General features: G+C 58.2%; 191 protein-coding genes, 1 tRNA gene and 1 pseudogene (2 of these 193 cut by a window edge). 102 read left to right on the plus strand and 91 right to left on the minus strand.

All coding sequences use genetic code 11. The features are described 5' to 3' along the window. The 5 genes from ACLM45_RS10205 to speA all read right to left on the minus strand — a co-directional run. On the minus strand, window positions 1-198 hold the start of the coding sequence (locus ACLM45_RS10205; protein WP_006042865.1) for a hypothetical protein. 213 nt of this gene lie to the left of the window's left edge; 198 of the gene's 411 nt are visible here — the first part of the coding sequence; it begins with the start codon at window positions 196-198; the stop codon falls past the left edge of the window. 197 nt (window positions 199-395) lie between these two features. Then, window positions 396-1,214 (minus strand): hypothetical protein, encoded by an 819-nt coding sequence (locus ACLM45_RS10210; protein WP_415409146.1) that lies wholly within the window; start codon window positions 1,212-1,214, stop codon window positions 396-398. Between the two features lie 304 nt (window positions 1,215-1,518). After that, entirely contained in the window at window positions 1,519-1,929 is a 411-nt protein-coding gene (locus tag ACLM45_RS10215) for a hypothetical protein (RefSeq protein WP_006042865.1), read from the minus strand. A 734-nt stretch (window positions 1,930-2,663) separates the two neighbouring features. Continuing rightward, on the minus strand, window positions 2,664-3,323 hold the full coding sequence (locus ACLM45_RS10220; RefSeq protein WP_415409148.1) for a Coq4 family protein: 660 nt from the start codon (window positions 3,321-3,323) through the stop codon (window positions 2,664-2,666). A gap of 3 nt (window positions 3,324-3,326) precedes the next feature. After that, a complete protein-coding gene (speA, locus tag ACLM45_RS10225; protein ID WP_415409149.1) occupies window positions 3,327-5,237 on the minus strand; it encodes a biosynthetic arginine decarboxylase in 1,911 nt (636 codons plus the stop codon). A 136-nt stretch (window positions 5,238-5,373) separates the two neighbouring features. Between speA and ndk the strand changes: the two genes are divergently transcribed. Together ndk and ACLM45_RS10235 are read left to right on the plus strand one after the other, a co-directional pair. After that, on the plus strand, window positions 5,374-5,832 hold the full coding sequence (gene ndk, locus ACLM45_RS10230) for a nucleoside-diphosphate kinase (RefSeq protein ID WP_006042870.1): 459 nt from the start codon (window positions 5,374-5,376) through the stop codon (window positions 5,830-5,832). 68 nt (window positions 5,833-5,900) lie between these two features. Further along, complete coding sequence (locus tag ACLM45_RS10235) at window positions 5,901-7,247, plus strand: glutamine synthetase (RefSeq protein ID WP_415409151.1); 1,347 nt, start codon at window positions 5,901-5,903, stop codon at window positions 7,245-7,247. Here the strand turns inward: ACLM45_RS10235 and ACLM45_RS10240 are convergent. Continuing rightward, entirely contained in the window at window positions 7,240-8,367 is a 1,128-nt protein-coding gene (locus tag ACLM45_RS10240; protein ID WP_415409152.1) for an FAD-dependent oxidoreductase, read from the minus strand. The genes ACLM45_RS10235 and ACLM45_RS10240 overlap by 8 nt on opposite strands. Window positions 8,368-8,435: 68 nt before the next feature. Here ACLM45_RS10240 and gatB point away from each other — a divergent pair, with 68 nt between their 5' ends. Then, the gene (gene gatB / locus ACLM45_RS10245; protein WP_415409153.1) at window positions 8,436-9,923 is read left to right on the plus strand and encodes an Asp-tRNA(Asn)/Glu-tRNA(Gln) amidotransferase subunit GatB; all 1,488 of its coding nucleotides are present in this window, start codon (window positions 8,436-8,438) and stop codon (window positions 9,921-9,923) included. On the opposite strand, the gene ACLM45_RS10250 is transcribed toward gatB, so the two are convergent. The 4 genes from ACLM45_RS10250 to coaE form a co-directional block, all read right to left on the minus strand. Beyond that, a complete protein-coding gene (locus ACLM45_RS10250) occupies window positions 9,910-10,092 on the minus strand; it encodes a hypothetical protein (protein ID WP_415409154.1) in 183 nt (60 codons plus the stop codon). The genes gatB and ACLM45_RS10250 overlap by 14 nt on opposite strands. A 220-nt stretch (window positions 10,093-10,312) precedes the next feature. Then, window positions 10,313-10,816: a hypothetical protein gene (locus ACLM45_RS10255; RefSeq protein WP_415409156.1), complete on the minus strand. Its 504-nt coding sequence runs from the start codon at window positions 10,814-10,816 to the stop codon at window positions 10,313-10,315. A 78-nt stretch (window positions 10,817-10,894) separates the two neighbouring features. Continuing rightward, a complete protein-coding gene (locus tag ACLM45_RS10260; RefSeq protein WP_415409158.1) occupies window positions 10,895-11,485 on the minus strand; it encodes a fascin domain-containing protein in 591 nt (196 codons plus the stop codon). Between the two features lie 113 nt (window positions 11,486-11,598). After that, window positions 11,599-12,195, minus strand: coding sequence for a dephospho-CoA kinase (gene coaE / locus ACLM45_RS10265; RefSeq protein ID WP_415409160.1), 597 nt, complete (start codon window positions 12,193-12,195; stop codon window positions 11,599-11,601). Between coaE and argJ the strand changes: the two genes are divergently transcribed. The 3 genes from argJ to ACLM45_RS10280 all read left to right on the plus strand — a co-directional run bounded on the left by argJ (window position 12,194) and on the right by ACLM45_RS10280 (window position 17,126). After that, the gene (gene argJ, locus ACLM45_RS10270) at window positions 12,194-13,486 is read left to right on the plus strand and encodes a bifunctional glutamate N-acetyltransferase/amino-acid acetyltransferase ArgJ (protein WP_415411413.1); all 1,293 of its coding nucleotides are present in this window, start codon (window positions 12,194-12,196) and stop codon (window positions 13,484-13,486) included. The genes coaE and argJ overlap by 2 nt on opposite strands. 1,760 nt (window positions 13,487-15,246) lie before the next feature. After that, window positions 15,247-16,305: a GSCFA domain-containing protein gene (locus ACLM45_RS10275; protein WP_415409161.1), complete on the plus strand. Its 1,059-nt coding sequence runs from the start codon at window positions 15,247-15,249 to the stop codon at window positions 16,303-16,305. Then, window positions 16,302-17,126 (plus strand): hypothetical protein, encoded by an 825-nt coding sequence (locus ACLM45_RS10280; RefSeq protein WP_415409162.1) that lies wholly within the window; start codon window positions 16,302-16,304, stop codon window positions 17,124-17,126. The genes ACLM45_RS10275 and ACLM45_RS10280 overlap by 4 nt, the downstream gene beginning before the upstream one ends. A gap of 887 nt (window positions 17,127-18,013) precedes the next feature. Here the strand turns inward: ACLM45_RS10280 and ACLM45_RS10285 are convergent. The 3 genes from ACLM45_RS10285 to ACLM45_RS10295 all read right to left on the minus strand — a co-directional run bounded on the left by ACLM45_RS10285 (window position 18,014) and on the right by ACLM45_RS10295 (window position 22,485). Then, a complete protein-coding gene (locus ACLM45_RS10285) occupies window positions 18,014-20,809 on the minus strand; it encodes a tetratricopeptide repeat protein (RefSeq protein WP_415409163.1) in 2,796 nt (931 codons plus the stop codon). Window positions 20,810-21,271: 462 nt separating this feature from the next. Continuing rightward, window positions 21,272-21,790, minus strand: a complete 519-nt coding sequence (locus tag ACLM45_RS10290) for a hypothetical protein (RefSeq protein WP_415409165.1) — start codon at window positions 21,788-21,790, stop codon at window positions 21,272-21,274. A gap of 260 nt (window positions 21,791-22,050) precedes the next feature. After that, entirely contained in the window at window positions 22,051-22,485 is a 435-nt protein-coding gene (locus tag ACLM45_RS10295) for a hypothetical protein (RefSeq protein ID WP_415409166.1), read from the minus strand. A gap of 245 nt (window positions 22,486-22,730) precedes the next feature. On the opposite strand from ACLM45_RS10295, the gene ACLM45_RS10300 reads away from it, so the two are divergent. The 3 genes from ACLM45_RS10300 to ACLM45_RS10310 are packed head-to-tail and all read left to right on the plus strand — an operon-like array spanning window position 22,731 to window position 25,425. Then, on the plus strand, window positions 22,731-23,375 hold the full coding sequence (locus tag ACLM45_RS10300; protein ID WP_415409168.1) for a hypothetical protein: 645 nt from the start codon (window positions 22,731-22,733) through the stop codon (window positions 23,373-23,375). 56 nt (window positions 23,376-23,431) lie between these two features. After that, entirely contained in the window at window positions 23,432-23,746 is a 315-nt protein-coding gene (locus ACLM45_RS10305; protein ID WP_006042883.1) for a hypothetical protein, read from the plus strand. A 17-nt stretch (window positions 23,747-23,763) separates the two neighbouring features. Continuing rightward, window positions 23,764-25,425, plus strand: coding sequence for an ABC1 kinase family protein (locus tag ACLM45_RS10310; RefSeq protein ID WP_006042884.1), 1,662 nt, complete (start codon window positions 23,764-23,766; stop codon window positions 25,423-25,425). 20 nt (window positions 25,426-25,445) lie between these two features. Here ACLM45_RS10310 and eno read toward each other — a convergent pair whose 3' ends face one another. Further along, the gene (gene eno, locus ACLM45_RS10315; protein ID WP_006042885.1) at window positions 25,446-26,738 is read right to left on the minus strand and encodes a phosphopyruvate hydratase; all 1,293 of its coding nucleotides are present in this window, start codon (window positions 26,736-26,738) and stop codon (window positions 25,446-25,448) included. 148 nt (window positions 26,739-26,886) lie between these two features. Here eno and gloA point away from each other — a divergent pair, with 148 nt between their 5' ends. From gloA to rplL, 8 genes are all read left to right on the plus strand, one after another. Continuing rightward, window positions 26,887-27,288 (plus strand): lactoylglutathione lyase, encoded by a 402-nt coding sequence (gloA, locus tag ACLM45_RS10320; protein ID WP_006042886.1) that lies wholly within the window; start codon window positions 26,887-26,889, stop codon window positions 27,286-27,288. A gap of 11 nt (window positions 27,289-27,299) precedes the next feature. Continuing rightward, on the plus strand, window positions 27,300-30,044 hold the full coding sequence (locus ACLM45_RS10325; protein WP_415409169.1) for an ATP-dependent Clp protease ATP-binding subunit: 2,745 nt from the start codon (window positions 27,300-27,302) through the stop codon (window positions 30,042-30,044). A gap of 94 nt (window positions 30,045-30,138) precedes the next feature. Further along, window positions 30,139-30,387 (plus strand): preprotein translocase subunit SecE, encoded by a 249-nt coding sequence (gene secE, locus ACLM45_RS10330; protein WP_038005335.1) that lies wholly within the window; start codon window positions 30,139-30,141, stop codon window positions 30,385-30,387. 63 nt (window positions 30,388-30,450) lie between these two features. Then, window positions 30,451-31,119 (plus strand): transcription termination/antitermination protein NusG, encoded by a 669-nt coding sequence (gene nusG, locus ACLM45_RS10335; RefSeq protein WP_006042889.1) that lies wholly within the window; start codon window positions 30,451-30,453, stop codon window positions 31,117-31,119. Between the two features lie 110 nt (window positions 31,120-31,229). Further along, window positions 31,230-31,655, plus strand: a complete 426-nt coding sequence (gene rplK, locus ACLM45_RS10340; RefSeq protein WP_006042890.1) for a 50S ribosomal protein L11 — start codon at window positions 31,230-31,232, stop codon at window positions 31,653-31,655. An 80-nt stretch (window positions 31,656-31,735) separates the two neighbouring features. After that, window positions 31,736-32,443, plus strand: a complete 708-nt coding sequence (gene rplA, locus ACLM45_RS10345; RefSeq protein ID WP_415409170.1) for a 50S ribosomal protein L1 — start codon at window positions 31,736-31,738, stop codon at window positions 32,441-32,443. Window positions 32,444-32,684: 241 nt separating this feature from the next. Beyond that, complete coding sequence (gene rplJ / locus ACLM45_RS10350; RefSeq protein ID WP_006042892.1) at window positions 32,685-33,212, plus strand: 50S ribosomal protein L10; 528 nt, start codon at window positions 32,685-32,687, stop codon at window positions 33,210-33,212. A 47-nt stretch (window positions 33,213-33,259) separates the two neighbouring features. After that, the gene (gene rplL / locus ACLM45_RS10355; RefSeq protein WP_006042893.1) at window positions 33,260-33,649 is read left to right on the plus strand and encodes a 50S ribosomal protein L7/L12; all 390 of its coding nucleotides are present in this window, start codon (window positions 33,260-33,262) and stop codon (window positions 33,647-33,649) included. Window positions 33,650-33,895: 246 nt separating this feature from the next. Here the strand turns inward: rplL and ACLM45_RS10360 are convergent, their stop codons facing one another. After that, window positions 33,896-34,588 (minus strand): DUF3747 domain-containing protein, encoded by a 693-nt coding sequence (locus ACLM45_RS10360; RefSeq protein WP_006042894.1) that lies wholly within the window; start codon window positions 34,586-34,588, stop codon window positions 33,896-33,898. 60 nt (window positions 34,589-34,648) lie between these two features. Here ACLM45_RS10360 and ACLM45_RS10365 point away from each other — a divergent pair, with 60 nt between their 5' ends. From ACLM45_RS10365 to ACLM45_RS10390, 6 genes are all read left to right on the plus strand, one after another. Further along, on the plus strand, window positions 34,649-35,374 hold the full coding sequence (locus tag ACLM45_RS10365; protein WP_415409172.1) for a ribonuclease H family protein: 726 nt from the start codon (window positions 34,649-34,651) through the stop codon (window positions 35,372-35,374). A 14-nt stretch (window positions 35,375-35,388) separates the two neighbouring features. Further along, window positions 35,389-36,567, plus strand: a complete 1,179-nt coding sequence (locus ACLM45_RS10370; RefSeq protein ID WP_415411414.1) for a quinone-dependent dihydroorotate dehydrogenase — start codon at window positions 35,389-35,391, stop codon at window positions 36,565-36,567. A 48-nt stretch (window positions 36,568-36,615) separates the two neighbouring features. Next, window positions 36,616-37,530 (plus strand): hypothetical protein, encoded by a 915-nt coding sequence (locus ACLM45_RS10375; protein ID WP_415409173.1) that lies wholly within the window; start codon window positions 36,616-36,618, stop codon window positions 37,528-37,530. Then, window positions 37,527-38,219, plus strand: a complete 693-nt coding sequence (locus ACLM45_RS10380; RefSeq protein ID WP_415409174.1) for a PilN domain-containing protein — start codon at window positions 37,527-37,529, stop codon at window positions 38,217-38,219. Before ACLM45_RS10375 ends, ACLM45_RS10380 begins: the two co-directional genes overlap by 4 nt. Further along, a complete protein-coding gene (locus ACLM45_RS10385; RefSeq protein WP_415409175.1) occupies window positions 38,216-38,962 on the plus strand; it encodes a hypothetical protein in 747 nt (248 codons plus the stop codon). Before ACLM45_RS10380 ends, ACLM45_RS10385 begins: the two co-directional genes overlap by 4 nt. Window positions 38,963-39,052: 90 nt before the next feature. Continuing rightward, window positions 39,053-41,350 carry a type II secretion system protein GspD gene (locus tag ACLM45_RS10390; RefSeq protein ID WP_415409176.1) on the plus strand — a complete coding sequence of 766 codons (2,298 nt, stop codon included), beginning with the start codon at window positions 39,053-39,055 and terminating at the stop codon, window positions 41,348-41,350. 10 nt (window positions 41,351-41,360) lie between these two features. Here ACLM45_RS10390 and ACLM45_RS10395 read toward each other — a convergent pair whose 3' ends face one another. Continuing rightward, entirely contained in the window at window positions 41,361-42,185 is an 825-nt protein-coding gene (locus ACLM45_RS10395; protein ID WP_415409177.1) for a pentapeptide repeat-containing protein, read from the minus strand. A 94-nt stretch (window positions 42,186-42,279) separates the two neighbouring features. Between ACLM45_RS10395 and ACLM45_RS10400 the strand changes: the two genes are divergently transcribed. Continuing rightward, complete coding sequence (locus ACLM45_RS10400) at window positions 42,280-43,389, plus strand: pyridoxal phosphate-dependent aminotransferase (RefSeq protein ID WP_415411415.1); 1,110 nt, start codon at window positions 42,280-42,282, stop codon at window positions 43,387-43,389. 1 nt (window position 43,390) lies between these two features. On the opposite strand, the gene ACLM45_RS10405 is transcribed toward ACLM45_RS10400, so the two are convergent. Next, window positions 43,391-44,467, minus strand: a complete 1,077-nt coding sequence (locus tag ACLM45_RS10405; protein WP_415409178.1) for a UDP-N-acetylglucosamine--N-acetylmuramyl-(pentapeptide) pyrophosphoryl-undecaprenol N-acetylglucosamine transferase — start codon at window positions 44,465-44,467, stop codon at window positions 43,391-43,393. 55 nt (window positions 44,468-44,522) lie between these two features. On the opposite strand from ACLM45_RS10405, the gene ACLM45_RS10410 reads away from it, so the two are divergent. Beyond that, on the plus strand, window positions 44,523-45,266 hold the full coding sequence (locus tag ACLM45_RS10410) for a hypothetical protein (protein WP_415409179.1): 744 nt from the start codon (window positions 44,523-44,525) through the stop codon (window positions 45,264-45,266). Between the two features lie 2 nt (window positions 45,267-45,268). On the opposite strand, the gene ACLM45_RS10415 is transcribed toward ACLM45_RS10410, so the two are convergent. Next, window positions 45,269-46,177: an NAD(P)-dependent oxidoreductase gene (locus tag ACLM45_RS10415; protein WP_415409181.1), complete on the minus strand. Its 909-nt coding sequence runs from the start codon at window positions 46,175-46,177 to the stop codon at window positions 45,269-45,271. 12 nt (window positions 46,178-46,189) lie between these two features. On the opposite strand from ACLM45_RS10415, the gene ACLM45_RS10420 reads away from it, so the two are divergent. The 6 genes from ACLM45_RS10420 to ACLM45_RS10445 are packed head-to-tail and all read left to right on the plus strand — an operon-like array spanning window position 46,190 to window position 51,285. After that, window positions 46,190-46,342 (plus strand): hypothetical protein, encoded by a 153-nt coding sequence (locus ACLM45_RS10420; protein WP_415409182.1) that lies wholly within the window; start codon window positions 46,190-46,192, stop codon window positions 46,340-46,342. Between the two features lie 55 nt (window positions 46,343-46,397). Further along, on the plus strand, window positions 46,398-48,272 hold the full coding sequence (locus tag ACLM45_RS10425) for a DUF3604 domain-containing protein (RefSeq protein ID WP_415409184.1): 1,875 nt from the start codon (window positions 46,398-46,400) through the stop codon (window positions 48,270-48,272). Next, window positions 48,272-49,126 carry a peptidyl-prolyl cis-trans isomerase gene (locus ACLM45_RS10430; RefSeq protein ID WP_415409185.1) on the plus strand — a complete coding sequence of 285 codons (855 nt, stop codon included), beginning with the start codon at window positions 48,272-48,274 and terminating at the stop codon, window positions 49,124-49,126. Before ACLM45_RS10425 ends, ACLM45_RS10430 begins: the two co-directional genes overlap by 1 nt. A 5-nt stretch (window positions 49,127-49,131) precedes the next feature. Next, the gene (locus ACLM45_RS10435; RefSeq protein WP_415409186.1) at window positions 49,132-50,145 is read left to right on the plus strand and encodes a HupE/UreJ family protein; all 1,014 of its coding nucleotides are present in this window, start codon (window positions 49,132-49,134) and stop codon (window positions 50,143-50,145) included. A 1-nt stretch (window position 50,146) separates the two neighbouring features. Continuing rightward, window positions 50,147-50,737: a HupE/UreJ family protein gene (locus ACLM45_RS10440; protein WP_415411416.1), complete on the plus strand. Its 591-nt coding sequence runs from the start codon at window positions 50,147-50,149 to the stop codon at window positions 50,735-50,737. Beyond that, the gene (locus ACLM45_RS10445) at window positions 50,737-51,285 is read left to right on the plus strand and encodes a HupE/UreJ family protein (RefSeq protein ID WP_415409187.1); all 549 of its coding nucleotides are present in this window, start codon (window positions 50,737-50,739) and stop codon (window positions 51,283-51,285) included. Before ACLM45_RS10440 ends, ACLM45_RS10445 begins: the two co-directional genes overlap by 1 nt. A 93-nt stretch (window positions 51,286-51,378) precedes the next feature. On the opposite strand, the gene ACLM45_RS10450 is transcribed toward ACLM45_RS10445, so the two are convergent. Continuing rightward, window positions 51,379-52,587: a phosphoglycerate kinase gene (locus tag ACLM45_RS10450; protein ID WP_006042911.1), complete on the minus strand. Its 1,209-nt coding sequence runs from the start codon at window positions 52,585-52,587 to the stop codon at window positions 51,379-51,381. A gap of 100 nt (window positions 52,588-52,687) precedes the next feature. Here ACLM45_RS10450 and ACLM45_RS10455 point away from each other — a divergent pair, with 100 nt between their 5' ends. The 6 genes from ACLM45_RS10455 to ACLM45_RS10480 are packed head-to-tail and all read left to right on the plus strand — an operon-like array spanning window position 52,688 to window position 58,124. After that, on the plus strand, window positions 52,688-53,071 hold the full coding sequence (locus ACLM45_RS10455) for a universal stress protein (protein WP_415409188.1): 384 nt from the start codon (window positions 52,688-52,690) through the stop codon (window positions 53,069-53,071). Further along, window positions 53,068-53,937, plus strand: coding sequence for a ribosome biogenesis GTPase YlqF (gene ylqF, locus ACLM45_RS10460; protein WP_415411417.1), 870 nt, complete (start codon window positions 53,068-53,070; stop codon window positions 53,935-53,937). The genes ACLM45_RS10455 and ylqF overlap by 4 nt, the downstream gene beginning before the upstream one ends. A gap of 53 nt (window positions 53,938-53,990) precedes the next feature. Continuing rightward, window positions 53,991-55,271 (plus strand): cytochrome P450, encoded by a 1,281-nt coding sequence (locus ACLM45_RS10465; protein WP_415409190.1) that lies wholly within the window; start codon window positions 53,991-53,993, stop codon window positions 55,269-55,271. Between the two features lie 8 nt (window positions 55,272-55,279). Beyond that, window positions 55,280-56,173, plus strand: a complete 894-nt coding sequence (locus tag ACLM45_RS10470; protein WP_415409191.1) for a hypothetical protein — start codon at window positions 55,280-55,282, stop codon at window positions 56,171-56,173. Continuing rightward, window positions 56,173-57,339 carry an FAD-dependent oxidoreductase gene (locus ACLM45_RS10475; RefSeq protein WP_415409193.1) on the plus strand — a complete coding sequence of 389 codons (1,167 nt, stop codon included), beginning with the start codon at window positions 56,173-56,175 and terminating at the stop codon, window positions 57,337-57,339. Before ACLM45_RS10470 ends, ACLM45_RS10475 begins: the two co-directional genes overlap by 1 nt. Continuing rightward, on the plus strand, window positions 57,336-58,124 hold the full coding sequence (locus tag ACLM45_RS10480; protein ID WP_415409194.1) for a hypothetical protein: 789 nt from the start codon (window positions 57,336-57,338) through the stop codon (window positions 58,122-58,124). Before ACLM45_RS10475 ends, ACLM45_RS10480 begins: the two co-directional genes overlap by 4 nt. A gap of 13 nt (window positions 58,125-58,137) precedes the next feature. Here the strand turns inward: ACLM45_RS10480 and ACLM45_RS10485 are convergent, their stop codons facing one another. Next, window positions 58,138-59,601 carry an MmgE/PrpD family protein gene (locus tag ACLM45_RS10485; RefSeq protein ID WP_415409195.1) on the minus strand — a complete coding sequence of 488 codons (1,464 nt, stop codon included), beginning with the start codon at window positions 59,599-59,601 and terminating at the stop codon, window positions 58,138-58,140. Between ACLM45_RS10485 and ACLM45_RS10490 the strand changes: the two genes are divergently transcribed. Both ACLM45_RS10490 and ACLM45_RS10495 read left to right on the plus strand, forming a co-directional pair. After that, complete coding sequence (locus ACLM45_RS10490) at window positions 59,579-60,712, plus strand: MFS transporter (RefSeq protein ID WP_415409197.1); 1,134 nt, start codon at window positions 59,579-59,581, stop codon at window positions 60,710-60,712. The two genes, ACLM45_RS10485 and ACLM45_RS10490, sit on opposite strands and share 23 nt — an antisense overlap. Further along, on the plus strand, window positions 60,687-61,670 hold the full coding sequence (locus ACLM45_RS10495; RefSeq protein ID WP_415409198.1) for an RluA family pseudouridine synthase: 984 nt from the start codon (window positions 60,687-60,689) through the stop codon (window positions 61,668-61,670). Before ACLM45_RS10490 ends, ACLM45_RS10495 begins: the two co-directional genes overlap by 26 nt. Here the strand turns inward: ACLM45_RS10495 and ACLM45_RS10500 are convergent. Together ACLM45_RS10500 and ACLM45_RS10505 are read right to left on the minus strand one after the other, a co-directional pair. Then, on the minus strand, window positions 61,667-64,729 hold the full coding sequence (locus ACLM45_RS10500) for a glycoside hydrolase family 9 protein (protein WP_415409199.1): 3,063 nt from the start codon (window positions 64,727-64,729) through the stop codon (window positions 61,667-61,669). The genes ACLM45_RS10495 and ACLM45_RS10500 overlap by 4 nt on opposite strands. 120 nt (window positions 64,730-64,849) lie before the next feature. Continuing rightward, the gene (locus ACLM45_RS10505; RefSeq protein ID WP_415409200.1) at window positions 64,850-66,454 is read right to left on the minus strand and encodes an ABC transporter ATP-binding protein; all 1,605 of its coding nucleotides are present in this window, start codon (window positions 66,452-66,454) and stop codon (window positions 64,850-64,852) included. A 58-nt stretch (window positions 66,455-66,512) separates the two neighbouring features. Between ACLM45_RS10505 and ACLM45_RS10510 the strand changes: the two genes are divergently transcribed. Continuing rightward, on the plus strand, window positions 66,513-68,846 hold the full coding sequence (locus tag ACLM45_RS10510) for a RelA/SpoT family protein (RefSeq protein WP_006042924.1): 2,334 nt from the start codon (window positions 66,513-66,515) through the stop codon (window positions 68,844-68,846). Between the two features lie 50 nt (window positions 68,847-68,896). Here the strand turns inward: ACLM45_RS10510 and ACLM45_RS10515 are convergent, their stop codons facing one another. Both ACLM45_RS10515 and ACLM45_RS10520 read right to left on the minus strand, forming a co-directional pair. Further along, window positions 68,897-90,733, minus strand: a complete 21,837-nt coding sequence (locus ACLM45_RS10515) for an Ig-like domain-containing protein (RefSeq protein ID WP_415409201.1) — start codon at window positions 90,731-90,733, stop codon at window positions 68,897-68,899. A gap of 17 nt (window positions 90,734-90,750) precedes the next feature. Then, the gene (locus ACLM45_RS10520; RefSeq protein ID WP_415409203.1) at window positions 90,751-91,176 is read right to left on the minus strand and encodes a hypothetical protein; all 426 of its coding nucleotides are present in this window, start codon (window positions 91,174-91,176) and stop codon (window positions 90,751-90,753) included. A 474-nt stretch (window positions 91,177-91,650) separates the two neighbouring features. On the opposite strand from ACLM45_RS10520, the pseudogene ACLM45_RS10525 reads away from it, so the two are divergent. Further along, a pseudogene (locus ACLM45_RS10525) lies at window positions 91,651-91,932 on the plus strand (ACT domain-containing protein); the annotation flags it as partial. Window positions 91,933-91,982: 50 nt separating this feature from the next. Here the strand turns inward: ACLM45_RS10525 and ACLM45_RS10530 are convergent. The 5 genes from ACLM45_RS10530 to ACLM45_RS10550 all read right to left on the minus strand — a co-directional run bounded on the left by ACLM45_RS10530 (window position 91,983) and on the right by ACLM45_RS10550 (window position 113,552). After that, complete coding sequence (locus tag ACLM45_RS10530) at window positions 91,983-101,702, minus strand: FG-GAP-like repeat-containing protein (protein WP_415409204.1); 9,720 nt, start codon at window positions 101,700-101,702, stop codon at window positions 91,983-91,985. Continuing rightward, a complete protein-coding gene (locus ACLM45_RS10535; protein WP_415409205.1) occupies window positions 101,699-103,810 on the minus strand; it encodes a TIGR03032 family protein in 2,112 nt (703 codons plus the stop codon). Before ACLM45_RS10535 ends, ACLM45_RS10530 begins: the two co-directional genes overlap by 4 nt. 123 nt (window positions 103,811-103,933) lie before the next feature. Then, window positions 103,934-106,636, minus strand: a complete 2,703-nt coding sequence (locus tag ACLM45_RS10540; RefSeq protein ID WP_415409206.1) for a tetratricopeptide repeat protein — start codon at window positions 106,634-106,636, stop codon at window positions 103,934-103,936. 172 nt (window positions 106,637-106,808) lie between these two features. Beyond that, on the minus strand, window positions 106,809-112,493 hold the full coding sequence (locus tag ACLM45_RS10545) for an FG-GAP-like repeat-containing protein (RefSeq protein WP_415409207.1): 5,685 nt from the start codon (window positions 112,491-112,493) through the stop codon (window positions 106,809-106,811). A 90-nt stretch (window positions 112,494-112,583) separates the two neighbouring features. Further along, complete coding sequence (locus ACLM45_RS10550; RefSeq protein WP_415409209.1) at window positions 112,584-113,552, minus strand: helix-turn-helix transcriptional regulator; 969 nt, start codon at window positions 113,550-113,552, stop codon at window positions 112,584-112,586. Window positions 113,553-113,690: 138 nt separating this feature from the next. Here ACLM45_RS10550 and ACLM45_RS10555 point away from each other — a divergent pair, with 138 nt between their 5' ends. Continuing rightward, the gene (locus tag ACLM45_RS10555; RefSeq protein WP_415409210.1) at window positions 113,691-114,581 is read left to right on the plus strand and encodes a neuromedin U; all 891 of its coding nucleotides are present in this window, start codon (window positions 113,691-113,693) and stop codon (window positions 114,579-114,581) included. A gap of 31 nt (window positions 114,582-114,612) precedes the next feature. Continuing rightward, on the plus strand, window positions 114,613-114,882 hold the full coding sequence (locus ACLM45_RS10560; RefSeq protein ID WP_415409211.1) for a hypothetical protein: 270 nt from the start codon (window positions 114,613-114,615) through the stop codon (window positions 114,880-114,882). Window positions 114,883-115,133: 251 nt separating this feature from the next. Here ACLM45_RS10560 and ACLM45_RS10565 read toward each other — a convergent pair whose 3' ends face one another. Further along, a complete protein-coding gene (locus tag ACLM45_RS10565) occupies window positions 115,134-115,631 on the minus strand; it encodes a hypothetical protein (protein WP_415409212.1) in 498 nt (165 codons plus the stop codon). Next, window positions 115,586-116,041, minus strand: coding sequence for a DUF2062 domain-containing protein (locus ACLM45_RS10570; RefSeq protein WP_415411418.1), 456 nt, complete (start codon window positions 116,039-116,041; stop codon window positions 115,586-115,588). Before ACLM45_RS10570 ends, ACLM45_RS10565 begins: the two co-directional genes overlap by 46 nt. Before the next feature lie 75 nt (window positions 116,042-116,116). Between ACLM45_RS10570 and mnmE the strand changes: the two genes are divergently transcribed. Continuing rightward, the gene (mnmE, locus tag ACLM45_RS10575) at window positions 116,117-117,487 is read left to right on the plus strand and encodes a tRNA uridine-5-carboxymethylaminomethyl(34) synthesis GTPase MnmE (RefSeq protein WP_415409214.1); all 1,371 of its coding nucleotides are present in this window, start codon (window positions 116,117-116,119) and stop codon (window positions 117,485-117,487) included. Between the two features lie 6 nt (window positions 117,488-117,493). On the opposite strand, the gene ACLM45_RS10580 is transcribed toward mnmE, so the two are convergent. Then, complete coding sequence (locus ACLM45_RS10580; RefSeq protein WP_415409215.1) at window positions 117,494-119,095, minus strand: NCS2 family permease; 1,602 nt, start codon at window positions 119,093-119,095, stop codon at window positions 117,494-117,496. Between the two features lie 104 nt (window positions 119,096-119,199). On the opposite strand from ACLM45_RS10580, the gene ACLM45_RS10585 reads away from it, so the two are divergent. Beyond that, a complete protein-coding gene (locus tag ACLM45_RS10585; RefSeq protein WP_415409217.1) occupies window positions 119,200-119,706 on the plus strand; it encodes a TerB family tellurite resistance protein in 507 nt (168 codons plus the stop codon). Then, on the plus strand, window positions 119,706-120,557 hold the full coding sequence (gene nadC / locus ACLM45_RS10590) for a carboxylating nicotinate-nucleotide diphosphorylase (protein ID WP_415409218.1): 852 nt from the start codon (window positions 119,706-119,708) through the stop codon (window positions 120,555-120,557). The genes ACLM45_RS10585 and nadC overlap by 1 nt, the downstream gene beginning before the upstream one ends. A 5-nt stretch (window positions 120,558-120,562) precedes the next feature. On the opposite strand, the gene ACLM45_RS10595 is transcribed toward nadC, so the two are convergent. Continuing rightward, the gene (locus ACLM45_RS10595) at window positions 120,563-120,994 is read right to left on the minus strand and encodes a cupin domain-containing protein (protein WP_415409220.1); all 432 of its coding nucleotides are present in this window, start codon (window positions 120,992-120,994) and stop codon (window positions 120,563-120,565) included. Between the two features lie 119 nt (window positions 120,995-121,113). Here ACLM45_RS10595 and argS point away from each other — a divergent pair, with 119 nt between their 5' ends. Both argS and ACLM45_RS10605 read left to right on the plus strand, forming a co-directional pair. Then, complete coding sequence (argS, locus tag ACLM45_RS10600) at window positions 121,114-122,886, plus strand: arginine--tRNA ligase (protein ID WP_415409221.1); 1,773 nt, start codon at window positions 121,114-121,116, stop codon at window positions 122,884-122,886. Then, the gene (locus ACLM45_RS10605) at window positions 122,883-123,878 is read left to right on the plus strand and encodes an asparaginase (protein ID WP_415409222.1); all 996 of its coding nucleotides are present in this window, start codon (window positions 122,883-122,885) and stop codon (window positions 123,876-123,878) included. Before argS ends, ACLM45_RS10605 begins: the two co-directional genes overlap by 4 nt. 376 nt (window positions 123,879-124,254) lie before the next feature. Here the strand turns inward: ACLM45_RS10605 and ACLM45_RS10610 are convergent, their stop codons facing one another. From ACLM45_RS10610 to ACLM45_RS10620, 3 genes are read right to left on the minus strand one after another with little or no spacing between them, the layout of a single operon-like run. Beyond that, window positions 124,255-125,109, minus strand: coding sequence for a substrate-binding periplasmic protein (locus ACLM45_RS10610; protein ID WP_415409224.1), 855 nt, complete (start codon window positions 125,107-125,109; stop codon window positions 124,255-124,257). Continuing rightward, the gene (locus tag ACLM45_RS10615; RefSeq protein ID WP_415409226.1) at window positions 125,106-125,984 is read right to left on the minus strand and encodes an isocitrate lyase/PEP mutase family protein; all 879 of its coding nucleotides are present in this window, start codon (window positions 125,982-125,984) and stop codon (window positions 125,106-125,108) included. Before ACLM45_RS10615 ends, ACLM45_RS10610 begins: the two co-directional genes overlap by 4 nt. An 8-nt stretch (window positions 125,985-125,992) precedes the next feature. Beyond that, entirely contained in the window at window positions 125,993-127,672 is a 1,680-nt protein-coding gene (locus ACLM45_RS10620) for a protein adenylyltransferase SelO family protein (RefSeq protein ID WP_415409228.1), read from the minus strand. A 186-nt stretch (window positions 127,673-127,858) separates the two neighbouring features. On the opposite strand from ACLM45_RS10620, the gene ACLM45_RS10625 reads away from it, so the two are divergent. The 4 genes from ACLM45_RS10625 to ACLM45_RS10640 all read left to right on the plus strand — a co-directional run bounded on the left by ACLM45_RS10625 (window position 127,859) and on the right by ACLM45_RS10640 (window position 130,912). Continuing rightward, window positions 127,859-128,314 carry a hypothetical protein gene (locus tag ACLM45_RS10625; RefSeq protein ID WP_415409229.1) on the plus strand — a complete coding sequence of 152 codons (456 nt, stop codon included), beginning with the start codon at window positions 127,859-127,861 and terminating at the stop codon, window positions 128,312-128,314. Between the two features lie 113 nt (window positions 128,315-128,427). Continuing rightward, entirely contained in the window at window positions 128,428-128,724 is a 297-nt protein-coding gene (locus ACLM45_RS10630) for a hypothetical protein (RefSeq protein WP_415409231.1), read from the plus strand. Between the two features lie 262 nt (window positions 128,725-128,986). Continuing rightward, window positions 128,987-129,178: a hypothetical protein gene (locus ACLM45_RS10635; protein ID WP_415409232.1), complete on the plus strand. Its 192-nt coding sequence runs from the start codon at window positions 128,987-128,989 to the stop codon at window positions 129,176-129,178. A 237-nt stretch (window positions 129,179-129,415) separates the two neighbouring features. Beyond that, complete coding sequence (locus tag ACLM45_RS10640) at window positions 129,416-130,912, plus strand: hypothetical protein (protein ID WP_415409234.1); 1,497 nt, start codon at window positions 129,416-129,418, stop codon at window positions 130,910-130,912. Window positions 130,913-131,028: 116 nt separating this feature from the next. Here ACLM45_RS10640 and ACLM45_RS10645 read toward each other — a convergent pair whose 3' ends face one another. Then, the gene (locus tag ACLM45_RS10645; RefSeq protein ID WP_415409235.1) at window positions 131,029-132,405 is read right to left on the minus strand and encodes a hypothetical protein; all 1,377 of its coding nucleotides are present in this window, start codon (window positions 132,403-132,405) and stop codon (window positions 131,029-131,031) included. 190 nt (window positions 132,406-132,595) lie between these two features. Between ACLM45_RS10645 and ACLM45_RS10650 the strand changes: the two genes are divergently transcribed. Beyond that, the gene (locus ACLM45_RS10650; RefSeq protein ID WP_415409237.1) at window positions 132,596-134,068 is read left to right on the plus strand and encodes a peptide ligase PGM1-related protein; all 1,473 of its coding nucleotides are present in this window, start codon (window positions 132,596-132,598) and stop codon (window positions 134,066-134,068) included. A 15-nt stretch (window positions 134,069-134,083) separates the two neighbouring features. Beyond that, complete coding sequence (locus tag ACLM45_RS10655) at window positions 134,084-135,196, plus strand: pyridoxal phosphate-dependent aminotransferase (protein WP_415409238.1); 1,113 nt, start codon at window positions 134,084-134,086, stop codon at window positions 135,194-135,196. Window positions 135,197-135,203: 7 nt separating this feature from the next. On the opposite strand, the gene ACLM45_RS10660 is transcribed toward ACLM45_RS10655, so the two are convergent. The 7 genes from ACLM45_RS10660 to ACLM45_RS10690 all read right to left on the minus strand — a co-directional run bounded on the left by ACLM45_RS10660 (window position 135,204) and on the right by ACLM45_RS10690 (window position 139,323). Then, the gene (locus ACLM45_RS10660; RefSeq protein WP_415409239.1) at window positions 135,204-135,947 is read right to left on the minus strand and encodes an MBL fold metallo-hydrolase; all 744 of its coding nucleotides are present in this window, start codon (window positions 135,945-135,947) and stop codon (window positions 135,204-135,206) included. Window positions 135,948-135,973: 26 nt separating this feature from the next. After that, the gene (locus ACLM45_RS10665; protein ID WP_006042959.1) at window positions 135,974-136,582 is read right to left on the minus strand and encodes an anthranilate synthase component II; all 609 of its coding nucleotides are present in this window, start codon (window positions 136,580-136,582) and stop codon (window positions 135,974-135,976) included. A gap of 3 nt (window positions 136,583-136,585) precedes the next feature. Beyond that, window positions 136,586-137,059 carry a diacylglycerol kinase family protein gene (locus tag ACLM45_RS10670; RefSeq protein WP_006042960.1) on the minus strand — a complete coding sequence of 158 codons (474 nt, stop codon included), beginning with the start codon at window positions 137,057-137,059 and terminating at the stop codon, window positions 136,586-136,588. After that, window positions 137,037-137,639 (minus strand): rRNA maturation RNase YbeY, encoded by a 603-nt coding sequence (ybeY, locus tag ACLM45_RS10675; RefSeq protein ID WP_415409240.1) that lies wholly within the window; start codon window positions 137,637-137,639, stop codon window positions 137,037-137,039. Before ybeY ends, ACLM45_RS10670 begins: the two co-directional genes overlap by 23 nt. Beyond that, on the minus strand, window positions 137,636-137,809 hold the full coding sequence (locus tag ACLM45_RS10680) for a DUF3285 domain-containing protein (RefSeq protein ID WP_415409242.1): 174 nt from the start codon (window positions 137,807-137,809) through the stop codon (window positions 137,636-137,638). Before ACLM45_RS10680 ends, ybeY begins: the two co-directional genes overlap by 4 nt. A 2-nt stretch (window positions 137,810-137,811) precedes the next feature. After that, window positions 137,812-138,940 (minus strand): peptide chain release factor 2 gene (gene prfB, locus ACLM45_RS10685; protein WP_415409243.1). Its coding sequence is split into 2 segments (ribosomal slippage): window positions 137,812-138,864 and window positions 138,866-138,940, totalling 1,128 coding nucleotides; the frame shifts between segments, so codons are not numbered across the junction. A 104-nt stretch (window positions 138,941-139,044) separates the two neighbouring features. Further along, the gene (locus tag ACLM45_RS10690; protein ID WP_415409245.1) at window positions 139,045-139,323 is read right to left on the minus strand and encodes a hypothetical protein; all 279 of its coding nucleotides are present in this window, start codon (window positions 139,321-139,323) and stop codon (window positions 139,045-139,047) included. 52 nt (window positions 139,324-139,375) lie between these two features. On the opposite strand from ACLM45_RS10690, the gene grxC reads away from it, so the two are divergent. Together grxC and gshB are read left to right on the plus strand one after the other, a co-directional pair. Continuing rightward, complete coding sequence (grxC, locus tag ACLM45_RS10695; RefSeq protein ID WP_006042966.1) at window positions 139,376-139,630, plus strand: glutaredoxin 3; 255 nt, start codon at window positions 139,376-139,378, stop codon at window positions 139,628-139,630. Between the two features lie 23 nt (window positions 139,631-139,653). Continuing rightward, a complete protein-coding gene (gene gshB, locus ACLM45_RS10700; protein ID WP_415409246.1) occupies window positions 139,654-140,580 on the plus strand; it encodes a glutathione synthase in 927 nt (308 codons plus the stop codon). Window positions 140,581-140,584: 4 nt separating this feature from the next. Here gshB and ACLM45_RS10705 read toward each other — a convergent pair whose 3' ends face one another. Then, complete coding sequence (locus ACLM45_RS10705) at window positions 140,585-142,024, minus strand: isochorismate synthase MenF (protein WP_006042968.1); 1,440 nt, start codon at window positions 142,022-142,024, stop codon at window positions 140,585-140,587. Between the two features lie 70 nt (window positions 142,025-142,094). Here ACLM45_RS10705 and menA point away from each other — a divergent pair, with 70 nt between their 5' ends. Genes menA through ACLM45_RS10725 form a run of 4 tightly spaced genes read left to right on the plus strand, consistent with a single transcriptional unit; the run spans window position 142,095 to window position 145,659 of the window. Then, the gene (menA, locus tag ACLM45_RS10710) at window positions 142,095-143,075 is read left to right on the plus strand and encodes a 2-carboxy-1,4-naphthoquinone phytyltransferase (RefSeq protein ID WP_415409247.1); all 981 of its coding nucleotides are present in this window, start codon (window positions 142,095-142,097) and stop codon (window positions 143,073-143,075) included. Window positions 143,076-143,079: 4 nt separating this feature from the next. After that, a complete protein-coding gene (gene menC / locus ACLM45_RS10715) occupies window positions 143,080-144,096 on the plus strand; it encodes an o-succinylbenzoate synthase (RefSeq protein ID WP_415409248.1) in 1,017 nt (338 codons plus the stop codon). Then, window positions 144,093-145,397, plus strand: coding sequence for an AMP-binding protein (locus ACLM45_RS10720; RefSeq protein WP_415409249.1), 1,305 nt, complete (start codon window positions 144,093-144,095; stop codon window positions 145,395-145,397). The genes menC and ACLM45_RS10720 overlap by 4 nt, the downstream gene beginning before the upstream one ends. After that, on the plus strand, window positions 145,381-145,659 hold the full coding sequence (locus ACLM45_RS10725; protein WP_415409251.1) for a TM2 domain-containing protein: 279 nt from the start codon (window positions 145,381-145,383) through the stop codon (window positions 145,657-145,659). The genes ACLM45_RS10720 and ACLM45_RS10725 overlap by 17 nt, the downstream gene beginning before the upstream one ends. Before the next feature lie 167 nt (window positions 145,660-145,826). Here the strand turns inward: ACLM45_RS10725 and ACLM45_RS10730 are convergent, their stop codons facing one another. Continuing rightward, window positions 145,827-146,288, minus strand: coding sequence for an acyl-CoA thioesterase (locus ACLM45_RS10730; RefSeq protein WP_415409252.1), 462 nt, complete (start codon window positions 146,286-146,288; stop codon window positions 145,827-145,829). Next, the gene (locus ACLM45_RS10735; RefSeq protein ID WP_006042975.1) at window positions 146,278-147,462 is read right to left on the minus strand and encodes an NAD(P)H-quinone oxidoreductase subunit H; all 1,185 of its coding nucleotides are present in this window, start codon (window positions 147,460-147,462) and stop codon (window positions 146,278-146,280) included. Before ACLM45_RS10735 ends, ACLM45_RS10730 begins: the two co-directional genes overlap by 11 nt. A 44-nt stretch (window positions 147,463-147,506) precedes the next feature. Here ACLM45_RS10735 and rsmH point away from each other — a divergent pair, with 44 nt between their 5' ends. Then, complete coding sequence (rsmH, locus tag ACLM45_RS10740) at window positions 147,507-148,445, plus strand: 16S rRNA (cytosine(1402)-N(4))-methyltransferase RsmH (protein WP_415409253.1); 939 nt, start codon at window positions 147,507-147,509, stop codon at window positions 148,443-148,445. Here the strand turns inward: rsmH and ACLM45_RS10745 are convergent. Further along, entirely contained in the window at window positions 148,431-149,189 is a 759-nt protein-coding gene (locus ACLM45_RS10745; RefSeq protein WP_006042977.1) for a hypothetical protein, read from the minus strand. The genes rsmH and ACLM45_RS10745 overlap by 15 nt on opposite strands. A gap of 84 nt (window positions 149,190-149,273) precedes the next feature. After that, window positions 149,274-150,455 (minus strand): cysteine desulfurase family protein, encoded by a 1,182-nt coding sequence (locus ACLM45_RS10750; protein ID WP_415409254.1) that lies wholly within the window; start codon window positions 150,453-150,455, stop codon window positions 149,274-149,276. Window positions 150,456-150,478: 23 nt separating this feature from the next. Here ACLM45_RS10750 and ACLM45_RS10755 point away from each other — a divergent pair, with 23 nt between their 5' ends. The 3 genes from ACLM45_RS10755 to ACLM45_RS10765 are packed head-to-tail and all read left to right on the plus strand — an operon-like array spanning window position 150,479 to window position 152,712. Then, the gene (locus tag ACLM45_RS10755; RefSeq protein ID WP_415409255.1) at window positions 150,479-150,994 is read left to right on the plus strand and encodes a hypothetical protein; all 516 of its coding nucleotides are present in this window, start codon (window positions 150,479-150,481) and stop codon (window positions 150,992-150,994) included. Between the two features lie 33 nt (window positions 150,995-151,027). Continuing rightward, entirely contained in the window at window positions 151,028-151,741 is a 714-nt protein-coding gene (locus ACLM45_RS10760) for a response regulator transcription factor (RefSeq protein WP_006042980.1), read from the plus strand. 50 nt (window positions 151,742-151,791) lie between these two features. Further along, complete coding sequence (locus tag ACLM45_RS10765; RefSeq protein WP_415409256.1) at window positions 151,792-152,712, plus strand: pseudouridine synthase family protein; 921 nt, start codon at window positions 151,792-151,794, stop codon at window positions 152,710-152,712. 283 nt (window positions 152,713-152,995) lie between these two features. Here the strand turns inward: ACLM45_RS10765 and bchM are convergent, their stop codons facing one another. Together bchM and ACLM45_RS10775 are read right to left on the minus strand one after the other, a co-directional pair. Then, window positions 152,996-153,712 carry a magnesium protoporphyrin IX methyltransferase gene (gene bchM, locus ACLM45_RS10770; RefSeq protein ID WP_415409257.1) on the minus strand — a complete coding sequence of 239 codons (717 nt, stop codon included), beginning with the start codon at window positions 153,710-153,712 and terminating at the stop codon, window positions 152,996-152,998. A 26-nt stretch (window positions 153,713-153,738) separates the two neighbouring features. Continuing rightward, a complete protein-coding gene (locus tag ACLM45_RS10775; protein WP_415411419.1) occupies window positions 153,739-154,893 on the minus strand; it encodes an N-acetylglucosamine-6-phosphate deacetylase in 1,155 nt (384 codons plus the stop codon). 61 nt (window positions 154,894-154,954) lie between these two features. Here ACLM45_RS10775 and purE point away from each other — a divergent pair, with 61 nt between their 5' ends. Then, window positions 154,955-155,512, plus strand: a complete 558-nt coding sequence (gene purE / locus ACLM45_RS10780) for a 5-(carboxyamino)imidazole ribonucleotide mutase (protein ID WP_415409259.1) — start codon at window positions 154,955-154,957, stop codon at window positions 155,510-155,512. A gap of 56 nt (window positions 155,513-155,568) precedes the next feature. Beyond that, window positions 155,569-156,648 carry an AI-2E family transporter gene (locus ACLM45_RS10785; RefSeq protein WP_415409260.1) on the plus strand — a complete coding sequence of 360 codons (1,080 nt, stop codon included), beginning with the start codon at window positions 155,569-155,571 and terminating at the stop codon, window positions 156,646-156,648. Here ACLM45_RS10785 and cysC read toward each other — a convergent pair. Together cysC and ACLM45_RS10795 are read right to left on the minus strand one after the other, a co-directional pair. After that, window positions 156,629-157,276 carry an adenylyl-sulfate kinase gene (gene cysC, locus ACLM45_RS10790; protein ID WP_415409262.1) on the minus strand — a complete coding sequence of 216 codons (648 nt, stop codon included), beginning with the start codon at window positions 157,274-157,276 and terminating at the stop codon, window positions 156,629-156,631. The two genes, ACLM45_RS10785 and cysC, sit on opposite strands and share 20 nt — an antisense overlap. A 65-nt stretch (window positions 157,277-157,341) precedes the next feature. Then, complete coding sequence (locus tag ACLM45_RS10795) at window positions 157,342-157,665, minus strand: translation initiation factor (RefSeq protein WP_415409263.1); 324 nt, start codon at window positions 157,663-157,665, stop codon at window positions 157,342-157,344. 636 nt (window positions 157,666-158,301) lie between these two features. On the opposite strand from ACLM45_RS10795, the gene ACLM45_RS10800 reads away from it, so the two are divergent. Together ACLM45_RS10800 and trpB are read left to right on the plus strand one after the other, a co-directional pair. Then, the gene (locus tag ACLM45_RS10800; RefSeq protein WP_415409264.1) at window positions 158,302-159,261 is read left to right on the plus strand and encodes a class I SAM-dependent methyltransferase; all 960 of its coding nucleotides are present in this window, start codon (window positions 158,302-158,304) and stop codon (window positions 159,259-159,261) included. 38 nt (window positions 159,262-159,299) lie between these two features. Then, window positions 159,300-160,550: a tryptophan synthase subunit beta gene (trpB, locus tag ACLM45_RS10805; protein ID WP_006042990.1), complete on the plus strand. Its 1,251-nt coding sequence runs from the start codon at window positions 159,300-159,302 to the stop codon at window positions 160,548-160,550. 21 nt (window positions 160,551-160,571) lie between these two features. On the opposite strand, the gene hrcA is transcribed toward trpB, so the two are convergent. Continuing rightward, window positions 160,572-161,564: a heat-inducible transcriptional repressor HrcA gene (gene hrcA, locus ACLM45_RS10810; protein WP_038005373.1), complete on the minus strand. Its 993-nt coding sequence runs from the start codon at window positions 161,562-161,564 to the stop codon at window positions 160,572-160,574. 94 nt (window positions 161,565-161,658) lie between these two features. After that, window positions 161,659-162,009, minus strand: coding sequence for a rhodanese-like domain-containing protein (locus ACLM45_RS10815; RefSeq protein WP_415409266.1), 351 nt, complete (start codon window positions 162,007-162,009; stop codon window positions 161,659-161,661). A gap of 37 nt (window positions 162,010-162,046) precedes the next feature. On the opposite strand from ACLM45_RS10815, the gene ACLM45_RS10820 reads away from it, so the two are divergent. From ACLM45_RS10820 to ACLM45_RS10860, 9 genes are all read left to right on the plus strand, one after another. After that, entirely contained in the window at window positions 162,047-163,717 is a 1,671-nt protein-coding gene (locus ACLM45_RS10820) for a DUF3352 domain-containing protein (RefSeq protein WP_415409267.1), read from the plus strand. Beyond that, complete coding sequence (locus tag ACLM45_RS10825; RefSeq protein WP_415409268.1) at window positions 163,695-164,195, plus strand: SixA phosphatase family protein; 501 nt, start codon at window positions 163,695-163,697, stop codon at window positions 164,193-164,195. Before ACLM45_RS10820 ends, ACLM45_RS10825 begins: the two co-directional genes overlap by 23 nt. Window positions 164,196-164,220: 25 nt before the next feature. Further along, a complete protein-coding gene (locus ACLM45_RS10830; RefSeq protein WP_415409270.1) occupies window positions 164,221-165,411 on the plus strand; it encodes a citrate synthase in 1,191 nt (396 codons plus the stop codon). A 60-nt stretch (window positions 165,412-165,471) separates the two neighbouring features. Next, the gene (gene nuoH, locus ACLM45_RS10835; protein WP_186473476.1) at window positions 165,472-166,590 is read left to right on the plus strand and encodes an NADH-quinone oxidoreductase subunit NuoH; all 1,119 of its coding nucleotides are present in this window, start codon (window positions 165,472-165,474) and stop codon (window positions 166,588-166,590) included. An 81-nt stretch (window positions 166,591-166,671) separates the two neighbouring features. Continuing rightward, complete coding sequence (ndhI, locus tag ACLM45_RS10840; RefSeq protein ID WP_415409271.1) at window positions 166,672-167,328, plus strand: NAD(P)H-quinone oxidoreductase subunit I; 657 nt, start codon at window positions 166,672-166,674, stop codon at window positions 167,326-167,328. After that, window positions 167,325-167,924: an NADH-quinone oxidoreductase subunit J gene (locus ACLM45_RS10845; protein WP_415409272.1), complete on the plus strand. Its 600-nt coding sequence runs from the start codon at window positions 167,325-167,327 to the stop codon at window positions 167,922-167,924. Before ndhI ends, ACLM45_RS10845 begins: the two co-directional genes overlap by 4 nt. A gap of 21 nt (window positions 167,925-167,945) precedes the next feature. Next, on the plus strand, window positions 167,946-168,278 hold the full coding sequence (gene nuoK / locus ACLM45_RS10850) for an NADH-quinone oxidoreductase subunit NuoK (RefSeq protein WP_006042999.1): 333 nt from the start codon (window positions 167,946-167,948) through the stop codon (window positions 168,276-168,278). 15 nt (window positions 168,279-168,293) lie between these two features. Beyond that, window positions 168,294-169,235 (plus strand): NAD(+) kinase, encoded by a 942-nt coding sequence (locus ACLM45_RS10855; protein WP_415409274.1) that lies wholly within the window; start codon window positions 168,294-168,296, stop codon window positions 169,233-169,235. Window positions 169,236-169,243: 8 nt separating this feature from the next. Continuing rightward, window positions 169,244-169,753 (plus strand): CYTH domain-containing protein, encoded by a 510-nt coding sequence (locus tag ACLM45_RS10860; RefSeq protein ID WP_415409275.1) that lies wholly within the window; start codon window positions 169,244-169,246, stop codon window positions 169,751-169,753. A 210-nt stretch (window positions 169,754-169,963) separates the two neighbouring features. Here ACLM45_RS10860 and ACLM45_RS10865 read toward each other — a convergent pair whose 3' ends face one another. Then, window positions 169,964-170,215 carry a helix-turn-helix domain-containing protein gene (locus ACLM45_RS10865; RefSeq protein ID WP_415409277.1) on the minus strand — a complete coding sequence of 84 codons (252 nt, stop codon included), beginning with the start codon at window positions 170,213-170,215 and terminating at the stop codon, window positions 169,964-169,966. Window positions 170,216-170,331: 116 nt separating this feature from the next. On the opposite strand from ACLM45_RS10865, the gene ACLM45_RS10870 reads away from it, so the two are divergent. Next, window positions 170,332-171,225 (plus strand): methylenetetrahydrofolate reductase, encoded by an 894-nt coding sequence (locus tag ACLM45_RS10870; protein ID WP_415409278.1) that lies wholly within the window; start codon window positions 170,332-170,334, stop codon window positions 171,223-171,225. Here ACLM45_RS10870 and ACLM45_RS10875 read toward each other — a convergent pair. From ACLM45_RS10875 to ACLM45_RS10900, 6 genes are all read right to left on the minus strand, one after another. Then, window positions 171,206-172,384, minus strand: coding sequence for a sugar phosphate nucleotidyltransferase (locus ACLM45_RS10875; RefSeq protein ID WP_415409280.1), 1,179 nt, complete (start codon window positions 172,382-172,384; stop codon window positions 171,206-171,208). The two genes, ACLM45_RS10870 and ACLM45_RS10875, sit on opposite strands and share 20 nt — an antisense overlap. Window positions 172,385-172,429: 45 nt before the next feature. Continuing rightward, a complete protein-coding gene (locus tag ACLM45_RS10880) occupies window positions 172,430-173,332 on the minus strand; it encodes a segregation/condensation protein A (RefSeq protein ID WP_415409281.1) in 903 nt (300 codons plus the stop codon). 64 nt (window positions 173,333-173,396) lie between these two features. Beyond that, window positions 173,397-173,762, minus strand: coding sequence for a lipopolysaccharide assembly protein LapA domain-containing protein (locus ACLM45_RS10885; RefSeq protein WP_415409283.1), 366 nt, complete (start codon window positions 173,760-173,762; stop codon window positions 173,397-173,399). A gap of 81 nt (window positions 173,763-173,843) precedes the next feature. Beyond that, complete coding sequence (locus ACLM45_RS10890) at window positions 173,844-175,514, minus strand: NAD(P)H-quinone oxidoreductase subunit 4 (protein WP_006043009.1); 1,671 nt, start codon at window positions 175,512-175,514, stop codon at window positions 173,844-173,846. A 97-nt stretch (window positions 175,515-175,611) separates the two neighbouring features. Further along, entirely contained in the window at window positions 175,612-177,624 is a 2,013-nt protein-coding gene (locus tag ACLM45_RS10895; protein WP_006043010.1) for an NAD(P)H-quinone oxidoreductase subunit 5, read from the minus strand. A 34-nt stretch (window positions 177,625-177,658) separates the two neighbouring features. Further along, window positions 177,659-178,360, minus strand: coding sequence for an NnrU family protein (locus ACLM45_RS10900; RefSeq protein WP_415411420.1), 702 nt, complete (start codon window positions 178,358-178,360; stop codon window positions 177,659-177,661). Window positions 178,361-178,490: 130 nt separating this feature from the next. Here ACLM45_RS10900 and ACLM45_RS10905 point away from each other — a divergent pair, with 130 nt between their 5' ends. After that, window positions 178,491-179,495, plus strand: coding sequence for a LysR family transcriptional regulator (locus ACLM45_RS10905; RefSeq protein WP_415409285.1), 1,005 nt, complete (start codon window positions 178,491-178,493; stop codon window positions 179,493-179,495). Here ACLM45_RS10905 and ACLM45_RS10910 read toward each other — a convergent pair. Together ACLM45_RS10910 and ACLM45_RS10915 are read right to left on the minus strand one after the other, a co-directional pair. Beyond that, window positions 179,486-180,118, minus strand: a complete 633-nt coding sequence (locus ACLM45_RS10910; RefSeq protein WP_006043013.1) for a DUF3172 domain-containing protein — start codon at window positions 180,116-180,118, stop codon at window positions 179,486-179,488. The genes ACLM45_RS10905 and ACLM45_RS10910 overlap by 10 nt on opposite strands. Next, complete coding sequence (locus tag ACLM45_RS10915; protein WP_415409286.1) at window positions 180,115-180,462, minus strand: NAD(P)H-quinone oxidoreductase subunit M; 348 nt, start codon at window positions 180,460-180,462, stop codon at window positions 180,115-180,117. The genes ACLM45_RS10910 and ACLM45_RS10915 overlap by 4 nt, the downstream gene beginning before the upstream one ends. Window positions 180,463-180,570: 108 nt before the next feature. Here ACLM45_RS10915 and pds point away from each other — a divergent pair, with 108 nt between their 5' ends. Together pds and ACLM45_RS10925 are read left to right on the plus strand one after the other, a co-directional pair. Beyond that, entirely contained in the window at window positions 180,571-181,989 is a 1,419-nt protein-coding gene (gene pds, locus ACLM45_RS10920) for a 15-cis-phytoene desaturase (RefSeq protein ID WP_415409287.1), read from the plus strand. A 3-nt stretch (window positions 181,990-181,992) separates the two neighbouring features. Then, window positions 181,993-182,901 carry a phytoene synthase gene (locus tag ACLM45_RS10925; protein WP_415409289.1) on the plus strand — a complete coding sequence of 303 codons (909 nt, stop codon included), beginning with the start codon at window positions 181,993-181,995 and terminating at the stop codon, window positions 182,899-182,901. A 72-nt stretch (window positions 182,902-182,973) separates the two neighbouring features. On the opposite strand, the gene ACLM45_RS10930 is transcribed toward ACLM45_RS10925, so the two are convergent. Both ACLM45_RS10930 and ACLM45_RS10935 read right to left on the minus strand, forming a co-directional pair. After that, the gene (locus ACLM45_RS10930; RefSeq protein WP_006043017.1) at window positions 182,974-183,414 is read right to left on the minus strand and encodes an RNA recognition motif domain-containing protein; all 441 of its coding nucleotides are present in this window, start codon (window positions 183,412-183,414) and stop codon (window positions 182,974-182,976) included. A gap of 65 nt (window positions 183,415-183,479) precedes the next feature. Then, a complete protein-coding gene (locus tag ACLM45_RS10935) occupies window positions 183,480-184,745 on the minus strand; it encodes a CCA tRNA nucleotidyltransferase (protein WP_415409290.1) in 1,266 nt (421 codons plus the stop codon). Between ACLM45_RS10935 and ACLM45_RS10940 the strand changes: the two genes are divergently transcribed. The 3 genes from ACLM45_RS10940 to ACLM45_RS10950 are packed head-to-tail and all read left to right on the plus strand — an operon-like array spanning window position 184,744 to window position 186,229. Then, window positions 184,744-184,995 (plus strand): Ycf34 family protein, encoded by a 252-nt coding sequence (locus tag ACLM45_RS10940; protein WP_006043019.1) that lies wholly within the window; start codon window positions 184,744-184,746, stop codon window positions 184,993-184,995. The two genes, ACLM45_RS10935 and ACLM45_RS10940, sit on opposite strands and share 2 nt — an antisense overlap. Continuing rightward, on the plus strand, window positions 184,992-185,642 hold the full coding sequence (gene tsaB, locus ACLM45_RS10945) for a tRNA (adenosine(37)-N6)-threonylcarbamoyltransferase complex dimerization subunit type 1 TsaB (RefSeq protein ID WP_415409292.1): 651 nt from the start codon (window positions 184,992-184,994) through the stop codon (window positions 185,640-185,642). Before ACLM45_RS10940 ends, tsaB begins: the two co-directional genes overlap by 4 nt. Continuing rightward, window positions 185,642-186,229, plus strand: a complete 588-nt coding sequence (locus ACLM45_RS10950; protein ID WP_415409293.1) for a YdcF family protein — start codon at window positions 185,642-185,644, stop codon at window positions 186,227-186,229. The genes tsaB and ACLM45_RS10950 overlap by 1 nt, the downstream gene beginning before the upstream one ends. On the opposite strand, the gene ACLM45_RS10955 is transcribed toward ACLM45_RS10950, so the two are convergent. Genes ACLM45_RS10955 through rpaB form a run of 5 tightly spaced genes read right to left on the minus strand, consistent with a single transcriptional unit; the run spans window position 186,220 to window position 190,912 of the window. After that, complete coding sequence (locus ACLM45_RS10955) at window positions 186,220-186,846, minus strand: lysophospholipid acyltransferase family protein (protein ID WP_038005385.1); 627 nt, start codon at window positions 186,844-186,846, stop codon at window positions 186,220-186,222. The two genes, ACLM45_RS10950 and ACLM45_RS10955, sit on opposite strands and share 10 nt — an antisense overlap. 41 nt (window positions 186,847-186,887) lie before the next feature. After that, window positions 186,888-187,784: an ACP S-malonyltransferase gene (fabD, locus tag ACLM45_RS10960; RefSeq protein ID WP_415409294.1), complete on the minus strand. Its 897-nt coding sequence runs from the start codon at window positions 187,782-187,784 to the stop codon at window positions 186,888-186,890. 27 nt (window positions 187,785-187,811) lie between these two features. Further along, entirely contained in the window at window positions 187,812-188,855 is a 1,044-nt protein-coding gene (locus tag ACLM45_RS10965) for a beta-ketoacyl-ACP synthase III (protein ID WP_415409295.1), read from the minus strand. 22 nt (window positions 188,856-188,877) lie between these two features. Next, window positions 188,878-190,185, minus strand: a complete 1,308-nt coding sequence (gene plsX / locus ACLM45_RS10970; RefSeq protein WP_415409296.1) for a phosphate acyltransferase PlsX — start codon at window positions 190,183-190,185, stop codon at window positions 188,878-188,880. Next, window positions 190,166-190,912, minus strand: coding sequence for a response regulator transcription factor RpaB (gene rpaB / locus ACLM45_RS10975; protein WP_415409297.1), 747 nt, complete (start codon window positions 190,910-190,912; stop codon window positions 190,166-190,168). The genes plsX and rpaB overlap by 20 nt, the downstream gene beginning before the upstream one ends. Window positions 190,913-191,002: 90 nt before the next feature. On the opposite strand from rpaB, the gene radA reads away from it, so the two are divergent. Beyond that, the gene (radA, locus tag ACLM45_RS10980) at window positions 191,003-192,397 is read left to right on the plus strand and encodes a DNA repair protein RadA (protein WP_415409298.1); all 1,395 of its coding nucleotides are present in this window, start codon (window positions 191,003-191,005) and stop codon (window positions 192,395-192,397) included. Between the two features lie 12 nt (window positions 192,398-192,409). Here radA and ACLM45_RS10985 read toward each other — a convergent pair whose 3' ends face one another. Further along, window positions 192,410-192,955, minus strand: a complete 546-nt coding sequence (locus ACLM45_RS10985) for a photosystem I assembly protein Ycf3 (protein WP_369776004.1) — start codon at window positions 192,953-192,955, stop codon at window positions 192,410-192,412. A gap of 34 nt (window positions 192,956-192,989) precedes the next feature. On the opposite strand from ACLM45_RS10985, the gene ACLM45_RS10990 reads away from it, so the two are divergent. Genes ACLM45_RS10990 through ACLM45_RS11000 form a run of 3 tightly spaced genes read left to right on the plus strand, consistent with a single transcriptional unit; the run spans window position 192,990 to window position 196,981 of the window. Next, window positions 192,990-195,359 carry a heavy metal translocating P-type ATPase gene (locus tag ACLM45_RS10990; protein ID WP_006043029.1) on the plus strand — a complete coding sequence of 790 codons (2,370 nt, stop codon included), beginning with the start codon at window positions 192,990-192,992 and terminating at the stop codon, window positions 195,357-195,359. Window positions 195,360-195,361: 2 nt separating this feature from the next. Next, the gene (tmk, locus tag ACLM45_RS10995; RefSeq protein ID WP_415409299.1) at window positions 195,362-196,003 is read left to right on the plus strand and encodes a dTMP kinase; all 642 of its coding nucleotides are present in this window, start codon (window positions 195,362-195,364) and stop codon (window positions 196,001-196,003) included. A 3-nt stretch (window positions 196,004-196,006) separates the two neighbouring features. Next, the gene (locus ACLM45_RS11000) at window positions 196,007-196,981 is read left to right on the plus strand and encodes a DNA polymerase III subunit delta' (protein ID WP_415409301.1); all 975 of its coding nucleotides are present in this window, start codon (window positions 196,007-196,009) and stop codon (window positions 196,979-196,981) included. A 1-nt stretch (window position 196,982) separates the two neighbouring features. Here ACLM45_RS11000 and ACLM45_RS11005 read toward each other — a convergent pair whose 3' ends face one another. The 4 genes from ACLM45_RS11005 to ACLM45_RS11020 form a co-directional block, all read right to left on the minus strand. After that, window positions 196,983-197,780 (minus strand): response regulator transcription factor, encoded by a 798-nt coding sequence (locus ACLM45_RS11005; protein WP_006043032.1) that lies wholly within the window; start codon window positions 197,778-197,780, stop codon window positions 196,983-196,985. A 322-nt stretch (window positions 197,781-198,102) separates the two neighbouring features. After that, window positions 198,103-198,174: transfer RNA gene (locus ACLM45_RS11010), tRNA-Asn, on the minus strand. Window positions 198,175-198,197: 23 nt separating this feature from the next. Next, window positions 198,198-198,902: an ABC transporter ATP-binding protein gene (locus ACLM45_RS11015; RefSeq protein WP_006043033.1), complete on the minus strand. Its 705-nt coding sequence runs from the start codon at window positions 198,900-198,902 to the stop codon at window positions 198,198-198,200. A gap of 5 nt (window positions 198,903-198,907) precedes the next feature. Further along, window positions 198,908-199,171, minus strand: coding sequence for a hypothetical protein (locus tag ACLM45_RS11020; protein ID WP_006043034.1), 264 nt, complete (start codon window positions 199,169-199,171; stop codon window positions 198,908-198,910). Between the two features lie 156 nt (window positions 199,172-199,327). Here ACLM45_RS11020 and psbD point away from each other — a divergent pair, with 156 nt between their 5' ends. Further along, window positions 199,328-200,383 (plus strand): photosystem II D2 protein (photosystem q(a) protein), encoded by a 1,056-nt coding sequence (gene psbD, locus ACLM45_RS11025; RefSeq protein WP_006041823.1) that lies wholly within the window; start codon window positions 199,328-199,330, stop codon window positions 200,381-200,383. Between the two features lie 357 nt (window positions 200,384-200,740). Next, the gene (locus tag ACLM45_RS11030; protein ID WP_415409303.1) at window positions 200,741-202,177 is read left to right on the plus strand and encodes a DUF2079 domain-containing protein; all 1,437 of its coding nucleotides are present in this window, start codon (window positions 200,741-200,743) and stop codon (window positions 202,175-202,177) included. A gap of 182 nt (window positions 202,178-202,359) precedes the next feature. Here the strand turns inward: ACLM45_RS11030 and ACLM45_RS11035 are convergent, their stop codons facing one another. The 3 genes from ACLM45_RS11035 to ACLM45_RS11045 form a co-directional block, all read right to left on the minus strand. Next, the gene (locus ACLM45_RS11035; protein WP_415409304.1) at window positions 202,360-203,835 is read right to left on the minus strand and encodes a DUF2079 domain-containing protein; all 1,476 of its coding nucleotides are present in this window, start codon (window positions 203,833-203,835) and stop codon (window positions 202,360-202,362) included. Next, window positions 203,802-205,373: an ArnT family glycosyltransferase gene (locus ACLM45_RS11040; RefSeq protein WP_415409305.1), complete on the minus strand. Its 1,572-nt coding sequence runs from the start codon at window positions 205,371-205,373 to the stop codon at window positions 203,802-203,804. The genes ACLM45_RS11035 and ACLM45_RS11040 overlap by 34 nt, the downstream gene beginning before the upstream one ends. Window positions 205,374-205,626: 253 nt before the next feature. Beyond that, window positions 205,627-207,219, minus strand: a complete 1,593-nt coding sequence (locus ACLM45_RS11045) for a DUF2079 domain-containing protein (RefSeq protein WP_415409306.1) — start codon at window positions 207,217-207,219, stop codon at window positions 205,627-205,629. Between the two features lie 278 nt (window positions 207,220-207,497). On the opposite strand from ACLM45_RS11045, the gene ACLM45_RS11050 reads away from it, so the two are divergent. The 5 genes from ACLM45_RS11050 (at window position 207,498) to ACLM45_RS11070 (ending at window position 214,884) form a co-directional block, all read left to right on the plus strand. Beyond that, complete coding sequence (locus ACLM45_RS11050; RefSeq protein ID WP_415409307.1) at window positions 207,498-209,111, plus strand: iron uptake porin; 1,614 nt, start codon at window positions 207,498-207,500, stop codon at window positions 209,109-209,111. 190 nt (window positions 209,112-209,301) lie between these two features. Beyond that, window positions 209,302-210,945 (plus strand): iron uptake porin, encoded by a 1,644-nt coding sequence (locus ACLM45_RS11055; RefSeq protein WP_415409309.1) that lies wholly within the window; start codon window positions 209,302-209,304, stop codon window positions 210,943-210,945. Between the two features lie 195 nt (window positions 210,946-211,140). After that, the gene (cysK, locus tag ACLM45_RS11060; RefSeq protein ID WP_415409310.1) at window positions 211,141-212,091 is read left to right on the plus strand and encodes a cysteine synthase A; all 951 of its coding nucleotides are present in this window, start codon (window positions 211,141-211,143) and stop codon (window positions 212,089-212,091) included. Next, window positions 212,084-212,788: a J domain-containing protein gene (locus ACLM45_RS11065; RefSeq protein ID WP_415409312.1), complete on the plus strand. Its 705-nt coding sequence runs from the start codon at window positions 212,084-212,086 to the stop codon at window positions 212,786-212,788. Before cysK ends, ACLM45_RS11065 begins: the two co-directional genes overlap by 8 nt. Beyond that, entirely contained in the window at window positions 212,788-214,884 is a 2,097-nt protein-coding gene (locus tag ACLM45_RS11070) for an ArnT family glycosyltransferase (protein ID WP_415409314.1), read from the plus strand. The genes ACLM45_RS11065 and ACLM45_RS11070 overlap by 1 nt, the downstream gene beginning before the upstream one ends. Here the strand turns inward: ACLM45_RS11070 and ACLM45_RS11075 are convergent. Beyond that, the gene (locus tag ACLM45_RS11075; protein WP_006043045.1) at window positions 214,863-215,120 is read right to left on the minus strand and encodes an NAD(P)H-quinone oxidoreductase subunit O; all 258 of its coding nucleotides are present in this window, start codon (window positions 215,118-215,120) and stop codon (window positions 214,863-214,865) included. The two genes, ACLM45_RS11070 and ACLM45_RS11075, sit on opposite strands and share 22 nt — an antisense overlap. Before the next feature lie 58 nt (window positions 215,121-215,178). Here ACLM45_RS11075 and ACLM45_RS11080 point away from each other — a divergent pair, with 58 nt between their 5' ends. Further along, complete coding sequence (locus tag ACLM45_RS11080; RefSeq protein ID WP_415409315.1) at window positions 215,179-216,432, plus strand: cation:proton antiporter; 1,254 nt, start codon at window positions 215,179-215,181, stop codon at window positions 216,430-216,432. Between the two features lie 32 nt (window positions 216,433-216,464). Further along, on the plus strand, window positions 216,465-217,412 hold the full coding sequence (locus ACLM45_RS11085; RefSeq protein WP_415409316.1) for a TIGR01777 family oxidoreductase: 948 nt from the start codon (window positions 216,465-216,467) through the stop codon (window positions 217,410-217,412). On the opposite strand, the gene ACLM45_RS11090 is transcribed toward ACLM45_RS11085, so the two are convergent. From ACLM45_RS11090 to ACLM45_RS11105, 4 genes are all read right to left on the minus strand, one after another. After that, window positions 217,348-217,623 carry a hypothetical protein gene (locus ACLM45_RS11090; protein ID WP_415409318.1) on the minus strand — a complete coding sequence of 92 codons (276 nt, stop codon included), beginning with the start codon at window positions 217,621-217,623 and terminating at the stop codon, window positions 217,348-217,350. The genes ACLM45_RS11085 and ACLM45_RS11090 overlap by 65 nt on opposite strands. A 5-nt stretch (window positions 217,624-217,628) precedes the next feature. Next, window positions 217,629-218,825, minus strand: a complete 1,197-nt coding sequence (locus ACLM45_RS11095) for a lipid-A-disaccharide synthase-related protein (protein WP_415409320.1) — start codon at window positions 218,823-218,825, stop codon at window positions 217,629-217,631. A 1-nt stretch (window position 218,826) separates the two neighbouring features. Further along, window positions 218,827-219,246, minus strand: a complete 420-nt coding sequence (locus ACLM45_RS11100; RefSeq protein WP_006043050.1) for a hypothetical protein — start codon at window positions 219,244-219,246, stop codon at window positions 218,827-218,829. 63 nt (window positions 219,247-219,309) lie between these two features. Next, on the minus strand, window positions 219,310-219,702 hold the full coding sequence (locus tag ACLM45_RS11105; protein ID WP_415409322.1) for a HesB/IscA family protein: 393 nt from the start codon (window positions 219,700-219,702) through the stop codon (window positions 219,310-219,312). Between the two features lie 70 nt (window positions 219,703-219,772). Between ACLM45_RS11105 and zds the strand changes: the two genes are divergently transcribed. The 3 genes from zds to ACLM45_RS11120 are packed head-to-tail and all read left to right on the plus strand — an operon-like array spanning window position 219,773 to window position 222,255. Next, complete coding sequence (gene zds / locus ACLM45_RS11110; RefSeq protein WP_006043052.1) at window positions 219,773-221,239, plus strand: 9,9'-di-cis-zeta-carotene desaturase; 1,467 nt, start codon at window positions 219,773-219,775, stop codon at window positions 221,237-221,239. Between the two features lie 4 nt (window positions 221,240-221,243). Then, window positions 221,244-221,693: an SRPBCC family protein gene (locus ACLM45_RS11115; RefSeq protein WP_415409324.1), complete on the plus strand. Its 450-nt coding sequence runs from the start codon at window positions 221,244-221,246 to the stop codon at window positions 221,691-221,693. Window positions 221,694-221,742: 49 nt separating this feature from the next. Next, window positions 221,743-222,255, plus strand: a complete 513-nt coding sequence (locus ACLM45_RS11120) for a hypothetical protein (protein WP_415409326.1) — start codon at window positions 221,743-221,745, stop codon at window positions 222,253-222,255. On the opposite strand, the gene ACLM45_RS11125 is transcribed toward ACLM45_RS11120, so the two are convergent. From ACLM45_RS11125 to ACLM45_RS11145, 5 genes are read right to left on the minus strand one after another with little or no spacing between them, the layout of a single operon-like run. Further along, window positions 222,225-223,043, minus strand: a complete 819-nt coding sequence (locus ACLM45_RS11125) for a uroporphyrinogen-III synthase (protein ID WP_006043055.1) — start codon at window positions 223,041-223,043, stop codon at window positions 222,225-222,227. The genes ACLM45_RS11120 and ACLM45_RS11125 overlap by 31 nt on opposite strands. Next, window positions 223,040-224,248 (minus strand): glycosyltransferase, encoded by a 1,209-nt coding sequence (locus tag ACLM45_RS11130; RefSeq protein WP_415411421.1) that lies wholly within the window; start codon window positions 224,246-224,248, stop codon window positions 223,040-223,042. Before ACLM45_RS11130 ends, ACLM45_RS11125 begins: the two co-directional genes overlap by 4 nt. Window positions 224,249-224,284: 36 nt before the next feature. Continuing rightward, window positions 224,285-225,913, minus strand: coding sequence for a glycoside hydrolase family 3 N-terminal domain-containing protein (locus ACLM45_RS11135; protein WP_415409327.1), 1,629 nt, complete (start codon window positions 225,911-225,913; stop codon window positions 224,285-224,287). Then, a complete protein-coding gene (rbfA, locus tag ACLM45_RS11140; protein ID WP_006043058.1) occupies window positions 225,900-226,322 on the minus strand; it encodes a 30S ribosome-binding factor RbfA in 423 nt (140 codons plus the stop codon). Before rbfA ends, ACLM45_RS11135 begins: the two co-directional genes overlap by 14 nt. A 1-nt stretch (window position 226,323) precedes the next feature. Beyond that, entirely contained in the window at window positions 226,324-226,530 is a 207-nt protein-coding gene (locus tag ACLM45_RS11145) for a DUF751 family protein (RefSeq protein WP_006043059.1), read from the minus strand. 59 nt (window positions 226,531-226,589) lie between these two features. On the opposite strand from ACLM45_RS11145, the gene ACLM45_RS11150 reads away from it, so the two are divergent. After that, window positions 226,590-227,318: a glutathione S-transferase family protein gene (locus ACLM45_RS11150; protein ID WP_415409329.1), complete on the plus strand. Its 729-nt coding sequence runs from the start codon at window positions 226,590-226,592 to the stop codon at window positions 227,316-227,318. Here ACLM45_RS11150 and ACLM45_RS11155 read toward each other — a convergent pair. Beyond that, on the minus strand, window positions 227,287-227,976 hold the full coding sequence (locus ACLM45_RS11155; RefSeq protein ID WP_415409331.1) for a DUF6816 family protein: 690 nt from the start codon (window positions 227,974-227,976) through the stop codon (window positions 227,287-227,289). The two genes, ACLM45_RS11150 and ACLM45_RS11155, sit on opposite strands and share 32 nt — an antisense overlap. A 31-nt stretch (window positions 227,977-228,007) precedes the next feature. On the opposite strand from ACLM45_RS11155, the gene ACLM45_RS11160 reads away from it, so the two are divergent. Further along, window positions 228,008-228,271, plus strand: coding sequence for a chlororespiratory reduction protein 7 (locus ACLM45_RS11160; protein ID WP_415411422.1), 264 nt, complete (start codon window positions 228,008-228,010; stop codon window positions 228,269-228,271). Window positions 228,272-228,274: 3 nt separating this feature from the next. Here ACLM45_RS11160 and ACLM45_RS11165 read toward each other — a convergent pair whose 3' ends face one another. Next, window positions 228,275-228,565 carry the 3' portion of a shikimate kinase gene (locus ACLM45_RS11165; protein ID WP_415409332.1) on the minus strand. Its footprint extends 285 nt past the window's final position, so only the last 291 of its 576 coding nucleotides appear in the window; the start codon falls outside the window, past its right edge; its stop codon occupies window positions 228,275-228,277.

Genomic DNA, 228,565 nt, shown 5'->3' on the forward strand with positions numbered 1-228,565 from the left:
AGAGCCGTTGTAGGAGCCAACGGTGTTTCCAGAGTTGTATGTGTTTCCAGAGTTGATGCCACCGACGGAGTTTCCGTGACCGCAGATGGTGCCTGTACCAGAGCATCCACTGCCAGCATTTTGTGCGAGGCCTGCCATGGGTGAGCCGGCGAGTCCGAGGGTGGAGAGAGCGACGGCGAGAGCGATTGATTTAATCATGATGGAGCTGTTGTGAGGAGAAAGTCATCAGGGCTCGTTGTCCTGATGTTTTCAGTGTGTTTGTTTTAGATGTGTATTCCTGTGATTTGAGTTGTGTTGATGAGTGATGTTGGTCACAGGTTGTAAGGCAATAAAAAAGTCCTCCTTTTGTGGGAAGGAGGACGTGTTGTTGCCTGAGCTGAGGTGTCTTTGCGGATCTATTTAAAGGTGTGCTTGATGGGTTGCATGATCCGCCTGGTGTTGATGATATTTGCAGTTTTGGCTTTAGTTTTTTGTGTGGATCGTTTGGTGAGAATTGGCTTGATCAGTTTGGGTGAGATGGTGGCTTTGGTCTTTGTTTTTCTGGTTTGAATGGTGGGTTTGGTCTTGAGATTGCGTAGAGCGTTGATGGTTGCTGGGTTCAGGCTTGGTCTTGCTGGCCTTGGCCGAATATTTTTGATTGCGGGGAAGACGGTCATCCCGGTGTTGTTGTGTTCGACAACGTTTGTGGAGCTGGAAGTATTGCCCGAATTGGAGGTGTTGCCTGAATTGGATGCATTGCCGGAGCCAATGTCGCCGACGCCATTGCCGTCTCCGCAGATGGTGCCCATGCCATCACAGCGATCACCGTTGTGGATTTCTGTGTGATTGGTGTTGATTGTGCCGCGGTCATAGGTTCCAAACAGAGCTCGGAATCCCTCCTGGACGGCAGCGCCGAGGATGATTCCCCCGATGTCGGTTCCCCCTTGATGCGGAGGATGAACCTCGACGTTGGCTTCTGCATGGGCCCCGCCGTCGATGTGATCCATGTCGTCCATGGCCGGATCTGAGTCGGGGTAGAAGGCCTGATCGGGAATGGGCAGGCAGCTCAGTGCTGGAGTGGTGATGTCTGCAGCGCTGCGAGCAACGAGCGCTCCAGAGCTGCGATCGAAGCATTCGAAGGCCATCGGGGCGGTTTGTGCGGAAGCAGCTGTTGCACTGAAGAGAGAGGAGCCTGCGAGTGTGATGGCAGAGAGAACTTTGAGTGAAGCGTGCATGGTGGAGAGGTGTGTGAGGGGCCATTGGTTTGGCTGTGTTCACACCATCTCTGGTTTGAAGGTTGGGGGTGATGAGCATGATCTCAGCGATTTGTGAGATCGATCACAGGGGTTGTGAGCGGCAAGTTGCGTGTGCTGTTTCGGCTTGTATTTTGCGGTCGTCTTGGTCTTGGAGCGTCAGTTTCTCCCTGTCAAAAGTGAATGCACCTGTGGGAGTGAGGAGGTGAGCCCCGTATGGATGTTTCAAGCAAAAAGGGGGGCAAGGCCCCCCTTTTGAAGTGTATGGATTGAGAGTTGGTAAGGATTACCAGAGTCCAACTTCGCTGCGGACATTGGTTCTGACGTTATTGGTTCTCTGGTTGTTCCAGCGCTGGTTGTTGGTGTGCTGATTGCTGTAGCGCTGATTGTTCCAGCGTTGGTTGTTGGTGTGGCGGTTGTAGCGTTGATTCTGGTTGAAGGCGTTGTTGTAGCGGCGGTTGTCGTAGCGGCGATTGTCTTGATTGTAGGAACCGACGGCAGAGCCGTTGTAGGAGCCAACGGTGTTTCCAGAGTTGTATGTGTTTCCAGAGTTGATGCCACCGACGGAGTTTCCGTGACCGCAGATGGTGCCTGTACCAGAGCATCCACTGCCAGCATTTTGTGCGAGGCCTGCCATGGGTGAGCCGGCGAGTCCGAGGGTGGAGAGAGCGACGGCGAGAGCGATTGATTTAATCATGATGGAGCTGTTGTGAGGAGAAAGTCATCAGGGCTCGTTGTCCTGATGTTTTCAGTGTGTTTGTTTTAGATGTGTATTCCTGTGATTTGAGTTGTGTTGATGAGTGATGTTGGTCACAGGTTGTAAGGCAATAAAAAAGTCCTCCTTGTGTGGGAAGGAGGACGTGTTGTTGCCTGAGCTGAGGTGTCTTTGCGGATCTATTTAAAGGTGTGCTTGTCCATTGGTTTTTGTGTGCAATTTTGATTTTTCTTTTCTATAAATAATGAATTTGTGTTGATGCATCGGAAGTCAATTCTGTGCAATCTAGAGCGTTCTGATGCTGAGCAACTGGTTGCTTTGAGAAGACAGTGGCCCCAATTAGTTCGACTTTCTTGTGGCGCCAGTGCGATTGGTTTGGGGTCTATTTGCGTTAAGCGTTTGGTGACACCACCGAATGAGATCCTGCAGCAGCGTCGGCATAATAAGCAGAAGGGCTTAGGCTGGATCTGAACAATTACCGTGCTGTTGCAGATATGCGTGATTTCCCGACAATGGCTGAGGCCTTGCTGGCATTCGATATTGTTTGTGTCTGAAATCGTTTTTCACTACGCTTGCGGACGTGATTGCGAAGCGCGATGTAGTGGTCAATCTAACGAACTGTTGGTGATCAGACAGTGCTGTTTTTGGTATGAATGCTGATCCCAGAGTTGCTTGTCGATCGGCGATACATTCTGCTTGGGAAATGTTGAATCGCGTCAGACGATGGTGATGGGCAGATTCAGGTCACGTTGCCAGTCGGCCAACGGCCGATTCCAGCCATCTTCGAGTTTTCTGGAAATCACCAGTTCCGCATCCAGGCCCATCTGAAACCCCTGTGCCAGAGCTCGCAGCATTGGCGTCAGAGGTTCGTCGTTCTGAAGGGCTGAGAGCATCCCGCCGAAGATCAGCATCACGGCCAGCGGCGACCGATTCTGCGCAAGGTTGAACCCCTGGAGCCCCAGTTCACTGGCACCATCGATGCCGAATCCAGTCAAGACGTGTGTGATGTCGTGAGTCTCTTTCAGTCGATGCACGATGAAGTCCTTGTCACTGTCAACCGGGGATGGGTCAATCAACGTGTCTGGGGTGATGCCCTGACTGATCAGCTGGTTGGCATAGCAACGCCCAAGGCTGCCCTCCGGAAGGGTCTTGAGGGCGCTGAGGTCAATCGGCTGCGGTCTCCAGCGTTCCTTCACCAGACCCTTGAATTGAGGATCCTTCAACAGATGGCGCATCATCTGATCGCCGAGAGGACCATCCTTCACGCTGTTGCCGACGGCGAACACGCTGTCCAGTGACCCTGGATTCTTCAGGAAAAAGGCGAGCCCGGCCAGCAGTTTCAGGCTCTGGAGGCGTTCCTGCAATCTGATGTGCACAGATCAGGCCTGGAGATAAGTGGCCTGTTGGAGGCTGCTGGCCACGTGGCTGATCAATAGCCTGGCGTCGTTGACCGACAGTCGTCGATCTCGGATGGCCTCCTCGCTGGCCAGGCGGAGGCGTTCGAGCATCAGATCAGGGTCGTGTTCCATCGCTTCCAACACATCGGAGTTGGTGTCTCCGCGCACCACGTGGTCCAGCAGGTAACCACCGCCAGGGGCCAGGCGGATATGCACGGCGTTGGTGCTGCCGAACAGGTTGTGCAGGTTGCCCATCACTTCTTGGTAGGCACCGGCCAGAAACAAACCGATCAGGTAAGGCTGATTCGGCTGAGGACTGTGCAGTTCCAGCAGGGGTTTGCTCTGCCCACCCTGGATGAAGCGTGCCAGCTTGCCATCGGAGTCACAGGTGAGGTCGGCAATGCTCCCGAGCTGGTCGGGCTCTTCATCGAGTCGATGGATGGGCATCACTGGAAAGAGTTGATCGATCGCCCAGGTGTCGGGAGCTGATCGAAACACCGAAAAATTGCCGTAATACGTGCTGGCCAGGCTGGCGCGAAGATTGCGCAGTTCATCGGGGCTGCTGTCATCGGCGGGCAGCAGGTGATTGATGCGCCGCGCACAGGCCCAGGCCAACTGTTCAGCCCGTGCCCGCTCCGGAAGGCTTAGGTATCCGAGGCGGAAAGCACTGAGCGCATCATCTTTGAACTTCAGAACGTCGTTCCAGGCTTCCTGCAGGTTGGCTGTGGTGATGCCATCAAAAGTTTCATGCAGGTTGCGCAGGATCAATGGATCGTCGTCCATCCGTTCCGGACACTCATCCGGTGCCGCACCGGTGCCGAGGATGTCGAACACCAGCACGCTGAAGTGGCTGGCCAGGGCACGACCGCTCTCGCTCACGAGCGTGGGCACGGGAACACCGCTGGGTTCACAGCATTCCTTCACAGTGGCCACCACGTCGTTGGCGTAGTTCTGCAGGGAGTAATTGGTTGAAGCCGCGGTGGCGCTGCGGCTGCCGTCGTAGTCGATCCCCAGGCCACCGCCCACGTCGAGAAAGCCCATCGGTGCCCCCAGCCGGTGCAGCTCGCCGTAGATCTGTCCAGCCTCCTGGAGGGCATCCTTCAGGACGGCGATGTCGTTGATCTGACTGCCGATATGGAAGTGCAGCAAGCGAAGCTCTTTCAGAAGGCCTGCATCGCGAAGGGCTGCAGTGGTGTCAAGCAGTTCAGGGATGGATAGGCCGAATTTGGCACGGTCTCCCACGGAGCTGCCCCAACGGCCCGTACTGCGGGTGGAGAGGCGTGCACGGATTCCGATCATCGGTGCTGCACCGAGGTGATCGCTCGCTCGAATGATCCGCTCCACCTCGTCCGGTTGTTCAATCACCACCACCGGCTGACGTCCGAGCTTGCGCGCCAGGATTGCCGTTTCCAGGTACCGCTGATCTTTGTAGCCGTTGCAGATCAGCAGAGCTTCCGGATCTTTCAGCAGCGAGAGGGCGATCAGCAGTTCCGCCTTGCTCCCAGCCTCCAGGCCAAAGTGCCAGCGCTGGCCGCTGTCCACCAGCCGTTCAACCACATGCCGCTGCTGATTGCATTTCACAGGGAACACGCCCTGGTAGCGGCCTGAATACCCGTAGTGGGCAATGGCGCGATCGAAGGCTGCATGCAGCCGTTCGAGCCGATCTTCCAGAATGTCGTCGAAGCGGATCAGCAGGGGCAGGCCGAGATCCCGGGCCTGCAGCCCCTCCACCAGTTCGATCAGATCGATGCTTCCGCCACGATCGCCCTGGGGTTGCACGGTGATGTGACCGCGGGAGTTGGTTGAGAAGTAAGGGGCTCCCCATCGCTCCAGTCCGTAGAGGTCTGCACCGTCCTGAACGGTCCATGGGCCAGCGGTGCTGGTGTGGGCCATCAGCGTCAAACGGTGGTCTCCAGGATCTGTGACGAGAATCTAGGCAGGGTTGATCGCTTCAACAGCCCGGAGCAGCCTGCTTGCTTGCCAACCGGGCCGGCAGCCACGGACGATGGCGACGGTTTTTAGTTTTTCCATGGCCTCGGAACGCACCTTCATCGCCATCAAGCCCGACGGGGTTCAGCGCGGTCTCATCGGCGAGATCCTCGGTCGTTTCGAACGCAAGGGTTTCAAGCTTGTCGGCCTCAAGCAGCTCACCCCCAGCCGTGAGCTGGCAGAGCAGCACTACGGGGTTCATAAAGAGCGTCCGTTTTTCGCCGGCCTGGTGGACTTCATCACCTCTGGCCCCGTGGTGGCCATGGTGTGGGAAGGCGACGGTGTGATTGCCAGCGCCCGCAAGCTCATCGGTGCCACCAAGCCTCTCGAGGCAGAACCCGGCACCATCCGCGGCGACCTGGCGATCAACATTGGTCGCAACGTGATTCACGGGTCTGATGCTCCAGAGACAGCACAGTTCGAGATCGGTCTCTGGTTCCAGGCGTCTGAGCTGAGCGACTGGACTCCTTCCGATCAAGGATGGCGCACCGAGGGCTGATCCATCGACCCTGGCCGGGTCCTCTGCTCGGGTGCTGCGCATCATGAGGGGACTCGGCAAGCAGATTTGTGAGCGATAGCCCCTCCCATGAGCTCCAGCCCTGGCTGAAGCGTGCGGCGATCACCTGGGTGAATCATGCCGGCGCCCCGTTGGTGAAGGTGGTGCCCCGCCGCCATCTCCACAAAGCAGCCGATCTGGGTGTGGGATTTTCGCCTGTGGCGGATGCCTTTCGGGTTGATGGATGCATCTCGCCTTCACACCGTTTCGCTCGACCTGATGAAGATCTGCGTCTCCATGCTGTGGTGGAGGCGCTGGCACCTCTTGAGCCTGATCGCGGTTGGGCCTGGGCTCCCGGGGAGCGGCGTTGGCGTGATGGACGGGTCTACGAGGCCGACCAGCGCAGTTTTTGCCGGCTGCGACAGGACTGTCTGCAGCAGAAAGGGCTGACGCTGCAAGCGGGCTTCGAGCTCGAGTGGATGGTGTTTGCAGGGGATGCGGGAACCCAGGGTTCTCCTGCATTCCCGGGCGGGCCTTATGGGGCTGATCGCTTGGTGGAAGGCCTCGACTATGCCTCTGAGATTTGTGAGGGCCTGGATGCTGCCGGGCTGGACTGGCTGCAGTTTCATCCCGAATACGGTGCTTCCCAGTTCGAGTTGTCACTGGCCCATGCGTCGGCTGTGGAGGCCGCCGATCGTTTGGTTCTGGCCCGCTTGGTGATTCAGCGCGTGAGCCGACGACTGGGACTGCGTTGCAGTTTCACGCCTAAGTTGTCCAGCGATCAGGTCGGCAACGGCGGTCATCTGCATTTCAGTCTTCGCCGGCATGGTCAGCCCGTGCTGCAGGGAGGCGATGGTCCAGGTGGAGTGTTGCCTGAGGGTGCGGCTCTGATTTCCGGTGTGTTGCATCACCTGCCGGCATTGCTGCCGATCGCCTGTCCGCTCTCGGCCTCGTACGCCCGGCTGGCGCCCAGCTCCTGGTCGGCGCCTTATCAGGTGTGGGGAATTGAAAACCGTGAGGCGGCCTTGCGTTTGGTCCCAACCTCTGTCGATCAAGTGCCCGCCCACCTCGAACTGAAAGTTGCCGATCTGGGGGCCAATCCCTATCTGTTGCTTGGATCATTGCAGGTGTTGGCGATGGCGGCTCTCAGCGAGGCCGTGCCCCTGCCGGAGCCGGTGCGCGGTGATCCTGCGCGCGTTGACGGCACAACAGCGGCCCATGCCCGTCTACCCCAGTCCTTGGCGGAGGGGCGTACAGCGTTGGCATCCAGTGCAGTGCTGTCGGCGGCGATGGGCGAGCTGCTGCATGGGAGCGTGCTCGACAGCATCGATGCCGAGATCGCCCGCTGTGAAGGTTTGCCCCCGGATCAGGTGATCGCCAGCACCCGCTGGTGGCCCCTGGTGGGTGGACTCAGCTGACGCCAGAGTCAAACCGCTGCCATTGGAAACAGGGCAGCAAGAGGTCAAGATCATCGCGGGCACGGCCTTGGCTCACGCAGTCCGCGATCGCCTCAGCTGTGGCCGCAGCCATCAGCACCCCGTTGCGGTGATGGCCGCAGGCCAGCCAAAGTCCAGGGAGGGGACCTTTTCCAAGCAATGGCCCCTCATCCGGTGTGCAGGGCCGGAATCCCCACCAGCGTTCCATCGGGGGCCAGCCCGAGGCTTCCGGAAGCAGGGAGGCAATGCCCTGCTTGAGGATGCTTTGCCCCTGGGGAGTGAGGCCCTCTGCGAAACCGGCCTCCCGCTCCGATGTGGCGCCCACCACCACCAGACCGTCTTCCCTCGGCACCAGGTAAGTGCCGGGTCCGAAGATCACGCGTTTGAGGGCGCCCCGGGGAGCCTGGAGGGACAGCATCTGCCCTTTCACCGGGAAAATCGGCAGCTGAGGCAGGAGCCGGCTGCTCCAGGCCCCGGAGCAAAGCACTGCTATGGCACTATTACGTTCCGAAATCGTTCCTTCAGCGTTGCGGATGCGTGCCCCAATGTGTTTGTCGCCGTTCTGAAGCAGCTCCAGCACTTCCACGCCCTCCAGAAACTGCACCCCCCGTTCCACGCAGGCGCTTTCCAGGGAGCGCATCAACTGGCGGCGGTTGTCGATCTGGCCGTCTTGCTCGAACAGCAGGCCGGCCTGCCAGGTTGTGGCGATGCCCGGTACTTCCCGCTCCAGTTGCCGGCGGTTCAGGGCTGTTCCAAAGCGTGCTGTGGGGTAGCGATCCCGGTCTTCGCTGCTGGTGAAGGGCACCACAATCCCTGTGGAGCGCAGTCCGCAGGGCAGGCCGCTGTCGGCCTCGATCTGGGCGACCCAGCTCGGCACCCGCTCCAGGCTCAGTTGACCGAATCGCAGCTGGTCACCGCTCAGACCTTCAGCGTGGGGAGCCAGCATGCCTGCTGCCACGAACCCTGCGGCCTCTCCGCGCCGCCGGCTGATCACGCACACCGGATGGTCCCGCCGGGCCAGCTGATGGGCGATGGCCAGGCCCATCAATCCACCGCCAAGGATCAACGCGGCGTCAGCGGCGGGAGGGCGTAAGGCGGTCATGGCTGATGGGGGCTGCGGTTCGCGGTCTTTCCATAGGATTGCTCTGCTCTGAACGTTCCACACAGCGGATGGCGGCACCTGCAGCAACAGACCAGGCCTGGGAAGCGGTGATCGGTCTCGAGACCCACGTTCAGCTGGGCACCAACAGCAAAATTTTCACGGCTGCATCCACGGCGTTCGGGGATGACCCCAACACGCACATCGACCCTGTGGTGTGCGGGCTGCCAGGAACGCTTCCCGTTCTCAATCAGAAGGTGCTGGAGTACGCCGTCAAGGCGGCGATGGCACTCAATCTGAACATTGCCGAGCACAGCAAGTTCGACCGCAAACAATATTTCTACCCTGACCTTCCCAAGAATTATCAGATCTCCCAGTACGACGAACCGATCGCAGAGGAAGGCTGGATCGAAGTGGAGGTGGCCGAGAAGGGCAAGGACACCTACCTGAAAACCATCGGGATCGAGCGGCTTCATATGGAGGAGGACGCCGGCAAGCTTGTGCATGCCGGCAGTGATCGTTTGGCTGGCTCCACCCATTCGTTGGTGGACTACAACCGCGCCGGTGTCGCGCTTGCGGAGATTGTGAGCAAGCCGGATCTGCGCACGGGCCGTGAAGCGGCGGAGTACGCCTCGGAGATCCGTCGGATCATGCGTTATCTCGGTGTGAGCGACGGCAACATGCAGGAGGGCTCCCTGCGTTGCGACGTGAACATCTCCGTGCGCCGGGGGCCGGAGGCGCCTTTTGGAACCAAGGTGGAGATCAAGAACATGAATTCGTTCTCGGCCATTCAGAAGGCCTGCGAGTACGAAATCCAGCGCCAGATCAAGGCCTACGAAACCGGTGAGCCCATCGTTCAAGAAACGCGGCTCTGGGATGAGAGCAAGCAGCTCACCAAGAGCATGCGCAGCAAGGAGGGGGCCAGTGATTACCGCTATTTCCCAGATCCGGATCTCGGGCCGATCGAGGTCAGTGCTGATCAGCGGGAGTCCTGGCGGGCTGAGTTGCCGGAGCTGCCGGCAGCCAAGCGCCACCGCTATGCCGAAACCCTTGGGCTGTCCCAATACGACGCTCGGGTGCTCACCGATGAGAAGGCGATGGCCGACTACTTCGAGGCTGTGGTGGCGGCGGGTGCCGACGCCAAGCTTGCGTCCAATTGGATCACGGGCGACATCGCTGCCTATGTGAACGGCAACCGTCTTCGCTTCAGCGAACTTCCCTTCCGTCCGGAACAACTCGCCGAAATGGTGCAGCTGATCGATGGTGGAAAGATCAGCGGCAAGATCGCCAAGGAGATCCTGCCCGAACTGCTGGAGAAGGGTGGCTCTCCCAAGGCGATCGTGGATGGGCGCGGTCTGGGAATGATCAGTGACCCCGCCGCGATCACCACCATCGTGGAGGAGTTACTTGCGGCCCATCCCGATGAGGTGGAGGCGTTCCGCGGCGGCAAGACCAAGCTGCAGGGCTTCTTCGTTGGCCAGCTGATGAAGAAAACCGGAGGCAAGGCCGATCCCAAGTTGGCGAATCAGATTCTCAGTCAGAAGCTCAAAGGGGCTTGATTCCATCAGTTTTGACGGGGTTCCACCACTGAGCGGCTGGCTGGGAAGACGATGTTGATAGGGAAGTGAGGGTGCTGATTTCGATCTCACTGATGGCGACTTGTTCAACGGTGCTGCGCTCGAAGCATGCATAAGTGCTGGCTTCTACTGCTGGATTGAGGATCAGCATGTGCCGCTCACCAAGAGCAAAGCTTCTGCTCTTGGTGAAAGGTCCCTATGAGGAGAAAGGGTTGGAGATTGGCATCATCGTTGCCTGTTTACGTTGTCTCTGGTGCTGGGGCAGAGCCTCCGGATCAAGGACGAGATCGGGGAGAGCTTTCCACCATGAGAAAGCCCCCTCAGAGCGGGGGCTGCTTGGGATACGGGATGAAGTGAGCAGGCCGGGTTGATCAGCGGGTCCAGTTGCTGTTGCCGAGGGAGCCTGTGTGGCTAACTCGGACCAGCCTTGATCCGTTGACGACCTTGAACGTGAGACGACCGGAATTCTGGGTTTGACTGCTGGCGGTGTCCTGCCAGAGGCCACTCACAGTGTTGCCTTGGCGCTGACCGATGAAGATGTTTTTGAAATTGCCTCCTCGGCCGTTCCAGGAGACGATTGATCCTGTCTGGCGAACCACATACGTTCCGCCGTTGTTGCCACGCCAGGTTCCGTTGAGGTTGCGCGCATCGTTGCAGTCTGGTCGGCTGCCAATGGATGCGGGCTTTTGTGTTGGTGTCCAGGAGGTGTTGAAGCCAGGGTTGCCGCCAACTTTGACGAGTCGATTGCGATCAATGTGGAGCTTGAGGCTGCCGGTGCTGTTGTTGCAGAAGTTCTTCCAGGAAGCGTTGATGATGTTTCCCTGGATGGTGCCGGTGATCAGGTTGAAGGGTTTGCTATTGAGGAAGCCTTTCATTTGGAAGTTGTTGCCGCTGCGCTGAGCGGAATAGACACCTTGGTTGTTGCCTTTGAGCCAGCCATTGAGGTTGACCTGCTACCGATTGGATGGCGGAGTGCTGTTGGATCCGGATCCAGCGCTTACACGGATCATTCGGTACTGCAATGCCTTGGGCACATTGCCTCCAGCGGTGGGTGCATTGGCCTGCAGCATGTTGTTGGATCGTTGAATGACCCACTGCCTGTTGGACAGCGATTGCAGCTGCAGGGTGTTACCAACTTTGTTGGCCATGAACAGGTGGTTGCGTCTGTTGGTGGTGCAGCCCCTCTTCAGTTGGAGCGCCTTGTTACTGGCAATGCTTACCCAGCGATTGGGGTCCTGCGTGCTGCGCAGCGCATAGGTTCCACCATTCAATCCATTGCGATTGCCGAGGTCGTAGATGTCAAAGGTTTCCCAGCTTTTGTTGCCACCGATGCGGCTGCTGGTGGCACCGACCGCGGCATCGGATCCGATGCCGGCACGGATGTACTTGTTGTTCAGATTGGATTTCAGGGCGTAGCGGCCAAGCAGGGTGCCGCCTGTACAGCGTGTGGTGGCTTCAGCCGGAGTGGCTGTGAGCGCGGTGAAGCCGCTGAGGCCTGCTGCGGCAGTGAGGCTGAGGGCGATGGCGGCTTGGGCGAATTTCATGGGTTTGAGCGTTTGAGGAGGGCCAGGTTGCTGTCGCTCCCGGTGATGCATGCACTGTCCTCAGCTCGCGTTCTTCAGCCCGTGTCCTTGATCCCGAGGTGGTGTGATTTTGCTCACAGCAAGCCCAGAACCTGGGCTTGCCAGGCATCCGGCTCGCCGCTGTTGTCGATGATCTGATCCGCCAGCAGGCATTTGCACGCCAGGGGCCATTGCGCCTCTATGCGTTGGTCGGCCTGCTGAGCCGACAGCCCGTTCCTCTGGATCAGCCGTTGCTGTTGCTGTTCCGGACTGCAGTACACAACCCACACTTCTGTGCAGAGGTTTTCCAGCCCCGATTCATAGAGCAGAGGAATCATCAGCACGACCGTCGGCGTTCGCTCCAGCTCATGCAAGGCAGCGTCGAAAACCTGCCGGACCAGGGGATGGACCAGTTCTTCCAGCCATCGACGTTCCACCGAATCGGAGAACACGATCTCGGCGAGAGCCTGTCGGTTCAGCTCCACCTTGTCGGCTTGGGCCGCATTGGAGGCGACAGCGGTGCCGTAACGCTCCAGGACAGCCCTGCAGCCTGCACTGCCCGGGGCCAGAGCATCCCGGGCATAGCGATCGGCATCCAGCACAGGGATGCCGTGGTCGCTCAACCAGCGCCCCACGCTGCTTTTGCCGGATGCAATGCCGCCGGTGAGACCAATGCGGCGTTGGCTGGGCATGGTGCGGCGGCAGGATGCCTTCAGTGTCTCGCGTAGATCCGTGGTTGATGCCGCTCCAAGGGTTTCATCCGACTGGTTGCCGGTGGCAGGGGGAATTACTGCGCCAAAGGGATTCAGGGCCTCAGGGATCACTGCTGGACTGAAGGCTTCTGCAAAGCCTGATCTCGCCTTGGTGCTGGCCCCCGAAGGCGCTGCCTGCGCTGGGGCTTTCACCCGATCGGTGGTGCGTGCCGCCTGTGTGGATCTTTGCGACGACCGGCTGCGTGAAGGGGGCGGTCAGGCGAGGGCGGTGCTGATCAATTCTGGCCAGGCCAATGCCTGTACGGGCGATCGGGGTCTGATCGACAGCCAGCGCGCCACCCAGGCGCTGGCGGACCGCCTGGGTCTGAATGGTGAGGCTGTGCTGATCTGCTCCACCGGGGTGATCGGTGTGCCGATCCCGATGGAGGTGTTGCTGGGTGGTCTGGACCCTTTAGTGGAAGCGTTGAATGCTGAGGGTGGAGCTGCTGCTGCCAAAGCCATCCTCACCACGGACCTAGTGGAGAAAGAGATCGCTTTTGAAGCGGAGCTGGATGGCCGCTCGGTGCGGATTGGTGGCATGGCCAAAGGTTCCGGCATGATCCATCCCGACATGGCCACCATGCTCGGGTTCATTTGTTGCGATGCGGCGGTGCCTCCCCCGGAGTGGCAAGCCATGGTGCGGCGGGCGGTTGAACGCTCCTTCAACGCCATCACCGTCGACGGAGACACCAGTACCAATGACACTGTGCTGGCCTTCGCCGCTGGAGAGCCCGTGGCGCCGTCGTGTCACGCCAAGCTCGAGGAAGGTCTGACCCTGGTGGCGCAGCATCTCGCCAGAGCGATTGCCCGGGATGGGGAAGGCGCCACCTGTCTGATCGAGGTTCAGGTGGAGGGAGCGTCCACCGAAGCCGGAGCACTCAAGATTGCGCGCACGATCTGCAGCTCCTCATTGGTGAAGACGGCCGTTCATGGCCGCGACCCCAACTGGGGGCGGATTGTTGCAGCAGCCGGCCGGTCCGGAGTGGTGTTCGATGCTGATGCCGTCGCCCTTTGGATCGGGCCGCATCAGCTCATGGCGGCGGGCCAACCTCTGGCGTTTGACCGTGCCGCCGCATCCGCCTATCTCAGTGAGCGGGCGTATGGCCGTTACCTGGTGGAGGACTCGGTTCAGATTCGGCTTGCCGTTGGTTCAGGGGCCGGTGAAGGAACGGCCTGGGGGTGTGACTTATCGGATCAATATGTGCGCATCAACGCCGATTACACAACTTAATCAGAAACGTAGGCATATCAGTCAGACTGGAATTATTTGATGCGCCGGTTCAAAAGAGGTGCAAACTTACATCTCACGTATGCCGCCCATACTCGTAGGTTTAGAAGTCACAACAGACCCCTGAGGTGTATATCCCTAAGAGGTCTGTTGGCCCTTATGACCTCACTTCGTTAGATTGCACTTTGGCCTTGTCACAAGTAGTAGATGGACTGACTTGCATCTGCTTTTTATCATTGATCAAAAGGTGGGCGTGGCGGCCCTTTGACTTAACAAAAAACAGGATGTTGAGAATAATTAAAGGTAAATCTCACTATTTTTGCATCCTCTCGAGAAAACCCCAGACATTGATTGGCTGTATGCGTCTGAGCCAGCGGTTCGTTCTCTAAAGCTCCGTGCCAGTACTAATCCTCTTTTTATGAAAAATGAGAAGAGAGATCAGCCCTTGGCCAGTTTTGATTGCGTGGGAAAATGATTATAGATTTAGGCCTGATAGGCAAGGTCCTTCGTGTTTGGCTTAGACAGCTGTGAGCTTGTTTGTCTAGGATTATTGCGCTAGATTTTAAAAAAAAATAGGTGTCAATAATCTCGCATTAGCCTTAGCTCTGTGCATCTATTCCAATGCTTTTGAGAGGAATTTACCTGTTAGCTTTTCGGCGAGTTGGTGTTCAAAATTGACTTGAATTGAGTAGTTGTCTAGTCTTGTCAACTATGTATGTGCTTCATGCATGACTTTAAATCGTGATATCTTTTAATCGGAATGCCTTAATTAATGAATTTCCTTGATTACTCGGAGAGAAAGAGGCAAATATATGGCAACTAGCTTCCCTGTGTTGCGGTCTGATCTTGCATGTGCATCATGTCCGCTCGATCATGCCGAGAGTTGCATATCCTTGGAATGGACTTAATTTTTAACTTCGAACAGGTCTTTGAAGAATCTAATCAAAAGATTTATGCGGTAATTTAGCTGCTTGGGCCTTCTCAGATCTTGGCACCGAAGTTACTATCGACAACCTGGTATTCCTGTTATCAATGATGTATTTTTCTTCTTAGGATTTGGCTCAGAAGTTTTTTGCATAATGGATGGTCTTCTGCGATTGCTAACGAATGTAAGATCATGACATTCTACGTCTATTTTTATTTGGCTAATTCACCTGACTCTCTGAACCACTTCGTATACTCGGATCACCTGATTAATTTACTAAAAGCTTTTTTAAGGCCATGAACTTCCTCAGGATCACCTCAGAGGGAAATAAAGGTTTGGTGATTATACCATGGGTCTGGCACCACCATGTGTTTTATAAATTGAAGGGATTATGACTCTTATCAATGCCACCTGGCCTCTTCTAGTTTTGGATGATCAGAATTTAGATCTGGGAATCTATTTAGAATAGAGATGTTACTACCAAAGGCATTTCTAGATTAGATCAAAGCAAGATCAATCTGTTCTTTGGGATAAGGAGTCAGACAATTCTACAAAAGTATAATTGCTTGTGTTATATGCAGACAATCCCGGCCAAGAATATTGGTTGACTTGATCACATGCTTTGAATCATTTCAGGACAACTATAGTGAGGTGGATAGATTGATATCATCATTTTAGCGACAAAAACCAGGCATGGATTTTTAAGAAACGTCAGAAGAAGTATGCGAGGCGTAAGAGGTGTTTGGACAAAAAGTTCAGATTAGACCTTACAACCAGATGCCAAAGGGAGTTGAGGTATAATTAATGAATTTAAGCCGTACTCCTCCTCCTCGACCCTATGGGAAAGAATCCATACTCAGATCTTCCCAAGAATGCATTCTGGAAGACTGGAGTTGCTCAAGAGAATCCATATTCGATACAAGGTATCTACAAGAAAAAATTCCAAATCCCGCCCAAAGCAGAAATTGCCACGGCTGGGTCTTGTTTTGCCCAACATATTGCCCGTCATCTCAAAAAGAATGGATACAACGTCTTAGATGTAGAACCATCACCGCCAGGATTGCCAGAGAACTTGCATCAGAAGTTTGGATTCTCAATGTATTCTGCGAGATATGGAAATATCTATACCGTCCGTCAGTTACTGCAACTTGCCCAGGAAGTGGCAGGTGATTTCAAACCTCAGAACTTTATTTGGAAAAAAAATGAGCGCTTTTTTGATGCACTTAGGCCTGCTGTTGAACCTTCGGGTCATAGTTCTCCTGAAGAGGTTATTGAGCATCGTCAATATCATATCTCTCGAGTAAAAGAACTTTTTGAAAGGCTTGATGTCTTTATTTTTACGCTTGGACTTACTGAGATGTGGGTGCACAAGGAGTCTGGCACTGTTTACCCAACTGCACCCGGTACATTGGTGGGAGAGTTTGATGAAACCCTTTATGAATTTAAGAATGCCCAGTATTTATCAATACTTAAGGAGTTCAATATGTTCCAGGCTGTTTTAAAGAGGATTAGGGGCGGTAAGCCATTTAAATGTCTTTTGACGGTATCTCCAGTGCCTTTAACTGCCACTGCTAGTGGAAATCATATTCTGACATCAACAATATATTCCAAATCGACACTTAGAAGCGTTGCCGGTCAATTATCATCAATGCAGAAGCATATTGATTATTTCCCTTCTTATGAGATAGTTACAAACCCTAGAATGCATTCAATTGCATTTTCAGATAATCTAAGATCTATTCGGGAAGAAACTGTTGAGATCGTGATGAGACATTTCTTTGCCGAGCACCCGGCTATTCGTGACAGTGAGCTTGAATCTGCTCTGGCAATTCAAAAACAGAAAACGTTTGAAGAGATTCAATGTGAGGAAGCTCTTGTGGAGGCATTTCAGAAATGACAATCCTTGTCATTGGACCTTCGCATACGGCAGGTTTCAAGAGCATGCTGTGTGCCAATATGGCATCCTTTAATGAAACTGTACACGTCGCGGGAATTCATGGTGCATCGTTTAGCACTGGCGAATTATTTAAGGAGATTGATAATGGAGTCATCAAGCTCCAGCAAGGTATCGATAGGTCGGGGAGAAAATTTAATTGGTTTATCTCTGAGGAATTAAACTTAAATGCAATTGACCTCAAAATATATTCCAAGATACTTCTTTTGAATCCTCTCTTTTTGACTTCAGGTATTTTTGGAAAGGTGTTATTTAGGGGGAGATCGGGGGGGTTCGCAGGCTGTAGCGATGGAAGTCCTCATTTCTTCAAGGTAAAAAATAAAACATTATGCTATGACTTTGTCAAAGCAGATAAAAGGCTTCACTCCCTGTTAAAAAAGAAGAATCAATTCATCACGAAAAGTATTTACTTCGAGATTTACAAAAATGTTAAATCGCAAGATGTAAAATTATTTGAAATTATCAAGCGAGGATGTGATTCTAGCGAAGTGATTTTGCTCCCCCCTGTGATCCCCCCTCGGCGTGACCATCGTGCCTTAAATGGTTTGCTGGGCGTTTATCACTTGCAAGAGCAAATTTTCCTGCTTGATGTTTTAGGTAAAGAATATGGGTTGAACGGTTTTCCTCAGCCACCTTCGACCTATTTTGAAGATGAATTAGGTCTTTTTACTAACGAAAAATTTCATATGCCTGCTCCTGACCCTCATCATCCTTCAGAGGAGTATTGGTATCTCCTCTCAAAGATGATCGGCATTGCAGTGTGATCACGATATCTAGGCATTGAAATAGTAAGTTTGTTTGGGGCGGTTCTAGGGTTTGCTTTGACATATTTTATAAATGAATGTGAGTCTTTTAACTAGTTGGCTCAGTTTCACCAATGCATTATCTTCGACCAGTCTTAAATGCATCAGTCGCTCTTATTGCGTCGTAGTGGAAGTGGCGCTTTTGTATGTATTGGATGCTCGTACTAAAGTCGTTGCTCAGGGTCTTGATCGGAACCGCCTCTGGTACCTGGACAATCTGACATATCAGATGGTCTCTCGAAGGGGCCAGCAACTCTTCAAGCCCACTACAGGGGGTAGGAGAACATGGGTGTGGTTATCAAACCATGGATCTGGGACGACCATGTGTTTTATCACTTCAAGGAGTACTCCTACTACAGACACCATCAATTCTTGCCCTAGTTTTGAATGACCATGACTGCGATCTATTGTTCCAGAGAAAATCAATAGCGATGTCTCCATCTAACTCATCTCTATAAATATAATGGATAACCCAGACCCTAGAAATATCAATCTGTTTATTGGAACAGAAATCAGCCACTTTTCAAAAGTCAGATCCCTTTTCCTGTCAGTTCAGGTGATCTACAAAAAGATAAATGGTTAAAATGATCAATTACTATAAACAATTCTCGGCCAATCGCAGTGAGGCAGTCAGGTAACTATTGCAATTCGCTTGATTAAAGTTGAGGTCGATATGCTGAGCGAATTCAAGAAAAGAGAGGATATACAAGAAGAGATTTAAGTAGAAAGTTGAGGGGAGCATTGACTTAGGTCATTACGTAATAATTTTTACGGTTGGCATTAAACTGCAGAGCTGATTACTTTTATGAAGTAGCGGAGATAAGACCTGCGTAGTTGAGGATTACTATTTACCAGTTATAGGAAGGCAATTTCATTGACATAAACTTCATAACCTCAGATTCATCAAAGGATTTTTTGGTATTATCAATAAATCCAGTCTGAGAATCCTTGCCAAACTCTTCCAATAATTTACTTTTTGTGCTAAGATATGACTCTAGATTGGTCATTATGCCTTTGCAGCTTAGCAATTGATTGGGCCATTTACTATTGCTATCATAATCAAGAAAGAGCACATTTGAATTTGATTTAGCAAGCACTTCAGAGCACCTAAATGTGTTGAGATAAGTTTTCGACATTTGCTCAGCGGACCAATTAAACTTGGAAGAATATGATTTTGCCCAATCCAAACGAGATCTCTTTATAAATATAAATTGTGCATGTGGATATACTTTCAAATATGATTTAATGTAACCACAAGTGCCAGCTCTAAATTTAAAGGCAATTCTAGGTGATCCAATCGCAGCAGACGAATAAAATGATTCTATGATACGTTTAATCGCGGTTTCATTCCCCTTCGCTTGAGTTAATGCATCGCATTCTGAGATAGAAGTGATATCAAAATGCCTTAACAAATTTGACATTAATGTACTTCCGCATCTTCCTTGGCTAAAAACAAGTATTAAATGTTTAGGGTTGAAATTTATGGGTTTGATTTTTTCAAGTTCCTTGGTGACGAGGAATTTACCATCTGCCCGTTGGTTCATGTATAGAAAACCTGAATCCACTGCCGACGAATTTGTGGCAATGTAATGTAATTTTTTGTCTTCAAAGCTATAAGGCAAATGTATTTGATTAATTATTTTAAGCAAAGATAAATTATTAATTGCAGATATATTGAGGTTTTTTATTGAAGCGTTTGATGCTACTCTTGGGGGGATGGTCGCATTGAGAATGTTATAAATAAGAGATTCGCTGTCATTAAGTTTTTCGCCTGTTTTGATGCGTCCAATATTTGGGCAACTTGAGAGTATTTCTAGGAAATCTGGAATCCTCAGGAGGTCAAAATTTGAATTACTATGTTTGCTGTATAATAGCTTCAGTACTTCACTAATGGGTGGTATATTGTCTGAACTTAAAGGGACGTGCTTGGCATATTGAACACATATATTGTAAATAAAATCTTCAATTTTAAAGTCTTCTTGCTTTTTTGCTATTACGAGTTTTCCGTCAAACAGCTTTTTTATTTTTGCGGTAAAGACCTTCTGATTGGGGCAATACCTGTGAATTATATGATCACCTTTAATGTCGCCAATATCAGAAATAGTATTTAATGAAAAATAGCGATCAGTTAACGATTTGGGTATGCTGCTAATTGTAAAATGATTGCTGTTGTGAGTTGCATTGCTTGTAAATGCTTCGTCATTCGAGAAGTATTTATTTGCTTCAATGCTTGTGAACTGGTGCGTCTCGTAAAATCTTTGAAATTCATCCATTCGTTTGTTGAATAAGTATTCAATTAATTGCTTGCTCGCTCGTGAAAAAGGAAAAAGACATCCAACCTCTGCATTTTCGCTGGGATGTGAATAAGAGTATTTTCGTAACCAATTCCATGATTGAAAGCTTCTTTTGCCGTATTTAGCACATAAAAAATCTATTTCTTCGTTTTCTATTTCCAGCAAAAGACGAGGCAGAGCATCTCCAGTGAAGCGCACATCATCTTCTATTAAGTAATATTTATCAAAGTTGAGACCTGAGTGAATAGCGGCGTAATAGCAAAAGTCGCCAAATAGCCATCCTTTGCGTCCAATAATGCTCCAGTCTATTCCCACTGATTGCCGGAACCTTCGAACAGATATTAAATTAATTGTCTTATCTTGCTCGTCTGAATCATGCACAAACCATACATTTACACTTGAGACATATTTTGAAATTTCATCGCGCAATTGTTGCGCTAGTGGATCCTTGTAGTGTGTGCAGCGAATGAGAAAACAAAAAGTATCTCGGCCGTTCTTGCCTGAATGCTTTTCCTTGGGATCCTTTGAAATATCGCTCTCTTTGGGATAAGTGTTTCTGGGCATGGCGCAAAGCAGATTTATATTTTTAATGTCGTTCTGCAAATTGCTTTTAATTGTTGCTAATTTTGGGTGATTGTTTGTTTTGATGCCAAGATCGATGTTGCGGCTTGCTTCTTCAAAGCGCTTTAGCGCTATTAAATCTGTTGCTATGCGTGCATATCCTTGCCATTTGGTTGGATGATGATGGATTAGTAATTCTGCATACTTAAGAGACTTCTCGCGGTCGCCAGATGCCCGATAAACATCAGCTGCAATGTTTAGGAGATTGAGTTGATCAGGGAGTTTCTCTAGCCCTGCCTGAATCTTCTCTTGTGCTTCATTAAACCTTTTCAGTGCAACTAGATCCTGTGCTGAACGACCATATCCATTCCAGTGGTCAGGATAATGAGTAGTCAGCAGTTCTGCATACTCAAGAGACTTCTCGCGATCGCCAGATGCCCGATAAACAGCAGCTGCAATGTTAAGGAGATTGAGTTGATTAGGGAGTTTCTCTAGGCCTGTCTGGATTGTTGTCTGCGCCTCAGGAAACCGACTGAGTTCAACTAGGTCCTGTGCAGCACGTCCATAACCATTCCAATTTTTTGGATGATGAATAATCAGAAGTTTTGCATACTTCAGAGACGTTTCGTGATCATCTAATGCCCGGTAAACATCAGTTGCAATGTTGAGGAGATTAGGTTGGTGGGAGAACTTCTCTAGTCCTATTGCAATTTCTTCTTTTGCCGCATTGATATCTTTGGACTTAAGGAGTTCTTTCGTTTTATTTGCAAACGTCTTCCAGTCACCCATGATCTCGGAGGGGGGATACGGGTGATTATTGCATGGTCTGCTCTTGGCTCTAAGTTGAGTGCCGTAAAGAAGTCGCGGCCTTCGGTTGGACTATGAACAATGACCCAAGGTCGATTAAAATTTACTAGTGATTCAGTCCAGCGGGATAAGTCTCATCCAAGGTTGTTCATTCAGTGTAGTCATGTCTCGGTTTATTTGCTGCTTAAGAAGAGGAATCGAGGTCAACGTTTGAACAGCCTTTCTTTGTTCTTATAGGCTTGAAAGTCTCCGTAACTTTGCTGTATTTGGACCTATCTTTTCTGCATCTGAGAAAAGTATAAAGGTTTAGCCTTGGATTACTGCTTCTCCCATTGCTCTAAGGGGTCATGAGCTGATGGTGCATATGATTACTTGTAACGACTACAAACTTGCTGGAGTGGATCTAGAAAAGAAGCTTTTTTGGTGATTTTCCCTTTTGAACGTTTACGTTCGAATCTCGCGGCCAGTTGTATGTGTCAGCCGCTCTTGCGCGTGCTGGATGCTTGTACTGAAATTGTTGCTCACGATCTCGACCGGAATCTCTCTTGCCAGTTCAAAGGAAGCCCAGGTGTGCCTGAAGGAATGCCAGGTCAGGTTCTTGTCTGATGTGATGTCTGTTTTCCTCAGGTCGTACGAATCTCCTCCCGCCCATGTGGCTAGTCCTGATTCAACCAGCATTTCCTGAAGATCATCTCTCCAGATTCGATCACTGAGTGCCTTGCTATTGCTTTGATTCCTGAAGAGAAGGTCTTGTTTGCTCTTGGGGTGAGTCAGTTTTCTTCGTTTTTCCAGGTGTCGTGCGATTGGTGTAGATAACTGATACCAACGTCCTGTCTTGGTGTTTTCTGCCGTTCCCTCCACAAGACACCAGATCTGCTTGTTTTCCTTGCTGAGGGTTTTGTTTCCGCTGATGTGTCCCTGCCTAACTATTCGTAGAGAACCAATACGGATCCCGCTCTCCATGGAGATCCTCATTGCCAGGTACAACATCTGCCGATGCACCTGCTGCTGCTTCGCGCGAGGTGACCGTTTGGTGCCTTTCCCCTTGTTCACGCCATAAAGAGAGTTCCTGGTGAGCGTTCGATCGCTCTCCTTGCCCTTGTCTGGACCACGACTGATCCTTGGGACTTTTCGCGTATGGAATCTCATGTGACTGGTCTCGGGTGATGAACCCCTCTGTCAGTGCCACCTCCTTCCACATCCGGTTGATAGTCGAGTATTCGTTATTCAGGGTTGTGGGACGAGGGAGTTTTCTGCCTTGCTTGTCCACAGCACTGGTTACGGATCAGTCGGAATCGTGCAGGGGTGATGCCCTCGTGAGGTCTGTTGCTGATTCGTCTCTCTTCTCTCTCCAGGAACCGTCGCACCATCTCCCCCAGGGTTAGGACTTTGATCGCTTCCCCTCGGTCGGTTCTTGTTCTGAGGTCGATGTATCGCTCCTGTGCCAGACCCAGTGCTTCGTTCTCTCCTGCTGCTGATGGATCGGGGTATCCACCGTCAGATCGCTTCAGAACGAACCGATGGTTTTTGTTGGTCTCCCGATTCAGGAAGTAAAGGTGCCACTTCCCACCCTTCTGAGGGTCTCTGTAGATGTACGCGTTGTTCCGCTGACCACCCTGTAGGTCCACGCGGTCCATCACCCGTGAGAACCTCGCCATTACTGGGGTTTTGGTGCAAAGAAAGTCACAACGGGACCGTCACCACTGGGATCTCAGTCCCAAGTGTAAAAGTCGTGCAAAGGGGTCTGCTCCTCAAATCCCAGTTGTGGACTGGTTTTCTGCTTCATGTGCGCATCAACGCCGATTACACCACTTGAGTGCACTGCATGGATGCGCCCCTTGCCATCAGGGGCGAGGATGGGACCCACCGTCTGGTGCGGTGTTGATCCTTATAAGTTCCGGTGATGGCTTCCTCCACCTCTGAACAGCAACCCCCCAAGCGACCGAGATTCTGGGTTGGTCCTTTGGTAGCCGGGGCTTGTTTTGCTTTGGGATATGGCATTACCCAACGCGTTGTTCTGATGCGAGCCGCCCTGCAGCAGCCCCAGCAGGAAGTATTTAGCCAGCAGGCCTTTCCTGGTGAGGCGCTCGAGGCTTTGAGGCGTCGCCACGGTGAGGACCAGGCGCTGATGGGAGATGTCGCGGCGCTTGAAGCCGTTGAAGCTGAAGAGCGCAAGCTCAAGCAGGCCATGGAGGAGGCTGAGGCGATCGCTGCCGAGGCTGAGCGTCGGGACGCCGAGCAGCAGACTGCTCTGATCGAGCCCGTTTTGGCTGAGCCCGCTTGGACGGCGACTCCTGTTGCAGCCCCTGCCCTGGAACGTCCAGCGCTCGATCAGGAGCTCCAGCAGCCAGCTGAAACGACCTTGGCTCCAGATCTTCAACCGTTCTTCGACAGGGAAGAGGAGTCGCCTTTGGACGTTCCTGACTTCAACCCTGATCTCAACATCGATGCCGCTGAGGAGCCCATCGCTGAACCTGATTTCATGGAACCGTTGACCAGTGATGTCCAGGCGTTCCCTCCGCCACCAGTGGCCCCACTCAGTCCTTAGATCGACCTCCCCGATAGCGTTTCGATCTGCCACAGTTTGCACACCGGCTAATCGTGATGACTCCTCCTGATGCCTTGCTGCGAGCAACCATCAACCGACTGGTTGCACGGGTCGGAGAAGGAGTGGCGGATGCCGCCGCTGGCGTCGCTGTTGCGGTTCAGGATGCTCCTGAACGAATCCGCCAGGAATGGGACTTATTTCAGGAAGAGGTGAAGGCTGAGGCCGAGCGTTTGCAGAACGAGAATGCTCCGCCGTCATCCCAGGCCCCCTCGCCTGAAGAGGATGCTCCCGACGACTCTTTGCAAGACCGGATTGATCGCTTAAGGGCCAAGGTGGCGGATCTCGACAACCGCTTGGAGGAGCACACTTGAGTCGTCTGGTGTCGTTAATGGCTCCATGGCGTCGCGCCATCCGCGCTTTGCGCATCTGGCGTGCTGTGGTGAAGCTGCTTGCGCTTCTTTGGTGGGATGGTCAGAGCTGGACCTATGCCGGTGGGATCACCCCGGAGCGCAGGGAACAGCGTCAGCAGCGACGGGCTCGTTGGCTGACAAGGGAACTGCTGGATCTGGGCTCTGCGTTCATCAAGCTCGGACAGTTGCTGTCGGCCCGCCCGGATGTGCTTCCAGCGGGTTGGGTGGCCGAGCTGGCTGATCTTCAGGACAAGGTTCCGGCTTTCCCTTTTGACCAGGCACAGTCCTTGTTGGAAGAAGAGCTGGGTGCCCGTTGCGCCGAGATCATCGACCTTGATGAGGAGCCGCTTGGGGCTGCCTCCCTGGCCCAGGTGCACCGCGCCAGCTTGCGCAGCGGCAGGCAGGTGGTGCTCAAGATTCAGCGACCGGGCTTGGAATCGGTGTTTCGTCTCGATCTGGAGGTGATGCAGCAGGTTGCGGCGGTGCTTCAGCGCCATCCCCAGTGGGGGCGAGGTCGAGATTGGGTGGCGATTGCCCAGGAGTGCCGTCGTGTTCTTCTGAGAGAGCTGGATTTCCGCCTGGAGGCGCAGCACGCTGCACGTTTCCGCCAGCAGTTTCTCGATGAGCCCCGCATCCGAGTTCCAGGGGTCATCTGGGAGTTGAGCACACGCCGAGTGCTCTGTCTGGATTACTTACCTGGAATCAAGGTCAATGATCGTCCCGCCCTGATTCAGGCCGGAATCGATCCTGGAGAGGTCGCGGAGATCGGAGCGGCCAGTTACCTCCAGCAACTGGTGCGCTATGGCTTTTTCCACGCCGATCCCCACCCCGGCAATCTCGCCGTAGCCGCCGATGGGGCACTGATCTATTACGACTTCGGGATGATGGGCCAACTGTCTGAGCGTCTGCGCCAGAGGCTGGGAGCGATGGTTCGGGCTGCGGCGTCGAGGGACGCTGCAGCTCTCGTGGAGGAGATGCAGGCGGCGGGAGTGATCGCCGGAGATGTTGATGTGGGACCGGTCCGTCGCCTGGTGCGTCTGATGCTGCGTGATGCACTCACCCCTCCGTTCAGCTCCAACGTGATCGACAAGCTGTCCGGTGATCTCTACGAATTGGTGTATGGCCAACCTTTCCGGTTGCCAGTGGAAATGATCTTCGTGATGCGCGCACTCTCCACGTTTGAAGGCGTGGGCCGCAGCCTCGATCCCGGCTTTAGTTTGGTTGGGATTGCCAAGCCCTATCTACTGCCCCTGATGACATCCAGTGGATCCGGTTCCAATGATCTGTTCAATGAGCTCGGCCGTCAGGTGGGGGCGTTGAGTTCCCGCGCTGTGGGGATTCCTCGGCGCCTGGATGAAAGCCTTGAGCGTCTGGAGCAGGGCGATCTGCAACTGCAGATCCGCATGGGGGAGTCCGACAGGCAGTTCCGTCGCATGGTGACGGCTCAACACTCCATTGGTCAGTCAGTTCTGCTTGGAGGGTTGGCCGTGGCCGCTGCATTGATGGGAGCAAGTTCTCGGCCCTTGTGGGCATTGCTGCCTCTGGGTGCAGCCGTTCCCGTTGGCATGGGTTGGCTGAAACTTCAGGTGAAGTTACGCAAGGACGCTCGGCTCGAGAGCCTGTCCTCAGCCCAGCGCTGAAGACAGGCTTCATCAGCGACTCAGGCCTTTCCGCGTGGCCCCTGACCAACGGCACCGGCATACACGGCCTGACTGCCCAGTTCGTCTTCAATGCGCAGGAGCTGGTTGTATTTGGCCACTCGCTCACTGCGGCTGAGGGAGCCCGTCTTGATCTGACCGGCGCGGGTGGCAACAGACAGATCGGCGATGGTGGTGTCTTCCGTTTCGCCACTGCGATGACTGATCACACTCGTGTAACCCGAGCGGCCGGCGAGATCGATCGCTTGCAGGGTTTCGGTGAGTGATCCGATTTGGTTCACTTTGATCAGGATCGAATTGGCGGTGCTGCTGTCGATGCCCTGTTGCAGTCGTTTGGTATTGGTCACGAACAGATCGTCCCCCACCAACTGCACCTTGGCGCCGAGGCGCTCGGTGAGCAGTTTCCAGCCCTCCCAGTCGTCTTCAGCAAGGCCATCTTCGATCGACACGATCGGGAACTTTTCAACAAGCTGCTCCAGCTGACCCACCATCTCCTCGCTGTTGAAGCTTCCGCCATCAAAGGCGTAGCGCCCATCGGCGAAGAACTCGGTGCTGGCCACATCCAGAGCCAGGGAGATTTGTTCTCCAGGTTTGTAACCGGCTTTCTCGATGGCCTCGACCAGGATTTCGCCGGCTTCCACGTTGCCCAGGTCTGGAGCAAAACCGCCTTCATCTCCCACCGAGGTGCTCATTCCCTTGTCATTGAGCAGTCCCTTGAGGGTATGGAACACCTCGGTTCCCATACGCAGGGCTTCGCGGAAACTGGGGGCACCATGGGGAACCAGCATGAATTCCTGGAAGTCCAGGCTGTTGGCTGCGTGAGCGCCCCCGTTGATCACGTTCATCAAGGGAACGGGCAGCAGGGTGGCCATCGGACCGCCCAGATAGCGGTAGAGGGGCAGTCCCAGACCGTTGGCTGCAGCGCGGGCATTGGCCATACTCACCGCAAGGATGGCGTTGGCACCCAGGGACGACTTGTTGTCGCTGCCATCAAGTTCCAGCATGGCGGCGTCCACGGCGGCCTGGTCCAGTGCTGATAGGCCGCAGAGCGCCGGAGCGATGCGCTCTTCAATGTGGTTCACGGCCTGGATGACGCCCTTGCCCATGTAGCGATCGCCGCCATCGCGCAGTTCATGGGCTTCATGGGCCCCTGTACTGGCACCGCTGGGCACGATCGCCCTTCCGCTGGCACCGCCCTCCAGGAGAACTTCCGCCTCCACGGTTGGGTTTCCGCGGGAGTCGAGCACCTCACGGGCCACGATGGTATCGATGACGAGGTCGAGGGAATCGAACACGTGCGGTGAATCGAAGACTGGGGGGGATCCTATGGGGCGCCCTGCTCACTGCAACTGTGCCCTCCGGCACGAAAGGCAAGCGTCCCTGCACGCGCTTCCGCCAACCAAGGCAATGCACCATGCTGGTGAGGAGCCGCTGAACCTGTCGATGCGCATGCTGCATACCATGCTCCGGGTGGGCGATCTCGAGCGTTCTCTGGCCTTCTATACCGACGTTTTGGGCATGCGGTTGCTGAGGCGCAAGGACTATCCCGGCGGCCGCTTCACTCTTGCTTTCGTCGGTTATGGGGATGAGTCGGAGTCCACGGTCCTTGAGCTCACCCACAATTGGGATACAGCCGAGTATGACCTCGGCAGTGGCTATGGACATATCGCCTTGGGCGTGGACGACATCCAGGCAACCTGTGCGGGGATTGCGGGCCAGGGTGGTCGGGTCGTTCGCGAACCAGGCCCGATGAAGCACGGCAGCACCGTGATCGCCTTCGTGGAAGATCCCGATGGATACAAGATCGAGCTGATTGAGCTGTCGTCCCGTTCCACGTCTGCCTGAGCCACCGCTTGATGACTTCTGCATTCGAAGGCAACCCCCAGCCTCCAGCCAGCCTGACTGCCGAGCCTGAACGTTTCAGCGATCAGGCCTGGGATCTGTTGCTCAGCTCTCAGGATGTGGCGAGGCGTTGGCGCCACGGAGACCTTGATGTGGAGCATCTGCTCCAAGTGCTGTTCGTCGATCCTCGTTATCAGGCTGAGGTGGATGGCCTTTCTCTTCCCTGCGATCGTCTTCTTGATCAGCTCGAATCCTTTCTTGCCGAGCAACCCACCGCCCGGGGCCAGGATCTGTTTATCGGGGAAGATCTCGAACGGTTGTTGGAGTCAGCGGATCGTGTGCGGGGGCTTTGGGGCTCTCGCCTAATTGATCTGTCCCACTTGATGATTGCGATCGGTCGTGATCCGCGTATTGGTGAAGATCTTTTCTCCCGTTTCGGACTGACGCCGGATCGTCTGGAGGTTGAGCTGCGCAGGGCCCCGGACCCTGGCCCAGTGAAGATCCAATCCCCTTCAAAGGTGTCGTCATCTCAGGTTCCCTCCCCTCCTGTGCCGCCGCCTGCCCCTGCACCGTTGCCAGCTTCTGCCCAGACGACCGAAGTCATGCCTGAGCCGGTCTCTGCCGTTGAGGCAACAGCCCTTGAGCGGTTCGGCCGGGATCTCACAGCGGAAGCTGCCGAAGGCCAGCTGGATCCAGTGGTGGGTCGGGATGCCGAGATCCGCAGCTTGATCAAGGTGCTGTCTCGGCGCGGCAAGAACAACCCTGTGCTGATCGGTGCTCCGGGTGTGGGAAAAACGGCAATTGCCGAATTGTTGGCCCAGCGCATGGTGGCCGGTGAGGTGCCTGAATCGCTTCAGGGTCTGCGGCTTGTGGCCCTCGATTCTGGGGCGCTGATCGCCGGTGCCAAGTTCCGTGGTCAATTTGAGGAGCGCCTGCGTGAGGTGTTGCAGGAGGTCAGTGATCCGGAGGCGGGAGTGGTGCTGTTTATTGATGAACTGCACACGGTGGTCAACAGTGACCGCAACAGTGCTGATGCCGGCAGCCTTCTCAAGCCTGCGCTGGCGCGGGGTGATCTGCGCTGTATTGCCGCCACGACCCCTGAGGATTATCGACGCACCGTTGAGAAAGACCCTGCATTGAACAGGCGTTTTCAACAGGTGCCCATCGCGGAGCCTTCCATTGATCACAGCATCGAGATTCTCCGGGGGGTGAAGGAGCGCTATGAGCTGCACCACGGCGTCACGATCACGGATGACGCGGTGACAGCAGCTGCTCGGCTGGCCGACCGTTACATCAGCGATCGCTGTCTGCCCGACAAGGCGATCGATCTGATCGATGAGGCGGCTGCGCAGCTCAAGATGGATGTGACCTCCAAGCCTCAGGTGGTGGAGGACGCCGAGATGGAGCTGCGGCGGCTGGAGTTGTCGGTGCTTGCCGCAGAACAGGCCCCTGAGGCCGAACGCGTTCAACTGCAGCGTCAACGACTTGAGGCCACAACGCATTTGTCCCGCTTACGAGAGCGTTGGCAGGCCGAACGGGGGCAGCTGGAAGAGCTGCGCCAGCTGCTGCAAGAAGATGAGGATCTGCGCCATGCCATCGCCGAGGCCGAGCGCCAGGGAGATCTGGAAGAGGCTGCCCGTCTTCAATACGACCAGCTGCATCGACTCCAGCAGCGCCGCAATGACCTCGAGCAGTCCCTCAGTGATGCTCAGGCCACCGGCACCGCCCTGCTGCGGGAACAGGTGGAAGCCGCGGACATTGCCGATGTGGTGGCCCGCTGGACCGGGATCCCGGTCCAGCGACTGCTGGCTGGTGAGCGCCAGAAACTGCTGGAGCTGGATCAGCGTCTGCAGGAGCGGGTGATCGGGCAACCGGAGGCGGTGCAGGCTGTGGCTGCTGCGATCCGCAGGGCTCGTGCCGGGATGAAGGATCGGCGCCGGCCGGTGGGGTCCTTCCTTTTCCTGGGTCCGACCGGTGTAGGCAAGACCGAACTGGCGAAGGCCCTGTCGGGTCAACTCTTTGATGAGGAGGAGGCGATGGTGCGTCTCGACATGAGTGAATTCATGGAGCGCAACGCCGTGGCCCGCTTGCTTGGTGCCCCTCCTGGCTATGTGGGATACGAGGAGGGTGGTCAACTCACGGAGGCCGTGCGGCGTCGCCCTTATGCCTTACTGCTGCTTGATGAAGTGGAGAAGGCCCATCCGGATGTCTTCAATGTGCTCCTGCAGGTGCTGGATGACGGCCGGCTCAGTGATTCCCAGGGACGGACCGTTGATTTCCGCCACACGGTGGTGGTGATGACCAGCAATCTCGCCAGTCGGGCCATCCTCGAGGCTGCGCGCTCGGGTCGGGATTCAGAGGCTCAGGACGCATCCCCGTCATTGGATGCAGCGGTGGATGAAGCGCTCAGCAGCCACTTCCGGCCTGAATTTCTCAACCGCATCGATGAGGTGATTCGGTTTCGACCGCTTGATCAGCAGGATCTCAGCCGGATCGTGCGTCTGCAATTGGCGGATCTATCCAGTCTTCTTAGGGAGCAGGGACTGGACCTGCAGGTGGATGACGCTGTGATCGATGGTCTCGTGACCCTCGGCTACGAGCCTGAATACGGTGCCAGGCCTCTGCGCCGCGTGCTCCGTCGCCGGTTGGAAAATCCCCTTGCGACGGAACTGCTAGGGGACCGTTTTAATGGTGCGCAAGTTGTGCATGTGCTGGCGGGAACCTCTCTTGCTGATCCTTTCCGTTTCGAGCCGGGATGAGCTTTAAAGGCGTCCGGTAGGATCTTTGTTTACTGCCACGTGCCGTCTGAGCCTGCGTCAGCACTGGCCCAACGACACCGTGCCCAGCGACTCCGTGACAACGCCAACCTCCGAGGACACTGCAGCAGCCAAGTCACCGGTTCCATCCGGCTCTGATCAGCCGGAAAAGAAAGGTGGATTTTTTCCTGCGACCTACGAGGAGCTGAAGCTTGTTGTCTGGCCTAGCCGGCAGCAGTTGTTCAGTGAGTCGATCGCAGTGATTCTGATGGTGAGCCTGTCAGCGGCGGCCATCGCTGCGCTGAGTCGTTTTTACGGCTGGGCTGCCTCTCAGGTGTTCCGTTGATCGGCTGCTTCATGGCCCACGGCGACGATCCGTTTCGACGTTCTGTTCTTCTCATCCTGCCCCGTGTCTGATCTTGATCTCAGCCAGTCGGATACCAGTGAAGTACTGGATCTTCCGGCTCCGAATGATGGCGAGGAAGGAACTCTTGAGACTCCTGCCGTTCGTACCGGTATCGCCCGTTGGTACGCAGTTCAGGTGGCATCCAGTTGTGAGAAGAAGGTGAAAGCCACGCTGGAGCAGAGGGCCGTCACTCTCGGGGTGAGCAACAGGATTCTGGAAATTGAGATTCCCGAAACGCCTGCGGTGAAGGTCAAGAAGGACGGCAGCAGGCAGTCCACAGAGGAGAAGGTCTTCCCTGGCTATGTGCTGGTGCGCATGGTGCTCGACGAAGACACGATGATGGCTGTGCGCAGTACCCCGAATGTGATCAATTTCGTGGGTGCGGAAGATCGTCGTGCCACTGGCAAGGCCCGTGGTCACATCAAGCCTCGACCCCTCAGTCGTTCCGAGGTGGATCGCATCTTCAAGCGGGCTGCAGAGAAGAAAACCGTGGTCAAGGTTGATCTCACCGAGGGTGATCAGATCCTGGTGACAGCTGGTCCGTTCAAGGATTTCCAGGGCGAAGTGATTGAAGTATCCGGCGAGCGCAGCAAGCTCAAGGCCCTGCTGTCGATCTTCGGTCGGGAAACACCTGTGGAGCTTGAGTTTTCCCAGGTGAGCAAGCAGAACTGAGTCGTTGCGGCGGCCGTCTCCCTGCGGAGGGCGGCCCTAGGAGTGGTTTCCGCTCCGCCGCATCTGGCCCGAGGGTCAGGTGATCCGCAGATGTACAACTCCGTCCGCCGATGGCCAAGAAAGTCACAGCAGTCATCAAGCTGGCCCTTCAGGCCGGCAAAGCCAACCCCGCACCACCCGTAGGCCCTGCCCTCGGTCAGCACGGGGTCAACATCATGGCGTTTTGCAAGGAGTACAACGCCCGCACTCAGGACAAGGCCGGATTTGTGATCCCGGTGGAGATCTCGGTTTTCGAAGACCGCAGCTTCACCTTCATCACCAAGACGCCTCCCGCGTCGGTGCTGATCACCAAAGCCGCCGGGATCGACAAAGGATCCGGTGAGTCCGCCAAGGGGAATGTCGGCTCCATCAATCGCTCTCAGCTTGAGGAGATTGCCAAAACCAAACTGCCCGATCTCAACTGCACCAGCGTTGAGTCGGCCATGCGCATCATTGAAGGCACTGCCCGCAACATGGGCGTCGCCGTCACCGACTGACGCCCACGGCGCCAGTTCTCTCTGCTTCAACTGTCCTTTTTCGGGGGAGACCCAGCGGTCGCCTGCACCCCATATCTGCCATGCCTAAAACATCCAAACGCCTGGCCGGCCTCGTCAACAAGATCGAGGAACGGGCCTATGAACCGCTTGAAGCCATCAAGCTGGTCAAGGAGAACGCCACTGCCAAGTTCGACGAGACCGTTGAAGCGCACGCTCGTCTTGGGATTGACCCTAAGTACACCGACCAGCAGCTGCGCACCACGGTCGCATTGCCCCACGGCACTGGTCAGACCGTACGGATCGCGGTGATCACCAGGGGTGAAAAAGTTGCAGAAGCCAAGGCTGCCGGTGCAGAACTTGCCGGTGATGAGGACCTGGTGGAAACCATCAGCAAGGGCGAAATGAATTTCGACCTGCTGATCGCCACCCCCGACATGATGCCCAAAGTGGCCAAGTTGGGTCGAGTGCTCGGCCCTCGGGGTTTGATGCCGAATCCCAAGGCCGGAACGGTCACCACAGACCTTGCATCAGCGATTAACGAATTCAAGGCCGGCAAGCTGGAATTTCGTGCCGATCGCACAGGGATTGTGCATGTGCGCTTCGGTAAGGCCAGTTTTTCAGAGGCCAACCTGCTCGACAATCTCAAGACGCTTCAGGAGACCATCGACCGCAACAAGCCGAGTGGGGCCAAGGGGCGTTACTGGAAGAGCCTCTACGTGACGTCCACGATGGGCCCATCCGTCGAAGTGGATATTTCGGCACTCCAAGACATCAACAAAGATGCCTGATCAGGCGGTGATGTAATTTATTGGACTGGCATTTGCCAGTCCACGGGTACGTACCCGGCCTGAGACAGCAGGTTGCATCATCCGGTTCTTAAGAACAGGTCTGATTGCATAAGTCCTGCCGAGGCAAACGCGACGATTTTGCTCCCTTAGGGATTGGATCGACACGCGGCCTCGTCTTCCCATCCGGGAAGCACTGACCGGCCGCGTGCCCAGCTTGTTCCCCCGATCCGATCCAATTCCTATGGGCCGCACTCTGGAGAGCAAGCAACAGATCGTCGAAGAGCTCAAGCAGCTCCTCGGTGAGGCCGAAATGGCACTGGTCCTGGATTATCAGGGTCTCTCCATCAAGGAAATGTCTGATCTGCGGACCCGTCTGCAGGCAGCCAACGGTGTGTGCAAGGTGACCAAAAACACCTTGATGCGTCGTGCCATTGATGGTGACAGTGCTTGGTCAAACCTTGATTCCCTTCTCTCCGGCACCAACGCTTTTGTCCTTGTCAAAGGGGATGTGGGCGGTGCAGTGAAGGCCGTTCAGGCTTTCCAGAAGGACACCAAAAAATCTGAAACTAAGGGCGGCCTTTTCGAAGGCAAGCTCCTGTCTCAGGACGAGATCAAAGCCATTGGCGATCTTCCCTCCAAGGAAGCTCTCATGGCGCAGATCGCAGGTGCAATCAATGCCGTGGCCACCAAGGTGGCTGTCGGCATCAACGAGGTTCCCTCCGGTCTTGCTCGGGCGCTCAAGCAGCACGCCGAATCCGGCGAAGGCTGATCGTCTTCGACTCGACTGTTTCTCTGATCTGTTGCTGATTCCCATCCATGTCTGCAAAAACCGACGAAATCCTCGAATCACTGAAAACTCTCTCGCTGCTTGAGGCTTCCGAGCTTGTCAAGCAGATCGAGGAAGCTTTCGGTGTGTCCGCCGCCGCATCTGCTGGTGTGGTGATGGCGGCTCCTGGCGCTGCTGCTGGCGGTGGTGAGGCCGCTGAAGAGAAGACCGAATTTGATGTTGTGTTGGAGAGCTTTGAAGCTTCATCCAAGATCAAGGTCCTCAAGGCTGTGCGCGAGGCCACCGGCCTGGGTCTTGGTGATGCCAAGGCCATGGTCGAGGCAGCACCCAAGGCCATCAAAGAAGGCGTGTCCAAGGACGAAGCCGAGGCCCTCAAAAAGGCCATCGAAGAGGTGGGCGGAAAGGTCACTCTCAAGTGATCTCTTCGGGTTGGCGTCTTTCGGGATGCCAACCATCCATCACACTCAACCGACCCAAGGGTCGGTTTTTTTGTTGTCAAAAAAAGAGCCCTGCCGAAGGCAGAGCTCAGAAGTGAAACGCGTTGCAGGAGTCTGTCCTTGTTTCGACCCTGAAGAGGCGCTTAGCACTCCTCACACCTATGGACCATAAGAAGTGATCCTGGCGCTGTCTTGCTTGGGGAGGGCGCTCTCTCAACTGTCCTCGCGTCACGGACGGAAGGGAATCACCTCCAGCCGGATCGGTCCCCGCGCTCCCTGCATCCTGCCTCCTGCTTGAGGTAAGCCTGGAGCGCTGGGCAGACTTGCCGAGAAGACGGGGCTACGACCACCTTGGGCCATGAGCGTCGGCATCGACTTGGAATTGGCGAAATAAACGTGGCTCAGGGTGCGGCCCTTGTAGGCCCGACGCTCCAGAGACCACCCTGGTGACAGGGTCAACTTCACAAATGCGTTTTTGTCCCTTTGAATCTGATTAGCCCGCGCCACGATCGTGCTCTCGCCACGATCGGGTTCCAGGGCTACAAGCACAAGTCTGTTGCCAGACTGCTCCAACTTCAGGCGATAGCGCTTATCGGAATCAGCGCCTCCTGTGCGCAAGGAGTAACCGTTGCTGTCGAGATAGCGGCTGCAGATTCCGCTGAAGTTGAACTCATTCAAGGAGGGTTTGATCAGACCGTCCTCGCGTTCCTCCCAGCACAAGGGACGGGCCTTGATCTGCTCCAGCACCAGTAGTTTCCAGCGGCTGTTCCCTACGGCCTGGGCCAGGATCGCGAAGCGCTCCTGCTTCAAGGGGCTGCTGTCGAACAAGGCTCGGGTCAAGCCGGGACCTCCTGCACCCAGACCGATCAGCCCCAGGGCGGTGGCCGCCATGGCAGTCCAGCGGAAGTAGGTTCGGCTCATAGCCCAGACCTCCTGGGTGTTCAAGAACCGTGTTCTACCGAACACAGGGTGGGGTGACAAATGTCTGATGGCGATCGCAGAGGACGGGTTGTCGCAGCGGCCACCGACGGAGCCTGCAGCGGCAACCCGGGTCCGGGAGGCTGGGGTGCGTTGATTCGTTTCGAAGACGGCAGTGTGGAGGAATTTGGTGGGGCTGAGCCAGCCACGACCAACAACCGTATGGAGCTGCAGGCCGCCCTCGCTGTTCTGGAGCGCTTGGCGGAGCTGCCGCGCCATCCCGATCTCACCTTGCGGACCGACAGCAAATATCTGATCGATGGGCTTGGGTCCTGGATGGCCGGATGGAAGCGCAAAGGCTGGAAGACGGCGGCCGGTAAGCCCGTGCTCAACCAAGACCTTTGGCAGGCCCTGGATGCAGCACGCCTGCCCGATGTGCCGCTCACGTATGTGAAGGGACATAGCGGTGATCCCGATAACGACCGGGTGGATGCCATCGCTGTGGCTTACTCGAAGGGGGGAAGACCCCCGCTGCGTGCTGCTGCCCAGAGCCAATCCCTGGATCCGGCACCGGAGCCCCTGCGCATGTTGCTTACGCGCCTGGAGCTGGCGGATCGGTTGGCCAGCGGTGGTTTCACGCTCACGACCGTCGAGCTCGCTCAGTTGGTGGAACAACCCCTCACCAATTTGCTGGAACGCCAGCAGCCGTGGCGTTGGCGCGACTGGATGGTGGAACCGATCAACGGCGATCGCTGGCGTTTGCGGCGTGCCGAGGCAGGATCGAGATAGAAGCAGGAAACCAGATGGCCCAGTCGTCATCGTTCGGGGCGTTGTCCACCGCAGGTTTCTATCGCCGCTGGCTGGGCCCTGTGCTTGCCAACGATGAGGGCCTTGATGCCGAACAGCTCAGTCGTGCGGCCCTGCAGGCTCTCGCCCAGCTCAGCCTCAGGCGTCGATGGCCAGGGGTCTCGGGAGTACTGGAGGGGATCAGTACGGAGCTTCAACGCAAAGATGTGCGCCTGGAACAGGTGCTGTTCGGCTGCCGCTTCAGCAATCCAGTGGGTCTGGCGGCTGGTTTCGACAAGAACGGTGTTGCCGCCGGGGTGTGGGATCGCTTCGGGTTTGGCTTTGCAGAAGTGGGAACCGTCACCTGGCACGGGCAACCAGGCAATCCGCGGCCGCGGCTGTTCCGGCTGGCCCAGGAGCGGGCCGCTTTGAATCGCATGGGATTCAACAATGGTGGTGCTGAGGTGCTGCGCCGCACCCTGTTGCGTCAAGCTCTGCCGGCCCGCGGTCAGCGCCCCGCGGTGCTGGGGATCAATTTCGGCAAGTCCAAAATCACGCCCCTCGATCAGGCCGCCGATGACTATGCGTCGTCGTTGGAGCTGCTGGCACCCCAGGCGGATTACGCCGTGATCAATGTCAGTTCTCCGAATACTCCAGGCCTGAGGGATTTGCAGGACGCCTCGCAACTACGGCGCCTGGTGGAGCGTCTGCGCCGTTTGGCCGGCTGCCCGCCCCTGCTTGTGAAGATCGCCCCCGATCTGGAGGATGACGCCATTGATGGTCTGGCTCGCCTTGCCTATGAGGAGGGACTCGCGGGGGTGATCGCCGTGAACACGAGCCTGGATCGTCTCGGTCTGGAGCAGCGTGTGCTCGCTCAGACCGGGCGCTCCTTGGCGGAGGAGGCTGGTGGCCTCAGCGGCGATCCCTTGCGTCGACGGGCTTTGGAAGTGTTGCGGCGGCTACGCGCCACCGCTGGACCCGCGCTTCCCCTGGTCGGTGTGGGCGGAATCAGCACGCCGGAAGCGGCCTGGGAGCGGATCACGGCTGGTGCGTCCCTGGTTCAGCTGTACACGGGTTGGATTTATGAAGGCCCCGATCTGGTGCCCCGGGTTTTGGATGGACTGCTGCTGCAGCTGGACCGCCATGGATTCCGCCACATCAGTGAGGCTGTGGGGAGCGGCGCCCCTTGGCGCTAGCCGATACCCTTCCGGCAGATCGTTAATGACGCCAGTGGGGGGGACGTAGTGCTGGCAGGACTGAGCGATCGCTTTCCTGCCCTTGAGGGCTGGATGCGTCAGGTCCAGGCCCTGCTGGATCCCGTGCGGGTCGTGCTGGCTCCATCTGACGATGCCCTCACACTCACCTGGAGCTTGCAGGGAGAGCAGCAAGTCACCAGCGTCCCGCTTCCCCAGGATCTCGTACGCGCAGGGGTTCCCTTGCAGCGCGAGGTGCTGGGCGACACCCTGGCTGATCTGCTGCTGGATCAGGGATTGGTGGCAGCCCAGGTGGAGGTGGAGTTGCTACTGCCCCTGCCGTGCTGTCAGTGGCGGCTGCTTCAGGGAGTGGCGGCGGCCACGCTCAGCAACGGTGATGATCTGCGGGCGCTTGGCCCAGATCTGGGCTGGTCTCTTTCGCTGCAGGAGAGTTACCTGGACCTGCTGCCTGACGCCAGCACGGAGTCAGTGATGGTGGTGGGTATGGAGCGCTTGGTGCTGCAGGCCTGGCTGGACACCTTGGCCTCGGCCGATCTCAGCGTGCGCCGGGCTGAATGGCTGCTTTGTGCCGCCTGGAGGGGGCTGGCATGTTCGCAAGACCTAGACCTGCAGCCACGTTTGATCTGGTTGGTGGAGCAGGGCGGCAGCTGGCGTCTCCTGCTGCTGGAGCGTGGATGGCCTGAGTTGGATATTGCCCTGGAGGCCAGGGATCTGGCGGCCTTGCGCGTGGAAGTGCTGGGGTTGGTCGATGCCTGGATGAAGCAAGCCAGTGCTGATGGGCCTGCAGCCATGGCCCTTCCGGGCTGGTGTGTGACTGCCGACGCTTCGTGGAGAGGCTGCTGGGGAGACAGCCATGACTCGCTCAAGCTGGGGCCATTGCTTGGGGATGCCGAAATTTCCCTGGTGGGGCTGGCGCTGATGGCGCCAGCGGAGGTGCCGTCATGAGTCTCCAGCAGCAGCGTTTGCCAGATCTGTTGCGCGAACGGCGCCTGGAGCTTGGTCTCCCCCAGGACTCCCCACCGTTGATGCCCAAGGGGCCTCTGCTGCTGCGGGGTGCGTTGTTGGGGGGGGCGGCCGTTGGTTTGGCGTTGGTTTCTGTGGTGGCCCTGGGATGGATTGAGTCCAGTCAGCGGCGAGAGCTGGAGACGCTGCTGCCTTTTGAAACTCAGGTCCGCTCGCTTGAAGGCCAGATCAAGAGCAACAAAAGCAAGATCTCCTCTCTGAAAAAAGACACGCTTCAGATCGCGGAGCAACTCGTGGCGGTCCCCGCAGGATCGCCCTTATTGGAGCAGTTGCGGCGTGTCACTCCTGCCGGCATCCAGCTGGAGGACGTGTCGGTTCAAAACGACCGGATCAAGATTTCTGGCAAGGCTGCCGTGGGAACTACTCCGGGGCCTCTGGAGCGCATCAATGCTCTGGCCATCACCTTGGCGCGCCTGCCCATCTCCAAGCCGGACGGTGTGAAGGTGCTCAAGCTCACCCGTGATGATGGTGACACCCCGGTGGTGAACTTCAGTCTCGACTGGGGGCTTGATCCCAAAGCGGGACCGTCGATCAAGCAGTTGGAGGCTCTGGGGGCCGATGGACTGGCAGAGCGCTACCGGCTGCTCGAGCAGCAGGGGGTGCCGTTGTGACCAATCTCAGCCCGGATCAATCGGTCTGGCGCCGTCGGTTCAGCCGGGGGCGGATCCTGGTGGGTGTGCCTGCGGCCTTCGGGGTGGTGCTGGCTGGGGCGCTGTTGACCGGGCTGGCTTGGCCGCGGCTGGGGGTGATCGAGGAACAGCGCCAACGAATGGACGACTTGAAGGCCAAAGAGGCGTCCCGGCCCCAGCTGAAGCTTCAGCGCACCAAAACCCAGGTGGATTTGAAACAAGCGCGGCAGCAGCAGAGCTTGCTCATTGAACTGGTGGCTGGTCGGGGAGAGATCGACACGTTTCTGGCTCAGCTCAGCCGCGAGTCGGCTGCCACCGGCGTCGCAATCACGCTCTATGAGCCTGTGGCTGCAGTGTCTGCGGATGCCCCATCGGAGGCAACGAACAAAGCCTCCACACCAGGGAACACCCAGGGGAAAGGCAACAAGCAGGCGGCTCCCAAGGACCCCCTTGCCAAGCTCGGGTATCAGAAAACGGCGGTTCTGCTTCAGGCGGAGGGCCCTTATCCCGGCTTGCTCTCCTTCCTGAGGCGGATGGAGCAGTTGGAGTTGCTGGTTCAGCCCAGCGATCTGGAACTCGTAGCGCTTGACGATGCTTCGCAAGCGTCTGATGCAGACGATCAACAACCTGCCGCACCACCACGCACCCGGCTGAAGCTGAAGTTGACGTTCTTCGACAAAACTGCTGAACCGGTTGAGCCAAAGGCGAAATCAGCGCCCTCCTGAACTCCTGGTGAGTTCTCGTTGTGGAGGGCTGGTTGGCAGGAGATTCGATCGATACCATCCGCCCATGGTGTGTGGCATTGCAACCCGGGTATGCGATTTTCTCCTTCCCGGTTGACGGCCCTCGTGTTGATGGCTGGCCTCTCGGCTGCCGATGTTGGGGCACTCGATGGGTTGATGAAGAATGTCTCCCGTCAGGTTCAGGCGCAGGGTGCCCTGGCGTTGCGCATCCGCCGTGGCCCAAGCGGTGTGGAGGTGGTGGTTGAGGGTGTTGGTGCCCAGCCGGTGCTGCAGCAGCGCCTCAACGGCGGGGTGTGGGAGGGGCGTCTACAGACCCAGGGTCAGCCGGGGGTGCGCAATGGTGGCCAGCAACTGGCCGATCCAGGCGCGAGCCTGGCCAAGGTGGCGATCAGTGGGTCGGGGCAGACCTACCAATTGGAAGTGGTGCCGGTGCCGGGGCAGACGCTGCAGGAACCGGTGGTGAGTGCGGATGGCAGAAATCTGATTCTTCAGTTCAACGGTCTGACCACAGCGCCCACCCTGCAGACGGGGCGCCTGGATCTGAACACCCCGGGCAGTGTGCCCCAGGCGCGTTACGCCCCTCCCCTGCGCCCCCGTGCTGTTGCCCCACCGCTGGGCGATATGGCTGTGGGCACGATGGTGCTGCAGAACCGCAGCTTCGTGAATGTGAGTGGACCGCCGGTGACGCTCACTTTGAATAACGCCCCGGCGAAAGATGCCTTGATGGCATTGGCGCGCTTAGGGGGGTATGGGTTTGTGTATGTGGGGGATAACTCGGCAGCCAGTGGTTCAGAGGAGCCGTCGTCGGTAGCCCCGGTGTCGATGGCGTTCCAGAACGAGAGTTACGCCCGTGCCCTGAATGGTGTGCTGCTGGCTTCAGGTTTGCAAGGCAAGTTGGACGGCCGCACGTTGCTGGTGGGAAAATCAGCTGCGTCTAAAACTTTTGGGCCGCAGATTTCCAAGGTGATTCGGTTGAATCAGGTAAAAGCTCAATCAGCTGCGCAATATCTGGGTAATCTCGGTGCCACGTATAACCGCGCGAACTCGATCACGACAACGAGAGGTGAACCTGCTTCAGTCGGGACAGCGCAGCTCAGTAATTCCACATCTCAGCAATCCTCCACAACCCTCTTGAGCGAGAGTTTCGGGTCGTCGTCTGGACCCTTGCGCGGTTTGGTGGTGACCATTGATTTAAGGCTGCAGACGGTGACCTTGGTGGGTGATTCTCAGTTGGTTGCTGTCGCCGAGGGGTATCTCAAGCAAATCGATCTTCGGCAACGACAGGTGGCTTTAAGCGTGCGCATTCTTGATATTGCTTTGGATAATGATTCTCAGATCACCAATAGTTTTGCTTTCCGCTCTGGCAACGCTTTTATCGTCAGCGATCAAGGTCAATTGCTTGCAAATTTTGGTGCATTCAAGCCACCTAGTAGTCCACAAGGTGGTCTTCCTGGGCAATTTGGTGCAGCGGAAGGTACGACGCCCTTGTCTGGGACCGGGGCGTTGCGGGAAGAGAATGCCTTTTTGGATCAGCCCCAAGCTCCCTTCCCTTTCCCGGGTTCACCAACTGTGCCCGGCGGTACTTTTCGGCCGGGGTTTGGAACCAATCAAAATCCGCTTCAGCCTGGTGTGAGTGAGGTTGATGAAGAGGGTAAGATTACTTTTGAGTCTCCCACGCGATTTCAGTATCCAGCCAATCAATTTTTTGATTTTCTGAGAGCTCAGATTCAATCATCTTCGACAAAGGTTTTAGCAAGTCCCACGTTGATTATTCAAGAAGGGGATGATGAAAGTCTTGGGTCCGATGATAGGTCGATTTCTTCTGACGGAAAGGTTGGTCGTTCACGCTCCAATGAGGCGCTTGTGTCTGTTGGGACGAGATTGGTGACATCTTATCGGGTTAGGCAGGATGATAATGCGAATATTTTTTGCGAGCCAGTCTTCAAAAATGCCGGCCTTACTTTTGGCGCGCGAGTAGATAGAATAGATGATAATGGTTTTGTTACTTTTTCTTTGTCCCCGGAGGTTTCTGCTGAGACAGGTATACGAGTCATTGAGAATTGTGGGAACATAAGTCTTATCAACAGTCGGGAGCTTGATACCGGCAAGATTCGAGTCCGTGATGGTCAGACTCTTGTTTTGACCGGCGTTATTCAAGATTCAGATGTCCAGGCAGTGACCAAGTGGCCCATCCTTGGCGACATCCCTTTCATTGGGCAATTTTTTAGGAGCTCCGGTGGTAGTCGCACCAAGCGAGAGCTCGTCATTCTTGTGACTCCACGCATCATTGATGACACGCAAGGGGGTAATTATGGATATGGATACCGGCCGAGCCTCCCGGCCGCGCGGCAGATCATGAGCGGCTCCTGAGCGGGCGCTTTTAGAACCCCAGTCCTAGTGGGACCAAGGCTTTGGCTGCAATCGGCGCCAGCATGCGCAAGCTGGCCATCGCGCCCTGGAGGAACTGGCCGCCCATCCCATTCCCTTCGTTCGGTGCATCGATCTCAAAGCGACGCTTGCTCACTGAATCGGCAGCGGACGTCAGCTTGGTGGCCCAGGCTCCTGCTCCAAGCCTTTGATAAAGGGCTGCTGAATAGCGAAAATCAGTAGCCGCAAGCTCATCTTTGGCTTGTTCGCTACGGCTGATGCCTCGGGCCACCCAGCTCAAGGGTTCCTCAGGATTGCTGCGGATCGCATCGCTGAACAGTTGTTCCGCTTCAGACCAGTGACCAGCTTGGAAGGCTTCCACACCGGCGTTGTGAAGCGCAGCATGGCTGCGAGAACCGTTGGAAATCCCCTGCGCTCCTTGCCAGTGGGCCTCTTCCAACGCGTTTGGGCTCAATTTGGCTCCAGCCAGATCGGCATCCCGTAAGTCCGTGCCGTACAGCCGGCTGCCGGTGAGGTCGGCCCCGCGCAGGGAGGCACCGCGCAGGCTGGTGAAACTCAGATCTGCATTTCTGAGGTCGGCCCCATCCAGTTGGGCCTGGCCCAGGTTGGCGCGCATCAATTTGGCGTCGCGCAGGTTGGCGTCGCGCAAATCAGCGTGCACGAGATCGGCGTCGGCGAGGCGGCAGCCCTCACAACTGCGCTCGTGCAGCACTTTGATCAGGGACTCATTGGCGTGTGCTTCCGCATGGACCACCAGCGCGGTGCCCAGCATCAGGCCCCAAGGTGCCCAGCGAAGTCGGCAGGTGGATCGAGGCATCACGCGGGCTCAGCGAGCTCCCGGGTTGTATCGGTGTCTGCACCCGTCGTCGAGTCTTGCTGGGCAGGATGGATCTGTGTATTCGGCAGTCGCTTTGGGCTCCAGACCACCGACCCATGGCGGCAATCTCAGTCAGGAAGCCGCTCGGATGGGCCTGAAGCCCGGGCAATTGCTGGATGCCAGCGCCTCCCTGGTTCCGTTTCGGCCTCCATCTCTTCTGCTTAGGGCTCTGGAACGAGGCATCCGTGGTGGTGCCTTGCGTGATTATCCAGACCGCAGCCAGAACGAGCTGCGAGGGGTCATTGCGGCCTGGCATGGGATTGATGCTGACGCGGTGCTGCCTGGCAATGGCGCTGCCGAGCTGTTCACCTGGGCGGCCCGTGATGCGGCGGCGTGTGGTCTCAGTGGCTTGCTGGAACCAGGATTTGCTGACTATCGCCGAGCTCTGGCCTGTTGGGGTGGTGAGGTTCAGGGCCTTCCTATGGACCTGAGCTGGTCCAGCCAGGGGGCCGAGCCTTGGCCGGTGCTGATGGATCAGTACGCCCAGGCTCAGGTGCTTTGGATCACCAATCCCCACAACCCCACAGGGCAGCTCTGGAGCCGCGCGTCCCTGGAGCCGCTCTTGGGTCGTCATCGCCTGGTGATCTGCGATGAAGCTTTCCTGCCCCTGGTACCGGAGGGTGAACGGCAGACGTTGATACCGCTCGTAGCCGAATACCCCAACCTGGTGGTGATCCGCAGCCTCACCAAGCTGTTCGCGGTGGCGGGGTTGCGACTGGGTTATGCCATCGCTGCGCCTGAGCGGTTGCAGCAGTGGAGCCAGTGGCGCGATCCCTGGCCGGTGAATGGTTTGGCGCTCGCCGCTGGCACCGCTGTGATGGCCGACCAACAAGGCTTAGCCCGTTGGCAGCAGCGCGTGCAGCATTGGGTGCTCAACGAGGGTGCATGGTTGCAGCACCAGCTGCGCCAGCTCTCTGGCCTCAACCCACGCCCCTCCAGCGCCAACTATCTGCTTGCGCAGGGCCAAGCGTCGTTGCTGGCGTTGCGCGAACAGGTGGCCCAGCGTGGCGTGCTGCTGCGCGACTGCCGTTCCTTCGAGGGCCTGGGGGAGCGCTGGCTGCGGATTGGTCTTCAGGATCGCCGCGGCAATCGCCGGATCCTGCAGGCGCTGCGCGGCGCCCTTCGGCATCAGCCCTTGGCGTGAGTCACCTCACCAGCCCCTGCAGCAACGAGGCCAGCTGCTGATCAGCATCCGCCTCCGCCAGGGTGCGCATCGCTTTGGCCATCGACACCAGCGGATCAGCGGCTGAATCACAACCTCGCAGTCTCGGTCCGAGTAACCGCCAGAGGGTCTGGCGCAGAGCTGTGTCGGTGGGCGTGTGTTGATGCACGATCACCGCAGCCCCTAGCGCTGCGGCGCAGGCGGCGTTGGCATCCTGATGGCGATCCGCGGCCTGGGGAAACGGCACCAGCACGCTCGGTGTGCCGCTGACGGCGAGCTCACTCAAACTGCCTGCCCCGGCGCGGCTGATGGCCAGATCGGCATGCTGCAGCAGCGCTGGAATGTCATCACTGAAGGGTCGTTCGGCGAGCCTGGGATGTTCGATGCTGTTCACATCGGGATCGTTGCTGCCGGTGAGATGCACCACCCGGCAGCCTTCGCTCAGCAGCACGGGCAGCAGGGGGCGCACCATTCGGTTCAGCCCTAGCGCGCCTTGGCTGCCGCCCATCACCACCAGCAGCGGACCCGGTCCCTGGGGCACCCAGTCAGGCAGTGTCTGGGTCTGGAGAAAGCTGCTGCGCACAGGCGTTCCCGTCACGATTGCTTCGCAGCCGGGGATGCGCCTGGCGGCGGCCGGCAGACCGATGGCCACCTGGGTGCAGGCGCGTCCCAGCAGCCGGGTCACCCGGCCGGGGATGGCATTGGATTCATGCAGCACCACCGGAACGCCGCTCCAGCGGGCGCCGAGGATGGCAGGGGCGGCGATGTAGCCCCCCGTTGTGAACACCACGTCGATGCCGTTGCGTCGAATCAGCTTGCGAACGTCGCGACTGGCCGCCAGCAGGCGGAGCAGCTGAATCACTTTCATCAATCCCCGCCCCTGCAAGCCGCCAGCCTTCACCGTGGTGAGCGGGTAGCGCTCGGGAACAAGGGTGGTTTCGAGCCGATCCGGTACCCCGAGCCAGCGCACGGTCCAGCCGTCCGGAAGTGCATCCGCAACCGATAAAGCCGGAAAAAGGTGTCCGCCGGTGCCGCTGGCGGCGATCAGAAGCCGGGGCATGAAGGGCGGATCGTAAAAACGGGGCCTAACTTAAATGGATTCCAGAGGCAACTTCATGGTCCCGTTCCTGCGTGTCGCAATGGCGTCATGGATGTGCGGGACGGCGCTGTTCACTGCGCTGCCGCTGCGGGCTCAGACGGGAGCCGATCTCAGCAGCCGTCTGCAGCTGGCACTCAATGCCGACGACAGCAGCAAGCAACTGGAGGCGTTGATGGTTCCAGAGCAGGCAACAGTCCTCGCTGATCGCTTCCGCCGCTTCAGTGCCAGGTTCCCTGAAACCCGTTGGGCGGTCAGGGCAGGCCAGCCTTTAGACGATGGCCGCCAGACCGTGGAATTTGCCGTGAGCGGCACCCGCCAGCAGGACGGACTGAGTTATTCCTTTCAGGCCCAACAAACGGTTGCTCTCGCTTTGGAGAATGGACTGATCGCCGATCAGGAGATCCTCAGCGATCAATCTGTGCTCACCAGTGCCAGCAAGCCACTGCCGATCTCACTGCTGATTCCAGACACCGTGCTCACCGGCAGCCGTTACGACGTGGATGTGGTGGTGGATCAACCCCTCGGCAAGTCGTTGCTGGCCGGAGGACTGATCTCCATGACGCCGCAGCAAGCGCTGGAGCAGCAAAGCCCCGACATCCAGTTGGAACCGTTGGGTGGCGGCGGTTTGTTTAAGTCTGTGCAGGCTCCTTTTCAACCGGGATCCCAAGTCTGGGCTGCTCTGCTGGTGCATCCCGATGGCCTTGTCACGGTGAGCAAGCGGGTGCAAGTGGTCGACGACCGCAGAAAGCTCAAGCCCTGACATCACACCCTGGGCAGATGTCTGCGCAGAGCTGAGACATCAGCGTCACCTAGGCCTGCGTCCATCAGGGTCTGTTCCTGAGCCTGCACAGCCTGGGTGATCGGTAGGTCCAGACCTGCCTCGGCTGCGGCGTGAAGAGCGATGCCCAGATCCTTGTGATGAAGCGCCAGCTTGAAGCCGAGGGGATAGTGATCGCTGAGCATGGCGTTGGATCGGTGCTCGAGCGCCCAGGATCCGGCGGCGCCGTTCCGGAGAGCATCCACCACTTGCTGCATCGGCAGCTGCAGGTGCTGCCCGAGGGCGATGGCTTCTGCCACGGCGGCATAGCTACCGGCCACCAGCACCTGGTTCACTGCTTTCACTTGTTGGCCGCTGCCAACAGCGCCGAAGTGGTGAATCGAGCCACCGATCGTCGCCAGTACTGGCATGGCGCGATCCAGATCGGCGTCGCTGCCGCCACAGAGCACGGTGAGTGTGCCAGCTTTGGCTCCTTCCGTTCCTCCGGTGACGGGGGTGTCGAGATAGCTCACGCCTTGGTGCGCCAGGCGTTGTGCCATGCGCTGGGATGTGGAAGGGCTGATGGTGGAGCAGTCGATCACCAGGCTCCCTTCCACGAGTGCAGGCCCGGCACCGTTTTCGCCCCAGAGCACAGCCTCCACGGCGGCGTCATCACTGACGCAGAGCATGAGCGCCTGGCAGCCCTGAACAGCATCAGCGGGGGACGCGCAGCAGAGGGTCGCTGTGGCTGGGTCCCCTTGATGCAGGCTTGAATCATTTTCGCTGAAACGGCTGCGGGTGTGCACTTGCAGGTGATAGCCGGCACGGTGCAGGTTGGCGGCCATCGGTAGGCCAAGGGCGCCCAGGCCCACAAAGGCGAGTCGACTGGGAGCTTTGAGATCAGATCCGGTCATGGTTCACGCCCATTGCAGTCAGATCCTGGCGAACCGGCCAACACCCGCCGGGGTGGGAACGCATCAGGCGGCGTCGGAATGTCGGGGGTGATCCCAGGAGTGCAGAGTTTGGGCGCCATTGGCCGTTGTCTTGTTGCCGTGACTTGTGCTCCTGATCAGGCTTGAGGGTTAGATCAAAGACAACTGAATGCGTATTCGTGCTCTGGCACTGACGGGGGTGATGGCTCTGGCCTCCGGGCTTTCCTCTTGCGCCAGTGGACCTGGCACTCCCCTGGAGTCCAAGGCCGCGGCATCGGCGTTAATCGAGGACTCACAGTGTGCCAGTGGCAACCGCGCTTACTTCGGTGACACCCACCTGCATACGGCGTTGTCGCCTGACGCCGGTCTGGCGGGGACAAAGCTTGGGCTGGAGGGGGCCTATCGCTTTGCCAAGGGTGAGACGGTCACCAGCAATTCCGGTCAGAAGGCGGCTTTAAAGCGACCGCTCGACTTTCTTGTGGTGGCAGACCATGCCGAAAACCTCGGCCTTGCTCAGGGCTTGGCGGACTCCGACCCTGAACTGCTCAAGTCGTCTCTCGGCCAGCAGCTCAACGAGATGCTCAAAGCTGGCCAGGGCCGCGAGGCTTTCTATCTGCTGGTGCAAAAGATGGCCAAGGGATCGGAAGCGAAGATCTCCAACGAGTCCTTCATGCAAAACGTCTGGAAATACAACACCGAGGTGGCGGAGCGGTTTAACGATCCCGGCAAGTTCACAGCGCTGATCGGCTACGAGTGGACGAGTCAGCCCGGCGGCGGCAATCTCCACCGGGTGGTTGTCTTCCGCGACAACAAAGCACTGGCGGATCAGATCCTGCCGTTCTCCAATTTCGATTCCGAGAACGTGGAGGATCTCTGGCGCTTCATGAACTTCTACGAGGAGAAAACTGGTGGGCGGGTGTTGGCCATCCCTCACAACGGCAACCTCTCAAGCGGCACGATGTTTCTGCCGCGGCACCAAAAAACTGGCGAACCGATTGATGCCGACTACGCCCGCATGCGCCATCGCTTTGAGCCTCTGGTGGAGGTGACGCAGGCCAAGGGCACCGGTGAAACCCATCCGATGCTTTCGCCGGAAGATGAATTCGCCGGGTTCAACATTGTTGATAACTCCAATCTCGGCGGGATCAAGCCCACGACGCCGGACATGCTCCCCTACGAGTACACCCGTGCCGCTCTGCGTCGGGGCCTTCAGCTGGAGCAGCAACTCGGTGTGAACCCGTTCAAATTTGGTTTGATCGGCTCCACTGACTCCCACTCCAGCCTTCCCTCCACAGCGGAAGACAACTGGTGGGGCAAGTCCCCGGCGCTTGAGCCCAGCCCTGAACGCTGGAAGGATGTGCTGATCAAGTCGTCGAAAGATCCGTCCCTTGACCTCACGGCGCTTCAGCTCGGTGCATCCGGTTTGGCGGGGGTGTGGGCTTCGGGCAACACCCGCACGGCGCTCTGGGATGCCATGAACCGTAAGGAGGTGTTCGGCACCAGCGGCACCCGGCTCACCGTACGTGTGTACGGCGGTTACGACTACACCGGTGATGAGCTCAAGGCGGCGGACTGGGCCAAGCGGGTCTGTGCCAAGGGTGTGCCGATGGGTGGCGATCTGATGGCGGCCAGCGAGGGGCAGATTCCCTCCTTGCTGGTGCAGGCCCGGAAAGATCCGGATGGCGCCAATCTCGATCGGATTCAGGTGGTCAAGGGTTGGCTGGATGCCGATGGTGAAACCCAAGAACAGGTGTTCGATGTTTCCTGGAGTGATCCGGATCAGCGCAAGCCTCGTGCCGATGGCAAGGTGCCATCCGTTGGCTCGAGCGTGAACGAGCGTGAGGCCACCTACACCAACACCATTGGCGCTCCCACCTTGACCGGGTATTGGAAGGATCCAGCTTTTGACCCCACGCAAAAGGCCTTCTATTACGTCCGTGTCCTGGAGATCCCCACGCCGACCTGGCTCGCCTATGACCGCAAGAACTACAACCTGTACGACGAGATGCCTGCAACGGCTCCCTACACCAGTCAGGAGCGGGCTTACACCAGCCCGATTTGGTACAACCCCTCCTGATGGGTTGGTCTGATCGATTGCGCACGCTGGTTCAGGAACCGATCGTTCCTTTTCTGATCATCGGTGCTGGCCTGTTTGGCCTGCAGGGAGTCTTGGATGCCATGGCTCCCAAGGGGGACAGGGAGATCGTCGTCAGCAACGACCAGGCGGTGGCGATGGTGCAGACGTTCGCCCGCACCTGGCAACGCCCCCCCTCGCAGCAGGAGTTGGAGCGCTTGTTCGATGAACACGTGCGCACGGAAGTGTTCGTGCGTGAGGCAATGGCCCTGGGGTTGGATCGCAACGACACGATCGTGCGTCGCCGTTTGCGCCAGAAAATGGAATTTGTCAGCCATGGCGAGCAGCCACTGACAACCCCCAGCGATCAGCAACTGCAGGCGCATCTCGAGGCCCACCCGGAACGTTTCAGCAGCGAGCCTCGCTTCAGCTTTCAGCAGGTGTTCCTCGATCCCTCCAGGCGGGGTGAGCGGCTGAATCGTGATGCCGAGGCGTTGGTGGTTGAGCTCAATCAGGCTGATGCGGCAGCTGATCCGTCCTCCTTGGGGGATCCCCTGGCGATGGCCTCAGCGAGTTGGCAAGGCGAGCGCCGCAGCGAATTACTGGCGCAGTTCGGCACTACCTTCACCGACGCTCTGCAGCAACAGCCTCAGGGCCGCTGGGTCGGTCCGATCAGCTCAGCCTATGGCCTGCATCTGGTCCGTGTGTCGTCCATCACCCCCGGTGAGCTTCCGCCTCTGGATCAGGTGCGCGAGGGCGTCTTGCGTGACTGGCAAGACGTGCAGCGGCAAAACCATCAAGAGAGCTTTTACCGCAATCTGCTGGCTCGATACAGCGTGCGTTTGCCCCAGTTCTGACCGTGGTGCGTCGTGTGCTCTTGCCATTGCTGATGGTCGCGGCCCTCTTGATGCCGCGGTTGGTTTCAGCTCATGACCTCTTCCCTGGGTTCCTCGAACTTCAGGCCACCGGTGCCAGCGCGTATCAGGTGCTCTGGAAGTTGCCGCTGCTGCAGGGGCAACGGCTGCCGATCGCACCACGCTTCCCAGACGACTGTGCGCTGCAAGGTGCACCCTTCAGCCGCCAGGAGGCAACGGCCCTTGTGTATCAGGCCAAGCTCAGCTGCCGTGAGCCTTTGGAAGGTCGCGTGATCAGCGTCGATGGATTGGCATCCGCTGGCACGGAGGTGCTGCTGCGGGTGCGCCCGTGGCGGACGGAAGCCCTGCAGACCCTGCTGATCCAGCCGGAGCAGCCCGAAGCGGTCATTCCCACCGCCTCCGAGGCCGATCAGCAGCCAGGGGTCTGGTCATATCTGCGCCTTGGCATCGAACACATCCTGCTGGGTGTGGACCACCTGCTGCTGCTGCTTGGTCTTGTGCTGATTGTTCGTGACGGCTGGATGCTGCTGAAAACGGTCACGGCGTTCACGCTCGCCAACAGCATCACCCTCTCGGTGTCTGCCGTCGGCATCGTTCAGGTGCCTGCCGCTCCCTTGAATGCGGCCATTGCCTTGTCGATTTTGTTCATCGGTACGGAAGTGGTGCGCTTCATGCGTGGACAGACCAGTTTCACGCTCCGCCATCCTTGGGTGCTGGCCTGTGGTTTCGGGTTGTTGCACGGCTTCGGGTATGCCCGAGGCCTGGCGGAGCTGGGCTTGCCGCACCACGAACTGCTGCTTGCCCTGTTGCTGTTCAATGTGGGCATCGAGATCGGTCAAGACGTTTTTGTGGTGTTGGTTCTCGCGCTTGAGCGTGCGTTCCGACAGCTGCAGATCCGCTGGCCTGTTTGGGTCCGGCGCGTGCCCGCCTGGACTATCGGTTGTGCCGGTGCTTACTGGACGATCGAGACCACGGTGTCCCTGATCAAAGGAGGTGTTTGAGATGCGTTGGCGTTGGTTGCTGCTGGCTCTGCTGCTGTCACTGCTCCCGTCTGCTGCCTTGGCCCACGTGCCGGAAGGCGGAGCTGGCAGCGTGATGGCTGGCCTGCTCCATCCTGTGACCGGCATCGATCACGTGGTGGCGATGGTGGCCGTCGGACTCTGGGGCGCGGTGTTGGGAGCGCCGGCGATCTGGCTGCTGCCCGTCGCCTTTCCGATGGTGATGGCCTTCGGTGGCGTCATGGGACTGCTCGATCTGCCGTTGCCAGGAGTGGAGACCGGCATTGCCCTGTCGGCCCTGGTGCTGGGGGTGTTGGTGATGCTGCAGCAACGCCTGCCGCTCGCGGTAGCTGGCGTGCTCGTGGGCCTGTTTGCGTTGTTTCACGGTTACGCCCACGGCGTGGAGCTTCCGGAGGGTGCCGATGCGCTGCTGTTCAGCCTGGCGTTTGTCGGGGCCACGGGTTTGCTGCATCTGGTGGGGATCGGCCTGGGTGAAGCCCGTCGTCTGGCCTGGGGGGATCGCCTGCTTCAGGTCGTCGGTGCCGTGATCGCAGTGGTGGGTGTTTGGTCTTTGGCTCAAGTGGGAGGGGCGTGATGCCGCTGCTCTTCGCTCACTTAATGCAGACCGGATTCGGCGGCTTTTATGACGGCATCGCTCACCTGTTTCTGACGCCGTCGGATCTGCTGCTCGTGCTTGGGCTGGCGTTGCTCGCGGGTCAACAGGGCCCCCAGGGAGGTCGCCTGCTGCTGACGCTTCTGCCGTTGAGTTGGTGGATTGGGCTTGCCGTGGGTCAGCGTTGGGGCCTGGATCTCACGCTGGCGTTGCTCTCCACCGTGTTGTTCACCTCGGTGGGTGTGCTGGTGGCGTTGTCATTGCGCCTGTCTGTTCAGGTGCTGGCCTTCACTGTGGCTGGCTCAGGATTGCTCTTCGGTCTGATCAATGGGTTCACGATGCCCTCCTCGTCGAGCGGGTTGCCCCTGGATGTGTTGGGGGTGGTCAGTGCCGTGGCGCTGCTGTCGGTGTTGATCAGCGCTCAGGTGGCGGCAACCCGCAGCACCAGTTTTTGCATTGCGGTGCGTGTGGCGGGCAGCTGGATCGCTGCCGCCGGGTTGATGTCGCTCGGCCTGTTGCTTAAGGCTTGATCCCCGTGATGCCGCTCAATAAAAAGCCGCCCCCGAGGGAGCGGCTGACCTGGGTTTGTTTGGGAGGGGGTGAAACCGTCTGCTAGCTCGGGATTAGGCGGCGTCGTTGAGGGCGGCCACACCAGGCAGAACCTTGCCTTCCAGCAGTTCGAGGCTGGCGCCGCCACCGGTGGAGATGTGAGACATCTTCTCGGCCAGACCGGCCTTCTCCACAGCAGCTACGGAGTCACCGCCGCCGATGATCGTGCAGCAGCCCTTGCCGCTCAGCTCAGCCAGGGTGGTGGCGATGGCATTGGTGCCGTTGGCAAATTTTTCAAATTCGAACACACCCATGGGGCCGTTCCAGATCACGGTCTGACAATCCGCCAGTGCGGCCTGGAACACCTTCACGGCATCGGGACCGATGTCCAGACCCATCCAGCCATCGGGAATGGCGGTGACATCAGCCACCTGGCTGTTGGCATCAGGGGCGAAGTTGTCGGCCAGCACCACGTCGGTGGGCAGCAGCAGCTCAACGCCCTTGGCCTTGGCCTTGGCTTCCAGCTCCTTGGCCAGTTCAAGCTTGTCTTCTTCCACCAGGCTCTTGCCCACCGAGAGGCCACGGGCCTTGTAGAAGGTAAAGATCATGCCGCCGCCGATCAGCACCTTGTCGCACTTGTCGATCAGGGCTTCGAGCACGCCGATCTTGGAGCTCACCTTGGAGCCACCCACGATGGCGGCCAGGGGACGCTTGGGCTCATCCACGGCACCCTGCAGGTACTGAAGCTCCTTCTCCATCAGGAAGCCGGCCACGGCGGGCTTGAGGTACTTGGTGACGCCCTCAGTGGAGGCGTGGGCGCGGTGCGCGGCGCCGAAGGCATCGTTGACGTACACCTCCGCCAGGCCGGCGAGCTTCTCGGCGAAGCCAGCCTCGTTCTTTTCTTCCTCAGCGAAGAAGCGCACGTTCTCCAGCAGCACCACATCGCCATTCGCCATGGCGCCAACCTTGGCTTCAGCGTCAGGGCCGATGCAGCTGTCAGTCTTGGCTACTGGCTTGCCCAGCAGCTCGCTGAGGCGGGCTGCCACGGGGGTGAGGCGCATGGCGTCGTTCACTTGACCTTTGGGACGGCCGAAGTGAGCCGACAGGATCACCTTGGCGCCTTTGCCAATCAGGTCGTTGATCGTGGGGAGCGCAGCGCGGATGCGGGTGTCATCGGTAATCGCACCGGCATCGTCCAGCGGCACATTGAAATCAACCCGCACAAGCACACGCTTTCCGCTGAGGTCGGTGCCGGAAAGGCTTGCCAGGGAACGCTTCGCCATGGGGTTGTGTCGTGCGGTAGGAAAACGGGGTGAGGTTAACCCGAGTTTCAGGCTCTCGGCGCTATGACTGATAAAGCGCTGTCTGCAGGAGGCCGTCGCGATGTTTGAAACCGTTCTGTTCCCGATCGATCAGAGCCGTGAGGCTGTGGAGACTGCCGGTAAGGCCCTTGAGCTGGCGCGAAGCCACAACAGCCGACTGGTGGTGCTGTCGGTGGTGCAGCCCGAGCGTCCGGAGATGCACGACCATCAGGCGGTGGCCACCTTGTTGGCTGAGGCCAGAAATCGTTTTGAACAGGCTGGGGTGGCTTGCGAGGTGGTGGAGCGTGAAGGCAAGCCGGCCTTTGTGATCTGCGACGTGGCCGACGAGTTGAATGTGGATGTGATCGTGATGGGTACCCGGGGTGTGAATTTGCAAGCCGAAAGTGGCAGCACGGCGTCGCTGGTGATTCAGCTGGCCCCGTGCCCTGTGTTGGTGGTGCCGTGAGTTCACCGCCGATCCAGTGGTATCCGGGTCACATCGCTAAGGCGGAGCAGCAGCTCAAGCGCAATCTCGACAAGGTGGACCTGGTGATTGAAGTGCGCGATGCGCGCATTCCCCTGGCGACGGGGCACCCTCACCTCAACCGTTGGATCAACGGCAAGCAGCATCTGCTGGTGATCAACCGTCGTGACATGGTCACGTCTGAGGCACGGGTTGCATGGGAGGCCTGGTTCAAAGCCCGTGGGCAACGCACCGTTTGGTGCGATGCCAAGGCTGGCACCGGTGTGAAGCAGGTGCAGCAAGCGGCGATCCGTGCCGGCGATCAGCTCAATGAGCGGAGGCGTAACCGCGGCATGCGGCCCCGTCCCGTGCGGGCGCTCACCCTGGGGTTCCCCAACGTGGGCAAATCGGCCTTGATCAACAGGCTTGTCAAACAGAAGGTGGTGGCCAGTGCCCGGCGTGCCGGTGTCACGCGCACGTTGCGTTGGGTGCGTCTGGGTCAGGATCTTGATCTGCTTGATGCGCCCGGGGTGCTGCCGCCGCGGCTGGATGACCAGCAGGCAGCACTCCATCTGGCGTTGTGCGACGACATCGGCCAGGCCGCCTACGACGGTGAACTGGTGGCTCAGGCCTTTCTCAATCTCCTGAAGGGATTGCAGCCTCAGGAGGCTTCGGGTGCCAGTTTGGAGCTTCTGGAGAGTCGCTACGGCGTTCCTTTCGCAGGGGCCACCCAGGACCCTGCTTTCTGGCTGGAGGCGGTGGCGGAGCGCCATACCTCCGGGGACACCGCACGGATGGCGCAGCGGTTGCTGGATGACTTCCGTAAGTCTGCGTTAGGCAGCATCGCGCTTGAGCTTCCCTTGGCTTAATTTGCTTTTAATGCCTTTTCAAGGCCTATTGAAAGAGTTGTTTGTGTCATTTTTTGTCTGATTTTGCAGGCTCTGTTCTTCATTGCTTGAGTGCAGGAAGAGGAAGTGCCTTAGTGGACCTGCGTCAAGCGATTCAGTGGTTCAAGCAAGATCCTTGTCTGCCAGGACTGGATGATCCATATCGGGTGTATGCAGCTTTAAGGGAAGAATCTGCCATCCATTGGTGTGAAGGGCCGAATTTGTGGGTGATTGTTGCTTATCAAGAGGCTGTTGAGCAGTTGAAAGACCATCGCTTTAGTCGCCAGGAGCATCTCGATAAACTAATTTCTCGTTTCGGAGCTGGCCATATTTTTGATCGGCAAAAGAACGATCTCCCTTATATGGACGGGACTGATCACGCGAGGATGCGCCACCATGTTATCAATGCTTATCGAAGGATTGATTTTCCTTCGTTGAAGGGATTTACGAAGGCATTTCTGGACTCTCGCTTGGAGAGTTTGTCGCGTCAAAAACAATTTGATGTTGTGCATGAGGTCGCTGATCTGCTTCCTGTGATGGTGGTTAGCGAGTTGCTTGGAGTCCCTGCTGATCAGCAAGAACAGGTGGGGCGGAAGGTGGGATCATTTGTGCGTGCTAGAGGGCTTACGCAAACAGAATCAACAATGGAGAGAGGAGATGACTCGATGGCATTTTATGAAGAATACTTTTTGCCGCTGATCCATGAAAAGCGGAAAAAACCTTCGTCTGATTTGCTGAGTCGTTTGATCGCTGACCCCCAGGAAGGAGTGCATCTCTCGGACGAGCAATTATTGTTGATTATCAGTAGTAACTTTTACTCGGCAAGTATTTACACGCTTCGATTGCTTGTCGGCACATTGGCCTGGGTGATGGCGTTAAATCCTGATTCTTTTGCTCGAATTCAAGATAATCGAGAGCTTGTTGTGCCTGCATTGGAAGAGGTGTTGCGTTGGGATGCTCCCGCGCAAGCCACCAACGCCAGCGTTGCCTTGGAGGATATCGAAATTGGTGGGAAGCTGGTTAAGGCAGGAGATTCTTTGTCCGTTCTCGTAGGTGCTGCTAACCGTGATCCCAAGGCCTTCTCTGATCCTGACCAATTTTTAATTGATCGTCATCCCAATCCACATCTTAGTTTTGCTCCTGGGTTGCACCAATGCCTCGGGCTTCAAATTGCGAGGATGAAAGGTGAGGCTGCGCTTCATGCTTTTTGTGATCATTTTTCATCGCTGTCCGTGATTCAGTCTGAGAGTCAACGGTTTGTTGGTGATCGCTTCCGTGGCTTTGATCGGTTGATGCTTGATGTGTTCCGTCGATAAGAGAGGTCTTGCTGTCATTACCTATGGAATACATTGAATGTCTATTTATTGGTCCTGGGGAGAAGGCCAAGCCATCCGCATTGAAAAACAACCTGATTCATTCAGTTGAATCTGCCTTGGTCCACGTTGAGATGCGGCTCGAGCAAGGTTTAAGCCGTTGGCTGGTTGTGGCTGTGAACGATCATTCTGGTTTGGATCAGCTTGATGATCCGAATTTTTGCGTCGCTCGTTTTCTTGAGCAGGCCAGTGCACGATGGGCGCCTGATCAAGTCATGTTGATTGCTGATGTTGGGTTATCCCCTTATCTCGATTCTGGTCACAGTGTTGTCTTGAAGGAGGGTCTGGTCGATCTGGAGGCCTCCTATCAGGCTGCGATTCGTCTGGCTTTGCGATTCGCTGACGCAGGCGCTCATTATGTGGCTCCTTGTCTTTCATTGCCTGATCAGACATCCCGTTTGGGCGCTGCTTTGAGACGTAGAGATCTAGTGTGTGGATTGATGCCTTACAGCACGAAGTTTTCCTCTTCGTTGTATGGACCTTATCGGTCGACGGTCGGCTCCTCGCTGGGGTTCGCGCGCAAAAGTTATCAGTTTGATTTCTCTGATGCAGAGATGGCACTTCACCAAATGGATGAAGACTTCAGGCAAGGAGCGGAGATCGCCATTGTGAAACCAGCGTTGCCTTATCTCGATGTCCTGCAGGACGCTTGCCGTCGCTCAAGGCGTCCGGTGGCTGTCTATCACGTGAGTGGTGAGTATGCGATGGCGATGGCGGCAGCTAAGACTGGTTTGTTGGATCCCCAAGCCTATTTTTCTGAGATCCATGCTGCGTTCGCCCGTTGTGGGGCTCGTTATGTGATTGGTTATGCAGCTGATAATTTCCTGCATCATGTTTCTGATTGATGCGAATCCTGGTGGTTGGCTCTGGTCCGGTTGGGCTTATGTTCTGCGCCAAGCTGTCTCGGGAGGGGCACGAGTGTGTCTTGATTGAGCGTCATGATTTCAATCAGACATTTTCGAGAGCCTCAACGCTTCAGCCAGCCACCCTTGAGCTTCTGTCTGAATTTGCCTGTTGGCCTGAGCTTTTGGCCCAGGGAGAGGTTGTCTCAGACGTCATGTCTTGGAATCTCGAACGATCGACTCAACAACGATCAAGCTATGACGCGCTCTCGGCTCAGACCCGATTCCCTTACCGATTGCATTTGCATCAGTCTGCGTTGCGCGCGGAGTTGATTGCCGAACTCCAAGCTTCCAGGTGTTGTTGTCTGGTGGACAAGGCCGATGCTGTCGCCTTGCAGTTTGATCGTTGCAACCAAGGCGTGTCTGTACGGGTCAATCGCTTTGGATCAAGTGGCTTGAGCCAGACATTTCAAGGGGATTATCTGATTCTCTGTGATGGAGCGCGCAGTGTGTTGCGTGATCAGCTGGGTCTTCGTTTTGAGGGGTATGACTTGCCAACCCCAGTTGTGCGTCTTTCCGTGCCAATGATTCCTGACTCTCTGCAGGGGCAATTGGCTGGGGTGTCTTATGTCCAATCAGAAGGTGGTTCGGTGAGCTGCCTCAAGATGACCGACGGTTGGCGTTTTGTACTGCGGCCTCGCTTATCTGAACTGCGGCAGGCACTAGCGGGTACTGCATGGGCACGGCAACGTTTGGCCGGTGTCTTCAGGGATTGCGTGCCGGCTCAGTGGTGGGAATCGATTCCGGCCATGCGTGACTCCTATCGCGTTGCGCAGCGTTGTGTGAAAACCCGACAAGTTCAAAGGGTGTTTCTCTTGGGTGATGTGGCCCATGTCACTAACACCCGAGGAGGTTTGAATATGAATTTCGGATTAATAGAAGCCTATGCATTGGCATCCTGTTTTTTGAACCATCCTTATTGGCAAGCATTGCAGCATTGGAATCTGACCTGGTCGCGTTTGACGCAAGATGCCTTGATGGCGCGCACCCAGCAGTTGCTGGCGGGACGAACCCCTCGTTTCCTGAAGTCTTCTAGTGAGTCGTTTGGGGCGCTGATGCGTGCTTCACTGCTTGACCTACTTTCGTATTCAAAGTCTTTGCGCCGATGACTCTTGAATCAATGCACTCTGTTGGGCTTTTGGTGCCTCCTTCCAATCCAACGCTGGAAATCGAGCTCAAACAGCTCTTGGATGATCAGCCTTATCTTTATGTGTCCAGGCTTCCTGTCTTCCCTGATTGTGACCTAGCGGAACGCAACAGGCGTTATCTTCAGGAGTATCTGGATACTTCGCTTCGCTTTGGCAAGCTACCGCTGTCTGCCATTCTTGTTGGTCTTACCGGTTCAAATTATGCTTCAGGACCGGGAGAAGATAGGCGTTTTTGTGACGAACTCTCGGCGAGGCTGAACGTTCCATTTGTGACCACCAGTCTGGCCATCCTTGAATTGCTCCATCATTTGCAATTCAAGCGTCTTCACCTTGAACTTCCTTATCCGCAATGGCTCATCAATGAGGCGAAGTGCTATTGGGAGCAAGCTGGCATTGAAGTTGTTGCTGCCAATTCCATTCTCGATGCACTCCAGGTACAGGATGCTTACGCGATTGACTCCGAGGCTTTGGACGATTATCTTCAATCTTTGACCTTCCAGGACGGCGCTCCTGTTCTTCTTTCAGGAACAGGGATGCGTACGGTTGGGGTGATCGAGGACTTGATTGATCGTTATCCTGCTCCGTTGCTGTCTTCCAATTTGGCAGCGGCTCGCTGGCTTCTATCTCATTGTGGTGATCGTGGACTTCGTGGTTCGGTCTTGTTTTGCAAGCTGTACGAGAAACTCGAGCGTTTTGCATCTACGAGTGACTGGTCTGAAATTGATTCACTGTTCAATCCCTTCTAGCTTTTTTCTGTATTCATGCTTCGGGTAGTAGGCCATGGCTGAGGTCTCCCTCCAGCCAATGGTTGACTAATCGTTCGGCACATCGTGTTTCAAGATGATCTTCCAGTAGGCGCTTGGCTTTCGTGATCCGGTCATCAATGCTGAGAGGATAGCCAGGGTCCCCTTTTAGATATCTGCATTCAGCGCGACTTCTCCTCCCTTGTTGGTCAGTCAGATTCAGCACAGCCCAGCGTCCTGGTTGATGATCGTTGGCCAGGAGTTTGGTTCGACTCATGAGGATGGCCACGTCTGGATGATGCAGCCAGCTCTGATTAAAGATGTTTGTACTCGTATCACCTGTCAGTAGGCAAATGCAGGTTGCGTATTGCAGGCTGAACTGAGCCTGTATGCGATTGCTCGGTTCGCTTTGGTCGCAATAGTTGATTGCTTCAGGGTAAGTTTCAATTGTGATTGTGCTGGGGATGTCTTGTTGTCTCAGGGTCTGTTCTGAGTGATATCCGTGGCTTTGGCGCCAATTCAGAGCAGCTTCCATGCCGTAGTGCAGGTGGCGTGCCCCTGGATAGAGCTTTACATAGCTGTCTTCAATCGCGAATTCCGCTCTGATCGCGAGGTCTGGTGCCGATGGCCAGCGTTGTTGATGGTCGCTTGACGTTCGCCCTGGTCGGGCTGGTCCGTGCAATCCGGCTCTGGAGGCTAAGGCCAGCTGGAGCCCTGTTAGGGCAGACAAGCCGGAGTAGAGCAAGCGTGAACCGCTTCCCGCCTCCACAGGTGCAAACAGGCTTCGACTCATCTGACAGAGAGCGCCATTGATCGCGCCTCTGGTTTGCTCAGGTGTTGTCTTAAGAAGTGTGCATGCAGCCACGGTCGCTGCGATGGTTCCCCATGTGCCATCCACGTGTTCCCCGGGGGGTACGGAATACGCTTCACCGAATCGGGTGCCGATTTCATAGCCCTGAAGAATGGCCTGCAAGATCTGATTGAGCGTGCAATTCAGACTCAGGCCCAGCCCGATACTGATTGGAACCACGTGAAGTGCGGGGCGGCCATGGGCCTTGGCATTGCCTTCAACCAATTCATTCCATGGAGCTGCTGCTGACAGCACGCTGATCAGGCCGTGGATACTCAGTGTTTGTCGGATCCCAGGAAAGTGCAGATGACCTGGCTCGAGATTGGCATTGTTCTCGCTGTATGCCTGAATGAGATTGCTGGACAATCCATTGATGATGACCGCACATGTGTCGAGTAAGACGAGGCGTGTTGCTTGAATGATTGATTGCTTCTCAGCTGTTTGATCGTGCTTCCACTGTGTATTGATTGCCTGGCTCAGTGAGGTCGCTTCTGTTCCCCATTGACGCCAGTCATTGCTTTTATTCGTGCTATGACCAGGCTGTGTATTGGGGACTGTAGACATGCGTGCGATCCAGAAATTTCCCTTGACGATTCTAGGGGCGGTGATGGGAGTGAGCATCGGCAACATGTTCTATTCCCAGTCCCTGTTACCCGTCATTTCTTCAGCATTTGACTTGCCGTCTGGTCGTGTTGGGGTCGTGCCGGTGATGCTGCAGGCGGGTTTGTTGACTTCTCTTGTGTTCCTGTTGCCGGCTGGAGATCTTCTTGATCGCCGTAAAATGCTTCGCTTGATTGCTTGTGGGGCATCGCTGTCGGCTTTTTCAATTGTCTTGTCAGGAGACTTCTCGCTACTTCTTGTTGCTTTTTATGGTTTGGGTTTTTGTTCGTTAAGCTCCTATATTCTCCCCGCTTTTGTTTCCGGTCTGGTTGGCCCTCATGAGCGAGGGTTTGTGATCGGCAGATTGCTCAGTGGTCAGTTTGCAGGCATCCTCTTGTCCCGTTTCTTTAGTGGACTGATGGCGTATTGGTTTGGCTGGCGGAGCATTTATTTGATCTCTGCAGTTCTGATGGGTGGGGTCGCTCTCTTGTGGCCTCGTTTGATTCCGCCTGACACCGAGAATGTGAATGAGCCCTATGGACTCTTGATCAGTCGTCAGTTCTCATTGTTTCGGCGTTTTGATGTTCTCAGGCAAGCCTGTGCCAGCCAAGGCTTTCAATTCGCTGCTTTTATTGTTGTCTGGACAGGGCTTTCATTGCGTTTGGCGAATCCCCCCTGGTCGTTCGGCCCAGCCCAGATTGGTGCTTTCGGTCTTGTTGGCCTGGCCAGCATCACATCCGCACCCTGGGTTGGCCGCATGGTGGATCGATTCGGCGCCCGTCAGGTGATCACAGGGTGTAGTGGGATGACCTTGCTGGGAGTGATCGGTCTGATTGTTTGGGATACATCCGTTGTGGCGATTCTTGTCTCAATGTGTTGTATCGACTTTGGAGTGCAGGGAAGTTACGTCGCGAATCAGTCGCGGGTGTTGTCGCTTGATCTGGCAGCACGATCAAGGCTCGGTGCCTTGCTCTTCATCTCTGCGTTCGGGGCTGCGGCTCTCAGCGGTCTTCTTGTGGTGAGACTTTGGCCCATCTGGGGATGGCACGGTGTTTTATACCTGGCTTTAGGGCTGGTTCTGCTGGCCATGCTTTCCCAGTGTTCTGGGCTGACCATTGCCAGACCATCCCCCTCTTCCTGAACTCTCGTTTGACCAGGCTTTTGGTGAAGGCCAGGGAGAGCTGCTCAGCCTGACTTACCCCAAGCCTTTGCCCATGAGGCTTGACCGCTGGCTTGTGAGCCAGCGTCGCGAACAGAGTCGCGCCCGAATTCAGAAATTCATTGATGCTGGTTTGGTGCGTGTGAATGGTCGAACGGGTAAAGCGAAGACCCCCCTGCGTCAGGGCGATGAGGTGCAGCTCTGGATGCCCCCACCTGAGCCGCTGCCCTACCTGAAGCCTGAGGCGATGGATCTGGATGTGCTTTTCGAAGATGAGCACTTGATTGTGATCAACAAGCCCGCTGGCCTCACCGTGCACCCAGCCCCTGGTAACAAGGATGGAACCCTGGTGAACGGTCTGTTGCATCACTGCCCGGATCTACCGGGGATCAGTGGCAAGCTCAGGCCGGGAATCGTGCATCGTCTGGACAAAGACACCACCGGCTGCATCGTGATCGCCAAATCCCAGGAGGCACTGGTGAAGCTGCAGGTGCAGATCCAAAAGCGCATTGCCTCGCGGGAGTACCTCGCGGTGGTGCATGGGGTGCCGTCAGGAGACAGCGGCACGATCGTGGGGGCCATCGGCCGCCACCCGGTGGATCGCAAGAAATATGCGGTGGTGAGCAGCGAGAGCGGTCGTTTTGCTTGCACCCACTGGAGCTTGCAGGAGCGGCTTGGTGATTATTCGCTGCTGCGTTTCAAGCTGGATACGGGGCGCACGCACCAGATCCGCGTGCACTGCGCTCATATGAATCACCCTGTGGTGGGTGATCCCACCTACAGCCGTTGTCGCAAGCTGCCGATCGAGTTGCCGGGCCAGGCCCTGCACGCCTTTCAGCTGGGCCTCGATCATCCAATCAGCCGCGAACGAATGCTGTTTGAAGCGCCATTGCCAGGCGTGATGGTGCGGCTGTTGAACAAACTCAGAAATCGGAATTAGCCAAAACCTGAGGTGGTTTGCGCTGCAAAAGCCAAGGCGCCCGTTAAGCCAGCGTTGTAATCAATGGCCACCTCGTTCGAGATGTAATCAGAGCGCAGATCGTTGTAGGCAAAGTCATCAGCGCTGCTTGGACCTCCAACCAAAGCGCCAGCCAAGACATATTCATTGGCATTCGGAGCGTTAAACCCATCCCATCCCACACCAGATGCGGCCCTGTGATGGGGCTGCTGAGGAAAATTGTCTCCAAAGCCAACCAAGTAGCTGAAATCTCGTGGATTATCACCAAGAATGTAATCAATGGAATCAACAGCCAGTTCGCTGTAGGCAGCACCTGGATTGGTGATGGAATCAGCAACAATTCCCGCCAGCATTGCGGTGTTGGCTGCATAGCGAAGTGATCCCCATTGATCAACAAATCGCAAGCCACCGTCGGTGATTTGTGGTCCTTGATCACCTGTCACCCAGCTATCAAGCCAAGCTGAAACATCATCCATGGCTTGTTGATCCTCGAGGTCCTGACTCAGTAATACCGCTGTCCCATACGATGCGTCATCCCAGTTGGGGGCCCAAGCATGATTCAAGCCTCCGATCATTGTGTGATAGCGATCCTGGGCTTCCAGCCTGTAAGTGGATCCATCCTGTCCAGCTGCCTCGAGTCCCCGAGCTAACCAGAGACCTCCGTAGGCGAGTTCATCTTGGAATCCACTCCAAGAGTTATAGAAGGGTTGAACAGAAGCAATCGAATCTGAATACTTGCCCTGATAAGTAACTGCAAAATCGAACAACACCTCGGCGTTGTTCAGTAGCTCATTGGCATAGTCGACCTCGCCATGGTCGCGGAACAAAATCGATGCAGAGGCCAATGCGGCAGCACTTGCGGCTGCAACATCAGATCCTGGTTTCTCGGCCGTGATGGCTAAAGCTGGGCGCGCAATGGATTGACTCTCAGGCGAGCTCCACAACGCATGATCAGCCTGTCCATCGCCAACTTGAACAATGAAGAAGTCCGTGCTGCCATTGGCATCCACTTGATGTGCCTTCAGTAAGTAATCCGTTCCCCATTTCACAGTGCTCAAAAGCTCGTCGGCTTGACCCGTGATTTCATAGCCATCAGCAAACGCAAGGCCCCCCCAGGTCAATGTGCTCAGAGTTGATGCCAGCGGTAATCCGAATTTCACATGGTCCCCGGCATCGTGATAGCCCCCGGTGAGGTCGAGGTTGATGTCAGGCTGAAGGTTCTCGGTAGTGGCATCGCCAAAATAGATGCCATCGTTGCCATCATTAAGGCCTGAGTCACCCCGCCAGGGAACACGACTGGTGGCTTCGTCAAGATCGCCTGAGCGGTTGGCTTCGTAGAAGAGAAGCGAGAGTTCGAGGGCTTCAGCGTAGGTGTTGGTGTTGGGGGTGTCTGTGGTTGTGATTGGTGGTGTTTGTGGATCTGTTTCGGTCTCGTCCTGTGGGCTGCTTGGCGTGGAACTGGCTTTGATGAGGACGATGTCATCACTGTTGATCAAGGGATTGCCCTTGAATTTGGCAATCGCAGCGTTATTGCTGCCGAGTCCTTTCCTTGAGCCGTTTTCGTTGTAGACAAGTTTGCCTGTGTAGGCTTGATAAATGATGTTTGCGTCTGACTGCTTGAGTTGGTGGTATTCCGTTTTGTTGTTGGCGGTGGCCAGGTCAATTGTGTCAATACCGGGAAATGATTCAGCGTCAATGCCGATCCTGTCTTCGTCTAGACGATTGAAATCGGTGACGACATCGATGGGACCTCCAGTTCTGATGAAGGCAAAGAGGTCTGCACCCCCACGCCCGGTCATGATGTCTTTTTGGGCTGTGCTGATTAGGGCATCCGGTTGCGCTGTTCCAATGAAGCGGGAACGGCCTGTCTTTGTGGTTTTGGGTTCAATTCTGTTGAACTCGTTCCATTGGTCTTCGTCTGTATCTGATGTCAGAGTTGTTTGCAGCTGATTGAGATTGCCTTCGAGAGGGTTTCCCAATGTGACCATTGATTGGAAGTAATTAATGACCGTGTCATCACTCACCTCCAGTGCTGGCCACTGCGGGTAGTTGAACGTGTCATTCATGAACGGCCTGGTCTGCTCCCAATCCAGAACCGTCAGATGATTGATGTCATGGTTGATGGCCACGCCCTCAATGTTGAGGAATCCATGGGCCCGGCCGTGCATCCAGCCGCCGTAGTGGGGTTCCATCTTCAAGGTGCTGATGAAGGTGTCTTCCAGCGCATGGCTGCGCAGGTAGCTTGCGAATCCTTCATGGCCGAACGTTTCCACCATCGTCATCACCGCATCGGCATCGCCTTGTCGGGCGCTGTGTTGGATGTCGGCCATGATCTGCGGGTTGTAGGCCTCATCAGCGATCCAGCCCACCTTCGCTCCTTGCATCGCGTACCAAAGTCCGACGCCGCGCAGGTCATCCCCCCAGGGTTGCGTGTTATTCGTCAGACCCTGGGCAAAAGCCCACGCACCAACGACTTCCAACTCCACTGCTTCAAGGCCGGCAAAGGCCCGTAAGCCGTTGTAAGCCACCATCGCTTCAGTGGTGATGGCTGTGCGGCCCCCCACCAGCTCGTTGTGTTCTGAATTGTGGTTCGAGCCGTGGAAGCTTCCCCAGGTGGTGATGTCTGTGTGCAAACCAGTGACGCCGCTGTGGTCGTGGGGCACGGACGTGTCAGCAGCCTCCTGCGGCATCACGGAGTTGCTCGCCAATTCCGTCATCAGCATCGCCTCGGTCAAGGCGCCTTCCCGGCCGAGATCGAACCCCTGCCTGCCATTGAATCCGATGCGGACATCGCCACCGGCAGGAATGCTCTGTCCCCACGACGAGCCACTGAGGATGTAGCGGCTTTGGCCATCGTCAAGGAGTTCTCTGCTGATCTCCACTCCCCAGGCTTCTGGATCGAGGTCATGAGGACTGATGAAACTGATACTCCAGTTGTCCAGCGCTTGATCCGAGGGATTGCTCACGGTGAGTTCGGCGGTGAAGCCGCCCCACCAGAGCTCTCCGTTAACCGTGACCTGCAGCGTGTTGGATGGAGTCATGGAATCCAAGGGGCGTCAACAGCCTCAGTGCAGCCATCGGATATGAACCAAATAGCAATGCCCTTCCCGGATGTGTGACAGGTCTTGACTGGATTGTGTTCGCTCCTAGCGGCTCAGGCGTCAGACCGGCAGCCGAGGACAGGCATCCACCAGAGTCCGGGTGATCTCTGTCTTCGGGGTGGTCAGAAGCTGATCGCCGGGACCGCTTTCCACGATGTGGCCGCGATCGAGAACGATCAGGCGGTGACAGAAGCCGCTGGCCACCGAGAGGTCGTGGGTCACGAAGATCATCGCCAGCCCCAGCTCTTGCTGCAGCTGGCGAAGCAGAGCCAGCACCTCAGCCTGGATTTCCGCATCAAGCATGCTCACGCTTTCATCGCAGATCAGAACCTTCGGGTTCAGGGCCAGCGCCCTTGCGATCGCCACCCGTTGCTGCTGGCCCCCAGATAGTTGGCGAGGCAGGCGGTTCTGAAAACGTTCCGCTGGTCCGAGTCCCACCTTCTCCAGTAGCTCCCGGGCCCGTTCCCTTGCTGAGGCACGGGAGGTCAAGCCATGGATCAGCAAAGGATCGGCGATGGCATCCACCACTGTCATGGCGGGATTCAGGCAGGCCAGAGGATCCTGAAACACCATCTGGATGGAACGGCGCAGGGCTCTGGCCTCCCGGCCGCGCGCCAGAAGCAAGTTGCGCTCAAACAGCTGGACCTGTCCGCCGCGAATCGGCGTCAAGCCCATCAGGGCGCGGCAGAGCGTGCTTTTGCCGCAGCCCGAGCCACCCACCACTCCCAGGGTTTCTCCCGCTTTCAATTGAAAACTCACGCCATCCACAGCTTTCAGCCAGTTAGGCGCCCAGGGCGGCCCCCCCAGGTTGTGCCAGCAGCGCAGCTCCTGTACGTCCAGCACCATGGCTGCCGGAGGGGCTTCTGGGGTCGTGCCCCCCTCCCGAGCTCGGGCCGCCGCCAGTAGTCGCTGCCCCACCCGCGAACTCGGGTAAGTGAGCACCACGTCACTGCGATTGACCTCTGCCACCTGGCCTGCGTCCACAACCGCCATGCGGTCACACCATCGGCAGGCCATGGCAAGGTCGTGGGTGATCAGCAGCAGGGCACTGCCGAGGTCGTCGCAGAGGTCGCGCAGGGCGGCCATCACCTGACCGGCCACAGCTACATCCAGGCTGGTGGTGGGTTCATCCGCGATCACCAGCGGTGGGCTCAGAACGATGGCCAAGGCAATGGCCAGGCGCTGGCGCATGCCGCCGCTGAATTCGTGGGGATAGGCGTTGAAGCGTCCAGCACCGATGCCAACCTGCTCCAGTAGTTCCTCGGCCCGTTCCCGTCGGGATTGAGCATTCATCTCCGGTCGGTGGGCCCGCAGGGTGTCCAGAAGGTGTCCCCCCACGGTCATCAGAGGATTCAGTCGGGTCATCGGATCCTGAAAGACCAGGCCGACCGATTCCCCACGGAGTGCGCGCAGATCAGGAATCGCCAGGCGACGTGGATCACGGCCATTCAGTTGGAGACCGCCTTCGCATTGGCTTCCTTGAGGCAGCAGTTGCAGGGCGGCTCGCGCAACCGTGCTTTTGCCGCATCCGGAGGGCCCTACCAGCGCCAGGCGCTCTCCAGGCTCCAGGCGAAGGTCCAGTCCATCGAGGGTCCAGACGGGGCTGCCCGGATAACGCAGGCGCAGCTGCTGGAGTTCCAGTACGGCCCCAGGTGCGTCGGTCATGGCAGAAGGAAGCGCTAGGGCTCACGGCTACATACCATGGATTCAACTGCCTGGACGGATGCTCAACGCCACCTCCGCACCGGATGTTCAGCCGATCGATCAACGATCCGCTAGCCCTGCCTGCGGTTTGGTGGCGTTACGTGACCGTCAGATCCGTTCGCCTGACGATTACGGCATTGAGCTGCCGTGCTGGTTGCGCGAATGCATCAACCATGTCCCCCCGGGCATCGGCCACAGCTGCCCGACCGATTCGGAAGCCTTGCTAGCAGCGGCTTTTGATTTCGCCTTTCAGCTGCACGAAGGACAATTCCGCGCCAGTGGTGATCCCTACATCGTGCACCCCGTGGCGGTCGCTGATCTGCTGCGCGACATCGGTGCCAGTGCCAGCGTGATCGCTGCCGGCTTCCTTCACGATGTCGTGGAGGACACCGATGTGACCCCAGAGCAGCTGGAGAGTCATTTCGGGCCTGAAGTGAGGGGGCTGGTGGAAGGAGTCACCAAGCTCGGAGGATTGCATTTCACTAATCGCACGGAGGCTCAGGCCGAGAACCTGCGCAAGATGTTTCTGGCCATGGCCAGCGACATCCGGGTCGTGCTGGTGAAACTGGCCGATCGCCTGCACAATATGCGCACCCTCGGGGCTTTGCGGGAAGAGAAGCGGCAGCGCATCGCCCGTGAAACCCGCGAGATCTATGCCCCACTGGCGAATCGCCTGGGTATCGGTCGCTTCAAGTGGGAGTTGGAGGATCTTTCATTCAAGTTGCTCGAGCCCGAGGCCTTTCGGGAGATGCAGCAGGAGGTGGCCACCAAGCGCAGCGAGCGTGAGGAGCGCCTTGGGGTGACCGTGCAGCTGCTCCGTGACCGTCTGGCAGCGGCGGGCCTAGAAAACTGCGATGTGAATGGACGCCCTAAACACCTTTACGGCATCTGGACCAAGATGCAACGGCAGCAGAAAGCGTTCCACGAGATCTACGACGTCGCGGCCCTGCGCATCCTCACGCCGAGTGTGGAAGCCTGCTATCGGGCTCTGGCCGTGGTGCATGACACCTTCCGGCCGATTCCTGGACGATTCAAGGATTACATCGGTCTGCCCAAGCCCAACGGCTATCAGTCGCTGCACACGGCGGTGATCGGTCGCCATCGGCCGATCGAGGTACAGATCCGCACCCTGGAGATGCACCAGGTGTCGGAGTTCGGGATTGCCGCCCATTGGAAATACAAGGAGGGGGGGTCACCCGCCGCGGGGGGCGACACCGAACGGTTCAACTGGCTGCGGCAACTGGTCGATTGGCAGCAGGAAGGGGGCTCCGATGATCACAACGACTACCTGGCTTCGATCAAGGAAGATCTTTTCGATGAGGAGGTGTTCGTGTTTACCCCCAAGGGTGATGTTCTCGGTTTGCGCAAGGGTTCAACGGCTGTGGATTTTGCCTATCGCATTCATTCCGAGGTGGGCAATCATTGCCATGGCGTCAGGATCAACGATCGCCTCTGCCCACTCTCCACACCGCTGCAGAACGGGGATTTCATCAACATTCTCACCAGCAAAACGGCGCACCCCAGCCTGGATTGGCTCAACTTTGTAGCCACACCAACGGCACGGAATCGCATTCGCCAGTGGTACAAACGAAGCCATCGCGATGAAACGATTCAACGCGGCAAGGAGCTGCTGGAGCGAGAGTTGGGGCGCAGTGGTTTTGACGCTCTGCTGAACAGCGAAGCGATGACCCGTGTCTCTGAACGCTGCAACCTGCACTGCACCGATGATCTCCTGGCGGCCCTTGGATTCGGTGCCGTCACTCTTCATCAGGTGCTCAATCGGCTGCGGGAGGAAATCCGTTTGCAAGCCGATGCGGAGACTCAGCCCCTCAGCAATGAGGATGTGGCCCGCAAGCTGGTGGAACAGGCGGAATCAGCGCCGGTTCGGCAAGACCATGCCGGCGCCGTGCCGATTCTCGGAGTGGAGGGACTTGACTATCGCCTGGGCGGTTGCTGCAGCCCTCTGCCTGGTGAGGCGATTGTGGGCACCGTGGCACTCGGCAACCATGGAATCACCATTCACCGGCAAGAGTGCGCCAATGTGGAGGCGATCCCGAGTGAACGGCGCCTGCCGGTGCGTTGGAATCCAGCCAATGCCCGCAATGGACAGCGCTTCCCGGTGCAGTTGCGCATCGAGGTGATCGACCGAGTGGGCATCCTCAAGGACATCCTGATGCGTCTTTCGGATGGATCGATCAACGTCAGTGATGCGCGTGTGAAAACGACCTATGGCAAACCAGCCCGGATCGATTTGCGCGTGGAGCTGGCTGGGGCCGACCTGTTGCAGCGCACCATGGATCAGATCCGTTCGATGGCGGATGTGCTCGATATCGCGCGAACGGGTCAGGGGTGATTCGCAGCTTTGAAGGTTGCGCTGACCCTGCCCGTTGTGGTTTGTCTGAATCAGAGGATCAAAGAGTTGTCGGGTAAGTCAGTGATTCCTTTGAGGTTGATTTGAAAGTCAGCAAAGAGGTCGTCGTCAATATTGAGTCTGAGGACAGCGTTGTTAAACCTTGCCTGGCCAATGTCTGAGAAGCGATCGGATCCAATGAAGACAAAGGCTTGATCACCGTTCGTGTTTGGATCGGCATCAATACGTGAGAGGTCGATGGTGTCGTCTGCTGTGAAATCAGTGATCTGATCTCTTGTTGCATTGGTTATGCCGGAGTCATTGATGGATTGAAAGAGAAAAGTATCGGCATCGCTGCCGCCGGTGAGTTTGTCTTTGTCTTCTTTGCCGATGAGTGTGTCGTTGCCGCCTTTGCCGTTGAGGCGATTTTTACCTGAATTGCCTTCAATTCTGTTGTCCAGGTCATTGCCAGTGCCATTGAGATTGGCAGTGCCAGTGAGGATCAGGTTTGCAAGACCGTCTGGAAGGGTCAGGCTTTCGGAGGACCTGATCGTTGAGGTGATGAGATCGTTGGTATCGATGATGAGATCGGCATTGTCACTGAGGGAACCCTGAGTTCCGGGCTGAGGGAGTGAAAGGATTGCTGGATTGCCGTTGGCATCGGTGATGGATCCGCCGTTGAGTTCGAGTGCTGTTGAGGACAGTTGTGCCAGGTCAGCGGAGGAATCACCGTCTTGAACGGTGTATTGGAAGGAGAGGGTGTTGGTGCCTGAGCCGGAGATGAAGACCGCTTTGCGATCGATGTTGCCGGTTTCGAGTTGGAGAGTGGGAGTGCCGCCAGTGGTGTCAACGACAACGGGTTTTGAGAAGCCGATGGTGAGGTTGATGACAGCACCGATGGTGTAGATGCCATTGATGGCGGAAGTGTTCACGCCAGGAGCAGCCCCCGTGTTGCGGAAGAAGATGGTGTCACCGGCGGCATTGCCAATGAAGAGATCAGGGTCGCTGTCGTTATCAGGATCAGCAAAGGCCGGGCTTGCGTTGAAGCCCACATCAGTGATTCCAAAGGGATTGGGTACACCATTGGCACCGCGTTCTTGGTTGTAAACAGGATCACTGCTGCCTGGAGCGGCGTTGTTGTCAAAGAAGACGGTGTTGCCGTCTCGATTGCCGATGAAGAGATCAAGATCGCCGTCGCCATCAATGTCGGTGAAGGCGGGGGCGGCGGAGAGGCCCACATCGTTGATTCCAAAGGGATTGGTGGCGGCTGGTGCGTAGGCGGGAGAGGTGGAGCCTGCAGCAGCGGTGTTGCGGAAGAAGAGCGTGTTGCCGCGTAGGTTGCCGATGAAGAGATCGAGATCGCCGTCGTTATCGGTATCTGTAAAGGAGGGCTTGGCGAAACGGCCCACGTCGGTGATTCCGAAGGGATTGGGTTCACCGTTGGCCCCGCGTTCTTGGCTGTAGGCGGGAGCGGTGGAGCCTGGAGCGGCGTTGTTGCGGAAGAAGAGGGTGTTGCCGGCTCGATTGCCGATGAAGAGATCAAGGTCACCGTCGTCATCAATGTCGGTGAGAGTTGGGCTGGCGGCGCGGCCTACATCGGTAATCCCGAAAGGATTGGTGACAGCTGGTGCGTAGGCGGGAGCGGTGGAGCCTGAAGCGGCGGTGTTGCGGAAGAAGAGGGTGTTGCCAGCTCGATTGGCGATGAAGAGATCAAGATCATCGTCGCCATCAATGTCGGCAAAGGTGGGTTTGGCGGAGAGGCCGACATCGGAAATTCCGAAAGGATTGCTGGCTTCTAAAACGTATGTGCGGGTGTCCGTGCTGACGGTGGGCTTGATGCCGTCGATCACCAGATCGGCATTGCTGCTGAGAGAGCCTGCTGCGCCTGGGTTAGGGAGATTGAGGATGGCGTTGTTACCTGCGGCATCCTGAATGGTTCCGCCGTTGAGCTCGAGTGCTGTTGAGGAAAGCTGATCGAGATCAGCGGAGGAATCACCGTCTTGAACGATGTATTGGAAGGTGAGGGTGTTGGTGCCTGAACCGGAGGTGAAGATCGCTTTGCCATCGATGGTTCCGGTTTCGAGTTGAAGTGCGGGAGTGCCTGTGACGAAGACGATCTCATCAAAGGACACGGTGAGGTTGATGACGGAGCCAATGCCGTAGGTGCCGTCAGGAGTGGTGGAGTCGACGCGAGTGACGGAGGGAGATGCGGTGTCTTTGGTTGTGGAATCAGTCGCTTGTGTTGCTGAATTACCGGCTAAGTCGCTGACATCGGCGCTGATGTTGAGGGTGCCGTCAGCGAGGGAAGAGAGATCGAGGCCAGAGACGGAATAGCTGTTGCTGTTGACGGTGGCTGATGTGTTGACTGTGTTGGATCCATCGGTAATGGAGATGGAAACGGTCTGGCCGTTTTCTGCGCCGGTGGTGGAGCCAGAGATGGTGACGGAGGAATCTTCTGCTGCGTTGAGGATGCTGTCGCCGCCGTCATCGATGGCAACGGAAATGGTGGGGATGGTGGTCTTGATGACCAGGTTTTTATTGGCGCTGAGAGAGCCTGCTGCGCCTGGGTTAGGGAGATTGAGGATGGCGTTGTTACCTGCGGCATCGTTGATGGATCCGCCGTTGAGCTCGAGTGCTGTTGAGGAAAGCTGATCGAGATCAGCGGAGGAATCACCGTTTTGAACGATGTATTGGAAGGTGAGGGTGTTGGTGCCTGAACCGGAGGTGAAGATCGCTTTGCGATCGATGGTTCCGGTTTCGAGCTGGAGAGTGGGAGTGCCCGTGACAAAGACGACCTCATCGAAGGACACGGTGAGGTTGATGACGTCGCCAGCAACACAGATGCCGTCGGCGGTGGTGGAGTCGACGCGAGTGATGGTGGTTGAGATTGTTGGTCTGACGGTGTTGATGGAGAGAGTGAGAGAGTTGTTGGTGTTATCGCCGTTGTTATTGGTGTTTCCAGCAGAATTGGAGAAAGTGCCTGAGGCGACGGAGATGATTGCGTCGGAGGTGCTGTTGGCGTCAGGAGTGAATGTGGCGGTGTAGCTGGAGCCGGATCCAGAGAAGTTGGAGAGTGTGCCTCCGGAGACGGTGATATCGGCTTCTGAGAAATCGGAAGAGGGTTCTGAAAGAGTGAAGATGAGAGTGGCGGTATCGCCTGCTTGAAGGGAGGAGCGATCGGAGGTCAGAGTGATTGTTGGTCTGACGGTGTTGATGGAGAGAGTGAGTGTGTTGTTTGTGTTCTCGCCGTCGTTATTGGTGTTGCCAGCTGAATTGGAGAAAGTGCCTGAGGCCACGGAGATGACAGCGTCAGCGGTGCTGTTGGCGTTGGCAGTGAAGGTGGCGGTGTAGCTGGATCCAGAGCCTGAGAAGTTGGAGAGTGTGCCTCCGGAGACGGAGATATCGGCTTCTGAGAAATCGGAAGAGGGTTCTGAAAGCGTGAAGGTGAGAGTGGCGGTATCGCCTGCTTGAAGGGAGGAGCGATCGGAGGTCAGAGTGATTGTTGGTCTGACGGTGTTGATGGAGAGGGTGAGTGTGTTGTTGGTGTTGTCGCCGTCGTTGTTGGTGTTGCCAGCTGAATTGGAGAAAGTGCCTGAGGCCACGGAGATGACAGCGTCGGAGGTGCTGTTGGCGTCAGCAGTGAAGGTGGCTGTGTAGCTGGAGCCAGAGCCTGAGAAGTTGGAGAGTGTGCCTCCGGAGATGGTGATATCGGCTTCTGAGAAATCGGAAGAGGGTTCTGAAAGCGTGAAGGTGAGAGTGGCGGTATCGCCTGCTTGAAGGGAGGAGCGATCGGAGGTCAGAGTGATTGTTGGTCTGACGGTGTTGATGGAGAGGGTGAGTGTGTTGTTGGTGTCGTCGCCGTCGTTGTTGAAGATTCCATTGCTTGAGAAAGCGTTGCTGCCAACTTCAATGACGCCATCGATGGTGCTGTTGGTGTCAGGAGTGAATGTGGCGGTGTAGCTGGAGCCGGATCCAGAGAAGTTGGAGAGTGTGCCTCCGGAGACAGAGATATCGGATTGCAGGAAATCAGATGAGGGTTCTGAGAGCGTGAAGGTGAGCGTGGTGGTATCGCCTGCTTTGAGAGAGGAGAGCGTGGAGGTCAGAGCAATGATGGGTCTGACGGTGTTGATGGAGAGAGTGAGAGAGTTGTTGGTGTTATCGCCGTTGTTATTGGTGTTTCCAGCAGAATTGGAGAAAGTGCCTGAGGCGACGGAGATGATTGCGTCGGAGGTGCTGTTGGCGTCAGGAGTGAATGTGGCGGTGTAGCTGGAGCCGGATCCAGAGAAGTTGGAGAGTGTGCCTCCGGAGACGGTGATATCGGCTTCTGAGAAATCGGAAGAGGGTTCTGAAAGAGTGAAGGTGAGCGTGGTGGTATCGCCTGCTTTGAGAGAGGAGAGCGTGGAGGTCAGAGCAATGATGGGTCTGACGGTGTTGATGGAGAGAGTGAGTGTGTTGTTGGTGTCGTCGCCGTCGTTGTTGGTGTTGCCGGCTGAATTGGAGAAAGTGCCTGAGGCGACGGAGATGACTGCGTTGGAGGTGCTGTTGGCGTCAGGAGTGAATGTGGCGGTGTAGCTGGAGCTGGATCCAGAGAAGTTGGAGAGTGTGCCTCCGGAGACGGTGATATCAGCTTCTGAGAAATCGGAAGAGGATTCTGTAAGAGTGAAGGTGAGCGTGGTGGTATCGCCTGCTTTGAGAGAGGAGAGCGTGGAGGTCAGAGCAATGACGGGTCTGACGGTGTTGATGGAGAGAGTGAGTGTGTTGTTGGTGTTATCGCCGTCGTTGTTGAAGATTCCATTGCTTGAGAATGCGTTGCTGCCAACTTCAATGACGCCATCGATGGTGCTGTTGGCATTAGGAGTGAAGGTGGCGGTGTAGATGGAGCCAGAGCCAGAGAAGTTGGAGAGTGTGCCTCCGGAGATGGTGATATCGGATTCGGTGAAGTCTGAGGAATCGTCTGAAAGAACAAAAGTTAGTGATGCGGTTTTACCGATATTGAGTGATGAGGTGCTGGATATAATGCCAATTGTTGGAAAGCCGTTTTCATCGCTGAGTCCAACAATGCCAGGAGACTGTCGACTGGTGAGAATATCTGCAGGGAACCCGGTCAGGGTCGTGATTGCAGCGGCGTTAATGACAACAGTGGTTTTTCTGTCGAGCGTGTTGAGAGCTGCTGCAGCGACGGAGGCATCGGCGATGGTGATGGAATAGGCATTGCCATCTCCGTTGAGGCCTGTGAGTGTGGCGAGATCGCCCTCAGCGATGGTGGCGGTGACGATGCCGGATGTTTCAGCAGCGAGGTCATTGGCCTGAGCAGTGGTGGCGGTACCGCTGTCGACGGTGATGGCCTCGCTGCCTAAGCCGGTGATGCCGTCTGACGTGACAGCCTCAATGAGCTCCGCGGCTGTACCTGTGAGTGTGGTGACGGCGGAGGCATCGATGGTTCCTGTGGTGTTGCCATCTAGGGTGTTGAGGACTGAAGCCGTGAGAGAGGTGTCAGTGAGAGTGATGTCCTGATCACTGAGATTGCTGATGCTGCCTGAGTCGAAGGCAGTGTTGAGATCGACGGCTGCACCAGTGAGTGTGGTGACGGCAGCGGCGTCGATGGCAACAGTGGTTTTGCCATCGAGCGTGTTGAGGGCTGCGGCATCAACGGAGGCATCGTCGATGGTGATGGAATAGGCATTGCCTGTTCCGGTGAGGCCTGCGAGTGTGGCGAGATCACCCTCAGCGATGGTGGCGGTGACGATGCCGGATGTTTCATCAGCGAGGGCATTGGCCTGAGCAGTGGTGGCGGTACCGCTGTCGACGGTGATGGCCTCGTCGCCTAAGCCGGTGATGCCGTTGGCTGTAACAGCCTCGATGAGGTCCGTGGCGGAACCCGTGAGTGCGGTGATGGAGGAGGCATCGATGGTTCCTGTGGTGTTGCCGTTGAGGGCGTTGAGGACTGAAGCAGTGAGGGTGGTGTCTGAGAGGGTGACGTTCTCATTGCCGAGGCCTGAGATTTCGGTAGAGGTGAAGGCAGTGTTGAGCTCTGTGGCTGTACCAGTGAGTGTGTTGAGGGTGCTGGCATCGATGCTTCCTGTGGTTTTGTCGTCGAGGGTGTTGAGGACAGCGGCATCGAGGGTGGTGTCAGAGAGGGTGGCTTCTTCGTTATTCAGGCCTGAGAATTTGTTCGAGTTGTAAACAGCGATTAGATCAGCAGCCGTACCGGCGAGAGAAGAAATGGAGCTGGCATCGATGGTGCCTGACGTTTTACCCTCGAGGCTGTTGAGAACCGTTGCGGCGAGCGTGATGTCGGAGAGGGTGACGTTCTCGTCGCCAAGGCCAGAGATATTGTTTGTTGATGCGTAGACGGTATTGAGCTCTGCGGCAGCGCCTATGAATGTTGTGATGGAGTTGGCATTGATGCTTCCTGTGGTGTTGCCGTTGAGGGCGTTGAGGACTGAAGCCGTGAGGGAGGTGTCAGTGAGAGTGACGTCCTGATCACCGAGATTGCTGATGCCGCCTGAGTCGAAGGCGGCGTTGAGATCGACGGCTGCACCAGTGAGTGTGTTGAGGGTGCTGGCATCGATGGTTCCTGTGGTGTTGCCATCGAGGGCGTTGAGGACTGAAGCCGTGAGAGAGGTGTCAGTGAGAGTGACGTCCTGATCACCGAGATTGCTGATGCCGCCTGAGTCGAAGGCGGTGTTGAGATCTACGGCTGTACCAGTGAGTGTGGTGAGGGTGCTGGCATCGATGACTTGGCTGTTCGCTGAATCAATTGCAATTAAATCGGAAGCATTGATATTCGAGGCTGTAAAGATAATTTCTTCGTCGCCAAGCCCATTGATCCCGCCTGCTGTGTATGCAGTGGCGATATCTTCGGCTGTACCCTCAATTTGAATTATATTTTGGCCATTAATATCATTGATTGTTTTGTTGTTGATTGCATTGAGAATTGCTGCATTGACCGCTGCATCAGAGATTGTGATGGCGTAGGCATTGCCGGTTCCGGTGAGACCAGAGAGTGTGGCGAGATCGCCCTCAGCGATGGTGGCGGTCACGATGCCGGATGTTTCATCAGCGAGGGCATTGGCCTGAGCAGTGGTGGCGGTACCGCTGTCGACGGTGATGGCCTCGTCGCCTAAGCCTGTGATGCCGTTGGCTGTAACAGCCTCGATGAGGTCCGTGGCGGAACCAGTGAGTGCGGTGATGGAGGAGGCATCGATGCTTCCTGTGGTGTTGCCGTTGAGGGCGTTGAGGGCTGAAGCAGTGAGGGAGATGTCGGAGAGGATGACGTCCTGATCACGAAGACCCGAGATGCCCGGTGAGGTGAATGCCGTGTTGATCTCTGTGGATGTGCCGGAAAGGGTGATGGTGACGGAGGCATCGATAACAACGGTTGTTTTTTCGTCGAGCGTGTTGAGGGCTGCTGCATCAACGGAGGCATCGACGATGGTGATGGAATAGGCATTGCCATCTCCGTTGAGTGCGGCGAGTGTGGCGAGATCGCCCTCAGCGATGGTGGCGGTGACGATGCCGGATGTGGCAGCAGCGAGGTCATTGGCCTGAGCAGTGGTGGCGGTACCGCTGTCGACGGTGATGGCCTCGTCGCCTAAGCCTGTGATGCCGTTGGAGGTGACAGCCTCGATGAGGTCCGTGGCGGAACCAGTGAGTGCGGTGATGGAGGAGGCATCGATGGTTCCTGTGGTGTTGCCGTTGAGGGCGTTGAGGACTGAAGCCGTGAGGGAGGTGTCAGCGAGGATGATGTCCTGATCACGAAGCCCCGAGATGCCCGGTGATGCGAATGCCGAGTGGATCTCTGCGGCTAAGCCGGTGAGTGTGGCGATGGAGGAGGCATCAATCGTCCCTGTGGTGTTGCCATCGAGGATGTTGAGGATGGCAGCGTCGAGGGTGGTGTCGGAGAGGATGATGTCCTCATTCCCTAGGCCGGTAATGCCAACTGGAATGAGTGAGTTGTTGAGAGCTGCTCCGTCTATGGGTGTAGTACTGAGCCCGGCTGCTGCGTAAGCGTCGTTGAGGTCTGCCGCAGCGCCGGTGAGCGTGGTGATTGCGGAAGCATCAATCGTTCCCGAAGTTTTATCACCAAGGGTGTTGAGAATAGAGACGTCGAGTGTGGTGTCAGAAAGCGTGACGTCTTCGTTGCCGAGGCCTGTGATCTCGGTAGAGGAGAAGGCAGTGTTGAGCTCTGTGGCTGTGCCAGTCAGTGTGGTCAGGCTGGAGCTGTCGATGTTTCCTGAGGTGTTTCTATCGAGAGCATTCAGTGTTGATGCGGAGAGTGACGTGTCTGTGAGAGTTGCGGGTTCATCGCCAAGGCCGGAGATTCCATCGGATTCGTAGACAGTATTGAGGTCTGTAGCAGAACCTGTTAAAGCTTCAATGCCAATGGCATTGATGACACGGCTGTTCGCCGCGTCAATTGCAGCCAAGCTATCTGCGTTGATATTCGAGAATGTGAAAATAATTTCTTCATCGCCAAGTCCGTCAATTCCGCCCTCTGTGTATGTTGCGGCGATGTCTTCGACTGCACCTGAGATCTGAATTATGTTTCCCCCATTGATATTGGTGATTGTTTTGATATTTAATGCATTTAATTCAGCTGCGTTTACCAGCGTATTGGTGATGGTGAGGGCATAGGCATTGCCGGTTCCGTTGAGTGCGGCGAGTGTGGCGAGATCGCCCTCAGCGATGGTGGCGGTGACGATGCCGGATGTTTCATCAGCAAGGGTGTTGGCCTGAGAAATGGAGGCGGTGCCGCTGTTGACGGTGATGGCTTCATTCCCGAGGCCAGTGATGCCGCTGGCTGTTACAGCCTCGATGAGGTCCGTGGCTGTACCGGAGAGTGTGGTGATGGAGGAGGCATCGATACTTCCTGTGGTGTTGCCGTTGAGGGCGTTGAGGACTGAAGCAGTGAGAGAGGTGTCAGTGAGAGTGACGTCCTGATCACTGAGATTGCTGATGCCGCCTGAGTCGAAGGCGGTGTTGAGATCTACAGCTGCGCCGGAGAGTGTGTTGAGGGTGCTGGCATCGATGCTTCCTGTGGTGTTGTTATCGAGGGCGTTGAGGACTGAAGCCGTGAGAGAGGTGTCAGTGAGAGTGACGTCCTGATCACTGAGATTGCTAATGCCGCCTGAGTCGAAGGCGGTGTTGAGATCGACGGCTGCACCAGTGAGTGTGGTGACGGCAGCGGCGTTGATGGCAACAGTGGTTTTTGCGTCGAGCGTGTTGAGGGCTGCGGCATCAACGGAGGCATCGTCGATGGTGATGGAATAGGCATTGCCGGTTCCGGTGAGGCCTGAGAGTGTGGCGAGATCACCCTCAGCGATGGTGGCGGTGACGATGCCGGATGTTTCATCAGCGAGGTCATTGGCCTGAGCAGTGGTGGCGGTACCGCTGTCGACGGTGATGGCCTCGTCGCCTAAGCCTGTGATGCCGTTGGAGGTGACAGCCTCGATGAGGTCCGTGGCGGAACCAGTGAGTGCGGTGATGGAGGAGGCATCGATGGTTCCTGTGGTGTTGCCGTTGAGGGCGTTGAGGACTGAAGCCGTGAGGGAGGTGTCAGTGAGAGTGACGTCCTGATCACTGAGATTGCTGATGCCGCCTGAGTCGAAGGCGGTGTTGAGATCGACGGCTGCACCGGAGAGTGCGGTGATGGAGGAGGCATCGATGCTTCCTGTGGTGTTGTTATCGAGGGCGTTGAGGACTGAAGCAGTGAGAGAGGTGTCAGTGAGAGTGACGTCCTCGTCGCCGAGATTGCTGATGCCGCCTGAGTCGAAGGCGGTGTTGAGATCGACGGCTGCACCGGTGAGTGTGGTGATGGCAGCGGCGTTGATGGCAACAGTGGTTTTGCCATCGAGCGTGTTGAGTGCTGCTGCATCAACGGCGGCATCGTCGATGGTGATGGAATAAGCATTGCCGGTTCCGGTGAGACCGGCGAGTGTGGTGAGATCGCCCTCAGCGATGGTGGCGGTGACGATGCCGGATGTTTCATCAGCGAGGGCATTGGCCTGAGCAGTGGTGGCGGTACCGCTGTCGACGGTGATGGCCTCGTCGCCTAAGCCTGTGATGCCGTTGGAGGTGACAGCCTCAATGAGGTCCGTGGCGGAACCAGTGAGTGTGGTGACGGCAGCGGCGTCGATGGCAACAGTGGTTTTTGCGTCGAGCGTGTTGAGGGCTGCTGCATCAACGGAGGCATCGTCGATGGTGATGGAATAGGCATTGCCGGTTCCGGTGAGGCCTGCGAGTGTGGCGAGATCACCCTCAGCGATGGTGGCGGTGACGATGCCGGATGTTTCATCAGCGAGGGCATTGGCCTGAGCAGTAGTGGCGGTACCGCTGTCGACGGTGATGGCCTCGTCGCCTAAGCCGGTGATGCCGTCTGACGTGACAGCCTCAATGAGCTCCGCGGCTGTATCTGTGAGTGTGGTGACGGCGGAGGCATCGATGGTTCCTGTGGTGTTGCCGTTGAGGGCGTTGAGGACTGAAGCCGTGAGGGAGGTGTCAGTGAGAGTGACGTCCTGATCACCGAGATTGCTGATGCCGCCTGAGTCGAAGGCGGCGTTGAGATCGACGGCTGCACCAGTGAGTGTGTTGAGGGTGCTGGCATCGATGGTTCCTGTGGTGTTGCCATCGAGGGCGTTGAGGACTGAAGCCGTGAGGGAGGTGTCAGTGAGAGTGATGTCCTGATCACCGAGATTGCTGATGCCGCCTGAGTCGAAGGCGGTGTTGAGATCGACGGCTGCACCAGTGAGTGCGGTGATGGATGAGGCATCGATGCTTCCTTTGGTGTTGCCATCGAGGGCGTTGAGGACTGAAGCAGTGAGTGAGGTGTCAGTGAGAGTGATGTCCTGATCACTGAGATTGCTGATGCCGCCTGAGTCGAAGGCGGTGTTGAGATCGACGGCTGCACCAGTGAGTGCGGTGATGGATGAGGCATCGATGCTTCCTGTGGTGTTGCCGTTGAGGGCGTTGAGGACTGAAGCGGTGAGGGAGGTGTCAGTGAGAGTGACGTCCTCGTCACCGAGATTGCTGATGCCGCCTGAGTCGAAGGCGGTGTTGAGATCGACGGCTGCACCAGTGAGTGTGTTGATGGAGGAGGCATCGATGCTTCCTGTGGTGTTGCCGTTGAGGGCGTTGAGGACTGAAGCCGTGAGGGAGGTGTCAGTGAGAGTGACGTCCTGATCACTGAGATTGCTGATGCCGCCTGAGTCGAAGGCGGTGTTGAGATCGACGGCTGCACCGGAGAGTGCGGTGATGGAGGAGGCATCGATGCTTCCTGTGGTGTTGTTATCGAGGGCGTTGAGGACTGAAGCCGTGAGAGAGGTGTCAGTGAGAGTGACGTCCTGATCACCGAGATTGCTGATGCCGCCTGAGTCGAAGGCGGCGTTGAGATCGACGGCTGCACCAGTGAGTGTGTTGAGGGTGCTGGCATCGATGGTTCCTGTGGTGTTGCCATCGAGGGCGTTGAGGACTGAAGCAGTGAGAGAGGTGTCAGTGAGAGTGACGTCCTGATCACTGAGATTGCTGATGCCGCCTGAGTCGAAGGCGGCGTTGAGATCTACGGCTGCACCAGTGAGTGTGTTGATGGAGGAGGCATCGATGCTTCCTGTGGTGTTGCCGTTGAGGGCGTTGAGGACTGAAGCCGTGAGGGAGGTGTCAGTGAGAGTGACGTCCTGATCACCGAGATTGCTGATGCCGCCTGAGTCGAAGGCGGCGTTGAGATCGACGGCTGCACCAGTGAGTGTGTTGAGGGTGCTGGCATCGATGGTTCCTGTGGTGTTGCCATCGAGGGCGTTGAGGACTGAAGCAGTGAGAGAGGTGTCAGTGAGAGTGACGTCCTGATCACTGAGATTGCTGATGCCGCCTGAGTCGAAGGCGGTGTTGAGATCGACGGCTGCACCAGTGAGTGCGGTGATGGATGAGGCATCGATGCTTCCTGTGGTGTTGCCGTTGAGGGCGTTGAGGACTGAAGCCGTGAGGGAGGTGTCAGTGAGAGTGACGTCCTGATCACTGAGATTGCTAATGCCGCCTGAGTCGAAGGCGGTGTTGAGATCGACGGCTGCACCAGTGAGTGTGGTGACGGCAGCGGCATCGATGACAACAGTGGTTTTTCTGTCGAGCGTGTTGAGAGCTGCTGCAGCGACGGAGGCATCGGCGATGGTGATGGAATAGGCATTGCCATCTCCGTTGAGGCCTGTGAGTGTGGCGAGATCGCCCTCAGCGATGGTGGCGGTGACGATGCCGGATGTTTCATCAGCGAGGTCATTGGCCTGAGCAGTGGTGGCGGTACCGCTGTCGACGGTGATGGCCTCGTCGCCTAAGCCGGTGATGCCGTCTGACGTGACAGCCTCAATGAGCTCCGCGGCTGTACCTGTGAGTGTGGTGACGGCGGAGGCATCGATGGTTCCTGTGGTGTTGCCATCGAGGGCGTTGAGGACTGAAGCCGTGAGGGAGGTGTCAGTGAGAGTGACGTCCTGATCACTGAGATTGCTGATGCCGCCTGAGTCGAAGGCGGTGTTGAGATCGACGGCTGCACCAGTGAGTGCGGTGATGGATGAGGCATCGATGCTTCCTGTGGTGTTGCCATCGAGGGCGTTGAGGACTGAAGCAGTGAGTGAGGTGTCAGTGAGAGTGACGTCCTGATCACTGAGATTGCTGATGCCGCCTGAGTCGAAGGCGGTGTTGAGATCGACGGCTGCACCAGTGAGTGCGGTGATGGATGAGGCATCGATGCTTCCTGTGGTGTTGCCGTTGAGGGCGTTGAGGACTGAAGCGGTGAGGGAGGTGTCAGTGAGAGTGACGTCCTGATCACCGAGATTGCTGATGCCGCCTGAGTCGAAGGCGGTGTTGAGATCGACGGCTGCGCCAGTGAGTGTGTTGATGGAGGAGGCATCGATGCTTCCTGTGGTGTTGCCGTTGAGGGCGTTGAGGACTGAAGCCGTGAGGGAGGTGTCAGTGAGAGTGACGTCCTGATCACCGAGATTGCTGATGCCGCCTGAGTCGAAGGCGGTGTTGAGATCGACGGCTGCACCGGAGAGTGCGGTGATGGAGGAGGCATCGATGCTTCCTGTGGTGTTGTTATCGAGGGCGTTGAGGACTGAAGCCGTGAGGGAGGTGTCAGTGAGAGTGACGTCCTGATCACCGAGATTGCTGATGCCGCCTGAGTCGAAGGCGGTGTTGAGATCGACGGCTGCACCGGAGAGTGCGGTGATGGAGGAGGCATCGATGCTTCCTGTGGTGTTGTTATCGAGGGCGTTGAGGACTGAAGCCGTGAGGGAGGTGTCAGTGAGAGTGACGTCCTGATCACCGAGATTGCTGATGCCGCCTGAGTCGAAGGCGGCGTTGAGATCGACGGCTGCACCAGTGAGTGTGGTTATGGCAGCGGCGTTGATGGCAACAGTGGTTTTGCCATCGAGCGTGTTGAGTGCTGCAGCATCAACAGATGTATCGCTGATTGTGACACTTAGGCTGTTTCCGCTCTCGCTAATGCCTGCTAATGTAGATAAATCTCCGTCCGAAATTGTGGCGGTAAGGATTCGGTTGTTGGCCGTAATTAGCGAAGATAGTGTATTGGCTTCTGCAACGGTAATTGATCCGCTGACGTCGAAATTGACGTTTCCGCCTAGCCCTGAAATCGAGCCGGCTGTTTCGGCTGCGTATGCGGAATTGATGTCCGCATTGCTTCCCGTGAGTGTTCTTATGTTTTGTGCATTAACTGTGGTCGTTGTGATTCCATCAATGGTCAGTATGTCTGAAGCGCTGACGGTTCTTTCTCGAATGCGAATTGAATAAGCATTTCCTGTTCCTTCTATGGTCAGAGCATTGGAAACGTTGAGATTGCCCGTCCCATCCGAGTTCGTGATTGTTGCGGTGATTATTCCCGACGTGAAGCTGTTCAGTGTGTTTGCTTCTGAAGCGCGAATTCTGTTATCGACAGTGATTGCTTCGTCGCCTAAGCCTGTGATGCCGCCTGAGTCGAAGGCAGTGTTGAGATCTACGGCTGCACCGGAGAGCGTGTTGACGGTGTTGGCGTTGATGGTGCCGGATGTGTTGTTATCGAGGGCGTTGAGGACTGAAGCCGTGAGAGAGGTGTCAGTGAGAGTGACGTCCTGATCACTGAGATTGCTAATGCCGCCTGAGTCGAAGGCGGTGTTGAGATCGACGGCTGCACCAGTGAGTGTGGTGACGGCAGCGGCGTTGATGGCAACAGTGGTTTTTGCGTCGAGCGTGTTGAGGGCTGCGGCATCAACGGAGGCATCGTCGATGGTGATGGAATAGGCATTGCCGGTTCCGGTGAGGCCTGAGAGTGTGGCGAGATCACCCTCAGCGATGGTGGCGGTGACGATGCCGGATGTTTCAGCAGCGAGGTCATTGGCCTGAGCAGTGGTGGCGGTACCGCTGTCGACGGTGATGGCCTCGTCGCCTAAGCCTGTGATGCCGTTGGAGGTGACAGCCTCGATGAGGTCCGTGGCGGAACCAGTGAGTGCGGTGATGGAGGAGGCATCGATGCTTCCTGTGGTGTTGCCGTTGAGGGCGTTGAGGACTGAAGCAGTGAGGGAGGTGTCAGAGAGAGTGACGTCCTGATCACCGAGATTGCTAATGCCGCCTGAGTCGAAGGCGGTGTTGAGATCGACGGCTGCACCAGTGAGTGTGTTGATGGAGGAGGCATCGATGGTTCCTGTGGTGTTGCCGTTGAGGGCGTTGAGGACTGAAGCAGTGAGGGAGGTGTCAGTGAGAGTGACGTCCTGATCACTGAGATTGCTGATGCCGCCTGAGTTGAAGGCGGTGTTGAGATCGACGGCTGCACCGGAGAGTGCGGTGATGGAGGAGGCATCGATGCTTCCTGTGGTGTTGTTATCGAGGGCGTTGAGGACTGAAGCCGTGAGTGAGGTGTCAGTGAGAGTGACGTCCTGATCACCGAGATTGCTGATGCCGCCTGAGTCGAAGGCGGCGTTGAGATCGGCGGCTGCACCAGTGAGTGTGGTTATGGCAGCGGCGTTGATGGCAACAGTGGTTTTGCCGTCGAGCGTGTTGAGGGCTGCGGCATCAACGGCGGCATCGTCGATGGTGATGGAATAGGCATTGCCGGTTCCGTTGAGTGCGGCGAGTGTGGCGAGATCGCCCTCAGCGATGGTGGCGGTGACGATGCCGGATGTTTCATCAGCGAGGGCATTGGCCTGAGCAGTGGTGGCGGTACCGATGTCGACGGTGATATTTATATCGTCGAGATTGCTGATACCAGAGGAGTCGAAGGCAGTGTTGAGTTCTGAGGCCTCACCAGTGAGTGTGGTGATGGAGCCGGCATCGATGATTCCTGTGGTTTTGTCATCGAGCGTGTTGAGGACAGCGGCGTTGAGGGAGGTGTCGGAGAGAGTGACGGCCTCGTTGCCGAGGCCTGTGATGCCTGCTGAGGAGAAGGCATTGTCGAGATCTATGGCTGCGCCGGCGAGTGTGGTGACGGCAGCGGCATCGATGGCAACAGTGGTTTTTGCGTCGAGCGTGTTGAGTGCTGCGGCATCAACGGCGGCATCGTCGATGGTGATGGAATAGGCATTGCCGGTTCCGTTGAGTGCGGCGAGTGTGGTGAGATCGCCCTCAGCGATGGCGGCGGTGACGATGCCGGATGTTTCATCAGCGAGGGCATTGGCCTGAGCAGTGGTGGCGGTGCCGCTGTCGACGGTGATGGCCTCGTCGCCTAAGCCTGTGATGCCGTTGGAGGTGACAGCCTCGATTAGGTCTGTGGCTAAACCAGTGAGTGTGGTGACGGCAGCGGCGTCGATGGCAACAGTGGTTTTTCCATCGAGCGTGTTGAGTGCTGCTGCATCAACGGCGGCATCGTCGATGGTGATGGAATAGGCATTGCCATCTCCGTTGAGGCCTGTGAGTGTGGCGAGATCGCCCTCAGCGATGGTGGCGGTGACGATGCCGGATGTTTCAGCAGCGAGGTCATTGGCCTGAGCAGTGGTGGCGGTACCGCTGTCGACGGTGATGGCTTCGTCGCCTAAGCCTGTGATGCCGTTGGCTGTAACAGCCTTGATGAGCTCCGCGGCTGTACCGGAGAGTGCGGTGATGGAGGAGGCATCGATGCTTCCTGTGGTGTTGTTATCGAGGGCGTTGAGGACTGAAGCAGTGAGAGAGGTGTCAGTGAGAGTGACGTCCTGATCACTGAGATTGCTGATGCCGCCTGAGTCGAAGGCGGTGTTGAGATCGACGGCTGCACCAGTGAGTGCGGTGATGGATGAGGCATCGATGCTTCCTGTGGTGTTGCCGTTGAGGGCGTTGAGGACTGAAGCCGTGAGGGAGGTGTCAGTGAGAGTGACGTCCTGATCACCGAGATTGCTGATGCCGCCTGAGTCGAAGGCGGCGTTGAGATCGACGGCTGCACCAGTGAGTGTGTTGAGGGTGCTGGCATCGATGGTTCCTGTGGTGTTGCCATCGAGGGCGTTGAGGACTGAAGCCGTGAGAGAGGTGTCAGTGAGAGTGACGTCCTGATCACTGAGATTGCTAATGCCGCCTGAGTCGAAGGCGGTGTTGAGATCGACGGCTGCACCAGTGAGTGTGGTGACGGCAGCGGCGTTGATGGCAACAGTGGTTTTTGCGTCGAGCGTGTTGAGGGCTGCGGCATCAACGGAGGCATCGTCGATGGTGATGGAATAGGCATTGCCGGTTCCGGTGAGGCCTGAGAGTGTGGCGAGATCACCCTCAGCGATGGTGGCGGTGACGATGCCGGATGTTTCAGCAGCGAGGTCATTGGCCTGAGCAGTGGTGGCGGTACCGCTGTCGACGGTGATGGCCTCGTCGCCTAAGCCTGTGATGCCGTTGGCTGTAACAGCCTCGATGAGGTCCGTGGCGGAACCAGTGAGTGTGTTGAGGGTGTTGGCGTTGATGGTGCCGGATGTGTTGTCATCGAGGACGTTGAGGACTGAAGCAGTGAGTGAGGTGTCAGAGAGAGTGACGTCCTGATCACCGAGATTGCTAATGCCGCCTGAGTCGAAGGCGGTGTTGAGATCGACTGCTGCACCAGTGAGTGTGGTGACGGCAGCGGCGTTGATGGCAACAGTGGTTTTTGCGTCGAGCGTGTTGAGGGCTGCGGCATCAACGGAGGCATCGTCGATGGTGATGGAATAGGCATTGCCGGTTCCGTTGAGTGCGGCGAGTGTGGCGAGATCGCCCTCAGCGATGGTGGCGGTGACGATGCCGGATGTTTCATCAGCGAGGGCATTGGCCTGAGCAGTGGTGGCGGTACCGCTGTCGACGGTGATGGCCTCGTCGCCTAAGCCTGTGATGCCGCTGGCTGTAACAGCCTCGATGAGCTCCGCGGCTGTACCTGTGAGTGTGGTGATGGAGGAGGCATCGATGCTTCCTGTGGTGTTGCCGTTGAGGGCGTTGAGGACTGAAGCCGTGAGGGAGGTGTCAGTGAGAGTGACGTCCTGATCACCGAGATTGCTGATGCCGCCTGAGTCGAAGGCGGCGTTGAGATCTACGGCTGCACCAGTGAGTGTGTTGAGGGTGCTGGCATCGATGCTTCCTGTGGTGTTGCCATCGAGGGCGTTGAGGACTGAAGCCGTGAGAGAGGTGTCAGTGAGAGTGACGTCCTGATCACTGAGATTGCTGATGCCGCCTGAGTCGAAGGCGGTGTTGAGATCGACGGCTGCACCAGTGAGTGTGTTGATGGAGGAGGCATCGATGCTTCCTGTGGTGTTGCCGTTGAGGGCGTTGAGGACTGAAGCAGTGAGGGAGGTGTCAGAGAGAGTGACGTCCTGATCACCGAGATTGCTAATGCCGCCTGAGTCGAAGGCGGTGTTGAGATCGACGGCTGCACCAGTGAGTGTGGTGACGGCAGCGGCATCGATGGTTCCTGTGGTGTTGCCGTTGAGGGCGTTGAGGACTGAAGCCGTGAGAGAGGTGTCAGTGAGAGTGACGTCCTGATCACTGAGATTGCTGATGCCGCCTGAGTCGAAGGCGGTGTTGAGATCGACGGCTGCACCAGTGAGTGTGGTGACGGCAGCGGCGTCGATGGCAACAGTGGTTTTTCCATCGAGCGTGTTGAGTGCTGCTGCATCAACGGAGGCATCGTCGATGGTGATGGAATAGGCATTGCCGGTTCCGTTGAGTGCGGCGAGTGTGGCGAGATCGCCCTCAGCGATGGTGGCGGTGACGATGCCGGATGTGGCAGCAGCGAGGTCATTGGCCTGAGCAGTGGTGGCGGTACCGCTGTCGACGGTGATGGCCTCGTCGCCTAAGCCTGTGATGCCGTTGGAGGTGACAGCCTCGATGAGGTCCGTGGCGGAACCAGTGAGTGCGGTGATGGAGGAGGCATCGATGGTTCCTGTGGTGTTGCCGTTGAGGGCGTTGAGGACTGAAGCGGTGAGGGAGGTGTCAGTGAGAGTGACGTCCTGATCACCGAGATTGCTGATGCCGCCTGAGTCGAAGGCGGTGTTGAGATCGACGGCTGCACCAGTGAGTGTGGTGACGGCAGCGGCGTTGATGGCAACAGTGGTTTTTGCGTCGAGCGTGTTGAGGGCTGCGGCATCAACGGAGGCATCGTCGATGGTGATGGAATAGGCATTGCCGGTTCCGGTGAGGCCTGCGAGTGTGGCGAGATCACCCTCAGCGATGGTGGCGGTGACGATGCCGGATGTTTCAGCAGCGAGGTCATTGGCCTGAGCAGTGGTGGCGGTACCGCTGTCGACGGTGATGGCCTCGTCGCCTAAGCCTGTGATGCCGTTGGCTGTAACAGCCTCGATGAGGTCCGTGGCGGAACCAGTGAGTGTGGTGACGGCAGCGGCGTCGATGGCAACAGTGGTTTTTGCGTCGAGCGTGTTGAGTGCTGCGGCATCAACGGAGGCACCGTCGATGGTGATGGAATAGGCATTGCCGGTTCCGGTGAGGCCTGAGAGTGTGGCGAGATCACCCTCAGCGATGGTGGCGGTGACGATGCCGGATGTTTCAGCAGCGAGGTCATTGGCCTGAGCAGTAGTGGCGGTACCGCTGTCGACGGTGATGGCCTCGTCGCCTAAGCCTGTGATGCCGTTGGCTGTAACAGCCTCGATGAGGTCCGTGGCGGAACCAGTGAGTGTGTTGAGGGTGTTGGCGTTGATGGTGCCGGATGTGTTGTCATCGAGGACGTTGAGGACTGAAGCAGTGAGTGAGGTGTCAGAGAGAGTGACGTCCTGATCACCGAGATTGCTAATGCCGCCTGAGTCGAAGGCGGTGTTGAGATCGACGGCTGCACCAGTGAGTGTGGTGACGGCAGCGGCGTTGATGGCAACAGTGGTTTTTGCGTCGAGCGTGTTGAGGGCTGCGGCATCAACGGAGGCATCGTCGATGGTGATGGAATAGGCATTGCCGGTTCCGGTGAGGCCTGAGAGTGTGGCGAGATCACCCTCAGCGATGGTGGCGGTGACGATGCCGGATGTTTCATCAGCGAGGTCATTGGCCTGAGCAGTGGTGGCGGTACCGCTGTCGACGGTGATGGCCTCGTCGCCTAAGCCTGTGATGCCGTTGGAGGTGACAGCCTCGATGAGGTCCGTGGCGGAACCAGTGAGTGCGGTGATGGAGGAGGCATCGATGGTTCCTGTGGTGTTGCCGTTGAGGGCGTTGAGGACTGAAGCCGTGAGGGAGGTGTCAGTGAGAGTGACGTCCTGATCACTGAGATTGCTGATGCCGCCTGAGTCGAAGGCGGCGTTGAGATCTACGGCTGCACCAGTGAGTGTGTTGAGGGTGCTGGCATCGATGCTTCCTGTGGTGTTGCCATCGAGGGCGTTGAGGACTGAAGCCGTGAGAGAGGTGTCAGTGAGAGTGACGTCCTGATCACTGAGATTGCTGATGCCGCCTGAGTCGAAGGCGGTGTTGAGATCGACGGCTGCACCAGTGAGTGTGTTGATGGAGGAGGCATCGATGCTTCCTGTGGTGTTGCCGTTGAGGGCGTTGAGGACTGAAGCCGTGAGGGAGGTGTCAGTGAGAGTGACGTCCTGATCACTGAGATTGCTGATGCCGCCTGAGTCGAAGGCGGTGTTGAGATCGACGGCTGCACCAGTGAGTGTGGTGACGGCAGCGGCATCGATGGTTCCTGTGGTGTTGCCGTTGAGGGCGTTGAGGACTGAAGCCGTGAGAGAGGTGTCAGTGAGAGTGACGTCCTGATCACTGAGATTGCTGATGCCGCCTGAGTCGAAGGCGGTGTTGAGATCGACGGCTGCACCAGTGAGTGTGGTGACGGCAGCGGCGTTGATGGCAACAGTGGTTTTTGCGTCGAGCGTGTTGAGGGCTGCGGCATCAACGGAGGCATCGTCGATGGTGATGGAATAGGCATTGCCGGTTCCGTTGAGTGCGGCGAGTGTGGCGAGATCGCCCTCAGCGATGGTGGCGGTGACGATGCCGGATGTTTCATCAGCGAGGGCATTGGCCTGAGCAGTGGTGGCGGTGCCGCTGTCGACGGTGATGGCCTCGTCGCCTAAGCCTGTGATGCCGCTGGCTGTAACAGCCTCGATGAGCTCCGCGGCTGTACCTGTGAGTGTGGTGATGGAGGAGGCATCGATGCTTCCTGTGGTGTTGCCGTTGAGGGCGTTGAGGACTGAAGCCGTGAGGGAGGTGTCAGTGAGAGTGACGTCCTGATCACCGAGATTGCTGATGCCGCCTGAGTCGAAGGCGGTGTTGAGATCGACGGCTGCACCAGTGAGTGTGGTGACGGCAGCGGCATCGATGCTTCCTGTGGTGTTGCCGTTGAGGGCGTTGAGGACTGAAGCGGTGAGGGAGGTGTCAGTGAGAGTGACGTCCTCGTCACCGAGATTGCTGATGCCGCCTGAGTCGAAGGCGGTGTTGAGATTTACGGCTGCACCAGTGAGTGTGTTGAGGGTGCTGGCATCGATGCTTCCTGTGGTGTTGTCATCGAGGGCGTTGAGGACTGAAGCAGTGAGGGAGGTGTCAGAGAGAGTGACGTCCTGATCACCGAGATTGCTAATGCCGCCTGAGTCGAAGGCGGTGTTGAGATCGACGGCTGCACCAGTGAGTGTGGTGACGGCAGCGGCGTTGATGGCAACAGTGGTTTTTGCGTCGAGCGTGTTGAGGGCTGCGGCATCAACGGAGGCATCGTCGATGGTGATGGAATAGGCATTGCCGGTTCCGTTGAGTGCGGCGAGTGTGGCGAGATCGCCCTCAGCGATGGTGGAGGTGACGATGCCGGATGTGGCAGCAGCGAGGTCATTGGCCTGAGCAGTGGTGGCGGTACCGCTGTCGACGGTGATGGCCTCGTCGCCTAAGCCTGTGATGCCGTTGGAGGTGACAGCCTCAATGAGGTCCGTGGCGGAACCAGTGAGTGCGGTGATGGAGGAGGCATCGATGCTTCCTGTGGTGTTGCCGTTGAGGGCGTTGAGGACTGAAGCGGTGAGGGAGGTGTCAGTGAGAGTGACGTCCTGATCACCGAGATTGCTGATGCCGCCTGAGTCGAAGGCGGTGTTGAGATCGACGGCTGCACCAGTGAGTGCGGTGATGGATGAGGCATCGATGCTTCCTGTGGTGTTGCCGTTGAGGGCGTTGAGGACTGAAGCAGTGAGAGAGGTGTCAGTGAGAGTGATGTCCTGATCACCGAGATTGCTGATGCCGCCTGAGTCGAAGGCGGTGTTGAGATTTACGGCTGCACCAGTGAGTGTGTTGAGGGTGTTGGCGTTGATGGTGCCGGATGTGTTGTTATCGAGAGTGTTGAGCCCCGTAACATCAACCGAGGTGTCTGAAATGGTGATGTCTTCATCACCCAGACCGGTTATTCCCGATAGGTCATAGATCGAATTAATATCGAAAAGTGACCCGGTGATGCGGGTTACAAAAGTTGCATCAAATGTTCCGCCGTTTAGAAGTCGGGTGTTGATTAAATTGGCGGCTGTAATCGTTGACATTTTGGTAAATATTGCTGCTAATTTGTTTGCCTGGCTGCTCTATTATTGGTTGCTGCAGATATGAAGCCGACGATTATTCTGCTCAGGATTGCAGTGAGGATGGTGGAATAGGGGCTGCTGGATTCAAAGGAATTGGAAAGTGTGCCGTCAGATGCTTTGTGGCCTTCAGCAGCGAAGTTGATTGATGATCCTGAGTGGAAGAAGCTGAGCGTTGTGGTTTCGCCAGCTGTTAGGGAAGCGGCATCGTCTGCCAGGGCGAGTCGGCTGCGGGAGGAGGCCGTATCCCACTGGATTTGCTTGTGACCTGAGCTGGAGCCAGTGCCCTGATTGTTGATTGCACCTGTGGCAACCGTGGTATCGAAGATGGTGAGGCCGACTGGTCGCAAGAAGTCGTTGTCGACAGCTTTCCCATCGACGTCAGGACCAAGCTGAGTCATCGACATCGCTGAACCTCCTCAGGGCGTGCAATGCGTTGTTCGCTAGGTATTTGTGCTTGGTAGGAGCCAGCTACCATCCAGTTCTCAGAAAATTCTCACCAATTTTCAAGGTTTTTCAGTTGCGGTTAGCCCCCGTGTGCGCCCGATAGTGCACGATTTGTGCTCGCTCGGTACGCGAATCTGCTTTGGCTGGCGTGAGTGCAGGCTGCATCGCGGCCTGTATTTCGCTTTTGAAGCCGTTTTTTTGGGAAGCTCCCCGAATTGGTTGCGGTCAATGCGCACTCCGTCTAGGTAGGTGCATGGACCCTTGCAGCTGTGTGGGCGTCACCCCGAAATGCTCTTGGCAGCTCTTGAACAATGACCTTCGCGATTCAGACAGCTCAGTGCTGAGCTCGTCGGCGGGGACTGTTTTCATCGGGCGCCTGGCGCACCAATGGAGCATGTCGATGGCGGCTTCATGGCGAGGTTCGCGCTTGGCGACCGGTGCGTTGGAATCCAGCCAATGCCCGCAATGGACAGCGCTTCCCGGTGCAGTTGCGCATCGAGGTGATCGACCGAGTGGGCATCCTCAAGGACATCCTGATGCGTCTTTCGGATGGATCGATCAACGTCAGTGATGCGCGTGTGAAAACGACCTATGGCAAACCAGCCCGGATCGATTTGCGCGTGGAGCTGGCTGGGGCCGACCTGTTGCAGCGCACCATGGATCAGATCCGTTCGATGGCGGATGTGCTCGATATCGCGCGAACGGGTCAGGGGTGATTCGCAGCTTTGAAGGTTGCGCTGACCCTGCCCGTTGTGGTTTGTCTGAATCAGAGGATCAAAGAGTTGTCGGGTAAGTCAGTGATTCCTTTGAGGTTGATTTGAAAGTCAGCAAAGAGGTCGTCGTCAATATTGAGTCTGAGGACAGCGTTGTTAAACCTTGCCTGGCCAATGTCTGAGAAGCGATCGGATCCAATGAAGACAAAGGCTTGATCACCGTTCGTGTTTGGATCGGCATCAATACGTGAGAGGTCGATGGTGTCGTCTGCTGTGAAATCAGTGATCTGATCTCTTGTTGCATTGGTTATGCCGGAGTCATTGATGGATTGAAAGAGAAAAGTATCGGCATCGCTGCCGCCGGTGAGTTTGTCTTTGTCTTCTTTGCCGATGAGTGTGTCGTTGCCGCCTTTGCCGTTGAGGCGATTTTTACCTGAATTGCCTTCAATTCTGTTGTCCAGGTCATTGCCAGTGCCATTGAGATTGGCAGTGCCAGTGAGGATCAGGTTTGCAAGACCGTCTGGAAGGGTCAGGCTTTCGGAGGACCTGATCGTTGAGGTGATGAGATCGTTGGTATCGATGATGAGATCGGCATTGTCACTGAGGGACCCCGCTGTTCCGGGTTGAGGGAGTGAAAGGATTGCTGGATTGCCGTTGGCATCGGTGATGGATCCGCCGTTGAGTTCGAGTGCTGTGGAAGAGAGCTGATCGAGATCAGCGGAGGTGTCACCGTCTTGAACGGTGTATTGGAAGGAGAGGGTGTTGGTGCCTGAGCCGGAGATGAAGACCGCTTTGCGATCGATGTTGCCGGTTTCGAGCTGGAGAGTGGGTGTGCCGCCAGTGGTGTCAACGACAACGGGTTTTGAGAAGCCGATGGTGAGGTTGATGACAGCACCGATGGTGTAGATGCCATTGATGGCGGAAGTGTTCACGCCAGGAGCAGCCCCCGTGTTGCGGAAGAAGATGGTGTCACCGGCGGCATTGCCAATGAAGAGATCAGGGTCGCTGTCGTTATCAGGATCGGCAAAGGCCGGGCTTGCGTTGAAGCCCACATCAGTGATTCCAAAGGGATTGGGTGCACCATTGGCACCGCGTTCTTGGCTGTAGGCGGGAGCGGTAGAGCCTGGAGGGGCGTTGTTGCGGAAGACAAGGGTGTTGCCGTCTCTGTTGCCGATGAAGAGATCAAGATCGCCGTCGCCATCAATATCGGTGAAGGCGGGGGCGGCGGAGAGGCCCACATCGTTGATTCCAAAGGGATTGGTGGCGGCTGGTGCGTAGGCGGGAGCGGTGGAGCCTGCAGCAGCGGTGTTGCGGAAGAAGAGCGTGTTGCCGCGTAGGTTGCCGATGAAGAGATCGAGATCGCCGTCGTTATCGGTATCTGTAAAGGAGGGCTTGGCGAAACGGCCCACGTCGGTGATTCCGAAGGGATTGGGTTCACCGTTGGCCCCGCGTTCTTGGCTGTAGGCGGGAGCGGTGGAGCCTGGAGCGGCGTTGTTGCGGAAGAAGAGGGTGTTGCCGGCTCGATTGCCGATGAAGAGATCAAGGTCACCGTCGTCATCAATGTCGGTGAGAGTTGGGCTGGCGGCGCGGCCTACATCGGTAATCCCGAAAGGATTGGTGACAGCTGGTGCGTAGGCGGGAGCGGTGGAGCCTGAAGCGGCGGTGTTGCGGAAGAAGAGGGTGTTGCCAGCTCGATTGGCGATGAAGAGATCAAGATCATCGTCGCCATCAATGTCGGCAAAGGTGGGTTTGGCGGAGAGGCCGACATCGGAAATTCCGAAAGGATTGCTGGCTTCTAAAACGTATGTGCGGGTGTCCGTGCTGACGGTGGGCTTGATGCCGTCGATCACCAGATCGGCATTGCTGCTGAGAGAGCCTGCTGCGCCTGGGTTAGGGAGATTGAGGATGGCGTTGTTACCTGCGGCATCCTGAATGGTTCCGCCGTTGAGCTCGAGTGCTGTTGAGGAAAGCTGATCGAGATCAGCGGAGGAATCACCGTCTTGAACGATGTATTGGAAGGTGAGGGTGTTGGTGCCTGAACCGGAGGTGAAGATCGCTTTGCCATCGATGGTTCCGGTTTCGAGTTGAAGTGCGGGAGTGCCTGTGACGAAGACGATCTCATCAAAGGACACGGTGAGGTTGATGACGGAGCCAATGCCGTAGGTGCCGTCAGGAGTGGTGGAGTCAACGCCAGTGACAGTTGGCACCACACCGTCAATCACCAGAGCGGCATTGGCTCCTAGCGATCCTTGTTCGCCTGGTTCAGCGAGGGTAAGGATGGCGTTGTTCCCTGCGGCATCGGCGATGCTGCCGCCGTTGAGTTCGAGTGCTGTTGATGAAAGCTGATCAAGATCAGCGGAAGTATCCCCTTCCTGAACGGTGTAACGGAAGGTGAGGGTGGAGCTGCCTGAGCCGGATTCAAAGATCGCTTTGCGATCGATGGTTCCTGTTTCCAGCTGAAGAGTGGGTGTGCCGCCTGTGGTGTCGACAACAACGGCTTCTGAGAAGGAAACAGTGATGTCGATGACATCGCCGATGCCGTAGGTGCCATCAGGGGTGGTGGAGTCGACAGGGGCTACGGGTGTGGCGGCGGTGTTGCGAAAGAAGAGGGTGTTGCCGACGCTGTTGCCGATGAAGAGATCAAGATCCCCGTCGCCATCGGCATCAGCAAAGGCAGGTGTGGCACGGGAGCCAACATCCGTAATCCCTAAGGGATTGGTGACAGCTGCGGCGTAGGCAGGAGTGGTGCTGCCTGGAGGGGCGGTGTTGCGGAAGAAGACGGTGTCGCCGGCTTTGTTGCCAATAAAAAGATCGAGATCGCCATCGCCATCGGCATCAGCAAAGGCAGGTTTGGCACCGTAGCCAACATCCGTAATCCCGAAGGGATTGGTTTCAGCTGCGGCAAAAGCGGGTGAGGTGGCGCCTAGAGCGGCGGTGTTGCGGAAGAAGACGGTGTCGCCGTCTTTGTTGCCGATGAAGAGATCAAGATCCCCGTCGCCATCGGCATCAGCAAAAGCCGGGCTGGCGTTGAACTCAACATCCGTAATCCCTAAGGGATTGGTGACAGCTGCGGCGTAGGCAGGAGTGGTGCTGCCTGGAGGGGCGGTGTTGCGGAAGAAGACGGTGTCGCCGGCTTTGTTGCCAATAAAAAGATCGAGATCGCCATCGCCATCGGCATCAGCAAAAGCCGGGCTGGCGTTGAACTCAACATCCGTGATCCCAAAGGGATTGGTTTCAGCTGTGGCGTAAGCAGGAGTGGTGCTGCCTGGAGCGGCGGTGTTGCGAAAGAAAAGGGTGTTGCCGGCAATGTTGCCGATGAAGAGATCAAGATCACCGTCGTTATCGGCATCAGCAAAGGCAGGGCTGGCGAAGGAGCCAACATTCGTAATCCCAAAGGGATTGGTGACAGCTGCTGCGTAGTCGGGAGCTGTCGCAAAACTGCCCTGGCTGCCGGTGGGCCGGGTGGTGTCGATCACTAGAGCGGCATTGTCGCCTAGCGATCCGGCTTCGCCTGGTTCAGCGAGGGTAAGGATGGCGTTGTTACCTGCGGCATCGGCGATGATGCCGCCGTTGAGTTCGAGTGCTGTTGAGGAAAGCTGATCAAGATCAGCGGAAGTATCCCCTTCTTGAACGATGTATCGGAAGGTGAGAGTGGTGCTGCCTGAGCCGGATACAAAGATCGCTTTGCGATCGGTGCTGCCAGTTTCCAATTGAAGAGTAGGTGTACCGCCTGTGATGTCGACAACAACAGTCTCTGAAAAGGCAACGGTGAGATTGATGACCGAGCCAATGCCGTAGGAGCCGTCTTGGGTTGTGGAGTCAACCGGTGCTACGGGTGTGGGCGCGGTGTTGCGGAAGAAGAGGGTGTTGCCGTCGAAATTGCCGATGAAGAGGTCGAGAGCACCGTCATCATCGGCATCCGCAAAGGCGGGCTTAGCAGCAGAGCCAACATCCGTAATCCCGAAGGGATTGGTTTCAGCTGCGGCAAAAGCGGGTGAGGTGGCGCCTGGAGCGGCGGTGTTGCGGAAGAAGAGGGTGTTGCCGGCGCTGTTGCCGATAAAGAGATCAAGATCGCCGTCTCCATCAGCGTCAGCAAAGGCCGGGTTTGCAGAAAAGCCAACATCCGTAATTCCAAAGGGATTGGTGACAGCTGAGGCGAATTCGGGCTCGGAGCTGCCTGGAGCGGCGATGTTGCGGAAGAAGAAGGTGTCTCCTCTATTCGCAACACTGTTGCCGATGAAGAGATCAAGATCACCGTCGCCATCGGCGTCAGCAAAGGCAGGGCTGGCATTGATGACAATGGGGATTCCGAAGGGGGTGTCTCCACCTTCTTGTATGAACGCCGGAGTATCGGCTGAGCCGGTGTTGCGGAAGAAGAAAGTGCTTCCGAAGGTGTCACCAATGAAGAGATCAAGATCGCCATCCCGATCAATGTCGGCAAATTCAGGTTTGGCGATAAATCTATCTGCAACATCCGTAATCCCGAAGGGATTGGTTTCAGCTGCGGCAAAAGCGGGTGAGGTGGCGCCTAGAGCGGCGGTGTTGCGGAAGAAGAGGATCTCGCCGTCTGCACCGCCGATGAAGAGATCGAAGTCGCCGTCTCCATCAATGTCGGTGAGGGTTGGGCTGGCTTGCAAGCGCACATTCGTAATCCCAAAGGGATTGGTGACAGCTGCTGCGTAGGCGGGAGCTGTCGCAAAACTTCCCTGGCTGCCTGTCGGTCTGGTGGTGTCGATCACTAGAGCGGCATTGTCGCCTAGCGATCCGGCTTCGCCTGGTTCAGCGAGGGTAAGGATGGCGTTTTTACCTGCGGCATCGGCGATGATGCCGCCGTTGAGTTCGAGTGCTGTTGAGGAAAGCTGATCAAGATCAGCGGAAGTATCCCCTTCTTGAACGATGTATCGGAAGGTGAGAGTGGTGCTGCCTGAGCCGGATACAAAGATCGCTTTGCGATCGGTGCTGCCAGTTTCCAATTGAAGAGTAGGTGTACCGCCTGTGATGTCGACAACAACAGTCTCTGAAAAGGCAACGGTGAGATTGATGACCGAGCCAATGCCGTAGGAGCCGTCGGCAGTGGTGGAGTCGACGCGAGTGACAGTTGGCACCACACCGTCAATCACCAGAGCGGCATTGGCTCCTAGCGATCCTTGTTCGCCTGGTTCAGCGAGGGTAAGGATGGCGTTGTTCCCTGCGGCATCGGCGATGCTGCCGCCGTTGAGTTCGAGTGCTGTTGATGAAAGCTGATCAAGATCAGCGGAAGTATCCCCTTCCTGAACGGTGTAACGGAAGGTGAGGGTGGAGCTGCCTGAGCCGGATTCAAAGATCGCTTTGCGATCGATGGTTCCTGTTTCCAGCTGAAGAGTGGGTGTGCCGCCTGTGGTGTCGACAACAACGGCTTCTGAGAAGGAAACAGTGATGTCGATGATATCGCCGATGCCGTAGGAGCCGTTCGCGGTGGTCGAGGCGACGGGGGCTATGGGTGTGGGCGCGGTGTTGCGGAAGAAGACGGTGTCGCCGGCTTTATTGCCAATAAAAAGATCGAGATCACCGTCGTTATCGACATCAGCAAAAGCCGGGCTGGCGAAGGAGCCAACATCCCCGATCCCGAAGGGATTGGTGACAGCTGCGGCGTAGGCAGGAGTGGTGCTGCCTGAAGCGGCGGTGTTGCGCAAGAAGACAATTTCGCCTTTGTTGCCGATGAAGAGATCCAGATCACCGTCGCCATCGGCATCGGCAAAGGCAGGGCTGGCAAAGACGGGTTCATTCGTAATCCCGAAGGGGTTGATGACGCCTGCGGCGTAAGCGGGAGCTGTGCTGCCTGGAGCGGCGGTGTTGCGGGAGAAAAAGGTGAGTCCGAGGCCATTGCCGATCAAGAGATCGAGATCACCGTCGTTATCGGTATCAGCAAAAGCCGGGTTAGCGATGGAATCAGCATCCGTAATCCCGAAGGGATTGGTTTCAGCTGCGGCAAAAGCGGGTGAGGTGGCGCCTAGAGCGGCGGTGTTGCGGAAGAAAAGGGTGAGTCCGAGGCCATTGCCGATGAAGAGATCGAGATCACCGTCGTTATCGGTATCAGCAAAGGCAGGGCTGGCGATGGAGCCAACATTCGTAATCCCAAAGGGATTGGTTTCAGCTGCGGCGTAAGCGGGAGCGTTGCTACCTGCAGCGGCGGTGTTGCGGAAGAAGAAGGTGTCGCCGCCTTTGCTGCCGATGAAGAGATCCAGATCACCGTCGTTATCGGCATCAGCGAAGGCAGGGCTGGCTTCGTCAACATCTGTAATCCCAAAGGGATTGGTGACGGCTGTAGCGAAAGCGGGAGCTGTCGCAAAACTGCCCTGGCTGCCGGTGGGTCTGGTGGTGTCGATCACCAGTGCGGCATTGGCTCCTAGCGATCCTTGTTCGCCTGGTTCAGCGAGAGTGAGGATGGCGTTGTTACCAGCGGCATCGGCGATGCTGCCACCGTTGAGTTCGAGTGCTGTTGATGAAAGCTGATCAAGATCAGCGGAAGTATCTCCTTCTTGAACGGTGTAACGGAAGGTGAGGGTGGAGCTGCCTGAGCCGGATTCAAAGATCGCTTTGCGATCGATGGTTCCTGTTTCCAGCTGAAGAGTGGGCGTGCCTGTGACGAACACGACCTCATCAAGGGCAACGGTGATGTCGATGACATCGCCAATGCCGTAGGTGCCATCTGCTGTGGTGGAGTCAACGCCAGTGACAGTTGGCACCACACCGTCAATCACCAGAGCGGCATTGTCGCCTAGCGATCCGGCTTCGCCTGGTTCAGCGAGGGTAAGGATGGCGTTGTTCCCTGCGGCATCGGCGATGCTGCCGCCGTTGAGTTCGAGTGCTGTTGATGAAAGCTGATCAAGATCAGCGGAAGTATCCCCTTCCTGAACGGTGTAACGGAAGGTGAGGGTGGAGCTGCCTGAGCCGGATACAAAGATCGCTTTGCGATCGATGGTTCCTGTTTCCAGCTGAAGAGTGGGTGTGCCGCCTGTGGTGTCGACAACAACGGCTTCTGAGAAAGTAACAGTGAGGTCGATGACATCGCCGATGCCGTAGGAGCCGTTCGCGGTGGTCGAGGCGACGGGGGCTATGGGTGTGGGCGCGGTGTTGCGGAAGAAGACGGTGTTGCCGGAGATATTGCCGATGACGAGATCAAGATCGCCGTCGTTATCGGCGTCAGCCAAAGCCGGGCTGGCGTTGGAATCAACACGCGTAATCCCGAAGGGATTGGGTTCAGCTGCGGCGAAAGCGGGAGTGGTGGCGCCTGCAGCGGCGGTGTTGCGGAAGAAGAAGGTGTTGCCGTCGATGACGCCGATGAAGAGATCAAGATCGCCGTCTCCATCGGCGTCAGCAATGGCCGGGGTTGAAAAGTCATCAACATTCGTAATCCCGAAGGGATTGGTTTCAGCTGCGGCGAATTCGGGCTCGGTGCTGCCTGGAGCGGCGGTGTTGCGGAAGAAGAAGATGTCGCCGTCGATGCTGCCGATGAAGAGATCAAGATCACCGTCGCCATCGACATCAGCAAAGGCCGGACTGGCGGCGGGATCTACAACCGTGATCCCAAAGGGATTGGTTTCAGCTGTGGCGTAAGCAGGAGTGGTGCTGCCTGGAGCGGCGGTGTTGCGGAAGAAAAGGATGTTGAAGAAATTGCCAATAAAAAGATCGAGATCGCCGTCGCCATCGACATCAGCAAAGGCCGGACTGGCGGCGGGATCTTCAACCGTGATCCCGAAGGGATTGAATGCAGCTGCGGCGAATTCGGGCTCGGTGCTGCCTGGAGCGGCGGTGTTGCGGAAGAAGAAGATGTCGCCGTCGATGCTGCCGATGAAGAGATCAAGATCACCGTCGTTATCGGCGTCAGCAATGGCCGGGGTTGCAAAGTCATCAACATTCGTAATCCCAAAGGGATTGGTGACAGCTGCTGCGTAGGCGGGAGCTGTCGCAAAACTGCCCTGGCTGCCGGTGGGCCGGGTGGTGTCGATCACCAGTGCGGCATTGTCGCCTAGCGATCCTTGTTCGCCTGGTTCAGCGAGGGTAAGGATGGCGTTGTTACCTGCGGCGTCGGCGATGATGCCGCCGTTGAGTTCGAGTGCTGTTGAGGAAAGCTGATCAAGATCAGCGGAAGTATCCCCTTCTTGAACGATGTATCGGAAGGTGAGGGTGGAGCTGCCTGAGCCGGATACCAAGATCGCTTTGCGATCGGTGCTGCCAGTTTCCAATTGAAGAGTAGGTGTACCGCCTGTGATGTCGACAACAACAGTCTCTGAAAAGGCAACGGTGAGATTGATGACCGAGCCAATGCCGTAGGAGCCGTCTTGGGTTGTGGAGTCAACCGGTGCTACGGGTGTGGGCGCGGTGTTGCGGAAGAAGAGGGTGTTGCCGGAGATATTGCCGATGAAGAGATCGAGAGCACCGTCGCCATCGGCATCAGCAAAGGCAGGTTTGGCACCGTAGCCAACACCCGTAATCCCTAAGGGATTGGTGACAGCTGCGGCGTAGGCAGGAGTGGTGCTGCCTGGAGGGGCGGTGTTGCGGAAGAAGACGGTGTCGCCGGCTGTGTTGCCAATAAAAAGATCGAGATCGCCATCGCCATCGGCATCAGCAAAGGCAGGTTTGGCACCGTAGCCAACATCCGTAATCCCGAAGGGATTGGTTTCAGCTGCGGCGAATTCGGGCTCGGTGCTGCCTGGAGCGGCGGTGTTGCGGAAGAAGAAGATGTCGCCGTCTTTGTTGCCGATGAAGAGATCAAGATCCCCGTCGCCATCGGCGTCAGCAAAGGCCGGACTGGCGTCGGGATCTACAACCGTGATCCCAAATGGATTGGTTTCAGCTGTGGCGTAAGCAGGAGTGGTGCTGCCTGGAGCGGCGGTGTTGCGAAAGAAAAGGGTGTTGCCGGCACTGTTGCCGATGAAGAGATCAAGATCACCGTCGTTATCGGCATCAGCAAAGGCAGGGCTGGCGATGGAGCCAACATTCGTAATCCCAAAGGGATTGGTTTCAGCTGTGGCGTAAGCAGGAGTGGTGCTGCCTGGAGCGGCGGTGTTGCGAAAGAAAAGGGTTTTGCCGGCACTGTTATCGATGAAGAGATCAAGATCACCGTCGTTATCGGCATCAGCAAAGGCAGGGCTGGCGAAGGAGCCAACATTCGTAATCCCAAAGGGATTGGTGACAGCTGCTGCGTAGGCGGGAGCTGTCGCAAAACTGCCCTGGCTGCCGGTGGGCCGGGTGGTGTCGAGTGAGGCCTCCACCGCAACGGCGATGCCATCAAGAATGAGGATCCGTTGGTCTTTTTCTCGATAAGCCGCGGGATCGGGTCTTTCTCCGCGCAACAGGGCCGAAAAGATTGCGCCTTCATCTCCAGCCGTGTCGGCTGAGCCGTTGAGGCGCCGATCAATGGCATGGCCGAGTTCCTCGAGCAGCACGGCCTCGATCTGCTCAGCGGTGGCCAGCTCCAGCCAGGCGGCATTGAGGTAGATGCGTTCGCCACCATCCGGCGCTGCGCTGGTGTAAGCAGCAATCAGGCCATCCATCGTTGTGGCGTCCAGGATCTGGACGCTGATCCCCAGACCGGATGCTTGGAGCGAGGCCAGCAGAGCGGCACTCTTGGCGCTGGTGCGTGGAGGCACCCCAAACGCCTGGCGCAGCAGGTCATTAAAGGAGACTTGATTGCTGCTCCAGGTCGCCAGGCGACCTTCCACCAACAACAAAGCCTCACTGAGGTTGGCATGGGTGGATGCGGAGGCGCCTGTGAGCAGCAGTTGAGTCATCGCTCGGTCGATCCGCTTGTGTTGGGTGTGGCTTGAAGCGATTTGATCGGGGGTGATTGACATCGGCGGGAATGGCCGATGGCGATCAGGTGAACGCCGAGATGGCGTTTGAGCAGGCGCAGCATCGCGGCGTTCCGGCGATCGATGGCGGCACGCGCGGTGGGGATGGCAGCAGCGTTCTGGCGGCGGAAGCCCTCAGCCAACAGGCTCAGAGCGCGAGCGCGGCCGCGGTGGTTCGTGGCGACGAACAGGCTGGAGTAGCGAACACTGCCAGCTCCGGTGCGGTGAGCCAGCACCCAGCCCACCGGGGCGTCGTGATGCAGGAGGGCGAGGCTGATGGCCGGTTCGAGCTCGCGTTGATCAACAGGGGGTTGCAGTTCGGTGGGAGCGCCGAGGGCGCGGGCTTGGTTGACCTGCATTTCGCTGAGCTGATGCCAGGGGAGTAGGCGATAAGGCGTAGCAATGGGAAAGCGATCGGCCCAATCGATGGCGGCGAGCTGGTGGCTGCGGCCCTCGAGCAGCACGAAATCGGTGCGGGGTTGACTCCAGCCGAGCCGAGTAAGGATCGGCTCAAAGCAGGTCCTGAGGTCCGGGCTGGCCTTGTAGCGGAGGGTGAGGGGGGCAATGCCCTCCTTGGCCAGAAAGACCATCAGCCGCTGCAAAAGGCCGGTGCCGATACCGCGTCGTCGCCAACGCACATCCACCTTGAGGGAGAGCAGCTGGGCTGATCCATCAGCCTGACGCTCGGCAATCGCCAAGCCCACCATCACACCAGAGGCCATGGCCGAAAGGCCCAGAAGTTCACCCTTGATGCGGGTGATGGCCGTGCTGCCTGCTGCCAGCGAGGGAAATGTGAGCTCGGCGTATGGGGCGAGGTTGGCGGGGGTGAGGTGAAACACCCGCTGATAGCGGATCGGGGTGCCGGGGGATGTAGGTGTGTCGTTGTGGGACTCGGCAGGGGGAGTGGGTGTGGAGGGTTGCGGCAACCCGAAGGGCCTCAGGGTTGGCCCTTGGTGTGGCTTGCCGCTGGGCGCCATAGGGCGCACATGCAACAGTTCTGGCTGATCAGGAATTTTCACCAGACAATCGATCTCCTCGCCTTGCAGGCCAAGAGCCCGCGGTTGGCGCACTCCCGGCAGCACTGCCACATCAAAGAGTTCATCAATGGGGTCGGGGAGGTCCAGGCTGTGCACGATCTCGCCACTGGCGAGATCAATGACACGCAAGCCACAACAGCCACCAGGGTTTCGCGCGGCATTCAATCGCTCCTCGAGCGGCAGGCCGGTGAACTCGGGTGAGCGCAGCTTGGAGAGGCCCACCACGGCGCAGCCTGCGGCGAAGGCCAGACCCCGTACAAAGCCGGGGAGATTGCAGAGTGCTCGGAATTGGCCGTCCTCGATCCACCCGAGTTCGCCAGTGCCGGAGTTGAGCAACCAGAGTTTGCCGTCGTGCCAGCGGGGTGAATGGGGCATGGCCAGACCGGTGGCCGCCAGCTCACCTGATGGAATGTGAATCACCACTCCGCCTGCACTGCGCTGGGCGCGCCAGGAGGAGGGATCACCGCTGCTGCAGAAAGCGGTTGCCCAGGTAGGGAGGCCGTCTTTGAGGGCAAGGCCGTTGAGGTGACAGCGGTCGTCGCCAGCGAATTGGGTGATGAATGGTGGAGCCCAGGTGGGTGCAAAGCTGCAGCGCGGAGCAACAGTGGCCAGGCAGCTGAAGGCTGTGTTCACAAAGATCGGTTGGTCGTCGGCGCCGAGCACGATTTCGTGCGCGTTCACCTCACCGGTGGTGAAGCTGGCCGCGGGTACATACAGCCGATCACCGCCCTCATGGAGTTGGCCTGGCGCGAGGAGGTTGTCGAGGCGCCAGAGCTGGCAACGAGCAGCCATCCAGAGGCTTTCGCCATTCACGAACAGTCCCATCGGCCGATCAAAGAGCCGTTCGTTCAGCTTGAGCTGCGGCTTGTCGGTTGCGTCGGTTCCGAGCAGCAGCAGGCGATTGGCGCGGTACGTGCTGAAGGCCAGTGAGACGTTGACTTCTCGCAGCCAACTTGCGAGTCCCGACGACGCAGCGATCGAAACAGACTCAGAGGCTTGGTGATTCCGCATTGCAGGTGTTGAGGCGAACCTGCAAACAACAAATAATTTCTAGCGAGGTGAAATTCTTTCAGCTCTCTTTTTGATGATTTGTCGTGGGATTTGAATCCTTCGACAAGGGTGACGTCTGCTCATTCAGTGCACGAGTTGTTCCAGCAGGCCTTCCAAGTGCCCGACCCAGGCAGCCGTGTTGAACAGAGGCAGGTTGTGTTGCTGATCAAGCAGATGGCGGCTCAGGCGCCTCAGTTCGGCAGGTTGACGGCCCAGGGCGATGGCTGTCTGCTGGTAAGCCTCGGGTGTCGAGCAGATCAGCTCGTTGAGCCCTGTGGCGGCGCAGAGACTGGCGCCCATGCGCGAGGCAAAGTTCTCGCCTGGGCAACTCAACAGGGGAAGGCCGGCGGCCAGTGCAGTCACCGCCGTGGCCCCAGAGCTGTAAGGGCTGGTGTCGAGCAGTAAATCGGCGAGGCTGCAGGCCTGAGAGAACAAGGCGCTCTCCAGCTTTGGGCTGAAGACCAGGCGCTGCGGCCCCAACCCCGCTGCTCTGGCTTTCTCGCGCAGGTGCTCTTCTACCAAAGGCTGATCATTGATGATCCAAAGCAGCGCATCCGGCACCTGGTGCAGGATCTCCAGCCAACAGTGAAATCGCATCGGTGTGATCTTCTCGGGTCGGTGGAAGCAGGCGAACACCACGGCGTTCTCCGGCAGGCCGATGTCGTTGCGAGTCAGTGCTGGCTGGGCTGCATCGCTGCACTCCTTCAATGCGCTTGAGCTCACGAATGCCCAAGGCAGGCGGTGCACTGTTTCTCTGTAGTGGGAGTCGTGCTCTGGTGGGATCAACCAGGTATCGGCGATCACCCCATCGATCCAGTCGGCGCCCAGTGATCCCGGGTACCCGAGGTAATGGAGTTGCAAGCGCGCAGGCCTGCGGGCCAACACGTCCGGACGCCCATGGTGGGTATGGCCCATCAGGTCGATCAGCACATCGATGCCATCGGCCCGGATCTGCTGGGCGATCGCCTCGCTGCTGTCTGCTGCCACGACCTTGAAATGGTCCACGCCCTTGCGGATCGCCGCGCTGACCGGATCGGAAATGTCGCTGAGGGAATAGGCGAACACCTCGAAGCGTTTTCGGTCGTGTTTTGAGAACACGCCATGGATCAGATGGCCCATGGCATGGTCACGGAAATCGGCTGAGAGGTAGCCGATGCGCAGGCGTTGGCCATTGACACGGGGTGGTGGCGGTAAGCGCCGGCGGGCCATGCGAGCGCGGGTGGGTTCGCTCCAGCGTTCACCCAGGCGACGGTGAAGGGCGGGTGGAAGTGCAAACAAAGATGCGGTGAGGGGGGCGACCAGGGGGCCATCACTGCTCTCGGCGTAGCGCTGCAACTGGCTGAGCATCCGAGCGGCACGGCGGTCGTAGTCATCCCAGTCGCAGAGGCTGAGGCGATGCCATTCGAGGCTTGTGAGTACGTCGGTGGCCTCTGGGGCGAGGGTGTGGGCTGTGTTCAGTGCATGAAGACCGGCTTCGGTGTGACCCAGGGCCGCGAGGGCTTGCCCCAGTTGGTAGTGACCTTCTGGCAGCTCTGGCCTCTGGCGCAGCAGGCGACGAAAGCAGGGCACGGCAGCCTCCACTCGGCCCAGTTCCATCAAGGTGCTGCCCAGCTGCAACAGCAGATCAGGACGCTGTGGCGTGGCACGCAGGATCACCCGTAAGGCTTCAAGGGCCTGGCGGGTGAACCCCAGGCTGCGCAGTTGCAGCGCGAGCGCGAGCAGGTTGTCGCCGGCGATGGTGAGGCTGGGCTCCAGTCGCAGTGCTTCGCTGTGGTCAGCGACCGCGCCATCGAGATCACCTTGGAGCTGACGCAGGGCGCCGCGATTGGTCTGGGCGCGGGCACGCAGGCCGTTGGAGCATGAACTGTCTGTGGTCTGCAGCAGGGCATCGAGGCTCCTGAAGGCCTCAAGTTGTCGGTTTTGTCGGTGGAGCACGTTGGCCAGCTGCAGCTGAGCAGGACCATGGTTCGGTGTGAGCTGCAGCAGTTGGCGATAGAGCTGTTCGGCCTCTGGCCAGGCCTGCGCCTTTTCAAGAGCCCGCGCCGAGCGAAACAAGGTTTGAGGCTCGCTCCACTTGCCGAGATAAGCCTGCACCGAACGATCCCAGAGCGCACCGTCGGCCATTCCGCCACTTGCATGGATCAACGGAAACGGCCATGTCCCGAGACACAGGCCCGCCTGGAGGGCCGAGCGGCAGAAATCCAGGTCGTAATGGTGGAAGGCAAAGCGTGGGTCAAAGCGCACGCCTGAACGCTGAAGAGTGTCGGCCCGCGCTGCGATGAACACGCCGTCAAGGGATTCAACCGGCATGGGTGTGGGACCAAAAACGGTCGGTACCGCTGACCCGAGCGATCCATGGCGGATGGCGCCGCTCAAGTAGGCATGGTCCCACTGGCCGCTGGAGGGATCCAGCCACCAGGCCACCTGCCCGCTTTGGTGGCGTTGGTTGCCGCACACACCCACCACATCAAAGCGGGCCAAGGCCTCCTGCAGTTGTGAACCGAGGTGTTCAGCACCAAGGTCCACATCGTCGTGGCAGAACACCAGCACCGTGGTTGGCGGTGAACTCTCGATCGCGGAGTTGTAGGTGATTGCGAGCGATTCGTGGTTGCTGCAATGAATGGTGCTCTTGTAAACCTTGTGCTCCGGCCGGGTCAGGCATCGGCCAAGTAACGACTCCTGGGCAAAGTCTTCCGGTGAACATCGGCTGGCGCTGACGATGTGGATCGAGAGCTCAGCGTTGTGAATGATCTGCACCTGCGATCGATCGCATGAATCGTACGTCAACAATGAGGATTGCGCAGGCTCAATGACAGTGATAACGGAAGCTGAACGTGTGATTGCACGCTTTTCTAGAAGCGGCCTTAGTCACTCAAGAGCGAAACCAAAAACGCTGGCATAGAAGTTTTCGTATTAATCGATTATCCCGTTGTTCCTGTTTTGCTGCATCTTGTCTGAATCAGAGGATCAAAGAGTTGTCGGGTAAGTCAGTGACTCCTTTGAGGTTGATTTGAAAGTCAGCAAAGAGGTCGTCGTCAATATTGAGTCTGAGGACAGCGTTGTTAAACCTTGCCTGGCCAATGTCTGAGAAGCGATCGGATCCAATGAAGACAAAGGCTTGATCACCGTTCGTGTTTGGATCGGCATCAATACGTGAGAGGTCGATGGTGTCGTCTGCTGTGAAATCAGTGATCTGATCTCTTGTTGCATTGGTTATGCCGGAGTCATTGATGGATTGAAAGAGAAAAGTATCGGCATCGCTGCCGCCGGTGAGTTTGTCTTTGTCTTCTTTGCCGATGAGTGTGTCGTTGCCGCCTTTGCCGTTGAGGCGATTTTTACCTGAATTGCCTTCAATTCTGTTGTCCAGGTCATTGCCAGTGCCATTGAGATTGGCAGTGCCAGTGAGGATCAGGTTTGCAAGACCGTCTGGAAGGGTCAGGCTTTCGGAGGACCTGATCGTTGAGGTGATGAGATCGTTGGTATCGATGATGAGATCGGCATTGTCACTGAGGGAACCCTGAGTTCCGGGCTGAGGGAGTGAAAGGATTGCTGGATTGCCGTTGGCATCGGTGATGGATCCGCCGTTGAGTTCGAGTGCTGTGGAAGAGAGCTGATCGAGATCAGCGGAGGTGTCACCGTCTTGAACGGTGTATTGGAAGGAGAGGGTGTTGGTGCCTGAGCCGGAGATGAAGACCGCTTTGCGATCGATGTTGCCGGTTTCGAGCTGGAGAGTGGGTGTGCCGCCAGTGGTGTCAACGACAACGGGTTTTGAGAAGCCGATGGTGAGGTTGATGACAGCACCGATGGTGTAGATGCCATTGATGGCGGAAGTGTTCACGCCAGGAGCAGCCCCCGTGTTGCGGAAGAAGATGGTGTCACCGGCGGCATTGCCAATGAAGAGATCAGGGTCGCTGTCGTTATCAGGATCGGCAAAGGCCGGGCTTGCGTTGAAGCCCACATCAGTGATTCCAAAGGGATTGGGTGCACCATTGGCACCGCGTTCTTGGCTGTAGGCGGGAGCGGTAGAGCCTGGAGGGGCGTTGTTGCGGAAGACAAGGGTGTTGCCGTCTCTGTTGCCGATGAAGAGATCAAGATCGCCGTCGCCATCAATATCGGTGAAGGCGGGGGCGGCGGAGAGGCCCACATCGTTGATTCCAAAGGGATTGGTGGCGGCTGGTGCGTAGGCGGGAGCGGTGGAGCCTGCAGCAGCGGTGTTGCGGAAGAAGAGCGTGTTGCCGCGTAGGTTGCCGATGAAGAGATCGAGATCGCCGTCGTTATCGGTATCTGTAAAGGAGGGCTTGGCGAAACGGCCCACGTCGGTGATTCCAAAGGGATTGGGTTCAGCTGCTGCATAGGCGGGAGTGGTGCTGCCTGGAGCGGCGTTGTTGCGGAAGAAGAGGGTGTTGCCGGCTCGATTGCCGATGAAGAGATCAAGGTCACCGTCGTCATCAATGTCGGTGAGAGTTGGGCTGGCGGCGCGACCTACATCGGTAATCCCGAAAGGATTGGTGACAGCTGGTGCGTAGGCGGGAGCGGTGGAGCCTGAAGCGGCGGTGTTGCGGAAGAAGAGGGTGTTGCCAGCTCGATTGGCGATGAAGAGATCAAGATCATCGTCGCCATCAATGTCGGCAAAGGTGGGTTTGGCGGAGAGGCCGACATCGGAAATTCCGAAAGGATTGCTGGCTTCTAAAACGTATGTGCGGGTGTCCGTGCTGACGGTGGGCTTGATGCCGTCGATCACCAGATCGGCATTGCTGCTGAGAGAGCCTGCTGCGCCTGGGTTAGGGAGATTGAGGATGGCGTTGTTACCTGCGGCATCTTTGATGGTGCCGCCGCTGAGCTCGAGTGCTGTTGAGGACAGTTGAGCCAGATCAGCGGAGGAATCGCCGTCTTGAACGATGTATTGGAAGGTGAGGGTGTTGGTGCCTGAACCGGAGGTGAAGATCGCTTTGCCATCGATGGTTCCGGTTTCGAGTTGAAGTGCGGGAGTGCCTGTGACGAAGACGATCTCATCAAAGGCAACGGTGATGTCGATGACATCGCCGATGCGGCAGAGGCCATCAGGGGTGGTGGAGTCGACGCGAGTGACGGAGGGAGCAGTGGCGTCTTTGGTGGTGGAAGTAGTGGCTTGCGTTGCTGGATTGCCGGCTACGTCGCTGACATCGGCTTTAACGGTGAGGGTGCCGTCGTTTAAGGAGGAGAGATCGAGATCGGAGAGAGAAAAGCTGCCGTCGTTGTTGACGGTGGCTGATGTGCTGAAGATGTCGCCGCCGCCATCGGAGGAGATGGAGATGGCAACGGTTTGACCGTTTTCTACGCCAGATGTGGAGCCATTGATGGTGACGGTGGATTGTTCTGCTGCATTGAGGATGCTGTCCCCGCCGTCAATGAGTGCAACGGAAATGGTGGGAGCAGTGGTGTCTTTGGCTGTGGAAGTAGTGGCTTGTGTGGCTGGATTACCGGCTACGTCGCTGACATCGGCTTTAACGGTGAGGGTGCCGTCGTTTAAGGAGGAGAGATCAAGATCGGAGAGAGAAAAGCTGCCGTCGTTGTTGACGGTGGCTGATGTGCTGAAGATGTCGCCGCCGCCATCGGAGGAGATGGAGATGGCAACGGTTTGACCGTTTTCTACGCCAGATGTGGAGCCATTGATGGTGACGGTGGATTGTTCTGCTGCATTGAGGATGCTGTCCCCGCCGTCAATGAGTGCAACGGAAATGGTGGGAGCAGTGGTGTCTTTGGCTGTGGAAGTAGTGGCTTGTGTGGCTGGATTGCCGGCTACGTCGCTGACATCGGCTTTAACGGTGAGGGCGCCGTCGTTTAAGGAGGAGAGATCGAGATCGGAGAGAGAAAAGCTGCCGTCGTTGTTGACGGTGGCTGATGTGCTGAAGATGTCGCCACCGCCATCGGAGGAGATGGAGATGGCAACGGTTTGACCGTTTTCTACGCCAGATGTGGAGCCATTGATGGTGACGGTGGATTGTTCTGCTGCATTGAGGATGCTGTCCCCGCCGTCAATGAGTGCAACGGAAATGGTGGGAGCAGAGGTGTCTTTGGTGGTGGAATCTGTGGCTTGCGTTGCTGGATTGCCGGCTACATCGCTGACATCGGCTTTAACGGTGAGGGCGCCGTCGTTTAAGGAGGAGAGATCAAGATTGGAGAGAGAGAAGCTGCCGTCGTTGTTGACGGCGGCTGATGTGCTGACAGGAGTGCCACCGCCATCGGAGGAGATGGAGATGGAAACGGTTTGACCGTCTTCTACGCCAGATGTGGAGCCATTGATGGTGACGTCGGACTGTTCTGCTGCATTGAGGATGCTGTCCCCGCCGTCAATGAGTGCAACGGAAATGGTGGGAGCAGTGGTGTCTTTGGCTGTGGAAGTAGTGGCTTGTGTGGCTGGATTACCGGCTACGTCGCTGACATCGGCTTTAACGGTGAGGGTGCCGTCGTTTAAGGAGGAGAGATCGAGATCGGAGAGAGAAAAGCTGCCGTCGTTGTTGACGGTGGCTGATGTGCTGAAGATGTCGCCGCCATCGGAGGAGATGGTGATGGAAACGGTTTGACCGTCTTCTACGCCAGATGTGGAGCCATTGATGGCGACGGCGGATTGTTCTGCTGCATTGAGGATGTTGTCCCCGCCGTCATTGAGTGCAACGGAAATGGTGGGAGCAGAGGTGTCTTTGGTGGTGGAATCTGTGGCTTGCGTTGCTGGATTACCGGCTACGTCGCTGACATCGGCTTTAACGGTGAGGGTGCCGTCGTTTAAGGAGGAGAGATCGAGATCGGAGAGAGAAAAGCTGCCGTCGTTGTTGACGGTGGCTGATGTGCTGAAGATGTCGCCGCCGCCATCGGAGGAGATGGAGATGGCAACGGTTTGACCGTTTTCTACGCCAGATGTGGAGCCATTGATGGTGACGGTGGATTGTTCTGCTGCATTGAGGATGCTGTCCCCGCCGTCAATGAGTGCAACGGAAATGGTGGGAGCAGTGGTGTCTTTGGCTGTGGAAGTAGTGGCTTGTGTGGCTGGATTGCCGGCTACGTCGCTGACATCGGCTTTAACGGTGAGGGCGCCGTCGTTTAAGGAGGAGAGATCGAGATCGGAGAGAGAAAAGCTGCCGTCGTTGTTGACGGTGGCTGATGTGCTGAAGATGTCGCCACCGCCATCGGAGGAGATGGAGATGGCAACGGTTTGACCGTTTTCTACGCCAGATGTGGAGCCATTGATGGTGACGGTGGATTGTTCTGCTGCATTGAGGATGCTGTCCCCGCCGTCAATGAGTGCAACGGAAATGGTGGGAGCAGAGGTGTCTTTGGTGGTGGAATCTGTGGCTTGCGTTGCTGGATTGCCGGCTACATCGCTGACATCGGCTTTAACGGTGAGGGCGCCGTCGTTTAAGGAGGAGAGATCAAGATTGGAGAGAGAGAAGCTGCCGTCGTTGTTGACGGCGGCTGATGTGCTGACAGGAGTGCCACCGCCATCGGAGGAGATGGAGATGGAAACGGTTTGACCGTCTTCTACGCCAGATGTGGAGCCATTGATGGTGACGTCGGACTGTTCTGCTGCATTGAGGATGCTGTCCCCGCCGTCAATGAGTGCAACGGAAATGGTGGGAGCAGTGGTGTCTTTGGCTGTGGAAGTAGTGGCTTGTGTGGCTGGATTACCGGCTACGTCGCTGACATCGGCTTTAACGGTGAGGGTGCCGTCGTTTAAGGAGGAGAGATCGAGATCGGAGAGAGAAAAGCTGCCGTCGTTGTTGACGGTGGCTGATGTGCTGAAGATGTCGCCGCCATCGGAGGAGATGGTGATGGAAACGGTTTGACCGTCTTCTACGCCAGATGTGGAGCCATTGATGGCGACGGCGGATTGTTCTGCTGCATTGAGGATGTTGTCCCCGCCGTCATTGAGTGCAACGGAAATGGTGGGAGCAGAGGTGTCTTTGGTGGTGGAATCTGTGGCTTGCGTTGCTGGATTACCGGCTACGTCGCTGACATCGGCTTTAACGGTGAGGGCGCCGTCGTTTAAGGAGGAGAGATCAAGATTGGAGAGAGAAAAGTTGCCGTCGTTGACGGTGGCTGATGTGCTGAAGATGTCGCCGCCATCGGAGGAGATGGAGATGGAAACGGTTTGACCGTCTTCTACGCCAGATGTGGAGCCATTGATGGCGACGGCGGATTGTTCTGCTGCATTGAGGATGTTGTCCCCGCCGTCATTGAGTGCAACGGAAATGGATGGAGCAGTGGTGTCTTTGACTGTGGAATCAGATAAGTTTTCTATGATAAAAAAACCGCCGTCTAATAAAATAAGCTCGGCGAAGATGGTGAGGGTGCCGTCGTTTAAGGAGGAGAGATCGAGATCGGAGAGAGAAAAGCTGCCGTCGTTGTTAACGGTGGCTGATGTGCTGAAGATGTCGCCGCCGCCATCAGAGGAGATTCCGATAGCAACGAGCCCGCTGAGTGTGAGTGAGCTGGAGCTGCTGATGCCGCCGTCGCTGACAGAGCCAGAGATGGAGACGGATGATTGTTCTGCAGCGTTGAGGACCCCATCACCGCCGTCATCAATTTCGACAGAGAGAGAGACACCTCGGGCAGGTAAAGGTGTAATGATCAGACCACCGCCAGGCATCAGGAGGTCGAACCCACCCATTCACTCAGATGCTTCTCATCGAATTCTCAGGAACAAAGCGGCGATTTTTGATGGGGTCAGAGCCCATTCGTACGCGTCTCCCGAGTCTTCTCAGAGTGTTCGTTTGGGATCGTGGTCGAGTGTGTCCTGCGGTAGTTCTCCGTATTGATTTTGATAGCGACGTGCGAAGTGACTGCGGCTGGTGAAGCCCATGAATGCAGCCACGTCGCCAACACCAGTGAGGCCTTGGCTGGCGCGGCGAGCTGGGTCCAGTAGCAGTTGCCTGACGAGATCCATGCGGATCGTGCGTTGCAGCTCTAAGGGTGTGCGGCCGAAATGTTCTCGGCATCCGCGGAACAACGACGTACGCGATTGGAACAGCTCGGCGCTGAGCTCGTCGGAGGTGACGGTTTTCATCGGGTGTCTGGCGCACCAGTGGAGCAGGTCGATGGCGGCTTCATGCCGTTCCTCCCGTTTGGCGACCAGCGATGTGCGTGCCTGGGGCTGTTCAAAGCAGCGAATCACGCTGTCGATCAGCTGATCGGGGTCTTCAGGATTCCATCCCTGCGCTTTGTGTTGAATCAGTTGGTTGATCTGATCTCGCAAGGCTCGTTGCAGCTCGGGTCTCAGCTCCAGTTGATTGGTGTTCTCCCAGCGATCCAGGGTGCGCTGGCTTCCGCCTCGTCGGTCCAGCTGCTCAAGCAGGGTTTCTTTACCGATCACGATTGTGGCCAGTCGGGCACTGGCGGGCACTTTCAGATCAAAGTCAGTGAGATGTCGGTTGTATCCCATCAGGCATGGGCAAGTCACAGGAATCCCCTGCGCGCGATATGCCGACGATGTCTTTGCTTCTTCAAGAGGAATGGCCACGGTGCAGGGTTTGGGTCGGCGGGTTCCGCTGAGAAAGAGGCTCTGGTTGGTTTCAAGCAGATTGAGGCATACAGCGCCGAGGTGAAAGCTGCGCAGTCGGCCTCGCAATGGTCCGCAGCTCATTTGCAGGGCGACGAGATCGGGAGAGAGCGGCCCGAACAGTTCCTGAAGGCCCTGACAGCTAAAAAACGTGCTGTCAATTTGGGTCACTGGCGAACTGTAATCAACAAAACTTTGGCGTTCCTTGCGCCCGATCGTTCGCGATGGTGAGCCGATGCGTACGCGATTGTTGTTATCTGTTGATGGCCTGTCCTTGGGTGAACAGGGTGTTGTCAACCTGATCGTTCGGTGAGCCGCCTTTTGCGTCCTGTTCGTGTCCCGGTGGGTGTTCGTTCTCTGCTCGCTGCTCTTGTGGTCAGCCTGTTGATCACTGAGTCGGCTGCTGCCCAACGCAATCCAATCACGTCCTTCACGCGCGTGTGGGGTGAATGGGATGTGGTCCCGAACACGCAATGGGCTCCCAAGAGTGTGGACCCATCCGCGCTGCCCGATCGCTCGATCCAGATTTTTAAATTTCAGCCCGTTGTTCCCTTCCGCCTCAACGACGACTGGACCGTGCTGACGCGCACGATCTTTCGCTTCATCTCCTTGCCCACTGCAGACCCCATCATCGGTCTGTCGCCAGCGGGTGGCCCCGCGCTGCTGGGCTGGGATCAGCGCAGTCAGGCGGGCCTGTCCGACATCAGCCCCACGGCCTTTCTGGTGCCGGATCTAGGCCCTGACTTCACCGTCGGGCTGGGCTCCTCGCTGGTGGTGCCGGTCGGTGATGGCGCGATTGACAGCGGCAAGTTGTCCGTCGGCCCTGCACTGCTGGCTTTTTTTCATCGTGGCCCCTGGGTCGTGGGGGCGCGCATGCGCAATGTGTGGTCGGTGGGTGGAGAGTCCGATCGCGACAATGTCAACCGCATGGTGGTGCGCGGTCTGTTGCGTTATCAGTTGAATCCCGACTGGTACATGATTTCGTCGCCGATCATCTCAGCTGACTGGACTCAACCGGACGGCAAGGGCTGGATTGTGCCGATCGGCGGTGGTGTGGGTCGTTCCTTCAGGTTGGCGGGTCAGCGCATGCAGGCGTCGGTTGAGGCCTACTACAACGTGGTGAAGCCTCAGGTGTTGGGTGAGGAGTTGCTAGGTGACTGGTCGATCCGCACTCAGTGGCAGATTCTTTTTCCCAACTGATTGGCATTACCGCCGGTTCGAGTGGCTAAGGATGGCCAGAGCAGTGGGGGGCAAAGCGGCGAATTCTGTGCCGCTTGATCATGATCACTGCGGTGTTGTTCCGATCGATCCTCTCCGGGTTGGAGTCCTCACTGCAAAAGACACTCAGCGCTCGATCAGCATCGTGCTGTCTCAAGTCGGAGTTCGTGCAGAGATCTCGCCTTGGATCAAGCAATCCCTGAACGTCTTTATTCCATTGTCTGGTTTAAAAGTTCACCGTGCATTCTTGAAATCTGATGCAGAGAGCGTCAACGGGGTTTGATTGCTTAATTAGCTCAGGTTGGTGGGATCACGCAATTCAGATTCTGTCTGCCTTCAACCTTCAGCCTCAGGCAAAGTGAATGAATCTTCAGCTCCACGGAGTTCCATCTGACCTCGAGGAAGATCAATTGAGTCATCGATCGAGTTGACCTCGACGAGTGATTCGCTTGCGTGTTGATTGGTGCGGCAAGTATTGGTCTTGCTATGGGGTTATTGATTGCTCTGACTTGCCTCAGGTGTTTGATTCGCTGTTCAGCGACAGCGTTGCTGAAGTGCATTCACCAGTTTTGGAACGGCATCCCGCTGGCCTTGCAGCATGAAGGCTTCCCGTTCGAGAACGCGGCTGCTGTGGTGATAGTTGCGCAGAAGGATTGCGCTGATTTCCCGCTCAACGACAGGATTCAATTGAGCTGACCAGCCAAGTGGTGTCAGCGTGCCGCTTGGGCAACTCTGAACGGCGTGAACCGCTTCATGCAGAACGGTCTGACGCACGATGCCCAGAGGGATGGTGAGAGGAGAAATCCAGAGTGTTTTGCTTTTGGCCTGGAACAGCCCGTAGCTGCCTTTCACCGGTGGCAGGGCGATGCGCACGCTGAACCCTTTGCTCTGCAAAGCCTGAATCAGAGGATTCAGATCAGCCGGGAGTCGATGCAGTGTTTGGGGGGCCAGTGCAGAGGAGATAACGGCTGCGGGCAGAAGAATGCTCAACATCCTGAGGGCCTGCGCTTCAGCCAGCGCAGGCTCAGCCACCAGCCCACAGCAGCGCAAACGGTACCTGTGACTGCTGAGCCGAGCAGTAGTCGGCTCAGCACCGTCCATCCCAGCTCGCTGAAGCCGTTGTTCTGAAGGCTGTTGAGCCCTGGCCACGGCTGCCCTGGACCCAGCACCAGGGCTCCCACACGGAAGTTGAACCAGAACAGAGGGACATAGGTGAAGGGATTGCTGATCCAGGTGCCGGCTGCGGCCAGGATGTGATTCCCGCGTACCACGCTGGCCAGAGCAATTCCCAGAAGGGTCTGAAAGCCGAAGATCGGAAAGCAGCCGCAGAAGATCCCCGCTGCTAGCCCCCGAGCGCGTTGGCCAGGCGTGCCTTCTTGCTGCCACATCCACTGCAGCGCGCGTTGCACGCGCTCGCGTGCTTTGAACAGCATCCGGCCCATGGGTGTTGAGATCGGTCTTTTCACGGCAGTGGCGGCCGCGATCGTAGGAAGGAGACCAGGGGGGTGCGCTGCTCGATGCAGGAGGTCAACCGAGAACCGCAGACGATTGCCGCGGTGGCCACTGCGGTTGCTCCCGCACAAGGGGGAATCGCCGTGATCCGTCTCTCCGGTCCCCAGGCACAGGCTGCTGTGCGAGATGTCACACGGATTCCCGGTGATCAGCTCTGGGAAAGCCACCGCGTGCTCTACGGCCACGTGTTGGCGGCTGATCAAGCTGAACGCCTTGACGAAGTGCTGGTGGTGTTGATGCTGGCCCCCCGCAGTTTCACAGGAGAAGACGTCGTGGAGATCCACTGCCATGGCGGGGTGATTGCCGTGCAGCGGGTGTTGGCGCGGGTGCTGGATCAGCCTGGGGTGCGACGGGCGTTGCCGGGTGAGTTCAGCCAACGGGCTGTTCTCAACGGTCGGCTGGACCTCACCCGCGCGGAGGCCATCAGCGATCTGGTGGCCTCACGCAGTCAGCGCGCCGCACAGCTGGCCATGGCCGGTGTGGATGGGGGGATTCAGAAACGGATCACCGCCCTGCGTGAACGCCTGCTCGATCAGCTCAGTGAGCTGGAGGCCCGGGTGGATTTTGAAGAGGATCTGCCGCCGCTCGATGGATCAGCGCTGCTGGAGGAGTTGCAGGAGGTGCGTCGCGAGCTGCAGGAGCTGGTGCACGACGGGGAGGCCGGTGCCGCCTTGCGCCAGGGGCTGCGGGTCGCCCTGGTGGGTCGGCCCAATGTGGGCAAAAGCTCCTTGCTCAATCGCCTCAGCCGGCGCGAGCGGGCAATTGTGACCGATCTGCCGGGAACCACGCGCGATCTTCTTGAGAGCGAGATCGTGCTGGAGGGGGTGCCGATCACCCTGCTCGATACCGCTGGCATTCGGGCGACGACCGATGCGGTGGAGCAGCTCGGCATCGCGCGCAGTCACGACGCTCTGGTCAGTGCTGATCTGGTGCTGTTGCTGTTCGATCTCACGGAGGGGTGGACTGCCGCCGATCAGGAGCTCTGCCAGCGCATTCCTGAAGCAGTTCCGCGTCTGCTGGTGGGCAACAAGACTGATCGACCTGCGATGGGTGCGGCGCCACCCCAATCCTTCGTCCGCGTCAGTGCCTCCAGCGGTGCTGGAGAGGCCGAGCTGGTGCAGACGTTGCTGCAGCGCTGCGGTGCACTCAGCGACGGATCGTTGCTGCTTTCCCTCAACCAGCGCCAGGCGGATCTGGCTCAGCAGGCTGCCGATGCTCTGGCTCGCAGTGCGCAGGTGGCGGCCGACGGGTTGCCCTGGGATTTCTGGACGATTGATCTGCGTCAGGCGATCCGCAGCCTCGGCGAGATCACTGGGGAGGAGCTCACTGAATCGGTGCTCGATCGGATCTTCTCCCGCTTCTGCATCGGCAAGTAAGGCGGCTCAGGGGCTCTGACCACCGTCGTTCTGTTGCGGTAGCCCATGGGCGATCAGCATCACGAGGCTGACCGCTGCGTAGCCGATGGCCCAGGGTTGTCCTGTCCCCCAGCCGAGGTCGAGCGTGGTGTCCGACACGCTGAAGGTCCAGGCATGGATCACACCGAACCAGGCGAGGAGGGATGCAAGAGCGCTTGTGGCTGCTGCGGCCAGAAAGCGCTGTTCGATCACGTCCACCAGCATCGCGGCCAGCAGCATCGCCGTGATGATCTGCCCCTGTTCCAGGGCGAAGGCGCCGGCGGCCCAGACATCAGCCTTGGCCAGGGTCTGCACCAGCTCTGGGCCGAAGGGATGGTCAACGGTGCCGGCACCACCGGCGCGCAAGCCGGCTTTCAACAGTTGTGCCCCCCAGCCGGCCAGCCCAGGGAGCAGTCCGAGCACCACGGCAGGCGCGTGTCGCAGGGGTGTGGCCTGGAAGGCCTGAGCGCTGACGGCAATGCCGACATAGAAAACGATCGCCATACCGGCCTCGATTGGAATCACTTCCGCGACGAGACCAAACAGACCCAGCAGGCAGCCTGCCGCCATCACCAGGCCATTCAGCAACGAATACCCCGATCGGGCGCCAAGGGCTTTCCACGCCGGATGGCCGATGTAGATCGTGGTGGGGAAACAGGACCCCAGAACCGCGGCCGTGAGGGTGCCGATCCCGTCGATCAACAACGCGGGCCGGGCTGGATAGCGATCCCCTGCTGCGGCGGCACTCTCCAGGTTCTGAAGTGAGCCGATCACGTTGAACAGGCCCATCGGCAGGATGACCCCGATCCAGGGGATCAGATCGCCACGGCCCTGCCAGAGCGCGTCGATCTGCAGGGTGGGGATGTGTAGGCCCACCGCAGCCAGCGCGTTGTTGATCGCTGCTGAATCCGGCTGGATCATTCCGCTCGCCCACGCCAGGAGTGCTCCGATCAGCACGGCACTCAGCCCCGTGGGTAACGGCCAGCGAACCCTGCCGAAGTAGCCCACGAGAATCACCGCCAGGCTGCTCAGCCCGATCAACGGAAAGGAATACGTGCGCAGAAAGAAGGCCAGGGCAAGAAAGCCCAGCGCAATGCCCGCCAGAGTGGAGAGCAGAGCGGCTCGTGGAAGCCAACGCTGCAGCCGGGTCACCGTGAAGGCTCCGGCGACTTCGATCACGCCGGACCCCAGGCAGGCCATCACCCCGGCCTGCCAGGAGCGAGTGATCGCCTCGGCTTCACTCAGGCCACCCCCGAGAGCCGCGAGCTTGACGGGCAGCATCACCAGAAAAATGTACGCAAACAAGCTGATGGTGTTGATGCCGTAGGGCAGGGCCGTGCAATCGGTTCGTTGCTCTCGCCGGGCCAGCTGCATGGCCTGATTGGCATAGGCAAGGTTGCCCACCAGCAGGCTGATGCCTGTGGCAGGCAGGATCACACCAAAGAGAAGACGGTCGGGATAACCGAGAACGGTTCGACACAGCCCGAGGATCAGCAGGATGTTGATCAGGTTGTCGAGAGCCAGGGCGAGAAACCCATCGAGATCTCCAGGGCGCCAGGCCTTGAGAACGCGTGCCGGGAACCCAACCATGACCAAACCTGTGCCGGAGCATCCTCAGCTTGCTCCCCGACATTTCAATCGGGATGACTCGGCCCAAATGCTTCCAGAATGAGGCTCTGTTGTGCTGTTGGTCTGTGACTGATCCACTGGCTGCTCTCAAGCCCTCGCAGTGGGCCCAGTTGAAGGTGCTCTGCTGGATCGCCAGTGTGGATGGAGATGTGGCCACGGAAGAGCGGGCACTTCTCAGCAAGTTGTCAGAGCGTCTGCTGCCGCTGGAGGATCCGGAGGATGCCCTGGCGTCGCTCCAGGCTGACCCGGAAGCCGAACTGGATGCCTGGGTTGCTCAGCTGAAGACCAGCGACGACCGGATGGCGATGGTGTCGATGGCGTTTCAAATGGCCTGCAGCAGCCAGGGGCCAGAGGATGACGGTGCTATCAACGCCGCAGAGCGGGTGGCCTATCGGCGCCTCCTGGAGGCCCTCGACCTTTCGGATGCGCAGGTGCAGGAGGCGGAATGGGCTGCTCGTCAGGCTCTCAAGGAAACACCTGCCCTCCTCGATCGCCTCAATCAACTCCTGTTTGGCTGGGGGGCCTGGCCGTCGGTGGCTGCTTTGGAAGCCTCGGGCACCAGCTGGCTCTGATGGTGACTGCTCTGCCGATCACCCCCCAGCTCCACAGGCAGCTCGAGGCCTGGCTGCTGGAGGATCTCGGCCGTGGCGATCTCACCGCTGCCGCACTTCAGGGGTGTCGTGGGGCAGCGCACTGGATCGCCAAGGCGGACGGACAGTTCTGCGGTGGTGTGTTGCTCAGGCCATTGCTGCAATCGCTGGACCCTGGGGCTGAGGTGAGGCTGCTGGTGAAGGAAGGACAGCGGGTTGAGGCGGGGCAACGCCTGCTGACGTTGGAGGGTGAGGCTGCAGCTCTGGTGGGCGTTGAGCGCACAGCGCTCAACCTGGCGATGCGCTTGTCCGGGATCGCCACTGCCACAGCGGCCCTGGTGGCTCAGCTCCAGGGCACGGGTGTGCGTCTCGCTGACACCCGCAAGACGACGCCGGGGTTGCGCGTGCTGGAGAAATACGCGGTGCGCTGCGGCGGCGGGGTGAATCACCGCATGGGGCTGGATGACGCGGCCATGCTTAAGGAAAACCACATCGCCTGGGCGGGGGGTATCACGGCGGCCATCGCGGCCGTGCGCGAGCAGGCTCCATGGCCCACGGCTGTGATTGTCGAGGCGGAGACGGAGGCCCAGGCGCTGGAAGCGGTGCAGGCGGGCGCCAATGGGGTGCTGTTGGATGAGTTCACTCCCGAGCAGCTCACGCAGCTGGTGCCGCGCCTGCGGGACTGCAGCGATCGCGGGGTGGTGCTGGAGGCCTCCGGCATTCAGCCCGAGCAGTTGCAGGCCTATGCCGCCACCGGCATTGATCTGATCTCCACCAGCGCACCGGTCACCCGCAGCCGCTGGTTGGATCTGAGCATGCGCTTTTCCGCTTGAGAGCCTTAAGTCCCGTTGCCGAGGGGCGCCCAGGGCGGGCTGGTGTCCACCTGAACCAGCAGCAGCACGGCGTCTTCCGAACCAACCGTCCATGAGCGGTGACCACGGCCCGCGCGCGTGCCCTGGTCCCCTCCAAAGGACAGCGCACCGGGACCCATCGTCACGGTCTGTCCGTCCATGGTTTCAACGGCCCAGGAGCCCTGGAGGGGAACAATCCATTGGGGTTTGGGATTTTCGTGCCAGTCGTAGACGCCTCCCACCGGCAGCACCAGGGTGATGAGGGTGGTCATCTCCTTGCCATGGAGCGCTGACCAAAGGGGAGCGGCACCCTCCGCAAAGTGGCTGAATTGATGGCCCTCCAGGGCGTGCTGTGCCTGCCTGCTGATGCCGTCGGCATCCACCCAGACGCGCCAGTAAGGAATCGCTGGTGATGCCATTGCCGAACCATGAGCGTTGGCCTCGCTTTAGCGGTGGAGACAGGCGCGTGCCTCAGTTGCCATTCAGCGGTTGACAGTGCCGGGGGATGATCGGGCTTGCAAAGCCTTCTGCTTCTTCCATGCTGCGCATCGCCCAGGCCCTTGAAACCCAGTTGCGCGGTGCGATGCAGCGGGCCTTTCCTGAAACGGATGCGGGGCTGGACCCCCAGCTGGCCGCCGCCAGCAAGCCGGAGTTCGGCGACTTTCAGGCCAACGGTGCGCTGCCCCTGGCCAAGCCCTTGAAGCAGGCCCCCCGGCAAATCGCCACGGCGATCGTGGAGCAGCTGCAGGCCGATCCTGCCTTCACGGACCTCTGCCTGGAGCCCCAGATCGCCGGGCCGGGCTTTATCAACCTCACGATCCGTCCGGAGCGGCTGGCGGCGGAGGTGTCGGCACGGCTGGGGGACGAGCGTCTCGGCGTGCCATCGGTCAGCAACACGGCGCCGGTGGTGGTGGACTTTTCCAGCCCCAACATCGCCAAGGAGATGCATGTGGGGCATCTGCGCTCCACGATCATTGGCGACTCGATTGCGCGAGTGCTGGAGTTTCGCGGCCATCCGGTGCTGCGCCTTAATCACGTGGGCGACTGGGGCACCCAGTTCGGGATGTTGATTACACATCTCAAGCAGGTGGCGCCGGACGCCCTGGACACCGCCGATGCGGTGGATCTGGGAGACCTTGTGGCCTTCTACCGCGAGGCCAAGAAGCGCTTCGATGACGATGAAGCCTTCCAGTCCACCTCCCGCGATGAGGTGGTGAAGCTGCAGGGTGGTGATCCGGTATCCCTCAAGGCCTGGGGCCTGCTCTGCGATCAATCGCGGCGCGAGTTTCAGAAGATCTACGACCGGCTCGACATCCGCTTGAGCGAACGCGGCGAGTCGTTCTACAACCCCTTCCTGCCTGCGGTGATTGACGGCTTGAAAGCCGCCGAACTGCTGGTCACCGATGACGGTGCCCAGTGCGTGTTTCTTGAGGGTGTGCAGGGCAAGGACGGCAAGCCCCTGCCAGTGATCGTTCAGAAGAGCGACGGGGGCTTCAACTACGCGACCACGGATCTGGCGGCCATCCGCTACCGCTTTGGAGCGGCTCCTGAGGGGGATGGTGCCCGCCGGGTGGTGTATGTCACCGATGCCGGCCAGGCGAACCATTTCGCCGGGGTGTTCCAGGTGGCGGAACGGGCCGGCTGGATCCCGGACGGTGCGCGCCTTGAGCACGTGCCCTTTGGCCTGGTGCAGGGGGAGGATGGCAAGAAGCTCAAGACCCGCGCGGGCGACACCGTGCGTCTGCGGGATCTGCTCGATGAAGCCGTCGAGCGTGCCGAAACAGATCTGCGCTCACGCCTGAAAGAGGAGGAGCGCAGCGAGTCGGAGGCGTTCATCCAGCATGTGGCCGGCACCGTGGGTTTGGCGGCGGTGAAATACGCCGACCTCAGTCAGAACCGGATCACCAATTACCAGTTCTCTTTTGACCGGATGCTGGCGTTGCAGGGCAACACAGCGCCCTATCTGCTCTATGCCGTGGTGCGCATCGCTGGCATCGCCCGCAAGGGGGGCGACCTTGCGGCCACCAGTGAACAACTGCAGTTCAACGAGCCCCAGGAGTGGGCCCTGGTGCGGGAGCTTCTCAAGTTCGATGCCGTGATTGCTGAGGTGGAGGAGGAGTTGCTGCCCAACCGCTTGTGCACCTACCTGTTCGAGCTCAGTCAGGTGTTCAACCGCTTTTATGACCAGGTGCCGGTGCTCAAGGCCGAGTCAGAGGCTCTCCCCTCAAGGCTGGCGCTTTGCAGGCTCACTGCCGACACGCTCAAAGCAGGCCTCGGCTTGCTGGGGATTCCCAGCCTGGAACGGATGTGACTGGGCCCAGCATCCCACGCCTTCTGCTGCTCGGCACCGGTGGCACTATCGCCGGTACGGCTCCTGAGTCCACCCAGCTGAATCGTTACGCCGCGGGGGTGATCGGTGCTGAGGCGTTGTTGACAACTCTGCCTCAGTTGAATCGGCTCGCCGAGATCCAGGTGGAGCAGATCACCAATGTCGACAGCGCTGACCTTGGCTTCAACCACTGGCGCGATCTGGTGAGTCGTCTTAAGCAGATCCTGGCTGAGGATCCAGGTTTGGCTGGCGTGGTGATCACTCATGGCACCAACACGCTTGAAGAAACCGCCTGGTTGCTGCAGCTTCTTATTGATGATCCCCGGCCGGTGGTTTTGGTCGGAGCGATGCGGCCTGCGTCCGCTCTCAGTGCCGATGGGCCCCTCAACCTCTACCAGGCCGTGCAGGTGGCCTGCAGTGCTGATGCTCGCGGTCGCGGCGTGATGGTGGTGATGGATGGCCAGATCCACAGTGCCCGTGATGTTGCGAAACGCGCCACGCAGGGAGTTGGTGCTTTTCACAGTGCAACACGAGGCCCCCTGGGTTGGGTCGATGATTTCGGTGTTCATCTGTCTGGAGTGGAACGGAGCGCGTCGGTTCCTTTTGCTGGTCTGTCGCTTCCGACGATCTGGCCTCAGGTGGTGATCCTGCACGGATGCGTGCAACCGTCTGAAGCGTTGATTCCAGCGTTGCTGTCGGCTGGGGTGGAGGGGCTGGTGTTTACCGGGACCGGCGCTGGGCAATTGTCAGCAGTCGAACGGAACGCGCTTGCGCAATGGCAGGGTCCTCGGCCTCTCATGCTTCGTGCGAACCGTTGCGGGATGGGGCCTGTGCACCGCTGTGAGGATCACGCGCGGCTTGGTCTGCTGCCAGCGGGTGATCTCAGTCCCCAGAAAGCGCGGGTGCTGCTACTGCTGGCGCTGATCAACGGGGATGACCGGAACACGCTGGCTTCTCGACTCATGGTTGTTTGAGATCTGCGATTCAGGCTCGAGATATTGCGGCTACCGAGTTGATGGATTGGTGGACTTTTTTGCCAGCTTGCTTCCAGCCTGGCTGTGTCGCCTTCATAGTTCAGTCTTGATAATGCAATGTTGATAGATTGTTTTGTTGTCGGATCGAGATTGGCTCCAAAGATGAAGGCTTGTGGGGTTTTGTTTGGCATCTCGAGGGAGATCCAATAGTTGTCGGGTTCGTCCACGTTTTGAAGGACCTGTGTTAGAACAGAAACATCAGAAACGGTGTGATTTGCAAGTCCGGAGTCGAGCGCTTCGGGCAATGCTCCTTTGCGTTCGGTGGCGACAATGCCGCTGTGGCTTGCTTGATCGAGATTGTAGATTTCGACCTGATTTAACAACCAATCATGCATTTTTTGCCTGCGTTGACGGCGACACCTTCCGATAAAATTTTATTCAAATACGATTTGTTGATATTGTTGGCGTTCATTGGTTTGCGGTCTTCAAAAATCAACGCAGCGGTCGTGCCAACGAGAATGGAAAGAAACAGAATTCGGATCCCGCTCGCGAGCATGATGAGTGCATGAGCACGTTGATTTTGGTGCAGGAGTTTGTCGACTCCGCTGCCGAGCAGAAGCATGATCCAGGCCTTGGTGAAGCGGGTCGACGGTTTGCCGCTGAATCCACTCATCCCATCAAAATTTTTCTCCAGAGAAGCAACGCCTAGTGCCGACATTCCACTGATGACAAGCAGGGTAATCAGCGACGTTTTGATGATTGTGTCTTCAAGGAGCTGTGTTCCAATCCCGATTTTCAGGGAATTATTTTTTCGGCTTAGCATGCCGAGGCTGTCGCGGGTGTAGGGGACAGAGAATTCAACGAGCTCGAGTCGCTCGGGTGTGATTTTGTGGCAGGAGGCGATCAGGTCAACTGAGCCAAAGGCTGCGGCATCGACCGCTTGGCTGAAGGTGGGCAGCGAGACAATGGTGTATGGCCTGTTGATGTTCTCGGCGACGCGACGCCAGGCATCAATGGATAAACCTTCGTAGTTGTTGTTCGCTTCGTCAGAGCAGGGCAGATAGTTGTCAACTGTCCCAACCAGAAGATGCTCAGATGAATCAGTCGTTAACCCCTCTGCTTTGAGGGCTCCTGTTGAAACAGTGGCTGCGAGCCCCAGCACCAGTCCCACGCCGGTGAACAGTCTCTGCAATAGCTGATTCCTATGCATACCGTTTGCTGTTGATTTCATCCCCCCATGGCGTTGTCGGCTTCAAATCCAACCAGTGCTTTCAGTTCCTGAAAGCTGAGCATCGTCTCAGGAGTGTTGCCAGCTTTGAGGTCAGCCAGTGCTTTTCGCATCGCGAAGGCTGCCGTTGACAGCAGGGTGAGGGGGTAGGCCACCAGATCAAAGCCCATGGCACCCAGCCGATCGGGTTTCAGAAGCGGCGTGATGCCTCCTTCGAGCATGTTGGCCATGTGCAGACCGGGCACCTCCTGGCAAAACCTGAGCATTTCTTCCTCACTGCGGGGTGCCTCAAGAAACAGCACATCGGCGCCGAGTTGAGCGAAGGCTTTCAGACGCCAGAGTGCTTCCTCGAGGGCCCCTGTCTCGCCTTGGCTTTCATCCATGGCGGAGCGGGCATCCGTCCGCGCCACGATCACCAGATCGGCTCCCTGGTTGCGGGCCTCCACCGCTGCATGGATCCTCGCGATCGCAGTGTCGCGATCGACCACTTCCTTCACGCCAGTGTGCCCGCAACGCTTCGGGGCCACCTGGTCTTCCAGCATAATTCCGCCGAACCCAGCTTTGGCGAACTGGTGCATGGTGCGTTGCACGTTGGCGGCATTGCCATGGCCTGTGTCGCCGTCACCAATCACCGGGATCGACACGGCATCGCAGATCGAGCGTCCTTGATCGAGCATCTCCGTCACCGTCAGAAGACCGGTGTCGGGCAGTCCGGCGCGGGCGGCAGCCACGGAGAACCCGCTCACAAAGGTGAGCGGACAGCCGGCTTGCTCCACCAGACGTGCTGACAGGGCATCAAAGCAGCAGGGCATGACGTGGCAGGTGTTTTGGCGGAGCAGAGCTCGTAGGCGATCGGCCGCACCGGGTTGTGGGGGCATGGCGGCGGTCATGAGGAGCAGCTGTAGTGAGAAATTCCACCGGCATTGAACAGCTCACGCGGTCGCAACTGGCCGTATGTCGACAGAACGGCGTCTGATGGGTCGTCGTAGGGGTTGCTGAACACCTGCTGCAGCTCATGGATGAGGCTCATGTCTCCGAGCTCTGCTCGCTGGTAGGCCGGCGCGACCAGCCACTCGCGCCAGGTGATGGCGGGATTCACCTGCTGCATCGCTGCCGACGTCTCGCTGAGATTGCCTTGGGCTTCCAGGCTGCTGCGCCAGTGACCCAGCCAGCCCTGCCATCGGCCGGCGAGCTCGTCCGGGCAGGCCTGGTAGAAGCTCGGAGTCAGCTCGGAGACAGCGCTGGGAAGCGTCGACAGAAGGCGGAAGGCCTTGCAGTAGTCAGCTCCGGTTGTTGCCAGCAGCTGCAACAGTTCCGTCACCAGGGTGTCGTCGTAGGCCGGCAATCCGATTTTGCTGGCCCACATCGCCTCCATCTTCTGCTGCATCACTGCAGCAAAGCCGTCATGGAGTGCATCGAGCTCCTCCTGGGCTTGTCGATCGCCATCCAGCAGCGTGCGCAGAGATGACCAGAACATTTTGAAGTTTGTTTCCGCGGCCACGGGCTGGTTGAAGAAACAGAAGTGGGTCCCACCACCGGTCCAGGGTTGGAAGCGGGGATCGAACAGTTCGCAGAAACCGAAGGGTCCGTAGTCGAGGGTGTAGCCGCCGGCGGCACAGTTGTCGCTGTTGAAGTTGCCCTGGCAGTAGCCGACGCGCATCCAGTGGGCCACCAGTGATGTGAGCCGTTCTCGGAAGAGGTGGGCGAGCGCGATGACCTGTTTGTGGAATGGCTCGGCTGGATCAATCGCAGGCCTGTAGTTCCTCTTGATCAGGTGCTGCACGATCAGCTGCAGCTCCTGGCGTGCTTCGGGGTGGGCGTCGTTGCGAGCCCGGCGTGCGAACAGCTCGATCTGTCCGACCCGCAAGAAGGAGGGGGCTACGCGCGTGCAGATCGCGGCTGCGTTTTGCACCATTATGTCTGGATCGAAGGAGCGTGAGTTCTCCGAGTACCAGGGTCTGGCAACCGTTTCCGATTGGGAGACGTAAAGGCTCAGTGAGCGGGAGGTGGGCACGCCGAGGGCATGCATGAACTCTTGTGCCAGGAATTCGCGCACACTGGAGCGCAGAACAGCGCGTCCATCCGCACCGCGGCAGTAGGGCGTCGGCCCGCCGCCCTTGAGTTGCATCTCCCAGCGCTGGTCTTTGAACACTCCCTCAAAGACGGAGATGGCCCGCCCGTCGCCATAGCCGTTGCCGGTTCCAAACGGACACTGCTGGATGTATTCCGTGCCATAGATCGACAGGGCATAGCCGGTAGCCCAGCCCCAGGGATGCATGGGATCGGTGCTTGCTGACAGGTCTCCAGAGAACATTCTCTGAAAGGCGTCGTCATGAACCAACGCCTCACTCAGCCCAAGCTCATCGAACAGGACAGAACTGTGGGCGACGTAGGCGGGATCGGGGAGCGGTGTCGGCCTCACTGGCACGTAGTGACCCGATGTCACCTGCCGAGGTCGCAAATCGACTCCGTCTCTCGTTGCCTGTGGATCCGCCTTCAGCTGCTCTAACAAGGAATAGTCGACCCGCTGCCTGAACTCCTCAAAGCTGTTTGCTGTTGTGGGCATGAAGGCAACGGCGATTCTCCGATGCTATGAACTTTTGCGATCACCGTTCATTGGATCGAGACAACGCTTGAAGGGCTGTTTCGGGGCAGTGCATTCTTAGGTATCAGTACGGATCAGCGGCTTCAGCGGGCAAAAGCTGCTCACGGCGATAGTTATTACAATGGATACCGAACAATCTTTTTTTGAGTGGCGATTTTCGCCAACAATCCCCCCTTCACTAATCAAGCCGACCAAAGAAGATCCTCGAATGGATGGCAGATCCTGAGAAACATTAGTGCGGAGGCTGGTAATGATTTCATTGAAGGTAGACAGCGTCTGAGCTCCAACAGCAGCGGCATTGGGATTGAGATTTTTGGCAGCGTTTTGGATACAGAGTTTGGGAATGACACAGTTAAGTGCATTGCTCGCGCGAAAAATGGTGTGGCTACTGGCATTGATATCTTTGGAAAAACCCTGATCAATGGGAATGAGATCGGTGATAGTGCGATTGATTCCGGAGCTGATAACGACAAAGTGATCGGGCGAGGTAACAGTAGGACTGGAATTTCTTATGGTATTGAGATCAATGGCGGCAAGATCGATTCTGGTCTTGCTAATGACAGGATTACAGGCAATGGAAAAAGTAGGAGTGGTGATGCCTAGGCATCGCGCTGAATGGCAGTAATGCCGAAACGAAAATCGATACCGGACTTGGCAATGACAGTGTTGTAGGCAAGGCAAGAAGTCGCAGCGGCAATGCCTTTGGTATCAACAACTTGAGGAATAGCACCATTGATACTGGAGATGGTGATGGCACCGTTACTGGTGTTGCTTCAAGTGCCACTGGTGAAGCTGTCGGTATCTTCAACAATGGTGTGATCGATGGCGGCGCAGGCGATGATGTGTTTGATGCGTTAACAGGTGGTTGGGGTGGCAACGGTCGTGCTGATCTTGGCAGTGGCAATGACACTGTTAGAGGTTTTGGCAGCGGCACCTTTGACGGAGGTATCGGATTCGATACACTTATTTGCAAATCTGGCACTTACAACATTGCAAGAGTGGGAAGCCAGTAGGATCGCTTTGAAATAACACTTTCCTCTCTTCAAAACAGTCCGGTCATGACTGTCACTGAATTTGAATTTTTCGGGGAAGGTGATCAGCAGACGTCATTTGCGAGTGCTGTTGCTGCCGGTCAAATTACTTTTATCTAAAAGACCTTAGGGCTCAACGATTGAATAATTTTCCGGCCCTTCGTGGTCGGTTTTTTGTTGGCCTGGGCAACGTTGGAATCCCACCTGCTTCTGGGTTGTTCTTGGATGCCCGGGTTGATCACTCTTGGATGGCTTCATAGAGAATGCGCATGAGCATGCGAACGCCGTCATCGATCTTGAGTTCTGCATGGTTTGGAATGCCGATTTTGCTGAATTCCCTCAGGTCGTCGAGAAGTTCAGGGTGAAACTGGCAGGAGAAAGAGCGTCAAATGGATTTGGATTCGAAATCCAAAACTCTGTTATTGATTGCTTTTAAGGGTGGGGAGGAAATCTGATTTCCTGAGGAATTTCTCTTTGATTGGCATTGCCGTTTTGATTACCAGAAGCGGCAATGGATTGGAAATTTCTTGTATTCTTTTGAGGGGAATTGGTGGTTGAGGAAACAAAACGTTGTGCTTTGGTGATGGTTTGCTCAAATTGAAATGCGCGGGTTGACCAGTAAAAATTAATTGCCTAGAGAAGAATTAGGTTTAAAATTTCTAAGATGGCTTTTTTGACTAATGAGCCCTCCTTCACTAGTCGAGAAGACGTAAGAATTTCTTTTGATGGCTGGATTATTTCGTCTGGCGTAGGCGTTGATGCTTTGGGTGGTGGTGACATTGTTGAAGGTCTGGCAGCATCTGGCGACGGCGATGCTGCTGGAATCTTTATTTCCAGTGGGGCTCTAGATGCAGGCAATGGCCGTGACACCATTCAAGGCAAGGGCACCACTGCAGAAGGCGCAGTCACTGGTATCGAGATCATCCTCGGCGGCACTTTGCAAGCCGGTTTTGGTGACGACTATATTCAAGGCACGGCCACCACGAACCTCGGGGCTGCTGCTGGTATCGAGATCGTCAGTAGCACCCTTGATGCAGGGTCCGGCAGAGACACGATTGAAGGTAAATCCACAACTGGCGAGGGGGCTGCTGCTGGTATCGAGATCGTCAACGGCACGCTGAATACAGGATTGGGCATTGATTCAATCAAAGGTAGGGCCACCACTGGCGATGGCGCAGTCTCTGGCGTTGAAGTCACCCTCGACGGCACCCTTGACACAGGCTTTGGTAATGACACTGTTCAAGGGAGAGCAAGCACGGCCGTTGGAGCGGCTGCGGGTATCGATATCTTTAGGGGTGCTCTTGATACAGGCTTAGGTAATGACAGAATTGCAGGAAAAGCAATTTCAGGTGATGGCGCCGTTGCTGGTATCGAAGTTTTCCGTGGCACCCTCAATACAGGTTTCGGCATCGACACCTTTGATGGCCAAGCCACCACGGCCGTCGGTCCTGCCGCTGGTATCGAGATCGTCCGAAGCACCTTGGATACTGGGTTAGGGGCTGACATTATCCAAGGCAAGGGCACCACTGTTGATGGCGCTGCCTCTGGGGTAGAGATTGCTCGTGGCACCTTGAAGACACGGGCTGGTGGGGACATGATCATTGGCGACGCTGAAGGTCGTCGCGTTGCCTATGGAATCCTTAACTTCAACAACGGCGCTTTGATTGCTGGTGCTGGCGATGACACCATCACAGGCAATGCAGAAGCGCGTCGCTTTGCCTTTGGCATCTTCAACGACAGCACCAGCACCATAAAAACTGGATCTGGTAATGACGCAATCACTGGTACTGCCTCCAATGCTAAAAGAGAGGCCTTTGGAATCTTTAATGATGGCGTTATTGATGGAGGCGGTGGCAACGATGTGTTTGATGCCCTCAAGGATGGATGGGGTGGTGGCGGTACGGTTGATTTGGGCAGAGGAGATGATGTCCTAAGAGGTTTTGGTAGCGGTACCTTTATTGGTGGTAGTGGTTTTGATGCGTTGACTTTTAGCTCTGGTACTTACAGGATTGAGGATGTTGAGGCGCAGCGCGGGGTCTTTCAGATAACGCTCGATTCCCTTGAACCAAGCCCTGTTATGAATGTGGTTGGGTTTGAATTCTTCGGAGAAGGTGATCAGCAGACAAGCTTTGCAGCAGCAGCCTCTGCTGGAGAGATCATATTCGTTTGAAGAATTGAATACGTTGTCTGCTTTTCCGGCCCTTCGGGGCCGGTTTTTTATGAGTTGAGTTGGTTTTGCGCATCGGTTAGGTATTGTGCTGAGCTTATCCTGATTGCTTCTTGTCGCTAATCTTTGATGGCCTCGTAAAGAATGCGCATTAAAAGGCGTATCCCGTCGTCTTTTTTGAGTTCTGAATATGCGGGAATGCCGCTTCTGCTGAACTCTCTTAAGTCGTCGAGGAGTTCCGGGTGGAATTGGCACGAAAATGAGCGCCGAATGTTTTTTGTTTCAAAATCCATGTAACTGATGCATGTTGCTGCAACCTCGGTACAGAGTTTTCCCTGCACTGTTGTTGAACAGAGGATTTCCACTGAACTTGGTAGCTTAAGTAGCCATGCCAGTGGTGAAATCGCCACCAGTTTTCTCGAAGGTACAAGAGCGTGGTGAAGTTTTCTGTAGGCCCAATTGGCAAACAAAATAGCCTCTTCGTTGACTTCATCAGTGTGAAACATCACAATGTTTAAGTTTTTCTCGTAGCTGATGGAATGTTCGATGATTCCATCGTATTCCTCGCTTGATACGGCATGGGTAAGGATTAGTTCGCTGAAGCGGTGGCTTGGATGTTGTTTGTTGTGGTCGTAGTGAACCAGTTCGCAGTGGCCAGCTTCTGGTATTTCGTTAACTCCTACGGCGAACTGGGGGTCATCCCATCCGTAGGCTATTTCATCCTTGCCGCCCTTAATAATTTTGAGGTTTCTGCCAATGGATTCGATTTCTTTGCAGGTATCAAGAAGCCCTTTGAGCGTGTGAATATTTTCCTTCAGGGTTGACTCGCAGCAGTTGAGAATGTCCCTTGTCGCTTTTTGGATCAGATGAATGTGGGCTTGCGCTGCGAGTTGATGGCCAAGGCAGATAAACACAACCGGAGGTGTGCGGCTTTGTCGGGAAATGATGAGTTCCTCGCATAAGTTCTGCAGGTCCTGCAGGCTCCATTGACAGGCCTTGAATGTGTCTGCTTCGCGGACCGTGGGGTGGCCGCCTTCGACGACTACGGCCATGCAGCGACTTAGGGCTTGCAAGAGCAGTGACCGATCGATCTCTGGGCTGTCCCAGAGTGGGAAGAGAATCGAGTCACAATCGGCGATCCCTTGGGCAAGGCATGCAACATTTAGGGATGCTCTAACGGTTTCACCGCAACTGTTATGGCCAACGTGATCAGCTGGCTCAAGAATGCAGAGGCTATGGCGTAAAAGGTCATTATTTTCCAGGAGAGATCTCAAGTCTTTGTTTGTTTTTACAACTTTTTCGAGAGGGGATTGTTTGCCCCAGCCCTCCTGAATGTCGTCGTCTTGAATTGGGTATTCGACTCCGTTGAGTAAGTGGGGGGAGTCGCGATCATGCAGAAAATCCCCAATGAGTGTTTGGATTGATTCAATGCTTGATTGACCTGGCCGTAAAAAGCCTGGTTCCGTTCTCCAGGGCTGATGATTTGCTGCCTTCATTGAATCAATGCCTCGGATTTAACGGTGAATGCTTTGGCGGTTTGTTTTTGTCTGAACAAGCACGGTTTGCTGACTTCCCTCCTGAGCACGAGCAAACCTTGTTTTGATCTGGTCTACCGGGTCTGCTCCTGCAGACTGGTTTTAAGTCGGTCGTAGCGCCTGGCTTGTCGCTGAATTCAAGATTGAGGTTTTGAGGCTTTCCTTCCAGGATCTGCAGCGCCAGCTGCAACCAGACATCGCCCTGGTGGGACCAGGGAGTGCCCCCTGGGACGTGCTGGTGATTCCGTCTCTCAATATGAGCCAGGAGCAGATGGCGCTTGTTGAGGGAGCGCACCACTACGAGGAACGCCAGTTGTTCGAGCTCATTCGGTTGCGGCAGCCGCGGGCGCGCATGGTGTTTGTCACCAGCAAACTGCTGCCTGATCTGGTGGTGGATTCCGTTCTCGAGTTGCTGCAAGGGGTGCCGATCTCCCATGCCCGTCAGCGCCTTCAGCTGTTCGACACCGATGACGCCAGTTCAAGGCCTTTGGCTGCCAAGTTGCTGGAGCGACCACGGCTGCTGAAACGAATCGGCGACAGCCTGCGGCCGGGGCGCAGTTACCTGAGTTGTTACAACGTTGGCGATCTCGAATGCCGCTTATCGGAGGCCTTGCAGCTTCCCTTGATGGGCTGTGACCCCCAGCTGTCCAGCTGGGGCCATAAGGCTGGCGGTCGCGCCCTGTTCCGTCGCTGTGGGCTCCCCCATCCGGATGGATCAGAGTTGGTGTTTAGCTTCGACGGTCTGCTTGACGCCAGCCTGGATCTGCTGGAGCGCAAGCCGGGGTTGCGCCGGGCGGTGGTGAAGCTCAATCAGGGGTTCAGTGGCGAGGGCAATGCCAGGCTCGAGCTGGAGCCGCTGCAGCTTCAGGCCTGTTCACCGCAGGAGCGCCGTGACCGCCTCAGGCTGGCTCTGGAGACCCTGCCCATGCCTGCGGCTGGATGGCGCAGCCAGCTGCAGGATCAGGGGGCACTGGTGGAGGAATGGCTGGAGGGTGGTGAGGCGATCTCCTCCCCCAGCGTGCAGGGTGTGATCCTTCCCGGCGGCTGCGTGGAGGTGCTCTCCACCCATGAGCAGCACCTCGGCGGTGCGTCCGGCCAGGTGTATCTCGGTTGTCAGTTCCCGGCCGATCCGGCCTATCGGCTCGAGCTGCAGCGCTGGGGGCAGGCGGTTGGCGAGGCTCTGGCTGGGCTGGGGGCGTTGGATCATTTCTCGGTGGATGGGCTGGCCCGGCGTTTCGGTGATCGTTGGGATCTCCAGGCCATTGAGGTCAACCTCCGCAAAGGCGGCACCACCCATCCCCATCAGGTGCTGCGCTTTCTCAGCAATGGCCACATGGATGCTTCCACCGGTGCCTTCCTGTCTCCCCAGGGCAGTGAGCTGCACTACCTGGCCACAGACAACTTCATGCATCCCCAACTCCGTGGCCTGCTGCCCATGGATCTGATCGATGCCGTGGCGGAGGCCGGTTTGCATTACGACGCCCTCAAGGAGAGCGGAAGCGTGTTTCATCTTCTCGGTTGTCTTTCAGAACACGGCAAGCTGGGAATGACCTGCATCGGCACCACCCTGGCGGAGGCTCGGGAGGTGGATGCCCGCACGCGGGCCCGGCTGCTGGAGATGTGACGCGTTGTCGAGGCCATGACCGGATTCACTCCACCGTTTCCTCCCCCTGCCGCCCGCGCTGAGGTGGAACGCCTCAAGGGGTACAGCGCTCCCCTGGAGGGGCGTCGTGGTCTGCTGCGTCTGGATTTCAACGAAAACACCGTTGGCCCCAGTCCGAAGGTGGTGGCTGCGATTCGAGCCTTCCCCGAGGAACTCATCGCGGTGTATCCGGAATACGACGGACTGCGCGAGGCGTTGATCGCCAATCTGAAGGCGTCGAAGGAGGGCCTGCGGCATCCCCTGGCTCCTGAGCAGGTGGGGGTGTTCAACGGCGTGGATGCGGCAATCCATGCCGTGATTCACGCCTATGGGGCTCCAGGCGACACCCTGCTCACCACCAGTCCAACCTTCGGGTACTACGCACCCTGCGCCGGCATGCAGGGGATGGTGATCGAGGCGGTGCACCACGCAATGCCCGGCTTCGTCTTCCCTCTGGAAGCGATTCGTTCCGCTCTGAGCAGACGGCCCAAGATCCTGATGCTTTGCAATCCCAACAACCCAACAGGGACCCGTCTTGCAGCGGATCAGGTGCTGGCGCTCGCAGCGTCTGCCCCAGACACGCTGGTGGTGGTGGACGAGCTCTATGAAGCGTTCACGGGAGACAGCGTGCTGCCAGTCGTCGATTTCCAGACACAGGCCAATGTGTTGGTGCTGCGGTCCCTCGCCAAGACAGCGGGTCTGGCTGGATTGCGCCTGGGCTTTGCCATTGGCCACCCCGGAGTTGTCGACAGGGTTGGCCGCGTCACCGGACCCTATGACGTGAACAGCCTGGCGGTGGCGGCGGCGTTTGCGGCCCTGGAGGACCAGGCCTATACCAATCAGTACGTTGAGGAAGTGCTACGCGCGCGTAACTGGATAGTGACTGAAATGACACACTCGCGTGTTGTTTTTCACTGTGACGGGGGTAATTACCTGTTGGTGTGGCCGCAGCGGCCTGCTGATGAGGTGGAGCAGGCTCTGCGCTCTCAAGGAATCCTGGTCCGCTCGATGTCCGGTAAGCCTCAGCTCGACGGATCCTTGCGGGTGAGCATCGGTACCCGCGAACAGATGCAGCGGTTCTGGCAGGTTTACAGACAGACCATGGCCTGATCCAGGATCAGCGCATCACATCGATCACAGTGTCGTCTCCGAGGGAGCCAGGCAGGGACAGCGTCGTCCCCACCCGTTGAACCTTCGTTCCTCCCATGGCATCGAGGAAGGACTGCACGCCACTTTGATCACAGCCCTGGGGCGCATCGCCGCTGACGTATTGCACGGGAATCACCCTCCGTGGATTCAGCTGCCTCACCACATCGGCGGCTTCCACGCCGTCGTAAACTTTCCCGCCGCCGCCCACGCCGATGATCAACACATCGGGGCGGCCAAGAAGCACTTTGTCTTCGCCGCTCAAGGGGGCTGCGGTTCCTCCGAGATGGGCGAAGCTCAGGCCACCCTGTTGCCAACGCCAGAGCGTGGCATTGCCGAAGCGCCTGCCTCCGACACGGTCGTGGGGGGCTGAGAAGCCCTCGAGGTTCAGCCCGCCGACTCGATAGGAGCCTGGCTTCACCAGATAAGTACCACCCCCGACCCGGGCCCCTTCGTCAGGCAGCTCAGAGCTGGCGAGTGTCACGGTGGCGTTCACGCGCGGTTCCCGCAATCCTTTGGCACAGCCAACGGCCTTGAAAGGATTCACCAGAACGGAACGTCCACCACCGCGGATCAGCAGGGCGCTGTGGCCATAGCTGGTGATGGTCACTCCTGCGGCCTGGGCGGCAGGGACGGAGACTGAGGTCAGTAGAGCAGTCGCCGTTAGTGCCGCAGCCATGCTGCCGGCACTCCGTCTGTGCAGGAGATCGGTCATGGGGGCATACCGGAGGGCTTTGGAAGCTAGCAGTGCTGTAAGCGACTTTCCGCTTGCTGCAGGAAGTTGGCCAACAGGTTGTGGCCGGCTTCGGTGAGCACACTTTCAGGGTGGAACTGAACCCCTTGCAAATGGTGGTGGTCGCGGTGGCGCAGTCCCATCACGGTGCCGTCCGCCAGTTCAGCGGTGACCTCGAGGCATTCAGGCAGGCTGCTGCGTTCCGCGATCAGACTGTGGTAACGGGTGGCGGTGAGTGGTTGAGGTAGGCCTGCAAACACCCCCTCTCCGCGGTGATGCACAGGGGATGTCTTGCCATGCATCAGTTCAGAGGCACGGATGATCCGGCCGCCATAGGCCTGAGCCAGGGCTTGATGCCCCAGGCACACGCCCAGGGTTGGGATCTGAGGAGACAACTGCTTGAGCACATCCAGGCACACCCCGGCCTGATCGGGATCCCCAGGCCCAGGAGACAGAAGAATGGCATCGGGCTTGAGTGCACTGATCTCCTCAATGGTGAGGGCGTCATTACGCTCCACCCGCAGCTCGGAGGCCAGGGGATGCTGGGCCGCCAGCTCACCGAAGTACTGCACCAGGTTGTAAGTGAAGCTGTCGTAGTTATCGATGACAAGGAGCATCGTTCAAAGGCTGAGACGAAAGATCAGAGGAGGTAGTACGAGCAGCAGGGCGATCAGCAGCGAGCTGAGGGCCGCCACCAGTACCGCAGCCGCAGCGCAGTCCTTGGCGATCCGAGCCAAGGGATGGAAGCGGCGGCCGATGGCTAGATCCACCACCGATTCAATGGCGGTGTTGAGCAGCTCGAGCACCAGGACAGCGGCCACGGTGAGCACCAGCACGGCGAGCTGAATGGCAGGCAGTTGAAGCCAGAGCCCCAGGCCGAAGACCACCGAACCGATGCTCACATGAATGCGGAAATTCCTCTGGCTGACAAACCCATACGCCAGGCCCTGGGCGGCATAGCGGAAGCTGGCCGGTAGGTCGCCAGCAATCCGCCAAGCGCCTCTTTGGGCGGCTCGATGGGCTTGCTTGGTGCTGCGCTGGCTGATCTCCTCGGACAACGGCGCTCCGTCTTCAGGGTTCAGCAGTGATTTCATCTGCTGTTTCACAGTTGATCTCACCGTGGGATTGAACATTAACGGCCATGGCAAGCAGGCGCTCTTGACAGGCAATCATCGCGTTCAAAGTTGTCTCATCGGGGTGATCCCAGCCGAGGAGATGCAACAGCCCGTGACTGACGAGCCATTGCAGCTCCCTCTCCAGGCTGTGTCCCTGCTCGATCGCTTGGCGCGCTGCCGTCGGCACGGAGACGACAATGTCTCCGAGCTCCAGGGTTGTCGCCTGCTGGAGCGGCATCTCCGACTCAAGTGCTGCAAACGACAACACATCCGTTGCCTGTGGCAGGCCACGCCAACGGCCATTGAGCTCAGCAATCTCTCGATCGCCTGTCAATTGCAGGCCCAGGCTGACGTCCAAACAGTCCCTCAGTTGGGGTGCTGTTGGATGCTCCCAGCTCTGCTTCAGCGCCTCAAGCCAACGACAGAGGTCGCTTTGCCAGGGCTCCGGGTTCTGCAGCCGTCCGGTTGAGGCCAACATTCTCAAAGTGTTGATCTGGGCGTCGTCAGCACCTGTAAAGGCCAGGTCGAGAACGACCGGATCGCGCCGTCGTGCGCTCATTGCGGAAGGGTTGGGCGACCCAGCCAGGCCACCACAAGGATGAATCCAATGAAGCCAGCGGCGGTGAGTCCGAAGTGGAACAGGCTTTTGCTGCCTTTGCGCACCATGTTGCGCATCGCCTGTTTGACGAAACTCGGCGGTGGGGTGGTGGGTCCTTCCTTCTCGGGCATGGTCAGCTGTCCTCCTCCTGGCCGGGGCTGTCGACACCTTGACGCAGCAAGGCCTGGATAAAGGGCTCCAGGTCGCCATCCATCACGCCTTGAACATCATTGGTTTCCTCCTGGGTACGCAGATCCTTCACCATCTGATACGGGTGAAACACATAATTTCTGATCTGGTTGCCCCAGGCCGCTTCCACGATGTCGCCGCGGATATCGGCGATTTCAGCAGCTCGCTGCTCCTGGGCGATCACCAGAAGTTTGGCCTTGAGAAGGGCCATGGCCTTCTCTTTGTTTTGCAGCTGGGAACGCTCCTGGGTGCAACGCACCGCCAGGCCCGTGGGGATGTGCAGGATGCGAACCGCGGTTTCCACCTTGTTCACGTTCTGACCGCCAGCACCTCCGGATCGTGAGGTTGTGACCTCCAGATCCTTGTCAGGGATATCGATGTCGACATCCTCCTCCAGCTTGGGCATCACCTCCACGCCGGCGAAGCTGGTCTGCCGCTTGTCGTTCGCGTTGAACGGAGAGATACGCACCAGGCGGTGTGTTCCTTTTTCATTGCGTAGATAGCCGTAGGCGTAACGACCCTCGATTTCGATCGTGGCGCTCTTGATGCCCGCTTCCTCTCCTTCACTGAGTTCGTCCACCGTCACTTTCATGCCGCGGTCCTCAGCCCAGCGGGTGTACATGCGCAAAAGCATCTGGGCCCAGTCCTGGGCGTCGGTTCCTCCAGCACCGGCATTGATGGAGAGCACGGCTCCTTCTTTGTCGTACTCACCACTGAGCAGGCGTTCCAGTTCCCAGCGATCCAGGTCACGGCGCAACTGGTTCAGGCCACCTTGGGCTTCGCCCAACAAGTCTTCGTCGGGTTCAAGGTCGTAGAGCTCAAGCGTGGCCTGTGCGTCGGAGACCGCGCCCTGCCAAGTCTCCAGCTGTTGCAGCATCGCCTTCACCTCATCGAGGCGCCGCATCTGCTTCTGTGCGTTCTGTTGGTCGTCCCAGAAGTCAGGCTGAGCAGCCAGTTGTTCGAGGTCCTGCTGCCGTGCGTTTAAAGCAGGAACGTCAAAGACAGTCCTGGGCATGGCCCAGGCGGTCAGTGAGCTCGGAGAGGTCGCGCTTGAAGTCGGTGAGATCGAGCAAAGGTGCGCTGAGGCAATATTTTCAGACCCTATCTCAGTGAGTAACGCCCTTGCTCAGCAGTGAACAGGGGATCAACTTCGGGGCACGCTGGGCTGGCTTCTGGTTCAGCAGGTCCTGCATCCGAGCGTCAATCCAAACAGATGCCATCCGTTCGATCCCTTCACCAGGAGGTAACCGATGCCCACGGCGAGCCAGTGGCTCACCGCTTTGATCAGCCTCATCACCACGAGGCCACCGAACAGGGTGCCCAAGACTCTCGTCCGCGCTGCCTTCAGCGAGGCTTCAGAGCCTGCAATCACGAAGAGACCCGTGGCGAGGAAGCCTGCGAACCCCACCTTTAGAGCGTTGCGGATCTGCCGGGCTGATGGTGAATGGATTCCCATCGCTCCGAAGCGGTCTGCTCTGCATAGGATTCGGGTTCATGATGAATGCTCCATGCCGAGCGTCGAGATCTACACCTGGCGCACCTGTCCGTTTTGTATCCGTGCCAAGCAGCTGCTGGATCGCAAGGGCGTTGCTTACACGGAGTACTCCGTTGACGGCGATGAGCCGGCCCGCGATGCCATGGCTGCGCGAGGGAATGGCCGCCGCAGTGTTCCCCAGATCTTCATCGCAGATCAGCACATCGGGGGATGCGACGAACTCCACGCTCTTGAAAGGGCCGGGACACTCGATGCTCTGCTCTCCTGAGGAACGGATTCACTGATCTCGTGATGCGCCATCTGTTCGTGCTGGATCCGCTGGAGCGGATCAACCCCGCCAAGGACTCCACAGCGGCGCTGATGCAGGCGGCCTTCCGCGCGTCTTTGGAGGTGTGGGCTTGCACCCCTGCTGATCTCATCGCCCTCGGTGATGAGCCTCTGGCGATGGCGGCCCCGGTCCAGCCCGATCCTTGGGTGAGGGCCGGAGACCGTGAGCGCTTGCCCCTCAACACCTTCAAGGTGATCTGGATGCGGAAGGACCCGCCGGTGGATGAGGCCTACCTCTATGCCACCCATCTGCTGGATGTGGCTGAGCGTGCGGGTGTGTGTGTGCTCAACAGACCGTCCTCCTTGCGGAGCTGGAACGAAAAGCTGGGCGCCCTGCGATTCAGTCGCTGGATGGCCCCCACCCTGGTCTCCGGCCGGGTTGGAGAACTGCAGGCTTTTGCGGAGGATCAGGGGGAAATCGTTCTCAAGCCTCTGGGTGGCAGGGCTGGCCTGGGGGTGATTCGGGTGTCATCGCAGGCGCCGGGGCTGGGCGCTTTGCTGGAGCTGGTTACTGAGCAGGAACGTCTTCCCGTGATGGCGCAACGTTTTCTGGCCTCAGTGTCCGAGGGCGACAAACGCATTCTTCTGGTGGATGGTGAGCCGTTGGGAGCGATCAATCGCCGTCCTGCGGCCGGTGAATTCCGCAGCAATCTTGCTGTGGGAGGTCAGCCGGAGCCCACCGTGCTCAGTGAACGGGAATGTCAGATCTGTGCCGCGCTAGCCCCAGCACTGCGGGCCGAGGGGTTGTTTTTTGTGGGCATCGATGTGATCGGTGGGATGCTCAGTGAGATCAACGTCACCAGTCCAACCGGCATTCGAGAAGTGGAACGGCTGATGGATCAACCCCTTGCTGATCAGGTGATTGAGCGGCTGCAGCAACTTCGCAGCTAACGCTTCACAGGCGAGGCAACGGAGGATCGAGAGGGTTGGAACCCTGTTGTGATTGGAGGTCCAACTGATCGGCCAGCACGGTCAGTTTGAGAGCAACTTCTTGCAGTTCCCGTTCCGCCACTGACCCCCTCACCAGTCCGGCTCCAGCGGTGAGGTCGAGTTGAGAACCGTGGGCGTGGCCGCAGCGAATGGCGACTCGCAGTTCGGCGTCGCCGGCACTGTCAATCCAGCCGATTGGAGCCGCATAGCCTCCGCGCTCGAAGGGCTCAAGGCTGCGCAGCCAACCCATGGCCTGGCGTCTGGGTAGACCGGCTACCGCTGGTGTGGGGTGCAGGGCACCAGCCAGACTCAGCGGCAACTGTTCCTCGGCCGCCGCTGTAATTGGCGTGTGAAGATGCATCAACCGTCCGTGCCGAGCGAGTTGGGGGCGCCTTGGTCTGCGGGGGGTCAGCCCGAGGCTCTTCAGGTGATCAGTGATCGCCTGCACCACTAATTCATGTTCTCTGCGGTCCTTCTCGGAATTCAGAAGCGACTCTCCGGTTTCAAGCCGACCGGCTGTCCCGGCCAGAGCATCGCTGCGGAGTTGTCCATTGCGCAGACTGAGCAACCGTTCAGGAGAGGCTCCAAAGAAGGAGTCCTGCGCGTCACGCTGCCAGAGGAAGCGACAGCTGCCGGCCTGCTGGTGCCGCAATCGATCAAGCAGCGGCAGGGGATTGAGGGGCGCGCTGAGTTGAATCGATTGCCGAACGGCCAGCACGAGCTTGTGGAGTTCACCCTGGTTCACCAGCTCCAACCCCCGTTCAAGGGCCGACGCATAGCGCGATTCCCAATCGCCAGGGCTAACACTGCCCCGCACCGTTTCCGGCCACGGTTCTGACAGCTGGGGCTGGGCTTGAAGCCGCTCGGCCATCAACCAAAGCGTTTCGATCAGCAGGCGGACGTCTTCGATTTCGTGGGCGACCCCGTGGATCCGAAGCCAGCACTGGCGACCCTGACGACTCAGTTGCCATCGGGGCAGCACGGCCTGCACGGAGGGCATGCCTCCCCTGGGCTGCTGTTCGCTCGGCTGCTCGAAAAACGAAAAGGCCAGCAGGATGCGGGATCGGGCCTGCGCCGGTGCATCCGGAGAGCCTTCCACGACCCTGCAAAGGGTGGCATCGCAGAAACGCTGTGCTAGTTCGAATCGTTTCGGACCGGCGAGATCCAGGTGGTGGCAGCGACCAGACGCGGCCAGGCACAGACCCGGTGCCCCGTCCCAGAGGAAGCGGAAGGGGTCGGAGGATCGCAGGTCTGGCAGGTGCCTCAGGGGATCGAGGCCGCCGATGGGGACGGCCAGACTCATTACACAGTCCTCACCCTGGCGCTGCTCCCAGGCCTGCAGGGCCTGCTGGAGCCGATCGCCGAAGCGCATCGCCATCGAGCTGGGGAAGGACTCGGCCGACATCCGGGCGGCAGTGTTGAAAGGGTGCTGCTCAAATGTATGAGTCTCGATGAGGACTCAAGGGGTCCAGTCCATGTCAGATCGCCAGGCTGTTGCAACCCTTCACTCCCCGGATGCGGAACGGCGGCGTCTTTGGAAGGCGGCTATCAAGTGGCCGATGTACTCCGTGGCGGTGATGCCCATGCTTCTGGCCCTGGGCTGGAGGATCGGCGCCGGCCTTCCGGTGCGTTGGGGACAGGCCATCGCATTTCTTGTGGCAGCCGTCTTGCTGCTGCTCTGGGAAAATCTCAGCAACGATCTATTCGATGCCGACACCGGGGTGGATGTTGAGGGCAAACCCCATTCCGTGGTGGCGTTGTTGGGACGACGACGGCCGGTCCGCCGGCTGGCGCATGGCGCCCTGGTGGCGGGATTGCTGTTGATGGCGGTGATCGCCTTGCGCAGCAGCGTCTGGGTGCTGGGCCTGGTGCTGCTGTGCTGCCTTCTGGGTTACCTCTATCAGGGTCCTCCCTTTCGTTTGGGATACCTCGGACTGGGTGAGCCCCTGTGCTGGATGGCCTTTGGTCCACTGGCCACTGCATCAGCTCTGATGGTGCTCACCCCGGTTCAGCCTGTCGCCACGATGGCAACGGTGCCCTGGGCCTCAGCCCTGGCGCTCGGATCGGGTCCTGCGATCGCCACCACCCTGGTGCTGTTCTGCTCCCATTTCCATCAGGTGGAGACGGATGCTCGTCACGGCAAGCGCTCGCCCGTGGTGCGGATGGGAACGGCCCGCGCTGCGGCGCTCGTTCCCTGGTTCATTGCGGGCACCCTCGCTCTGGAATGGGTGCCGGTTCTGGATGGACATTGGCCGCTGACGGCCTTGCTAGGAGGCCTGGGCTTGCCTGCAGCTTCAGCTCTCATCCGTCTGCTGCGCGACCACCACCGGGATGCGGAGAGGATCGCCGGCAGCAAATTCCTGGCCCTGCGCTTCCAGGCGCTCAATGGGGTGGGGCTCAGCGTCGGCTTAGCGATCGGACCCCGGTTCGAGGCCGCTGTTCATCAGCTGATCTGAAGGCATGACTCTGCAGCTGGCGTTTCGTCCCTATGCCTTTGATCTGAGTCGGCCGCTTGTGACCTCCCGCGGGAGTTGGCAGAGTCGCCGAGGCTGGTTGCTTCGGATTGTTGATTCTGGTTCCGGATCGATGGGATGGGGGGAGGTGTCCCCGCTTGATCCTGGCGGCCAACATCGTTGTGAGCACGTCCTCAGCGCTTGGTCTCTGAACGTATGCCGCTCCCGTCAGGCGCTGGAGGGGCTGCTGCCGTCCCTTCCCGCCGCCCTGGCCTTCGCAATCGGGGCCGCGCTGGCAGAGCTCGACGGTGTGGTGGGTGATGCCCACGCCAACGGTCAGCGTTGGCGCCCGCCGCCGCCATCGGCCCAACTGCTCCCCGCCGGCCATGCCATGCCCGCAGCGCTTGAGGCCCTGCTCGCGCAGCATGGGGAGGTTTCGGGCGAAGCGTGCAGGGTGGAGCCGCTCACGCTGAAGTGGAAAGTGGCAGCTGCCGAGCCGGCTTTGGAGTGGAGGCTGCTGAGCCTGCTTCTCCAGCATCTTCCCGACAAGGCCCGGCTGCGTCTGGATGCCAACGGCGGCTGGGATCGGGCCACCGCGGATCGTTGGGCCGATGCCGTCGCGGACGATCCGCGTTTGGATTGGCTGGAGCAACCACTGGCGGCCAACGATTTTGAGGGATTGTCGCGGTTAGGGGAGAGGGTCCCCGTTGCCTTGGATGAATCCCTGGACCTGAACCCCGAGCTTCGTGAGTACTGGCCGGGTTGGCAGGTGCGGCGTCCTGTGTTGGAGGGTGATCCGAGACCCTTGCTTCAGGATCTGCAGAGAGGACGACCAAAGCTGATGCTGAGCACGGCGTTTGAAACCGGCATCGGTGCTCGCTGGCTTGCTCTGCTCGCCCAGTTGCAACAGCAGGGCCCAACACCTGTCGCCCCCGGCTTCGCACCTGGCTGGACCCCTTCAGGACCGTTGTTCGCCTCCGAGCCTGAGCAGGTCTGGGCCCATGCGTCGGAGGCAATGCCATGACTTCCGCTGTCGCCGTTCTGTGCGACCCCCTTAGCCCTGAGGACACCGCGATCCGCCTGCAGGCGGCCTTGGGCAAGGGACAGTGGGTGCGGCTGCTCGGCTGTGATCCTTCGGCGGACCGGGGATCTGTGCCTCCGGAGGCTATTAAGTGGCCAGAGGCTGTTGGCTGGCCAGAAGGGCCTGGGCTGGTCTTGTCCAGTGGTGGCAGCACCGGAGGTCGATCCTTCTGCCTGCATCCTGTCGGCAACCTGGAGCGCTCAGCCCAGGCAACCGCCCGCTGGCTTCGCTGCATCAGCATCGACCCCACCACAGCCTTGGTCTGGAATCCCCTCCCGTTTCACCATGTGAGCGGACTCATGCCCTGGTGGCGTGCATGCCAGTGGGGCGCTGCCCACGTCTGGTTGGCACCCGCGCTGATGAAACACCCGGCTCGACTGCTGGAACGCAGCGTGCAACACCCTGCCTGGCGGCAGCAGCCGATGCTGCTGTCGTTGGTTCCCACCCAGCTGCGGCGTCTGCTGGTTCACCCACGCGGTCGTCGTTGGTTGCAAGCGATGGATGTGATCTGGGTTGGAGGGGCGAGCTTGCCGGAGGATCTGGCTGCCGCTTCTCGTCAGGCCGGCCTGAAGTTGGCTCCGTGTTACGGCGCAACGGAAACTGCCGCGATGGTGACGGCCCAACGGCCCAGGGATTTTCTGACTGGTAGTACGAGCTGTGGCCAGCCTCTCGAGGACGTTGATCTCCAGGTGGGTGCGGACGGAGCCCTGGCTGTTCGCTGTGATCGCTTGGCCTTGGCAAGGGTTGACCATTCCGGCGAGCTGCATCCGCTCTCCGATTCGCAGGGCTGGTGGTGGAGCGGTGATCGGGCCCGGCTTTCCGAGACAGCTGTTCAGTCACACCTTCATGTGCTGGGGCGCCGGGATGGCGCGATCCTCTCGGGAGGGGTCACGGTGTATCCACCCCAGCTCGAGGAGCGGTTGATGGCTGCGGCTCGTTCAGCGTCACTGCCGCTTGAAGCAGTGCTGCTGTTGGCTGTGTCGGATCGCGAGTGGGGCGAGCGGCTGGTGGCCCTGGTGCGCTGGAGTGGGGCTGATGGGGATTCTGAGGTTGCAGCGAGGTGTCTCGGGGGATTGAGAGCCCTCGTGTCTGACTGGATGCCTGCGGAGCGTCCAATCGCTTGGCATGGATGCGATGAACTCGAGCCGACGGCTGCAGGAAAATGGGAGCGTGCGCGTTGGCAGGTCTGGCTCCGATCGCTAGAAGCGGGACAGATCAGGCCCAATGATGACTACGCTCTCTGACGCTGAGATCAGTAACAGGAAGCTTGCCTCGGGTTTGCTGGGCGTCTTTCTTGGATCCTTCGGCGCGCACAAATTTGTTCTTGGTTTCAATAACGCCGGCATCATCATGTTGGTGGTGAGTATTGCCGGTGGCATGGTCACCTGTGGTGTCGCCTCGTTTGTGATGGGGGTGATTGGATTGATCGAGGGAATCATTTATCTCACAAAAACCCCCGAGGAATTCCGTGAGCTTTATATCGACGCTCGGAAGCAATGGTTTTGATCAAACCTGTTCCCTTGGGGCCCAAGCGTGGAGTCGCATTTTTTTTACCGGCGGCTGCCCTCAGTTGTGTGCTGTTTGCCTCCCAGTCTCTGGATGGCTTTCATCCTCTTGGTGTTCTCCTCAGCCTGGCCCCTCTGCAGGTGGTTGCACTTCTCTGGGTGCGGGCTTCAGAGGCCGCTGATGCTTCCAAGGGAAGACGCTTCTAGCCATCGATCAATCGCTTCCGGAAGTGCGCACCGCCGTCGGGATGTGTTGCTGATCGCTAGCTGACGAATCGAGCCGTGGGCGACATCCTGGTCATCCAATTGGAAGCGATAATGCACTTCGAAGCTTCCTGGATCGAGCCGCTGGGGAACAACCAGAACCTGGAGATGATCACCGCCATGCACCGGCCTGAGAAAGTCGGCACGACAGTGCACCACCGGTAAGGCAATCTCCGGCCATCGCTCCTGGCCGCGGCAGCCTGGAAACACAGCATGGGCTTCAACGCCGTAACGCTCAAGGCTCTCCTCCCAGGCCTCGTGGCACCAACGCAAAAGCTGATGAAAATGCATCACACCAGCAGCGTCGGTGTCGCCGAAGCGCACCTTTTTTGACAATTTCAGCCAGCTGGAGGAATCAGCGATCAACGGATCCCATGATCACGTCGATCGAACCAAGGATCGCCATGATGTCGGCCACCTTGTGTCCCTTGAGGATGTGGGGAAGGATCTGCAGGTTGTTGCTGTCCGCGGCCCGAATCTTGAAACGCCAGGGAGTGACGTCGTTATTGCCTTGGATGAAAATCCCGATTTCCCCTTTGCCTGATTCCAGGCGGGTGTAAAGCTCACCGTTCGGAATCTTGAATGTGGGAGCCACTTTCTTGGCCACGTATTGGTAATCGAAACCGGCGAATTCGCTGTCTTTGCCTTCGGCCATACGACGAGCTTCCACGTTTTCTGTGGGCCCACCGGGGATCATGTCGCAGGCTTGACGAAGAATCTTTAGGGATTGGCGCATCTCCTCAATGCGCACCCGATAACGGGCGAAGCAGTCGCCTTCCTTCTCCCAGGCCACATCCCAATCGAAATCGTCGTAGCACTCGTAATGGTCAACCTTGCGCAGGTCCCAGGGCACGCCTGACGCTCGGAGCATCGGCCCGGAGAGGCTCCAGTTGATGGCTTCATCCTTACCGATTACACCCAGGCCTTCAATGCGGCGCCGGAAGATCGGGTTGTTGGTGATCAGCTTCTCGTATTCATCGATCTTCGGGCCGAACCAGTCGCAGAAATCACGACACTTCTCCAGCCAGCCCCAGGGGAGATCGGCGGCCACGCCCCCGATGCGGAAGTAATTGTTGTTGATCAGCCGCTGGCCGGTGGCGGCTTCCCAGAGGTCGTAGATCATCTCCCTTTCCCGGAAGATGTAGAAGAAGGGAGTCTGAGCGCCCACATCAGCCAGGAAGGGACCCAGCCAGAGCAGATGGTTGGCAATGCGGTTCAGTTCCAGCATCAGCACCCGGATGTAGCTGGCGCGCTTGGGCACTGGAATGTTGGCCAGTTTTTCCGGGGCGTTGACCACGACGGCCTCGTAGAACATCCCCGCCGCGTAGTCCATGCGGCTCACGTAGGGCACGAACATCACGTTCGTGCGGTTCTCCGCGATCTTCTCCATGCCGCGGTGGAGATAGCCAATCACTGGCTCGCAATCGACGACGTCCTCGCCGTCAAGGGTCACCACCAGCCGCAACACCCCGTGCATGGAGGGGTGATGGGGGCCGAAGTTGACCACCATCGGCTCCGTGCGCGTTTCCAGCTGCGTCATGGGGCCGGTACAGAACATTCGTGTTGAGATCTTAGGAAGGACCCATGCCCGATCAGCTTCCCGAGACCGATTCAGCCTTTCAGCATGTGCCGGTGCTGGCCGATGTTCTGTTGAATACGTTGGACCAGGAGCCCAGTGACCACTGGCAGTCTGGCCTGGTTGTGGATGCCACGCTGGGCGGAGGCGGGCACAGCAGTCTGTTGCTGGACCGTTATCCAGGGTTGCGCTTGATCGGGCTCGACCAGGACGCCACAGCGAGAGCGGCGGCCGCAGCGCGTCTCCGCCCCTGGCAGGAACGGGTCACCATCGTGGCCACCAACTTTGCTGATTACAGCCCTCCTGGGTCGGCATCCCTGGTTCTGGCGGACCTTGGCGTCAGCAGTCCCCAGCTCGATGTGGCGCAGCGGGGGTTCAGTTTTCGCCTCGATGGTCCCCTCGACATGCGCATGAATCCGGAGGGTGGGGGTGAGACGGCGGCGCAGTTGATCGAACGCTTGAAGGAATCCGATCTGGCTGACCTGATCTACGCCTATGGCGAGGAACGCCTGTCTCGCCGGATCGCACGCCGGATCAAGGCGGATCTGGCGGTGCAGGGGACCTATGCAGGGACTGCCGCGCTTGCTTACGCGATCGCCGGTTGCTACCCACCCAAGGCTCGACGTGGGCGGATCCACCCGGCGACGCGTACGTTTCAGGCCCTGCGCATTGCCGTGAATCACGAGCTGGCAGCGCTCGATCGCTTGCTTGAGCAGTCCCCGGACTGGCTTCAGCCTGGCGGGATGCTGGCGATCATCAGCTTTCATTCTCTTGAAGATCGGCGCGTCAAGACAGCTTTTTTGCAGGATGAACGGTTGGAACGCATCACCCGCCGACCGCTGACGGCCTCTGAAGATGAACAGGAAAGAAATCCACGAAGCCGCAGCGCCAAGTTGCGCATTGCCAGGCGTCGCTCAGCTTCAGTCGACAGTTCAGAGCGTGGTTGAAGCGTCGCTTCTGAGCAAGCCAGTGTGATCGGTTGTTCCGAAGAGCTGGCGGTAAGCCGCCGTTGTGATGCAGGCCACCACAGGGGCGGCCACCAGAAGGCCGACTCCGCAGAGAATCGTGCCGATCACGATGATCACAGCATCGACGATCAACAGCAGCACCACCCACCACCAAGATGGATCAACGGCATCACGGCCGCGCTGAATGGTTTCAAAAGGTCTGTGCTGCTCGAGCAGGGCCACATAGGGCAAGAACATCTGGTTCACCGAGAGATAGATGAACAGAACCAGCGTGATGATTCCTGGGAGCCAGATCAATGCTTCATTGAGTTGGCCAAGTCCGAAGGCCACACCCAGTCCCACGGCCAGAATGACTAAAAACACAATATTCAGCGCGATCGAACGCACGAACAGCCGACCAGCTGCGGAACCATCCCACCGAGAAAAATCTAAAAAGTCAGGTTTTGTTCCCTCAAGGGCAATCCATGATCCGCGCACCATTCCAATCACTCCCCAAAGGTTGATCAATACCGAACCAATCACTCCTGTGATGGTCAAGAGAATGACGATTGGTCCTTCGATGTATGTACTGGGCGCATTGGCGACCAGCTGAAAGATCACTGAAAGAATGCCAACAAGCAGAGTGAAAAGGATGAAAGACCAAGGGGCTTTCGTGAACGCACTCCAGCCGTCTTCAACAGCTCGAAGAACGTGAAGCCGTCCATTGCTGGGTGCTGTTGTCATGGAACAGGCTTCTCAATTGTTCGGAAGGTAACCGTTTTGACGGATTTTTCCAGATTTTGTGATTTGTTCAAACGCTTGGCTTGCTCATTGGCTCCCGTCTAGCTGGGAGATGCATGCTGCAATCACCTCCACAGCGCGATTGATGTCTGTGGCTGTTGTGGTTCGACCCAGGCTCAAACGTAAGGAGGCTTCCGCTTCAACTCGACTGCGACCGATCGCCTGCAGGACGTGGGACGGTTTCCCTCTGCTGCAAGCGGAGCCGCTGCTGCAGGCCAGAAAGCGCTTGAGGCATCGATGCAAACGGTTGCCCGAGACATCCGGGACGGTGATGTTGAGGTTGTGGGCTAGTCGAGGCTGATGAGCTCCATTCATCAGCAGCTGGGGATGGCGTGATTTCAGGCCCCTCCACAGCTGGTTTGTGAGAACGCTGAGCTGGTGCTGCCGGGTCTCCAGGTCGGCGTGCGCTAGGTCCGCCGCTGCAGCGAAGCCCACGATCAGAGGCACGGGCAAGGTTCCCGGCCTGAGCTCCTGTTCCTGGCTGCCCCCCCAAAGCAGAGGCTGGATCGAGACTCCTCGGCGTTTCACCAGCGCGCCGATTCCCTTGGGGCCATTCAGCTTGTGGGCACTGAGGCTGATGAGATCGCAACCCAGATCCGACCGGATCAGTCGCACGTGCCCAAAGGCCTGGGCCGCATCGGTGTGCAAAGTGATGCCCCTGCTCTTGCAGACGTCCGAAAGCGCTTGCAATGGCTGGATCACTCCAATCTCGTTGTTGGCTGCCATCACGCTCACCAGCTGCGTGTCGTCGCGAAGCACGCCGCTCAAGGCGTTTGCATTGATGAGGCCGTTGTCCTGTGGACGCAGCACAGTCAGTTCGAAGCCTTCGCGCTGGAGCTGATGCATGGGATCCAGTACAGCGTGATGCTCCGTAGCCACGGTGATCACATGGCCGCAGTGCCCTTCCGCCTTGGCACGGGCGCGGGCATGGCCCAGCAGAGCGAGGTTGTTGGCTTCCGTCGCCCCGCTGGTGAAGATCAGCTCGTCATCCTCCACTCCCAGATGGGAGGCCAACCTGTGGCGCGCTGAAGCCACGGCAGCTGCTGCGGTGAGTCCCAGTCGGTGTTGCCGGCTTGAAGCATTTCCCCATTCCTGCTGCCACCAAGGCTCCATCGCCTGCACCACTAGGGGATGGCAGGGAGTTGTGGCCTGATGGTCCAGCTGGATCAGGTCGCCTGGGATCAAATCGTCAGTGGTTGTTGGCAGCATGGTGGGACGTTGTGATCGATGCGATGCGTCCCCTTCGGCTGGTCTCCATTTTGGGCCTATTGGCCGTGTCTGCCGTACAACCCTTGATGGCTGAGGGGATTAGCCGGGACGAGATCCTTGAACAGATGAAATCCATGCGTCCCTTGGATCTTGTCGTCCTTAAACGCAAGGATGTGGGCGATGACTACACCCTGGGGATTTTTGCGATCAAACGCGATCCGTCCAATCCAGAGCTGCGCCAATTCAAGTTGTGGCAGGAATACTCCGACAACCTCTTGATTCCCAGTGAGTCGGTCGACTGCAGTGCCGAGGAGCCGGTACGGGTCACGCGTGATAAAGAAGCGATTTATATCCGCAAACTCAATCCCGGTGGCCCGGTGCGCGCCACAGCCAGGGAAGATCATCTGGTGTGGTGGGCGGCCTGCCATCCCGAACTGGCAGGACAGGATCCTGTTTCCTTGGCCGATAAGGCCAGAGAACTCGGGTATTCCACTCTGCTGATCGAATCCCAGGAGGTGCTGCGGTTACCTGGGGGCTGACCCACTTAGATTCCGCCCAGACTCGTACAGGTCATGACTGCTTCAGTGCCCGAGCAGCCACCCGTTCGTCTGTTGCTGGTGGACGACGAACCCGGTCTGCGTTCTGCCGTTCAGGCCTACCTCGAGGATGAAGGTTTCGAGGTAACCACGGCTGTGGATGGTGAGGAGGGATTCAGCAAAGCCCAGCAGATGCTGCCGGATGTGGTGATCACCGATGTCATGATGCCCCGCCTTGATGGTTATGGGCTGCTCACACGCTTGCGGGCTGATGAACGGCTGGGAGGCACACCGGTGATTTTCCTGACGGCCAAGGGAATGACCGCTGACCGCACGCAGGGGTATCTCGCAGGAGTTGACGATTACATTCCCAAGCCCTTTGACCCCGATGAATTGGTCGCGCGGGTTCGCAACGTGGCTCAACGCCAGCAGCGACTGCTCCAGGAGGCAGCACGTTTTGCTGATGCTGATATGGGGCAAATGGCGAAGCAAATCACCGAAATCCGTTCGCTGCTGGCCCAAGCGGAGGCGCTTCCTGCTCAGGAACCCGTGCAGCACAGCTTCACACCACGCGAGAGCAGTGTTCTTCAGTTAGTCGCCGAAGGATTGATGAATAAGGAAATTGCCAGGCAGCTGGAAACGTCGATCCGTAACGTTGAGAAATACGTGAGTCGTCTGTTCATCAAGACCGGCACCTCCAGTCGCACAGAGCTGGTGCGCTACGCCCTGCAGCATCGCCTGGTGGAGTGAAGGGCTGGCGGCCAGCCGCATTGAATCAGGGCTGGACCTATTCGGATCGAATGGACAGGTCCGAGTCGGGTCGAATGTTGAGTGCAGTGATGGCCAGCCGGTATGGCCACTCGCCCAGGGACGTTTGGGACAGCCGGATCCGCTCCGGTGAATTGCTTCTCAATGGACAGTCACTTCAGAACGATGTGCCTGTGGGTTCAAGGGATGTCGTGCAATGGCGGCGACCTCCATGGCTTGAGCCTGCGATCCCGGATCAGTGGTCCGTCGTCTACGACGATGGTGACGTGCTGGTCATTAACAAGCCCTCAGGTTTACCGGTGATGCCTGGCGGCGGATTTCTGCAGCACACCCTCTCGGCCTTGTTGATGGAGGCCAGTCGATCGGCTCGCGCCAGCCAGGTTCCCAAGCCGGTGCATCGTTTGGGAAGGTTCACGTCAGGGCTTCAGGTGTGTGCGCGCCGACCGCAAACGCGGGCCGGGCTTTCCCGGCAGTTCCGGCCGGAGGGTGGTTGCCGGAAGACCTATCTGGCCTGGGCCAAGCTAGTGAAGGGGTTGCGTGCGGACCAGTCGCTGGTGGTGACTACCGATGTGGTGGAGCGTGTTCATCCGCTCCTGGGATGGGTCTGGGGGCCTGATCCTTTCGACGGCGAGCCTCTGCGCAGGCGCCTGCATGCCCGCAGTGAGCTTCGCCTTCTGAAGCGCTGTGATCAAGGCGATCTTGTGGAGGTGGCCATCAGCACCGGACGCCCGCATCAGATTCGCATTCACTTGGCTCAGTTGGGGTCACCCTTGCTCGGGGATCCTCTGTATCTGCCGCAGCAACGGATCAATGCTGCCGCTGTCCCTGGGGATGGTGGCTATCGGCTGCATGCCCACACACTCGCATTGGAGAACGGCCTGCACCTCAGCTGCGTAGCCGGGTCTGGGTTTGCCCCGGGTGAACTGCTGCTGGCCGGGAGTCAAGAGTTGTAAGGCTATTGATCGTGCGTCGCTCACTGTCTGTTGTTGCTTTGAGTTCACTCCTCTTGGCTGCTGGGTGCGCAACGGGGAACGAGAAGTGTCGCAAAAGGGAAACGTTGTGTTTAAAAATGGGAATCTGCAGGTCTATTTGCTGGCACATCTTCAGGCTGATGCTGCCCAGATGTAGGTCATGACAAACGTTGGGACCATGAATTTGGCAATCAGCGACATCATTCCCGTGAAGCACTAAGCCCCTGTCGTTGAGTTCAAGCTGTTCAATCGCTTCGGCTCCTGATCATTCTTTCTTGCGAAATTCGATCAGTCTCGAGAAATAAAACGGTGCCTTGTTCAGGCTCCGTCGAACAGGCTCGTAGCCACAGGCCATCGCAGCCTTGACGATGCCTTCCTCTTTCAAGGTGTAAGCACGGGTTGTCTTGCTGGGGCCTGGAAACAACTGGCCGATGCTCTTCAGGAGCGCCAGCAGTGGGGTGTAAGGGGCGAAGCTCACCAACAGCCGTTGCTCGCTGAGGCTGCAGAGGTGTTTCACCATCTCTTCAGCGGCTGCCTGGGGGTAATGGATGAAGACATCCAGGCAGCACACCGTGTGGAAGGAGCCGCTCAGGCTTTCCAGGTCACTGGCGAAGAAGTTGAGTTTGGTCATGTCGAGGCCGGCCTCGCGGGCCCGGCGTTCCGCTTCCTGGGCCATTGCTTCGGAGATGTCGCTGGCGCTGATCGAGCCTGCGCCCATCGCCGCCAAGGGCAGGCTGAGACTGCCTACACCGCATCCAGCGTCACAGAAGCTCACGTCGCTGAATTCGCCGCTGTCTTTGATCCAGGCCAGCACTTCATCCACGGTTTTCTGATGGCCGATGCGGATGTTGCGCTGCACCTTGTTCACGTCGTCGGATTCGCTGTAGATGCGATTCCAGCGATCGAAGCCTGTGGTTTCGAAATACCCCTTCACCTCCTGCTTCTCGGCCAGCTTGTCCTTCAGCTGCTGTTCAGGGGTCATCGGCTTGGTGGTGCGTCGGCGGGATCTTAAGCAGCTTCACGCCAGGCAAGGGATGCCCCCGCTTCGCTCAGGTCCCAGCGCAGCAGATGGTCAATGGGTTGCCCCACCAGCCCCTCAACGCTGTGATCCATGCCGATGACCCGTCTCGGAGCCATCGTCGCGGCCCAGATCGCACCATCCGCATCGCCGCTCCAGAGGGCGAGCCGGCAACAGCCGGCCAGTAGGGGTAGGGTCACGCCCGCGAGGGTTCCGTCGTCCAGTCGGCAGGTTCCGTCTTGCACGTGCAGCACGCGCTCGTCCCAGCGGTGCTCACCATCCGCCAACCCATAGGGCGCGAGTGCATCACTCACTAGCACGATCTGATCGCCGGCCATGCGTTGCAGCAACACCGCGATGGTGGGATGCACGTGAACGCCATCGGCGATCAGGCCCAGGGCAATGCCGCCGCGACGGCAGGCCTCCCCCACGGGGCCAGGCGCCCGGTGATGCAGGCCAGGCATGGCGTTAAACGCATGGGTCAGCATGCTGACCCCCTGATCGAAGGCTGCAGCGGCCTGGCCGGCGGTGGCTGTGCTGTGGCCCAGGGCCACGGTGATCCCGAGGGTGGTCAGATGGCTGATCATGCGCTCTGCCCCGGGTTGTTCCGGGGCGAGCGTCACCAGGCTGATCTCGGTTTCAAATCCGGCGATCCGTCTCTCCAGCTCCATGAGGCTGGGTCGGACAATGTGTTCGCTTGGGTGAGCGCCCCGGCGCTCTGTTGCCAGGAAAGGACCCTCCAGGTGCGCTCCCAGCAGCCGGCAGCGGCCCTGTTGGTGCAGGCTCCTGGCCTGGCGCAGCACGGAGAGTGCGCGGCGCAGGGGGTCGACGCCACAGGTGACCAGGGTCGGGGCGATGGCCTCGACACCATCACGCCACAACTGCTCGAGAAGCTTCAGTAGTCGGGGGAGATCGTCGACGCAGAGTTCAGGGAAAGCAAGACCAAGCCCACCGTTGATCTGCAGGTCAATCCCCCGTGGACTGAGCCAGTCTCCGTTCCAGCTCTCTCCTCCCATGCCCGCCATCGCTGGCATGGGACCGATCTCGGTGATCACGCCTTGTTCATTCAGAATCAGCCAGTGCAGGTCCTGGTTTGGTGTTGACCCAGGGCATTGAGGCAGTCGCACGTGGGTGATCCGGCGCATGCGGGCGGTCTGGTGCGGGACGATGGAAGTCTCGCCTTCCCTGCGCGTTTTGCCTGTTGCCATGACGCCTTCCGATCCAGTTCAGTCACCGATGTCACCGCAGGTGGCCGTGATCATGGGCAGTGATTCCGATCTCCCCACCCTTCATCCGGCGGTTGAGGTTCTGGAGACGCTGAACGTTGCTGTGGAGGTGCGCGTGTTGTCGGCCCATCGCACACCCCTGGAGATGGTGGACTTTGCCCGTGAGGCCCGTAACCGCGGTCTGAAGGTGATCGTGGCCGGTGCCGGCGGCGCCGCTCACTTGCCAGGAATGGTGGCGTCTCTCACCACCCTGCCAGTGATCGGCGTGCCGGTGCGCAGCAGGGTCCTGTCCGGTGTGGACTCCCTCCATTCGATTGTGCAGATGCCGGGTGGCATTCCCGTGGCCACGGTTGCCATCGGGGGCGGGCTGAATGCTGGGTTGCTGGCGGCGCAGATCCTGGCGCTCCAAGACCACGCCTTGTCGGAGCGTCTCGGGGCTTATCGACGTCAGCTTCACGACGCCGTGACCGCGAAGGATCAACGCCTGGTCGAGCTCGGGTCTGCGGCCTATCTCGACGCCATGGCCACCGATCGCTGACAGGGTTTTGGATTGTGGCCTTTCGCGGTCACAATTCCCAAAACAGACAACGGCCCATGAATGGTCCAGGCTGGATGAGCTGGAGCCTGGCATTGCCCTTGCTCACGCTGAATCTGTTTGTGTTGCGGCAGCTCACGGTTCCGTTGGCTCCGTTTCCCGGCCTTTTTCTCACGGCGGCACTGATCGCTTTTCTGCTCGATATTCCCTGCGTTTGGCTCACCGGCCGCGGCCTGCCCCGGTGGATGGCGATCGTGATGGTGACTCTGGTCACCATCAGTGCGTTGGTGTTCGCGGGGATCACACTGGTTCCTCTGTTGATCGATCAGCTCGGGCAGCTCATCAATGCCTTGCCTGGTCTGCTCAGCGAGGCCGAGGGCTGGATCACAAGCCTTCAGTCCTTGGCTGATGCGAGGGGATTGCCTAGTGAATTCGGTGATCTGAGCAGTGATCTCCTCACCCGAGCCGGTCGGGTGGCCAGCCAGATCAGCCAGAGGCTGCTCGGCATCCTTGGGGCAACCCTGGGAACCACCATCAACACCGTGATTGTGTTGGTGTTGGCGGTGTTCTTCCTGCTGGGTGGCCGCTCGATTGCGGCTGGCCTGGCCCGATGGCTTCCCACGGATTGGCGTGAACTGGTGACCAGCACGCTCTCACGCACATTCCGGGGATACTTTGCCGGTCAGGTCCTGCTGGCTTTGATCCTGGCGGTTGGGCAGATCGTCGTTTTCACTGTGCTCAAGATTCCCTATGGAGTTCTCTTTGCCGTTCTGATCGGATTCACCACTCTGATTCCCTACGCAAGCGCCCTCACGATCATCGCGGTCAGCGGACTTCTTGCCTTTCAGGATCCCAAAACAGGGCTTGAGATCCTAGTGGCGGCGATCTTTGTCGGACAATTGGTGGATCAGGTGATCCAACCCCGGTTGATGGGCAGCATCGTGGGTCTCCAGCCGGCCTGGTTGCTGATCGCCCTTCCCATCGGCGCCAAGGCAGGAGAGCTCTATGGCTTCGGAGAACTTCTGGGTTTGCTGCTGGCTGTTCCCGTGGCCAGTTGCCTCAAAACATTGGTGGATGCCTGGGCAGAGCGTCAAGGCATCCCGGCCAGTGGTGACCTGATCAGGCCTGAGCGGGGATGATTCCCTGGCTGACCAATGCGTCGACGACCTCATTCACGCAGCTCTCGAGATCACCGGCTCCGGTGTCGACGGAGAGTTCGGGATCTGAAGGAGCTTCGTATGGGCTGGAAATTCCCGTGAACTCTTTGATTTCTCCCGCTCTTGCCTTGGCGTAAAGGCCCTTGGTGTCGCGTTCTTCGCAGACGCTTAGGTCAGCAGAGCAGAAGATCTCGAGAAAGTCACTGTCCTCGACCAAGGCTCTGGCCTTATCGCGATCAGCTCGGAAGGGGGAGACAAAAGCGGTGAGAACAATCACGCCAGAATCCAAGAAGAGCTTGGCTACTTCACCGATGCGGCGGATATTTTCTTCGCGGTCTGCGTCTGAGAAGCCCAGGTCTTTGCAGAGGCCATGTCGGATGTTGTCTCCATCCAGCACATAGGTGGCTAACCCGCGTTCAAACAGGGCCTGATTCACCGCATTGGCCAAGGTGCTTTTCCCGGCTCCGCTCAATCCCGTGAACCAGAGGATGGCACTGCGATGTCCGCGCTGTTCAGCTCGGGCGTTGCGGTCAACAGAGGCGTGGTGCCAGGCGATGTTGGTGGAAGCGCCTTGGTTGGTGAGTTGACCGTAGGTGGGTGTTGAGGACATGACGCAGCGATTCGGGCCGCCATTATCTCCCAGGCCTGCGTCTCGACAATCAGTTGACTCCCGATTCACCCACCGGATCGTTTGGGCCTGAAGCCCTCTTGAGTGAGGAGCTCAAGAGCTAGATCCACTTGATCGCCTTGAAGCTCAATCTCGCCCTCCTTGACGGTGCCACCGCTGCCAATACGGTTCTTAAGTTTTTTCAGCAGTGCCTTGATTTCAGCGTTATCGAGTTGCAACCCCCGAATCACGGTCACCGTCTTTCCTCCCTTTCCGCCTCGGGTCGGCTGCACCCGAACAATCTGCTGGGAACGGGGGGTGCCAGCCGTGGTTGGTTCAGGTCGTTGGAGGCTTTCACTGCTGCTGAATTCTCGCCAGCCACCTTTCGGCATGGAACTCTCGATCGCTCAAGCCAGTCTTGCCCAAGGCTTCGTCCTTTACCCAGTGCTGCTGTGGAAAACCTTGGACTAGTGATCCGCGATCTGATCAACAACATTCATCAGTCCAGGCATAGCTTGAGGGTGAATGATGAGACCAGGCTTGAAATCAACGGGATAGATGTTTCTTTGGTTTAGGGGGGGATTGCTGGCGTGGACAGCCAAGTTGATGATGAGACTAATCATGTTATTGGTGTGATTTGTTGGTTTGCTGAATTTGGCGAATCCTTTATCAATAGATCGATGGTGCTTCTATGTATTTGGCTAGGGCTTGTCTGCTTGCCTAGAATTGTTTGATATGTGTTTTGGTTGCGAATGTAGCTAGATGTCTTTGAGGCTTGAGGTTGGGGGGGGATTCGAAACCAGCGCTCTTGTGCTTGTCTCAGTTGGGTTGATTGGTTGTTCCTGCTCAGCTAAAGATCTTCTCTGATTCAGGATTTGTTGCGATCCCAACGCCTTTGATCCGGGACTTGGCAATTGATACTGGTTCTTGAGGGCAGCGATTGAACCTGCTGTCGATATCACTTTATCTCCAGCCCACCGTCGTTCCTGAGCATTCAGACTGTTGTCTGAAGAGATTGAGCTCTTGAGATGAAGTCAGTTGTTCAGCAACCGCAATGGGCTGATTCGAGCCAAGGTCTGGGGCTGTGGATTGAGCGGCTGATCAACATCGGCTGGCTGCGGCGACCTTTGTTCTTTCAGGCCCGGCAGCTGATCATCCGTACGGCTGAACGCAATGGAATCCCCTGGCGGGCCCGTCGCAAGACTTTGCTTCATCAAGCGAGCCCACTGCTGGCGGACGTGACGACACCCGGCTTGGTGCCGCCTGACTACTACCGCGTTCGATTCCATGCTTACGAACAAGGCAATCTCTGTTGGCAGGCCGCAACGGAGGCTGAGCAGGCCACTGATGCGATGGCTCTGCGCATCTGGCCCGATGAGACTCTGTCCCCGCTGATTGCTCAGACCCGTCTGCGGGATGCGATCCATCAGGTGGTGGAACCGTTGCTGATCGGTCCCGTGCATCAAGCCCTCGATCTGGGCTGTTCTGTGGGGGTCAGCACCCAGCATCTCAGCCGCTGGCTGCGCCTGCGTGCCGAGAAGCGACGCGAGTCATCAGTGCACATCCAGGGTCTGGATCTGTCTCCCGAGATGCTCGCTGTGGCCAGGGTGCGAGACAGCGAAGGAGTCGTGGATGGCTGGCTGCATCGCAAGGCCGAAAAGACGGGCCTGGAGGAGTGTTCAGTCGACCTGATCAGTCTTCAGTTTGTGTGCCATGAATTGCCTCAGAGCGCCATTCATGCCGTGCTGTCGGAGGCGTTTCGGCTGCTGCGTCCTGGTGGTGCACTGGTGATGGTGGATCAGGACCCTGCGTCGTCGGTTCTGCAGCGTCTGCCTGCTGCGGTTGCCACCCTCCTCAAAAGTACGGAGCCGTATATCGAGCACTATTTCAGCCTTGATATGCACGACGCTCTGCAATCCGTCGGCTTTAGAAATCTGCGGATCAAAGCCTGTGATCCACGGCATCGCGTGATCGCCTGCTTACGCTGAGGCATCGCTCAAGGGTCGCGCGCGCGGTCCGTTGCTTCGTGACCAGCACCCTGCCGCCAAAACCCTCTGCTGCTGACCTCGCCGTCAGCTCCCGTCCTGCTCGCGAGGGTCGCTTCGGGCGCTACGGCGGTCAGTATGTGCCTGAAACACTGATGCCCGCTCTGGCCGAGCTGGAACAGGCGGCCGCTGAGGCTTGGAAGGATCCTGCATTCACCTCGGAGCTCAATCGGCTGCTGAAGAGCTATGTCGGTCGGGCAACACCGCTTTATGAGGCGGAGCGTCTGACCGAGCACTACCGCCGTGCTGATGGTGGTCCGCGCATCTGGCTCAAGCGTGAAGACCTGAATCACACCGGCGCCCACAAGATCAACAACGCCCTGGGTCAGGCTCTCCTCGCTCTGCGCATGGGTAAGAAGCGGATCATTGCTGAAACCGGTGCCGGTCAGCATGGTGTGGCTACCGCCACGGTCTGCGCCCGTTTCGGCCTGGACTGTGTGGTGTATATGGGTGCCGAAGATATGCGAAGACAGGCCCTGAATGTGTTCAGGATGCGCCTGTTGGGGGCCACCGTGCAGCCAGTCACCGCAGGGACGGCCACCCTCAAAGACGCCACCAGTGAGGCGATCCGCGACTGGGTCACCAACGTGGAGTCCACCCATTACATCCTTGGGTCAGTGGCAGGTCCTCATCCCTATCCGATGCTGGTACGCGACTTTCACGCTGTGATCGGTCAGGAAACGCGGCAGCAGTGCCGGGAAGCGTTCGGACGGCTTCCTGATGTGCTGATGGCCTGCGTCGGCGGAGGATCGAATGCGATGGGTCTGTTCCACCCCTTCGTTGAATGCACGGATGTGCGGTTGATCGGTGTGGAAGCCGCAGGTGACGGCGTGGCCACGGGCCGCCACGCAGCCACCATTACGGAAGGTCGGGTTGGTGTGCTGCACGGGGCGATGAGTCTTCTCTTGCAAGACCAGGACGGTCAGGTGCAGGAAGCCCATTCCATCAGTGCCGGTCTTGATTACCCGGGTGTCGGCCCTGAGCACAGTTACCTGCGCGAAATTGGACGGGCGGAATATGGAGCCGTCACCGATGCGGAGGCGCTGGATGCCCTTCAGCTCGTGAGTCGATTGGAAGGCATCATCCCTGCTCTGGAAACGGCCCATGCCTTCGCCTGGCTGGAAACCCTCTGCCCCACACTCCCTGCGGGGACCGAAGTGGTTCTCAATTGCTCAGGACGCGGCGACAAGGACGTCAACACCGTGGCTGAACGCCTCGGAGACGCTCTCTGATTCAGCTCTGAGATTGTTCAATCAGCTCAGAAGATTGTTGAGATGTTTCGCTACAGATTGAACGGCAGCACGTGCCGTGGCGTAAGCCATGCGCATCGGGCCCACCAGCGCAACCTGCCCGACACCACCTCCTCCGCTGCGATAGCTGGATTGAATCACGGAACAGTCGCTTAGGGCCGTGTGGGGATGCTCCCCACCGATCCAGACACAGTCATCACGGGAGGGATCACTCGGGATGAAGGCGGCTGGATTGCAATCCATCAGATCCAGGAGGGGGCGCACCTTGGCGCTGTCGCTGAACTCTGGCTGCGCCACCAGCCTGGAGACGCCGTGAACGTGAGCGCCCTGCTCGCTAGGACCAATAAAGGGATCCTTGTGCTCTAGGGCTTCCCTCAGCGCCTGACCACAGGTTTGCAGCTGCTGGGGCAGGGACTCCCAGCCGAGCTGTCCGGATCGACGTAGTTGGTCATCGGTCCAACGTTCGAGGGCTGCCACCTGATGGGCACTGCCGTGGGGTAAGCGCAAATTCAGGTGATGGGTCTGGCTGGAATCAGCCACCAACATGACCAAAAGCCTCTCCTCTGTTCGGACCAGGCGGATCGCATGCAGTCGCCGTTCTGTCGGTTGCGGCACGGTGATCAGGCTCATCAGCCCCGTGAAATCGGTCAGACGTCTTGCTAGCTGCTGCAGCAGATCGTCGAGTGCAGCCCAGCGCAAGCTCAGTTGGGTGAGTTCCTGTTCGAGATGGTGAACGGCGGCTCCAGGCTTCGGCAGCAAGCAGTCCACGTAATGTCGGTATCCCTTCGCGCTGGGAATCCGACCGGCCGATGGATGGGGCTGCACCAGCAACCCTTTTTGCTCAAGGGCTCCCATCGCGGAACGCACTGTGGCTGAGCTTGCCTGGAGCCCAAAACGCTGGACAAGGGTTTTGCTCCCCACTGGTTCAATCGTGTCCACGTAGTGATGGACCGTGGCTTGAAGCACGTCCTGTTGGCGTTGGGGCAGGAGCTCCACAGCAACTGTTGAGGTGGAGCGATCGTACGAATGATTCTCTGGTTTCGAACGTGACCACCATGAATCCGACGTTGGCTTCATGGTGGGATCACCCTCAGTAGCGGGGCACAGTTGAATCCACAGCAAGACTCCAGGCGTCAATGCCGCCCTCCAGATTCCAAACGTCCTGCGAGGGATTTCGTTCCAGGAGCCAGCATCCGAAGTTCCAGCTGCGCACCCCTGCATGGCAGATCACAACCACGGTCCGAGAAGCCGGCAGTCGCTGGTCGATCTCATCCATCCACTGCTCCGCAGCGCTTAAAGGCAGATGTTCCACTGGATAAGGAAATGCGGCGATCGCTAGTTCTCGGTGTTCACGAACGTCGACCAAAGTCAACTCAGGCTTCTTTTGCAGCCAGGCCTCTAGCTCAGTGGCTTTCAGGGGTTGAGGGGTGCGTTGATTCATCCCATCAGTCTGGCTCCGGGCTGGCCATGAACCCTGGATGCATGAAGATGACAGTGATGTCCTCCACCGCCAGTCAATGAAAGGGCGTTCGTTCCTGCTCGCTCTGGTTGCATCGGCCATGGTGCTCCTCACCCTGGCCTTTGGGGTGTGGTGGGTGATGGCACAACAGAGTCCGCTACGGATCGTTGATCGACCGCTGGAGCTCAACCGGGCGGCTCGATTTATGCCCCGTGATGCTGAACTCACCCTGAATTGGCTGGTGGATCCGTCTCGCATCCCGGCCTATGCCCGAGCCGTCGCTCCGGTGCGTCAGAGAGAGGCCGCGAGCGAAAGCACACGCCAGCTCCGCGATGGTGCCTTCGCTTTGGCCGGGCTGAATTTCAATGACGAACTGGTGAACTGGATCGGCCCACAGGTCAGTTTTGCCGTGTTGGATCAAAGCAGCTCCAACGCTGACGATCAGGGCGGTTTGGGCTGGGTTCTGGCCCTGTCCAGTCAGGACGACGACGGAGCTCGACGCTTTTTGCAGCGTTTTTGGCAAACCCGCAGCCTGGCTGGGACTGACTTGCAGATCACCCGTTATCGAGGCATGGGCGTAATCAGTGGTCGGGGTGCCCTGTTGGGTCGCGATCCTCAGCCGATTGCCACGGCATTGATCGACGATGACCTGCTGCTCCTGGCTTCCGGTCGAGGTGTGCTGGAACAGGCCCTGGATGTGTCGCAGCTTGAGGGTTTGAACCTTCAAGGTGATGCACGTCTCGCCGATGATCTGACATCGTTCGGTTCCGGTGTGGCCTTTCTCACGGCAAGCCCGGCCGCTATGCAGCGCTGGCTTGGCGTTCCGACGGTGATCGCAGAGCGTGGTGATCTCACCAGGTTGGTCGCTGGCCTGGTGACCCATGGAACGGATCTTGACCTGAAGGCTTTGGTTCGCTTTCAGGACGCGGTGGTTCCTGGGGCGGATGGACGTTCTGATGCCGAGGCTCTTCTTGACGCCACAGGGGGTGACGCTCAGATGTTGGCGCTGTTGTCAGCGCCTCAGGCATTGATGAATCCGGATAGCCGGAATCCATTGGCGCAGTGGATTGCCCCTGTGCTTCAACGGACGCTGGACTCCGCCGCTGCTGAAGGGGCGGCGGCCGTCGTTGCCCTCGACTCCGGTCCACTGCTTCTGCAACAGGGTGAGGCGGGTTGGCTTCTTGGGAGCCGCGCGGATGCACCACCATCAGAGGCCGTGAGCAGCAAGCTTGAGCAGGACGGACTCGTGGGATCCACGCTGGATGCCGATGGGCAATCGCTTGAGGTCTGGACCCGGTTGGTGCGTCAGCGACGCCATGGTGAGGAGTCGTTGACGGCGGATCTTGCCGTGGCTTTGGAACACGATGCTGGCTTGAACTGGTGGGGACAGACCCTTGAGGGACTTCGCCAGCGTCGTAGTGGGGGCGATCCGAGTGGTCTTAAGCAGCAACTCCAGGTGCTGCGGAACCTGGCCAAGGCACCGATCACGCAACAGTTTGCCCTCGCCGCCGAACCGGCGCGTGATGGTCTCGGGAAGTGGCGTCCATGGACTCTGCTCCAGGGCCTGGGAGGACGATCACTGAGCCCTGCGGTGCAGAGCCTCACTCTGGTGGCAGCGCCAGATCTGATGTCGGACCAAAGTGGAGAGTCGAGCAGCCTGCGTCTGCATGCCCGACTTCATTTCGGTTGATCTTTTCCTGTTCCGTCATGGCATCGCTGCTGAACGGGACCATGACCGGGACCATCCGGATCGCCCACTGACGGAGCTCGGGGTGGAGCGCACTCTCGCGGTGGCTGACCGCCTCAGCAAGTTGGGGTATCAGTCCGACCTGTTGCTCTCCAGTCCATACAGGCGTGCAGTCGAGACTGCCGAGCTGGCGGTTCAGGCCGGCCTGGCTTCCGCTGTCCAGGTCGAGTCCGCTCTCGCGCCCGGGGGTGATCCAAGGCCTCTGGTGAGATCTGTTCACGGACGTTGCCTCTTGGTCGGCCATGAACCCGATCTGAGCGGATTGGCCGCTGCACTCACCGGTGCTGCGCCTGGGAGTTTGCGATTGCGCAAGGCGGGGTTCTGCCACCTTTGCTGGGACGACCTGTCCTGCGACCCCTTCGGACATGCTCAGCTTCAGGCGTTGCTGAGGCCACGACTCCTGCTTCCTGGCTCCGTTTAAGTTGCCATTGAGCAGTAGGGAGACAGTGAGTCGGAGCGAGAGTGCTGAAATTCGTCATGAACGCACCGGTTTGGTGTTCCGTCCCGGGTTGGAAGGGGTTCCTGCGACTCAGTCGTCAATTTGTGACATCGATGGGCAAGCGGGAAAACTTTCGTATCGCGGCTATGCCGTTGATGATCTTTCCTCTCACTGCAGTTTTCTCGAAACCACGTATTTGCTGATCTGGGGTGAACTGCCCAGCCCTCAGCAATTGAGAGACTTTGAGCAGGAAGTGCAGATGCACCGAAGGGTGAGCTTCCGCGTGCGAGACATGATGAAGTGCTTTCCATCGGATGGTCATCCGATGGATGCTCTGCAGTCGAGTGCGGCCTCGCTTGGGTTGTTTTATTCCCGGCGGGCCATCGATGACCCCCAATACATCTATGACGCCGTGGTGCGGTTGATCGCCAAGATCCCAACGATGGTGGCGGCCTTTCAACTGATCCGCAAAGGACAGGATCCGATTCAACCTCGCGATGACCTGGCCTATTCGGCCAATTTTCTCTACATGCTCATGGAGCGTGAGCCTGACCCTCTGGCATCGCGGATCTTTGACCGTTGTCTGATCCTGCATGCGGAACACAGCCTGAACGCCAGCACGTTCAGTGCGAGGGTCACGGCCAGCACCCTGACGGATCCCTATGCCGTGGTCGCTTCAGCTGTTGGAACCCTGGCCGGTCCTCTGCATGGAGGCGCCAATGAGGATGTGTTGGCCATGCTGGATGAGATCGGTACAGCTGACCGTGCAGCTGATTATCTCGATGCGGCCATGGCCAGCAAACGCAAGGTCATGGGTTTCGGGCATCGGGAGTACCGGGTTAAAGACCCTCGGGCCGTGATTCTTCAGGTGCTGGCAGAAGAGCTGTTTGCCCGCTTTGGTCACGACGAGATGTACGACGTGGCTCGAGCCCTTGAAGCAGCTGCTGAGTGTCGCCTTGGACCCAAAGGCATTTTCCCCAATGTGGACTTCTACTCAGGTTTGGTCTACCGCAAGCTCGGAATTCCAAGGGATCTGTTCACGCCTGTATTCGCCATCGCCAGGGTGGCGGGATGGCTTGCCCACTGGCGGGAACAGCTTGGCGCCAACCGCATTTTCCGGCCCTCTCAGATCTACACAGGCCATTCGATGCGTCAGTGGAGCCCGCTTGAAGACCGGCTTCCCTCCGCAAGCACCTAAGTTGCACAGATCAATCCTCAGTTCATGGTGACTTTCTTTGCCACCAATGCACCGGCTCTAGTGAGTCCTGGTCTGGATCTCGAACAGAGCTTCAGTCAGACCCTGGAGGGTTTCGGTCTCTCCGATCAAGCGGCCCGATTGATCTGGCTGCCGCTCCCCATGCTGCTGGTGCTTGTGGCAGCAGTGGTCGGCGTGCTGGTGACAGTCTGGTTGGAACGCAAAATCTCTGCTGCTGTTCAGCAGCGCATCGGCCCGGAATATGCCGGAGCCCTTGGCGTTCTTCAGCCTCTTGCTGATGGCCTCAAGCTTTTGGTGAAGGAAGACATCATCCCGGCAAGGGCGGATGGGCTTCTCTTCACGCTTGGCCCCGTGCTCGTTGTCGTCCCGGTGATTCTGTCCTGGTTGATCGTTCCTTTTGGACAGAATCTTTTGATCAGCAATGTGGGAGTCGGCATCTTTCTGTGGATCTCCCTCAGCAGCGTTCAGCCCATTGGTCTGCTGATGAGTGGTTACGCATCAAATAACAAGTACTCCCTGCTGGGTGGACTCCGAGCTGCAGCCCAGTCGATCAGCTACGAAATCCCGCTCGCGCTTGCGGTGCTTGCGGTGGTGATGATGAGCAACTCTCTCAGCACCGTTGACATCGTCAGCCAGCAGACAGGGGCTGGAATTCTGAGCTGGAACATCTGGCGCCAGCCGGTGGGTTTTCTGATCTTCTGGATCTGTGCCCTGGCTGAGTGCGAACGCCTTCCCTTTGACCTCCCTGAAGCTGAGGAGGAACTGGTGGCCGGTTATCAGACCGAATACGCAGGAATGAAGTTTGCCCTGTTCTACCTGGGCAGTTACATCAATCTGGTGCTCTCGGCGTTGCTGGTTTCAGTGCTTTATCTCGGTGGCTGGGGATTTCCGGTGCCTGTGGAATGGCTTGCCGGTTGGCTGGGACAGTCTGTTGATGCTCCGCTGGTTCAAGTGATCACAGGGGCTACAGGCATTGTGATGACGGTCCTGAAGGCCTACCTCCTGGTGTTCATTGCCATTCTTCTGCGCTGGACCACGCCACGGGTTCGCATCGACCAGCTTTTGGATCTCGGCTGGAAATTTTTGCTTCCACTGGCATTGGTCAACCTGCTGGTCACCGCGGCTCTGAAACTTGCATTCCCCGTCGCCTTCGGTGGGTGAACGCGACACTTGAACGCCAACGGCGTCATCATGGCCCTCTGGTTTCCTCTCGACAGACCGCTCCTTACCTGACTTCAGACAATGTTCGGTTTCCTTAAACAGGTTGGTGACTACACCCGCGACGCCGTTGACGCGGCGCGCAATCTCACCCAAGGCCTGGCTGTCACCTTCGACCACATGAAGCGCCGTCCCGTGACGGTGCAGTATCCCTACGAGAAACTGATTCCTTCAGAGCGCTATCGCGGAAGGATTCACTACGAGTTTGATAAGTGCATCGCCTGTGAGGTCTGTGTTCGGGTCTGCCCCATCAACCTGCCCGTGGTGGACTGGGTGATGAATAAGGAGACGAAGAAGAAGGAATTACGGAACTACTCCATCGATTTCGGAGTCTGCATCTTTTGCGGCAATTGCGTGGAGTACTGCCCCACCAACTGTCTGTCGATGACCGAGGAGTACGAACTGGCAGCTTTCGATCGTCATAGCCTCAACTTCGACAATGTGGCCTTGGGCCGTTTACCCACGAGCGTGACCACTGATCCCGCTGTACAACCCCTGAGGGAACTGGCGTATCTTCCCGCCGGTGAAGTCCACCCCCACGGGGTTGACCCGGCGCGTCCACGGGCAGGACAGCGTCCGGATCAGGTTCTTGCTTCTCTCAAGAGTGATGCTGCTGGCACCACTGCCAATGAGGGAGAATCGGCCACATCAACCAACAACAGCAAGGAGAGCGCTGAATGACGATCGCAGCGTCGACGCAGCTGATCAGTTTTCTTGTTCTCAGCGCAGTCATCGTTCTGGGAGCCCTCGGTGTTGTGCTCCTCAGCAACATTGTTTATTCGGCCTTCCTGCTGGGTGGCGTTTTCCTGGCTGTCGCTGGTCTCTACCTGCTGCTCAATGCCAGCTTTGTGGCTGCCGCCCAGGTGCTGGTGTACGTCGGAGCGGTCAATGTTCTGATCCTCTTTGCGATCATGCTGGTCAACAAGCGCGAAGACCTGGCACCGATTCCTGGGATCGTGATCCGTCGTCTTCTGTCTGGTGGGGTCTGTGCAGGCTTGTTTGTTCTTCTGACCCGGGTGGTTCTCACAACCCCTTGGGCTGAGGGCCCAGAGCCGATCGGCGAGGGAGCAACGATCCGCATTGGTGAACACCTGTTCACCGATTATCTGCTTCCCTTCGAGCTGGCTTCCGTATTGCTTTTGATGGCCATGATCGGTGCCATCGTGTTGGCGCGACGTGATGTTCAGGCGGTTGACCCTGGAACTGGAGAAGCTGTTGATCAAGGCCTGATTGAAAAGGCGCGCACTCCTCTGCTGGTGGATCAGCCACCCGCCTGATGTCCTCTTCCCTTCTTCCCCATGGTTTCTGAGCTGCTTTCCGGTTCCGTTCCCCTCGAGGCCTATCTCCTTGTCGCCGCAGTGCTGTTCTGTACTGGCGTCTGGGGGCTGATCAACAGTCGTAATGCCGTTCGCGTGCTCATGAGTATCGAATTGATGCTCAATGCAGTGAACATCAACCTCATGGCGTTCTCGTCTTACGTGGATGGACAGTTGATTCGAGGACAAGTGTTTTCGGTCTTCGTGATCACCGTGGCTGCGGCCGAGGCGGCCGTTGGTTTGGCGATTCTTTTGTCCCTTTATCGCAATCGCGTCACAGTGGATATGGAACGTTTCAACCTTCTGCGCTGGTAGGGCAGCGCCCTCACCATGCAGCTTCAACGGATTTGGCTGATCTATAGAGCTGAAAGTCCACTCGCCCAGAAGGAAGCAAGAGCGTGTGCATCCCAGTTGGAGTCGCTGGGTGTCTCCGTCACGATTGCCATGAGTGGCCTCACGGCCGATCCATTTCCAGGTCTCCTCGCCTCTGAGCCCGAGCTTCCCGATCTGGCTGTTGTGCTCGGTGGCGATGGCACTGTTCTTGGAGCCGCGAGACACTTGGCTGTTCTTGATGTTCCCATCCTCTGCTTCAACGTGGGTGGCCATCTGGGATTTCTCACCCATGAGCCAGGTCTGCTCCACAACGACACGATTTGGACGCGGATTCTGGAGGATCATTTCGCCATGGAGCGACGGATGATGCTTCAGGCCGTGGTCCATCGGGCCGACTCCCTGACTTGTCCGGTTTCAGGAACACTCCCGGATGATTCATCTGTCATTGAGAGGCACTGGGCTCTCAATGACATCTATCTGCGCCCCTATCGCGAGGATCTCGCTCCAACCTGCACGTTGGAATTGGAGATCGATGGAGAAGTGGTCGATCAGGTGAGAGGTGATGGATTGATCCTGGCCACACCCACTGGTTCCACCGGTTACGCGATGGCTGCTGGAGGACCCATTCTTCACCCAGGGATTGATGCCATCATCGTGAGCGCCATCTGTCCGATGAGCCTGTCCAGTCGGCCGATCGTGCTGCCTCCGCGGTCGCGTCTGGTGATCTGGCCCCTTGGAGATTCCCATCGCCAGGTGAAGCTCTGGAAGGATGGTGCCGCCGGTGAAGTAATGACTCCTGGTGAATGCTGCGTGATTCAGCGGGCTCCCCATCGCGCCCTCATGGTGCACCTGGAGCAAAACCCCTCGTATTACCGCACTCTGTCTCGCAAACTGCACTGGGCGGGCAGTTTGGTCGACAGCATGCCATCGCTGAACTGAAACCACCGATGCCGCTTGAAATCGAACGACGTTTCCTTGTGACTGGACAGGGCTGGCGTGCCTTCGCTGGCACTCCTCAGCCACTGAGGCAGGGCTATCTGGCGGCGTCCAAGGATGGTGTCACCGTGCGGATGCGCTTGCGTGCTGATGGCGAGGCTTGGCTGACGCTCAAAGCGCCTGCGTCAGGCATCGCCCGGCATGAGTTCGAATACCCTCTGCCTACCACCGATGCCGAGGCGCTCTGGGACCTGGCGCCCCATCGCTTGATCAAGACCCGCTACTTCCTCGCTCTCTCCGGTGGTGAGTGGGTTGTGGACTGCTTTGAGGGTGATAACGCTCCCCTTGTTCTTGCGGAGGTGGAGTTGGACACTGCCGATGCACCCTTGGAGCTTCCTCCGTGGTGCGGCCAGGAAGTGACCAGTGATGGTCGCTGGAGCAACGCGGCCCTTGCGGTCGCACCCATTGCGGCATGGCCCGAAGAGGTCAGATGTCGCTATGGCTTCGGCAGCCATCAATAAGCTCAAACACCCTTGAGGATTTCTTTTGTTTTCCTTTAGATTTCTCTCAGGAAGCGTGAAGGTGCCACGTGCACGGCCTCTACGACCATGAGGGAGTTCTGCGATTCATCGGTCTCGATCGCGAGGCGTGCATCGCTTACGCGGAGCTGTTCGATCTCTCGCTGAATCATTGTTCAATGCTCGATCTGCCGTTGCCGCTGCCGTTGGCTGTCAGGGGGCGTCCTCGGATGTATCCGGAAGCGAGCAGCAGTTGAAGCCATCGCGGCAGATCTTCCCGTGATCCATCGCCCAGTTGAGAAGGGCCACCCGGTTCTTGGATCCGGTTTTTGTGAACACATTGCTGACGTGATTATCCACGGTGCGCTTGCTGATGGTGAGCCGCTCGGCAATTTCCTGATTCGTTAAACCCTCAGCGACCAACTCGATGATCTCGAGTTCCCTTGCGGAGAGGGATGCATTCATTGAGCCCGTCCCCTCGCCGCTGGTCATGCTGACCGTTGACATTGAATCATGACTTCATCCTAGGGGTAGCCCTTGCGAATGATCTTCCATAGTGGCGTTTAGAAGCGTTTCTTCGATTGAATTCCGCGCTGCAGCGCAGCCTTGAGGCTGGTTCCCTCACCCTTACCGCTGAGGTGATGCCTCCAAGGGGAGGTGATCCCAGTGAAACCCTTGCCATGGCCGAGTGCCTGCGAGGGCGCGTCCATGCCATCAATGTCACCGATGGCAGCCGGGCTGTGATGCGCATGTGCAGTCTCGCCGTGTGCCGTCTGTTGATCGATGTGGGCTTGGAGCCTGTTCTGCAAGTTGCAGGTCGCGACCGGAATCGCATCGGACTTCAAGCCGACTTGCTGGGAGCCCATGCCCTCGGGATCCGCAATGTGCTTTGCCTCACGGGTGATCCCGTGCGTGCTGGCGATCAATCGTCTGTCCGGTCGGTTCACGAGCTGGAATCGGTTCGGCTTCTACAGCAGGTGAGCGCTTTCAACCGGGGGGAGGATCCCGTCAAAGACAGACTTGCTGACGGTCCGACCAATTTGTTTGCAGGGACTGCCGCTGATCCCCATTGCGCCAGCTGGTCCGGTCTGTCGCGACGTCTCACCCGCAAACGTGAGGCTGGTGCCCGATTCGTGCAGACGCAGATGGTGATGGATCCTCGTTCTCTGGAGAGATTCTGCCGAGACCTCGCTGATCCTCTTGAGCTGCCAGTCCTTGCAGGGGTGTTTCTGCTCAAGTCAGCCCGTAATGCCCGGTTCATCAATCGCGTGGTTCCCGGCGCCTGTATCCCCAACCACTTAATTGATCGCCTCGATCAGGCGGATGATCCGATGGATGAGGGAATCGCGATCGCTGCAGAACAGGTGCGTCAGTTCTCAGGAATCGCCCAGGGGGTCCACTTGATGGCCGTGAAGGCGGAACAGCGGATCCCGGAGGTTTTGGATCGAGCTGGCGTCAGCCTGCCGGCGCTGTGAGATCGGTGCCGAGCAGTTCGGCCATCGCCTTCTGCTGCGGAGAGGGCTCAACGACATCCTGCCGACGAGCATCGGTGATTAACCAGTCGAGAGCTGCTTCCTGGAGGTCGAAATGGTCACCGTTGCGGCCAACGCAATAACGACCGAACACGAGCTTCTCCACAAGCTGCACGCCGGCACCGATTCTCGAATAATCGAAAATGATGGAGTTGTCGATCGTGGCTCCTTCGCAGATGTGGCAGCTGGGGCCGATCATGGATGGGCCGATCAGGGTTGCGCCGTCTTCGATCCGGGTCATTCCGCCCACGTAAACCGGGCCCTGCACATTGATCCGATCCCAATTGGCCGCGACGTTGAGACCCGCATAGACACCAGGACGCACCTGCTTGCCGGGAATGCCAACCTGACGAACTTCTCCCTGAAGCACGCTGCGGATGGCCTGCCAGTAGTCGGGGACTTTCCCGATGTCGACCCATTCGAAATCCATGGGCAGGGCATAGAAGGGTGCCCCAATTTCAACCAACTTTGGGAAGAGGTCAGAACCGATATCAAATGATTGACCTGATGGAATGTGTTCGAAAATCTCGGGTTCGAACAAATAAATGCCGGTGTTGATTGTGTCGCTGAGGGCCTCCTCGATCTTTGGTTTTTCCTGGAACGCTTTGATTTGCCCTTCGTCGTCACTCACCACGACGCCATAGCTAGATACCTGATCTTTCGGAACTCTTTTGGTGATCAAGCTCGCCATCGCTCCTTTCTCACGGTGGCGTCGAACGGCCTCGCTGAGATCCAGATCGATCAGTGCATCGCCGCACAGCACCACAAAAGTGTCGTCGAAAAATCTCTGGAAATCCTGAATTTTTTTAAGGCCACCAGCCGAACCGAGGGCGTCACCAATCAACTCTCCTTCTTCGATTCTCCCCTCGAAGCTGTAAGCGATTTCAACACCGAAGCGTTGTCCATCTCGGAAGTAGTTCTCGATCTCTTCAGCGAGGTGAGACACATTGACCATGACTTCCTTGAACCCATGCTCTTTGAGCAGTTCAAGCAGGAATTCCATCACTGGCTTTTGCAGAATCGGAATCATGGGCTTGGGGATCACGTGGGTGATCGGCTGAACCCTCGTTCCTCTTCCCGCGGCCAGGATCATCGCCTTCATCGGCGTTACAGGCTTTTGATTAGAAAGGCCACCATAAATGGGGGGTTAAGCGGCCATCGCTGCTTTGGCCGGCGGAACAGCTGGCACGTCAAGGCTGGTCAGGGGTAGTTGCGCCATCTGTCCGGGTTCCAGCACTCGTCTGAGTTGAATCGGTCCATGCAGAACGCCGAACTGTTCAAGCTCAACCTGACCCTGTGACGAGAGGAACAGAAGAGCCCAAAACACACCCACGCGATCCTTGTCGAGATCCGGGGCAGCGGCATCACTCCAGTGCTCTACGAGGGTTTCGAAGTTGACCCACTGGAGAGCTTGCTCCCAATTCTTCAGGTACAGGCCAAGTGCTGCGGTTGTCTCTGGCAACTTCTCACGATGGGCCAGTGCCGCGACCTGGGCAATCGCCTCACGATTGGAGTAATGCTTCTGCCGCTGTCGACGACGCATCTCCAGTTCATCCGACTCAATCTGCTCAGCGATTGACTCCAGCTGTTCAATCAGTTCACCGAGGGTGACCGCTCGCCGCAAAGGCGGTGGCGCCACTGGCCGCCGCTTCAGGTGCTTCTCAGGTCTTCGCGGCAGGTCGAAGCTTGGATCCAGCCAGCCCTGATCTGTGCAATCGGCTTCAAAAGCCTCTTCAAACACCGGCGCAGGTGGGAAGGTCTGGGCTTCCAACACTTCCGCCTTGAGGCTCACCAAGACCGACGCAGCCAGGAAGGCTTCGCTGCTGTCGGCCAGATCGCGTTCGTAGCTGCCCCCTCGACTGGCCATGGCTTCTGCCATGCGTCTAGGAACATCGATTCTTTGTTTCAACTGGTCGAGAAATCCATCGACCACGGCAATGACATCCACGTCCCATGGGTCCAAGTCACCGCGTTGAGCGGCGTCCTGAAGCAGACGAATGGCAAGTCTGGCGCCGGCATCAGCACTCTGATTCAGCCCGGCGTCTGTCACTACCAGTTACCAACTTCAGGAAAAGTACCCAGCCTTGAAGGGGTAGGCCAGTGCCCGATGCTCTTTAGTTCTGAGATTCTTCAGAGCCGGGGTCTTGCGTGCTTGCCGAAGGAAGAAGCCCCAGCTGAGTCTCGACCGTGGCTCGGTAGCGGCTCAGATCTGTCTCAAGTTCATGAATTCGTATCTTCTGGGCATCAAACTCACTGGCTTGGCTGAACTTCTCAACGTTGTTCAGCATGCCGCTCCAGGTGGCGAACAACCAGGCTGCTGCAGCTCCGAAGCCAGAGGCAATCAGCAGCAGAGCGGCAAGAGGCAGTGAGTACTGAATGCCTGGCAGAACATGCACTGTGGTGGAGGTGGTGTTTTCCAGAGTGAAAAACACGGTGCTCAGTCCGAAGATGAAAATCAAACTGAAATTGATCTGGCGCATCGACCGAATTGGTTGATTCACCCAAAAGGTATGGGAACACAACTGATTGATTAACGGACGAATCGGAACAGATGAAGATCGTTACGTTGCGCCAGGCGAGGGAAGTTTGGGTGCTTGAAGCAGAGCGGGGGCCAGGCTTGGATTTCTGATCAGAGGTGCGGTGGGACGGGTGATGGCTTCCATGGCCGCGACATTGCGATCCACGAGTGCCTCGATGGCTGTGCGGTAGCTGTCGGTCATCAGGCGTGGGTAGAGCCCGATGCCAATGATGGGCACGAGCAAACAGCCGATGATGTAAACCTCGCGAGGTTCGGCATCCACCAGATTGGTATTGGAGGCCAACTGCACGTTTTCCTTGCCGAAGAAGATCTCCCTCAGCATCGACAGCAGGTAGATCGGGGTGAGGATCACACCAACGGCAGCGAGCCCGTCGATCACAATGCGGAACGAGAGGGTATAAGCCTCATCGGTGGCGAATCCGGTGAACACCATGAGTTCGCTAACAAAACCACTCATGCCCGGAAGAGCCAAAGAGGCCAGGGAGCACACGGTCCAGAGGGCAAACATGATGCGCATTTTTTGCCCGACACCGCCCATCTCATCCAGTTGCAGGGTGTGGGTGCGGTCATAAGTGGCGCCAACTAGGAAAAACAGACTGGCGCCGATCAGTCCGTGGCTAATCATCTGGAGCATGGCTCCGCTGGTTCCGAGGGCACTGAAACTGCCGATGCCGATCAACACAAATCCCATGTGACTGATCGAGCTGTAGGCGATCTTGCGTTTGAGGTTGCGCTGGGCGAAGGACGTGAGAGCCGCGTAAATGATGTTCACAACCCCAAGCACCACGAGCAGTGGTGCGAACTGTGCATGGGCTTCCGGCAGTATTTCGGCGTTGAATCGCATCAGCGCATAGCCCCCCATTTTCAGGAGGATTCCCGCCAGCAGCATGTGCACCGGTGCTGTGGCTTCACCATGGGCATCTGGAAGCCAGGTGTGCAAAGGCACAATCGGAAGTTTGACGCCGAACGCGATCAACAGTCCTGCGTAGCAAAGAAGCTGAAAATTTGTACTGAATCCTTTCTGGGCCAGCACGGAATATTCAAAGCTGGGAGCGCCTCCGCCCATGAACCCCATTGCGAGGGCGGCCAAAAGGATGAACAGAGAGCTTCCTGCCGTGTAGAGGATGAATTTGGTCGCCGCGTATTGACGTTTCTTTCCTCCCCAGATCGCCAGCAACAGATACACCGGCAGCAGTTCAAGTTCCCAAGCCAGAAAGAAAAGCAGCATGTCCTGGACAGCGAAGACAGCGATCTGCCCGCCGTCCATGGCCAGCATCAGAAAAAAGAACAGCTTCGGTTTGAAAGTCACCGGCCACGCAGCCAGTACAGCCAGGGCTGTGATGAAGCTGGTCAGAAGGATGAGGGGCATGGACAAGCCATCGGCCCCGACGGCCCAGGTCAGACCAAGATTCGGAAGCCAACTCACCCGCTCCGAGAGCTGCAATCCACTGAAGCTGGGGTCGTAGCCGGTGAGGTAGGCAGCGACCGTGATCAGAAAAGTAGTCAGGGCGATACCCAGGGCGAACCAACGCACCTGACGCCCGTCACCCTGATCAGGGATGAAGGGAACCATCAGCGAACCAACGATCGGGAAAAGAATCGAGAGGCTCAGCCAGGGGAACTGGGCGGGGATGATGCCCGCAGCAATATCAGCTGCCGGGTCAAACGGGGCACTGACGGCAAAGTCCAGCAAGAATCAGCACATTCACCACTGTTCGGAGTGTAGAAATGCTCAGTGATCTGGCATCCCGTCGATAGGCGTTGACACACACAACGCCGAATCCTCATCGTCAGGCGATCGGACCTCCGAGGACACCGAATAAGACCACCAGGGCGATCACACCTCCGAACACGATCAGGGCATAAAACTGAGCCCGCCCCGTTTCGAAATACTTGAGGCCTTCGCCACTGCCCAGCGTCAGCAGGCCTGTGAGGTTCACGACGCCGTCGACGACCTTGGCATCCACTTCGAGAACTTCACGGGCAATTTTTCGGCTGCCACGCACAAAAAGCTTCTCATTAATGGCATCGAGGTACCACTTGTTGGCGAGGAAGGCATTCACGCTGGGGAAGCGGGCCGCCACCAGCTGTCCCAGATCGATCCGTTGCAGCGCATAGGCCAAAACAGCCACTGTGATTCCAGCTGCCGAGATGGCGACAGAGGCGCCGGCAAGGGGCAGGAATTCGCCCCAGCTGAAGTGTTCGGCCATCTCGACGGCTTCCTCCGGGTTGAGCAAGGCCGCAAACCGGCTGTTCCAGGGAGTCCCCAGCAAGCCGATCAGGATGGAAGGGACGGCCAGCACGATGAGCGGCGCGGTCATCGACCAAGGCGACTCGTGCAGAGACCCCCCATGGTGAGTGTGTTCAGCATCCACGGATTTGCCTGCAGCTTCCATCAGTCGTGCCTGCAGGGCCTCATCGTTTCCGCGGAACTGCCCTTCGAACGTGAGGAAGTAGAGGCGGAACATGTAGAAGGCCGTCATGCCTGCGGTGAGGAAGCCCACAACCCAGAGCACAGGGAAGGTCTGAAACGCTTGACCAAGGATTTCGTCTTTGCTCCAGAAACCCGCCAACGGGGGAATTCCGCTGATGGCAACACAGCCGATCAGGAAGGTGATGGCCGTGATGGGCATTTTCTTGCGTAGACCTCCCATCAGGCGCATGTCCTGCGCCAGGACTGGTTCGTGCCCCACAACATCCTCCATGGCGTGGATCACCGACCCTGATCCCAGGAAGAGCATGGCCTTGAAGAATGCGTGGGTGACCAGGTGGAACATCCCGGCCACCGGTGCACCGCAACCCATGGCCAGCATCATGTAGCCCAACTGGGAGACAGTGCTGTAGGCCAGGCCTTTTTTCAGATCCATCTGCGTCAGGGCGATCGAGGCACCTAGGAAACAGGTCAGCGCTCCGATCACAGCGATGAACACACCGACACTGGGGAACTGGCTGTAGAGCGGTTCCAGTCGGGCAACCAAGAACACACCGGCAGCCACCATCGTGGCGGCATGAATCAGGGCTGAGATTGGCGTGGGGCCTTCCATGGCGTCGGGCAACCACACGTGCAGAGGGAACTGGGCTGATTTCGCCATCGGTCCCATGAAGACCAACAGACAGAGGGCCAGAGCGGCCCAGCCGGGAACCACCCCGCTGCTGACCGCCGCCGATAGTCCATCAGCAATGCCTTGGAAGCCGAAGCTACCCGTCGCCCAAAACAGGCCAAGGATGCCCAGTAGAAGGCCGAAGTCGCCCACTCGATTCACGACAAAGGCTTTCTGCGCAGCGTGAGCCGCGCCATCACGGTCGTACCAGAAACCGACCAATAAGTAAGAGGACATGCCCACAAGCTCCCAGAACACGTAGATCTCAAGGAGGTTGGGACTGACCACCAAGCCCAGCATCGAGCTGCTGAAGATCGCCAGGTAGGTGAAAAAGCGCACATAGCTTTTGTCGTGCGCCATGTAGCCATGGGAGTAAATCATCACCAGCAAAGCCACGGTGGTGACCAGTGCCAGCATCACAGCGGCGAGTGGATCAACCACATAGCCCATCGGCAGGCTGAAATCACCCGCACTCGCCCATACAAAAAGGTGTTCAACGGGCGGAGCCCCTCCCAACTGTTCGAAGAGGACGGCGTAGCTGATCACTGCCGCAGCACCAATGCAGCTGATCAGCAGCAGTGCAACCGGTTTGCGTAGGCGGTTGATGGTGCGGTTGAAGCTGATCAGGCCAAGACCAGTGATCAATGCCCCGATCAGGGGCAGCACCGGAATCAACCAGGCGGAGTCTGCAGCCGAGGGCATCCGGATAAGGAAGGTTGTCTCGAGTGTAAGCAGCTCAGTTCAGCAGTTCTCCGAGACGGGACTGCAGGAAGGCCATTCCTCCGGCCGGGATGAACCGATGGGCCCACCAGAACACTCCTACGGCAATGGCGATCCCCAACTGGGCTGGTCTGAACAGTTCTTGCCAGACCAGCTGCTGGCGGCCATCGAGAACAGCCGCGAATGGAAGCACTGAGGTCTCAGAGCGCAGGGTCTCGAATGCGTCTCCGAACCGAGCCCTCTGGCGACGGTCGCCGTGCCATATCGCAAACAGATGGTGCCCGATCAGTCCGGCACAGGTCATCAACATGAAGCTGCTCCCGATCCAGAGGGCGTGGCTAAGGCACCAGAGAATCTGTCCAACAGCCTGAGGGTGTCGACTGATGCGGATGATTCCGGTTGCGTAGAGACGCACCTGGGGTTTGAGTACCGCGGGAATTTCCAGCAGGTTGTACGTGGCTGGATACAAAAACAGGAAGCTGATGGCCGTGATGCTCCATACCGCGGGCACCATTCCAGGTACCCCCTGGAGATTCCACAGACGGATCCCGTCGTATCGATGGGCGAGAAAGTAGCCGATCACGACAACCGCCGAGGGAATACTGAGGGCGGCAAAGATCAAACGCCAGGCCCGGGCACCGATCCTGACTTCCGCCCGACTGCGCAGGGCAGCTCCGCCACTGTGAATCAGGGCGAAACCCAGAAGCAGTAGAACCATCACAAGGCTGCTGTGGTGGAGATCGCCGGTTACTTCAGCCAACGAGATGCAGCGGGAGCGTTGATTCTGGAGGCTGGGGGGGAGATCCACTTACAGTTTTTATCTTCCTGCTGCCTCAAGGCAGCTCTCCATGGCCGATCTGCCCTTCACTCTCGATCAGCTGCGCATCCTGCGAGCCATCGTCAGCGAGGGAAGCTTCAAGAAGGCTGCTGACAGCCTTTACGTGACCCAGCCGGCTGTGAGCCTCCAGATCCAGAATCTCGAGAAACAGCTTGAGGTTTCGCTGTTTGACCGCGGTGGACGCAAGGCACAGCTCACCGAAGCGGGCCATCTTCTTCTCAGTTACTGCGATCGAATCCTCAGCCAATGCCATGAGGCTTGCCGAGCGCTTGACGACCTGCATGACCTCAAAGGCGGCTCGCTGCTCGTGGGCGCCAGCCAGACGACGGGCACGTATCTGATGCCGCGGATGATCGGACTGTTCCGTCAAAAATTCCCAGATGTTTCCGTGCAGCTGCACGTGCACAGCACTCGGCGTACCGGATGGAGCGTTGCCAATGGTCAGATCGATCTGGCGATCATTGGCGGGGAGCTCCCCGCTGAACTGAATGAGCTGTTGCAGGTGGTGCCCTACGCCAGTGATGAGTTGGCGCTGGTTTTGCCCGTCAAGCATCCCCTGGCGCGCTTGGTGGAGCTCAGCAAGGATGATCTCTACCGTCTCGGATTCGTGAGCTTGGACGCGCAGTCCACGACGCGCAAGATGGTGGATCAGCTCTTGGCGCGATCCGGTCTTGATGTGCAGCGTCTACGCATCGAGATGGAGTTGAATTCTTTCGAGGCCATCAAAAATGCCGTTCAGGCCGGTCTTGGAGCAGCTTTTTTGCCTGTGGTGTCGATCGAGCGGGAGCTCACAGCGAACACTCTGCATCGCCCCACGGTGGTGGATCTGCAGGTGCGCCGACAGCTGAAGCTGATCACGAACCCATCGCGTTACTGCTCTCGAGCAGCAGAGGCGTTTCGCAGGGATGTGTTGCCGGTGTTTGCCAGTGCCGACAGCCCCCTGCGACAAGCCAGAGGTGGGTCTTCCCCTCTTGAACCTGCGGAAGACCCTTTTGAAACGAGAAATCAGAACTGATCAGCTTCAGGTGTAATCCCCACAGTGTCGTCAGCGACACCACGCGTCAGAAACTTGTTCTGGCTGATGTCGGTTTGATAAACACAGCGCACTACTGGTTTGTCGCGAACAGACCCGATGTACGCAAATGTATTCATCCGCTGCTTGCACTCACGCTCCTGGGAGGAGGTGATGGCACCTTCCTTTCTTAGGACAGCCCAGTTCTCGCGACGGATCACGCAACCAGGCTGAAGCGTGGGTTGGGTCACGAAGCTGCTGGAGGGATTGAGCGTGGTGTACATCTCGATGTCCATCACGAACGCGCTCGCTCCCCACTGTCGGCAGAACTCAGGATCCGGCACGGCCATGTCGAGCTGCTGAGAACTGGCGATGTTGCCCTGGTCTCCCTGGGTGGTGCTGGTCACAGCACTTCCGATGCCAATCCCAATCACGAGAACACCGGCCAGGATGGCCACAGTGGCACTGTTCAGGCGCATGCCCCCATTGGCCGATGGACCTGGTGGAGGGCCCCCATAGCCTCGGCCACTGCGTCGCTCATCCATGCGGGGATCCCCAGTTCGACGGCGGTCGTCGGAGCGTCGGTCAACGCCGGCACGGGGACGGTCGTAGGGGGATCGGCTCACAGCAGTTCAGGGGTCCTTGGCAGGCCCATGGAGTAGTTCAACACCCTGCAGTCAGGGTTGTATTTGAGAGTTCCAGCTTGGAGGAGCTCTCTGATGCATCCCTCCAGTTCGGTGCCGATGCGCCGCAGGTTGTAGTCATTCAGGGCCTGACCCGCATGGCTGTCGACCAGTTCGCGAAAGCGGGTCTGAATCATCTCCACGGAGCTATCGCTCCAAAGAAATTCGTTGTCAGGGTCCAGATCCAGCGTGAGTTGAGTCGAATCGGGGACGAGATCTCCGTTCTCAACCCGAGCTGTGAACAGACGGACGTGGCGCGTGGTGCTCTTGAGCAGGGTCTCGGCCATAGGGCAAACATTGCGGAATGGGCACCGCAGAGGCGCACTGATCTTGACTTTAAGAAGCGGAGCAGGAACCTCTCCTTTTAAGGTTGGTTTCAACTTGTGATCTCAAGCATGCGCGTCGCTATCGCGGGAGCCGGTCTGGCAGGTCTGTCCTGTGCCAAATATCTCGCCGATGCAGGTCACACCCCAATTGTTGTGGAAGCCAGGGACGTTCTGGGTGGAAAGGTTGCTGCCTGGAAGGATGAAGACGGTGACTGGTACGAAACGGGTCTGCACATCTTTTTTGGCGCCTACCCGAACATGCTCCAGCTGTTCAAGGAGCTTGATATCGAGGACAGGCTCCAGTGGAAAAGCCATTCGATGATCTTCAACCAGCCCGAAGAGCCTGGTACCTACAGCCGTTTTGATTTCCCTGATCTTCCGGCTCCGATCAACGGTGTCGCCGCAATTCTTGGCAACAACGACATGCTCACCTGGCCGGAAAAGATCAGTTTCGGCCTTGGCCTGGTCCCGGCGATGCTGAGGGGGCAGGGGTACGTCGAGGAATGCGATAAGTATTCATGGACGGAATGGCTGAACATCCACAACATCCCTGAGCGTGTGAACGATGAGGTGTTCATCGCCATGAGCAAGGCATTGAACTTCATCGACCCGGATGAGATTTCGGCCACGGTGGTGCTCACAGCCCTGAATCGCTTCCTTCAGGAGAAAAACGGTTCGCAGATGGCCTTTTTAGATGGTGCGCCACCGGAGCGGCTCTGTGAGCCGATGGTTGACCACATCCGCTCCTTGGGTGGGGAGGTTCACCTTGATAGCCCGCTGCGGGAAATCAAATTGAACGATGACGGCTCTGTGGCGGCCTTTCATATCGGCGGTGTGAAAGGCAAGGAGAATTTTGACCTCACGGCTGATGCCTATGTGAGCGCCTTGCCTGTGGACCCTTTCAAGTTGCTCTTGCCCGAGGCCTGGCAGCAGCTCGACGTTTTTCAAAAACTTGATGGGCTGCGAGGTGTACCAGTGATCAATCTGCACCTCTGGTTCGATCGCAAACTTACTGATATTGATCATCTCTTATTCAGTCGCTCTCCACTGCTCAGCGTTTATGCCGATATGAGCATCACCTGCAAGGAGTATGAAGACCCTGATCGTTCCATGCTTGAGCTGGTTTTTGCTCCCGCGAAGGATTGGATTGGTCGCAGCGATGAGGACATTATTGAGGCGACGATGGGTGAGCTGCATAAGTTGTTCCCTACCCATTTCAGCGGAGATAACCCTGCCCAACTGCGTAAGTACAAGGTCGTCAAGACCCCTCTCTCGGTTTACAAGACCACTCCTGGCTGCCAAAAGCTCAGACCGGATCAAACCACGCCGATCAAGAATTTTTTCTTGGCCGGCGATTACACGATGCAGCGTTACCTGGCTTCGATGGAGGGTGCTGTGTTGAGCGGCAAACTCTGTGCCGGTGCAGTTGATCGAAAGACGGATCAGCTGTCATCATCAACCCCTGTCAGCGAGCCGGTCTCGGCCTGAGTCATGCGCCTTTCCACCCCGGATCTCGACGCAGCTTTTGAGGCCTGCCGTCGAGAGACCGCTGAGTGGGCAAAAACCTTCTACCTGGGAACACTTCTTCTTCCCACTGAGAAGCGTCGAGCCATTTGGGCAATTTACGTTTGGTGTCGCCGCACAGATGAACTGATGGATAGCGAAGAGGCGCAATCCCGTTCAGTTCAGGAGCTCTCTGATCGCCTGGATCAGTGGGAACACAAAACGCGAGCACTTTTTCGTGGTGAGGTTCGCGATGATCTTGATGCTGTCATGGTTGACACGTTAGAGCGATTTCCGCAGGGAATTCAGCCTTATCTCGACATGATCGAGGGGCAAAGAATGGATTTAACGTGGACTCGATATCCGTGTTTCGAAGATCTCAAGCTGTACTGCTACAGAGTGGCCGGCACTGTGGGATTAATGACACAGGGTGTTATGGGAGTTGATGATGCCTATACCTCAGCGCCCTGGAGCGATCGACCCGATACTTCTGATGCGGCCATAGCACTTGGTATTGCTAATCAACTCACAAATATTCTTCGAGACATTGGTGAAGATCGTGGGAGGGGGAGAATTTATTTACCCCAGGAAGATCTTGATTATTTTGGTTACAGTGAGGATGATCTTCTCGCTGGCAAGCTTAATCAATCATGGAAAGACCTTATGGCCTTTCAGCTGCAAAGGGCTCGTGATTGGTTTGATCGCTCCGAGGCGGGAGTGCGTTGGCTTTCGAGAGATGCGCGTTGGCCGGTTTGGACGTCTCTCCGTTTATACAGGGGCATTCTCGATGTTATAGAACGCCAAGAATATGACGTTTTTAATGCACGGGCTTATGTCGGTAAATTCGATAAGTTTCTTGATTTGCCTCGCTCATTTGTTCTCGCTCAATCGCGTTGAAGATTAAAAAACCGACCTCACTGAGATCGGTTTCAAATGAATTTCAATTGTGCTTGATTAAGCTCTTAGAGTTTAAACCGCTGTTTTTTGGTTTCCCAGCAAATCTTTTAGCTTCGCGAGCTCTCCTGCCCAGCGGGGGTCAGGGCCATCTTCGCTTTTGGCATCGCTATGGACAACTTTATTGACCGCTTTGCGAGCAGAGCCTGGGGCATGGCCTCCACCCTGCTGCCCTGAACGGCGTCCACCCCCAGCATTGCTGTTGTTATCACGACGCTCTGAACGCTCGACACGAAGGACGTTGCCATTGAAGTCCTTTCCGTTGAACTGTTCGATCACAGCATCGGCGACCTTTTCGTCGTCGATGTTGGCGAAACCAAATCCACGACAGGCTCCAGTTTCTCTGTCAAGTACAGCCTTAAAGCGAATCCCCTCCCCAACGCTGGTGAGCTGAGCTTCAAGCTCTTTGCTTTCGAAATTTTGCGGCAGATTGCCGATGTAAAGACGCACGCTCATGAAACGGGGGAGAAAAACGGAAAACTGCGTGTCAGGGCCGATCGTTGTCGTCGCTGCAATGGCAGTTAATCACAGCGCCCGTTCGATTGGCTTGCCGAAGGAGGCCGGTGGAGCCATCGGCGGGCCTCGTCGAGGGCCTGTTGTTGAGAAACGACCCGACCATAAGCGTGAGCGATGGTCAGGTGCTTAATCAAGGCGCCAAGCCTTGGGCCAGGTTTGAGTGAGAGCTCTGCCTGAAGGCTGTCTCCATCCACTGGTGAACAGGGGTGAAAGAGGGGATCTTCGGGATCCCTCCAGCGCTGCATCCATTGGTTTCTGCGTTGTTCCGGCCAGTGCAGAAGCAAGGCGGGAAGATCAGCCTCCAGCTCTAGATGCAGCCGCACCATTTCCACTTCGCTAAGGGGGTTGTCGTTATCAGCACCAAGGCGTTTTTGCCAGTAACGCAGCCTCGTACAACGTTGAATCTGCCGACGGCTGAAGCGAAGCGATTTCAGCCCTTGATCGCTGAGAAGGCCAGTTAGCCTCGCTAAAGGCATCGCGAGGTTGTGCTCCTCCTCGGTCATCCATGGGGCATCCGTCACCGTCATGTCTGTTGTGGTGCCCGAATGCTGAGCCTCCTCTGCTCTCCAGGGCTGGAGAAGGCTCAGAGAGTTCATCAGCGCAATCGCCTGGTCGGCGGCTGGAGCTGCGACGAGTCGCAGCAATTCGGCCTGAATCCGTTCCGGTGCCGACTGAGACAGCAATTGACTGTTGGCTTTCACCATGGCCAGTGTGTCTGAATCGATGCGCATCTCCAGTTCGGCCATCAACCGAAGTGCGCGCAGCAGGCGCAAGGGGTCGTCGCGGAGATTGCTCTCCCGGATTGCGGAGATCAGTCCGTTCTGAAGATCCTTGAGGCCCCCTGTTGGATCGAACAGTTGTTGGGGATCCGAGAGGCTCAGCGCAATGGCGTTGAGTTTGAAATCACGTCGGAAGAGATCCTCTCTTAAATCATTTCCCTCGATCCTGGCGAAGTCGATCGTCCAGCCGTTCAGCACCAACCGAGCCATGTCGCGCTGTTCATCCAGCACCACACACACACCACCGTGGTCTCTGGCGAGGCCTTGAACGATGCCAAGCACCGCACCGGGAATCACCAGGTCGAGATCAGGGCATGGGGGCAATCGGTTCAGTAATCCGTCGCGGACTGCTCCACCAACGAGGATGGCCCCATCAGGCAGTTGAGCGGGCTGAACAGGCCATCGTTCTGGCTTCAGTCGGCGCCAGAGCAAATCCGGCAGCCGGTCTGGACCCACCGTCAGAATGGTGTTCGCACTAAAACCATTGGGCATGTGCATCTGTGTGGACTGCCGCTGGGTCGATCGTTGTCAGGCCTATCACGCGGTTGAGCGTCAGCATGGTGCCGCGCATCTCTGCGAAGCCCCGCAGATGAAGCCTGTTGAACCCAGGATTCACATCAGTGTGCATGACCTCCCCCACGGACAGGTCGGCGTTGAATGGGATGTGCGTACCTGTGCAAGCTTCACCCTCGACCAAGGGCGATGGGCGCGTCTGCGCCCTGGTGAAGAGGTGCCCCAATGAATGACTGGCTGCTGGCGCTGCACAGTTCGACGGAAACCGTAGGCATCGCGTTGGTTTCTGCGCAGGCACCCCTCAGTGAGGCGAGGGTTCTCTGCCGTCCGATGGGGCGTGCTCTGACGAACGCGCTTCCTTCTCTTCTTGAGGAGGTTTTGCCGACGTCTGAATGGTCAGGGATCCGGCGCCTTGCTGTGGCCACAGGTCCCGGGGGTTTCACAGGAACCCGGCTGACGGTCGTGCTGGCTCGCACGCTGGCCCAGCAGCTTCAATGTCCTCTCGATGGCTTGAGTAGCTTTGCGTTGATGGCTCCACGCCTGCAGCTTGAGCTTCCCGCCGAGCAGCGGGGTGAACCCTTCTCCATCGTTCAGGTTCTGCCTCGGCGGGGTCGGGTTGCAGGTCGCTATCAGGTGCGTGATGGCTGGAATCGAGACAATGCAACCTGCGCGGAGATGGACCTCAGGGAATTGCAGGTTCCGGTGCTGCTTCAAGCGGCCGAGCAGCCGGCACCTGAGGTGAAGATGGCTGTTGATGTGGCTTGTGATGTCCTGCAGCTTCTGCGCTGCTGCCAGGATCGCCATTCACGCCATGCGTCCGGTCCCTGGGACCCCGTGCTGCCGATTTACCCCACCTCCCCGGTGGGATCGGTGTGATGGGCTTCGGCATCCGCCCTTTCCTTTTGGTTTCATCACTGGTTGCTGGAGCCGCTTTTGCGACGCCTCTTCGGCCTTTCGCTAAAGCGGCACTCACCCGACAGGATCCGCAAAAGATTCTTGTGCTGGGTGGTGATGCCGACCGAGAACGCATCGGTTTACGCCTGGCCCGTCAACTGGAGCTGCCGTTGGTCGTCAGTGGTGGAACCAATCCTGAGTATGCCCAGTGGTTGATGGAGCATGAGGGACTTGGGCAGAACGAGGTTCGACTTGATTACCGGGCGCAGGACACCCTCGGCAATTTCACCTCACTGGTGGATGAGCTCCAGGGAGAGGAGATTGAGCACGTGCTGTTGGTGACCAGTGAGGATCATCTGCCCCGGGCCTTGATTGTTGGTGGGATCGTTGCCGGCAGTCGTGGGATCCGGTTGACGGGCGTGCCAGTGAGTTGTGCCGAACGGTGCCGCAAGGAAAGCCTGGGAAAGCGTTGGGGTGATGGCCTCCGCGCTCTCGCCTGGGTTGTCACCGGGCGTGATCTGAAGCCCTGGGCACGCAGGCGATGGCCCGAATTGTTCCCTCAGCCCTGATCGAGCAGGGCGTTGATTCTTTGCTGGAGTTCGATGGTGGCGGCCTCCAGGTCGGGTTTGCGGCGGCTTATGGGTGCAGGGATCGGCTCACCGATGCGCAGCTGGACTGGCACCAACCTGGGCCAGCTTTGCCCAGTGCCAAGGGCTCGATGACTGTTGAGGATGGCGACAGGCAGAAGCGGTGCTCCTGAACGAGCGGACAGCAGGGCCGCTCCGGGCATGGGTTGATTGACGCGGCCGTCTGGCTGGCGCGTTCCATCCAGGAACACGCCAATTGCCCATCCTTCCTGAAGACGGGCTGTGGCGGTGCGGATTGCTTCTCGGTCACTGGCGCCACGTTTCACCGGGTAGGCCCCGCAGGCCCGGATCAGGGGACCCAGCAGGGGAATACGGAACAGTTCCGCCTTCGCCATGAAGGCCACAGGACGCCCCAGGGCATGCCCCAACAAGGGTGGATCGAGATGGGAACCATGGTTGGCCACCACCACAAGAGGACCCTGCATAGGGACTCGCTCATTTCCGCAGGTACTTCCTCGGAACAGCAGCCGGAACAGCGGAAACACCAGTATTCCGCTAACGAGCCTGTAGGTGAGACTTGGTCGTGGCGTCAAGATCAGTGGTCCTGACGGTTGATTCCCGGAGTCAGGAGTGTTCACGCTCAAAGTCCGAGATCGCCGGCTCCAGCGAGCTGGGACAGCGTGACCCCGGGCATGGCGCGTTTGGCCAGACCACTGAGAACAGCCCCTGGGCCGACTTCCACCAGGGTCTCCACGTTCGCTTCAGTCATCGCCACCATGGTTTCACGCCAGCGAACGCCTGTGATCATCTGGCGTTGCAGGCGCTGCTTGAGTTCAGCCGCATCCATGCAGGGAGTGGGGTCCGTGTTGCTTAAGACTGGGAAGCGGGCATCCTCAAAGGTCAGATGATTGAGGTGTTGCGAGAAGGCATCCGCCGCGTCCTGCATAAAGGGCGAATGAAAGGCTCCCGATACAGCCAGGGGGATGACTCGTTTACAGGTCAGGGCTTCACCAACCGCCTTCACGGCGTCTGCTGTGCCCGACAACACAACCTGGGCCGCACTGTTGTCGTTGGCAATCACCACGCCTTCCGTAGCGTTCACCAGGTCGTCGAGCTGACTGCGCTCGAAACCGATAACGGCGGCCATGGCTCCTCCGCCAGCTGCGGCCATCAGTTCAGACCGGCGCTGCATCAGTTCAAGACCGGTCGCAGCATCAAACACCTCTGCGGCATAAAGGGCAACCAGTTCTCCGAGGCTATGGCCGGCGACCAGCGCAGGCTCGCGACCCTGCCGCCGCAGCTCATCCACGATCAGCGACTCGACCACGAACAGCGCGGGCTGGGTGTTCCGCGTGTCGTTCAAATCAGCAGGATCATCCGCATCCCCAGGCTCGCCGCGACAAATCCCTAGGAGATCGCGACCCAGCAACCGAGAAGCCAGCGCAAAGCGCTCCTCAGCACCAGGAAGGCTGAGAACTGGATCGGCCATTCCGACTTTCTGAGACCCCTGACCAGGAAACACCCAGGCGATCGACATTCTTGACGGCGCAATCGTTGCTGGAGCCTACGCGGGCCCCTGCCAGCGAAGCAGGGCCGCCCCCCAACTCAGACCAGCACCGAACCCGCTACCGGCGAGGAGATCGCCGGAGCGGACCCGTCCGTCGCGCACAGCTTCATCGAGCATCAATGGGATGGTTGCTGCCGAGGTGTTTCCGTATTCCGCCAGGTTGCTCAGAACCTTGGTGCTGGGAACCGACAGTCGATCAGCGACTGCATCGAGGATGCGTTGGTTGGCTTGATGGAGCAGGAGCCAGTCCAGTTGATCGGGAGAGACGTCGCAGCGCTTCAAGAGTGACTGGAGGACGGCGGGAACCTCTCGGACCGCGAACTTATACACCTCCTGGCCGTTCATCACGATCGGCTGAAACCCACCTGCACGGTGCACGGCCTCATCGACGAGGGGAGAGGAGGTGTCGATGGCAGGCAAATTGAGAACGGCGCCGCGCGACCCGTCGCTGTTTAGCAGAAAACCGAGAAGTCCATCCTGATCCGAGGCTTCCAGAACGACGGCTCCGGCGCCATCGCCAAACAACACGCAACTGCGGCGGTCGTCCCAGTCAACGAAGCGGCTGAGCTGGTCTGCACCGATCACCAGGGCACGGCGCATCGCCCCCGTTCGCAGATACTGCGCTGCCGTGACCAGTGCAAACAGAAAACCGCTGCATGCGGCCGTGAGATCGAAGGCAACAGCATTGGTCGCGCCGAGGTCGGCCTGCACTCTTGGTGCTGAACCGAACAGATCATCGGGTGTGGAGGTGGCCAGGAGAATGAGGTCAAGATCCTCGGGAGATCGACCGGCCATGGTCAGGGCTTTTCGACCTGCCTCCGCAGCAAGATCGACCAGGGTCTGACCTGCATCGCTGATCCTGCGACGACCGATGCCCGTGCGTGTGCGGATCCATTCATCGTTGGTATCGACCCTTTGGCTGAGCTGATCGTTGCTGATCACCTGCGCTGCCTGTGCGCTGCCGCTGCCGATCAGGGCCACGCCAAGGACCTGCGGTGATTGTCCAGCCAAGAGAAGATCCAAGCGGGTGGCGTCAGTCAACCACAGTCCGGCAGGGGCAAGCTCAGGCTTGCACCGTCGTTTGCTGGCTGAGCGCAGCCAGATCCTCCATCACGCCATGGCTGGCGGCTGAATGGGCCAGACGCAGGGCACTGACAACGGACAGAGCCTTGCTGCTGCCATGGCCAATCACACAGATGCCGTTCACGCCAAGGAGCAGCGCACCACCATGCTCGGCGTGATCCAGTCGCTTTTTGATGCGTTTGAGGTTGCTGCGCAGAAAGGCTGAGCCGACCTTGCCGCGGCGGCCCCTTGGCAGTTCGGCTTTCAGAACACCCAGAAGCACGCTGCCCACAGATTCAAGGAACTTGAGCAGCACATTGCCGGTGAAGCCGTCGCACACCACCACATCGAATGCTCCGGAGAGCACGTCCCGTCCTTCGCAATTGCCAGCGAAGTGCAAGCGGGATTCCTCTCTCAGCAGCGCATAGGTGCTGACCGCCAGGTCATTGCCTTTGCATTCCTCCTCGCCGATGTTGAGCAGTCCGATTCTGGGCCGAGCGACCTGCAGAACATCTCGGCTGTAGATGTTGCCAAGAAGCGCGAACTGATGGAGGTAAGTGGGCTTGCAATCCATGTTGGCGCCCACATCGAGCACCAGGACAGGCTGTCCGGGGTCCTTGGTGGGGAAAAGGGCGCCGATGGCTGGTCTGTCAATCCCCGTGAGGCGACCCAGCCGGAAGATCGCGGAGGCCATGACGGCACCCGAATTTCCTGCGGAGTAAACCGCTTTGGCTTCACCGCGTTTCACGAGATCCATTGCCACATTGATGCTGGCGTTGCGTTTGCGACGCACGACTGTGGCTTCTTCATGCATTTCGACCGACGGTCCACTCAGGATCAATTCGAGATGGCCGGCATCAATCGCGGCGTTCAACGCTTCGGTCAGGCCTGAGGCAGCCGCAGCTTCCAGGACGCGATCCGTCTCACCAACAAATCGAATGCGTACGGCCAGCCGCTCGATGGCTTGAAGGCAGCCTTCAAGAATTGGGGTGGGGGCATGGTCGCCGCCCATGCCGTCCACAGCGACCCAAATCCTGTCTTGGTCGTTGATCTCAATGTCTTCCCCAGGCAGGCCTCCCTGCAGGCGGCGTAGGGGATCCATCACCGGTTGCAGCATGGATCCGGCCATGGAGGTCACGGATCCAGCCATGGAGCCCGCGGCATTCGCCGAGGTCGTCGCCGTGCCAACAAGGCTGGTGACAGCAGCATTGCGCCGATACCAGATCACCAGACGGCGTACCGCCTTGGAGCGGCGGGGCTTAGTCCGCGGTGTTGAGACCGGGTTCAGCTCAGGGTCCTTCGGAGGCAACGGAATCGACGATGCGCTGGAACAGGTAACCGGTTCCCCGAGCTGTGAGGATCAGCTCGGGATTGGCCGGATCGTCTTCCAGTTTGGAACGAAGACGGGAAATATGAACATCCACCACGCGTGTATCAACGTGTCGTTCCGGGGTGTACCCCCAGACCTCTTTCAGGATCTCACCGCGACTGAAGGGTTCGCCCGAGCGACTCACCAGCAGTTCGAGCAAGCTGAATTCCATCCCTGTGAGGCGGATGCGTTCATCGGCACGGAACACCTGGCGTTTGTTGGTGTCGATCTTTAAATCCGACACCTTGATCATCCCGGAATTGGGAATGCCGGCGGCGTTCTCTTTCTCAACCCTGCGCAGCACGCAGCGAATTCTGGCTTCGAGCTCCTTGGGGCTGAAGGGTTTGATCACGTAATCATCGGCTCCCAGCTCAAGGCCGGTGATGCGGTCGGCCACGTCGCCCAAGGCGGTGAGCATCACGATCGGCACATCCGATTCCTTGCGCAGCTCTTGGCAGACCCCATAGCCATCGAGTTTCGGCATCATCACGTCGAGAACGACCAGATCCGGTTCGCACTCCTGGAAGCAGGCCAAAGCTTCGGTGCCGTCGCAGGCGGTGACGACGTTGTAGCCGATCATCGACAGCCTGGTTTCCAGAATCCTGCGGATACTGGCCTCGTCGTCCACTACGAGAATGGTTTCTTTGGTAGGGGCTGAGGCCGTCATGTCGCCGGCAATGCTTCAAGTTATGGGTCACAAATAGGCGAGCGACATGCCTTTTTGTTCACGCAACGCCAACTTTCTTCATTATTCGACGTGCCTCGTCCGTCAACTTTTTACGTCTGCCAGAGCTGCGGAGCGCAGACCCGGCAGTTTTTCGGTCGCTGCAACAGCTGTGGCAGCTGGAATTCTCTCGTCGAGCAATCCGCCCCGAAGCAGGACGCACGCCGCCGCCGTGCTGGAGCCGATCCAGGAGCCGGACCTCAGGCACGCCGTTCCACCTCGATGGCTGCCCTTGGCGACCAGCCGTTGCAGCGGCTCCCTAGCGGATATGGAGAACTGGACCGCGTTCTCGGTGGTGGGCTGGTTCCCGGTTCGCTTGTTTTGGTTGGTGGTGACCCTGGGATCGGCAAGAGCACCCTGCTGCTGCAGAGCGCATCGGCCATCGCCAGCCATCGTTCCGTGCTGTACGTCAGTGCGGAGGAGTCAGCCCAGCAGGTGAAATTGCGCTGGCAGCGCCTCACCTCAGATTCCAGCGATCTTCAGCTTCTGGCAGAAACCGATCTGGATCTGGTCCTCGAGGAGCTTGAGGCTCTGCAGCCCGATGTGGCGATCATCGACAGCATCCAGGCCCTGCATGACGGTGATCTGTCCAGTGCCCCCGGTTCCGTGGCCCAGGTGCGGGAGTGTGCGGCCGCGCTTCAGCGCGTAGCCAAGCGTCAGAACACCGCGTTGCTGCTGGTGGGGCATGTGACCAAGGAAGGGGTGCTTGCTGGCCCGAAGGTGCTGGAACATCTGGTGGATGCTGTGCTCACCTTCGAGGGGGATCGCTTCGCGAGCCATCGTCTGCTGCGGGCGGTGAAGAACCGCTTCGGCGCTACCCATGAACTGGGCGTGTTCGAGATGCGGGGGCAAGGCCTTGCCGAAGTGGGGAATCCCAGCGAGCTTTTTCTCAGCGGGGAACGGACCAGCGGAGTGGCCACGATCGTGGCTTGCGAGGGGACCCGTCCTCTTGTGGTGGATTTGCAGGCTCTTGTCAGCACCACCAGTTATGCAAGCCCCCGCCGTACGGCTACAGGCATCGCGGTGAACCGTTTGCATCAGATCCTCGCGGTGCTGGAAAAACACATGGGCTTGCCCCTGTCGAGGTTCGACTGCTACCTGGCTGTGGCTGGTGGGCTGGATGTTGAGGAGCCTGCTGCTGATCTTGGTGTGGCCGCGGCTGTGGTGGCCAGCTACCGGGATCTGACCCTCCTGGCAGGAACGGTGTTGCTTGGGGAACTCGGCCTGGGTGGTCAGCTTCGGCCAGTGGGGCAATTGGAACTGCGCTTGCAGGAAGCCGTGCGCCTCGGGTTCACCCGCGCTGTGGTCCCCAAAGGAAGTGGTCTGGGCCCTTTGGCCGCACGCCTTGATCTTGCCTTGCTCGAAGCGGGATCGATCACTGAGGCCCTCGTTCTTGGCTTGGGAGTGAACCCCGGCGATGACGATTGAGCGTGACCGCGATCAGAAGTAAACGTCCACATTGCTGCGGCCACTGGACTTCAGCCAGTTTTCGATGTCGAGGTAGCCGCCGGGATTCAGTCGCACGGCTTGCGTCCATACGTCGGCGGCTTGATCAAACCATCCGTCGGCATCGTCGCGGCGACCCTCTTCCTCCGCAGTGCGCCCACGCTTTTCGTAGATCAACCCCATGTTTTTTAGGCATGACGGCTGCTTGGGGTTTTCATCCAAGGCCTTCTGATAGGTGGCCAGAGCCCGGTCTTCTTCACCGTTACTCATATAGATAATGGCCATGTTCTTTAGGGTTTCGCCCCGGTCGATAGGGTTCTCCTCAAGCTTCAGACTTTCCTCGTAATTTTCCAGAGCCTCTGCATAATCGCCGTCATTTTGAGCTGAGAGTCCATCCCGGTAATACACATAAGCCTCTTTCGCTCTGGCGTTGATGGGCAAGAGCTTCACGATCAGGTCGGCCATCACCGTGAAGCTCTTGTCGATGAAGTTGTCGTTGCGGTTACTGCGGGGCACAAAGAGCTGGACGGATGAATCCATCCTGAACCCAACAGGTGATGCCTAGCGTGAGTTGATGGAATCCGTCGCCGTGTCCACATCGTCGTCAGCCGAGAACACCTCCACATCCAGCAGCGCCCAGGTGGTGCTGCTGGATGTGGAGGGAATGAAGTGCGGTGGGTGCGTGCGAGCCGTTGAACGCACGCTTCAGGATCAGCCAGGAGTTCAGGAAGCCAGCGTCAACCTGGTGACCCGCAGTGCTTGGTTGCGCTTCGAGCCCACGGGTCTAGATGTTCAGCAGTCCCTTGAGGGCGCTCTTGACGCGTTGCGCAGCAGGGGCTTTCCAGCCCAGCCGCGCCAAAGTGGTGTCTTGAGCGGGGACGCTGAGCCTGGCCGGGCCTGGGGATGGTGGAACCAGTGGCGTCAGCTGATGGTGGCCCTGGTGTTGCTGCTGCTCTCGGTCCTCGGCCATCTGGCAGAGGCAGGGACGCTGTCGATGCCGTTGATCGGGACGCTGCCGTTCCATGCGGGATTGGCCACGGTTGCGTTGATCGGACCGGGTCGGTCCATCCTGCGAGGTGGTTGGGCCGCGGCAGTGAGTGGCGTCCCTAGCATGGATACGTTGGTGAGTCTGGGCGTTGGTAGTGCCTACCTCGCCAGTGTGGTTGCCCTGGTGTGGCCTGCGGTGGGCTGGCCCTGTTTCTTCAACGAACCAGTGATGCTTCTGGGCTTTGTGCTCCTTGGTCGTTTCCTTGAGGAACGGGCCCGTCGGCGCACCGGTCGTGCTCTCAAGGAACTGGCAGCACTCCAGCCATCTTCGGCCAGGCTTGTGATGGCCGATGGCATCGTGCGGGATGTGCCGGTTGAGATGTTGCGGCCAGGTGAGCGGATTGAATTACTCGCTGGAGATCGCATCCCGGTGGACGGTGTGATCGAGGAGGGCTTTTCCGCGGTGGATCTGTCCAGCCTCACGGGAGAACCTCTTCCAGTGGATGCCGGCCCGGGAACGGAGCTCAGTTCCGGTTGTCTCAATCTCGAGGCCACCCTGGTGATGGAGGTGCGCCGGGTAGGCCGTGAAACGGCCCTTGCTCGCATCATCACTTTGGTTGAGCAGGCCCAGGCGCGGCGCGCGCCGATCCAAGGGCTTGCCGATCGGGTGGCAGGGCGCTTCTGCTACGGCGTGGTGTCGCTGGCGCTGCTCACCTTTCTGTTCTGGTGGCTGATTGGCAGCAGCCTTTGGCCTCAGGTCCTGGAGGTTCCTGTGGTGCTGATGGATCATGGCCAAGGTCATGGTGTTCATCAGTCCTTGGGAGCAGCAGCTCAGACGCCGTTCGCGCTGGGACTGCAGCTGGCGATCGCAGTGCTTGTGGTGGCTTGCCCCTGTGCTCTTGGTCTGGCGACCCCCACGGTGATCACCGTGTCGTCAGGTTTGGCAGCTCGCCAGGGCTGGCTTTTCCGGGGTGGTGATGTGATCGAGAGATCCGCCGCCATCGAACGGGTGGTTTTCGACAAAACCGGCACGCTCACGCTGGGGAGGCCACTCGTGGATGCGGTGCTCTTGAGTGATGATCCGTCGCGCACGATCCAGTTGGCGGCCAGCCTTGAGCAGACCAGTCGTCATCCTCTGGCTCATGCACTGCTGCAGGAAGCGCAGCGCCTCAATCTTCCTCTGCTTCCGGTTCAGGACAGTCGAACCGTTCCTGGAGCAGGGATGGAAGGATCACTGTCTGGCTCTTCGGACCCTCTGCGCGTTGGATCCCTGGAATGGTTGCGGGGCCAGGGGGTCGAATGGCCTGATCACCAGCGGGATGCCGTCGAAGCCGCTCAGACCGGGGGACAGTCCCTTGTGGCTGTGAGTCTGGGACAGCGGCCGATGGGCCTGGTAGCGATCGACGATCGTTTGCGTCCTGATGCTGTGATTGCATTGCAGCGCCTGCGATCCCAGGGTTTATCACTCGGCATGCTCAGCGGTGACCGTCGTCAAGCTGTGGAACGGGTGGGCCAGACGCTGGGGCTCCAGGGGGATGAACTGGCCTGGCAGCTTTTGCCCGATCAGAAACTTGAGCGCCTGGAATCTTGGCGCCAGTCTCAGCCGATCGCGATGGTGGGCGATGGCATCAATGATGCTCCGGCTCTGGCGGCCGCTGATTTGGGGATTGCCGTGGGGACCGGAACCCAGATTGCCCAGGACACGGCTGATTTGGTGCTGATGGGTGATCGCCTGGAGGCCCTGCCTGAAGCCCTTGGCCTGGCTCGGCGCACGATGCGCAAGATCCGCCAGAACCTCATCTGGGCGTTCGGATACAACCTCATTGCTCTGCCTGTTGCGGCTGGGGTTTTGCTGCCAGGATTCGGCATTCTTCTCTCCCCTCCCCTGGCTGCATTGTTGATGGCCCTCAGTTCGGTCTCTGTTGTGGTCAATGCCCTCAGCCTGCGGCTTCCCTGACCATGAAGGGGCGTTTCTTGGTTTTGGAGGGAATCGATGGCTGCGGCAAGACCACGCAGCTGCGCCAGCTTGTTGATTGGCTTCCGGGTAGCGGCCTAATGCCTGATGGGGCAACGCTGCATCTCACCCGTGAGCCTGGCGGCACTCCCCTCGGTCGTGCTTTGCGTGAACTGTTGCTGCACCCACCGGATGCAGCGGCGCCGTGCCCGGAGGCCGAGCTTCTGATGTATGCCGCCGACCGGGCTCAGCACGTGCAACGCCGAATTCTTCCAGCCCTCAAATGCGGCGACTGGGTGCTCAGTGACCGCTTCAGTGGGTCAACCGTTGCTTATCAAGGACATGGACGTGGGTTGGACAGGTCGCTGATTCTTGACTTGGAGCGGATTGCCACCGCTGGCCTCGTGCCGGATGTCACGCTCTGGCTCGATTTGCCTCTTGAAGCGAGCATTGCCAGACGGGGCGATCGGGCTGAGGACCGGATTGAGGCTGAAGGGCAGGCCTTCCTGGGCAGGGTGGCCAATGGATTCCGCGTGCTGGCCGCGGAACGGGACTGGGTTGGTATCCCTGCTGATTTGAGTCCAGAGGAGGTTCAGAGGACCATCCGTCTTGCTTTGGAAGGGAACACTGCCCTCAGGAGTGCGTGACCGATGGCCAGCGAGCTGTTTGCTGATCTTCAGGGGCAGCCCCTGGCCACCCAGTTGCTGCAATCCGCGTTAGCGCTTCAGCGCCTGGCACCGGCGTATCTGTTCAGCGGCCCTGATGGGGTGGGACGCCGGCTTGCTGCCTTGCGCTTCATGGAAGGTGTGCTCAGTGGCGGCAGCCAAGACCCCAGGGAACGCCGGCGTCTTGAAGAGCGCAACCATCCTGATCTGCTTTGGGTGGAGCCCACCTACAGCCATCAGGGGCGCCTCATCTCCAGGTCTGAAGCCGAAGCCGCCGGAGTGAACAGACGCACACCGCCCCAGGTTCGTTTGGAGCAAATTCGTGACCTCGGCCGTTATCTGGCTCGACAGCCCTTGGAGTCGGCGCGAGGGCTGGTGGTTCTTGAGCAACCGGAGGCGATGGCTGAGGGAGCGGCCAATGCCTTGCTCAAAACCCTCGAAGAGCCGGGGCACGGGTTGCTGATTCTGCTTTCGGCTGCACCTGATCGTTTGCTGACCACGATCCGCTCTCGATGCCAGCAGATCCGTTTCACCCGGTTGCCCGATGGAGTGATGCAAGCAGTGCTGGCCGAGCTGCCAGATGATGCCGGGCACCGAGCTCTGGAGATTGCTGCCTCTGAGCCTGAGCTTGTGGCTCTGGCATCAGGCTCTCCCGGTGCACTGCTCGAGCACGTACGTTTGTGGAGTTCGATTCCTGAAGCACTGAAGGAGCGCTTCAGGAATCTGCCCCAGACTCCCGTGGATGCTCTCGGGCTGGCGAGAGATGTCTGCGAACAGCTGGAGGGGGAGCAGCAGCTCTGGTTGATCAGCTGGTGGCAAACCGTTCTCTGGCGACAGCAGCTCAACAGGGTGTCAGTTGAACGCCTGAATCGCCTGCGTCACCAGTTGCTGTCGTTTGTGCAGCCACGTTTGGCTTGGGAAGTGACTCTGCTTAACCTGATGAGATCCCACACCGCCTGATTCAGGCGGTTGCGCGATTGTTCTGATCGTTTTGCTCTCGATCCTGACGTGCTTGGGAGAGGACGTCCTCAAGACCCTCTAGCTGGGCACCGGTGGGAAGTTCCAAGCAATAACCAGCTCCATAAACTGTTTTGATGAAACGGGGTTTCCGAGGATCGGGTTCGAGCTTGGTGCGCAGGTGACGCACATGAACACGGATAGTCTCAATGTCATCGTCCGGCTCGTACCCCCACACTTCCTTGAGGATCAAAGAGGGTGCAACGGTTTGCCCGTGACGCTGGAGCAGGCAGTGCAACAGCTCGAATTCGAGGTGGGTGAGGCGGACCGGCTTGTCGAACCAGATGGCTTCGAAGCGTTCAGGAACCAGGGTGAGAGGCCCGTAACTGAGAATTTCGTGGTGGTTGCCGGAGCTGCCCACTGGAGCCCGGTCGCTGCGGCGTAACAGGGCCTTGATACGCACCTGGAGCTCTTCGAGATCGAAGGGCTTCGTGAGGTAATCATCGGCTCCGGAGTTGAAACCGCTCACTTTGTCTTTGGTGCCTCCAAGCGCGGTAAGCATCAAAATCGGGATCCCTGACGTTCGCTCATCGCGACGAAGCCGCTGGCAGAGGGTCAAACCATCGACTTTCGGAAGCATCAGATCCAAAAGGATCAGATCCGGGCTGTATTGCAGAGCAAGAGCTTGCCCTTTGATGCCATCCTCAGCGCTCTGAACATCGAAGCCGCTGTGCTCGAGATGGCCGCTGACCAGCTCGCGCATATCCCGGTCGTCTTCGATTAGCAGGATGCAGGGCTTCATCGACTCGCAGGCGGGTGGAACGGGGAAGACGTGGTTATGCCGCGTCGTGGCTTCACAGATTCTCTCAATATTCCTTTGCAGATGCAGAAATTGGTTAAGTCAGAATTTGAGGGAGTAAAGGCTTTAATCCACTGCGGCGGAATAAGTTGCGCGGGATTCCGGCGACGAGACGTCTTGCCGCCTCTTCAGGAAGTCTTTGGTTTCCTGCCCCGTCTGTTAATGAATTTCCATCAATGAGGGAATTTGATCGGGTGCCGGGCCGGCAGATCTGAAAAATAAAAAAACACCACGAACCTTCGGCCGTGGTGTGTGGTGGTGAAAGCTCCCCGGGCGGGATTCGAACCTGCGACCAATCGATTAACAGTCGACCGCTCTACCGCTGAGCTACCGAGGAATGTGACCAAGAGAACTTACCTCTCAGCCCCGCCGTCCTGCAAGAGGCTCGAGCTCCTGCCTCACGACTGGGCCACTTCTCCAGGGGCCGATGCGTCCATTTTCCATCCTTGCGGCACCATCGGCGTGATCAAGCTCTCCCAGTCGATGGGTCACCCAGAGTGCGGTCAGGGGGGTTTTGGAGCGGTGGCAAAGCTGTTGAACGGTGGCAAGGATCGTCGTCTGGCTGGCGGAATCGAGCAGCGCGGTCGGCTCGTCGAGCAGAAGTAGGTTGGCTTCACTGGCGAGAGCACCCGCGATCGAGAGGCGCTGCTTCTGCCCTCCGCTAAGGGTGTGAATCGATCGGCCGCCCATTCCGGCCAGGCCCACCTGTTCAAGAAGCTCCTCAATCCTCTCCAACTTCTTGGATCTCGAAAGCTGAGGAGGGAGATTGAGAAGAAGCTCGCTGCTGCAGCTCGGCAGCAGCAGTTGATGGTCTGGGTTCTGAAACACCAGAGCAGGTCGTAAGGAGCAGCGCACTTCTCCACGTTGTGGATGGATCAGGCCGCAGATCATCCGGAACAGCGTGCTCTTGCCGCTGCCGTTGCTGCCCACCAGCATCCAAAGCCCAGGGGACCGAATCTCCACGCTGCATTGATCGAGAGCTTGAGTCCCGCAGGGCCAGCAGAAGCTGACCCGATCGAAGCAGAGTGCTGCCCGGTCGGAGTCGGCGTGTGCCTCCGCTTTCATCCTGATCAGCCTTCGAAGGAGAAACCCGGGCGCTTCGTGCCGCCGCTGGCAGCGGTCTTCTCGTAGATCTGCACGGCGAGCAGATCGCTCGTGAGAACGCTAAGGCGTTTGCCCTCGACTTTCTCGCAGCTGAGCTCCAGCAGGCGTGGCTGACCCTGTTCAAGGGCCGAGCGCACCTGTTGGTACAGCGCCTCCGCTGAGTCCTGCTCTTTTCGTTGCACGGATACGGGCATTGGACTCATGCGCAGAGCCAACTCAATCACGTACACAAATCAATCCCAGAGATAGGACCATCTTCGCCAATCAACGCGTTCCTCGAGGTGTGGGCATTTCTACTCATGTCTTCCCCGTTGTTCGGCTTTCTTGCCCACGAACCGTCGACGGCCACTAGGCTTTTTCACGTAAAGCTTCATGAAGCTCCTCTCATGACAATTGCTGTAGGACGCGCGCCTCAGCGGGGATGGTTCGACGTCCTCGATGACTGGCTCAAGCGCGACCGCTTCGTTTTTGTCGGCTGGTCCGGCATTCTTCTCTTTCCCACGGCCTACCTGGCCATCGGTGGCTGGCTCACAGGCACCACTTTTGTTACCTCCTGGTACACCCACGGCATTGCCTCCTCGTACCTGGAAGGTTGCAACTTCCTGACCGCTGCTGTCTCCACCCCCGCTGATGCGATGGGACACAGCCTGCTGCTGCTCTGGGGCCCTGAAGCCCAAGGCGACTTCGTTCGCTGGTGTCAGCTCGGCGGTCTCTGGGCCTTCGTGGCTCTGCACGGTGCCTTCGCCCTGATCGGCTTCATGCTGCGTCAGTTCGAGATTGCTCGTCTCGTCGGCATCCGTCCTTACAACGCCATCGCCTTCTCCGGCCCGATTGCGGTGTTTGTCAGTGTCTTCCTGATGTACCCCCTCGGTCAGAGCAGCTGGTTCTTTGCGCCCTCCTTCGGTGTGGCCGCAATCTTCCGCTTCCTCCTCTTCCTCCAGGGCTTCCACAACTGGACCCTGAATCCCTTCCACATGATGGGCGTGGCCGGCATCCTCGGCGGCGCACTGCTTTGCGCCATTCACGGTGCCACCGTGGAAAACACCCTGTTTGAGGACGGTGAGCAGGCCAACACCTTCAAGGCGTTCGAGCCCACTCAGGAAGAAGAGACCTATTCGATGGTCACCGCCAACCGCTTCTGGAGCCAGATTTTCGGAATCGCTTTCTCCAACAAGCGCTGGCTGCACTTCTTCATGCTGTTTGTGCCTGTGATGGGCCTGTGGACCAGCTCCATCGGCATCATCGGCCTGGCCCTCAACCTGCGTGCCTACGACTTCGTGTCGCAGGAGATCCGCGCTGCAGAAGATCCCGAATTCGAGACCTTCTACACCAAGAACATCCTTCTCAATGAAGGTCTGCGTGCCTGGATGGCACCGGCTGACCAGCCGCACGAAAACTTCGTCTTCCCTGAAGAGGTTCTGCCACGCGGCAACGCCCTCTGATCTTCAATTTATTTTTCTTTAGGCCTCCGTGAGGGGGTCTTTTTTAATGTTCAATAGCAGGCGTTGATTGGAACGGAGCCTTTGAGAGGTGTTTGTCGATAGGTGTTCGCTAGGGCTGAATCCGGCTTTGATTGATGCCTGCATTAATGGAATTCTGACTAGCGACTATGTTGAGATGGTACTTATTCAATTAAGAGTGGATGATGGCGACGATTGGCAGGTCTCTTTAGAGTCATTCAATGCTTTGGTAAGTAAAGGGTTGCATGCCTGATTTCTTGGGTATGTGAGTGGTGTTTCTGGGTTAAAGTCTAAGGCGTAAACTTGGCTTTGAGGTGTTTATGATTGATAGGGGGAAGTATGGCTATCAGTTTTAAGCAGGGTTCTTCGATTGAGCATGCAGCTTTTGTTGTCTCGATCGTTTATGCCAGTATTCTGTTCGCGACGGCGGCTGTTCAGCATTATCTTTTTGGTACTCAGGTTTGGGATATTGGACTTTTTGAGCAATTTAGTTGGCTGATTGGTGAAGGAAAGATTGCAGCGATTAGCAGTTTGAGGCAGGTTGCTCCGTTGGAGGACCATTTTTCGCTTCTTCTCCTTCCCTTGGGGGCCATTTATAAAGTCTTTCCCTCTACATTCACCTTCATCGGTTTGCAGTCGATTGCTTTGGGGGCACTTCCTGCCATTGCTGCGTCTCTAGCTGTCAAGCGTCAGATTGACGCTCGGCTCATCTGGGCATTAATCTGCGCAATCGTTCTTTGTCCTTATAGCTTTTTGGTCAATAGAGGGGACTTCCATCCAGATGTCCTCACGATTCCATTCATGATTGTGGCTATTTATGAGGTAACTCAGGGTCGAAGATGGCGCTATTATCTTTGTCTATTAATTACACTTTTTGCGAAAAATGCCCAAGCACTGTTTGGGCTGGGCTTGGGTTTGTATGCGCTCACAAAGGGTAGGTATCTGAGGGGGCTCATTTCAATTGTAATTTCAATCTTTTGGTGGTTCTTGGCAACGCATCTTTCTTCTGCAGGGGGAGATCATGTTGCCATGCGTTTGGGCTATTTGGGTGATACGAAACTCGAGATGCTTGCGACATTGCTTGTGCGGCCTTGGATAGTTTTTAGTGTTGCCTCTCCTGAGAGTATTTTTCTCTATACCTTAGGGCTCTCGCTTCCCTTCCTTGCTCTTCTGCGGAAGCCAGCGTTGGCATGTTTGCTTGGTGCGGCCCCTGTTTACTTGGTGAATGTTATCTCCGATTCAGGCATTCAGCGTGAGCTAAATCATCATTACTCGATTCCAATATTAGCCTTTTTGATTGCTGGTTGCCTTGATTCGTTGCCGTTAGTCTCAGTTAAGGCGCGTCGTATTCAGAAGAATGTATTCAATGCCACCTTAGTCTTCTCCTTGGTGGCCTTTTTGGGTTACTCGCGAGTGATGTATTTTAAATCCCGTTACCTGCCGCGCTTGCCAGAAGCAGTTGCTTTTCAGTCTGTTGTTTCTGGAATTGGTTCTCAAGAGTCAGTTCTGGCTTCTTCGAATTATGTCGTCCATCTTGCCGGGCGTGAAAAGATATCTCAAGTCGAAAAAGAGGACTATCAGGTAAAATGGCCTTTTGATGTCATTATTTTTCCGAGTGAAAAAGCTTTGATTAATGTCAGAGGGCGGCTTAAGGAGGTTGGGAAGACAAAGATCGGCCGCACTATGAATCAGGTGCTGGAGAGGGCAAAGGCTTCGGGAATGAGTTGTAGTCAACCCAATGATTACGTTCGTTTGTGTCGGAAGGGTGCTGGTTGACGGCTGATTGTCTGGTCCCAGTATTTTCCTGTGTTGGTGCTATTTCTTGTTGTTAAATGTCTTTGGATTTTGCTGTCTTCGGTAGTCGTGTTTTGGTTTTATTCTTTCTTTATTCATTGCTTTGCAGGTCTCGATTCATCCGATCAAAAGCCTAGTGCCAGGCCATGGGTATGGTTGGGGCGCTATGAGGTTGAGCTTGGTTTGCGGCAAAACTTCAGCCCAGAATCCCAACTCTTGCAGGTCCAATACCTTTCCTCTGCCTCATTGAGTAGGCGCTTCTGGATCCTCTTGTTCGACCCCCAACCCGGATGGTTTGGATTCAGTAAGAAAACGTTCCAGTCGTTGTTAAAGGCTTGCTCGCTCTGAGATCGTTTGGCGAAGGTAACGTGCTGCCTTTGGCTGATCTGTGGCACTAAGTAACTGGTTGTAAGGACACGATCGTTTGGAGTTAGCTTGGAGATGGCTTGGTATGCATCCCCCATCATGTGCACTCTGTCGAGATAGGGGCCCGTGAAAAACCATGGTTTGGCTAATGCGAGCCAAAGGCTCACCGCCCAAATTACACCGTTCCGAGGGAAAGTTCGTCTTGGCTGTAGGGACATTCCGTCAATTGCGGCGGTGACGCTCAGGACGGCAAGTGGAAGGCTGTAATGGTGAATCAGCGTTCGATAAGATGATGCCTCAGCATTGAGATTGACAAGCAATAGTGGGACTGCCGCGCTCAAAATCACCAGGGAGTTCCTTCTCCAGAAGGGAAGGGTGGGAAGGATTAAGACCATGAGATAAAAGGCGCCGCTGCCTAAGTCGATGTGCGTGACGGCAAGCCATGGTCGGCTGATCAATGTGAACAGAATGTCCCCGAAATTGTCACCGAGATGGGAAAACATCCGACCAGCGGCTTTTGGCCCTTCTCCATTTCGGAACAATGGATAAAGCCAATGGCTCAGCAGAAGGACCCAAGCGCCGGAGAGTCCAGTGCCTGCGATCGCCCATGTCCAGCGCCGTTGGAATAGCAAGCTGAGGCTGAGTCCCAGGGTGACCAGAACCAGGCCATCACGGCATCCCAGCATCAAGGCCAGCAGCAAAAGCCAGACTCCGATGCGCTGCTGGCGTTGGCACCAAATCGCCATCGCTAGCCCAGGCATGATCCAGGTCTCCGGGTGGAAATCAAACAAATTGACGTTGAAAACCAATGGTTGAAGCCACCACAACAGGCAGCTGAACCAGCAGAGCCGTCTGGATAGGCCGGCTTGAGTTGCCAACATCCAGACAGGGATTGCAGTAAGACTGAGGGATAGAGCTTGGCTTGCGAGTAGCCAATGAATCGATGGATGCAACCAATACAGCAGACCCGACCCATAGAACATCCAGGCGCCGTGATCAGCGAGCACATGAACGTTCTCCATCGAGGAGATCGGGTCTAGCCCTGAGCCGATCAGCCAGGCCCATTGATCAAACAGCCCGAGGTCGTAGGCATTGCTTTGCAGCAGCCAGTGGCGCAGGGCTGAAGCACCCCAGGCAAGCAGACCGAGCAGCACAGACCAAAGCCAAAGTGCGGCGTGGGGTGGAGCCGGAGCGCGGCGCGGCTGTGGCTGGTTTGTGGCTGGTTCGTGGCCGTGGCTTTTCAAGCTGTTGCGGGGCAACGCCAGAGGGCCCATTCTCCATCCTTTGAGGAGCTGATCTGCTCGCAGTCCGGCTCCTGCTGTCGACTGACCCGCCAGTGCTCGTTGGCGCCTGTGTCGATGGAACGACGTAACTCCCGTCCGCCATACCAGCCCAGCGACGGTCGGGTTGGGCCTTTGAGAATGACCACGGCATCCTTAGGAAGCTGGCGGATCAGGCCAGCGATGGGCCTGGGATCCCAGCTTTCGTTCAGTTCCCAGAGCCAGAGCTGGCTCTGCCAGAGCATCAGCAGGGCCAGCCCCCAGCCAATCAGCACGGCCACCAGGCCCCGGTGACGCGTGCGGAGCGAGGGGCCACGCAGGCCAGGGCCACCGATCAGCAGCCCGAGCCCGGCGAGCAGGAGGGCGGCGATCGGTAGCTGGATTGGTTCACCAAAAAAGCTGGCCAACCCAGCCAGCACAAGGCTGAACAAACCGAGAAGCTGGAAGCCCCAGCTCAGCCAGCGTGGCTTGCCTGTCTGCAGCAGTTCGGCTAAGCCTTCGCCGCAGAGAAGGGCGATCGGGGGCCAAAGCAGATGGCTGTACCAGGGGAGCTGGGTGCGCAGGGGCAGCACTAGGGCGGCGCTGCCGATCAGCAGTCCCAGTTCCCAGCGACCGCTGCTCTGATGCCGGTGGCGCCAGGCCCAGGCCAACCCGGTGGGCAGGAGCAGCAACCAGGGCCAGCCTCCCTCGATCACTTCGGTGATCGGCATCACCCAAGCGCCCTGGTTCTCTCCTACCACCTCGGTGATCCTTCTCAGACCCTGGCCGCCCCACATCACCAGGGCATTGGCACCCCGCTGGTGCAGGTGCCAGCCATGCCATCCGATCCCAGGCAGCAGACCAAGCCCGAACCAGCCGAATGCCGAGGTGCGCCAGGGCCGCCGTTCCCAGAGGCTGATCGCCAGCGCGATCAGGAGAAATCCCAGCAAGGCCGGTGGTTTGAGCAGCAGAATGCCGCTGCCCCCCAACCCCGCCAGCAGAGCATGCCAACGGGTATCTCTGCTGGCGATCCAGCCGCTCCAGAGCAGCAGGGAGCAACTCACGAGGGAGCCATCCAGCATCGCCAGCCGACCGTGGCGTGCCATCGGCAGCAGAGTCATCAAGATCAGCGCCGCCATCAGTGCGCTGCTGTCGCGCTGTTTCCGCTCCTTTGGCGATACAGGTTCCGGGTTCAGGCTGCGACGCAGCCAGTAGATCAGGGGGACGGCGAGGCTTGAGAGCAGGCAGGGCACTAGACGCACAACCCAGTCCTTTTCCCCGAAGTTTTGGACAGCCCCTCCGATCAGCCAATGCAAGCCCGGCGGTTTGTTGAGGTAGGCCCCCTCCCACTTGTAGGCAATTAATCCATCAAGAAGATGTCGTCCTTGAACAACTTGCTGCCAAGTGGATCGCGCCACAGTGGCCACAAGGCCTTCATCCCAGTCCCGCAAGGGCTGATTGCCTAGCCAGGGCAGCCAGAGGCAGAGGGTCAAAAGCCAGAGAGCAAGTGCAGGTCTGCCTTTCAAGAACAGATGAGTTCCGTTATGGTTCAAGTGTTCAGATCGCAGTGGTGTGATGCTGTAACTCCATCCTCGGATGTCGTTACAGCATCGAATGCATCACCGGCGTTCATCAATCCATTGGAGGAGGTGTCCATGAGTTCCAGTTCTTGCATCCAGGGTCTGCTGATCGCGGAGAACGCCGGCTGACGGCACCTTCTGACTGATCAATCGGTTTCGCGACAGAGCGGACCCGGCGAGAGCCCCCAGCCGGACAACCGGTTGGGGGCATCGTTTTAGGGATGGATTACAAGTTGCGCGGATCTGTCGGTAAGGGCTTTTGCAGGCGATCGCGCAAGGCTTGTTGCAGTTTTGGTTGCACCGCTCCATTTCGTTGCAACACGACAATGCCATCGCTGATGGCTTGAACTTTGAAGCTGTCAAGTTGCCCTAGCAGGTCTTGCCGGATGCGTCTGAGGGCTTTCCAGTCTCCCCGGAAAGCAATCCCGTAGCGCTCCAGCCAGTCGAGATCGACAGCGATCCATTCAACGGAGCGCTCCACTTGATTTCTGTCGATGTAACGAGTGCTGTAGGGATAACGTACGGCCGCTTCCCTGCGTGCCAGCAGGGGCACAAGATTGGTGTTAGCGCTGACACTGGCGTTTTCGGGGATGGAGGACAAGACCTCCCGCGCGGCCTGTCCATGGCGCCATTGGGCTAGAGGAGAGCTGTAAACCCAGGGCTGAATGCTGTCTGGGATCACAAAAGAAAGGCTGCGGTTGGGATTGCTGGTCACCGTGAATAACAGTGAAATGACCAGTGCTATTGCCCAGGCCAAACGCACGCGTGGGCCTGGGGATGGTTGCTTTCGACGTTCCCACCAAAACAGAGTTCCTAAAGCAAACCCCGGCACCACGAGCCAGGTGTAGCGAATGGTGATTGACAGGGGATCGTTCGCTCCCTGGGCAAGAAACAGCCCCAACAAGCTGGGTCCTGCCAGCAGCCACGTGTCGGGACTGATCAGGGGGACGAAAAGGAACGGGAGGCTATGACCCAGCAAGTACAGAAGAGTCTTGTCGGGTGGATCGACCAGCTGTTGCACTAGCAATGCCGGTTGGCTGAGCACACGCCCAATCACCCCAAGACTGCTGCTTCCCTTTTCCGGATCCGCTCCGAGGTACTGACCGAAGTTCTCCACCATGAAGCGTTTGCTGTTGTCGTCGGAGAACAGTGGCATCAGCACATTCGTGGAAACAATGGCCCATCCAGCACCCCAGGCGATGAGCGCCAAAGCCAAGCACCACCGTTGACGGGATCGAACCAGGAGCCACAGTCCGATGGCAACGAGAACCACTCCAGTGTCTTCACGGATGAGTGGCATGAGCACCGCAGCCACCCAGATGAGGCGGCGTCGGCGTTCCAGCAAGCCAAGCATCAGGCCGAACACCGCTAGAGGAAGCTGACAAAGATCGGAAAAGTTGCCGAGGGTGGGGCCAATTAAGGCATTTCCCGCGAAGTAGGCGTACACCAGCCAATTGGCCGTTCTTGCCGGGACACGCGATGAAGCCAGACGGTGCAGCACCAACCCAGCAGCCGTGATCAGGCCCACCTGCAGAACAGGAAGGGCAGCGGCACCGAAGACGGCAAGCAACGGTGCCCAGAGCAGCAGGGTGGGTGTGAAGTGCTGTCCGAGCCGTTCGTATCCCACGAACGGGAGCTGACCGGCATGAACAACGTTGGTGGAGAGCTGCGAGGAGAGGGAACTCTCAAACCAATGGCCATGCAGGCTGTTCCATGCCACCTGTTGGAAAATTCCCTGGTCGTATCCAGCGAGCAGGACCCAGGACTTCCACAGCTGCAACCCGAGCGTCACAAGGGCAAACAGGATCGCTGCCAGCACGGGGAGGTTGAATCGTCCGCGGCAATCGATTCGTTGACCGTGGTTTACGTCCAATGGATTGAATGCTTCGGCAACGTCTGACCGTCACTCTGCACTGGGCGCGTGTTAGGGCGCAACGCTCTTTTTTGTATCAACTAATGCGGTTAAGGGCGAAAAAAGGACCCTCTGAGAAGTATCCAAACCGCGTACCGTCACAGGCTCTCTGGTTAAGCTCCGGTTAGCGGCCAGATTTACCTCACGCCTTGTGCGTAAACCCTCTTTTTTGGTGTGAGGTTTTCATGAAATTGTTCCAACGCCTTTTGGTGGCTCCTGCCGCCCTGGGCCTGCTGGCTCCAATGGCTGTCAATGCCACTGAGCTCAACATCGACGGTGTGTCTGATTACGCCGCTTCCGGTGAGCAGGTCACCAGCATCACTCAGTTTTCCGATGTGTACCCCACCGACTGGGCATATCAGGCACTGAGCAACCTGATCGAGCGCTACGGCTGCGTGGCTGGCTACCCCAACGGCACCTACCGTGGCAACCGGGCCATGACCCGCTTTGAAGCGGCTGCCCTGCTGAATGCCTGTCTCGACCGCGTCACTGAAGTGACCGACGAGCTGAAGCGCCTGATGAAGGAGTTCGAAAAGGAACTCGCCATCCTCAAGGGCCGTGTGGACGGTCTTGAAGCCCGCGTGGGTGAACTGGAAGCGACTCAGTTCTCCACCACCACCAAGCTGAAGGGTCAGACCACCTTCGTGACTGGTGCATCTACTGCAGGTAGCAGCGTCAGTTCTGCGGCTGACGATTACAACCAGTCCTTTGGTGCCGTAACGTTCAACTACGACTTGCGTCTGGCACTCGACACCAGCTTCACTGGTAAGGACTTGCTCCGGACTCGCCTGCGTAGTGGCAATTTCGGTAACTCCGTGTTTGGCAACGGCCTGACTGCCATGGAGGTCGCCTTCGAAGAGCCTTCCGGCGCGAACAGCGTTGGTATTGACCGGGTCTTCTATCAGTTCCCCATCGGCAGCAGCTTCACCGCAACCGTCGGTGCTCGCGTTCGTCAGGACGACATGCTGGCTGTGTGGCCTAGCGCTTATCCCGCTGACACGATCCTCGACATCTTCACCTACGCAGGTGCCCCAGGTACCTACAACCTCTCTCTGGGTGCAGGTGCTGGCCTTAGCTGGAGTAACGACGGTTTCAGCATTAGTGCTAACTACGTCAGCATTAATGGCCAAAATTCCGCTTCGGGAACTGGAGATCCTTTCAATCCCTGCGACGATACGACTGGTGGTATCGGTACTGATTGTTCCGGTTCTAACGGAACTGTTCAGGTTGCCTACACCGCTGACAATTGGGGTATTGCTGCTGCGTACAACTATGCTTCCGGCGATAACGGTGTCGGCCTCTATTCCGGCAACGGCACTCCTACCGCCAACCTTCTTCAAACTGGTGGTGCCAACAACTCAGTTGGTATCAGTGCTTATTGGTCTCCTGAGGAGTCCAGCTGGATTCCCAGCATCAGCACTGGTTGGGGTCTGAATGACAATGCTGGCGTCGACGGACTCACGAAGAGCTCCACGTCCCAGTCCTGGTATGTGGGCCTTCAGTGGTCTGATGTCTTCCTGAAGGGCAACTCTGCTGGTATGGCCGTCGGTCAGGCCACATTCGTGACCGCAGCAGACTTCACCAGTGCTGGTAAAGATGCTCTGGGCACTGACTGGGTCGGAGACGGTAACTACGCCTGGGAGTGGTGGTACAAGTTCCAAGTCACCGACAACATCTCTGTGACTCCTGCGCTGTTCTACCTGAGTGCTCCCCAGGGCTACATCTTCCGTATCGTCAACGAGAAGGATGACACCTTCAATAACTTCGGCGGTCTGATCAAGACCACCTTCACTTTCTGATTGAAGATGCCCATGAGCCCCGTTTCGGGGCTTCACTCCTCACCTTTCAAGCCCTTCGCTGTTGCGGGGGGCTTTTGTATGAAAGATCAACAGGTCTTGATCAGTACTTAACGCTGCTGAAAGTGAATTGCGAGTAGTTTGCGGTCTGCGCGTACTCCGCGTAAATCCTCTTTTTTGGTGTGAGGTTTTCATGAAATTGTTCCAACGCCTTTTGGTGGCTCCTGCCGCCCTGGGCCTGCTGGCTCCAATGGCTGTCAATGCCACTGAGCTCAACATCGACGGTGTGTCTGATTACGCCGCTTCCGGTGAGCAGGTCACCAGCATCACTCAGTTTTCCGATGTGTACCCCACCGACTGGGCATATCAGGCACTGAGCAACCTGATCGAGCGCTACGGCTGCGTGGCTGGCTACCCCAACGGCACCTACCGTGGCAACCGGGCCATGACCCGCTTTGAAGCGGCTGCCCTGCTGAATGCCTGTCTCGACCGCGTCACTGAAGTGACCGACGAGCTGAAGCGCCTGATGAAGGAGTTCGAAAAGGAACTCGCCATCCTCAAGGGCCGTGTGGACGGTCTTGAAGCCCGCGTGGGTGAACTGGAAGCGACTCAGTTCTCTACCACCACCAAGCTGAAGGGTCAGACCACCTTCGTGACTGGTGGTGTGATCGCAGGTGGTGACAGCGTTGCTGGAGAATCATTCAGCCGTGCAGGCCTTGGTGGTGCCGATGCCTACAACAGGGAATACGGGGCTTTCACCTTCAACTACGACCAGCGTCTGTCTCTGAACACCAGCTTCACGGGTAAGGACAAGCTGTTCACCCGTCTGCGTACTGGCAACTTTGATAACAATGCTTTCGGTGGTGATGGTGTCAACCTGACAGCCCTCGATATCGCTAGCAGCACAGAAAACAGCGTCACGATTGACCGTCTGTATTACAAGTTCCCCGTAGGCGAAGAGTTCACGTTCATCGTTGGTGCGCTGGCTCGTAATACTGAGTCTCTTGCGATGTGGCCTTCGAAGTACAACAAGGGTGGCGCAAAGATCCTTGATTACTTTGCTGTTGCCGGTGTGCCAGGTGTCTACAACAAAGAAACTGGTCAGCTGCTTGCTGCTTATTGGAAGCAGAAGGTCGACAAAGGCGATCCTGCCTTCAGTGTCAGCGTCAACTACGTTGCTGATGATGGTGAAGGGAACAACTCGGATTCCTCCACGGGTGGATTCGCGACTGACAACTCCCGTGCCAATCTCCTGGCTCAGCTGGGTTGGGGCAATGGTCAATATGGAGCTGCCTTCGCTTACCGCTATGGTCAGTGCCGTTCAGCCTTCCGTCGCTCCACTTCGTTTGTTCAGAACGGTAATTTCAATCTGAATTGCCAGCCTGGTGATGATTCCCGTTCATCCAACAGCTACGCGTTGAATGCCTACTGGCAGCCGGAAAATCCTAGTTTTATCCCTTCGATTTCCGTCGGTTGGGCGCTCAATAACATCTCAGGCGACAACATTTTGGATGGTACCTATACCACATCCCAAAGTTGGTTCACGGGCTTGCGTTGGGCCGATGTCTTCCTGAAAGGAAATGATCTCGGTTTCGCCTTTGGTCAGCCCACCTTCGCCACAGCCCTCAAAGGTAGTGATACACCTTCTGACGGCAACTATGCTTTCGAGTTGTACTACAACTTCCAGGTGACTGACAATATCGCTGTTACCCCTGCTCTGTTTTATCTGTCTCGCCCGATGGGCCAGAACACCCGGAACCTTAAGGTTGATGGCACTGGTTATGACGGTCAGTTCAACGTGTTCGGCGGCCTGATTCAGACCACCTTCAAGTTCTGATCTGGCATAAGAGCCATTCCTGGAGTTCGTTCAATCGAACTCCTTGGAAATCTTTCGCTCGCATATTTAACTCTTTACGCACACTTCAACCCCCTCATTGCGAGGGGGTTTTTTGTTATCAATGATCAAACCGATCGCTGCTTCTGTCTTCTGATGATTGGATGGGTGTAACGGAGCCCGAACCGACGGATTCGTATGGCGATTGCCCCAAACATCACAACCCTGGTGGGGAGAACTCCAATGGTTCGGCTCAACCGCCTGCCTCAGGCCTGGGGATGCACGGCCGACATCGTGGCCAAGTTGGAGAGTTTCAATCCCACGGCGTCGGTGAAGGATCGGATTGCCGGCGCCATGGTGGAAGCCGCAGAGAACGACGGCACGATTGCAGCGGAGCGGACCGTTCTGGTGGAACCCACCAGTGGCAACACCGGAATTGCCTTGGCGATGGTGGCCGCGGCTCGCGGATACCGGTTGATCCTCACGATGCCCGACACCATGAGCACCGAACGTAGGGCGATGCTCAGAGCCTATGGCGCTGAGCTTCAGCTCACACCTGGTGAGCAGGGCATGCAAGGGGCGATCGAACGGGCCCGGGAACTCGTGCAGGAGATCCCCGGGGCCTATCTGCTTCAGCAGTTCGATAATCCCGCTAATCCTGCGGTGCATGCTGCATCAACGGCGGAGGAGATCTGGGCGGATACAGATGGTGCCTTGGATGGACTCGTGGCCGGGGTCGGCACCGGGGGCACCATCACAGGTTGTGCCCGGGTCCTCAAGAGTCGACTCCCAAAGCTTCGGGTGGTCGCCGTGGAGCCGGCCGCCAGTCCGGTGCTGGGCGGCGGCGTCGCCGGACCGCATCGTCTTCAGGGAATCGGCGCTGGATTCATTCCTCCTGTCTTGGATATGGATCTGATCGATGAGGTCATCGCGGTGAGCGACGATGAGGCCATGGAGGTTGGTCGGCGTCTCGCTCGTGAAGAGGGGCTGCTTTGCGGCGTTAGCAGCGGTGCCGTCGTCGCTGCTGCTCTTCAGATCGGGCAGCGTCCGGCGATGGAGGGACGGCGCATTGTGGTGATCCTGGCCAGCTTTGGTGAGCGCTACCTTTCCACACCGATGTTCAGCGCAGCAGGTGATCCTGATGCCTGACGGTCTGGATCCCTATGCCGTGCTCGAGGTGTGTCCTTCGGCGACCCAGGCTGAACTCAAGGCCGCCTACAGGCGCTTGGTGAAGCAGCACCACCCCGATGCGGGTGGAACCGAGGAGCGGATTCTGGCGCTGAATGCCGCCTGGGAACAACTTGGGGATCCCGAAAGTCGCCGAGTCTTCGACAGGAGCAGCGGGTCTGCGATAGCGGCAAGGGATGAGGCACGGGCGCGTGGGGCTCGCAATGCCCGTGCCAGTCAGGCGGCAAAGCGGGCCAGCGGTCGTTCCAGTCATGCTGATCAGGATCTGGCCACGTGGTTGAAGAAGGTCTATGCCCCGATTGACCGCTTGCTCGGCCAGGTGATCAATCCCTTCGTGGCCGAACTCCGCGCCTTATCCGCTGATCCCTACGACGATGCCCTGATGGAGGCGTTCTGCGCTTATCTCGAACAGAGCAGGAGCCGGCTCGATAAGGTCAAAACTCTGTTTCAATCCATCCGAACCCCCGCTTCGGCTCGTGGTTTCGGCCTGAGTGTTTATCACTGTCTGTCTCAGGTGGAGGATGCGGTGGCGGAGCTTGAGCGCTACACGATGGGCTACGTGGACAGTTATCTCCACGATGGACGCGAGATGATGCGCGAAGCCAAGCAACGTCGCAAGCGTCTCCAAGACGAACGTCGAAGGCTGGAGATCAGCTGATGGCAGCGGGAGCGTTTCGGGCGCTGCTGCTGTTGATCTGGGTGCTGGCCACGGCTGCGGATCGGCTGTGGTGGACGCGCCACGGTGGCTTGCCCGCCTGGGATCAGGCGGACTATCTCAACAGTGCTCTGGATCATGGTCGGGCGCTTGGTCTGCTCCCGGGAGGCGGCTGGCAAGGATGGCAGGCTCTGCTCGACCTCTCTCCGAAAATTCCGCCTCTCGGCTCTTTGATCAACGGTGCTGTGATCGCGGTCAGTGGCGATGCACCGGCGCAGGCTGCCTGGAGTCTCAGTTTTTGGAATGGACTGCTTCTTTGGGCCACGGCGGGTTGGGCGTTGAATCTTCGTTCTCCGCAGCGTCTGGCCCGGCCATTCGCGCTGCTGGCTGCTGCCGTCGTCTCACTGGCGCCAATGCTCCTGGAGTTGCGCACCGACTACCTGCTGGAATTACCCCTTACCGCATGCGTGACCCTGGCGTTGTGGCGCCTGGGGTGTTGGCTCGAACCCCATCGGCAGTCCTCCTGGTGGCAGGCCTTCGCTGCTGCTCTGGCGGTGTCAGCGGCCTTGCTCGTGAAACAGAGTGCCCTGCTCGTACTGATTCCTGCCTGCGCCTGGGCTGTGGTGGTTGCCCTGCGTTCAGGTGTCCGTCGCCAGGCGCAGCTGGCGGTGGGCCTGACTTTGGTTGCCCTCAGTCTCCTGCCCTGGCTGCGCCACAACTGGATCACCACCCTTGGAGGGACCAACCGCGCCGTGATCGAGTCGGCGGCCCTCGAGGGTGATCCCGGCGTGTTGACCCTGGTCGGTTGGCTCTGGTACCCCCGGCTGCTGCCGGATCAGGTCGGCTGGGTGTTGCTGCTGGTCGGTTTATCAGGTTTGGTGCTCTTGCTTCAGCAATGGCTGTGCGGTCTGGTGGCGCCGCCCCGGGATGGGGCCGACCGTCGCCAAGGCTGGGTCTGGTTGGTGGGGATGTTGGTGCTGGGCTGGCTGTTCACCAACCTGAGCCCGAATAAGGATTCCCGCTACATCGCTCCGTTGCTGCCACTTCTACTGTTGTTGTTGAGCCGGGGCTGGTTGCAGTGGGGGCTCTGGATCCGGCGTCGCTGGCCTGTGCACGCGCGCTGGTTGCCGGGTTTAGCCCTGGCCGCAGGAGGGCTGGCCGCTGCCACCCACGGCTGGATGCAGCAGTCGGCACGGTTGCAGAACCGTCATCAAGGCCCCTTGGAATCGATCGTGCAGCGTGCCGGAGGCGGAGTGCCAGGCGCTGCGCCCGGCACCCTGATCGTGGTGCCGAGCACCCCTGATCTGAATCAGCACAACGTCAGCTACTACGGGCGCCGGAATGGAGGCCAGCTGGTCGGGCGTCAGCTTGGTGGAAGCCTCGATCACGTGCAGCCGGTGCTGGATCATGCCGAGCTGGTGCTGCTGGCGGAGGGGGATCAGGGATCCGTGCGCAAGGCGGCCCGCAGGCTTGATCGCGCCGTTCGGGAGGCCGGGGTCTTCGAGCGTGTGGAGACCTTCCCCCGTCCAGGAGGGGGCAGCTATTCCCTGTGGAGTCGGCGTGCTGATGTCCCTGCCTTGCCAGGGTTCGATCAGCGCTTCCCCGCGTTGGCCTCAGCGCTTGAGAAGGGTCCTTCTGGACTGGAGCCGATCTTCAGCAGCGTGGCGATCGAACACATGCTCGATGGCCATTTCCTTTACAGGGGTCCGACGCGCGAGGCGGCCCTCACCAGGCTCAACGCTGATCCTGAGGATCGTCAGGCCAGGTGGACACTGGCGTTGTTGGCCGTGCTGGCCAATCGCCCGCTGGAGGCATCCAGACAGTTTGCGGGATTGGAACAGCGACTTCCGAACAACGCTTGGCCAAGCGCTTTTCGAGCGGTGGTGCTGCTGGCTGGGTGGGACCCAGGCAAGGCCGCCGCTGTAGCGGCGGCCGCTGGTGAACGGCTTGGCAACCAGCCCGTTCTGAGGGGATTGGATGCTGCAGCTTCGGTGCTGTCAGGCGCAATCTGGCGGATTCCGGAGGCTGTTGAAATCCTTCCCGAGGCCATTCGTCTGGTTGAGGAATCGCTCGAAACTCAGGAGAACGCTTCGAGCTGATCCATCCGCAGCCACACGTCGGGGACGGGTCTGCGCCAACGCACCTGGCCGTAGGTCCCTTTCACTACGAGCAGTTCTCCGGGCCCTTCGAAGATGTAGGCCGGTGGATGGGGATCACTGGCACCGGCTTCCGTGCTGCCCTCATAAGCCGACTTGTTCACGCGCACCAGAGCACCTTTCTTCAGTGCTGGCGGGGCTTTCGTGGCTGGAGCTGGGCTCGACGGTGTCTCGGCCATCACGGGTCGGTTTCTATTCATCAGGCTAGAACCATTACACGCAACGCCTGCCTTCCATTTGGATAACGGCCTTTCGACTTATCTGGTGGCCTTCGGTGGTCTCCTACTCGTGTCGGTGCTTCTGGATGATCTGGCGGCGCGGGTGCGGGTGCCGGGAATCCTCATGGTGCTTCTGCTCGGTCTGCTGATCAACAACCAGGTGGATGTATCCAGCACTCGCGAGCTGACGCTGCTGAGCCTGGACAATGCCCAGCAGATCACCCAGTCATCGCTGGTTCTCGTCCTCTTCTTCGGGGGATTGACGACCAATTGGTCAGAAGTTCGAGGGGTGATTCGGCCAGCTGCGCGCTTGGCCACCATTGGTGTGTTGATCACGGCCGCGTTGATCACCGCCGTGGGGATCAGCTTTGATCTGGCCCGAGGCGGAGCAGCCCTCACGCAGATTGTGCCGCGCAATCTTTTTATCGGCGCCATGGTGGCCAGCACGGATGCGTCGGCGGTGCTGGCACTCCTGAGACCCCTGCAGGGGCGACTGCCACAGCCGCTGATGGATCTGATCGAATGCGAATCGGGCTTCAATGACCCGATGGCCGTGGTGCTGGCCGGTCTTGCCCTCGCACTAGTGGGCGGAGACGGCGTCGGTGCTGGTGTGCTGGTGACCGATCTGGTGCGTCAGTTTCTGCTCGGAATCCTGATTGGCTTCCTGGGTGGAAGCCTCACCGTTCAGCTCCTCGGCACCCGCATGGGCCTTAACCAGGCCTCGATGCTGCCTGTGGTGAGCCTGGCGCTCCTGATGGTGCTCAGCGGTGGCACGTCTCTGCTGGGAGGCAGCCCGCTGTTGGCGGCTTACGTGGCAGGGCTGGTGCTGGGCAATAGCGACAGTCTGGATCAGGCGGTTCTGGAGAAAGCGCATTCGAGCTACGCCAAAATGGCTGAGCTGCTCCTGTTCCTTTGCATGGGACTGGTCGTCGCTCCCCAGGATGTGGTGTATGCGGCGGGGATGGCCCTTCTGCTTTTTCTGGTGATGCAGCTTGTGAGGCTGGTGATGGTGCACCTTTTGTTGTGGCGAACCCCCTTCAGTCCTGGTGAGCGCATTTTCGTCTGCTGGGCTGGTCTTCGCGGGGCCGTCCCGATCGCCTTGGCCATCAATGCCTGGTCTTCGGGGGTGAGCTGGGGCGTGTTGATGCCTCCCCTGGCTTTGGCGGTGGTGCTCTACGGCCTGTTCATTCAGGGCTTCGCTCTGGTGCCCCTTGCCCGGCGCATGAATCTCACCCTTCCGGATCCAGGCGCTGATCCGTCATCGGCTGCCTAACGTCGAGCACCGTTTCTTCGCGCTCACCTCCCATGCGTCTCCTGCTGATCGGATGCACAGGCTTGGTCGGGCGTGGGCTGATCCCTCTCCTGCATGAAGCTGGCCATCAACTCACTGTTGTGAGTCGACGATCAGCCTCCGCGGTTGGTCTGCCCGATGGAATCGCCCCTCAGCTGCACTGGATTCAGGCCGACCCATCCGCACCCTCCAGCTGGGCTTCCTCAGCAGCGCTGACTCAGGCTCTTTCAGCCTGTGATGGGGTGGTGAATCTGGCTGGTGAGCCGATCGCAGAACAGCGCTGGACTCCCCAGCATCTGCGCCTACTCGAATCCAGCCGACTGGAGACCACTCGTTGTCTCGTTGACGCGATGGTTGCGCTCGACACACCTCCCTCCGTTCTCGTGAACGCATCGGCAGTTGGCTATTTCGGCACCAGTGCGAATGCCCGGTTCGAGGAGAGCAGTGCTCCCGGTTCCGATTTTCTGGCGGGTCTCTGCCAGCGCTGGGAAAAAACGGCCGCGGCGAAGCCAGACGCCACTCGACTGGTTGTGTTGCGCATCGGCATTGTGCTGTCTTGCGACGGCGGTGCCCTCGCGAAGATGCTTCCAGTCTTCCGGACTGGATTCGGAGGACCGATCGGGTCGGGTCAGCAATGGATGAGCTGGATCGAGCGCAACGATCTCTGTCGCATGATCCAGAGTGCTCTAGAGCAGCCTTCCTGGGCTGGAGCGATCAATGCCGTCGCACCTGAGCCGGTTTCGATGGCTGACTTCGCTTCTGGGCTCGGACGCTGCTTAGGTCGTCCCAGTTTGTTGCCGGTCCCCGGTCCCGTTCTCCAGCTGCTGCTCGGCGATGGTGCTCAAGTGGTGTTGGATGGCCAGCGAGTGTGCTCCAACCGGTTGGAGGAGCTCGCGTTCAGTTTCTGTTGTCCGACGCTTGACGCTGCACTCGCCGCTGCCACCAGCTCCAGCAGCCGTTAATAAGGGCGGAGGCGATCAACAGACCGATCGCTGGGGTGAACAGGGGCTCCCAGAGGCGTTGAAACTGACGCATGGGGGCTTCAACCCCTTGACTGCTCCCTAAAATCGCCAAGGCGAACCAGCCCGCACCACCCAGAACCAGGAACACGTCAATGACCAACACGCGGTCCAACCACCGCTTCCAGATGGGCTCTTGCAATGGTGGGGTCATGACGGTTACTGCACCAAGTCGGAAATCGCTTGGGCCATCCTGGCGCCTCCTCCGGCAGAGCCAAGCCGTTGTAGGGCTTGTTGTTGACATTGCCGCTGCAGATCCTGGTCAAGGCGGCTCCTTTCGAGCAGATCGATGGCCAGCCTCGCCGAGGCTTCCAGGGTGGCGGTTTTCCCAGGTTCGCCCGGTGCGCAGAACACCGTGGGGCCGAGCAGGCGTCGCTGCGCTTCGGCAAATCCCGCGGTGAACTGTGGGCCTTGGCCAGCGAGCTGCAGGACGGGGCGTGCCAGTCCCACCGCCTGTTCTGCAGCAGTTCCTGCCATGCACACCAACAGATCCGAGCTGTGCAAGACGGCTGCGAATCGGCCGCGTCGCACATGGATGCTGCAGTGCCCCCGCTGGAGCTGCAACCCTGAACCGTCGACCGCGTCGGACAGATCCCAACCCCACGGTTGCACCAGCGCGAGAAGGGATGGGTCGTCGAGGGTGGCCACGAGAGCCAGATCAAGCTCAAGCGCTTCCCCCCTGAAGAGCTCTTTGGGCAAATGCTCGATCATCTGCAGAAGCAGATGAAGGTTCTGCTCAAGCTCCGGTCGGCGGCTCCCCGGCAGGAGGCCGATCCGCTGCCTCGCTGCTGGCAGTCTCCTGGTATCGGCCAGCACCGGGTCCATGAAGGGATTGCCGAGAAAGTGCACCACACGTCTCAGCTGATCACTGAGATCATCGGCTGTGCACTGATCCCTGCTGAAGACGGCACGGAAGCGTCGGCTCTTCAGACAAGAGGCACATGGCCACGGCAAACGCAGGCGGCCCTCGTAATGGCTGGAGTAAGCCACGAGATAAGTGGCCACGGGGCGCCGGCACAGCCAGGCTGCCATCACAGGAATCACATCGCCGACCACGACCACGAGGTCGTAGCGATGGCCGATGCGCAGCAGCCGCATCAACCTCCGCAGCAGATAAACCACCTGCCCTTGAATGACCTCGGTCAGTCGCCCTCGCAGGCTGGTGTAACCCAGGCCTCCTGTACTGAATTCCTGCGTGCCGCCGATCAGGGCAATGCCAGCATCCCGGTAGGGCTGACCACGTCCCACCAGGGGCAGGGCCTCCACGGTGTGCCCCCGGTTTGCCAGTGCCTTGGCCAGCAGTGATCCAGACAGATCTTCGCCGTGACCGTTGCTCAGCAGGAGCAGGCGGCTCACCTCAGAGCTCCAGCCACGCCTTCACTTTCAAGAGGGCAGGCCACTCCGGGCGTCGCCGAAGTCCATCATCGATCGATTCGCGCAGATCACCAGCCACCTCGGGCGCCACAGCTAGAACCTGCTGAACCACTTCGATGTGGTCGCGGACACCTTTGGCTTTGGTCTCAAGCATGGCCAGGCAGAGGTTGATGCGCGCCTGCGGGTCCTGGGGATTGAGCTTGATCGCCATCCGTCCCGATCGCAGGGCGTCGTCTGGCTGATCACACAGCAGCTGAAGCCAGGTCAGGCAGGTCCAGCCAGCCGATTGTCTTGGCGCTGCGGCGGTGATCGTCTCGAAATCTCCAAGAAGATCTTCAGCAGGCACTCCGTCCTGGTAGCGGGCCATCGCCTGCTGGAACAGGGAGTCCTGAGTGGCATCCATGGATGATCAACCGAGACAGCAATCTCTTCAGATTCCCATAGCGGGCCATGGAAAGGGTTCTGTTCATACGGCAAAGGAGCTGCCGCAGCCACAGGTCTGCGTGGCGTTGGGGTTGGTGAAATTGAAGCCGCCACCGATCAGCGCTGTGCTGAAGTCGAGCTGCATTCCGTAGATATAAAGCAGGCTTTTCGGGTCGCAGATCACTCGGAAGCTCTGGCCATCAGAGGCCGCGTACTCATAGCTTTCGTCATCGCTCTGGGTGTCTGAAGCCGGCACGAAATCCATCGTGTAGCTCATGCCACTGCATCCGCCGGATCGCACGCCCACCCGCAGCACTTGGTTGTCACCCTGTTCGCCGCAGAGCTTGGCCAACTGCTGCATGGCCGGTTCCGTGATCAGGATCCCCTTGCCGTCTTTCGCGGTGTGCGCCGGCGCAGTGCTTGGGGTGGGGGTCATGGGAAACACAGGCTGGTTCCCTCACTCTATGGAGGCTCATACATAGAGTCGCTTCAGTTGTGCAGATCATGTGCGGGTCGCGATCGTCGGTTCCGGTCTCGCCGGCCTCTCCGCTGCTGTGGATCTGGTCGATGCCGGTCATGAGGTCAATCTCTATGAGGCTCGTCCCTTCATGGGCGGCAAGGTAGGCAGCTGGGTGGATGACGGCGGCAACCACATTGAGATGGGGTTGCATGTGTTCTTCTTCAACTACGCCAATCTCTTTGCGCTGATGCGCAAGGTGGGTGCCTTCGAGAATCTGCTGCCGAAGCAACACACCCATCTGTTTGTGAACCAGGGTGGAGATCTGCGGGAGCTGGATTTTCGCTTTCCGATCGGTGCACCCTTCAACGGCCTCAAGGCCTTCTTCACGACCCCACAGCTGAGTTGGATCGACAAGCTCCGAAATGCCCTCGCCCTGGGAACCAGCCCAATCGTGCGTGGCCTTGTCGATTACGAAGGGGCGATGCGCACGATCCGCGCCTTGGATTCCATGAGCTTCCAAGACTGGTTTGTCGGGCATGGCGGCAGTCCGGAAAGCATCCGTCGCATGTGGAATCCCATCGCCTATGCCCTCGGTTTCATCGACTGTGAGGCCATCTCTGCTCGTTGCATGCTCACCATCTTCATGATGTTCGCCGCCAAGACAGAAGCCTCCAAGCTGAACCTGCTCAAAGGCTCTCCTCACCGTTGGCTCACCGGTCCGATCCTTGACTACATCCAGGAGCGCGGCGGCAAGCTGCATTTGCGCCACCGAGTGAAGCAGGTGCATTTCACGGAAGGGGATCTCCCGGAGGTCACCAGCCTGCAGCTTGGTACCCCTGAGGGTGATGTGCGGATCGAGGCCGATGCCTACTTGGCTGCCTGTGATGTGCCAGGAATTCAGCGCTTGCTGCCTGAGGCTTGGCGGCGCTTTCCCCAATTCGAGGCGATCCACAAGCTCGAGGCCGTTCCAGTCGCCACGGTGCAATTGCGCTATGACGGCTGGGTCACTGAGCTTGGAGAGTCCCACGAAGAGCGTCGCCGGGATGTGTCCCAGCCTGCTGGGCTCAACAATCTCCTCTACACAGCCGATGCTGATTTCAGTTGTTTCGCCGATCTGGCGTTGGCGAGCCCTGAGGACTACCGCAAGGAGGGGATGGGATCCCTATTGCAATGCGTTCTGACCCCCGGTGATCCTTGGATCCCAAAGTCCGTGGATGAGATCGTTGCTCATACCGACCAGCAGGTCAGAAACCTGTTTCCATCAGCGCGGAACCTCAAGCTCACCTGGAGCAACGTGGTGAAACTCGCTCAGTCGCTCTACCGCGAAGCTCCTGGTATGGAGCCTTACAGACCTGACCAGAGCACTCCGGTAAGCAACTTCTTTTTGGCCGGCAGCTACACCCGTCAGGACTACATCGATTCCATGGAGGGAGCCACGATGAGCGGACATCTCGCTGCCGCTGCCATCCTCAGGAAGCCAGCCCGGCTGGCCACAAATACTGCAGTCGCCTGAACCCATGGGACGCTGGCTTGAACATTCTGTGACCACCGAGGTCAACGCTCCCGTGGACCGGGTGTGGGCTGTCTGGAGCGATCTCGAGGCTATGCCTAAGTGGATGCGTTGGATTGAATCGGTGAAAACCCTTGATGATCCTGAACTCACCGACTGGACGCTTGCCGCCCAAGGGTTTCGCTTCCACTGGAAGGCACGCATCACCCAGCGCGTTGAAGCTCAGCAACTGCACTGGGAATCCGTCGGTGGCCTGCCGACCAAAGGCGCTGTTCGTTTCTACGTTGAGCAGCCGGAGCGCACCGCTGTGAAGCTCACGGTCACCTACGAGCTTCCCGGGGTCTTGGCACCACTGATGGAACCCAGCATCCTGGGTGGGATTGTTACCAAGGAGCTTCAGGCAAATCTTGATCGTTTCCGGGATTTGGTTGAGCGTGAACAGGCATCCGGGGGTTGAACAAAGTCCCAGATGGGTCTTCTCGCGCGCTCTCGTGCGAGGGGTCAGTTTGGCCGGACTGCTCTGGATCCTGATCAGCGCTTGCGGCAGTGACTCAACTCAGAACGCTGCGCCTGGGTTAAAGCCGCCTGAGGTTGAAGACGTTGCCTCTGAACCCTCCGAGACTTCTCCTGATCGGCTCGTCCCGTCCTCCTCGTTTGTGCCCCTGCCCAGTCTTGAGCAGGTGCTCAGCGCCGTTCCCGATGGCCGCCCTGATCCCTTTGCTCCTGTGGCTTCTGCTGGTTCAATAACGGCTCCTGCGCCCAGTGCATCCGATGCTGATCAACAGCCGAGCCTTGTGCTCCAGGTTCAAGGGGTGCTCGCAGTCGGTGGTCGGCGTCGTGCGCTGGTGACCACAGCGGAAGGATCCGGACCGGTCTGTGTCGGCGAGAGAGGTCGTTGCCCTGGCGACTCGAGCGCTTTACTCCCCGTGGGATGGGTGGTGCAGGCCATCGACCTGCGCCGCGGCTGCCTCACTGTTTCGGTGGCCGGTCAAACAGAATCTCCGTTCTGCATTGCCTGAACACAAGCCATCACCAGGCCCTCGAGATCATGGGGATGGGCTTCCTGGTCCACACGGCCCAGCAGCTTGCGGCACCGTTCACTGGTCTGCGGACCGATCGACACCACGGCAGCCCGTTGGAGCTGGGTTGTCGCCTCCTCCTCCCCCATGCTCTGTGCCAGCAGATGTGTGGTGTGCAGCACCGTTTTGCCGCTGGTGAAACAGATCGCATCCACTGACCCGGCTCGCAAGGCATCCAGCGTTGCTGCTGGGATCGCCTCCGGACAGCGGGACTCGTAAGCCGGCACCTCCACAACCCGTGCGCCGGCTTCACCGAAAGCTTCCGCCAGAACGGTGCGGCCGCCGCTCTGGACCCGTGGCAGCAGGATGCGCAGTCCCCAGCCAGACACCGGGAAGTGTTCGATCAGGCTGTCGGCGACAAACTCGGGGGGCACGAAATCCGCCTCTGAGCCCAGCTCCTCCAGGCGTCTGGCGGTCTTGCGTCCCACCGCTGCAATTTTGAGGCTTGCCGGTCGATGGGCCAGGGTCCGCCCCTGCTTCTGCAGCCGATCTTCCACAGCTTCCACTCCGTTCGCGCTGGAGACGATCAGCCAGTGAAAGGTGTCCCATTCAGCCAGAGCATCGTCGAGGGCGCCCCAGTGATCCGGAGGGCCGATCTCCAGAGCCGGCAAATCGAGAACCTTGGCCCCGAGTGCTTCCAGCAGTCGGCGGCCTTCACTCTGCTGCTCCACCGCTCGGGTCATCACCACGGTGCGTCCCTGCAGCGGAGAGGCCTCGTCAGTGGTCATTGCGCGCTCCCGTCCAATTTCACAATCCCGCTCACCTGGGCCTGAAGAGCCCCGGCCTCCTTGGCACGGTTCTGTTGACGGAGCTTGTCGATCGCTGCGCGGAAGCTGGCGCGCGCACCGTCGATATCGCCACCCATCAGTCGCGCGACGGCGAAGTTCTGGTGGCTTTCCGCGTGATCGGGATTGAGCTCGAGTGAACGCTCGTAGGCGCGCAGGGATGCGGCGAGGTCGCCCCGGCGTCGTTCCATCAGGCCGAGGTTGTACCAGGCCAGTGCTACTTCAGGGGCACGCTGGCAGGCTGTGGTGGTGAGCTGAATCGCCTCATCCAGCTGATTGGCCTGCATCAGCAAGGCGGCCAGGTTCAGCCGGGCACCGAGGCTCAAACGCACATCCAAGGCCAGATCCAGCGCCTGCCTGTAGTAGCTCTCAGCTGCATCAGCATCCTCAGGTGCCAAGGCGATCCCCAGATTGAGCAGCAACTCATAGCGCTCAGCCGTTCTTCCTGCTCCATCCGGAAGCTGCCCGAGCCCTTTGCGCAAGAGATTCACGCCTCGCTCATGGTTGCCACTGCTCACCTCCAGTGCCCCGAGCTTGGTGCAGGCATAGGGATCATCCGGCTGATCCTCCAACCACTGCTCCATCGAAAGACGCAGTCGTTCGGCCTTGTCACTCTGGTTCAGGAGCTCAGGGCGGTAGCCGTCGTGCAGCAACGCCGGTTCAGCGCAGTTCGCCACCCGCCAATGCGGTTCCTGCTGCAGGATCTCGGTCACGCTGTCGTCAATCATCGAGTGATAAGGCCGACTCCAGCGGATTCGAGGATCCCGTCGGAACAGCCGGCTCACATTGGAATACGGGGCCATGGCAGCTCCCAGTTCGTGGCGAAGCAGATTGATCACCAGAACATCCGGTTGAGCCATCAGTGCTCGGATTGCCGGGATGGCCTCTGCGCGCAGGCGTTCATCGGCGTCCAGCACCAGCACCCAGTCCCCCTTCACGTGCTCGAGTGCCGCGTTTCTCGCTGGTGCGAAGTCCCCGGGCCAGTCCATCCGTTCCACTCGGGCACCGGCAGCTTCAGCCATCGCCACGGTGTTGTCCGTTGAGCCGGTGTCGAGCAGAACCATCTCGTCGACGATTCCTTTCACCGAGTTCAGGCAGGCAGCGATGCGCTCGGCTTCGTCGCGGACGATCATCGAGAGGCTGAGCATGATGTCGTCCCGCACTGGCGCCGAGATTAGAGCCGTTCAGTCGGTGAATTCGGTCCCCAGCTCCAGCGTGTTCTCGTCCCCAAGCAACTGAACCATCAGCATCTGCTGGGCAGCAGCCATCTGCCCAGGGCTGTAGGCGGCGGGGATGGTGTCGGGCAGAAGCGTTCGCAGGCTTTCCCATCGGTAGGGGCAGCCATACACAGCCATCCCTGCCAGGCGGTTCAGCCTCAGAAGCTGGCGGATGACTGCCGGCCATGGATTATCACGATCCCGGCCTGCGCGGAATGGGTTGCCGCGCAGAAACAGCTGCAGCAAAACCGGTCCGTCATCCAGGCGATCCAGGGCCAAAGGATTGTCTTCCTGTGGAGGTTCATGCCAGGGGCTGATCCCGAGGTCATGGCAGATGATCGGCCTGAATCCGCGGCTGGCGGGCCAGACGATGGCCGGAGCATCAGGGCGCAGGAATGGGCAGCTCAGCACTCCATCCACGCGGATCAGGGTCACACCGCCATCAGCGGGTGGATGCACCGGAGTCGCTCCCTGTCGTTCGAGGGTGGTGCTCACCAACTCGAGGGCGAGCTGATGCTCGTTTGTGGTTTCTCCCGCGTCAGGCGCTGAAGCGCCTTCGGGCCTGGCTTGGTCCCCGCTGCAGCGTTGCAGAGCGTCCCGACGTCTCTGCAGAGACTGCTCGAGGCGTAGGCAGGGGATGCGCCCGCTGTCGAGAGCTGCGCAGACAGCGTCAATGGCTTTGTCTGCATCGGCGGGCATCAGGATCAGGTCCGCCCCGGCTTCGAAGGCCTGCACTGCAGCCTCCCCAGGACCAACCAGGCCTGTGATCGCTTCCATCACCAGGGCATCGGTGACGATGAGTCCTTGGAAATCAAGAGAATCTCTGAGCAGGTCGGTCAGCACCCTGGGAGACAGGGTTGCGGGCCGATCGGCATCAAGGGATGGAATCATCAAATGCGCGGTCATTACGCTGTCCACCCCTGCAGCGATGAGCTGACGGAACGGCCTCAGTTCGATTTGATCGAGCCGCTCCCGCGAATGCTTCAGTATCGGCAGCTCCAGATGGGAATCCTGGGCTGTGTCCCCGTGCCCAGGGAAATGTTTGGCGCAACCAAGAACGCCTCCGGCCTGAAGGCCGCGCTGGAATGCTTCAGCCAGCGCAGCGGTGGCTTCAGGAACCTGGCCCCAAGCCCTCACATTGATCACTGGATTGGCCGGGTTGCTGTTGACATCGCAAACCGGCGCCAGCACCCAATTGAGTCCGCATCGGCGGGCCTGGTCAGCAGTGCATCGCCCGTAGCGTTCGGCAAGAAGCCTCGCCTTCGCCGGGTCGTTCGACTGCAGACGGCCCAAGGCCATCGGTGGGACCAGCCAGGTGGCGCCCTCAAAGCGCTGACCGACCCCCTCCTCCACGTCGGCGCAGAGCAGCAGATCCTCATCACCGGCCCAGGAGCGCAGCGTTCGGCAGCGCTGCTGCAGTTCTGTGGCCGTGCCTCCCAGGAGAATCACGCCGCCGACGCCGTTTGCCAGTAAGCGTTCAAGCTCCCCGTTGCTCAATTCCCAGCGGGGGTATCGCCGTTGGTGATCGCTGGAATGACCGCTGGCCCTCACCACCAGCAGCTGGGACACCGCCCGCCGCTGCTCAGCTGCGTTCATCGTCGTGGATTTCATGAGCGTCGTCACTGCCTGCCGGGATCTCCCCCCGCACCTGGCGTTCTCGCTCGAGGTCCCCAAGCAGCCCCAGAACGGAGGCTCCCTTCTCCAGGCCACGGTCGAGATGGAAGACCACTTCCGGTGCACGCCGCATCTTGAGACGACGACCGAGCTCCCCGCGCAGGAAGCTACTGGCTGCCTGCAGACCGTCCATCACTTGGGCTTTGCCTTCAGGGTCGGCCAGCACACTCACGAAGATCTTGCAGTGCTGAAGATCCCCGCTCACCTCCACCCCGGTGATGCTGATCAGCCCCTGATGCACCCGTTCATCGCGGATGCCATGAATGAGCAGTTCACTCGTCTCCTTGCGGATCAGAGCTGCGACACGTTCTACCCGTCGTCCAGGAGCCATCTCAGCTCATTGGTGCTGAAGACACCATGGCACGCAACACCAGTCCGAGGCTGATGAAGCCACTGATTAAGGCTCCGATCAGTGCCACAGCGGTCACGGGATTGCTGCGCCGGCGGGCCAGCGGTTCCGCAACGGAATTCAGCACGCCAAGGCTGAACGCGATCAGATATCGCGGATAGCGGGTCACATTGACGAAGAACTCGCGCATGGCGATGGCGTTGATCCGTTTCTCATGGCTACTCTGCCGGTCCCTGCCCCGGTCTGGACATGCTGGAGCTCCACCAGTTCCGCCACTCCGCCTTCTGCATGAAGGTGCGGATGACGCTCCACGCCAAAGACCTGAGTTTTCGTGAGGTAGAGGTCACTCCTGGGCTGGGTCAACTGTCTGTTTTTCGGATCTCGGGTCAGCGACAGGTCCCGGTTCTGGTTGACGGTGATCAGGTGTTCGCTGATTCCAGCGCCATCTGCCGGTATCTCGAAACGCTGCAACCCGAGCCCGTCCTGCTTCCTTCCGATCCGCTCCAGAGAGCCCAGGTAGAACTGATTGAAGATTGGGCTGACACCACCCTGGCTGCGTCAGCCCGGGCAGCGCTTCTGCAGGCTGCAGCTGACGACACCCAGCTCAGGTCGGCTCTTCTGCCCGATGATCTGCCGGCACCCTTGCGACAGGTCATGTCTGGGGTTCCAGGTGGGTGGTTGAGCAACTTGGGGGATTTGCTCGGTCAAGAGCAGAGGGCGTCCATGCTTTCTAGTCTCATGGCTCTGGCCGAAGGCCTCGACAAGAACGAGCACCTGGTAGGCAACACACTCACCTTGGCGGATCTTGCTGTGGCCGCTCAGCTCTCCTTGCTGCGTTTCCCTGGCTCCTCAGGAGATTCTTTGGCTGGCCGCGGCGTTCCTGGTCTCAGCGATCATCCCCGCCTTCAGTCCCTATTCCATTGGCGCGATCAGCTGGAGGCCCAGCTCATTCAGCGGGATCCTGCGGCAGCCGAGTGAGCACCAGCCGAAATCGGCTGCTTCGTCCGGCGAGGCTTTGATCCGTCTGCAAGCCAGGAGCCCCATAACTCACCTGGCGCTGATCCCCACAGATATCTGATCCGCATTGTTCGTAGCGCGTCAGCGTCTCGATTCTGCTCAGTCTGGGTGCTCCCGGGCCATGCACGATCTGCAGCACGAGCTCATCACTCAGGAATTCTTCGGTGCCGCTTTCTGTGGACACCACGGCCTGACGGCGGCCGATCACGCTGGTTTCCAGCAGAACATCACCGCTGAGCCTCGCCAGTTGACGGTTCACACGCTCTGGATCCTGCTCGACCGATAGCAGCTTGTCCCCCAGCAGCGCTTTGCCGATGGCTGTGGCATTGAAAGAGCGGTCACCGACCAGCTGTCCCGCCTGATTGCGTTTGAAGCGAGCCTTGTGCAGCAGCGTGGATTCGTTCTCAAGACGTGAACCATCACGGTCGAGCGTGTCGCTTTGCACCTGCCAGTCGCCCGCGAACCAGTCGGGATAGATCAGATCTTGTCGGGCACGCGGCCGGGGAAGAGGTGCAGGCAGGGACCACTCGGGCCATTCCATTGCGCGTTGCTCCAGCAGGGAGGCCTGGGCTGGTGCTGCTGCGTCCGCACCCGACACCATGAACAGCTGCAGCAGCATGGTGAACATCACACTCAACAGCCGCCGCTTCATGTCAGACCCCCTGATCCGATCACTCGATCACTATGTAGTGCTTGTTCCGGGTGAATCGGAACAGCTTCTATCAGCCGCCGCCACCTTGACATGGCTGGCTGAACGACTGATGGCTCTCAGTCCATGGCCGGAGGATCTTCGTGGATGCGACGGTGCAACCAAAGCCGCAGAACGCCTCCTCGACACCGCCTGTGAACTGGAGCTCTCGCCGGGTGTCCGCGTGCAGTGGTACGCCGTCCGTCTGGAACCGCCTCAGAACTGATGGTCAATCGGGTCGCTGTTTCGGTGGGTCTTGGATCAGCGTTGGCAACAAGTTCAGAATTCCGTCCGCCACCGCATCCGGTGGCTCAGCATCGATCACTACGGTGAGATCGGCCTCTGAATACATCGGCCGACGTGTCATCAAGAGCCTGTCCAAAGCCATGGCAGGGTCCTGTTCTTGCAGCAGGGGTCGAGGGGTGTCGTCCTTCTCCAGTCGCTTCAACAACTGTTGTCGCTCCACGTCCAGCCAGATCACGACCCCCTGGTGCATTGCTCCCCAGTTTTCAGGGCGGGT

The organism is Synechococcus sp. A10-1-5-9 (assembly GCF_047716785.1).
Lineage (GTDB): Bacteria > Cyanobacteriota > Cyanobacteriia > PCC-6307 > Cyanobiaceae > Synechococcus_C.

What these genes read in the sequence shown, in the direction of transcription:
- coaE (WP_415409160.1), bottom strand. Translation starts at nt 12,195, where the DNA reads ATGCCCAGCCAACGCCGCATTGGTCTCACCGGCGGCATTGCATCCGGC.
- ACLM45_RS10305 (WP_006042883.1), top strand. Translation starts at nt 23,432, where the DNA reads ATGACTCCTCCTGATGCCTTGCTGCGAGCAACCATCAACCGACTGGTT.
- ACLM45_RS11150 (WP_415409329.1), top strand. Translation starts at nt 226,590, where the DNA reads ATGCTGGAGCTCCACCAGTTCCGCCACTCCGCCTTCTGCATGAAGGTG.
- ybeY (WP_415409240.1), bottom strand. Translation starts at nt 137,639, where the DNA reads ATGAGCGCACGACGGCGCGATCCGGTCGTTCTCGACCTGGCCTTTACA.
- argS (WP_415409221.1), top strand. Translation starts at nt 121,114, where the DNA reads ATGCTGCGCATCGCCCAGGCCCTTGAAACCCAGTTGCGCGGTGCGATG.
- ACLM45_RS10260 (WP_415409158.1), bottom strand. Translation starts at nt 11,485, where the DNA reads ATGAAATTCGCCCAAGCCGCCATCGCCCTCAGCCTCACTGCCGCAGCA.
- ACLM45_RS10210 (WP_415409146.1), bottom strand. Translation starts at nt 1,214, where the DNA reads ATGCACGCTTCACTCAAAGTTCTCTCTGCCATCACACTCGCAGGCTCC.
- ACLM45_RS10815 (WP_415409266.1), bottom strand. Translation starts at nt 162,009, where the DNA reads ATGAATCAACGCACCCCTCAACCCCTGAAAGCCACTGAGCTAGAGGCC.
- ACLM45_RS10285 (WP_415409163.1), bottom strand. Translation starts at nt 20,809, where the DNA reads ATGGGTGACTGGAAGACGTTTGCAAATAAAACGAAAGAACTCCTTAAG.
- rbfA (WP_006043058.1), bottom strand. Translation starts at nt 226,322, where the DNA reads ATGGCTCCTGGACGACGGGTAGAACGTGTCGCAGCTCTGATCCGCAAG.
- ACLM45_RS10365 (WP_415409172.1), top strand. Translation starts at nt 34,649, where the DNA reads ATGTCTGATGGCGATCGCAGAGGACGGGTTGTCGCAGCGGCCACCGAC.
- tsaB (WP_415409292.1), top strand. Translation starts at nt 184,992, where the DNA reads ATGAATGACTGGCTGCTGGCGCTGCACAGTTCGACGGAAACCGTAGGC.
- ACLM45_RS10445 (WP_415409187.1), top strand. Translation starts at nt 50,737, where the DNA reads ATGCCGCTGCTCTTCGCTCACTTAATGCAGACCGGATTCGGCGGCTTT.
- rplJ (WP_006042892.1), top strand. Translation starts at nt 32,685, where the DNA reads ATGGGCCGCACTCTGGAGAGCAAGCAACAGATCGTCGAAGAGCTCAAG.
- ACLM45_RS10665 (WP_006042959.1), bottom strand. Translation starts at nt 136,582, where the DNA reads ATGCTCCTTGTCATCGATAACTACGACAGCTTCACTTACAACCTGGTG.
- ACLM45_RS11030 (WP_415409303.1), top strand. Translation starts at nt 200,741, where the DNA reads ATGGCTATCAGTTTTAAGCAGGGTTCTTCGATTGAGCATGCAGCTTTT.
- ACLM45_RS10670 (WP_006042960.1), bottom strand. Translation starts at nt 137,059, where the DNA reads ATGAAATCACTGCTGAACCCTGAAGACGGAGCGCCGTTGTCCGAGGAG.
- ACLM45_RS10595 (WP_415409220.1), bottom strand. Translation starts at nt 120,994, where the DNA reads ATGGCATCACCAGCGATTCCTTACTGGCGCGTCTGGGTGGATGCCGAC.
- ACLM45_RS11065 (WP_415409312.1), top strand. Translation starts at nt 212,084, where the DNA reads ATGCCTGACGGTCTGGATCCCTATGCCGTGCTCGAGGTGTGTCCTTCG.
- grxC (WP_006042966.1), top strand. Translation starts at nt 139,376, where the DNA reads ATGCCGAGCGTCGAGATCTACACCTGGCGCACCTGTCCGTTTTGTATC.
- menA (WP_415409247.1), top strand. Translation starts at nt 142,095, where the DNA reads ATGTCAGATCGCCAGGCTGTTGCAACCCTTCACTCCCCGGATGCGGAA.
- ACLM45_RS10515 (WP_415409201.1), bottom strand. Translation starts at nt 90,733, where the DNA reads ATGTCAACGATTACAGCCGCCAATTTAATCAACACCCGACTTCTAAAC.
- ACLM45_RS10855 (WP_415409274.1), top strand. Translation starts at nt 168,294, where the DNA reads ATGCAGCTTCAACGGATTTGGCTGATCTATAGAGCTGAAAGTCCACTC.
- speA (WP_415409149.1), bottom strand. Translation starts at nt 5,237, where the DNA reads ATGGCCCACACCAGCACCGCTGGCCCATGGACCGTTCAGGACGGTGCA.
- ACLM45_RS10680 (WP_415409242.1), bottom strand. Translation starts at nt 137,809, where the DNA reads ATGCCCGAGAAGGAAGGACCCACCACCCCACCGCCGAGTTTCGTCAAA.
- ACLM45_RS11115 (WP_415409324.1), top strand. Translation starts at nt 221,244, where the DNA reads ATGGGACGCTGGCTTGAACATTCTGTGACCACCGAGGTCAACGCTCCC.
- ACLM45_RS10405 (WP_415409178.1), bottom strand. Translation starts at nt 44,467, where the DNA reads ATGCCCCGGCTTCTGATCGCCGCCAGCGGCACCGGCGGACACCTTTTT.
- ACLM45_RS11085 (WP_415409316.1), top strand. Translation starts at nt 216,465, where the DNA reads ATGCGTCTCCTGCTGATCGGATGCACAGGCTTGGTCGGGCGTGGGCTG.
- ACLM45_RS10755 (WP_415409255.1), top strand. Translation starts at nt 150,479, where the DNA reads ATGCGTCCCCTTCGGCTGGTCTCCATTTTGGGCCTATTGGCCGTGTCT.
- ACLM45_RS10750 (WP_415409254.1), bottom strand. Translation starts at nt 150,455, where the DNA reads ATGCTGCCAACAACCACTGACGATTTGATCCCAGGCGACCTGATCCAG.
- ACLM45_RS10935 (WP_415409290.1), bottom strand. Translation starts at nt 184,745, where the DNA reads ATGCCCAATGGTTTTAGTGCGAACACCATTCTGACGGTGGGTCCAGAC.
- psbD (WP_006041823.1), top strand. Translation starts at nt 199,328, where the DNA reads ATGACAATTGCTGTAGGACGCGCGCCTCAGCGGGGATGGTTCGACGTC.
- ACLM45_RS10425 (WP_415409184.1), top strand. Translation starts at nt 46,398, where the DNA reads ATGGCTCTGGCCTCCGGGCTTTCCTCTTGCGCCAGTGGACCTGGCACT.
- ACLM45_RS10520 (WP_415409203.1), bottom strand. Translation starts at nt 91,176, where the DNA reads ATGTCGATGACTCAGCTTGGTCCTGACGTCGATGGGAAAGCTGTCGAC.
- ACLM45_RS10620 (WP_415409228.1), bottom strand. Translation starts at nt 127,672, where the DNA reads ATGCCCACAACAGCAAACAGCTTTGAGGAGTTCAGGCAGCGGGTCGAC.
- ACLM45_RS10785 (WP_415409260.1), top strand. Translation starts at nt 155,569, where the DNA reads ATGAATGGTCCAGGCTGGATGAGCTGGAGCCTGGCATTGCCCTTGCTC.
- ACLM45_RS10800 (WP_415409264.1), top strand. Translation starts at nt 158,302, where the DNA reads ATGAAGTCAGTTGTTCAGCAACCGCAATGGGCTGATTCGAGCCAAGGT.
- ACLM45_RS10720 (WP_415409249.1), top strand. Translation starts at nt 144,093, where the DNA reads ATGACTTCCGCTGTCGCCGTTCTGTGCGACCCCCTTAGCCCTGAGGAC.
- bchM (WP_415409257.1), bottom strand. Translation starts at nt 153,712, where the DNA reads ATGACCCCTGAACAGCAGCTGAAGGACAAGCTGGCCGAGAAGCAGGAG.
- ACLM45_RS10760 (WP_006042980.1), top strand. Translation starts at nt 151,028, where the DNA reads ATGACTGCTTCAGTGCCCGAGCAGCCACCCGTTCGTCTGTTGCTGGTG.
- ACLM45_RS10925 (WP_415409289.1), top strand. Translation starts at nt 181,993, where the DNA reads ATGCGCCTTTCCACCCCGGATCTCGACGCAGCTTTTGAGGCCTGCCGT.
- ACLM45_RS10820 (WP_415409267.1), top strand. Translation starts at nt 162,047, where the DNA reads ATGCATGAAGATGACAGTGATGTCCTCCACCGCCAGTCAATGAAAGGG.
- ACLM45_RS10660 (WP_415409239.1), bottom strand. Translation starts at nt 135,947, where the DNA reads ATGACCGATCTCCTGCACAGACGGAGTGCCGGCAGCATGGCTGCGGCA.
- ACLM45_RS10215 (WP_006042865.1), bottom strand. Translation starts at nt 1,929, where the DNA reads ATGATTAAATCAATCGCTCTCGCCGTCGCTCTCTCCACCCTCGGACTC.
- ACLM45_RS10280 (WP_415409162.1), top strand. Translation starts at nt 16,302, where the DNA reads ATGACAATCCTTGTCATTGGACCTTCGCATACGGCAGGTTTCAAGAGC.
- ACLM45_RS10485 (WP_415409195.1), bottom strand. Translation starts at nt 59,601, where the DNA reads ATGTTGCCGATGCTCACTCCCATCACCGCCCCTAGAATCGTCAAGGGA.
- ACLM45_RS10240 (WP_415409152.1), bottom strand. Translation starts at nt 8,367, where the DNA reads ATGACCGCCTTACGCCCTCCCGCCGCTGACGCCGCGTTGATCCTTGGC.
- ACLM45_RS10560 (WP_415409211.1), top strand. Translation starts at nt 114,613, where the DNA reads ATGGCCAGAGCAGTGGGGGGCAAAGCGGCGAATTCTGTGCCGCTTGAT.
- ACLM45_RS10490 (WP_415409197.1), top strand. Translation starts at nt 59,579, where the DNA reads ATGGGAGTGAGCATCGGCAACATGTTCTATTCCCAGTCCCTGTTACCC.
- ACLM45_RS10825 (WP_415409268.1), top strand. Translation starts at nt 163,695, where the DNA reads ATGCCCGACTTCATTTCGGTTGATCTTTTCCTGTTCCGTCATGGCATC.
- ACLM45_RS10395 (WP_415409177.1), bottom strand. Translation starts at nt 42,185, where the DNA reads ATGCCTCGATCCACCTGCCGACTTCGCTGGGCACCTTGGGGCCTGATG.
- ACLM45_RS10940 (WP_006043019.1), top strand. Translation starts at nt 184,744, where the DNA reads ATGTGCATCTGTGTGGACTGCCGCTGGGTCGATCGTTGTCAGGCCTAT.
- ACLM45_RS10250 (WP_415409154.1), bottom strand. Translation starts at nt 10,092, where the DNA reads ATGCTGATCCTCAATCCAGCAGTAGAAGCCAGCACTTATGCATGCTTC.
- ACLM45_RS10450 (WP_006042911.1), bottom strand. Translation starts at nt 52,587, where the DNA reads ATGGCGAAGCGTTCCCTGGCAAGCCTTTCCGGCACCGACCTCAGCGGA.
- ACLM45_RS10535 (WP_415409205.1), bottom strand. Translation starts at nt 103,810, where the DNA reads ATGCGGAATCACCAAGCCTCTGAGTCTGTTTCGATCGCTGCGTCGTCG.
- ACLM45_RS10795 (WP_415409263.1), bottom strand. Translation starts at nt 157,665, where the DNA reads ATGCCGAAAGGTGGCTGGCGAGAATTCAGCAGCAGTGAAAGCCTCCAA.
- ACLM45_RS10645 (WP_415409235.1), bottom strand. Translation starts at nt 132,405, where the DNA reads ATGAAGGCAGCAAATCATCAGCCCTGGAGAACGGAACCAGGCTTTTTA.
- ACLM45_RS10690 (WP_415409245.1), bottom strand. Translation starts at nt 139,323, where the DNA reads ATGGGAATCCATTCACCATCAGCCCGGCAGATCCGCAACGCTCTAAAG.
- ACLM45_RS11160 (WP_415411422.1), top strand. Translation starts at nt 228,008, where the DNA reads ATGTCAGACCCCCTGATCCGATCACTCGATCACTATGTAGTGCTTGTT.
- ACLM45_RS10325 (WP_415409169.1), top strand. Translation starts at nt 27,300, where the DNA reads ATGACTTCTGCATTCGAAGGCAACCCCCAGCCTCCAGCCAGCCTGACT.
- ndk (WP_006042870.1), top strand. Translation starts at nt 5,374, where the DNA reads ATGGCCTCGGAACGCACCTTCATCGCCATCAAGCCCGACGGGGTTCAG.
- ACLM45_RS10570 (WP_415411418.1), bottom strand. Translation starts at nt 116,041, where the DNA reads ATGGGCCGGATGCTGTTCAAAGCACGCGAGCGCGTGCAACGCGCGCTG.
- rpaB (WP_415409297.1), bottom strand. Translation starts at nt 190,912, where the DNA reads ATGACGGCCTCAGCCCCTACCAAAGAAACCATTCTCGTAGTGGACGAC.
- ACLM45_RS10845 (WP_415409272.1), top strand. Translation starts at nt 167,325, where the DNA reads ATGACGATCGCAGCGTCGACGCAGCTGATCAGTTTTCTTGTTCTCAGC.
- ACLM45_RS10300 (WP_415409168.1), top strand. Translation starts at nt 22,731, where the DNA reads ATGGCTTCCTCCACCTCTGAACAGCAACCCCCCAAGCGACCGAGATTC.
- ACLM45_RS11055 (WP_415409309.1), top strand. Translation starts at nt 209,302, where the DNA reads ATGAAATTGTTCCAACGCCTTTTGGTGGCTCCTGCCGCCCTGGGCCTG.
- ACLM45_RS10480 (WP_415409194.1), top strand. Translation starts at nt 57,336, where the DNA reads ATGACTCTTGAATCAATGCACTCTGTTGGGCTTTTGGTGCCTCCTTCC.
- ACLM45_RS10545 (WP_415409207.1), bottom strand. Translation starts at nt 112,493, where the DNA reads ATGGGTGGGTTCGACCTCCTGATGCCTGGCGGTGGTCTGATCATTACA.
- purE (WP_415409259.1), top strand. Translation starts at nt 154,955, where the DNA reads ATGACGCCTTCCGATCCAGTTCAGTCACCGATGTCACCGCAGGTGGCC.
- ACLM45_RS10775 (WP_415411419.1), bottom strand. Translation starts at nt 154,893, where the DNA reads ATGCGCCGGATCACCCACGTGCGACTGCCTCAATGCCCTGGGTCAACA.
- ACLM45_RS10310 (WP_006042884.1), top strand. Translation starts at nt 23,764, where the DNA reads ATGGCTCCATGGCGTCGCGCCATCCGCGCTTTGCGCATCTGGCGTGCT.
- ACLM45_RS11090 (WP_415409318.1), bottom strand. Translation starts at nt 217,623, where the DNA reads ATGACCCCACCATTGCAAGAGCCCATCTGGAAGCGGTGGTTGGACCGC.
- ACLM45_RS11100 (WP_006043050.1), bottom strand. Translation starts at nt 219,246, where the DNA reads ATGGATGCCACTCAGGACTCCCTGTTCCAGCAGGCGATGGCCCGCTAC.
- ACLM45_RS10900 (WP_415411420.1), bottom strand. Translation starts at nt 178,360, where the DNA reads ATGGTTCTACTGCTTCTGGGTTTCGCCCTGATTCACAGTGGCGGAGCT.
- ACLM45_RS11075 (WP_006043045.1), bottom strand. Translation starts at nt 215,120, where the DNA reads ATGGCCGAGACACCGTCGAGCCCAGCTCCAGCCACGAAAGCCCCGCCA.
- ACLM45_RS10510 (WP_006042924.1), top strand. Translation starts at nt 66,513, where the DNA reads ATGCTCAACGCCACCTCCGCACCGGATGTTCAGCCGATCGATCAACGA.
- ACLM45_RS10290 (WP_415409165.1), bottom strand. Translation starts at nt 21,790, where the DNA reads ATGGAGAGCGGGATCCGTATTGGTTCTCTACGAATAGTTAGGCAGGGA.
- ACLM45_RS10360 (WP_006042894.1), bottom strand. Translation starts at nt 34,588, where the DNA reads ATGAGCCGAACCTACTTCCGCTGGACTGCCATGGCGGCCACCGCCCTG.
- ACLM45_RS10655 (WP_415409238.1), top strand. Translation starts at nt 134,084, where the DNA reads ATGACCGGATTCACTCCACCGTTTCCTCCCCCTGCCGCCCGCGCTGAG.
- ACLM45_RS10610 (WP_415409224.1), bottom strand. Translation starts at nt 125,109, where the DNA reads ATGAAATCAACAGCAAACGGTATGCATAGGAATCAGCTATTGCAGAGA.
- cysK (WP_415409310.1), top strand. Translation starts at nt 211,141, where the DNA reads ATGGCGATTGCCCCAAACATCACAACCCTGGTGGGGAGAACTCCAATG.
- ACLM45_RS10370 (WP_415411414.1), top strand. Translation starts at nt 35,389, where the DNA reads ATGGCCCAGTCGTCATCGTTCGGGGCGTTGTCCACCGCAGGTTTCTAT.
- ACLM45_RS10530 (WP_415409204.1), bottom strand. Translation starts at nt 101,702, where the DNA reads ATGACTCAACTGCTGCTCACAGGCGCCTCCGCATCCACCCATGCCAAC.
- ACLM45_RS10255 (WP_415409156.1), bottom strand. Translation starts at nt 10,816, where the DNA reads ATGAAAGGCTTCCTCAATAGCAAACCCTTCAACCTGATCACCGGCACC.
- ACLM45_RS11050 (WP_415409307.1), top strand. Translation starts at nt 207,498, where the DNA reads ATGAAATTGTTCCAACGCCTTTTGGTGGCTCCTGCCGCCCTGGGCCTG.
- ACLM45_RS11000 (WP_415409301.1), top strand. Translation starts at nt 196,007, where the DNA reads ATGGCCAGCGAGCTGTTTGCTGATCTTCAGGGGCAGCCCCTGGCCACC.
- ACLM45_RS10905 (WP_415409285.1), top strand. Translation starts at nt 178,491, where the DNA reads ATGGCCGATCTGCCCTTCACTCTCGATCAGCTGCGCATCCTGCGAGCC.
- ACLM45_RS10275 (WP_415409161.1), top strand. Translation starts at nt 15,247, where the DNA reads ATGGGAAAGAATCCATACTCAGATCTTCCCAAGAATGCATTCTGGAAG.
- ACLM45_RS10950 (WP_415409293.1), top strand. Translation starts at nt 185,642, where the DNA reads ATGGGCTTCGGCATCCGCCCTTTCCTTTTGGTTTCATCACTGGTTGCT.
- ACLM45_RS10885 (WP_415409283.1), bottom strand. Translation starts at nt 173,762, where the DNA reads ATGCGCCAGATCAATTTCAGTTTGATTTTCATCTTCGGACTGAGCACC.
- ACLM45_RS11005 (WP_006043032.1), bottom strand. Translation starts at nt 197,780, where the DNA reads ATGAAGCCCTGCATCCTGCTAATCGAAGACGACCGGGATATGCGCGAG.
- ACLM45_RS10615 (WP_415409226.1), bottom strand. Translation starts at nt 125,984, where the DNA reads ATGCCCCCACAACCCGGTGCGGCCGATCGCCTACGAGCTCTGCTCCGC.
- ACLM45_RS10380 (WP_415409174.1), top strand. Translation starts at nt 37,527, where the DNA reads ATGAGTCTCCAGCAGCAGCGTTTGCCAGATCTGTTGCGCGAACGGCGC.
- tmk (WP_415409299.1), top strand. Translation starts at nt 195,362, where the DNA reads ATGAAGGGGCGTTTCTTGGTTTTGGAGGGAATCGATGGCTGCGGCAAG.
- gloA (WP_006042886.1), top strand. Translation starts at nt 26,887, where the DNA reads ATGCGCATGCTGCATACCATGCTCCGGGTGGGCGATCTCGAGCGTTCT.
- nuoK (WP_006042999.1), top strand. Translation starts at nt 167,946, where the DNA reads ATGGTTTCTGAGCTGCTTTCCGGTTCCGTTCCCCTCGAGGCCTATCTC.
- rplA (WP_415409170.1), top strand. Translation starts at nt 31,736, where the DNA reads ATGCCTAAAACATCCAAACGCCTGGCCGGCCTCGTCAACAAGATCGAG.
- argJ (WP_415411413.1), top strand. Translation starts at nt 12,194, where the DNA reads ATGGTGCGGCGGCAGGATGCCTTCAGTGTCTCGCGTAGATCCGTGGTT.
- ACLM45_RS10725 (WP_415409251.1), top strand. Translation starts at nt 145,381, where the DNA reads ATGACTACGCTCTCTGACGCTGAGATCAGTAACAGGAAGCTTGCCTCG.
- ACLM45_RS11105 (WP_415409322.1), bottom strand. Translation starts at nt 219,702, where the DNA reads ATGACCCCCACCCCAAGCACTGCGCCGGCGCACACCGCGAAAGACGGC.
- ACLM45_RS11135 (WP_415409327.1), bottom strand. Translation starts at nt 225,913, where the DNA reads ATGAACGCAGCTGAGCAGCGGCGGGCGGTGTCCCAGCTGCTGGTGGTG.
- ACLM45_RS10390 (WP_415409176.1), top strand. Translation starts at nt 39,053, where the DNA reads ATGCGATTTTCTCCTTCCCGGTTGACGGCCCTCGTGTTGATGGCTGGC.
- ACLM45_RS10895 (WP_006043010.1), bottom strand. Translation starts at nt 177,624, where the DNA reads ATGCCCTCGGCTGCAGACTCCGCCTGGTTGATTCCGGTGCTGCCCCTG.
- ACLM45_RS10440 (WP_415411416.1), top strand. Translation starts at nt 50,147, where the DNA reads ATGCGTTGGCGTTGGTTGCTGCTGGCTCTGCTGCTGTCACTGCTCCCG.
- ACLM45_RS10500 (WP_415409199.1), bottom strand. Translation starts at nt 64,729, where the DNA reads ATGACTCCATCCAACACGCTGCAGGTCACGGTTAACGGAGAGCTCTGG.
- pds (WP_415409287.1), top strand. Translation starts at nt 180,571, where the DNA reads ATGCGCGTCGCTATCGCGGGAGCCGGTCTGGCAGGTCTGTCCTGTGCC.
- ACLM45_RS11070 (WP_415409314.1), top strand. Translation starts at nt 212,788, where the DNA reads ATGGCAGCGGGAGCGTTTCGGGCGCTGCTGCTGTTGATCTGGGTGCTG.
- ACLM45_RS10990 (WP_006043029.1), top strand. Translation starts at nt 192,990, where the DNA reads ATGGAATCCGTCGCCGTGTCCACATCGTCGTCAGCCGAGAACACCTCC.
- ACLM45_RS10860 (WP_415409275.1), top strand. Translation starts at nt 169,244, where the DNA reads ATGCCGCTTGAAATCGAACGACGTTTCCTTGTGACTGGACAGGGCTGG.
- ACLM45_RS11035 (WP_415409304.1), bottom strand. Translation starts at nt 203,835, where the DNA reads ATGGGCCCTCTGGCGTTGCCCCGCAACAGCTTGAAAAGCCACGGCCAC.
- ACLM45_RS10930 (WP_006043017.1), bottom strand. Translation starts at nt 183,414, where the DNA reads ATGAGCGTGCGTCTTTACATCGGCAATCTGCCGCAAAATTTCGAAAGC.
- ACLM45_RS10735 (WP_006042975.1), bottom strand. Translation starts at nt 147,462, where the DNA reads ATGACGCAGCTGGAAACGCGCACGGAGCCGATGGTGGTCAACTTCGGC.
- ACLM45_RS10430 (WP_415409185.1), top strand. Translation starts at nt 48,272, where the DNA reads ATGGGTTGGTCTGATCGATTGCGCACGCTGGTTCAGGAACCGATCGTT.
- rplK (WP_006042890.1), top strand. Translation starts at nt 31,230, where the DNA reads ATGGCCAAGAAAGTCACAGCAGTCATCAAGCTGGCCCTTCAGGCCGGC.
- ACLM45_RS10410 (WP_415409179.1), top strand. Translation starts at nt 44,523, where the DNA reads ATGGTCCCGTTCCTGCGTGTCGCAATGGCGTCATGGATGTGCGGGACG.
- ACLM45_RS10875 (WP_415409280.1), bottom strand. Translation starts at nt 172,384, where the DNA reads ATGAAGGCGATGATCCTGGCCGCGGGAAGAGGAACGAGGGTTCAGCCG.
- ACLM45_RS10705 (WP_006042968.1), bottom strand. Translation starts at nt 142,024, where the DNA reads ATGTCGGCCGAGTCCTTCCCCAGCTCGATGGCGATGCGCTTCGGCGAT.
- cysC (WP_415409262.1), bottom strand. Translation starts at nt 157,276, where the DNA reads ATGTCCTCAACACCCACCTACGGTCAACTCACCAACCAAGGCGCTTCC.
- ACLM45_RS10295 (WP_415409166.1), bottom strand. Translation starts at nt 22,485, where the DNA reads ATGGCGAGGTTCTCACGGGTGATGGACCGCGTGGACCTACAGGGTGGT.
- ACLM45_RS10865 (WP_415409277.1), bottom strand. Translation starts at nt 170,215, where the DNA reads ATGAATGCATCCCTCTCCGCAAGGGAACTCGAGATCATCGAGTTGGTC.
- nadC (WP_415409218.1), top strand. Translation starts at nt 119,706, where the DNA reads ATGGTGACTGCTCTGCCGATCACCCCCCAGCTCCACAGGCAGCTCGAG.
- ACLM45_RS10455 (WP_415409188.1), top strand. Translation starts at nt 52,688, where the DNA reads ATGTTTGAAACCGTTCTGTTCCCGATCGATCAGAGCCGTGAGGCTGTG.
- mnmE (WP_415409214.1), top strand. Translation starts at nt 116,117, where the DNA reads ATGCAGGAGGTCAACCGAGAACCGCAGACGATTGCCGCGGTGGCCACT.
- ACLM45_RS10415 (WP_415409181.1), bottom strand. Translation starts at nt 46,177, where the DNA reads ATGACCGGATCTGATCTCAAAGCTCCCAGTCGACTCGCCTTTGTGGGC.
- ndhI (WP_415409271.1), top strand. Translation starts at nt 166,672, where the DNA reads ATGTTCGGTTTCCTTAAACAGGTTGGTGACTACACCCGCGACGCCGTT.
- ACLM45_RS10475 (WP_415409193.1), top strand. Translation starts at nt 56,173, where the DNA reads ATGCGAATCCTGGTGGTTGGCTCTGGTCCGGTTGGGCTTATGTTCTGC.
- ACLM45_RS10505 (WP_415409200.1), bottom strand. Translation starts at nt 66,454, where the DNA reads ATGACCGACGCACCTGGGGCCGTACTGGAACTCCAGCAGCTGCGCCTG.
- ACLM45_RS10745 (WP_006042977.1), bottom strand. Translation starts at nt 149,189, where the DNA reads ATGACAACAGCACCCAGCAATGGACGGCTTCACGTTCTTCGAGCTGTT.
- gatB (WP_415409153.1), top strand. Translation starts at nt 8,436, where the DNA reads ATGGCGGCACCTGCAGCAACAGACCAGGCCTGGGAAGCGGTGATCGGT.
- rsmH (WP_415409253.1), top strand. Translation starts at nt 147,507, where the DNA reads ATGCCCGATCAGCTTCCCGAGACCGATTCAGCCTTTCAGCATGTGCCG.
- ACLM45_RS11145 (WP_006043059.1), bottom strand. Translation starts at nt 226,530, where the DNA reads ATGCGCGAGTTCTTCGTCAATGTGACCCGCTATCCGCGATATCTGATC.
- ACLM45_RS10580 (WP_415409215.1), bottom strand. Translation starts at nt 119,095, where the DNA reads ATGGTTGGGTTCCCGGCACGCGTTCTCAAGGCCTGGCGCCCTGGAGAT.
- ACLM45_RS11130 (WP_415411421.1), bottom strand. Translation starts at nt 224,248, where the DNA reads ATGCTCAGCCTCTCGATGATCGTCCGCGACGAAGCCGAGCGCATCGCT.
- ACLM45_RS10765 (WP_415409256.1), top strand. Translation starts at nt 151,792, where the DNA reads ATGGACAGGTCCGAGTCGGGTCGAATGTTGAGTGCAGTGATGGCCAGC.
- ACLM45_RS10985 (WP_369776004.1), bottom strand. Translation starts at nt 192,955, where the DNA reads ATGGATTCATCCGTCCAGCTCTTTGTGCCCCGCAGTAACCGCAACGAC.
- ACLM45_RS10915 (WP_415409286.1), bottom strand. Translation starts at nt 180,462, where the DNA reads ATGGCCGAGACCCTGCTCAAGAGCACCACGCGCCACGTCCGTCTGTTC.
- gshB (WP_415409246.1), top strand. Translation starts at nt 139,654, where the DNA reads ATGCGCCATCTGTTCGTGCTGGATCCGCTGGAGCGGATCAACCCCGCC.
- ACLM45_RS11015 (WP_006043033.1), bottom strand. Translation starts at nt 198,902, where the DNA reads ATGAAAGCGGAGGCACACGCCGACTCCGACCGGGCAGCACTCTGCTTC.
- menC (WP_415409248.1), top strand. Translation starts at nt 143,080, where the DNA reads ATGACTCTGCAGCTGGCGTTTCGTCCCTATGCCTTTGATCTGAGTCGG.
- rplL (WP_006042893.1), top strand. Translation starts at nt 33,260, where the DNA reads ATGTCTGCAAAAACCGACGAAATCCTCGAATCACTGAAAACTCTCTCG.
- fabD (WP_415409294.1), bottom strand. Translation starts at nt 187,784, where the DNA reads ATGTCGATCGCCTGGGTGTTTCCTGGTCAGGGGTCTCAGAAAGTCGGA.
- ACLM45_RS11125 (WP_006043055.1), bottom strand. Translation starts at nt 223,043, where the DNA reads ATGACCACTGACGAGGCCTCTCCGCTGCAGGGACGCACCGTGGTGATG.
- ACLM45_RS11155 (WP_415409331.1), bottom strand. Translation starts at nt 227,976, where the DNA reads ATGCTGCTGCAGCTGTTCATGGTGTCGGGTGCGGACGCAGCAGCACCA.